The organism is Janthinobacterium sp. C22, from assembly GCF_057919405.1.
On sequence record NZ_CP193659.1, the window covers coordinates 574,412 to 805,097 of the forward strand.

Genomic DNA, 230,686 nt, shown 5'->3' on the forward strand with positions numbered 1-230,686 from the left:
CGCGCGCTCCTTGGCCGTCTTCTTGCGCCAGGCAGGCCAGGCGGCATTGGCCGCCTCGATGGCGCGGCGCGTCTCGGCCGCGCCCATCAGGGGCACCGTGCCGATATGCTCGCCCGTGGCGGGATTGCTCACATTAATCGTCTGGCCACCATCGGCGTCCATCCAGGCGCCATTCACGTAAGCCTGGTGACGCAACAAGGTAGGATCTTTCAACTGCAGCATATGGATCTCCGGTCTGGTTTGAATTATCGACGAGGGATACTATGCCACAGCGCGGCCGATTCCGCAGGCGGACAGCCGAATCGCCCGCGTATTTACTCGACCTTGAACGACGACAGTTTCGGGTCCGGCGCCGGATATTCGAGCTTCATGCCCTGCAGCGTTTCCAGCAGCAGCGAGGCCACCACCAGGTTGCGCTGCGTCTTGGAATTCGATGGCACCACGTACCACGGCGCGTGATCGGCATCGGTCTCGCGGATCGCCGTTTCATAGGCGCGCTGGTAGCCATCCCACTTCTTGCGCTGGGCGATATCGTTGGGATCGAACTTCCACTGGCGGTCGGGATCGTCGAGCCGCTCCTGCAGCCGTCCCCGTTGCTCGTCCTTCGAGATATGCAGGAAGACTTTCAGGATGATGGTGCCCGTTTCGCTCAGCATGCGCTCGAAATCGCGGATCTGCGCATAGCGGCGCCGGCATTCCGCCTTGTCGATCATGTCCTGCACGCGCGTGATCAGCACATCCTCGTAATGGCTGCGGTTGAAGATGGCGATCTCGCCCTTCACGGGCACGTGCTGGTGCACGCGCCACAGGTAGTCGTGCGCCAGTTCGATATCGGTGGGGCCCTTGAACGCCACGGCGCGGATGCCCATCGGGTTGATATTGCTGAAGATGGCCTTCACCGTGCCGTCCTTGCCCGAGGTATCCATGCCCTGCAGGACCAGCAGCACCTTCTTCTTGCGCTGCGCATACAGCATGCTCTGGCACTCGGCGATCTGCGCCGTCAGCGCCACGGTTTCTTCGATGTCCAGGGCCTTGCACTGGGCTGGCGTCAGCTTCTTGTTCGCCGCCTTGGTGGCCGCGCCCAGCAGGCGCTTGCCGGCGAACTCCTCGTTCAGGTCGAAGCCCTTACCGGCGCGAAATTGCGTGCGCGCCTTCATGCCGCCACCGCCAGCTTGCGGTGCTCGATTTTTGTGCAATGGTCCATCACCACGTCCAGGCCCGCCGCCCGCGCCAGCTGCGCCGCCTGCTCGTTGACGATGTCGAGCTGCAGCCACAGGCAGCCCGCCTTGACGGCGATGGCTTCCTCGGCGATGGGCAGGATATCTTCCGGCTTGCGGAAGCAGTCGACGATGTCGATGCGCGCCGGCGCGACAGCCGCCGCGGCCTGCGCCAGGGTGGCATAGGCGCGCTGGCCCAGCACGTCGCGCCCGGCCAGGGCCGGATTGACGGGCAGCACGCGGTAGCCATGCCGCAGCAGGTAGTCGGCCACCTCGTGGCTGGCGCGTTCGGGCTTGTCGGACATGCCGACGATGGCGATGATGCGGCTGTCTTGCAGGATGCGGGCGATGTTGGGCATATTCGGGGCGTGGTTAGGCGTGCGACATTGCCCGCCTAGCGTAGCAGAATTATCCAGCGCAGGGAGCTATCCAGAAGACCTGGAACTCCGCACGGCCGCCATCTGCGCGACAAAAGCCTGCGCGCGCGCCGTCACGGCCGCGAAATCTCCCGTGGCGCCCGGGCCACTCAGGCTGCTGCCGATGCCCACGGCCACGGCGCCGCTGGCAAACCACGCATGCAGGTTCTCCACCGTCACGCCGCCCGTCGGCATCAGCGGCGCTTGCGGCAGCGGGGCGCGCAAGGCCTTGATGTAGGCGGGGCCGAACATCTCGGCGGGGAAGACCTTGACGATGTCCGCGCCCGCCTGCAGGGCCGTGACGATCTCCGTCGGCGTCATCGCCCCCGGCATGGCCAGCACCTGATAACGCTGACACAGCGCGATGGTCTCCACGTTCACGCCAGGCGAGATGATGAACTGGGCGCCGGCCAGGATGGCGGCGCGGGCCGTTTCCGTATCGAGCACCGTGCCCGCGCCCAGCAGCACGTCAGGACCATGGCGTTCGCGCAGGGTGCGCAGCACACCCAGGGTGTCGGGCGTGGTGAACGCCACTTCCAGCGCCGTGATGCCGCCGGCGATGCACGCCTCGGCGATCTGCAGCGCCGCATCGGGCGAGTCGGCGCGCACGATACCGACCATGCCCCGCTCGAGGATGCCATTGAAAACCATGTGCTTTTGCATCTGCTCTCTCCTGTCAGGCCGGCAGGGCGCCAAAGCGCACTTCCGGCAAACCGCGCACGCCCACCTGACGTGCATGAAACAATCCGCCGGCCAGCGGTTCGCCCGCCAGCTGCGCCGGGGTCAAGCTTTCCTGCGCCGTGGTGACGAACAATTCGTCGTAATGCGGACCGCCCAGGCTCACGCAGCTGGGCTGCGAGACGGGCAAGGCTATCGCCCGCTCGACGCTGCCGTCCGGCGCGAAGCGCAAGACCCGTCCCGCGCCCCACTGCGCGCTCCACAAGTGGTCATCCGCATCGATGGTGGCGCCGTCGGCGGCGCCCGGCCCCGGATCGAGCACGGCAAACACGCGCACCCGGCTGGCGTCACCCCCAGGTAATCATCCCAGCGGTAGATCGCCTTCTTCATCGAATCGCAGAAATACATGGCCGTGCCATCGGTGCTGAAGCAGATGCTGTTCGAGATGGCGATCTGCGGCAGCGGCAGCCGTTCCAGGCTCAAGTCCAGGTTGAGGCGATAGAAGCTGGCGATGGCATCGCGGCACGGCCGCTCATCGAGCGTGCCGAAGACAAAGCGTCCCTGGCGGTCGCAGCGGCCGTCGTTCAGGCGCGTCATGGGCAGGTCGCCCTCCACCGTGTGCAAGGGCGTGACGGCCCCGCTGCGCGCGTCAAACCACGCCAGGCGCGAGGCCAGTCCCAGCAGCAGCACGTCGTCGCGGTCCGTCAGCGCGAAACACGCCAGGCGCTCGGGCATGTCCCAGCGCTGGCGCTCCCCCGTGCTCAATACCAGCGCATGCAGCTGGCAGCCTTCGATATTCGTCCAGAAAACGCGGCCGCTGCGCTCGCACCAGCGCACGCCTTCGCCCAGGAAGTTCTGTGCATCGACCAGTAATTGGGCCTGTGTCCCCATTATTTTTTCCTTTAACTCTGTATAACGCATGATAAAACCGTCGCGAGCGGAAGTCAGTTGTGGCCGAGACGCGCAACTGTGCTTGAGCACAGTGAGCATCGAGGCCGCAAATGACGGCGCGCAGCAGGTTTGATCGTGCGTTATCAATGTGACTCGCGCGGCACGGCCGAACCACGGCAGCCGACGAGGAAATCGAGGTCCGCGCCTTCGTCGGCCTGCGTCACGTGCTTGATGTACATGGACTGGTAGCCGCCCTTCATGGCCGGCTCGGGGGCGCGCCATTCTGCGCGCCGGCGCGCCAGCTCGGTCTCGTCGACGTCCAGGTGCAAGCGCCGTCCCGCCACGTCCAGCTCGATCATGTCGCCGTCGCGCACCAGCGCCAGCGGCCCGCCCACGGCCGCTTCCGGCGCCACGTGCAGCACCACCGTGCCGTAGGCCGTGCCGCTCATGCGCGCGTCCGAGATGCGCACCATGTCGCGCACGCCCTGCTCCAGCAGTTTTTTCGGTAATCCCATATTGCCCACTTCAGCCATGCCAGGGTAGCCCTGCGGGCCGCAATTTTGCAGCACCATCACGCAGCTGGCATCGATATCGAGCGCGGGATCGTCGACGCGCTTTTTATAGTGCTCGATGCTGTTGAAGACGACGGCGCGGCCACGGTGCTGCATCAGTTCCGGCGAGGCGGCGGAAGGCTTGATGACGGCGCCGCGCGGGGCCAGGTTGCCCTGCAGGATGGCGATGCCGCCCTCGTCCTTGAATGGCTGCGCCAGCGGGGTGATCACCTCGGGATTGAAATTTTCCGCCTCGGCCACGTTGACGGCCATGCTGGCGCCCGTGACGGTGAGCGCCCCGCCATGCAGTTTGCCCAGCAGGTCGCGGATGATCACGGGCAAGCCGCCCGCATAGTAAAAGTCTTCCATCAGGTACTGGCCCGACGGCATCAGGTTGAGCAGGCAGGGAATCTCACGGCCCAGGCGGTCCCAGTCGCCCAGGCGCATGTCCACGCCGATGCGCCCGGCAATGGCCAGCAGGTGGATCACGGCATTGGTCGAGCCGCCGATGGCGCCGTTGACCATGATGGCGTTTTCAAACGCTTCACGCGTGAGGATTTGCGACAGCTTCAGGTCTTCATGCACCATGTCGACGATGCGCCGGCCCGTCAGCTGCGCCTGCAGCTTGCGGCGCGCATCGACGGCGGGAATGGCCGCGTTGCCGGGCAGGGTCACGCCCAGCGCCTCGACCATGCTGGCCATGGTGGAGGCCGTGCCCATGGTCATGCAGTGGCCGGCGGAACGCGACATGCACGATTCAGCCTGCTTGAATTCGTTTGAGGTCATGCGCCCGGCGCGCACGTCTTCGGAAAACTTCCACACGTCCGTGCCCGAGCCGATCGGCTTGCCCCGGTAATTCCCATTCAACATGGGGCCGCCCGACAGCACGATGGTGGGCAAGTCCACGCTGGCCGCGCCCATCAGCAGGGCCGGGGTGGTCTTGTCGCAGCCCGTCAGCAGCACCACGCCGTCGATGGGGTTGGCGCGGATCGATTCTTCCACATCCATGCTGGCCAAGTTACGGAACAGCATGGCCGTCGGGCGCAGATTCGTCTCGCCCAGCGACATGACGGGAAATTCGACGGGAAAGCCGCCCGCTTCGAGCACGCCGCGCTTGACCATCTCGGCCAGGTCGCGGAAATGGCCATTGCAGGGCGTCAGTTCGGACCAGGTATTGCAGATGCCGATGACGGGACGGCCATCGAAAGCGTCGCTGGGATAGCCCTGATTCTTCATCCAGCTGCGGTGAATGAAACTGTCCTTGTCGTCGCCGCCAAACCACGCTTGCGAACGCAAGGGACGCTTGTTCTTGTTGCTGCTCATACTGTCTCCTGCGGGGAAATCAAGCCGCGCGCGGCGGCGATCAGCAGCGCACCGTGACCGGCCAGATTGGCCTGCTGCTGGTCGTCGACGATGATGCGCTTGCCATAAAAAAATCCATGTTCTTCGATCAGCAGCCCGAGCGCCTGGCGCAGCATGGGCTTGCCGGTAATGACGAGCGGCGTATCGGGCCGCATCTGGATGGCAGTGCTGTTGCGCAGCGCCAGCAGGTCGCCGCTGAGGACGGCGCCCATCAGGAAATTGGCCCGTTCATTGCATTCGATGGCGCTGAACTGGCCCAGGGTGCGCACGCTGAAGCAGGCGCGCGCCAGCCCGTTTTTGCGCCGCAGCCGCGCCGGCCAGCAGCATTTTCGGCACCAGGGTCTGCGCAAAACCGCCATCGACCGATTGCTTGATCAGGGTGTGCTGCGTGATCGCCTGCAGCAATTCCCCAGCGATGGTGGTGCTGCAGCCGAGGATGCGGCGCTGCTCGTCGACGCTGATCAGTTTGGTATGCGAGCCGGGCATGATCAGGGTCGCCGCGCCCCGCAACTGCAGGCGCTCGAGCAGCGCGACGACTTCCGTCTCTTCGCCGCGCATCATGTCCATCGCTTCGACGTTATGCAGGCCGACGGCGCCATGCTGGTTGCGCACGCCGGGAATCAGCCACAGGGGCTGCGCCAGCACGTCGGGCAAGTCCACCGCCTGCATGCCTTGCGCCAGCTGCGCCAGGCCGGCCGGCGCCGGCAGATGCGGCACTTCCTGCAAGCCCATGGGCGAAGTGATCATGCCAGACGCCAGCGCCAGGTCCACGGCCGACGGCGCGATGCCCGCGCTGGCCAGCACGCTGGCGATGGTGTCGCGCAGCGCCTGTTTCAGCGCACCGTTATGGCCATCGATGGCGGTATTGCGCACGCCCGTTTCCAGCTGCGCCTGGGCGACGACGGCGCCGGCGCGCCACAGCAAGGTACGCGTATTGGTGGTGCCGGCATCGATGGTGAGTATGTTCATGGCAGGTTGGCAGCGTCGGTAAGGGCAAAAATAAATGAGGGAAAAACTACCCCATGGTAGAACTGCCCCGCATATCTGACCAATCACTTATTTGACATCATTGATACCGGTTCGGATATGTCAAACGCATCGATATCCTGCACGCCCAAACGGTAGGCGAGCTGGAACCGCCTCACCTGTCCCGGCTGCAATTGCACGCCCTGCGCCAGCAGGGAAAAACAGCGCGCATCGGAATACAGATGACAGCTGTCCTGGGTGCTGGAAAAACGCAGGACCCGGCCGGAAGCGGGGTCGGCAACCTGCGCCGCCTCGCGCAGCTGGCCGCTGCCCGTCCAGTAAAAGTCATGCCGGAATCCCGCCGATTGCGCCAGCGCGGGCCAGGCCAGGCGCGACGTGAGCGGCGCCGGCTGGCGGAAGTCAAACGCGCTGCCCGCCACGTCGAGCGCAGCGTCGCCCGCGCAGCCGCCGGGCCAAGGCCGGTAACGGTCCGCGGCCAGGCGCAGCACATGGTCGCCCACGGCGGCGCGGCCGCCCTGCAGGTTGAAGCGGGGCGCGGCAAGCGCAAAACGGGAAACCGTATCGGCCGTGGCGGCGCAGTCGAGGTGCAGGCTGCCATCGTCGTCAAGCCGGTAGGCCAGGTGCACCGACAGGCCGTCGTGCGCCAGGTGCAGCAGCAAGCGGCCGTCGTCCGGCGGCGCGCACTGCCAGCCCGCAGGCGCACGCGCCGCAGGGGGCGCCGCGCCCAGCACATCGGCCAGGCGGCCATAACGGTCGGGCGCCCACCAGGCCCGCACGCTGGCATCGTGCACGTCGATGGCCACGCGCATGCCGCGCGCATTGCGCAGCAGATGCATCATGGCGCCTGCCCGGGGGCTGGCGGCGGCCGGCTGCGCTGCTGGAATTCGCGCGGCGTGCAGCCGAGTTCGCGCTTGAAGACGGCGTGCATGTACTGCACCGTGGTAAAGCCGCAACGCACGGCCACCTCGGCCACCTGCCCCGGCCCGCGCGCCAGCAGGGTCTTGGCCGCATCGAGCTTGAAATGCAGGATCTCGTCGTGCACGCTGCGCCCCAGTTCATGGCGGAAGTGCGCTTCGAGCGAGGAACGCGACACGCCCACGTAATCGGCCACCTGCTCCGTCTTGATGCCCTGGCAGGCGTACTGGCGGATGAAATGGCGCGCCTGCATCACCTGCGGATGCTGGAAGGGCTGGTGGCGCGTGGAGGCGAGCACGTTCAGGCCCGCCGGCGGCACCAGGATGCGCGTGCCGGACAGGCGCGCGCCGTTCAACATCTGGTGCAGCAGATGCGCGGCCGTGCGGCCCATTTCCTCGGTGCCCTGGATCACGGAGCTCAAGGGAATGCGCGTGAGCATGCGCGCCAGCGGGTCGTTGTCGATGCCGATCAGGGCAACTTGCTCCGGCACGGCGATACCCGCGTGCATGCACGCCTGCAGCAGCTGGCGCGCGCGCGCATCGCTGACGGCGATGATGCCGACGGGTTTTTCCAGGCTGTTGAGCCAGGCTATCTGCTGCTCCACCGCCTCGTCCCAAGACGGCGCGCTGGTGGCCACGCCCCGGTACACGTCGGCGCGCATGTGGTCGCGCTCCATCAGGGCGCAAAACGCCGTTTCGCGCTCCTGGGCCCAGCGGTTGACATCCGCCTCGGGCAGGCTGAAACAGGCAAAGCGGCTCAGGCCCGCTTCCACCAGGTGTTCATAGGCCAGCTTGACGATCTTGAAATTATCGGTCGCCACGTACGGGATGCCGGCAGGGTAATCCTCGGCGTGCGCATACGAGCCGCCCACGGCCACCACGGGCAGGCGGCTGTGCGCCAGCGCCGCGCAGACGGCGGGATCGTCGAAATCGGCGATGATGCCGTCGCCCTGCCAGCGTTCGATACCGGGCAGGCGACAGCGGAAATCCTCTTCCAGGAACAGGTCCCACGACACGCGCGTGGTGTTCAGGTAGGCGGCGATGCCCGCGATGATGTCACGGTCGTAGATTTTGTTCCCGTTAAACAGCAGCGCGATCCGGTGCGCGGTCGGTAACTTCATGCTGGCGTCTCCTCCATGTGGCGGCCGGGACGTATTTTCGCCCCTGGCTGCCGGTCACGCATCGGTCTTACCGGCGTCCCGCCCTTGTACTGACATCGACCCAGACGGCGAGGGTGAGGATACTGCCTTTCACGATCATCTGCCAGTAGGTGTCCACGTCCAGCATGGACATGCCGTTATCGAGGCTGGCCATCACCAGCGCGCCGATCAGGGCGCCGTACACGGTGCCCGAGCCGCCGCGCATCGAGGTGCCGCCGATGAAGCAGGCGGCGATGGCGTCGAGTTCGCTGAAGGTGCCGGCGGACGGCGAACCGGCCGCCAGGCGGCCCGTGTTGATCAGGCCAGCCAATGCGCACATCAGGCCCATGATGCCGAAGATCCACAGCTTGACGGCTTTCACGTTGATGCCGGACAGGCGCGTCGCTTCCATATTGCTGCCGACAGCGTAGATGCGGCGGCCGAACACGGTCTGGCTGGTGATGTAGCTGAACAGCCCCAGCAAGGCCAGCAGCAGCAGAACGGGCAGCGGAATGCCTTCATAGCCGTTCAGGGTCTGCACGAAGGCATACAGCACGGCGCCGATGACGGCCAGGCGCAAGCCGTCGGCCCAGGGCGCCGTCTGCGGCAAGCCGTGCTGGGCGCGGCTGGCGCGCGCGCGCCACGTCAGAAAGGCGGCCAGCAGGAACAGGCCGATGCCCAGCACGACGCCGGGCACCGCGGGCAGGTAACCCTGTCCCAGATAGACCATCGGCTCGGAGACGGGGGCGATCGTGATGCCGCCCGTGATGCCCAGCAGGATGCCGCGGTACGCCAGCATGCCGCCCAGTCCCACGATGAAGGACGGGATGCCGCGGTACGCCGTCAGGTAGCCATTCAAGAGGCCGATCACCAGGCCGCAGCCCAGCACCGCCATCAGGTTCAGCGCCAGCGGCCAGTGCTGCGTGACGTCCAGCACGGCGGCGATGCCGCCGAGTAGCCCCAGCAGGGAGCCGATCGACAGGTCGATCTCGCCGGCGATAATCACCAGCACCATGCCGCAGGCGAGGATGCCGGTGACGGACATCTGGCGCAGCAGATTCGACAGGTTGCGCGGCGTGAGGAAGCTGCCCTGCGTTTTCCATGAAAAGAAGGCCCAGATCAGCGCCACGGCGATCAGCAGGGCCAGCATCTTGTATTGGGTGAACAGCTGTTTGATACTGTGCGGTTTCATGCTGCGGCTTCCTTGTTTGCGGTGTTGGCGGCGGGCGCCGGGCGCTGGTCCAGCGCCGCCGCCAGCACGGTTTCCTGGCTCAGGCCATCGTTGATAAAGTCGCCGCGCAGGCGGCCTTCGCCCATCACCAGCACGCGGTCGGACACGCCCAGCACTTCGGCCAGCTCCGACGAGACCATGATGATGGCCACGCCCCGGTCGGCCAGCGCCAGCATCAGTTTGTAGATTTCATATTTGGCGCCCACGTCCACGCCGCGCGTGGGTTCGTCGAGGATCAGCACGCGCGGGCGCGTCAGCAGCATCTTGGCCAGCACGGCCTTTTGCTGGTTGCCGCCCGACAGGCTCGTAATGGGCAGCGACGGGCTGGCCGCCTTCAGTTCCAGCTGGGCGATCTCGCCGCGCACGGCCGTCAATTCCGCCTCGCCATCGATGCGCGTGGCACGCGCGAATTGCTCCAGCACAGCCAGGGTGATGTTCTGCCCCACGTCCAGATCCGGCACGATGCCGTGATGCTTGCGGTCTTCCGGCACCATGGCCAGGCCCATGGCGATGGCCTTTTGCGGCGACGAAGTGTCGATGCGGCGGCCATCGAGCCACACTTCGGCCTGGCACGGCCCCTGGTAGGCGCCGAACAGGGCCGAGACGAGTTCCGTGCGCCCCGCCCCCACCAGGCCGGCGATGCCGAGTATCTCGCCACGGCGCAGGGTGAACGACACATCGTCGACCCGCTTGCGCTGCGGGTTGTCGGCATCGATGCAGCTCACGTGGCGTGCCTCGAACAGCACTTCGCCGATGGCCGCAGGCGCATTGTTCCCCACTGCGCGCTGCGGATACAGCTGGCACATTTCGCGGCCCACCATCTGCGCAATGATGCGTTCCACGTTCATCTGCGCCATCGGCGTGGTGGCGATATGCTTGCCGTCGCGGATGACGACGATGGTGTCGCAGATGGCCGCCACCTCATCGAGCTTGTGCGAAATGTAGATGCAGGTGACGCCCTTGGCTTTCAGCGCGCGCAGGATATCGAGCAGCACGGCGATTTCCGACGCCGTCAGCGACGACGACGGCTCGTCGAGGATCAGCAGGCGCGCATTCTTGTTGAGCGCCTTGGCGATTTCCACCAGCTGCTGGTGGCCGCCGCCATAGTTCATGACCGGCATCGCCACGTTCAGCTCAGGTATCTTCAGTTCGCGCAGCAGCTCGTCGGCGCGCTTGTACATGGCCGCGTAATGCATGCGCCCGCCGGGCAGGGTGAGCTCGCGGCCCATGAAGATATTCTCGGCCACGGACAGCTGCGGCACCAGCATCAGTTCCTGGTGGATGATGATGATGCCCGCGTCTTCCGTGTCGCGGATCGATTGCGCGCGCAGGGGCTGGCCATCCCACAGGATCTCGCCGTCCCAGGTGCCGTGCGGGTACACGCCGGACAGCACCTTCATCAGGGTCGACTTGCCGGCACCATTCTCGCCGCACAAGCCGATGCACTCGCCGGCCCGCACCTGCAGGTCGATGCCGTCGAGCGCGCGGACACCGCCAAATTGTTTGACGATGCCTTTCATTTCAAGCAGATATTCAGACATCTGAGCTCACATTTATTGACCAGGAAGGAGGCGTAGGTCGGGTTAGCGCGCAGCGCGTAACCCGACACCAGCACTTAATTACCCAGCTGCGCCTTGGTATAGAAACCGTCGTCGACGAGAATATTCACATTCGCCTTGGTCAAGGGCGTGGGTTTGAGCAGCACCGTGCTGACTTTTTTCAGGCCGTTGTCATAGCTGGAGTTGTAGGCGGGCTTTTCATTGCGCGCCAGTTGCACGGCCAGCTTGGCCGCTTCGGCGGCGATGGTTTTCAGGGGTTTGTAGACGGTCATCGATTGCGTGCCGGCGATGACGCGCTTGACCGCCGCCAGGTCGGCGTCCTGGCCCGAGACCGGCACCTTGCCGGCCAGTTTTTGCGCGGCCAGGGCCTGGATGGCGCCGCCGGCCGTGCCGTCGTTCGAGGCGACGATGGCGTCGATCTTGTTGCCGTTGGCCGTCAGCGCGTTTTCCACGATGGACAGCGCTTCGGTGGCGCTCCAGTCCTTCACCCACTGCTGGCCGACGATCTTGATATCGCCCTTGTCGATGAACGGTTTGAGCACCTTCATCTGGCCTTCGCGCAGCATCTTGGCGTTGTTGTCGGTCGGCGAACCGCCCAGCAAATAGTAATTGCCCTTCGGCTGCAGCTTGGTCACGCCTTCGGCCTGCATCTCGCCCACTTTCTCGTTGTCGAACGAGATATACGCATCGATATCGGCGTTCAGGATCAGGCGGTCATACGACAACACCTTGATGCCGGCCTTTTTCGCTTCCTTGACGGTGTTGTTGAGCACCGTGGCGTTGAACGGCACGATCACCAGCACGTCCACGCCGCGCGAGATCAGGTTTTCGATCTGCGAAATCTGGCGCTGTTCGCTGGCGTCGGCCGACTGTACGAAGACCTTGGCGCCCTGCTTTTCGGCGGCGGCGATGAAGAAGTCGCGGTCGCGCGTCCAGCGCTCGACGCGCAAGTCATCGATGGAAAAGCCGATCTTCGGGTTTTTCGCATCGGCCAGGGCGGCGCTGCTGCTCAATGCCAGCATGGCGGTCATGATGGCTGCACTGATGATCTTGTTCATTACGTGTCTCCTTGTTGGATTTTTTAACTACATTTTTTAACTGCGGGGTACTTCTACAATCACGTCGGGTTACGCGCGGAGCGCTAACCCGACCTACATCAATGGTTGTGGCGCGGCAGGGTCTGGCCCACGGCGCGGTATTTCAGCGCCAGCTCCATGCAGGCACCCGTTTCCAGCTGGCCCACGCTGGCGCGGTAGATTTCCTGCCACGGCGTGGCGCTGTCGTTGACGGGTGGCGGCAGTTCCATGGCGCGGCGCGCCAGTTCCTGTGCCTCGACCAGCATGTCGCACTGCCCCCGTTCAGGTCCACGCGGATGATGTCGCCCGTGCGCAGCAGCGCCAGGCCGCCGCCGACGGCGCTTTCCGGCGACGCGTTCAGGATCGAGGGGCTGTCCGAGGTGCCCGACTGGCGCCCGTCGCCCAGGGTCGGCAGGTTCAGAATGCCGGCCTTGAGCAGCGCGTCGGGCGGCTGCATGTTGACCACTTCGGCCGAACCGGGCCAGCCCACGGGACCCGCGCCGCGCATGACCAGCATGCAGCTGTCGTCGATATTGAGCGCCGGGTCGTTGATGCGCGCGTGATAGTCGCTTGAACCGTCGAAAACGATGGCGCGCGCCTCGAACACGCCCTCGCTGCCGGGACGCGACAGGTAGCGCTCGCGGAAAGCGGGCGAGATCACGCTGGTCTTCATGATGGCGAAGTCGAACAGGTTGCCCCGCAAGGCCATGAAACCGGCCTTTTCCTTCAGCGGCGCGGCAAACGGGCGGATCATCTCGCGGTCCGCGCTCTCCCGGCCTTGCAAGTTGGCCGCCATGCTCTGGCCCGTGACCGTCAAGCGGTCCGCGTGCAGCAGGCCCGCCTGCTGCAGCTCCCACATCACGGCAGGCACGCCGCCGGCGCGGTGGAAGCGCTCGCCCAGATACTTCCCGGCCGGCTGCATGTTCAACAGCAGCGGCACGTCGTAGCCGTGCGCCATCCAGTCGCTCGAGTGCAATGCCACGCCCGCATGGCGCGCCATGGCCATCAGGTGCGGCTGGGCGTTGGTGGAGCCGCCGATGGCCGCGTTGACGATGATGGCGTCCAAAAATGCCTCGCGCGTGAGGATGCGCGACGGGCGCACGTCGTCATGCGCCATGCCGACGATGCGGCGCCCCGTTGCATAGGCGATCTGGCCCCGTTCGCGGTACGGCGCGGGAATGGCCGAGCAGCCCGTCAGGGACATGCCCAGCGCCTCGGCCAGCGCATTCATGGTCGATGCCGTGCCCATGGTGTTGCAGTGGCCGGCCGACGGCGCCGAGGCGGCGGCGATCTGCAGGAATTTGTCGTTGTCGATCACGCCGGCGGACAGCTGGCGGCGGCCCTTCCAGATGGCCGCGCCGGAACCGACCAGTTCACCGTCCATCCAGCCGTCGAGCATGGGCCCGCCCGACAGCACGATGGCAGGAATGTCCACCGTGGCCGCCGCCATCAATTGCGCCGGCGTGGTCTTGTCGCAGCCCGTCGTCAGCACCACGGCGTCGATCGGGTAGCCATGCAGGATCTCCACCAGGCCCAGATACGCGAGGTTGCGGTCCAGCGCGGCCGTGGGACGGCGGCAGTTCTCGAAGATCGGGTGCAGCGGGAATTCCATCGGGATGCCGCCCGCGTCGCGGATGCCGTCGCGCACGCGCTGGGCCAGTTCCAGGTGGATGCGGTTGCAGGGACTGATGTCGCTGCCGCTTTGCGCGATGCCGATGATGGGCCGGCCCGAACGCAGCTCCTCGGCCGTGATGCCGTAGTTCATGAAGCGCTCGAGGTACAGCGCCGTCATGTCGATGTGGTCGGGATTGTCGAACCAGTCCTGCGAGCGGAAGCGCCGCGCCTGGCGGTTGCCTGGGGTACTCATGCGCCGTACCAGCCTGCGTCGACATAGTATTCGCGTCCCGCGCACTTGGCCGCATTGTCCGACGCGAGGAACAGCGCCAGCGCCGCCACGTCTTCCGGCTCCACGCGCAGCTGCAGGCATTGTCCCTGCAGGATCACGGCTTCCGCTTCCGGCGTATGCCACAGCCGCTCCTGGCGCGGCGTGCGCACGGCGCCGGGAATGATGCAGTTGACGCGGATGCCGTCGCCCCCAGGTCGCGCGCCAGGCCGCGCGTCAGGCCCTCGATGCCGGCCTTGGCCGTCATGTAGATCGACAGGTTCGCCTGCGCCAGGTGCCAGGAAATCGAGCCCAGGTTGAGGATCACGCCGCTGCCCTTGGCGCGCATGGCGGGCGCCACTGCCTGGGCGCAGAAATACTGGTGGCGCAGGTTGACGGCCATGCGCTCGTCCCAGTAGGCGGGCGTGACGTCCTGCAACTGGTGGCGGTCGTCATTGGCCGCGTTGTTGACGAGGATATCCGTGGCGCCCGCGCTGTGTTCGATCTCGGCGAAGGTGGCGGCCAGGGCCGCCAGGTCCGTCAGGTCGCAATAGCGGAAAACGGGCGGCTGCGGCAGGTGGGCCAGCCTTTCCTGCAGCGCCAGCGACGCCTCGCGGGCGATGTCGAGAAAGGTGACGCGGGCGCCCTGGCGGGCGAACGCCTCGACGATGGCCACGCCGATGCCGGTGCCGCCGCCCGTGATGACGACGCGTTTATCAGTCAGGCTGGGATAGGTTGCATGCTGCATGGTGTCTCTCTTTTCAAAAATCGGATCAAAGCAAACCGCGGCGGGCCAGGTTCTGGTACAGCGCGCGCACGCCGAACGTCCAGGGGGCAATCGCATCGCAGCGCTGCACTTCGTTGACCAGCGCGCCCAGCGCGGCGCTGGCAATCGTCACGCGGTCGCCCAGGTGGTGCGTGAAGCCGCCGCCCTGCGCGCCGCGGTCCTTCACGGGCGAGAACATGGTCCCCAGGAACAGCATGAAGCCGTCCGGATACTGGTGATACTGGCCTGCCGTCTGGCGCACCAGGTCGAGCGGGTCGCGGCTGATCTCGCGCATGAAGCTGGCGCCTTCGAGCACAAAGCCGTCGACCGCGCCCTCGATCAGCAGCGACACTTCCGCCTGGCGCACGGTGTCGAGCGTGAAGTGTTCGTCGAATAGGCGGATGAAGGGGCCGATGGCGCAGGAGCCGTTGTTATCCTTGGCCTTGCCCAGCAAGAGGGCGCTGCGCCCTTCGATGTCGCGCAGGTTGACGTCGTTGCCCAGGGTCGCCCCCAGCACCTCGCCACGGCTGTTGACGGCCAGGACGATCTCCGGCTCCGGGTTGTTCCAGGCCGACGATGGCAGCAAGCCCACCTGCGCGCCGCAACCCACCGACGACATCGGCTGCGCCTTGGTAAACACTTCCGCATCGGGGCCGATGCCCACTTCCATGTATTGCGACCAGGCGCCGCGCTGCTGCAGCTGCTGTTTCAGGCGCTGCGCCGCGTCCGAGCCCGGTTTCAATGCGGACAGGTCGCCGCCCAGCGTCGTTTGCAGGGCAGTGCGCAGGCTCGCCGCGCGTGCCGCGTCGCCGCCCGCCTGTTCCTCGATCACCCGTTCCAGCAGGCTGACGGCGAAGGTCACGCCGCAGGCCTTCACGGCCTGCAGGTCGCACGGCGCCAGCAGCAAAGGCTCGCCGGCAGGCGCGGCCAGCGCCTGCGCCAGCAGCGCCTGCACGGAGCCGAGCGCGATGCCGGGCGCATGGCGGGCGATATCGAGCGCATCGCTGCGTTCGAACAGCTCGGCCACCGTCGCCACCGTCTGCGTGATGTCGACCACCTCGCCGCCGCGCACGGCGACGACGCAGGGGCCGTCACGCCAGATACGGCCGATGAGGAGAGCCTGCGCCAGGTCGGCGGGCAACAGGGAGGCGGGGGAAATCGGCTGCATGGCAAGCTTTCAAAAGGTCGTGACGGGATGGCTGGTCTTCAAGTCCGGACCGATTCTGCGCGCCGCCCTGTGTCGCCGCAATTACGAAAATCACCAAATTGAATGATGATTATTGGTATTGCAGTGCACCAAAAAAGCCGCCGCCCGTCCTCCGCTCCCGCCCTGTCCGCAGGCGGGAAGGGGCGCTATGGCGCATCGCATCAATTGGCCTATCGATATCGTTTTGGATATCGGCTATGCGAAAAAAGTGATTGGTGAGGGATGGATGGACAAACTAGTATCAGCCGTGGCCCGCAATCGGCCATCCGCACGGAGCCCGCCCGCTGGACGACGGCCCTGGCACATTCAACTATCGAAGACGGTGGAGACCTGAAATGAAAACAACAATGAAAATGCTGACCGCGAGCCTGGCGCTGGCCATCTCCGGCATGGCGGTAATGCCCATGGCAAGCGCCGCCGACAAGGGCGCGATCGGCATCTCGATGCCGACCAAGTCGTCCATGCGCTGGATCGCCGACGGCGACAACATGGTCAAGGTATTCAAGGAGCGCGGCTACAAGACGGACCTGCAGTTTGCCGACGACGATATCCCGAACCAGCTGGCGCAGGTGGAAAACATGATCACCAAGGGCGCCAAGGTGCTGGTGATCGCCGCCATCGACGGCACCACCTTGTCGAACGTGCTGCAAAAGGCGGCCGACAAGGGCATCAAGGTCATTTCGTATGACCGTCTGATCCGTGGCACGAAAAACATCGATTACTACGCCACCTTCGACAACTTCCAGGTCGGCGTGCTGCAAGCGGGCTATATCGAATCGGCGCTGAAACTCAAGGAAGGCAAGGGTCCGTTCAATATCGAACTGTTCGGCGGCTCGGCCGACGACAACAATGCGCACTTCTTCTACAACGGCGCGCTGTCGGTCCTGAAACCGTACATCGACAGCGGCAAGCTGGTGGTGCGCTCGAAGCAGATGGGCATGGAAAAGGTCGCCACCCTGCGCTGGGACGGCGCCGTGGCGCAGGCCCGCATGGACAACCTGCTCAGCGCCTACTACGGCAATGCGCGCGTCGACGCGGTGCTGTCGCCGTATGACGGCTTGAGCATCGGCATCCTGTCCTCGCTCAAGGGCGTCGGCTACGGCACGCCGAAACAGCCGTTCCCCGTCGTCACGGGCCAGGATGCGGAGATTCCGTCGGTGAAATCGATCATCCGCGGCGAACAGGCATCGACCGTGTTCAAGGACACGCGCGAACTGGCCAAGGTGACGGCCAACATGGTCGACGCGATGATGAGCGGCAAGACGCCGACCGTCAACGATACCAAGACCTATAACAACGGCGTGAAGGTCGTGCCGTCCTACCTGCTCAAACCCGTCACCGTCGACAAGGCGAACTGGAAGCAGGTGCTCGTCACCGGCAGCGGCTACTACACGGAAGCGCAAGTGAAATAAGCGTCCAAGGTACTGAAGGCCCGGCACTGCCGGGCCTTTCGCTTCACGCACGATCAAGAACAAGACTGCCGCACGACCGCTGCCCACCAGCGCGGCCGTGCCAGAGAGGTTATATGACGAACACTATCCTGGAAATGCGCGGGATACGCAAAACATTCCCGGGCGTCGTTGCGCTCGACAATGTCAACCTGCGGGTACGCAGCGGCGAGATCCACGCCATCGTCGGCGAAAACGGCGCCGGCAAATCGACCCTGATGAAAGTGCTGAGCGGCGTCTACGGCCATGGCAGCTATACGGGCGACATCGATTACCTGGGCCAGACGCGGCACTTCCGCGGCATCAAGGACAGCGAGGAAATCGGCATCATCATCATCCACCAGGAACTGGCGCTGGTGCCCCAGTTGTCGATCGCCGAGAATATCTTCCTCGGCAACGAACCGTCCCGCATGGGCGTCATCGACTGGGAATACGCGCAAGCGAAGACGCGCGAACTGCTGCAGAAAGTCGGGCTGAAGGAGTCCCCAGACACCCTGATCACCAACCTGGGCGTGGGCAAGCAGCAGCTGATCGAGATCGCCAAGGCGCTGTGCAAGGACGTCAAGCTCTTGATCCTCGACGAGCCGACGGCCAGCCTGAATGAAAGCGACAGCGCGGCCCTGCTCGACCTGCTGCTGGGCCTGAAAGCCCAGGGCATCGCCTCGATCCTGATTTCGCACAAGCTCAATGAAATTTCACGGGTCGCCGATGCCATCACGGTGCTGCGCGACGGGAACACGGTCGACAGTTTCGACTGCCGCACGGAGCCCGTCAGCGAAGACCGCATCATCGAAAAAATGGTCGGGCGCGAGATGGCGGACCGCTATCCGCCGCGCACGCCCACCATCGGCGAGACCATTTTCGAAGTACGCGACTGGCGCGTCTTCCATCCCGAGCATGCCGACCGCCCCGTCATCAAGGGCATCAATCTGCACGCGAAAAAGGGCGAGATCATCGGCATCGCGGGCTTGATGGGCTCCGGGCGCACGGAACTGGCGATGAGCCTGTTCGGCCGCGCCTACGGCCAGCGCATCAGCGGCACGGTGCTCAAGCATGGCCAGGAGATCGACGTCAGCACCATCGGCAAGGCGATCGCCCACGGCCTCGCGTATGTCACGGAAGACCGCAAGGGCCTGGGCCTGATCCTCGAGGAAGACATCCAGAAGAACACCAGCCTGGCCAACCTGGACGCGATTTCGCGGCACATGGTGATCGACGAGCAGCGTGAGTTCAGCGTGGCCGAGGAGTTCCGCCGCAAGCTCAAGACCCGTTGCTCGAGCGTGGCGCAGAAGGTGGTCAACCTGTCCGGCGGCAACCAGCAGAAGGTGGTGCTGGCGAAGTGGCTGTTTTCGCGCCCCGACGTGCTGATCCTCGATGAACCGAGCCGCGGCATCGACGTGGGCGCCAAGTACGAGATCTACAGCATCATCAGCGAGCTGGCCGCCGAAGGCAAATGCATCATCATGATTTCCTCGGAAATGCCGGAACTGCTGGGCATGTGCGACCGGATCTATGTCATGAACGAAGGCCGCTTCGCGGCAGAACTGAGCGCGGCAGAAGCATCGCAGGAGCGCATCATGCGCGCGATCGTTACACACGGAGAAAACAATGGACAATAAACTGACAGCGGGAGCGGCGGCAGGCACCACCCCCGGCACCGCGCCGCAAGCGAAAAGCTATGCCGGCTTTTTGAAGAACAATATGCGCGACTACGGCATGCTGCTCTCCCTGATCGTCATCATGGGCTTTTTCCAGTACATGACAGACGGCACCCTGATGCAGCCGCTGAACCTGACGAACCTGGTGCTGCAAAACAGCTACATCGTCATCATGGCGCTGGGCATGCTGATGGTCATCGTGGCCGGCCATATCGATTTGTCCGTCGGCTCGGTGGTGGGCTTCGTCGGCGCGCTGGCGGCGGTATTGATCGTCAACTACGAGATGAACTTTGTCGCCGCCAGCATCCTCTGCCTGCTGGCCGGCGCCGTCATCGGCGGCGCGCAAGGCTATTTCGTCGCCTTCTTTAAAATCCCGTCCTTCATCGTCACCCTGGCCGGCATGCTGGTCTTCAAGGGCCTGACCCTGGCGCTGCTGGCAGGCCAGTCGGTCGGCCCCTTCCCGGAAGGCTTCCAGATGCTCAGCTCGGGCTTCCTGCCCGACCCGTTCGGCGGCGACAACCTGCGCGGCTTCTCGCTGCTGCTGGGCGTGATCGCCGCCGTGGCACTGATCGTCACCTCGCTGCGCAGCCGCGCCAAGCAACTGAAACACGGCATGGAAAACGAGCCGCGCGCCTTCTTCCTGTTGAAAAACGGCGTGTTCGCTGCCGTGATGGTGTATTTCAGCTACCTGCTGGCGTCGTACCGCGGTTTCCCCAACGTGCTGGCCGTGATGTCGCTGCTCATCGTCGCCTACACCTTCATCACCAACCGCACCGTGCTGGGCCGCCGCGTGTACGCCGTGGGCGGCAATGAAAAGGCGGCGCGCCTGTCCGGCATCAAGACGGAACGGGTCAGCTTCTACACCTTCGTCAACATGGGCATGCTGGCCGCGCTGGCCGGCCTGATCTTCGCGGCGCGCCTGAACACGGCCACGCCGAAGGCGGGCACGGGTTTCGAGCTGGACGTGATCGCCGCCTGCTTCATCGGCGGCGCCTCGGCCTCGGGCGGCGTGGGCAAGGTGATGGGGGCCGTCATCGGCGCCTTCATCATGGGCGTGATGAACAACGGCATGTCCATCATGGGCATCGGCATCGATTACCAGCAGGTGATCAAGGGCCTGGTGCTGCTGGCGGCCGTGTTCATCGACGTGATTAATAAAAATAAATGAGAAGAACAAGGAAGCACAGGTTCGAGCCTTAGGGGGCTCTGGCCGGCGCTCGCGCCGGCCTTTTTATTTTGCCGCAAGGCGCGCCGCCCGATCCCCCCACCAGGCCGCCTCCTCGAACACGGAAAAGCCCGACAAATCCGCATGCGCGAACAGGATAGCGCCGTCGTGTTCGCGCAAGGCCTTCAAGCCCGCGTTGCTGCGAAATCCCGGCAAGGGCGCCGCCATGGCGTGGCCGCGCACGGTGATGTCGACGCGCTCGACGCAGCTGGCAAAATCGCGCCCATACGCCGTCTTTAAATCGACGCTGGCCAGCGCCAGCAGTTCTTCGGGGCTGGCCGTGTCGAGCCACTTGCGCGCTTGCTGCGGCGTGCGGTCGGACAGGGCCACGTAGGCGCTGAAGACGGTTTTCTCGGGCGGGCGCACGCGGATGTCCTGGTGCGTCGAGACGACATAGCCGAGGCCCGGTTCCTGGTACACCACGTTGTCCCAGCACAGGGGCGCATGCGGCAGTTCCTCGGGAAAGCGTTTCAGTAAAAAATTCGCCACCAGCCACGGCGCATACGCGGGCGTATCGCGCTGCGCGTCAAAGCCATAGTCGGCGATATTCTTCACCACGCGCGCCGCCACATACAGTGGCATGGCGCAAATGGCCTTGCGTGCCTTGACCAGGTAGGTGCGCGGCTGGCCGTCGACCAGTTCCAGGCACAGCGCTTCCACGCCGTTGGCCGTCGTCGTGAGGGAAACCACCGTGCCCGCATGGCGCCGGACCTTGGACGCCTGTTCCATGGCCTTGGCCACGGGCTGCATGCCGCCCGGCCAGGTCAGCCAGGCGCCGTTGCCCGCGTTGGCCGCCTGGCCCCAGCGGCTGCAGTAGTAATGCAGGCCGGCCCAGGCCGAGACCTGGTCGTAGCGCGTGCCGTAATCGTCGCGGCAGCAGTAGTTCAGGTACCAGTGCAGGGTGGGCGAGGTATAGCCTTCGCGCTCCATCCACTGCTTCAAGGTGATGGTGTCGAGCGCCTGCCAGGCCGGGTCTTGCGACGACGCCACGGTAGGAAAGACGAAGACGCGCTTGCCATCGTTGCCATGCGCCTGGCGCAGGCGCCGCACCTCGGCAAAGAAGCGTTCATGCTGCGCCAGTTCCGCAGGCGGCACGCCTTCGGTGGGAATGAAGCCGTCCTGCCAGTGGCCGTTGAACAGCAATCGCTCTTCCGGCGCATGCAGGATGTAGCGCTCGTCATAGTACGGCTTTTCCGCCATCGGATCGCGCTGGATAATGCCCAGGTCGAACAGGATCTCGCGCACATGGGTCGATTCGGGCGAAGGCAGCGGCAGGTAATGGCCGCCGGTCGGATAGGCCAGGTCGCCGAAGCGGCCGCCGGCCGCGTTGCCATACGGCTGCGGGCCGTCGATCATGAGAAAGTCCCTGTGCCCCAGCTTGTTCAGGCGCCAGGCGGCCGTCAGGCCCGCGATGCCGGAGCCGAGGATGGCCACGTCGGTCGTCAAGGTGCGTGCAGGCGGCGGCAGCGCCGTGCCCTCGCGCAGCAGCTTGCGCAAATAATGCCCCTCGCTGCGGCCCGGATACAGCACCCTGGGCGTGATTTCCTGCCAGCGCAGATACGCGGCGATGCTGCCGATGCCGGCGGCTGCCGCCGCGGTGCCGCCGGCGGCCCACAGCATGAAGGAGCGGCGCTGCATCAGCGGATCACCCGGTTCCAGTCCTGCTCGAATTCATGCACGAGCGACTGGGTATTCAAGCGGTTCGGCGCCATGGGCAGCGGCTGCATGTCGGGCGGGAAGATGAACATCTCGCGCGTGGTGTCCGCATTCAGGTAGCGCATCGGCAGGCGGTATTTCGTCGGCGGTGTGTAGTCGAGCTGGGGCGAGGCGAGGATAAAACCCCATTCGCCGAACGAGGGCACGTAGGCGTGGTAGGGCCAGGTGCGCATGCCCACTTCGCGCAGGGTCGAATTGATGGTCCAGTAGGCGTGCGGGGCAAAGAACGGCGACGTCGATTGCACCACCATCAAGCCCTTGGCCGCCAGGTGCTTTTTCACCAGGTCGTAGAACGGCACCGAGTACAGCTTGCCGAGCGCGAAGCTGGATGGATCGGGGAAATCGACGATGGCCGCGTCGAACATGTCGCCGTTGTTGCGCAGCCAGACGGCGGCATCGGCATTGACGACGGTGACGCGCTTGTCCGAGAACGCGTTGTTATTTAACTTTGCCAGTTCCGGGCGCGTGGTAAACGCGGCCGTCATGGCGGGATCGAGGTCGACCACGGTGACGTGTTCGACCTGTGGATAACGCAGGATTTCGCGCAGCGCCAGGCCATCGCCGCCGCCCAGCACCAGCACGCGGCGCGCCCACGGCAGCGCTTCGAGCACGGGGTGCACCAGCGCCTCGTGGTAGCGGTACTCGTCGCGCGAGGAAAACTGCAGGTTGCCGTTGATATACAGCCGCGTATCGTCCTTCCAGCGCGTGATCACCAGGCGCTGGTAGGGCGTGGTGGTGGAATACACGATCTGGTCGCCGAACAGGCCGTGCTCGCCCCAGGCCACCATACGGTCGGACATGGCAAAGCCGGCGACCAGCACCAGCATCACGGCGCAGGCGCGCAGGAAGCGCCCCGTCAAATTCTTCAGCTCCGCGCGGAACACCCAGATCGTCCACAGGCCCACGCCCACGTTGAGCATGCCGAACAAAAAGCCCGTGCGCACCAGCCCCAGGTAGGGCGACAGCACCAGCGGGAACAGCAGGGAGACGGCCAGCGCGCCCAGGTAATCGAAGGTAAGCACGCGGCTGACCAGTTCGGAAAACTCCGTCTGGCGCGAATTCAGGGCACGCATCACCAGCGGCACTTCCATGCCGACCAGTGCGCCGATCAGGAACACCATCACATACAATAAGGTCCGAAAGGGCGCGGCCATCCACGAAAACGTCATGAACAGGATGGCGGCCGACAGGCCGCCGATCAGGCCCACGGCCAGCTCGATGTCGACGAAGCGCGACAGCACGTCGTCGTCCCGCACATACTTGGAAAAGTGAGCGCCCACCCCCATGGCAAACAGGTAGCAGCCGATGATGGTGGAAAACTGCAGGATGGAGTCGCCGAGCAGGTAGCTGGACATGGCGCCGGCGATCAGTTCATACGCGAGGCCGCAGGAGGCGACCACGAAGACGGACAAAATCAGAATCTTTTTGTTCATTGGACTTTTTTGTTCTAATATGCGTTGACGTTATCAAATACTCATTGCGAGGAAAGCCGTGCCCGCCATCCTAAACTATCTGATCCATCTTATACTGGCCGCCGCGCTGCTGATTGCCTTTTTTATCATCTACACGCGCGTCACGCCGTATAACGAAGTGCTGTTGATCCGCCAGGGCAACCAGGCGGCGGCCCTGTCGCTGGGCGGCGCGCTGCTGGGCTTTTCCGCCACCATCGCCTCGTCCCTGATGCACACGGCCGACTACCAGCAATTCTTCGCCTGGGCCTTCGGCGCCATGGTGGTGCAATTGCTCGCCTATGTGGTCACCACGCGCCTGCTGCGCATGTCGAAGGACCAGATCGAATCGAACAACAGCGCCTTCGGCGGCCTGCTGGGCGCCATTTCGCTGTCGATCGGCGCCATCAACGCCGCCTGCATTTCCTGACACCGCTTTATCTTATTCAAGGATATCCATCATGAGCCTCGGCAGCTTTATCAAGAAGCAGTTTATCGACGTACTGCAGTGGAACGAAGAGACGGAAGGCGTGCTGGCCTGGCGCTTCCCCATGCAGGATTTCGAGATCCAGAACGGCGCCATCCTGAATGTGCGCGAATCGCAGGTCGCCGTCTTCGTCAATGAAGGCAAGATCGCCGACGTCTTCGGTCCCGGCACGCACAAGCTGACGACGCAAACGTTACCGTTGCTGACCAACCTGAAAAACTGGGACAAGCTGTTCGATTCGCCGTTCAAGTCGGACGTGTATTACTTCAGCACGCGCGTGCAGACTGGCCGCAAGTGGGGCACGCCGCAGCCGATCACCATCCGCGACAAGGATTTCGACATGATCCGCGTGCGCGCCTTCGGCATGTATTCATACCGCATCGCCGACGCCCGCACCTTCTTCACGGAGATCAGCGGCACGCGCGAAGTCTATACGCGCGACGAGGTGGAAGATCAGTTGCGCGGCATTCTGATGTCGAGCATGGCCAGCTCGCTGGGCGGCGCGAATGTACCCTTCCTCGACATGGCGGCCAACCAGGCGCTGATGGCACAGGAAGTCAAGGATGGCCTGACGCAGGCGTTTGCCCGCTACGGCGTGGGCCTTGATGAATTCAACGTGGCCAGCATCAGCCTGCCCGAAGAATTGCAGGCGGCGCTCGACGAGCGTATTTCCGCCGGCATGAAGGGCGGCCTGGGCGCCGACAAGATGAGCGGCTACACCAAATTCCAGGTGGCCAATGCCATCCCGCTGGCGGCGCAGAACGAAGGCGGCATGGCCGGCATCGGCGCCGGCCTGGGCGCCGGGCTGTCGATCGGCCAGGTGATGGCGCAAAGCATGGGCGGTGCGCTGCAGCAGCCCGCCCCGGCCCCCGCTCCGGCGGCGCCACCGGCACCCGCGGAAGAACCGATCGAGGCGCGCCTGGAAAAACTCAAGGGTTTATTGGACAAGGGACTCATTTCGCCGGCCGACTACGACGGCGCCAAGGCTGAACTGCTGAAAAAACTGATCGGCTGATTAGAGCGAAATACGACTGCATGCAAACTGTTTCCTGTCCCAGCTGCGGCGCGGAAGTCCGTTTCCGCTCGCACGCTTCCGTGCTCGCCGTGTGCGAGTACTGCCACAGCACCATCCTCAAGGACGCCGATGCCGTCAGGGACGTGGGCAAGATGTCGGCCGTCCTGGAAGACTATACACCGATCCAGATCGGCACGGCCGGCGTGCACGACGGCGTGCACTTCACCGTCGTCGGCCGCATCCAGCAGCGCTACAGCGCCGGCACGTGGAACGAGTGGTATCTGCTGTTCGACGACGCCAGCACGGCGTGGCTGGGCGACTCGTCCGGCCTGTACACGCTGACGCGCGAGCGCGGCACGCAGGACGCACTGCCCGCCTTTGGCGAGCTGGCGCCGGGCAGGCGCTACACGATCTGCGGCGAGCCCTATACGGCGGCCGAGATCCGCAACGCCGAGTGCATCGCCGGCCAGGGCGAACTGCCCTTCAAGGTGGGCGCGGGCTGGCGCATCCAGGTGGCGGATTTCCGCAACTACGCCAGCTTCGTCACGCTCGACTACACGGATGGCCCGCAACCGGTCGTCTACCAGGGCGTGGCCGTCACCCTGGACAGTTTGCAGTGCCAGCTGCTGCGCGACGACGATGCCATCGCCAAAAGCGCCGGCAAGTACCGCGGCAAGCTCGATGCGCTCGACTGCCCCTCCTGCGGCAGCGGCATCCAGTATGTACCCGGCGCGGCGGCGCAGCTGGTGTGCCCCGCCTGCCACGCGCAGCTCGACGCCAGCGGCCCGGAAGCGCAGGTGCTGGCCATCGGCAAGCAGGTGCACGACAACGCCGACATCACGCTGGAGCTGGGCGCCAGCGCGAAGATCAGCAATGTGGATTTCACGGTGATCGGCATGATGCGCCGCGCCGACGACGAGGGCAGCGAGTGGAACGAATACCTGCTGTACAACGCGCGCGCCGGCTTCTTCTGGCTGGTGGAGACGGACGAGGGCTGGTCGCGCTCGAACGTGCTGCCGAACTGGCCCAACTGGGCCTCGCTGGACGCCGCCAGCTGCACGCTCGATGGCGCCACCTACCGCAAACTGTATGACTACGGCTCGCAGGTCGTGTATGCGGCCGGCGCCTTCAACTGGAAGGTGGCCGTCGGCGACAGCACGCGCGTGTTTGAATTCGAACAGGGACAGACCAAGCTGGCGGCGGAGCTCACGGGCGAGGAGATGACCTGGTCGCGCTCCGTGCCCGTCGCCTATGACCAGATGGCCGCCTGGTTCGGCGCCGCCTTCCATGGCGGCGCCAAGGCGCAGAATATCCAGCTAAGCCACCGCGGCATCGCCAAGGTCTTCATGGTCATCGTGCTGGTCTTGAACGCGATCCCCATGTTCGTCTCGTTCTCCAGCACCTTGATGTGGAGTTTGCTGGGCTGCCTGGCGCTGTTCCTGCCCGCCGTTTTCCTCGACAAGAATGCAAAGAATCCCCCATGAGTAAATACGTGATCTATGCCCTGATGGTGACGTTTTCCGTCACGGCCGCCAACTGGGTGCGCATGTTCAAGGTGGCCGGCAGCGGCAGTGGCAGCAGCTGGAGTTCGCGCACGGGCGGCGGCGGCGGCAGCTATGGCGGCGGCTCCAGCGGCGGCAGCCACAAATAAGCATGGCGTCCGCACCGCATCTGCCCCTGGGCACCCATCTGCTGGCCGACCTGCCGGGCATCGCGCCGGAGCGCCTGCGCGATTGCGCCGCGCTCGAAGGCCTGCTGCGCGCGGCGGCGCTGGCCGCCGGGGCGCAGGTACTGCACGGCCATTTCCACAGCTTTGGCCCCGGCCAGGGCGTCACGGGCGTGCTGCTGCTGGCCGAGTCGCACATCTCCATCCACACCTGGCCGGAATGCGGCTTTGCCGCCGTCGACATCTTCATGTGCGGCGCGGCCCGGCCGCAGTTGGCGCTGGACATCATCCAGGCGGCGCTGCAACCGGCGCATTGCCAGCTGCAGTCCGTGCGCCGTGCCCCGCCCGGGTAGACCTGGCGTCGCTGGTGGATCGCGCGGGGATCGCTTACACTGTCGGCTGATCCCCCAACCGTGACTCCCATGCGCCGTTCCGCCCTCCTTGCCCTGCCCCTGCTGCTGCTGGTTTCCGCCTGCGATGACTACACGGCACCCAGCCTGTACCAGGCCACCACGCCCGAGTGCAAGACGTGGACGGATGGCTCGCGTTTCGAACTGCCGCGCGGTATCAGCATCTACGCCACGCCGCCTGTCACCTTGAAGGAAGGCGGCACGGAGCTGGCGCTGATCTTTACCTTGCCCGTCGGCACGCAAGCCAGTTTTACGCGCCTGTCCTTCCTGCTGGAAGAACCGAAAAAGCCGCCTTTCGCGGAAGCCAAGATACTCACCATTTACCAGCGCGGCATGAACCAGAAGGCGGAGATCGTCGACGTCATCGAGCAGCTGCCCATCATGTTTGCCGCCGTCGGCAACAGCAAGGAAACCCAGTGGCGCTTGCGCCTGCAACTGCCGCGCCAGCTGCCGCAGCGCTTTGATCTGTCCATGCCCGACATGCTCGTCGGCGGCAAGCGCTATCCGGTGCGCACGTTTACGTACCGTTATTTCCCCGAACGCCAGGCATACGGCATGTGCAGCTGAGCCACACCGTCCATTGACGGCGGCGCGTGCCGCTGGCACACTGGCGTTTTCCATCACACAACAGGAGTAGACAACATGCGCCATTCGGATACTGCCGTGCTGTCGGCTGCCTGATCACTGTTTCCCCAGCTAAGCCTTTTTAGCCCGCCATTCCCCATACGCGTGATCGCGTAGCCGACTTCCCTTCTTTCGTGCCAGTCATTGCGACTGGCGGTGCCTGCACGCGCAGGCTACACGTCCGCACGCGGACGACAGAATCTGGAATCACGCTACCATGATCACATTCGATTTTGCGCAACTACGCCTTATCGGGCTGCAGCAGGCCATCGCCGGCGCAGCCACCCAACTCGACTTATCTTCCCCCGCCACGCAGCTGATGCGCGTTTGCGCCGTCCACCGGGACAGCCTGCTCGTGCACGACGGCAGCCTGGAACAGCCGGCGCAGATCCTGCCGCGCCTGCTGCACGCGCTGCTGGAACACGACACCATCCTCGCGGTCGGCGACTGGGTCGCCGCCGAACCCGATGGTCACGGCACGCTGTGGATAACGGCGCACTTATCCCCGGTCACGCAGATCGCGCGGCGCGGCAATGACGGCCGGCGCCAGGTGCTGGCCAGCAATGTCGACACGGCCCTGCTGGTGATGGGACTCGATGGGGATTTCAATCCGCGCCGCCTGGAGCGTTATCTGGCCATCGTGCTGGCGGCCCAGGTCAGCCCCGTGGTGGTGCTGAGCAAGGCCGACGTGGCCGACGATGTGGCGGGCAAGCTGGCGCTGCTGAAACAGCGCCTGCCGCCCCACGTGCCGCTGTTCGCCATCGATACGCGCCATGCGTATGACGTGGCCATCCTGGAGCCCTGGCTGGGCGCCGGCCAGACCCTGGTGCTGCTCGGCTCATCGGGCGCGGGCAAGTCCAGCCTGACCAATACCTTGTGCGCGGCGGATCAAGCGACCAATGGCGTGCGCCATGGCGACGGCCGCGGCCGGCATACGACGACGGCCCGCTCGCTGCACCTGTGTGCGGATGGCGCCTGCATCATCGACACGCCGGGCTTGCGCAGCTGGCGCGCCGATGCCGATGCGCAGACCCTGGCCGCCACCTTTGACGACATCGCGGCGCTGGCAGCGACGTGCCAGTTCCGCGATTGCCAGCATGCCAGCGAACCCGGTTGCCAGGTCCGTGGCGCCGTCGACGGGGACCGCCTGCGCAACTATCACAAGCTGCTGCGCGACGCCCGCCGTAGCGAGGAGACGCCGCTTGAGCGCATTGCCGCGCGCGCCAAGTGGAAGACGGTCTTGAAGGCGGGGCTGGAAAGGGGGAAGGACAAGCGCCGTTAATTTTTACTGACATCCGTTTGCTGAAAAAGGCAGCCCGCAGGCTGCCTTTTTGTATTACTGCATGCGAGCAAATTAATGCTTGCGCAGCTTCTGGATCGCCGCCAGCTGCGCAATCGCGCTGGCCAGCTCGGCTTGCGCTTGCGCGTAGTCGATGCCCGAATCCTTGTTGTGGATATTTTCTTCCGCCAACTTCTTCGCTTCCAGCGCTTTCGCTTCGTCGAGGTCGTGACCGCGGATCGCGGTATCGGCCAGGACGGTCACGGTATCCGGTTGCACTTCCAGCAAGCCGCCGGCAACGAAGACGAACTCTTCTTCAGCCTGGCCGACTACCTTGATGCGGACCGCGCCCGGACGGATGCGGGTAATCAAAGGCGTGTGGCGTGGGTAGATACCCAGCTCGCCCTGTTCACCCGGCAACGCGACGAATTCTGCTTCGCCTGAAAAAATCAGTTCTTCAGCGGAAACCACGTCAACGTGAATTGTGTGTGCCATGTGTGTCCTATCGGGTTGAAGAACCCCGCCGTGTAAGGGGCGGGGTTAGGCCCAGACTTAACTTAGTTAAGTTTCTTGGCTTTTTCGATTGCTTCTTCGATCGTGCCGACCATGTAGAACGCTTGTTCCGGCAGGTGATCGAGTTCGCCCGAAGCGATCATTTTGAAGCCCTTGATCGTGTCTTTGAGCGAAACGTATTTACCAGGCGCGCCGGTAAAGACTTCAGCGACGTGGAAAGGCTGCGACAGGAAACGCTGCATCTTACGTGCACGGGCAACCAGCAGTTTGTCTTCCGGTGCCAGCTCGTCCATACCCAGAATCGCGATAATGTCGCGCAATTCCTTGTAGCGTTGCAGGGTCGTTTGCACGGCACGCGCGGTGTCATAGTGCTCTTGACCAACGATCAACGGATCGAGCTGACGCGAGGTCGAATCCAGCGGGTCCACGGCTGGGTAGATACCCAGGGAAGCGATGTCACGCGACAGCGCAACGGTCGAATCCAAGTGAGCAAACGTGGTAGCAGGCGACGGATCGGTGTAATCATCGGCTGGAACGTAGACGGCCTGGATCGAGGTGATCGAACCGGTCTTGGTCGACGTGATACGCTCTTGCAGACGGCCCATTTCTTCCGCCAGGGTCGGTTGGTAACCCACAGCCGACGGCATACGGCCCAGCAGTGCCGACACTTCGGTACCGGCCAGCGTGAAGCGGTAGATGTTGTCGACGAAGAACAACACGTCCTTGCCTTCATCACGGAACGATTCAGCGATCGTCAGGCCGGTCAGCGCGACGCGCAGACGGTTACCTGGCGGTTCATTCATCTGACCGTAGACCATCGCGACCTTGGAGTTCTCTGGATTTTCCAGATCGACCACTTTCGCGTCAGCCATCTCGTGGTAGAAGTCGTTACCTTCACGGGTACGCTCACCCACACCGGCGAACACGGACACGCCGCTGTGCGCCTTGGCGATGTTGTTAATCAGTTCCATCATGTTCACGGTCTTGCCTACGCCAGCGCCGCCGAACAGACCAACTTTACCGCCTTTTGCAAACGGGCAAACCAGATCGATCACCTTGATGCCGGTTTCCAGCAGTTCTTGCGATGGCGACAGTTCGTCGTATGCAGGAGCGGTGCGGTGGATCGACGCGATCTGCTCGTGCGACACGGGGCCGCATTCGTCGATCGGGTTGCCCAGCACGTCCATGATGCGACCCAGGGTTGCTTTACCGACTGGCACCATGATAGGTTTGCCGGTATTTTGAATCATCATGCCGCGACGCAGGCCATCGGACGAGCCGAGTGCAATGGTACGGACAATGCCGTCGCCCAACTGCTGTTGTACTTCCAGGGTCAGTTCCGAGCCTGCCATCTTCAAGGCATCAAATACCTTAGGCATCGCGTTGCGGGGAAACTCAACGTCCACCACAGCGCCGATACACTGAACGATTTTGCCATCAGCCATGTTCGTTCCTTCAATATAGTTAAATTCGTTTAAACCGCAGCCGCACCGGCGACGATTTCGGAGAGTTCTTTGGTAATCGCAGCTTGGCGGGTCTTGTTGTAGATCAGCTTCAATTCGCCGATCACACTACCCGCGTTGTCGCTTGCAGCTTTCATCGCGACCATCCGTGCCGATTGCTCGGACGCCAGATTCTCCGCGACTGCCTGGTACACCAGCGCTTCTACATAGCGCTCCAGCAATTCGTCGATCACGCTTTGCGCGTCCGGCTCGTAGATGTAATCCCACGAGTGGGCACCCTTGTCGGCGACCATCTTGTCGGCCGTCAGGGGCAGCAACTGCTCCACGACTGGTTCCTGTTTCATCGTGTTGATGAATTTGGTGTAGCACAGGTACACTGCATCGATCTTGCCTGCCTGGAACTCTTCGAGCATGACCTTGACAGGTCCGATCAATTTGTCCAGGTGGGGCGTATCACCGGTTTGAATGGCGTGCGCAATGATCTTGACGCCGATGCGATTCAAAAAACCCAAACCCTTGTTACCGATGGCAACAGCTTCAACCCGGTTGCCAGCTGCTTCCAGCTCGCGCGACTTCGACGTCACCTGGCGCAGGATGTTGGTGTTCATGCCGCCGCACAGACCCTTGTCGGTCGTGACAACGATGAAACCCACTGCCTTCGCTTGCGTACCCTGGGCAGCTGCCAGGAACGGGTGCGTGTATTCCGGATTGGCGGTCGCCAGATTGGCGGCGATATTCCGAATCTTGTCACTGTAGGGACGGGCGGCGCGCATACGGTCCTGCGCTTTGCGCATTTTCGATGCGGCAACCATTTCCATCGCCTTGGTGATCTTCTTCGTATTCTCTACGCTCTTGATCTTGCCACGTATCTCTTTGCTTGATGCCATGAGTCCTTACTCCTTCTGCGCGTAGGGCGGCGCCTCACTCGAGGCGGGCGCCGCCTGGCCGCTTAATATGCGCCGGATTTCTTGAAATCAGCAATGGCCGCCGACAGAGTTGCTTCGCTGTCTTTGTCGAGTTGCTTGGTTTCTTCGATCTTGGCCAGCAGAGCAGCTTGCTTGGTCTTCATGTAAGCGTGGACACCAGCTTCGAACGACAGCACTTGCTTGACTGGCACGTCGTCCATGAAGCCTTTGTTCACCGAGAACAGCGATACGGCCATCAGCGAGATCGACAGTGGCGAGTACTGGGCTTGCTTGAGCAATTCCGTCACGCGGGCACCACGGTCCAGCTGCTTGCGGGTCGATTCATCCAGGTCCGAAGCGAACTGCGCAAACGCGGCCAGTTCACGGTACTGCGCCAAGTCGGTACGGATACCGCCGGACAGGTTTTTGATGACCTTGGTCTGGGCGGCGCCACCGACGCGCGATACGGAAATACCGGCGTTAATCGCAGGACGGATACCGGCGTTGAACAGCGAGGTTTCCAGGAAGATCTGACCGTCGGTGATCGAAATCACGTTGGTTGGCACGAAGGCGGATACGTCGCCAGCTTGCGTTTCAATGATCGGCAGTGCCGTCAGGGAACCGGTCTTGCCTTTGACGGCGCCGTCGGTGAACTTCTCGACGTAGTCGGCGTTCACGCGTGCTGCGCGTTCCAGCAGGCGGCTGTGCAGGTAGAACACGTCGCCTGGGTACGCTTCGCGACCTGGTGGACGGCGCAGCAGCAGCGAGATTTGACGGTATGCAACAGCTTGTTTGGACAGATCATCGTAAACGATCAGTGCATCTTCACCGCGGTCACGGAAGTATTCGCCCATGGCGCAACCGGAGTACGGCGAGATGTATTGCATGGCGGCCGATTCCGAAGCGGAAGCGGCGACAACGATGGTGTATTCCATCGCGCCGTGCTGTTCCAGCGAGCGCACGATGTTCTTGATCGACGAGGCTTTTTGGCCAATCGCGACGTAGATACATTTCATGCCCTGGCCTTTTTGATTGATGATCGCATCAATCGCCACGGCCGACTTGCCGGTTTGACGGTCGCCGATGATCAGTTCGCGCTGGCCGCGGCCAACGGGAACCATCGCATCGATCGACTTCAGGCCGGTTTGCATCGGTTGCGAAACGGATTCACGGGCGATCACGCCCGGGGCGATTTTTTCAATCGCGGCCGTCAGTTTGGTTTCGATGGCGCCTTTGCCGTCGATCGGCTGGCCCAGCGCGTTGACTACGCGGCCGAGCAGCTCAGGACCGACTGGCACTTCCAGAATGCGGCCGGTGCATTTCACCGTGTCGCCTTCGGAGATGTGCTCGTAGGCACCCAGAATCACGGAACCGACGGAGTCGCGTTCCAGATTCATTGCCAGGCCAAACGTGTTGCCTGGGAATTCCAGCATCTCGCCTTGCATCACGTCCGACAAACCGTGGATGCGGCAGATACCGTCGGCGACGGAAATAACCGTGCCTTGATTACGCACTTCAGCGCCGCCGTCAAGACCTTGGATCCGGCTCTTGATCAACTCGCTGATTTCAGATGGGTTGAGTTGCATACTAACTCCTAAAAGTGTTTCTCTCAGCTTGCGCGAGGGGTAAGGGTCTGTCTAAGCTGGCCTGCCGAAGCGCGTGTCTTACGACACCAGTGCAGCGTGCAGTTGCTGCAGCTTGGCGCGCACCGAGGTATCGAGCACTTGGTCGCCAACAACCACGCGCACGCCGCCGAGCAGCGATGGATCCACTGTGACGGCAGGGTTGAGCTTACGACTGAATTTCTTTTCCAGCGTTGCGACCAGCTCGGCCGTTTGGCCTTCGCTCAGATCGAAAGCGCTCGTGATCTCGGCGTCAGCCGCACCTTCCACACTGTTTTTCAACGTATGGAATTGCGCGCCGATTTCCGGCAGCAGGCTGATGCGGCCATTTTCGATCAACATGGTGACGAAGTTTTTCACTTCCTCATTGAGCGGCGATTTCAACAACGACAGGATGGTGGCGGCGACGTCGCTTTCCGAGACTTTCGGATTGCGCGCGTACGCCTGTACCTCGGGGTGGCTACCGATCTGTGCCAGTTCGGACACCAGTTCGGACCACGCCGCGAGGTTGCTTGACTCCTTACCAGCTTGGGCTACGCGGAACAAAGCTTCCGCGTAGGGACGGGCGACGGTTGCGAGTTCTGCCATGATTACAGCTCGACAGCAAGACGCTGCAACATTTCGGCGTGAGCCGTAGCGTTGACTTCACGCTTCAAGATCTGCTCGGCACCCTTGACAGCCAGGTCAGCCACCTGAGCGCGCAATTGTTCGCGTGCTTTCGACAGTTGCTGTTCGGCGTCCGACTGGGCTTGCGCAATGATACGCGCAGCTTCAGCTTGTGCATTTTGCTTGATCTCTTCAGCAACCAGCTGCGCGCGCTTTTCAGCGTCCGCAACGCGTTGCGACGCTTCTTCACGTGCACTGTTCAATGCCTCTTGCGCACGCTTTTCAGCGACAGCCATCGAAGCCTGACCTTGATCGGCCGCAGCCAATCCATCCGCGATTCGTTTGGCACGCTCATCCAGCGCATTGTTCAGCGCTGGAAATACGAACTTCATCGAGAACCAGACCAACACCGCGAAGGTGATCATCTGGCCGATGAGCGACATATTGATGTCCATACCTTTGCTCCTAACTAAAAGTTTCTCCTAGGGTTGGAGCGAATTACTGAGCAACAGCCGTCAGAGCGGACAGGAACGGGTTAGCGAACGTGTACAGCAGAGCAACACCAACGCCGATCATCGAGATAGCATCCAGCAGACCAGCGATAACGAACAGTTTGGTTTGCAGTTGTGGCATCAGTTCTGGTTGACGTGCCGAAGCTTCCAGGAATTTGCCACCCAAGATAGCGAAGCCCAGAGCGGTGCCGATTGCGGCCAGGCCGATGATGATTGCTGCTGCCAGAACGGTCATGCTTTGTACTTGTGCGATCAGAGCTTGCATAAAATTCTCCTAAATTTAAAAACGAAAGATACTAAAAAAACAAAATATAAAGTTAATGATTAATGTTTCTCAACCGCGAGGCTCAGATACACAACCGTCAACGCCATAAACACAAAAGCTTGCAAAGTTACAATCAAGATATGGAAAATTGCCCATGGACCACCCAACGCCCACTGTGCCCACCAAGGCAACAACGCGATCAAGATGAAAATCAGTTCGCCGGCATACATATTGCCGAACAGTCGCAGCGACAGGGAGATCAGTTTTGCAACCAGCTCAACCATTTGCAGCAAGAAATTGACAGGTGCCAGGGCGATCGTGCCGATCAGGCCGCTCGCATGGAACGGTGCCGTGAACAGTTCCTTGATCCAGCCGCCCAGGCCCTTGGCCTTGATTGAGAAGGCGATCACGCACAGCACCACCGACAGCGACATGGCGAAGGTGTGGTTGACGTCGGCGGTCGGCACGGCGCGCAGTTTATGCACGCCAAACCAGCTCAGGATCTTCGGCAACAGGTCAACCGGCAGGAAGTCCATCGCGTTCAACAACCAGACCCACACAAAAATAGTGATGGCCAGCGGCGCGATGACCTTGCTTTTCGCGTGGAAGGCCCCATTAATAGTGTCATTGACGATTTCCATGACCATTTCGACGAAGTTTTGCAACTTGCCAGGGACACCAGCCGTCGCGCGGCGCGACGCCATATAGAAAACAGCCAGGAAAACAAAGCCCAGAATGGCCGAAATCCAGAACGTATCCAGATTGATCATGCCGTCGGCACTTCTCAGGTGGGCCAGATGGTGACTGATGTATTCTGTGGCGTTGGCCGGGGCAGCATGGCCCGCTTCAATAGCGTGTTCTGTGGTCATAATGAATTTAGATTTGTCGTTTCAGAGCTCAACAGGCCCCAAAACCAATGATTAAACAGCGAGCAATGAAAACCAGTATGCTAAGGTTGCCACCGCGAAACCCAAGATCAGCCATAACCAGGCGGCCGACTGAAACAACACCAGTGCCAATATAAACAGCACCGCTGTGATAAATATTTTCACCACTTCTGCGCGCAAATGCGCCCGGAATGCCTTGTTGGCGTCGCTAGAACCGCGAACCACCAACAGGGCATACACCAGGCTACCGATGACTGCGATAGCGCCGCCGTATGCGGCGGACCAGCCTCTGACACTGCCACCAAAAAACAGGGTAACCGTGGCAAAACTGATAGCGATTGCTAGCTGCAATGCAACTACTTTGTAGACTGGCTTGGCAATACTTTGTTGTGAATCACTCAATTGCCAAGTTCCCAGAAAAATCTACACACGCAAAGACACGGGATTATAGTTGGCTTTGATCTATAGAGTCAAACGTTGCTGCACCGCAGCAGGGCAATTGCTGCGTGAAACTGACGCTTTACCGACTATTCGCCGCCATTTGCACCACTATATGGCAAAGTCGCTTGTCTGGCCGCTTCCAGCCGTGTTATCAAGGAATCACGTGGTGCATCCGGAAAGCATGGCCGGATCGGCCACACCCGCATGGCCCCTGTCTTTGCAGCTTGCTATTTAACCACGCAAGCGGGTCAACAAACCATCCAGTACGTCAAGATCGGCAAAATCAATCACCAATTGGCCACGGCCCTTGTTGCCCATTTTGAACACCACGGGCGTGGCCAGCGCATCGGACAGCTCTTCTTCCAGGCGCGCGATGTCGCCGGACTTTTCCTTTTGCCGCGGCTCGACCGGGTTGGCCGCTTCCTCGACCGTACGGGTGACGAGCTTTTCCGTTTCGCGCACCGACAGGCGCTTGGCCACGACCTGGTTGGCCAGGGTGATCTGGCTGGCCGCATCGACGGCCAGCAGCGCGCGCGCATGGCCCATGTCGATATCGCCGGCCATCAGCATGGTCTGCACGGGTGCGGCCAGGTTCATCAAACGCAACAGGTTCGACACGGCGCTGCGCGAGCGTCCCAGCGCAGTGGCCGCTTGCTCATGCGTAAAATTGAAGTCGGCGATCAGGCGGTGGATGCCCTGCGCCTCTTCCAGGGGATTGAGGTCTTCGCGCTGGATGTTTTCGATCAGCGCCATGGCCGCGGCGGCCAGGTCGTCCACATCGCGCACCAGCACCGGCACTTCCGTCAGGCCGGCCAGCTGCGAGGCGCGGAAACGGCGCTCGCCCGCAATGATTTCATATTTGACAAGTCCGCTCAGGGTGTCCTGCCCGATCGGGCGCACCAGGATCGGCTGCATCAGTCCTTGCGCCTTGATCGAGGCGGCCAGTTCATTCAAGGCCCCCTCGTCCATGCGCGTGCGCGGCTGGTACTTGCCTGCTTGCATTTGCGACACTGGCAAGTTCGACGGTTGATGCGTGTCCGGACTGGCGAAGTCGCCGCCGCCGCCCAACAGGGCGTCGAGTCCGCGACCCAGTCCTTTTAATTTTTTCGTAGCCATGCTGTCCTAATCGTGTTTTCAGAGTAAGCGCTCACATCAAAATGTGCAGGCGCCCGCCCCTTGTTTACATATGTTTGATGCGTTCGACCATCTCGGCGCCGAAGGCGATATACGCCTGGGCACCTTTCGAGCTGGGGTCGAAGGTCACGCCGGGCAAGCCGTACGACGGCGCCTCGGCCAGACGCACGTTGCGCGGGATGATGGTATTGAAGACCTTGTCGCCGAAGTGCTGTTCCAGCTGCGCCGACACTTGTTGCGATAATGTCATGCGCGGATCGAACATCACGCGCAGCAAACCGATGATCTTCAAGTCCGGGTTCAGGTTCGCATGCACCTTCTTGATGGTGTTGACCAGGTCGGACAAGCCTTCCAATGCGTAGTACTCGCACTGCATCGGGATGATCACGCCATGCGCGGCGCACAGGCCGTTCAGGGTCAGCATCGACAATGCCGGTGGGCAATCGACCAGGATGAAGTCATATTCACTGTCGACTTCGGCCAGCGCATCCTTCAGGCGGCGTTCGCGGTTGTCGAGTTCGACCATCTCCACTTCGGCGCCGGCCAGCTCGCGGTTCGACGGCAGCACATCGAAGCGCCCCGCTTCCGAACGCTGGCGTGCCGTCTTGACATCGGACTCGCCCAGCATGACCTCATAGGTCGACGCCTTCAGGCCGGCCTTGTTGATGCCGGCGCCCATGGTCGCATTGCCCTGCGGGTCGAGGTCGACCAGCAGCACGCGCTGGTTCAACTTGGCCAGACCGGCGGAGAGGTTGACGCTTGTTGTGGTTTTACCAACACCACCCTTTTGATTTGCTACACAAAAAATTTTGGCCATGTATCTTCTAGTTGTAAAGAGATGCAAACTTCATCGTGCGCCCCGGCATCCGGCCGAAACGATTTATACTGTTTATTTCATTTATACGATATAAATCATTTATACGGTTTATATTATTTATACCGTATAAACTGTTTATATGATTTATACCGTTAATTCAGCGGCCTTTAAATTCTTGCTATAAAGATCAGATGACGCTCTGCATTTAGCCCTGGCACCTGGATCGCCCGTAATTCCGTCACTTTCCAGTCTGCCGGCAGTCGCTCTCTCTCGTCTGGCGGTGCCACCCTTTCAAGGCGATGAATTGCCCGCCCTCGGCCAGCACGTGGTGCGACCAGTTGACGAAATCGGACAGGTCGGCAAAGGCGCGCGAGGTGATCACGTCGAATTTCTGCGCCACTTCCAGCTGTTCCACCCGCTTCGTGTACACGGTGACGTTGGCCAGCCCCAGTTCCGCCTTCACTTGCGTCAGAAAAGCCGTCTTTTTATGCACGGTGTCGATCATCGACACCTTCACGTCGGGCCGCGCGATGGCCAGGACCATGCCCGGCAAACCGCCGCCGGCGCCCACGTCAAGCACATTCTTTGCATCCGCGAACGCCGGCACGGCGGCCAGCGAATCGAGCACGTGCAGGGTCAGCATCTGCATCGGATCGCGCACCGACGTCAGGTTGTACACGCTGTTCCATTTGGCCAGCAAGGCCAGGTAATCGAGCAGTTTTTCCGTCTGATCCGCGCTCAGGTCCAGCCCCAGCGCGGCGACGCCTTCATCCAAAATCTGGGCCAATGCGGCCCGGTCAAACTGCTTCATTCAACAACCTCGTCCTTTAAAGTGGTGGTCTGCGCGGCGCCGAAGCCGCGCTTTTTCAGGTGTACCAGCAGCAGCGAAATCGCCGCCGGCGTCACGCCGGAAATGCGCGAGGCCTGGCCCAGGGTTTCAGGGCGCTGCTTGTCGAGTTTTTGCCGCACTTCGACCGACAACGCGCCAATATCCAGGTAATTGAAACCTTCCGGCAAGGCCAGGTTTTCATAGTGTTCATGGCGCTCGATTTCCTTGCTCTGGCGCTCGATGTAGCCCGCATATTTGAGCTGGATTTCCACCTGCTCGCGCACGGCGGGGTCTTCCACGCCGGGGCCGGCCAGGGCCTGGCCTTCGATGCCCGTCATGCTCATCAGGGTGTCGTAGGCGACGTTCGGGCGGCGCAGCAGGTCCGCCAGCGAGTATTCGCGCTCGAGGGCCTGGCCGACGATGCGTTCCGATTCGGCGGCCGCCAGGATGCGCGGATTGACCCACGTGGAACGCAGGCGCTCGAGCTCGCGCGCCACCGCTTCGCGCTTGGTCTCGAACGCTTGCCACTGGGCGTCGCCCACGCAGCCCAAGGCGCGGCCGATTTCCGTCAGGCGCATGTCGGCATTATCTTCGCGCAGGCTCAAACGGTACTCGGCGCGGCTGGTGAACATGCGGTACGGCTCCTGCACGCCCTGGGTGATCAGATCGTCGACCAGCACGCCCAGATAGGCCTCGGAGCGGCCCGGTACCCAGGCTTCCTTGTCCTGCGTCAGCAAGGCCGCATTCAGGCCCGCCAGCATGCCTTGCGCGGCCGCTTCCTCGTAGCCCGTGGTGCCGTTGATCTGGCCGGCGAAGAACAGGCCCGCGACGGCCTTCGTTTCCAGCGACGCCTTCAAGCCGCGCGGGTCGAAATAATCGTATTCGATGGCGTAGCCGGGACGCAGGATATGGGCGTTTTCCATGCCCTTCATCGATTGCACCAGGGCGATCTGCACGTCGAACGGCAAGCTCGTGGAGATGCCGTTCGGATAGAACTCATGCGTCGTCAAGCCTTCCGGCTCGAGGAAGATCTGGTGCGATTCCTTGCCCGAGAAACGGTGGATCTTGTCTTCGATCGACGGGCAATAACGCGGGCCGACACCCTCGATCACGCCCGTGTACATGGGGCTGCGATCCAGGCCGGCGCGGATGATGTCGTGCGTCTGGCTATTCGTGTGCGTGACCCAGCACGGCACCTGGCGCGGGTGCATGGCCGTGTTGCCCATCACCGAAAACACGGGCACGGGATCGAGGTCGCCCGGCTGTTCCTGCATCACGGAAAAGTCGATCGTGCGGCCATCGATGCGTGGCGGCGTGCCCGTTTTCAGGCGGCCTTGCGGCAGTTTCAACTCTTTCAGGCGGGCGGACAAGGAGATGGCGGGCGGGTCGCCGGCGCGGCCGGCCGAGTAGTTATTCAGGCCCACGTGGATCTTGCCGTCGAGGAAAGTACCGGCCGTCAGCACAACGGCGCGCGCGAGAAACTTCAGGCCGATCTGCGTCACGGCGCCGACGACCCGGTCGCCTTCGACGATCAGGTCGTCGACCGCTTGCTGGAACAGCCACAGGTTGGTTTGGTTTTCCAGACGCGTACGGATGGCGGCCTTGTACAAAATACGGTCGGCCTGGGCGCGCGTGGCGCGGACTGCCGGGCCTTTCGAGGAATTCAGGATGCGGAACTGGATGCCGGACTCGTCGGTGGCAATCGCCATCGCGCCGCCCATGGCATCGACCTCCTTGACCAGGTGGCCCTTGCCGATGCCGCCGATGGAGGGATTGCACGACATCTGGCCCAGTGTCTCAATATTATGCGTGAGCAATAGCGTCTTCTGCCCCATGCGGGCGGAAGCGAGGGCCGCCTCGGTACCGGCGTGACCACCACCGACAACGATGACGTCGAATTCTGTAGGAAATAACATGATAAATAGGTAACAGTGCAAGTAAAAATGCGGGAAGAGAGCTCCGATTATAGAGTCTTTTTGCGAGCGCAACCTTCCACGGGCCAATTTTTGCTTAATTTTTACTCAGCAAGGGCAAGTCAACGGCGATTTTTGTTTCACGTGGAACACGCAGCAGTGCCAGGACAGGGGCCTGCATGGGGCTGCGGCAGGGTGAAATGTTTGCTACAATTGCCCATCGTCCACTACCGTGGTCACGCCAGTGACCATCGCGACGATCATCCAGGAGGACGGCCTCCCCCATCATGGGAACACACCGGGACGGCCCGCTCTGTATAAGGAGCCGCCATGGCCTGGATACTTTTAATGATTGCCGGCATGCTTGAAGTCGTGTGGGCATACTCGATGAAACTCTCCGCGGGTTTCACCAGACTCACTCCCTCCGTTGTCACCGTCGTCATGATGATCGCCAGCTTCGGCTTGCTGTCGCTGGCCATGCGCACCCTGCCCCTGGGCACGGCCTACACCATCTGGACGGGCATCGGCGCCGTCGGCGCCTTTGTCGTCGGCATCGTCTTTCTGGGCGAACAAGTCAATGCCATGCGCGTGTGCGCCGCCGTGCTCATCGTGTGCGGCATCGTGCTAATGAAACTGTCATCGAGCCACTGAGAGGAACCCCCATGCTCCTCGAAAACTATTTTCCCGTCCTGCTGTTCATTCTGATCGGCATCCTGGTCGGCATCGTGCCCATGCTGCTGGGACGCGTACTGGGGCCGCACAAGCCCGATCCGCAAAAACTGTCCCAGTACGAATGCGGCTTCGAAGCGTTCGGCGACGCGCGCATGAAGTTCGACATCCGCTTCTACCTGGTCGCCATCCTCTTCATCCTGTTCGATATCGAAGTAATCTTCCTGATGCCGTGGGCAGCCAACGTCAACGCGCTGGGACTTGCCGGCTTCTGGGCCGTCATGGGGTTTCTGGCCGTGCTGGCCATCGGCCTGGCCTATGAATGGAAACGCGGCGCGCTGGAGTGGGAGTAAGCCCGGCTTCTGGTTCCACGTGAAACATGCGCGGGGTGGGAAAGCGGAGTAAGCTGGGCTTCTGTCCTTTTGTCGGGAGTTTGCATGTCCGCCTTCCAATTCCGCACCGTGCCGCATCTGATCGTGGAACCGGGCGCCGCCACCCAGCTGGGTGCGCACATCGCCCACCACTTCCCTGCCGTGCGCCGCGCCCTGCTCGTCACCGACGCGGGCTTTTTGCGCACCGGCCTGGCCAATGCCTCTCTGCACAGCTTGCAAGCGGCGGGCATCGAGGTCCATGTCTTTTCCGATGTGCAAGCCGATCCGCCCGAAGCCGTCGTGCTGGCCGGCGTGGCCCAGGCCCAGATGTTTCACGTGGAACTGATAATCGGCCTTGGAGGCGGCAGCTCGCTGGACGTGGCCAAGCTGATCGCCGTGCTGGCACCGGGCCGCCAGGAACTGGCCCAGCTGTATGGCATCGGCAATGTGCACGGCCAGCGCCTGCCCTGGTGCAATTGCCGACGACGGCCGGCACGGGTTCGGAGGTGACGCATATCGCCATCGTCACCACGGGTGCCACCAGCAAGATGGGCGTGGTCGCGCCGCAGCTGTATGCGGACCTGGCCATCCTCGACGCCAGCCTGACCCTGGGCTTGCCGCCCGCCGTGACGGCCGCCACCGGCATCGACGCCATGGTGCATGCGATCGAAGCCTACACCAGCCGCCTGCAGAAAAATCCCTTGTCCGACATGCTGGCCACCCAGGCGCTGTCGCTGCTGTACGCCAATCTCGTCACCGCCTGCCGCGATGGCAGCAACTTGCCGGCGCGGCAAGCCATGCTGCTGGGCGCCATGCTGGCCGGCCAGGCGTTTGCCAATGCGCCCGTGGCCGCCGTACATGCGCTCGCCTATCCCATCGGCGGCCTGTTCCACGTGCCACACGGCCTGTCGAATGCGCTGGTGCTGCCCCACGTGCTGCGTTTTAATTTGTCCCATGCAGCACCGCTGTATGCGCAACTGGCCACCATCCTGCAGCCCGGCATTGTCGGCAGCGACGAAGCGCGGGCCGTGGCCCTGATCGACGCCATGCAGGCCATTGCCCAGGCCACGGGCATCGCGCGCACCCTGCGCGAAGTGGGCATCGCATTCAGCGACCTGGACCGTCTGGCCGATGAAGCCATGCTGCAGACGCGCCTGCTGGGCAACAATCCGCGGCCCCTCACGCGCGGCGATGCACGCGCCATCTATGCGGCCGCACTGTGAACCAGCAGACGGAGTCTGCCAACCCGCCCTGCTACACTGCCGCCATGACGCCTCCCGATATCCCCATTCATCCCGACAGCACCAGTTTTCCCTACGGCGCCTGTGCCGGCTGCCATGACAGCGCGCCGCTGCCGTTTGCCTTCGAGTATGCCTATCAGCCCATCGTCGACCTGGCCACGCGCAGCATCTATGCGCACGAGGCGCTGGTGCGCGGCCCCAACGGCGAAAGCGCGGCCAGCGTGCTGGCGCAAGTCAACGACGCCAACCGCTACCGCTTCGACCAGGCGTGCCGCGTCAAGGCCGTGGCCGGCGCCGCCCGGCTGGGCATGCAGGGCTTCCTGTCGATCAACTTCCTGCCCAATGCCGTCTACCGCCCGGAAGTGTGCATCCGCAGCACCCTGGAAGCGGCCAGGCTGCACCGCTTCCCTACTGACAAGATCATCTTTGAAGTGACGGAAGGCGAACGGGTGCAAGACCGTCCCCACCTGGTCGATATCTTCCGCGCCTACCGGCGCTTCGGTTTCCAGACGGCCATCGATGATTTCGGCGCCGGCCATGCGGGCTTGAACCTGCTGGCCGAATACCAGCCCGACATCATCAAGATCGACATGGACCTGGTGCGCGGCATCGATACGCTGGCGCCGCGCCAGGCGATCGTGCGGGCCATCGCCAGCCTGTGCAGTGAACTCGGTATCCGCGTGCTGGCCGAAGGCATCGAGACCCGCGCCGAACGCGACTTCCTGGCCAGCTGCGGCATTTCCCTGATGCAGGGCTACTGGTTTTCCAAGCCAGTCTTCCAGGGACTGGGCCGGATCGCCGATACGGCCTGGGAGTAATAAAAAAGGCCACGTGAAACGTGGCCTTAGGTTCCACAGGCATTACCGCCTAGTTGGGAATATCGACCTGCGTCCCCGTCACGCTGATGGCATTAGCGGGCGCCGGCGTTGCCGCAATCGCCGGCACGTTGACGTTCGTGATCAAGGTCGACGCATCGGCACGCGTCACCGTGCGCACCACCTGCGATGGCGGCAAGGCTTGCTTGGCGTTCAAGTGCGCATACATGGCGTCGAGCGCCCGGTTCAGGTACACGTGCAGCGGCACGATCAGGGTCGGCAAGGCGCTGCTGAAGGAATCGAAGTGGTTGGCATTGGTCACCTCGATATAGCGCAGCCGGCTATTTGCCCCTTCCAAGGCGGCGTTCAGGCCCAGGTAGGCGCGCGCAGCGTGGTTGACGGGAATCAAGGTATCGCTGCGCCCGTGCACGATGAGGGCCGGCTTGCCCTGCAATTTGCCGCTGGCCGCTACCTCGGCCATGCCCGCCCGCACGCGCACGCTCTGCCCGGCCAGGGTGCCCTGCAAGTTGGCGCCGCTGACGGCGTCGCGCCCCGTCGCCAGGCTGCGCAGGCACAGGAAGCCATCGAGCGACTGGTCCGCCAGGCTGGTCGATGGCGACACGCCGGCCGTGTAGACCTTGGCGCCGCCCACGCTGTTCTCATACACGACATTACCAGGGATGCCGTTTTGCGCGGCAAAGCTGACCGCCTTTTGCGCCGATGTGAACGCGATCGGATTGCCGCTGCCATCCGTCTGCGCAAACGTGAAACCGCACACTTTATCGGTCACGGAGAATTTTCCGTAGGCATACGCATACGTGACGGCCACGAGGATGTTCGTGCCCGCGTGCGAAGCCTGCAGCGGATCGGAATCGACCAGCCAGCCATACGCGCGCAAGCGCTGCTTCGCGTCCGCCTGCTGCGCCGCCAGGTCGGCGCCGTTTAGTAAGCCCTTCGCCACGAGCGCCGTGCAGCGTCCCGCATTGCCGGCCACGGAAGCGATGCACGGCTGATACAGGGCCGCATAGGTGGCGTAGTCGAACAGCGCGCGGCCCGGATTGGCGACCACCACCCCGCCCTGGCGCACGCTGTAGGCGCTCGACGCCGCCGGCTGGATTTGCGGCTCGCTGGCCGCCACGCCGCTGATCAAGCCTTTCGTATCCTGTTCCGCCGCCAGCAGGGCCGAGCCGGCGCCGTTGGAAATGCTCGAAGCGATCGTGATCGTGTTCTTCGGCGTCAGCCGCACGATGCGCGAACTGCCGTCGCGGGCCAGCACGCCGTAGCGCTCGTTCAACACGTAATACGCCATCTCGACCGCCTGCAAGGTGACCTTGCCCCAGTCCTTCTCGGGATTCTGCTGCGAGTGCGCATGCTTGAAGGCGACGCGGTTCGGGTAGGCACCAGCCCAGGCCAGCCGGTCGGCATCGCCCAGGTCCGGCGCGAAGAGCGCGTTCTTGCCGGCGGCGACTCTTCCCGCGCGCAAGCCGTTCTGCAGATTGACGCTGTCGTCCTCGAACACATACAAGCCCGTGCCGGAACCCTTGTCGGCATACGCCACAGCACAGCCCTTCTTCAAACCCCATTCGCCCGAGCTGCCGATGGCGCCGTAGATGCCGCGCGAACCGCTGGACGTGCCCGTGACGATGCAGGCATGGTCCGGGTCGAAGCTGGCCGGCACCTGCACCATCAGGGTGACATTCTTCTTGCCCGTGCCATCGTCGGCATAGGCGAGGTATTCGCTGCCCGCCACCAGGCCCTCGCCGCTGCCCACGTTGCCGGCCGCATCCACGTTCGGTCCGTACAGGGTGCCGTAGCCGCTGTTGGCGGCGATGTCGAGCACGGCGCGGTAATTGGCGTAGATCGCATTGCGGCGCAGCTCGAGCGGCGTCGGCTGTTCAGCATTCGCATACGCGGGCGTGGCGCCCGCCAGCCCCGTCTTGCCCAGCCCTGCCGTCAGCAGATCGTTCGTCTTGCCGTCGTAGTCGGCGCGCGTGATGGTGCCCAGGTAGCTGGGCATCTGGTTCAGTTCTTCCGGCGCATGGTTGCTGCCGCAGGCTGCCAACGCCAGCAGGGTGCACAGGCTTGTGCCAACAGTGCCCGCGCGCGTGATCGTCATTTGCATGGTGGTTCTCTCCGTTGAAGTAACAGTGGACGCACAATGAAAAACGCCGGACGATCCGTCCGGCGTTGCTTGAAAATCAGACAGCGGCTTTTGCCGCCCTGCCGCCGAAACGCGCGATGGCTTCGCCGACGATGCCGCGCCGGAACAGCAGCACGCAGATGACGAAGATCACGCCCGTGACCATGCCCACCGATTCGCCCAGGGTGCCGAACCACTCGATGCCCGTGTGCGTGGCCAGGTAGGTGCCAACATCGCCCAGCTTGTTTTCCAGCGCGATGATCAGCACGGCGCCGAGGATGGGGCCGGACAAGGTACCCATGCCGCCCACCAGGGTCATCAGCACGACCAGGCCCGACATGCCCCAGTACACGTCGGTCAACGTCTCAAAGCCCAGCACCAGGGTCTTGGTGGCGCCGGCCAGGGCGGCCAGCGAAGCGGACAGGACGATGGCCATCAGCTTGTACTTGTTGACGTCGTAACCGAGCGAGATGGCGCGCGGCTCGTTTTCCTTGATCGCCTTGAGGACCTGACCGAAAGGCGAGTGGATGGTGCGCACGATCAGGGCGAAGCCGGCGACAAAAATGGCCAGCACGACGTAGTACAACACCGTGTCATTGCCCAGGTCTATCGTGCCCAGCAAGGTTCCACGTGGAACACCCTGCAAGCCATCCTCGCCGCCCGTGAACGGCAGGCGCAAGGCCAGGAAGTACACCATCTGCGCCAGCGCCAGGGTGATCATCGTAAAGTAGATGCCCTGGCGGCGGATCGCCAGGCCGCCGATCACCAGGCCCAGCAAGGCACCCGTGGCGACACCGGCCAACAAGCCCAGTTCCGTCGGCCAGCCCCAGGTGCGCAGCGCGTAGCCGGTGACATAGCCTGCGCCGCCGAAGAAGGCCGCGTGGCCGAACGACAGCAAACCCGTGTAGCCGATCAGCAAATTGAAGGCGCAGGCAAACAGGGCAAAGCACAGCAACTTCATCAGGAAGACGGGATAGCCGTAAAACGGGGCCGCCAACGCCAGCAGCAGGGCAATGGCGTAGCCTACATTCTTATTCATCGTGGTAGCTCCAATACATGACTGATGAGGATTACTTTTCTTTGCCGAACAGGCCGGCGGGACGCAGCAGCAGCACGATGACCATCACCACGAACACCACGGTGGCCGAGCCTTCCGGGTAGAACACGCGGGTCAGGCCCTCGATCACGCCCAGGCCCAGGCCCGTCAGGATGGAACCCATGATGGACCCCATGCCGCCGATTACCACCACGGCAAACACGACGATGATCAGGTTCGAGCCCATCAGCGGCGAGACCTGGATGATCGGCGCCGCCAGCACGCCGGCGAACCCGGCCAGCGCCACGCCGAAGCCGAACGTCAGCGTCACCATCAGCGGCACGTTGATGCCGAACGCTTCCACCAGTTTCGGGTTTTCCGTGCCGGCCCGCAGGTAGGCCCCTAATTTGGTTTTCTCGATGACGAACCAGGTGGCCAGGCACACGGAGAGCGAGGCGATCACCACCCAGGCGCGGTAGTTCGGCAAGATCATGAAACCGAGGTCCGTCGCGCCGGCCAGCGCTTCGGGCACGGCATACGGCTGGCCCGAGACGCCATAGAAGGAGCGGAACACGCCTTCCATGATCAGGGTGATGCCGAACGTCAGCAGCAAGCCATACAAGTGGTCGAGTTTGTACAGCCAGCGCAGCATGGTTTTCTCGATCAGGATGCCGACCAGGCCGACGAGAATCGGGGCGACGACCAGCATGACCCAGTAACTGATGTCGAAATAGCTGAGGCCCATCCAGGCCAGGAAGGCGCCCATCATGTACATGGCGCCATGCGAGAAGTTAATAACGTTAAGCAAGCCGAAGATGACGGCCAGACCGAGGGACAACATGGCATAGAACGAGCCGTTGACGAGACCCAGCAGCAGCTGGCTCATCATCGCTTGTAATGGAACGCCGAAAATTTCCATGGCATCACAGTATAAAAAGCACCGCCGCAAGACGGTGTGGTATCAAGGAAACGCGCCACCGCAAACGGGTACGGCGGCGCAAGGCGAACCCTGCGAGCGAAGCGCATGCAGGACGGAGCGCCCGCGCGGCGGCGGGCGCTCCGCGGATGTGGCTACAGCGTTACTTCCACAGCGAACACTTCGATTCAGCCTTGGTCACATACGCTTGCGCACCGGGTACGGTGGCCACCACCTTGTAGTAATCCCATGGGTATTTCGACTCGGACGGTTTCTTGACTTCCATCAGGTACATATCGTGCACCATGCGGCCATCGGGACGCACTTCGCCATTCTGGGTGAACATGTCGTTGATCTTGGTCTTTTTCAGATACGCCATGACTTTCTCGGTATCATCCGTGCCGATCGCCTTGACGGCTTTCAGGTAGTTCGCCGCGGCCGAATAATCGGCCGCCTGCAGCATCGACGGTTCCTTCTTCATCTTGGCGAAATAGCGTTTCGACCAGGCGCGCGTTTCCGCATTCAAGTCCCAGTACCAGCCATCGGTCAGGTACATGCCTTGCGTCAGGTTCAAGCCCAGCGAGTGGATGTCATTGATGAAGATCAGCAAGCCGGCCAGTTTCATCGATTTGGTCAGGCCGAACTCATTGGCCGCCTTGATGCTGTTGATGGCGTCGCCGCCCGCATTGGCCAGGCCGAGGATTTGCGGTTTGGCCGCTTGCGCCTGCAGCAGGAAGGACGAGAAATCGGACGCGCCCAGCGGATGCTTGACGCTGCCCAGCACCTTGCCGCCGGCCGCCTTGACGACCTCGGCCGTGTCTTTTTCCAGCGAATGGCCAAACGCATAGTCGGCCGTCATGAAATACCAGTTCTTGCCGCCCTGTTTGACGATGGTGCCGCCCGTGCCACGCGCCAGCGCCACCGTGTCATAGGCGTAATGCACGGTGTACGGCGTGCACTCTTCATTCGTCAGACGCGAGGAGCCGGCGCCGATGGCAATAAAAATTTTCTTCTTTTCCGCCGCGACCTTGGCCATGGCCAGGCTGGCGCCGGAATTGGTGCCGCCGATCAGCATGTCGACGCCTTGCTGGTCGAACCATTCGCGCGCCTTCGAGGCGGCGATGTCGGCCTTGTTTTGATGGTCGGCGGAAATAAACTCCACCTTCTTGCCGGCCAGTACCACGCCGGCATCGGCGATCGCCATCTTGATGGCTTCCGCGCCGCCGAGGCCGTCGACGTCGGAATACACGCCCGACATGTCGGAAATAAAACCGATCTTGATGGTGTCGCCCGATACCTGGGCGCGCGCGGCAGCGGAAAAGCCCAGGGCGCAAATAGTGGCGGTGGCAATGGCGATAGCGTTACGTTTCATAGTGTCTCCGTTGGGATTATTGTTTGCTATTTAAACGATTGCTCGACGACGATACGGAACTACATGGGCATTACACGCCAAGCAGCTCGGTCAATACCGGCATCTTGGCTTCCAGTTCGGATGCAGCAAAAGTCTCGACGATCTGACCGTGCTCCATCACATAAAACCGGTCCGCCAGCGGCGCGGCAAACCGGAAATTCTGTTCCACCATGACGATGGTGTACCCCTTCGCCTTCAGGGTGGTGATCATGCGCGCCAGCCCCTGCACGATGACGGGCGCCAGGCCTTCGGAAATTTCATCGAGCAGCAGCAATCGCGCGCCCGTGCGCAGGATGCGCGCCACGGCCAGCATCTGCTGTTCCCCGCCCGACAGGCGCGTGCCCTGGCTGTGACGGCGTTCCTGCAAATTCGGGAACATGGCGTAGATTTCCTCCACCGACATGCCCTTCTCTCCGCTGGCCAGGGTCGGCGGCAGCAACAGGTTTTCCTCGGTCGACAGCGACGAGAAAATACCGCGCTCTTCAGGACAGTAACCGATACCCAGGTGGGCGATTTTGTGCGTGGCCAAACCTATCGCTTCGCTGCCATTGACTTTGATGGAGCCCGTGCGCGCGCCCGTCAGCCCCATGATGGCGCGCAAGGTGGTCGTGCGGCCGGCGCCGTTGCGGCCCAGCAAAGTCACCACTTCGCCCTGCTCCACTTTCAGATTGACGTCGTGCAGGATGTGCGATTCGCCATACCAGGTGTGCAGTTGCGTAATTTCCAGCGCAGGTGCGCCGCCATTCACTTGTGTCGCCATCAATGCGCCCCTTCCAGTTCGGCGTGGGTGGTGCCCATGTACGCTTCCATCACCTGCGGATTGCGCGACACTTCCGCGTAACTGCCCTCGGCCAGCATGGCACCGCGCTGCAGGACGGAAATCTTGTCGCAGATGCCAGACACCACGCTCATATTGTGTTCCACCATCAAAATCGTGCGGCCGGCCGACACTTTCTTGATCAGCTCGGTGACGCGGTGCACGTCTTCGTGGCCCATGCCTTGCGTCGGTTCATCGAGCAGCATCATTTCCGGCTCCATCGCCAGGGTCGTGGCGATCTCCAGCGCCCGCTTGCGCCCGTAGGGCATATCGACCGTGATGGTGTCGGCAAACTCCGTCAGGTCGACTTCGGCCAGCAAGGCCATGGCTCGGTCGTTGAGCTGGTTCAAGGCACGTTCGCTTTGCCAGAAGTGGAACGAGGTACCGAGCTGGCGCTGCAAGCCGATGCGTACATTCTGCAGCACGGACAAATGCGGGAAGACGGCGGAAATCTGGAAGGAACGGATCACGCCCATGCGCGCGATCTGGGCCGGTTTGGCGGCCGTGATATCTTTCCCATTGAACAGGATCTGTCCGGATGTGGGGACCAGGAATTTGGTGAGCAAGTTGAAACACGTGGTCTTGCCGGCGCCGTTAGGACCGATCAAGGCGTGGATATGGCCCCGCTCTACCTTCAGGTTCACCTCGCTCACAGCGGTGAACCCCTTGAATTCCTTGGTCAAATTTCTTGTTTCCAAGATTACGTTTGACATCGTGTCTCCTAGTTGTACTTTTTGTACTACTTAGTCATTTTTATAATACACAACTTAAATTTAACGCACAATACAGTATAACTACGGGGATTTTTCGCCATCCCGAATGGCGCAAACCCGCGCTTTTACGCGGTCATTTCCAGGCTGCATGTATCATTTGCGCCGCTTTTTCCGCGATCATCACGGTGGGCGAGTTCGTGTTACCAGAAGTAATGTACGGCATGATCGAGGCATCGACGACGCGTAAACCAGCCACGCCGATCACGCGCAAGGAACTGTCGACCACGCTCGCGGCATCGCCTGTCACGCCCATGCGGCAGGTGCCTACGGGATGAAAGATGGTGGTGCCGATCTGGCTGGCCGCCTGCGCCAGCTCTTCCTGGCTCTGGAATTGCACGCCAGGCTTGTATTCCTGCGGCGCAAATTTTTCAGGGCCGGCGCGGCGGCGATGGCCCGCGTCAGGCGCAAGGCGTCGGCCGCCACGGCGCGGTCCTGCTCGGTACTCAGGTAATTGGGCACGATCTTCGGCGCCGCATAGCTGTCGGCCGACGCGATGTGCACATGCCCGCGCGAGGTGGGGCGCAGATTGCAGACGCTGGCCGTAAACGCGGGAAAGGCGTGCAAGGGTTCGCCGAATTTGTCGAGCGACAGCGGCTGCACGTGGTATTGCAGGTTCGGCGTGGCTTGCTGCGGATCGGACTTGGCGAACGCCCCCAACTGCGACGGCGCCATCGACATGGGCCCGCTCTGGAACAGCGCATATTGCAAGCCGATCTGCATTTTTCCAACGATATTGCTGGCCATCACATTCAAGGTCTTGACGCCCTGCACCTTGAAAACCATGCGCAGCTGCAAATGGTCTTGCAAATTGCCGCCCACGCCAGGCGAGTCCAGCACGGGCGTGATGCCGTGTTCGCGCAGCAAGGCGGCCGGGCCGATGCCGGACAGTTGCAGCAATTGGGGCGAACCGATGGCACCCGCCGTCAGCAAGGTTTCCCGTTTCGCCGTCGCCTGCCACTGCGTGCCGCCGCCCGTAAACACGATGCCCGTGCAACGGGGTCCCGTTTCCGTGGCCTCGAGCAAAAGACGTTCCACGTGACAACCCGTCATGATGGTCAGGTTCGGGCGGCGCGCAGCCGGTTTCAAGAACGCTTTCGAGGTATTCCAGCGGATGCCGCGGCGCTGATTGACGTCGAAATACGCGCTGCCGCTGTTGTCGCCGCCATTGAAATCGCTGGTTTTCGGGATGCCCACCTGCTGCGCCGCGTCGCGGAACGCGTTCAGGATATCCCACGACAGGCGCTGTTTTTCCACGCGCCATTCGCCGCCCACGCCATGGTTTTCCGAGGCGCCGCCGTAATAATCCTCGCTTTGCTTAAACAGCGGCAAGACCTTGTCCCAGCGCCAGGAAGCGTCGTCCGTCAGGTCGGCCCAGTGATCGTAATCGCCGGCCTGGCCCCGCATGTAGATCATGCCGTTGATGGACGAGCTGCCGCCCAGGACTTTGCCGCGTGGATAGATCAGGCTGCGCCCGCCCAGGCCCGCATCCGCCTGCGTGGTATACAACCAGTCCGTGCGGGGATTGCCGATGCAATGCAGATAGCCGACGGGGATGTGGATCCACACGTAATCATCCTTGCCGCCCGCTTCCACGAGCAAAACGTTGGCATCCTTGTCGCGCGTGAGCCGGTTGGCCAGCACGCAACCTGCCGTGCCGCCGCCCACGATGATGTAGTCGTATTCGCCTGCCGATTCCAATGAAGCTCCTTTCGGTATGCCATCAAGCTGTCGCGCGGCGTGTCTCCCCACCGCGTCCCGTTACCAGAGTCTGTCTTTCTTCATGCATGCATGCATGGCTGCTGAGCCACATTGAGATTACCACCAGTGCCGGGCCAGGGCGACATTAATCGTGACAAGGAAGAGGGACAAGCGTCAAGGCAAGCCGCCAAAACACGGCAAAACAGGGGCTGCGAGCTGTGGATAACCGTATGGATATCCACAGGTACGATATGTGCGTAAACGAAATTTTTTTGGATGACTTTTTTATCCCAAAACCATCCCGGGCAGATACACCGCTTACTCAGCGCTTATCCGCACGCCAAGCGATTGTTTACAAGGATAAATCAGGACTTATCCACAGAAGTTGTCGCCGTTAACTACTATTATTATTCTTGTATACGATCTTATTAAGGTAAACCCGACAACGCGCGCTTTGCCTGCCCTTCGCCTTCGGGAAGGTTCGCAAGCCTGTCTTCAAAAAACCGCCGAACTGCTTTGGCTGACAAAAAAATCCAGCCAACAACTGAGCAACGAAAACCGGCACGGCCGGCATCACGCGCACAGCACTACCAAACCGTTTTGCAAAATGGAAACGTCAACCGGCTTGAGCAGGCACAGTGCCAGCAAGCCATTCAGTGTCGAAAAGAGGGGTATTTGAAACGATTGTGGATAAGTCACTTGATATCCACAGGATGACTTGTGAGTAAACACGAAGTTATGCGCAGGCCCGCATTTTATACAATTTTGCTCCTCGCGTGATACAGCGATTATGCACGCTTTATTTTGCGCGTAAACGCTTGATCCTGTTGAAAAAAGCGACTTATCCACAGAAAAAAACGCGTTTACTATTACTACTATTTTTATATATAGATCTATTGTAAACCGACAAAAAAAGCGGAAGTGCGGGGATATTTCCAAAAAACATGCAAAAAACGCCCAAAAAAGACAACGGCGACAGCACGACCCACTGCCAAACCGTCTTCAGGAATCACCTGGATGCCGATGTTCGTGAAAGAAGCGCGTTCCTGATCACTCAGCTTGGATTGCCAGACAGGGATCCGTGCACGCAAATCCCGTCAAACATGTCACTGCAGCAAGAAAAACGGCGATTTTTGCTTGCTGGTGTGGATAAGTGCCTGCATATCCACAGGATGAGATGTGGGAAAAGTCGATCTTTGTCCACAAGCCAATTTTTATCCCAAACAAGTCCTCCGTAGATACAATGCTTGTGCGCCTACTTTTTTGTGTGCTAAGTCGATGATTTTTCGATGGTATTCCGACTTATCCACAAAAAAATGGCCGTTTACTATCACTACTATTTTTATGTATACATCTTTATTTAAAACACAGAGACAAACGCGCACGGTGGAAAAGTCGCCGAAACGGCTGTTTTCACCCTATAAACCGTTTTGCAATGCAAAAAACCTGTAAAAACAGCATGAATTCACACAAAAAAATGCGATTAGGCATCATCAGTGCCTTGCACGAAGAACAGCAGGGGCTGGTAGAAGCCATGCAAGGCCCCCAGAGGCGTTCGCACGGCATGCGCGACTACACCCTGGGAACCCTGTGGAATATCGACGCTGTGTGCGTTCTGTCGCGTCTGGGCAAGGTTGCCGCTGCCATGACAGCTTCTATCCTTGTGGAAAAGTACGGAGTTACCCACATCGTCTTCACCGGCGTGGCCGGCAGTGGGGATAAACACGTCAAAGTGGGCGATATCGTGGTGGCGGAAGCGCTGCTGCAGCACGATATGGATGCCCGTCCTTTGTTTCCCCGCTTCGAAGTGCCGCTGACGGGCTTGCAGCGCTTCGCCACGGATCTGGAACTGAGCACGCAACTGGCTGGCGCCGCGGAAGATTTCCTGCGCGACGATGTTTCCAGCGTGCTCAAGGCGGCCGATATCGTGCAATTCGGCTTGCAGCACGCGCAAGTGCATCGGGGCCTGATCGCCAGCGGCGACCAATTCATCGGCAGCGCCGCGCATATCAACCAGCTGAAAGCGGATATCCCGGATCTGCTGGCCGTCGAAATGGAAGGCGCCGCCGTGGCACAAGTGTGTTTTGAACTCGGTGTGCCGTTTACGGTCATGCGCACCATTTCCGACAACGCCAACGAAGAGGCGGCCGTCGACTTCATGCGTTTCGTGCAGAGCGTCGCCTCGCCGTATGCGTTTGCGGTGATTCAGCAGCTATGCCAGCGCCTGGCTGGCTGATTTTTCAGCTAGCGTGCATAAAAAAGGGCAGAACCACTGGTTCTGCCCTTTTTGCGTTGATGACCTGCCTAAATATTAGACGCTGAGCATCATTAAACTCGCGTTACCACCCGCTGCCGTCGTATTCACGCACAGCGCCCGCTCAGCGACCAGGCGCCACAGGGGATGGCACCGTCCTGCGTGGTGGCGATGGTGCCCACCAGGGCCCCTTCCCGTGCCGCCAGCAGCGGTTTGAGCTGGCCATCGAGGCTAGGCTCGATCATGGCGATCTGGAAATCCTGCTTGACCGACTCCAGGCTGCTGACGATCTGGATGCGGTCCTTCAGCGCCGCCGGCAAGTCGCCCGGGATCAGATCCGGCGCTTGCGCCAGCACCAGGGCCTGGTTGCCTGTGGCCAGGACGGCCGCCAGCTGGTTCATCAAGGTGCCGGAGGTGGCTGCCGCGCACAGGATCGTGCCCCGTGCGGCAAAGCTCAGGGTATTGCGCTCGCCCGTCGGGCCAGGCAAGACGGTGGTGCTGCCCAGCAAGGTGGTGCGTGCGTATTCCTGCGCCAGTTGCTGCACCTTGTCGTGGCCGTGCATCTTCGCCCACACGGTCAGCGCATCGAGCGCCGGCGGCGCCTGGCGCTGGTGCTGCACGCCGGCCGGCGCATTGCGCTGCAGGCGTTTCAGGTACAGGGGGCCGCCCGCCTTCGGACCGGTGCCCGATTTGCCTTCGCCGCCGAACGGCTGCACGCCGACGACGGCGCCGACGATGTTGCGGTTGACATAAATATTGCCCACGTGCGCGCGCTGGGTGATGAACGCGATGGTTTCATCGATGCGCGTATGAATGCCCAGGGTCAAGCCGTAACCGCTGTCATTGATCGATTGCACCAGTTGCGGCAGTTCGGCCCGCTTGTAGCGGATCACGTGCAGCACGGGGCCGAAGACTTCGTGCGTCAATTGCGCCAGCGACTTGATTTCCAGTACGGTCGGGGCGACGAACGTGCCTTTGACGGTCGGCAAATCGAGCGAATAGTGGTCGATGGCCATGGTTTTCATCTTGTTGATGTGCGCCAGCAAGTTACCTTGCGCTTCCGCATCGATGACGGGACCGATATCGGTGGCCAGGCGGTCTGGATTGCCAACGCGCAATTCCTGCATGGCGCCTTTCAGCATATGGATGGTCTTGTCGGCGATTTCCGTTTGCAGGAACAGCACGCGCAAGGCCGAGCAGCGCTGGCCGGCACTGTCGAAAGCGGACGACATCACGTCCTGCACCACCTGTTCCGGCAGGGCCGACGAATCGACGATCAGGGCGTTCTGGCCGCCCGTTTCGGCGATCAGGGGAATGTCGATGCCTTCGGCCACGGCGCGCGCGGCCAGGTTGCGGTTGATCAACTGCGCCACTTCCGTCGAGCCCGTGAAAATCACGCCTTTGACGCGCGCGTCATTGCACAGGCCGGCGCCAACGACCTCGCCGCTGCCGGGAAGGAATTGCAGTGCGCCGCGCGGCACGCCGGCCGCATGCAGCAATTGCACGGCGCGGTGGGCGATCAGCGGCGTTTGCTCGGCCGGCTTGGCCAGCACCACGTTGCCGGCGGCCAGGGCGGCGGCCAGTTGGCCCGTAAAGATAGCCAGCGGGAAATTCCACGGGCTGATGCAGGTGACGGGCCCCAGCGCCAGGGTGTTTGGCGCGTGTTCCACCTGCGCCGCGTAGTAGCGCAGGAAGTCGACGGCTTCGCGGATTTCCGCGATCGCGTTCGGCAGCGACTTGCCCGCTTCGCGCACGGCCAGGGCCATCAGCTCGATGTGGTGTTCCTCGAACAGGTCGGCCGCGCGCAGCAACGCTTGCGCGCGGACCGACGGTTCCGTCGTTTGCCAATCCATCGCATACGCGCTGGCGCTGGCCAGCGCCGTTTCCACATCGGCCGGGCCGGCTTCCATGACCTTGCCCACGACATCGTCGTGCTGGGCCGGATTGTGGATGACTTGCATCGGCGTATTCAGGCTGACGGCGCCATCGATCAGCGGCGCCGCCTGCCATGTCTGCTGCTGCGCCAGGCCGGTGGCCAGGGTGCGCAAGGTGTCTTCATTTGACAGGTCCAGGCCGGCCGAGTTCCTGCGCTCGCTGCCGAACATGTCCAGCGGCAGCGGAATCGACGGGTGCGGCAAGCCACCCTGCAGGCGTGCCTGTTCCAGCGGATCGCGGATCAGGCTATCGATGGCCACGCTTTCGTCGACGATCTGGTTGACGAAGGACGAATTGGCGCCGTTTTCCAGCAGGCGGCGCACCAGGTAGGCCAGCAAGGTTTCATGCGAGCCGACGGGCGCGTAGATGCGGCACGGTTTGTCGAGGTTGTCTGGGCCGACGACCTGGTCGTACAGGGTTTCGCCCATGCCGTGCAGGCACTGGAATTCATAATCGGTAATGCCGTCGCGCTTCGCCCAGGTATAGATGGTCGACAGGGTTTGCGCGTTGTGCGTGGCAAACTGCGGGTAGATCAGGCTGCTGGCAGCCAGCAGTTTTTGCGCGCACACGAGGTAAGAGACGTCCGTGTAGACCTTGCGCGTGTAGACGGGATAGCCTTCCTGGCCGTCGACTTGCGCGCGCTTGACTTCCGCATCCCAGTACGCGCCCTTGACCAGGCGCACCATGAACTTGCGGCCGCTGCGGCGCGCCAGGTCGATCAGGAAATCGATGGCGAAGGGGCAGCGCTTCTGATACGCCTGCACCACGTAGCCGATGCCGTCGAAGCCGGCCAGGTCCGCATCGAACGCCAGTGCTTCCATCAGGTCCAGCGACAATTCCAGGCGGTCCGTTTCTTCCGCATCGATGTTGAAGCCGATGTTGTACTGTTTTGCCAGCAACAGCAGCGCTTTGACCTTCGGCAGTAATTCTTCCATGACGCGGGCGCGCTGGGCGCGGCTGTAGCGCGCGTGCAGGGCCGACAGTTTCACGGAAATGCCGGGGCCGTTGCGGATGCCGCGCCCGTTCGATGCCTTGCCGATCGCATGGATCGCCGTTTCGTACGAGGCGTAATAGTTGGCCGCGTCGGCTTGCGTCAGGGCCGCCTCGCCCAGCATGTCGTACGAGTAACGGTAGCCGCGCGTCTCATTCTCGCGGCTGTTCTTCAGCGCTTCCTCGATGGTCTGGCCCGTCACGAACTGGTTGCCCAGCATGCGCATGGCCAGGTCGACGCCCTTGCGGATCAGCGGTTCGCCGCCTTTGGCGATGAGCTTGGTCATGGCCGAACCGAGGCCCGATTCGCTGCTGGTACTGACCAGTTTGCCCGTAATCAGCAAACCCCAGGTGGCCGCGTTGACGAACAGCGACGGCGATTCGCCCAGATGCTTGCGCCAGTCGCCCTTGCTGATTTTGTCGGCGATCAAACGGTCGGCCGTTTGACTGTCGGGTATACGCAACAGCGCTTCCGCCAGACACATCAATGCAACACCCTCTTCCGACGATAGCGAGAACTCGTGCATCAGTGCATCGACGCCGGAGGCGCGTGTGCGTTTTTGGCGCACGTTCGAGACCAGGCGGTGCGCCAGCGCTTGTCCTTCGGCCGTCGTTTCGGTGCTGCTGGGGCGCACTTGTTGCAACAGCCACTGCACGGCGGAAACCTCATCGCGCCTATAGGCGGCAGTGATGGCGGCGCGTTGGGGTGTCGCTTCGGGCAGGATTTCTGCCTGGAACGCAGCAAAAGGAATCGGGGTAAAAGCCGAGGGGCCTGCAGGGTGCATAAGTGCTCTTTACAAGGAAAAAGGGGACGAAAACTGACGTAATTCTTGCTCTTTTTTGGTGCAAAAAAATACAGAAAGTCGGACGTTAAGATGATTCGATTGTAAAGGGGATTCTTATGGATTAATTCTGGTAATACAGGGGGCTAGCAATAGATAGTTTTTGATGCGACAATTTAACCAAATAATATTAATTTGGGGGTGATAGGAATGCTGGACAAGATCAGTAAGAAAATCTTGATGGAATTGCAGAGCGATGGACGCATCAGCAATGTGGAGCTGGCCGCGCGCGTGAACCTGTCGCCTGCCGCCTGCCTGGAGCGCGTGCGCAAGCTGCACGAATCCGGTTACATCATGGGCTATACGGCCCAGTTGAACCCGCAGCTGCTCGACGTCTCGCTGCTGGTGTTCATCGAAGTCGTGCTCGATCGCACGACACCGGAAGTGTTCGACGCCTTCAAGCATAGCGTACAAATCATTCCAGAGGTACTGGAATGTCATATGGTGGCCGGCGGTTTCGATTACCTGGTCAAGGCGCGCGTCAAGGACATGGCGGCCTACCGCGAATTCCTGGGCAAGACCTTGTTGCAAAAAGGTGTGCGGGAAACCCACACTTATGCCGTCATGGAAGAGGTCAAAAACACCACCAAATTGCCAATTAAGTGACCCTGGTGTAGCGGCCCCACTTTTCTGATTGAGCTATCGGAACAAATGTTGTAGGGTAGAACTACAATTCTGCTATCCGGTAGCCGCCTGAAACGCCGCGCAGACGGTAACTTCAGGGTGCAAGGTTGGGCAATCGTGCCCACCCGCATACGGTTACAGCACGTCCCCTCAACGGGGCGTGACGGGTTCGCGCAGCGGGGGACAAATGAAGCAGTTGCAGCATCAGCTGGTGCGTTTCTTTGTATTCACGATCCTGGCCATGGCCATGGCCTGTTGCCTGGCCTACCTGCTGCTGCTCTCGGGCGGCGACCATCCGTATCTGATCGCCTGCGTGGCCGCCGCCATCGGCGCCGCGCTGCTGGCATTTGCCGGCCGTCCGCGCGGCGAGCCGGGCTTGCACGAGTTCGCCGACACGGTGGGCAACGCCATCGATGCCATCATGATCGGCGCGGCGGAAACCTCGTATTTTGTCGATTCCGTCAAACAGAAGGTGGAACTCGACGTGCGCACGGCCAGCGAGATCGCCGACAGCTCCGTGCAAAATGCCGCGATGACGGAAAAGATCGCCGCCAATGCGGAACGGGCCGCCAAGGTGGCCGCCGGCGTGCGCGTGGAAAGCGTGGCGGCGCGCGCCGAAGTGGATCAGGGCTTGCGCCGCATCAATCATGCGCGCGAAGAAGCGCAAGGCGCTTCCAGCTCCATGCTGAGCTTGCAGGAAAAATCCAGACGCATCACGGGCTTTACGGAAGCTATTTCCGATATTTCCGCGCGCACCAACTTGCTGGCGCTGAACGCCGCCATCGAAGCGGCGCGCGCCGGCGAACACGGGCGCGGTTTTGCTGTGGTGGCCGGCGAAGTACGGCAATTGGCGCAGCGCACCAAGGAAGCTTCCGATGAAATCAGCGTGATGGTGCGCGAAATCAATGAACAGTCGGAAAAAGCGGCGCGCGGCATGAGTTCGCTCGCTACCGGTGTCACGGAAGCGGCGCGCAATGTGGAAAGCGTGCATGCCTCATTGAGCCATATCGAGGAATCGTCGGGCGAGTCCGAGGACGAGATCGGGCAAATCGCCCGCGCCTCGCGCGAACACGTCGACACGACGCAGCTGATCGCCGACGCCATCCTGCAAATCCGCGACAGCATGCTGTCGACGAATGCGGAATTGCCGCGCGCCACGCAGTCGGCCATGGCCCTGGCAGAGCGGGCCGAAGTGATCGCCGGCGCCCTGGGCGAATCGAGCGTGGCCACGCCGCACGACGAGATCCGCGAGGCGGCCCAGCGCGCCGCGCGCGAGGTGGGCAAACTGTTCGAGCAGGCGATCGCCTCGGGGCGCATCACGCGCGAAGCCCTGTTCGACCGCCACTACCGCCCCATCCCGAACACGAATCCACCCAAGCACAACACGAAGTTCGACGCGTTTACAGACAAGGTGCTGCCCGAGCTGCAGGAAGGCGTGCTGGCGGCATTGCCCCATCTGGCGTATGCGGGCGCCGTCGACAACAATGGCTATTTTCCAACGCACAACAAGAAGTTTTCCCAGCCGTTGACGGGCGACTACGCCACCGATATGGTCAACAACCGCACCAAGCGCATCTTCAGCGACCGCACGGGCAAGCGCTGCGGCAGCAATACCAAGCCCTTCCTGTTGCAGACCTATAAACGCGACACGGGCGAGGTCATGCACGATTTATCCGTGCCCATCCACGTCGAGGGCAAGCACTGGGGCGGTTTCAGGATCGGTTATCGCTCCAGCAGTCACGCATAAAAAAACGCCTGATGAGAGATCATCAGGCGTTTTTTCTTGGGCCGGCTACGGTTACTCAATATGCGGCTTCGGTGCCACGCCGCCGCCGGCCGCCGTCGCCGTGCGTAACGTGGGCGTGTTCATGCTTTCCAGGTGATTGCGCAGCCATTTATGGGCGGGGCTGCGGGCGTCGCGCTCGTGCCACAGCATGTCCAGGTGGACGGCCGGCAAGGTCAACGGCAAATCCTTGTACAGCAGGGACTCCGTCATGCCCGTCGAGGCGATCAGATGGCGCGGCAAGACCGTGATCAGGTCGGAATTGGCGACCACGCGTCCCGCCGTGAAGAACTGGTTGACCGTCAACAAGATGCGCCGTTCGCGGTGGATCTGCGACAGCGCTTCGTCGATCAAGCCATGCGCGCGGCCGGAAAAGCTCACCAGTAAATGGTTTGCCGCGCAATAGTTATCCAGAGTCAGTTCCTTGTCGGCCAGCGGATGGCCGCGCCGCATCACGCATACATATTTACCGGAATACAGGCGCTCGTGGCGGATGGGCGAACCCGTCTCGCTCGACAGTTGCGCCGCCACGCCGGGAAAGAAGCCCACGGCCAGGTCGATATCGCCGCGCAGCAGCATGGGCCGCGGTTCGCGCGTCGTCAGCGGCATCATGCGCACGTTGACGCCCGGCGCTTCCCGTTCGATCGAGCGCATCAGCGAAGGCAGCCAGAACGCGGCCGTCGCATCGGCCATGGCCATGCGGAAGGTGGCGTGGGTTTTCGACACGTCGAAGGTTTCCGGCGTGACGGCCGCTTCCAGGCTGGCCAGGGCCGAGCGCACGGACGGCCACAGCGCTTCGGCGCGGGGCGTGGGTTTCACGCCATATGCCGTGCGGATCAGCAATTCGTCACCGAGGCTCTCGCGCAGGCGTTTGATGGCGTTCGATACCGCCGGCTGCGTCATCGCCAGGTGGCCCGCTGCGCGCGTCAGGTTTTGTTCCGTCATGACGGCGTCGAAAACACGCAGCAAGTTCAGATCCAGCGTCAGAAAACTCATGGAAAGCCCAAGATAAAAGTTGAATTGATTACTTAAGAGTGTAAACCGCGCCGGGCACGAATATTTTCACTCGTAAAAAAATATTACAGTTTTCCATTCACGATTCATATAATTGGTATCAAGAAATGGAATTAGATTTATATGCTGCACTGCACTATAGTACTGGCAAATTCTATAATGCACTGGAACAGTATGTCTACCTTCGCCTCCGCCCTGTACGCAGTATCCGCACCCGTGCTGGAGATTTCCCTGCTGAACGCCCTGCAACTCGTGCTGGTGATCGTTGCCGTGGGCGCCTTCGCCCTGCTGTTCAAGCCTTTGCTGGTGGGCATCGCCCGCGCCATGGTGCTGGTGGTGCGTCCCAAGCTGAGCCGCGAAGAGCGTTTGGCGCGCCAGCAGCTGCGCGAAGCGCAAGCCTTGCAGCGTACCTTGGGCAAGATGGATGGCGTGTCGCCAAGCAATGCCGCCGAATTGCGCGCCCTGTCGACGCGCGCCTGAGCGGTCAACTGTTGCAAATGACAAGCCGGCGTGAGCCGGCTTTTTTACGCCCGCGTTTTCGTTCAGGCCGCTTTAGGCCATATCGCCCAGCAAATGCGCGCGCAACAAGGTGTCGGCCGGATGGGCGCCGATCCAGATTTTCAGCAGCGCATTGTAAAAGGCCAGGTCCGGCACCGTGTCGCCCACCTGTTTGCCGTTCAGCTTGCACAACGTCCCCTCTTCCGGCAGCCAGTCCACGGTGAGGATATCGCCCTTTTTCAGGCCGGGCACCATTTCGAACATGGCGCCGAACTGCATCGTCTGGCTCAGCAAGCGCGTGCGGTCGGCCTGGTCGGAACTGCGCTTCAAGCCCTGCATGAAGGCCAGACCCAGCTCGTCGGACGTGATGTCGCGCAGCATGACGATTTCCAGGCGGCGCGGCCCGGGCAGCGCCAGGATCTCGGCCAGCTGGGTTTTCTTTTCCGGCAGGTACAGCGCAATCGTGTAGACCTTGAAGATGACCTTGTAGCGCACGCCGGCGCCGTTGAGTTTCAACTCGCGGCTGGCCAGCTGCACCGTGTCGTCCAGCTTGACGCCGCCCACCTCGACGGCCAGCGCAGGTGGCGCCAAGGCGGCGCACAGGCCCGCGCACAGGCAGGCGGCGGCCAGGGAGCGGCCCAGACGGGATGTGCGTATTTGCATCTTCTGCCTCCGTGGAGAAACATGTGCTGTGGATAAGTCCGCACAAGCACACAGTGTAGAACAGTTGGCAGAAGCTGGCGCCACGCAGAAGTGGCGAGGAAGAAATGCTTAGGGTTTGGCGGCAGGCAGTTCCGCCTGCAGGCGTTCGTATTTGGCCATCAATTGCTCCGGGCTTTCGCGCCAGGCGGGATTGAAGGGGATGCAACTGACGGGGCACACTTGCTGGCATTGCGGCTCGTCAAAGTGGCCCACGCATTCGGTGCACTTGTTGGGATCGATTTCGTAGATTTCCGCGCCCATGTAGATCGCGTCATTCGGGCACTCGGGCTCGCAAATGTCGCAATTGATGCATTCGTCGGTGATCAGTAATGCCATGATTTCACTCTTACTTATTGCGATGATGCAGCGTTGGCGGCAATCTTGTTTTGCAGCCAGCGGTTCACCGAGGGGAAGACAAACTTGGAGACGTCGCCGCCCAGCGCCGCGATTTCGCGCACGATGGTGCCCGAAATGAACTGGTACTGGTCGGATGGCGTCAGGAACATGGTTTCGACATCGGGCAGCAGGTAGCGGTTCATGCCCGCCATCTGGAATTCGTATTCGAAGTCGGAGACGGCACGCAAGCCGCGCACGATGACCCGCGCTTCATGCTTGCGCACGAAATCCTTGAGCAGGCCGGAAAAGCTTTCCACTTGCACATTCGGGTAGTGACCGAGCACTTCGTTGGCGATTTCCAGGCGTTCGTCGAGCGAGAAAAACGGTTGCTTGTTCTTGCTGTCGGCCACACCGACGATCAGCTTGTCAAACAGACCCGATGCGCGGCGCACCAAATCTTCATGACCGCGCGTGAGCGGATCGAATGTTCCTGGATAAACGGCTACAACCATTGCGGCTCCCTGATGATGCACCAATATAGACGCGCATTATGCCTGAAATTGGTGACTACCTTGGTGCTGCGCCTCGGGCCAGGGAGCTTTTTTGCCTCATTTATAGGCAGATTCAGGCAGTTGCCGGCACTTTGTTGTAAGTTAGCAAATGATAATAAACGGTGCCCGCCTTGTCGGCGCGGATGACTTCCCATGGCGTCATCCACTCGGGCTTTTCCAGTGCGCTGGCTTCATCGAAGACCAGCGGCAAGCCCGATTCCGCGTACACGATGCCGCCTTCCTTGAGCAGGTTGGCGCACAGCGGCAACACTTTCGCCAGGAAATCCTGCTGGTAAGGCGGGTCGAGGAAGATCAGGTCGTAACGCTGGCCGCGCGCTGCCAGGCCTTGCGCTGTCAGCAGGGCGTCGCCGCGCAGCAGCTGGACATTGTCGGCGCGCAATTTCACCTTGTTTTCTTCCAGCTGGCGGATCACGGGCGTATGCGTGTCGACCATGGTCACGGAGGCGGCGCCGCGGCTGGCCGCTTCGAAGCCCAGCGCGCCGCTGCCGGCGAACAGGTCCAGCACCTGGGCGTTGGCCCAGTCGCCGTCGCGCAGGTGGTTGATCCAGTTGAACACGGTTTCGCGCACGCGGTCCGGTGTCGGGCGCAAGCCCAGTGCCTGCAAAACAGGCAGCACGGAGCGCTTCCACTGGCCGCCGATGATGCGTACCTGGTTCGGTGGCGGCGCGTGGTGGACGGGGACTTTGGCGGGTTTCTTGATCTTTTTTGCATGGGGATTTCTTCAATTCGATGGCGGCCACTATAGCATATGGCCCCCTCTCCCAGCGCCAGGACCACCGGCTGGCGCTGCTGTTCACGTTCGCCTATTTGGGCGTGCTGGCCAGGGAATTGAAATCGTCGATCCAGCCCTGCATGCGCTTGACGGCATGGGCTTTTTGCGCCGGCGTGGCGATCTTGATGACCGTCATGACCATCTGCGCCGTGCTGCTTTCGTAGGCGTCAAAAAAGGCTTTGCGTTCCGAATGTTCCAGGCGCTCGAAACTGTCCTTGATCAGGGTCGTGATCAAGGTCGCGGTGGCTTCCTTGCCGAGTTTTTCTTGGTGGACTTTCTTGACCAGGGTCAACACATTCTGCTGGCGCCGCATGCGTTCGTCGAGCCATATCTCATTGTTCAGCGGACGCGCGTCGGACGCCTTGCGGATGATGGCTTCCTGCTCGCTGCTGAAGCCGCCGAACCACAGTTCGAATTGCTCCATGGCTTTCTTGTAGCGCAATTTCTGACGCTTCTCCTGGTCGCCGCTCAGGTATTTCTTGCGGTAATCGTCATTGTTCGACTTGAACTTCTTTTCCATCTGCGCGATCTGCTCGGGCTTGAGCGAGCGGGCCAGGTCGGCCAAGTCGGGCGCCGCCTTCAGCAGCAGTGCCTGGGTGCGCTGCTTGATCTCGCCGTAGTCGGCCATCAGGTCCGCCTGCGTGATATTGCCTTGCAGCTGTTTCTGGCCCGTGCGCAGGATTTCCACGTAATCCTTCAATTGCGTCTTGCGGTGCCAGTCGAACAGCTTGTCGATGTCTTCGCGCACCCAGCCCTTCTGGTCGCGGTCCAGGTCGACATACGCGTTCAGCCACCAGTACAGCACGGTATCGCCGTTGTTGTAGGCCAGACGCAAGCCGCTGCAGCCGGCCATGACGACGAGCATGATGGCCAGCACGGCATAAGTAAACCGCTGGAAGGGCGTGGAAGACGGGGCCTGCGTGTTAAACTTTTTCATATTCTTAACTTATAAAATTACGGTCTATGAACGTTGTCATTCTCGCTGCCGGTATGGGCAAACGCATGCAGTCGGCACTGCCCAAGGTATTGCACCCGTTGGCGGGCAAGCCGCTGTTGTCGCACGTCATCGACACGGCGCGCGTCCTGGCGCCGTCCCGATTATGCGTGATTTACGGGCATGGGGGCGCAGCGGTGCTGAAGTTGCTGGACGGCTACAAGTCCAAGCAAGACCTGGCGATCGACGCGGCGGAACAAACGCAGCAGCTGGGCACCGGTCATGCCGTGCAGCAAGCCGTGGCTTTGCTGGACGACAGCGTGCCCACCCTGATCCTGTACGGCGACGTGCCGCTGACCAGCGCCGCTTCCCTGCAGCAACTGGTGCAGGCGGCCGGGAAGGACAAGCTGGCCATCCTGACCGTGGAACAGGACGATCCCTTCGGCCTGGGCCGCATCGTGCGCGAACACGGCGCCATCGTGCGCATCGTCGAGGAAAAGGATGCCACGCCAGAAGAGCGCGCCATCCGCGAGATCAACAGCGGCATCATGGTCGCGCCCACCGTGCAGCTGAAGCAGTGGCTGTCGGCCTTGTCGAATGACAATGCCCAAGGGGAATACTATCTGACCGATATCGTTGCCCAGGCCGTCGCCGACGGCGTGGCCGTCACCTCGGCCCACCCGGCTGCCGTGTGGGAAGTGGCGGGCGTCAACAGCAAGGTGCAGCTGGCCCAGCTGGAACGCATCCACCAGAACAATATCGCGCAAGCCCTGCTCGAGCGCGGCGTGACCCTGCTGGACCCGGCCCGCATCGACGTGCGCGGCGAACTCATTTGCGGCCGCGACGTCACCATCGACGTCGGCTGCGTATTTGAAGGCCGCGTGGAACTGGGTGACGGCGTGCGCGTGGGCGCCAACAACGTCATCATCAATGCCACTGTGGCCGCTGGCGCGCACATCAAGCCCTTCTGCCATCTCGAGGACGCCGTCGTCGGCGCCGCTTCCATCATCGGCCCCTACGCGCGCCTGCGTCCGGGCACGGTCCTGGCGGAAGATGTGCACATCGGTAACTTCGTCGAAGTGAAAAACAGCCAGGTCGCCGCGCACAGCAAGGCCAACCACCTGGCCTACATCGGCGACGCCACCATCGGCTCGAAGGTCAACATCGGCGCCGGCACGATCACCTGCAACTACGACGGCGTGAACAAGTTCCGCACGGTGATTGAAGACGACGCCTTCATCGGCAGCGACAGCCAGCTGATCGCCCCCGTCACCGTCGGCAAGGGCGCCACCCTGGGCGCCGGCACGACCTTGTCGAAGGATGCGCCGGCCGGCAAGCTGACGGTGTCGCGCGCGCGGCAAGTGACCATCGACGGCTGGACGCGTCCCGTGAAAATCCCCAAGTAAGCGAGTCCGCCCTCACCCGGCATGACGCCGCCAGCCTGTCCGGGCTGGCGGCGTTTTTTTACGCCTGTGGATAATCCTGTGGAAAGTTGGCTGGCAACCCGGGATAAGTCGGGGCCTTATTTCCATCAAACATTTCCGCTGTATTTTGGTATGTGGATAAACATGTGAACAAACAGGCGGACAAGCGATGGATAAGCCCGGTATAAGCTGCGTATAAATGGTGAAAAACCTGTGGGAAAGATGGGATAAGTTATCTGGCCAAGTTTGGTGCTCGAGCAGGCAAGCTAGTCTCGCAGGCTATGAAAGTAGCCTCAGTTTTTTGCCTGCCTGGATTGTGGATAAGCTTGTGCGTAATTGGCGAATAAGTTATGAATAACTTATAAGTCATTGTATTTCAAGGATATTTAAGACAAATTTGTAAAGCCTGGCTGTGGGTAAAGCTGTGCAAAAGCCTGTGATTAATAGGTGGGCAAGCGCTGGATAAGCCGGGATAAGTTTTATCCGGGAGCTGATGTCTATTTATTGACAGGTCTCATGCGAGGCTGGATGGCGGCGGTCGTGTAAATCCGTGATGTTCATACTGTGGATAAACTTGTGCATAAGTGGGCGAAAAGGCTGGGATAAGCGGGGATAACTTCTCTGCCAGCCGGGTTTACACAGCGATGCGAGTCTCGAACTTGCTGCGAAACGTGGAAAAGTAGCTTTTCACGTTGCGCACATTCGCGTGCGCGGCAAACAGGCGGTGCGCCAGCGCGTGGTAGGCGGGCATGTCGGCCACCTGCACCATCAGCACGAAGTCGGGCCCGGGCGAGACGCGGTAGCATTGCAGCACGGCGGGCTCGTCCGCCACGAGCTGCTCGAATTCCGCCATGCGTTCCGCCGCCTGCACGTCGAGCGTGATTTCCACGATGGCCGTCAGGCGCGCCCCCACCAGCTGCGGCGCGACGATGGCCACTTGCCGTTCGATGACGCCGCTTTCCCGTAAATGCTTGACCCGCCGCAAACACGTGGGCGCCGAGACGTGCACGGCTTGCGCCAGCTCGCTGTTGGTTTGCGACGCGTCAATTTGCAAGGCGTTCAGGATGCGACGATCGATCTCGTCGAGGGTAATATTGTTATCGTTCATGATTTTGATGAATTGGAAAATATATTGAGTATAAGTGAAATAATATTTCACCGTAAAATAGTCATGAAATATTTGGTCAAAAATATACGGATTTAGAAAGCATATTTCACGCACTCTGCATTAGCATGCGTGCATTGATTAAATTTTAGACAGAGGTTTCCATGTGCGGCATCGTCGGCGCAGTAGCGCAACGTAATATCACTCCCATCCTGGTCGAAGGCTTGAAGCGCCTGGAATACCGCGGCTACGATTCCTGCGGCATCGCCCTGCATGCGGATGGCCGGTTGCAGCGTTCGCGTTCCACCTCGCGCGTGGCCGAACTGGAAAAGCAGATCGCCGAAGAAGGCTTGAGCGGTTTTACGGGCATCGCCCACACGCGCTGGGCCACGCATGGCGCCCCTGTCTCCTTCAATGCCCACCCGCACTTTTCCCCGACGGAAGAGAACGCCCGCGTGGCGCTGGTGCACAACGGCATCATCGAAAACCATGACGAACTGCGCGCCGAACTGACGGCCTTGGGTTACGTCTTCCAGAGCCAGACGGACACGGAAGTGATCGCCCACCTGGTCGAGCACATGTACAACGGCGACCTGTTCGAGACCGTGCAGCAGGCCGTGAAACGCCTCGACGGCGCGTACGCGATCGCCGTCTTCTGCCGCGACGAGCCGCACCGCGTGGTCGCCGCGCGCCAGGGCTCGCCCCTGATCGTCGGCCTGGGCAATGGTGAAAACTTTGTCGCGTCCGACGCCATGGCGCTGGCCGGCACGACGGACCAGATCATCTACCTGGAAGAAGGCGATGTGGTCGACCTGCAACTGTCGCGCTGCTGGATCGTCGATGTCGATGGCAAGCCCGTCGAGCGCGAAGTGAAAACCGTGCACGCCCACACGGGCGCGGCCGAGCTGGGCCCGTATCGCCACTACATGCAGAAGGAAATCTTCGAGCAGCCGCGCGCCATCGGCGACACGCTGGAAGGCGTGACGGGCATCATGCCGGAACTGTTCGGCGACGACGCGTATAAAATCTTCAAGCAGATCGATCGCGTGCTGATCCTCGCCTGCGGCACCAGCTCGTATGCGGGCATGACGGCCAAGTACTGGATCGAGTCGATCGCCAAGGTGCCCGTCAGCGTGGAAGTGGCCAGCGAATACCGCTACCGCGACAGCGTGCCGCACCCGAACACCCTGGTCGTCACCATTTCGCAAAGCGGCGAAACGGCCGACACCCTGGCCGCCCTGAAACATGCGCGCAGCCTGGGCATGCAGCACACCTTGACCATCTGCAACGTGGCCACCAGCGCCATGGTGCGCGAATGCGCCCTGGCCTACATCACGCGCGCCGGCGTGGAAGTGGGCGTGGCGTCCACCAAGGCGTTTACCACGCAGCTGGCGGGCCTGTTCCTGCTGACCCTGTGCCTGGCGCAAGTCAACGGCCACCTCTCCGAAGAGCAGGAAGCGGCGCACCTGAAAGCCATGCGCCACCTGCCCGTCGCCATCGCGTCCGTGCTGGCGCTGGAGCCGCAGATCATCGCCTGGTCCGAAGAATTCGCGCGCAAGGAAAACGCCCTCTTCCTGGGCCGCGGCATGCACTATCCGATCGCCCTCGAAGGCGCGTTAAAGCTGAAGGAAATCTCGTACATCCACGCCGAAGCGTATCCGGCCGGCGAGCTGAAACACGGCCCGCTGGCCCTGGTGACGAATGAAATGCCCGTCGTCACCATCGCGCCGAACGACGCCCTGATCGAAAAGCTCAAATCGAACATGCAGGAAGTACGCGCCCGCGGCGGCCAGCTGTACGTCTTCGCCGACGTCGACTCGCGCATCAGCTCCGGCGAAGGCTTGCACGTCATCCGCCTGCCCGAGCACTACGGCGATTTGTCGCCTATCCTGCACGTGGTCGCGCTGCAATTGCTCGCGTATCACACGGCGCTGGCGCGCGGCACGGATGTCGACAAGCCGCGCAATCTGGCCAAGTCGGTGACGGTGGAGTAAGCCGGCCGGGGGCCGTCCCGGGCCACCAGGAATAGAAAGAAAACGCCACCGCCAGGTGGCGTTTTCTTTCTACCTGGAAAATTCATACGCATGACTTTTTCTGCCGCCGCTGAATCCATTGTGCGAGAATGCCCATCCCCCTTCGATGGTGCGCATGATGACCAAACTCGCCGCAATCATGACTGGAATGACACTCGTGCTGGCAGCTTGCAAACCCGCAGCCACGGCACCTGCGCACGACATTCCTGCGGCCATGCGCCAGACCGCGACCACCCTGTTGCAGTCGCCATTGCTGCACGCGACCTCGATTGCCGTCGTGTATCGCGGCAAGCAATTCATGCTGCATCAAGGCGAGCTGGAGACCGGCAAAGCCAATCCGCCGGACGATACGACGCTGTATGAAATCGGCTCGGTCAGCAAGACTTTTGCCGGCCTGCTGCTGGCGAACGCCGTGCTGGATGGGAAGGCGGCGCTCGACGATCCCATACAAACGTACCTGCCAGCCGCCTACCCGAACCTGCAGTCGCAGGGGCAGGGGCAGCCCATTCGCCTGCGCCACTTGATCACGCACACGAGCAATATGCCGGGCATGCTGCCCTTGCAGGTGAACGCTGTCTTGAAGGATTTCACGGCACATACCACGCCAGCAAAGCTCAATGCCGCCTATGCCGGCTACGGACAACGGCAATTCTGGCAGGACTTGCACACGGTTAGCATCAAGGGGCCGCTCGGCAAGGACTACGCGTATTCCAGCGCCGGTACCGAACTCGTTGCGCACACGCTCGAAAAAATCTATGGCATGCCCTATGAAGTCTTGCTCACGCAATGGCTCGCGCGCGAAGCGGGCATGCAGGATACCAGGCTGAGCATCACCGCCAAGGATGCCGGCCGGCTGGCGCCCGGCTACCACAGCGACAATCCCGCCGTCACCACGCCGATGCCGCAACTGCCCTGGGGGCGGCGGGCAACCTGAAGTCGACGATGCCGGACATGGCGAAATACCTGCGCCTGCAATTGGGCGCCCATCCCGCCGTCGTCGAATCGCACCAGCCGCTGGTCCGCTTTCAGGACGACTTCAGCATCGGCTATTTCTGGAACATCGGCAGCAATCGCCAGCTGGGCACGCATTATGTCCACCATGGCGGCGTGCCGCGTGCGCAAAGCTACGCCTACATCGTTCCCAAATATCAGCTTGGCGTCTTTATCATCACCAACCAGAGCGGCGACGCTACGGCCGGCGCCATGGAAAGCGCGCTGGCGCGTCTTTTCGACACCGTGGAAGCCATGGAAGGCGCGCGGTAGCCGGCCCCGGCGAACCGGCGTGCGTGCTTAGCTTCCCTGCGCAACGACAGGCTGGCGCGCCAGTGCGATGAAGGCGCGCACATAGTCGATGGCGGTGTCCGTCTCGCGTGCGCCCAGGAAGATCTGCTTGGCGATGCCGCGCGCGCCCAGCCGCACCGGCACCACGTCCATCTTGGCCGCATATTCCTCGACCAGCCAGCGCGGCAGGGCGGCCACGCCGCGGCCGCTGGCCACCATCTGCAGCATGATATCGGTCGTTTCGATGGCTTTGTGGCGCTTGGGCGTGACACCGGCCGGCAAGAGGAATTGATTGTAAATATCCAGGCGCTCGATGTCGACGGGGTAGCTGATGAGCACTTCCCGGGTCAGCTGCTGCGGCTGCACATACGCCGCTGTAGCGAGTGCATGGCCCTTGGCCACGACGAGTACCTGCTCGTAGTCGAACACGGGTTCGAAGGTCAGCCCCGGCTTGTATAGCGGGTCGGGCGTGACCAGCAGGTCGATCTCGTAGCCGAACAGCGCGCCGATGCCGCCGAACTGGAACTTTTGCTTGACGTCCACATCCACGTCGGGCCATGCGGTCAGATACGGCGACACCACTTTGAGCAGCCACTGGTAGCAAGGGTGGCATTCCATGCCGATGCGCAGCGCGCCGCGCTCGCCCTGCGCGAACTGGCCCAGGCGCTCTTCGGCCAAGTCCAGTTGCGGCAGTACCCGGTTCGCCACCGCCAGCAGATACTGGCCGGCCTGCGTCAGGCGCAAATTTCTCCCTTCGCGCAGCCAGACGTCGGTGCCCAGTTGCTGCTCCAGCTTCTTCATGCTGTGGCTCAGGGCCGACTGGGTCAGGTGCAGCACGCCTGCGGCGGCCGTCAACGACCCTTGTTTTTCGACCTGCTGGACGATGCTGAGGTGGATGCGTTCAAGCATTGGAATGAGCCATATTCATGGATGTATGAAATATGACCATTATACTTCATCGATTCCTCCCGCTATCATCCACTTCCCTGCTGCCGGTATTTACCGGCCTTCGCGCATCACTCCCTATGAAAGCAAACATGACACGTCCCCTGCGTATAGTCGCGGTTTCCGGCGGGCTACAACGCCCTTCCAAGGCGGCAGCCCTGGCCGAGCACCTGATGGACCTGATCGCCGACGAAGTGCTGTGCGAACAACGCCTGGTCGAACTGGGTCAGCTGGCGCCGCAGCTGGCCGGCGCCGTCTGGCGCTCGCAGCTGCCCGAGACGGTGGAGCGGGAACTTGCGGCGGTCGAGCAAGCTGACATCGTGGTAGTGGCAACCCCGGTCTATCGCGGCTCCTACACGGGACTGTTCAAGCACTTCTTCGACTTCATTCATCAGGACGCCTTGATCGACAAGCCCGTCCTGCTGGCGGCTACCGGCGGCAGCGAGCGCCATGCCCTGATGATCGATCACCAGTTGCGGCCCCTGTTCAGCTTTTTCCAGGCACGCACCTTGCCGCTGGGCGTCTACGCGACCGACAAGGATTTCCTCGACTACCGTCTGCAGGACGAGGCGCTGATCCAGCGGGCCGCACTGGCGGTGCAACGGGCCTTGCCCTTGATCGGATTGACGCGCCATGCGAGACCGGCCACGACGCAAGAGCTGGCCGCCGCCTGATATGCATCGCCACAGTCGCCAGGCAAGCAACCCATTCACCTTTTCGCAGAAATCAGGACAGCAGATCACCATGAGCAACGACTTTGTATTCAGCATCAAGAGCATTGTTTTCGATGAAAACTATCATCCATCGGACACTACGCGCCTGACGACCAACTTTGCCAATCTGGCCAGGGGAAAGAGCCGCCAGGAGAACTTGCGCAACACCCTGAAAATGATCGACAGCCGCTTCAACAGCCTGGCGCACTGGGACAACCCGAAGGCAGACCGTTATTCTGTCGAGCTCGAAATCATTTCCGTCGAGTTGAATATCGATGTCAAAGGCGGCAATATCCCGCTGATCGAGATATTGAAGCCGAATATCCTGGATAAAAAAACCGGACAACGCATCGATGGCATTGCGGGGAATAACTTCTCCTCTTACGTGCGCGATTACGATTTCAGCGTGCTGCTGCCAGAACACAACAATAATCAAGCCACATTCAGCGCACCAGAGGATTTCGGCGATTTTCATGGCAAGCTGTTCAAGCACTTTGTCAGATCCGATGCTTATCAAGAGCGCTTCAGCAAGCCGCCGGTCATCTGCCTCAGCGCTTCGAGCAGCAAGACCTATCAGCGGACGGAAAATCAGCACCCCATCCTGGGCGTCGAGTATCGGCAAAACGAGTTCTCCTCGACGGATGCCTATTTCGAGAAAATGGGCATGCAGGTGCGCTATTTCATGCCGCCAAACAGTGCCGCGCCGCTGGCGTTTTATTTTATCGGCGACCTGCTGGGCGACTACAGCAATCTGGAGCTGATCGCCACCATCAGCACGATGGAAACCTTTCAAAAGATTTATCGGCCCGAAATCTACAATGCCAATGCCGCGGCGGGGAAATGCTATCAGCCCAGCCTGAAGAATCAGGATTATTCACTGACGCAAATTGTCTATGACCGGGAAGAGCGCAGCCAGCTGGCTGTCAAGCAGGGCAAATATACGGAAGAGCATTTCATCAAGCCCTACAAGCATGTTCTCGAACAATGGGCTGCCGCCACGCTCGCTGATTAATCCAACTACACGAAATCGCCATCATGAAAAAATTATTGCCTACATCAACCGCCGGCAGCCTGCCCAAACCTTCCTGGCTGGCGCAGCCTGAAAAACTCTGGTCGCCCTGGAAATTACAGGACGAGGAATTAATCGAGGGCAAACAGGATGCCTTGCGTTTGTCGCTGCAGGAACAGCAGCAGGCAGGCATCGATATCGTCAGTGACGGCGAGCAGACCCGCCAGCATTTTGTCACCACGTTTATCGAGCATCTGAGCGGCGTCGATTTCGACAAACGCGAGACCGTCCGAATCCGTGACCGCTACGATGCGAGCGTGCCGACCGTCGTGGGCGCCGTGAGCCGCACCAAGCCGGTGTTTGTCGACGACGCCAAATTTTTACGTCAGCAAACCACGCAACCGATCAAATGGGCGCTGCCAGGTCCGATGACGATGATCGATACGCTGTATGACAGCCACTATAAAAGCCGCGAAAAACTGGCCTGGGAATTTGCCAAGATCCTCAATCAGGAAGCGCGGGAACTGGAGGCGGCCGGCGTCGACATCATCCAGTTCGACGAACCCGCTTTCAATGTCTTCTTCGATGAAGTGAACGATTGGGGCATCGCCACCCTGGAGCGGGCGATCGAAGGGCTCAAATGCGAAACGGCCGTGCATATTTGCTATGGTTACGGCATCAAGGCCAATACGGACTGGAAAAATACGCTGGGGTCCGAATGGCGCCAATATGAGGAATCGTTCCCCAAGCTGCAGCAATCGAATATCGACATCATCTCGCTGGAATGCCACAACTCGCGCGTGCCCATCGACCTGATTGAACTCATACGCGGCAAAAAAGTGATGGTCGGCGCCATCGACGTGGCCAGCAATACCATTGAAACGCCGGAGGAAGTGGCCAACACCCTGCGCAAGGCGCTGCGCTTTGTCGATGCCGACAAGCTTTATCCGAGCACCAACTGCGGCATGGCGCCCCTGGCGCGTCGCGTGGCAAGAGGCAAACTCAATGCGCTTAGCGCGGGCGCGGAAATCATCCGAAGGGAAATCTCCTAGCAGACTGGGAAAATACCGCAAACCCGATTTCGCCTAAGCCAGCCGTACCAGCATCACCCGCAAGCGCTCCGCCATCCGTGCCCGCAAGGCCCCGTTCAGCAGCGGCGCCACCTGCACAAAAGCTTCGGCGATGCGCACCAGCAAGGCATCGACATGCTCCTCCGCCTGCAGGCGCGTGGCGAAGCCGAAACGGGTGTGATCGCGCAGCATGGCGTCGCGCGTGATGTCGCGGCGGCCGGCGCTCACTTGCATGACCAGCGTTTGCGGGTCGTCTTCCGTATCCGGCACGACATCGAACGCGGGCGAGAGGCGCCAGCGCTGTTCATCCAGGTCGAACAGCACGGCGTGGTTGCGCGGATGATCGTCGTTGTTGCCGACGACACCGTTGAAGACCATGCGGCCGAACAGCTCGATGCCGTCTTCCGGCGGCGCGCCGATGCGCCGGAGTTCTTCGGCCAGGCGGGGATAGCTGGCGCCATCGCTGTCGGCCGCTTCCACCGGCGGATATTGCACTTGCAGCAGCGAAGCGGCGCTGGCCGTCATGACGCGTTGCGCGCCGCGCCGGTCGTAGCGCAGGATGCGCACGACGCTGCGTTCGGCCGTCAATGCATGGTGGCGCGTGTCGGCGAAACGCAGGCCGGACGCCTTGCCCCATTGCATGGTCGCGTATTCCAGCAGCGCCAGGTCGACCGTATCGGTCATCAGGCCCGGTTTCACCAGCCAGTAATCTGCACCGTCCCGTACCGTGGCCTTCGGGCGTGCGCCGCCCATGCTCGGGGTGGCGAACAGGCGCTTGCGCAAGGGCGCATTGAGTGGCGGCCGGCTTTCCGCGATGGCCAGCAGTTCCTGCACCAGCGCGTCCAGGCGATGCAGCGTGGGGCTGGCCAGCTGCGCTATGTTCGGTTTGGGCGTGTCGCCCACAGCCAACGCACCCCAGCGGTCGCCATTGCCCGACAGGCGCAGGAACTGGATGGCCGTGGCTTTTTCGCCCAGCTGGTGTGCGCGGCGTATCAGCATCTGCCCCCAGGAATCCGGACTCGCGTCGCGCAGCACGTCATGCAGGCCGCCATAGCGTCGCGCCAGGTGTTCCACGCCGGGAATAAACGGCAGATTGACGGGATCGATGCTCCAGGACAAGCCTGCATCGGCATAGCTGGGCGCGTACAGAAAGCTGCCGATGCCGGTATGCGCATCGAGCACATAGCGGCCCACCACTACCCACGCGCCGTTGTCGGGCCGCTGCAGATAGACAAACAAGGGACGGCTAGAAGTAGCCATCGTCGCCCTCGTTCAAGGCGGGGCGGCTGCGGATGTTGACGCTGTCCATCTGCCACAGCACCGCGTCGGGTTCCGGCGCCGTGATGGCGAGGATGCCGAGCACGTGGAAGGCGGCCAGGAACAGGCCCACGTTGACGGACGCTTCCCCCTTTCCATGCGTTGCAGGGTGGGGTGTGAAATGTCGAGGCGGGCGCACAGGTCGCGTGCCGTGATGTTTTGCTGCACGCGCTGCTTGCGCACGCACTGGCCCCATATCCTGAGCCGCTCGTTGACGAGCGTCGGCATGGCGTCTTTCGGGCGGGCACGTTTTGTCATGATAAGGAAGTGAACATATTTTTTATATTGTAGTCCTTAATTGAAAGAATATGTCCACAGTCCTTCATCTTGAAGGTAAACATAGAATTGAATTTAATGATGTTAAATTCAATCTTATGTTCATGATGCGCGCCGTTGCCCTATTTTAAAATTCCTCCCACTGCGCCGGTGCGCAGGCGCGTTGCGGCGCGGCAGGGGCTGGCAAGGTCGCCGCTGGCACGCCGCCGAGCTTGAAGGCGCTCACCACCTGCGCCAGGGTGGCCGCCTGCTCCTGCATGGCGGCGGCGGCCGCCGCCGATTCTTCCACCAGGGCCGCGTTTTGCTGGGTGACGTTGTCCATCTCGCTGATGGCCTGGTTGATTTGCTCGATGCCGGCAGTCTGTTCCGCGCTGGCGGACGTGATCTCTTCCATGATGTCGGTGACGCGGCGCACGCTGTCGACCAGGTCGCTCATGGTGTTGCCGGCCTGGTGCACGAGCTCGCTGCCGGCCGCCACGGTCTGGGTCGAGTCGTCGATCAGGGTCTTGATTTCCTTGGCGGCCGCCGCCGAGCGGTGCGCCAGGCTGCGCACTTCCGTGGCCACCACGGCAAAGCCGCGGCCCTGCTCTCCCGCGCGCGCCGCTTCCACGGCCGCGTTCAAGGCCAGAATGTTGGTCTGGAAGGCGATGCCGTCAATGACGCCGATGATGTCGGCAATCTTGTTTGACGAGGCGTCGATTTGCCGCATCGTCGCCACCACTTGCGCGATGACGGCGCCGCCGCGCTGCGCCACGCCGGAGGCCGTGTCAGCCAGCACGTGCGCCTGGCGCGCATTGTCGGCATTCTGCTTGACGGTCGAGGTCAGCTCTTCCATGGATGAGGCTGTCTCTTCCAGCGAACTGGCTTGCTGCTCCGTGCGCGCAGACAGGTCCAGGCTGCCCGTCGCCACTTCGGACGAGGCCGACGCGATCGTTTCCGTGCCGGCGCGCACCGTGCCCACCGTGTGCGCCAGGTTGTCGTTCATGCGCTTGAGCGCTTGCAACAGTTGCCCCATTTCATCGCTCGACTGCACGGTGATACGGCTGCGTAAATCGCCCGCGGCAACCGTGTTTGCCACCTGCAGCGCCGTGGCGACGGGACCGGTGATCGAGCGCGTGATGCCATACGCCAACGCCGCCGCGATGGCCAGCGCCGCCAGCGACATGCCGATCAGCAAGGTGCGCGTATTGGCATAGGTGGTGTTGGCGTTGTCGCCCGCCGTGGTGGCCAGGGTGTTTTGCAAGCTGATTTGTTCGGCAATCAACTGCTTGTAGACAAGTAAGACGGGGCGCAGCTGGCCGTACAGGTAGGCGCTGCTGTCGTCCGGCGTGCCGCCCTTGATCAGCGCCAGCAGTACCTCCTGCCCCTGCGCGTAGCGCGTGTTGGCGTCGTTCATCTTCGCCAGCAAGGCGCGTTCGCGCTCGGAATCGAGCATGCTGGCGAGCTTGCCGAGATTGCCGGCCGCCGCCTGGCGCGCGGCCAGGATGGCGTCGGTCTGCTTGCGCTGGTCGGCCGGATCGGCGCTGAGCATCATGTTGCGCAGGGCAATGGCGATGTCGTTGATGTTGGCCGACACGCTGTTGGCGAGCGCAATCTTGGGCATGCTGTCATGCACGATGTGGCCGGTGCCCTGGTTGATCTTGCCCAGCATGGCAATGCCCAGGCAAGAGATGATGATCAGCATGGTGCCGATGGCGGCAAAGCCCACGGCAAGGCGTGTGCCGATGGTCAGGTGGGATAAAAACTTCATGGCGGTCTCGATACGGAGGGAATGGTGAAAAGGTCGGCGGCGTGCAGATGGCTGCCGCGCCGCCAAGCGGACGACGATCCTAGACCTTTTTGAATGATATTTCCATAGGGCAATATGCCTAGTCGCGCCTGGGGGCACACGCCAGTTCCGCTTATCCTGTGGCTTGCCGGTGTTTTCAGCTATATTGGCAGGCACCCGCCGGGCGGCGCGCCATGAGCGGCGCCGCTGCCAATCCGGCCGTTTTTCTCATTTTCAGCCATAGGTCCGCATGACTTCTTTCCGTCTCCGTTTTTTCCCCTTCCTGCTGCCGCTGCTATTGACCCTGCTGCTGGCGTGCTCGCTGGCCGCGCCACCGGCCTGGTCGCAACCCGTCGACGATGCCGCCACGGCCGACCAGCGCCTCGACGGCTTGCGCAAGCAGATCACGGCCATCCAGAAGGCGCTCGATGGCGAGGCGGAACTCGATGACGCGACCCTGTCGCAGATGCGCGCCGATGCGCTGGCGGCCAGCGCCGAGGCGGACAAGGTGGCCGAGGCGCTCACGCCCACGCTGTCGAGCGTGCAGGCGCGGCTGGCCGAGCTGGGCAAGCCGGCGGCGGGCACGAAAGATGCCCCCGACGTGGCGGCGCAGCGCAGCCAGCTGGACCGCACCAGCAGCGCCCTCGACGCGCAAGTCAAACTGGCGCGCCTGCTGGCCGTGGAAGCGACGCAGGCGTCGGAACAGGTGTCGACGGCGCGCCGCGCGCAGTTGCAGGCGCGCCTGGGCGAGCGCACGGCCTCGATTCTGGCCGGCTCGTTCTGGAACCAGCTGCACGCCGAATTGCCGCAGAATCTGCAGCGTCTGCGGGCACTGGAGCAGGAATTGGGCAACGCGGCGCGCGCCACGCCGTGGTCGGCCTGGGGCGGCTTGCTGGCCGGTATCGTGGCCGTGATCGGCGCCAGCATCTGGGCTTCGCGCTATCTGCTGGTGGTCACGGCCACGCGCGTGCCGCATGGCCGTTTGCGCCGCTCGCTGCATGCGCTGGCCGTGCTGGTGCTGGCGCTGGCCACGCCGGGGCTGGTGGCGGAATTGCTGGCCATGGGCTTGCGCTGGGAGGGCGGCCTGTCCGAAAAAACCTCGACTTTCCTCAGCAGTTTGATCGGCATCATCTGTTTTGCCGGTTTTACGGCGGGACTCGGCCATGCGCTGCTGTCGCCGTGGCGCGTGTCGTGGCGCCTGCTGCCTCTGCCCGATGCGCTGGCGCACCGCCTGCGCCATTTTCCCGCGATGTTTTCCTTCATCGTGGTGCTCGTGTGGGCCACGGAACGGGTCACCATCGTCATCAATGCGGGCCTGTCGACGGCCGTGGCCGTCAATTGCATCGTCGCCCTGGTGATGAGCACGACCATCGCCTATGGCTTGATGCGCGCCGAGCGCTGCTGGCGCCTGTTGCGCGAGGCCGATCCCGCCACCCTGGTCACGCCGCTGTGGCTGCGCTGCGTCACGGTGCTGCTGTGGCTGGCGCTGGCGTCGAGCGTCATCAGCTTGCTGGTCGGCTATGTGGCCTTCGGCAGCTTTGTCGCCAAGCAAATCGCCTGGGTCATCGTGGTGGTGGGCAGCACCTATCTGCTGACGGTGCTGGTCGATGATATCTGCATGCTGCTGGCCTCGACGCCGCCGCCGCCGGACGCCGTCAACCCCGTGCTGGCCACGCCCAAGGCGCGCGACCAGGCGGCCGTGCTGCTGTCGGGCATCGGCCGCGCCATCGTCGTGCTGCTGGCGCTGATGCTGCTGCTGGCGCCGTTCGGCGAAGGTCCGGGCGAGCTGTTCCAGCGCGTCGGCAAGCTGCAGGATGGCCTGGCCATCGGCGAGGTGGCGATCCGCCCTGGCGCGCTGATCCAGGCCCTGCTGGTGCTGGTCGTCGGCTTCGTAGCGCTGGGCCTGTTCAAGCGCTGGCTGCAAAACAGCTATTTGCCGACCACCAATCTCGATTCCGGCATGCAAGTGTCGTTCATCACCCTGTTCGGCTATATCGGCGGCGTGCTGGCCGTGGCGCTGGCCCTGTCGGCGGCCGGCATCGGTCTGGAACGCATCGCGTGGGTGGCGTCGGCCTTGTCGGTGGGTATCGGCTTCGGCTTGCAGGCCGTAGTGCAGAACTTCGTTTCCGGCCTGATTCTATTGGCCGAGCGCCCCGTGAAAGTGGGCGACTGGGTCTCGCTGGGCGGCGTGGAAGGCGATATCCGCCGCATCAATGTGCGCGCCACGGAAATCCAATTGGGCGACCGCTCGACGGTGATCGTGCCGAACTCGGAATTCATCACCAAGACGGTGCGCAACGTCACCCTGGCCAATCCCCTGGGCCTGGTGCAGGTCAAGCTGCCGCTGCCGCTGGGCACGGATGCGCAAGCGGCGCGCGCGCTGATCCTGTCCGCGTTTGTCGATAATCCCGACGTGCTCGACACGCCGGCGCCCAATGTGCAGCTCGACGGCATCGACAATGGCTTGTTGCTGTTCAACGCCACCGGCTATGCCTCGTCGCCGCGCTTGACGTCGGGCATCCGCAGCGCCCTGCTGTTCGAGCTGCTCAAGCGCCTGGACGAGGCGCATATCGCGATCGCCAAGCCCAGCACCATGGTGCTGAGCAGCGTGCCGGTGCAGTCCGAGGCGCCGCTGATCCCGGCGGTGGCCGCCGCGCCGGCCCCGGCGCCCGCACCCGTGCCGCCGCTGACGAGCTAGTCGGCACGAGTCAGCGCACGGTCGACCACAGCAGCGCCGCCAGGTACAGGCCGATGCCGAACGCCGTGTGGGCCATCAGGCTGCGCAGGCGGGCGGCCACCGGATGCGGTGTCTTGCTGGCGGCCAGGCCGGCGCCCATGCACGGCTGCAAGATGCAAAACGGCGCGGCCACGCTCACGAGGCCCGCCAGCAGGGCCGGCGCGAACGTCGGCCCTTGCACCCACTCCTGTCCCACCAGCGCCAGCAGCACGGCCGCAAACAGCACGCCGATCACGTAATGGGCGGTCCAGCCCAGGATGGCTTCATCGCGCACGGGCGCCGCCTGGGCGATGTTGACGTGGCTCAAGGTGCCGCGCGGCAAATGGCCGAGCCAGCGTCCCACCATCGCAAAGTTCAGCGAGGGTATGCACCAGAAGCGCTTTAACGCCACCGCCCACACATCCATCACTGCCGTCGCGCCCACGCCGATCGCCAGGGCATCGAGCCAGAGTATTTGCATCGTGTCTCCCTTATAACATTCAATTGATTGCTTGAATGTTATAAGGGTGCTAGCATCGTGTCAATGAAAAATGCTGATATTGAATTGCTTACCGGTTCCGCCGGGTTTGCCCATATTTTAGGCAGCGCGCCGCGCTTGCGCCTGCTCGAGCAGATCGCGCACGGCGAGTATGCAGTGGAGCAACTGGTGGAGTTGACGGGCTTGTCCGTGGCGAATACCTCGCAGCATTTGCAGCAGCTGCGGCGCGCCGGTTTCGTGCAGGCGCGGCGCGACGGCAAGCGCGTGCTGTACCGGCTCGGCAACGGCCCTGTCATGCAATTGCTCGATGCGCTGGACGTGTATGCGCAGCACCAGCGCAGCGAATTGCAGGCGCTGGGCCGGGGCGACCATGTGGAAGCGATCACGGGCGACGAGCTGCTGGAACGCATGCAGGAAGCCAGCATCACCGTGCTCGACGTGCGGCCCGCGCAGGAATTTGCCGCCGGCCACTTGCCCGGCGCGATCAATATTCCTTTTGACGACTTGCAGCGCCGCCTGGACGAATTGCCCGCGAACGCAGAGATTGCCGCCTACTGCCGCGGCCCGTACTGCGTGCTGTCCGTGCAGGCCGTGGCGGCCCTGCGCCAGCACGGCTTGCCTGCGCGCCGCCTCGGCAGCGGCTACGACGACTGGCAGGCGGCCGGCTTGCCGGTGATCCGGGCGGCGTGATGGCGATCCCCAACAGCAAGCAGGAACTGGTCGAGGCGATTACCACCACGTACGCGAAACTGGTGCAGGAGCTGGCGCGCGTGCCGCCGGCCTTGGCGCGCGATCCCGTGCTGGAGGGGCAAGTGAAAGGCACGCGCATGAGCGTGTGCGATCTGCTCGCCTACCTGGTGGGGTGGAACGAGCTGGTCTTGCACTGGCACGCGCAGCTGCGCGACGGCAAACGCATCGAGGACATCGCCTTTCCCGCCGAAGGTTTCACGTGGAACGCTCTCGGCGCTCTGGCGCAGCGCTTCTATGCCGACTATGCTGACCTCAGCATGGACGACTTGCTGCAGCGCCTGGAGCAGGCGAAAGACCAGCTGCTGGCGCTGATCGACGCGCACGACGACGTGCAATTGTATGGCCAGCCCTGGTACACGCATTACACGATGGGGCGCATGATCCAGTTCAATACGGCGTCGCCGTATGCGAACGCGCGCACGCGCTTGCGGTCCTGGCGCAAGACCATGTAGGCAGCGACCGGCAGGCTTGCACGATTGCATCAGTACGCTCATAAAACTTTTCAGGCAGGATAGTGGTTTCAAGCGGAACCAATTGAAGGATCACCATGCTGACCATCGCCCTCGCCCAGATGAATCCCACCGTGGGCGACTTCGACGCCAATGTCGCCGCCATCACTGCGCGCATGGCCCGCGCCAGCAGCGATGGCGCCGACCTGCTGGTGTGCCCCGAACTGTCGTTGTGCGCATATTACCCGGGCGACCTGTTCGAAGATGCCGCCTTCCTGCGCGGCCTGCAGCAGGCGCTCGAGACCCTGCTGCAAGCGTCCACGCGCTGGCCCGCGCTGGTCACCGTCATCGGCACGGCGCGCCCCAATCCCGGCGTCGGCAAGCCCCTGTACAACGCCTTGCTGGCCATCCGCGACGGGCATATCGTCGCCGAATACTACAAGCAGCTGCTGCCGACCTACGGCATCTTCGACGAGGGCCGCCATTTCGAGCCGGGCCCGCCCGGCGCCTGCACCCTCGATATCGCCGGCTGCAAGGTCGGTTTCATGATTTGTGAGGATGGCTGGAACGACGACGGCCGCGCCTATGCCGTCAACCCGTTTGAGGCCCTGCACGCGGCGCGGCCCGACCTGGTCGTCAGCATCAATGCCAGCCCGTCCGATATCGGCAAGCGCGCGCAGCGCCACGCTGTGTTTGGCGCCGCCTGCCAGCGCGTGAATCTGCCTCTGCTCTTCGTCAACCAGGTGGGCGGCCAGGACCAGCTGGTGTTCGACGGCGCCTCGTTCGCCATCGCGCCGGGCGATGGCGTGCAATTCGAGGCGGCCCGCTTCGTCGAGGATTTCCAGCTGCTGCGTTTTGCCGATGGGCGTTTCGCGCAGAAGGACGGCGCGGCGTTTCCCGTGCCGGACCCGGACGGCATCCCCGCCGTGGAGTTTGCGCGCCGCCAGATCGTGCTCGGTTTGCGCGACTACGCGCGCCGCTGCCGCTTTACGCAAGTCGTCGTCGGCTGCTCGGGCGGCATCGATTCGGCGCTGACCCTGGCCCTGGCCGTCGAGGCGCTCGGCGCGGATAACGTGGCGGCCATCACCATGCCGTCCGTGTTTTCCAGCGCCGGCTCCGTCACCGATTCCGTCGCCCTGTGCGCCAACCTGGGCATCGCCCTGACCACGCACCCGATCCGCGACATCGTGGCGAAGTACGAAGCCGGCTACGCGGCGGCCTTCGACGGCAAGCTGCAGGGACTGCCGCTGGAAAACCTGCAGGCCAGGGTGCGCGGCACGATATTGATGGAATACTCGAACGCCTTCGGCGCCCTGCTGCTCACCACCGGCAACAAGAGCGAAATCTCGGTCGGCTACTGCACCTTGTACGGCGACACGAACGGGGGCCTGGGCTTGATTGGCGACCTGTATAAAACGGAGGTCTTCGCCCTGTCGCGCCACATCAATGCCAGCGCCGGACGCGAACTGATCCCCGCCGCCGTGCTCGATAAACCCCCGTCGGCGGAGCTGGCGCCGGGCCAGCGCGACACCGACAGCCTGCCGCCGTACCCGGTGCTCGATGAAATCTTAAAGTGGCACATCGAGGGACGGCGTTTGCCGGCGGCCGAAAGCGCGCAGGCGCTGACCCTGGTCGACCAGTTGCGCGAGACGGACGAGGGGCGGGTTCTCGTGACGCGCATCCTCGGCATGGTCGCCCGCAACGAATATAAGCGGCGCCAGGCGGCGCCCATCATCCGCGTGCGTTCGCGCGCCTTTGGCAGCGGCCGTCAATTGCCGATCGCCGCCCACTACCCCACCGGAGACGACGCATGACCCTCGCCTATTCCGCCGACGCGGCCATCCTGATCGGCCGTTTCCAGCCTTTTCATAACGGCCATGCCGGCTTGCTGCAGAAGGCGCTGACGACGGCCGCGCAAGTGGTGGTGGTGCTCGGTTCCGCCTTCCATGCGCGCAGCCCTAAGAATCCGTTTACGTGGCAGGAGCGGGCCGCCATGATCGCCGCCACCCTGCCCGAGGATCAGCGCGCGCGCGTGCATTACGTGGCCGTGCGCGATTACTACGACGATGGCCTGTGGGCAGACGCCGTGCGGCGCGCCGTGGCGGGCGCCGTCGCCACGGCGCAGCGCGTCACCCTGGTGGCTTGCTTCAAGGACGCCACCAGCTATTATCTGCACCACTTCCCGCACTGGCAGCTGCTCAATCTGGAGATCGACCCTGGCGCGCCGATCGGCGCGACGGCCATCCGCAGCGTGCTGTTCGAGGCGGAAGACGTCGACGTGTCGCTGAGCGCCGTGGCGCAGCTGCTGCCGGCGGCCATCGGCCAGTATGTAAAAGCGTGGACCTTGCTGCCGTGGTACGCGCCGCTGGTGCAGGAATACCGCGCCATCGAGGCCTACAAGGCGCGCTGGCGCACGGCGCCGTATGCGCCCATCTTTTGCACCGTGGACGCGCTGGTGCAGACGGGCGGCCACGTGCTGCTGGTGCGCCGTGGCGGTTATCCGGGCAAGGGCCTGTGGGCCTTGCCGGGCGGCTTCCTGGAGCCGCGCGAACGCCTGCTGCAGGGCGCGCTGCGCGAGCTGGCGGAAGAAACCCAGCTGGGCGTGCTGGCGCCCACCCTCGTCGAGGCGCTGGTGGGCGTGGCCGTGTTCGACCACCCGGACCGCAGCCAGCGCGGGCGCACCATCACGCATGCGCATTATTTTGACCTGAAGACGCGCCAGCTGCCGGCCGTGACGGCGGCCGACGATGCGGCGCTGGCGCAGTGGGTGCCGGTGAGCGCCCTGCCGGCCATGGAAGAGCAATTCTTCGAAGACCACTTCCACATCCTGAACCACTTCCTCAAGCTCACGCACGAGGGGCGCTGAGGGCAGCAACGCCCTCGGCGCGCGTCAGGACGTGATGCGTTCCCAGCCATGCTTGATGGCCGCCTTGAAGTTGTCCCACGCCGACTGGGGATACGTGTGCTCCCACGTGGAACGCAGGTCCGCTTCCACCTCGTCCCATGGGCGGCCCCGGTAGCTGTCGCTGTTGGCCATGGAATGGCCATAGCGGTAGGCGGGATCGTAGTCCTCGAAGCGCGCGCCGGTGGCGACATAGGTGGCGCTCCAGTGGCTGCGGTAGTACTGCTCGTCGTCGTAGCTGGTGCCGGGCAGGTTGTCGGCGCCCGGATAGCGGCGCACGTTGGCGCCCGCGCCGGACGGCGGCGATGCCATGCCGCCCGCAAACTGCTGCGACCCTGGCGCCTCGTTGATATTGCCGGCGGACGTGCCCTGCTGCGATGGCGCGCCGGACTGCATGCTGGCGCCCTGGCGCGTCGCGCTGTCGTTGTACGGCGCGCCTTGCCAGCCGCCGGCGCGCCAGTGCTCGGCGTGCGCATCGATGTCGAGCGGCGCGTAGCGCTCGACGAGGTCGGTGGCGCGCTGGAGATCGGCGTCGCTCGCTCCCTCCAGCGTCAGCACGACGTGTCCGCGCCGCACGGCTTCCGCATAGATGTGGCGGTCGGCATGGCTGCCGAACAGGTCCGTAAAGAAATGCTTGATGCTATCGAGCAGGCTGTCGCTGTCGTCGCGGCGGATATTTTCCGTGGCGGAAAAGTCGTCGCTGCCCGCGTCGTGCAGGCGGATGCTGGCGCTGGGGAAGCCCGCCGTGATCAGGTCGTGCCGGGCGCGCTCGGCCATGTCGCGCACGGCGAAAACTGCTGCCAATGTATGTGCCATGATGGTCTCCATTCGATGAACAACGTCCTTTCAGTGTAGGCCGTGCACACCGAAAAGGGCGCCCGTTTGCCCCTTGGAAATCGTTGTGTTTATCAAGTATTGACGAAGTGAAACCTCAGTCCGGCGTACCCACGAACGCGCGCAAGAAGTCGATAAAGGCGCGCACCTTTTCCGCAATATGCTGGGTGTTCGGATACACGGCATACACGCCCTGCTCCGGGAAGGCGGCGCCGGGCAGCAGGCGGCGCAGGCGTCCCGCGCGCACCTCCCCTTCCACCAGCCACTGCGGCAGCAGGGCCACGCCGCAGCCGCCCAGCGCAAAGCCCAGCAGGGCCGAGGCGGAGTCGGAATGGATGGCGGCGTCGTCCTGCGCGGCAAAGGCGGCCGGGCCGTCGGGCGTGTGCACGTCCCAGCGCAGCGGCGAGGCCAGGCGGCTGTGCGCCAGCCAGCGCGCGCTGCAAGTCGTCCAAGGTGGCGATGTCCCTGCCGGGCAGGCTGGCCAGGTAGGCGGGCGAGGCGACGGGCCAGATCGCGTACGGCTCGATCAGCGCGGCGCGGTAGCTCGAATCGTTGAGTGAACCCATGCGGATGGCCAGGTCGTAGCGGCCCGAGATCAGGTCTTCATGTGACGACGACGACGAGTGCTGGATCTGCAGCTGCGGGTGGGCGGCGGCGAAGGCGATCAGCGCGGGGATCACCGTGCGGCTGCCGTATTCGACGGTGGTGGTCAGGCGCAGGGTGCCGCGCAAGCCTTGCTGGCCCTGGCGCGCCGTCTCGATGGCGCCATGCGCTTCGCTCAGCACGCGCTGGCAATCCTCGTAAAAGCGCCGCCCCACGTCCGTCAGCGCCAGGCTGCGCGTGCTGCGCGTGAGCAGCGACACGCCCAGCTCCGCCTCCAGCTGTTTCAAATTAAAACTGACGACGGCCTTGCTCTGGCCCAGCACGGCGGCGGCAGCCGTCAGGGAGCCGGCGTCGACGATGGCGATGAAAATACCCAGGCGGTCAAGACTGATCATAGATAAGAGAGATGCGGTTCTCAGGGGTTTGTCAAAATTTGTTTGACAGTGTAATCGGGGCTGGCCCGTTACGCAAATGGCCTGTGGCGCTTAAGCTGGCCGTTTGCCATTCGGAGCACCATGGACTATCGCAAAAAAGTGGCGGCCATCTATTTGCTGGGGTTTTTCGTCGACCTGATCAACATGTTCATCACCAGCGTCGCCTATCCCGACATCGGCCATGCCCTGCACGCCTCGGTGGCGCAGCTGGCCTGGATCAGCACCGCCTACATCCTCGGCCTGACCATCGTCATTCCCGCCAGCGCCTGGCTGGCTGCCTATTATGGCAGCAAAACCGTGTTCATGGCATCGTTGCTAACTTTTTTATGCGCCAGTATCGGCGCCGGCCTGGCGCCCTCGATCGAGGCGCTGATCGCCTGGCGCTGCGTGCAGGGCCTGGGCGGCGGCTTGCTGATCCCGCTGGGGCAAAGCATGACCTACCAGCTATACCAGCCTGTCGAACGACCCGGCCTGTCCTCCGTCATCATGCTGGTGGGCTTGCTGGCGCCCGCGCTGTCGCCTGCCCTGGGTGGCGTGATCGTCGATAGTCTTTCCTGGCGCTGGATTTTTTATTTGAACGTGCCGTTCGCGGCGCTGGCGCTGCTGCTGGCCGCCTGCTGGCTGCGTCCCGATCCGCCCCGCGCGGCCGTGCCCCGTCTCGACGTGGCCGGCCTGCTGGCGGGCAGCACGGCGATTTTGCTGCTGTTGCTGGGCTTGACCATGCTCGGTACGCCGGGCGAGCTGCTGGCCGGCGCCGGCGTGCTGGCGCTGGGCGCCGCCTGCGCGTGGGGCTATGTGCGCGGCGCATTGCGCAAGTCGACGCCGCTGCTCAACCTGCGCCTGGCCGCCGAACCGCTGCTGCGCATTGCCATGCTCATGTATCTGCTGGTGCCCGGTGTCTTCATGGGGGTGAGCCTGCTGGCCATGCTGTACCTGCAGGGCGTGCTGGGCATGCCGGCATCGACGGCGGGCGCCTTGATGCTGCCGTGGGCCTTGGCCTCGTTTGCGGCCATTTCGCTGACGGGCAAAAGCTACCGCCGCGTGGGGCCGCAGCCCCTGTTCATCGCTGGTGCCCTGCTGCAGGCGGCGGGCATGCTGATGCTGCTGCGGGTGGATGCGGCCGATCAGTTGTTCTGGCTGGCCGGCGCCTATGCCGTCATGGGTTTTGGCGGCGGCTTGTGCAGCAGCACGGCGCAAAGCACGGCCTTCTTGCGCACGCCGGACGCGCAACTGAGCCAGGCGAGCGCCGTGTGGAATATCAACCGCCAGCTGGGCTTTTGCCTGGGCGTGGCGCTGCTCAGCGTACTGCTGAACGGCTTGCTGGCGGCGCAGGGCATCGGCAGCCTGGACGCCCCCGCCCTGCATGCGCGCGCGGCGCAGGTGTTTCACTGGTGCTTTGCGCTGGCCGCCAGCGCGTGCGTGCTGCCTTTGGCACTGTGCCTGCGCATCGATAACCGCGCCGTTCTCGACCTTTTACATCACCATGGAGCAAGCAAAAAATGAATGCTACAAATCTTTATTTTGACGACGTTTTATCCACGCATGTGCTGATCCGCGAGTGGCTTTCCGGCGCAGCCACGGCGCCCGAACATTGCGCTGATTTGCTCGCGCGTTTCTCGCCCGGTTTCACGATGGTGGCGCCCGCTGGCAAGCAGCTCGATGGCGCCGGTTTGGCGGCGTTTTTCCGCGCCGCCGGCGGCAGCCGTCCGGGCTTGCAGATGCGCATTTCGGATATCGTTCTGATACAGGAAAGCGCGGCCGGCGCCACCGTCTCCTACCGTGAGTTTCAGTCCACGCCCGGCGCAGAAAACACGGAGCGCCTGTCGACCGTCGTGTATGAAAAAACGCCTGCCGGCGAGCTGCTGTGGCGCCATTTGCACGAGACGTGGGCGGTTTAACTTAACTCAAATCATGCAAGCCTTTTTGCAGCGCGGGACCGGTGGCAAACTGCGAAAACACCACCTCCAGGCCACCGCGTTCCGGCGTGCAGCACATGGGCCCGACGCGGTAGCGGGATGCCGCAGGAAACGGCGCCAGGCGCAGCAGCGGCCAGCGCAATCCATCGGTCGAATACTGCACCCGGATCACGCCCTTTTCCACCGTCACGCGCAGCCAGAAACCGTCCGGCATGGCGGGCGCGATGCTGACGGCCCAGTCGGATTTGTCCAAGGTCAATACGCTGCTCAACAGCAGCTGGCCGTCGGAAAATTCGACGCCGCATTTGAGCCAGTGTTGCTCGTCGATGCGCACCATCATGCCGGCCTGGTCGTACAGCGCCGCGTACTGCGCGGCCACGTGCAGCTGCGCCGTGAAATCGCCATGGATTTCAGTGCCAAAAGTGGCCGCTGTCGCGGATAAAACCATACGAGGTCTTGCGCCAGAAATCCGTGTTTGCATCCGTCGTCACGCGTAATTGCGCGCCGTCGGCGGACCAGTTTTCCGGTGGATTGAGCCAGCTGCCTTGCGTGAACATCGCATTTCCTCCTGATCGAAAAATGCTACATAGTTTGCCCCCATCCCAGCGCCTTGTACAGGGCGATCGCATCGATGTAGGAGGCCGTTTCCGCCAGCAGCGCTTCGCGCCGGATATCGTACAAGGCGCGCTGGTTTTCCAGCACCGCCTGGTAGCTGCCGGCACCGCCCTGATAGCGCGTGCTGGCGATGCCCAGGGCCGCGTTGCCATGGCGCGCCGATTCCAGCAGGGAGGCCAAGCGCGTCTGGTTTTCCGCCAGCTGCGTGACGGCGTTTTCCACGTCTTCCTGCGCCAACAACATCGTTTGCTCATAGCGCGCCAGCGCGCCCTGCGCCTCGGCCCGCGTGCCGCGCAAGCGTGCCCTGACGCTGCCCAGGCGGAAGGCCGGATAGCTGACGGAGGGCGCCACCTCGACCGCGCGCGCGCCGCCGTCGAACACGCCGCTGCCGCGCAGGGCGAAGAAGCCTAAAAAGCCGCCCAGGCTGAGGCGCGGATACAGGTCGGCCGTGGCGGCCCCCACGTCTTCGCTGGACGCGGCCAGCAGGCGTTCGGCGCGCACCACGTCGGGCCGCTGCTTGATCAGGCGGTTCACGTCGCCGAGCGGCAGCTGGCCCGCCAGCGGCGCCTGCTGGCGCGGCGTGGTGGCCAGCGCGATGGCACCCGGCGCTTGGCCGCTCAAGACATCGAGCCGGTACTGCGCCTGCCGTAACCCCGCCTGCAGGGGCGGCAAGGCCGCCTCGCTGCGCGCCAGGTTGGCCAGCGCGTTGTGGCGTTCTTCCGGCAAGCCGCTGCCGGCGCGGATGCGCGCGTCGGTCAATGCCACCGTGTCGCGCCAGCTTTGTATCTGCGCCTGCGTCAGCGCCAGGTTTTGCTGGTAGCCCAGGGCCTCGTAGTAATTGCGCGCCACCTCGGCGGCGATCGTCAGCCGCACCTGCCGCAAATCGGCCTGCGCCGCGTCGGCGCGCGCCTGCGCCGAGCGGGAAATATGCGCGAGGCGGCCGAACAGGTCGATCTCCCATTGCGCGTCGAATCCCACGCGCGTATTCGTGCTGGCGGCGCGGCTGCCGGGCGTGTTTTGCTGCACCGTGCGTTGCCATCCGGCCTGGCCCGTGACGGTGGGCAGTTCGTCGAGCCGGCGCTCGTCGAAGACGGCGCGCGCGGCCAGCAGATTCGCCTGTGCCTGGGCGATATCGAGGTTGTGTTCGAGCGCGCTGGCGATCAGCTGCGACAGCCGTGCATCGTCGAAAAACGTCCACCACGCGGCGCTGCTGGCAGCTGTTGGACCTGGCGCAAACTGCGCCTGCTGGGGGCTGGCCAGGGTGATGGCGGGCGTGCCCGGCGTGACGTAGGCGGGGCTGACGGCGCAGCCGGCCAGCACGGGGAAAAGGCAGACAAGATAGCGGTAATTTTTCATGGGGATTCCTTCAGCGCCTGCGACAAATCGCGGGCGCGCGGCGTGGCATGGTCGGCCGTGTGGCGGCGGGCCAGAAAGGTGTACACGGTGGGCAGCACGAACAGGGTAAAGAAGGTGCCGATCAACATGCCCGAGACGATCACCACGCCCAGGCCGAAGCGGCTGTTGGCGCCCGCGCCCGAGGCGAACAGCAGCGGCACCAGGCCCACCACCATGGCGGCCGTCGTCATCAAGATCGGGCGCAAGCGGATCTGCGCCGCCTTGCGGATGGCCGTGATGCGGTCGAGCCCTTCATGTACCTGCAATTCGTTGGCAAATTCCACCATCAGGATGCCGTGCTTGCTGATCAAGCCGATCAGGGTCACGAGGCCGATCTGCGTGTAGATGTTGACGGTGGCGTAGCCCAGTGCCAGCGGAATCAGGGCGCCGCAGATCGACAGCGGTACCGTGATCAGGATGATCAGCGGGTCCGTCAGGCTTTCGTACTGGGCCGCCAGCACCAGGTAAATCACGACGACGGCCGCCAGGAAGGCCAGCAGCAGGGCATTGCCTTCCGTGGCGAACTGGCGCGCATCGGACTGCCAGTCGTAGCTGAAGCCGGGTGGCAGGGTTTTTGCCACGCCGTCGAGGAAGGCGACGGCGTCGCCCAGGGTCACGCCGGGCGCCGGCACGCCCTGGAAGGTGGCCGCGTTTTGCTGGTTGAACTGGGTCAGCATGTTCGGCTCGATCTGTTCGCTCACCGAGACGACGGCGGACAGGGGCAGCAGGCTGCCATCGTCGGCGCGCACGTACTGCTGCGTCAGGGCTTGCGCCGTGAGTCGCTGTTCGCGCGGGCTTTGCGCGATGACGTCGTAGGCGCGGCCATCCATGCCGAAGCGGTTCAGATAATTCTCGCCCACCAGCACGGCCAGCGATTCGCCGATGTCCTGCATGCGGATGCCCAGGCTGTTGGCTTTCGAGCGGTCCACGCGCACCTTGACCACGGGGTTGTTGTAATCGAGGTCGCTGTCGACGACGGCAAACAGGCCGCTGTCGCGCGCGCGCTGCTTGACGTCTTCCATGGTGCGGAACAGCGTGGTGTAATCCTGCGCGCTGCGCAGCACCATTTGCACGGGCAAGCCGCCGCTCGACCCGGGCAGGGGCGCCAGCTGGAAGGCGAAGATGCTGGTGCCTTCCACGTCGCCCACGGCGTGCTGGAGTTCGGCCTGGATGACGGCCGCATTGCGCGCGCGTTCGGCCCATGGCGTCAGGTTGATGCCGCCGATGCTCGATGCGGGGCCTTCGCCGCCGTTGATGATCCAGCGCGAGTGCGTTTCGGGGATGTTCTTGTAGATGGCATCGAGCTTGTAGGAAAAGCGTTCGACGTAATCGAGGTTGGCATGCTGCGGCGCCTTGATGGCCGTCAAGACGCTGGCCTGGTCTTCCGCCGGCGCCAGTTCGCGCTGCGGCAGCAGGTACAAAAAGGGCAAACTCACCATCACCAGCGCGGCGAAACCGGCACTCCACCAGCGGTGGTGCAATGAGCGGTCCAGCAGGCGCGCATAGCGGCTGGTCAACCCTTCGAAGAAATGCTCGGCGGCGCGCGCCATGCGCCCTTCCGATTGTTTCGGCTGCAGCAGCAATGAGCTCATCACGGGCGACAAGGTCAATGCCACCACGCCCGACACCACCACGGCGCCGGCCAAAGTGAGCGCGAATTCCTTGAACAGCGCGCCCGTGAGACCCCCATCATGCCGATCGGCGCATACACGGCCGCCAGCGTGATCGTCATGGCGATCACGGGGCCGGCCACTTCGCGCGCACCGACCAGCGCGGCGGCCACGGGCGTCTTGCCTTCCTCGATATGCCGGTGCACGTTTTCCACCACGACGATGGCGTCGTCGACCACCAGGCCCACGGCCAGCACCATCGCCAGCAGGGTGAGCAGATTGATGCTGAAGCCGAAGGCCAGCATCAGCGCCGCCGCACCCAGCATCGACAGCGGTATCGTCACGACGGGAATCAGCACCGAGCGCAAGGAACCCATGCACAGATAGATGACGATGACGACGATCAGCAGCGCTTCGAGCAGGGTGTGCGCCACCTCCTCGATGGACGACTGGATGAAGCGCGCCGTTTCGAACGCCAGCTCCACTTTTACGCCGGGCGGCAGGGTTTTCTGGATCTCCGGCAGCAGTTTTTTGATGCCGTCGACGATCACCAGCGGGTTGCCGCCGGGCGTGGGCGACAGGCCCAGGTACACGGCAGGCACGCCATCCATGATGCCGCTCGTTTCCGTGGCGGCGGCGCCCAGTTCCACCGTGCCCACGTCTTTCAGGCGCACGAGCGATGCGCTGTCCTTTTCATCGCCGCCCTTGCGGATGACCATGTCGCGGAATTGTTCCACGCTGGTCAGATCCGTGTTGACGCTGATGTTGGAGACGACGAATTGTCCCTTCACCTTGCCGGGCGCCGCCTGGTAGTTATTGCGCCGCACGGCGTCGGCCACGTCGGCCGCCGTCAAGCCGCGCGCCGCCAGTTTGGCCGGGTCGATCCACAGGCGCATGGCCAGCTGCTGGCCGCCATACACGTCGACCTTCGCCACGCCGTCGATGGTGGCGAACATCGGCTGCACCACGCGCGCCAGATAATCGGTCAGCGCGGGCGCCGAGACGCTGTCGCTGGCAAAGCCCACGTAGGCGACGGCCGAGGAATCGCCGGCCGAGCGCTCGATCACGGGGTCGAAGGCGCCTTCGGGCAGCTTGTAGCGCACCTGGTTGACCTTGGCCATCACTTCCGTCAGCGCCTGCGTGGAATCGCGGTTCAATTCCATGCGCACGGTGACCGTGCTGCTGCCCTGCACCGACGACGAGGTCAGGTAATCGATGCCTTCCACCGACGATACGGCTTGCGCAATCGGCTGCGTCACAAAACCCTGCATCAGTTCCGCCGAGGCGCCCGGATACGTGGTTTTCACGGTGATGGTCGATGATTCGAGCATCGGATATTGGCGGATCGGCAGCTGCAGGATGGCGATCACGCCCAGCATCAGGATCAAGGTGCTGATCACCAGCGCCAGCACGGGGCGGCGCACGAATAAATCGGTAAATTTCATCGTGTGCGCTCCTTAGGAACCGGCCTTGGGCGCGGCGCGCTTGGCCTCGTCCAGGGTATTGGCCACGGCTTGCACGGCCATGCCGTCGGCCAGTTTCAGCTGGCCCGAAGCGACCACGCGCTGCCCCTCGCGCAAGCCGTCCAGGATGGCGACACGGCCTCCTGCCCGCTCGCCCAGTTTGACGCCCACGCGCTTGACGGTGAGCGGCTGCTTGCCTTCCTGCTGCGCGACAAACACGGTGTCGCCGTAGGCGCTGTAGGTCACGGCCGTTTCCGGCACCGTCAGCTGCTGGCCCGCTTCGCGCGCCACGTGCACATTCGCGTACATGCCGGCTTTTAAGGCGCCGCGCGGATTGCTGAGCGCCGCCTGCACCTGCACCATGCGCGAGCGGTCGATCAGCGGGTCGATGGCGTTGATCTTCGCCGTGAAGATGTCATCGGGATAGGCGTCCACCAGCACCTGCACGGCCTGGCCCGGCGCCAGCTTGGCGCTGCTCTGTTCATCGAGGGCGAAGTTCACCAGCAAGGATTTCGTGTCGATCAGGCTGGCCACCGTGTCGGCCGCGTTCAGGTACTGTCCCGCGTGCACCTTGCGGATGCCCAGCTGTCCCGCGAACGGGGCGCGGATGGTCTTTTGCGCGATCAGCGCCTCCGTCTGACGCACGTCGCCCAGCGCCGCGTCGCGCGCGGCCAGGGCGCTATCCAATTGCTCCTGCGTGGCCGCCTTGTCCTTGACCATCTGCGCCGTGCGCGCATGGCTGCTTTCCGCGTTTTTCAGCTGCGCGCGCTGGCGCAGCAGCATTGCCTGTTCCGGCGCGTCATTCAGTTGTACCAGCACGGCGCCGGCCGCCACGCTCTGGCCCGATGCGAAGCGGATCTGCGTGATCCGGCCGCCCGTTTCGGCGGCCACCTGCACCTGCCGCGCCGCTTCCAGTTCGCCCACGCCCGCAAAAAGCGTTCCTGCGTGCCCAGCACGACGGGCACCAGCGCCACCTTGGTGGCGGGGTAGGCGGCGGCATCGGCCGCATGCGAGTCGGCGCGGGGATACAGCGCGGCGCCCGCGACGGCCAGGGCGATGGCCAGCGCGGAGGCGCCGACGATTTTCGTATTCATGATGAAGTCCTTTACAGCAGTACAAAGGGAAAAGTACAAAGGGAAGAAGAGGCGCAGCGGAGGCTGATCAGGTCCGCTGCGCGTTGAAGGTGAAAAACAGCGCCATGGTCCACAGCAGCAGCACCAGGTGCGTCGTCTGCAAGCCTTCCTGCGCGATCCAGTAGCCGAACCACAGGCCGCCCAGGTGCATCAGCAGCAAAAAGGCGGCCATGGCGCACAAGGCCAGGTTCAGCCAGGGCAAGCCAGCGGCCAGGCCGCCGCCGAACAACAGCGCCACGCCCGTCCAGGCGGCGATGGCGGCCAGCAGTTGCAAGGCCAGCACCACGCCCAGCGCCAGCCGGTGCAAGGTCAATGAGGTGAGGGCGCGGCGCAGCAGCGGCGTCTGGATGGTCGGGTCCTGGCGCAGCGGGTCCATGCGCATGGTGTTGCCGATGGCCCAGACGGAGCCGTGGAAGGCGTGCAGGTTGTTGACGGCGGCCAGGGTCAGCCAGGTGGCCAGGCCGGTAGCGAGGATGGCGTGAAACAGCCAGATCGAGTGTTGCAGCTGCATGGGATTCCAGTCCAAAGAGTGTCTTGCCGGCATGCGGACGTGGAAACTCCTCGACAGCGGGGAGCTACCGGCCTATTATGCAAGCAATTAGTTGGTTAACTGGCCCCATGATAGTTGAGCGAAATGAATTACACAAGTAAACGTTTGGATAATGGCGAAGCACCGCAAACGACGGAGCGCATCCTGTATTTCATCAAGACCAAGGGACCCGTCTCCACGGCGACCCTGGCCAAGACCCTGGACATGACGGGCGAGGCGGCGCGCCAGCAAGTGCAAAAGCTGGTGGCGGCGGGCCTGATCGAGGGGCGCCAGGAGGCGCAGGCGGGCGCGGGACGGCCGCGGCAGAACTGGGTCTTGACGGAGGCGGGCAATGCGCGCTTTCCCGACACGCATGCGCAGCTGACGATCAAGCTGATCGGCTCCGTGCGCCAGCTGTTCGGCGAGGCGGGGCTGGATAAACTGATCACGCAGCGCGAAGAGGAAAGCCGCAGCGCGTATGCCCTGGCGTGCTCGGCGCCGGACTTGCCCACGCGCTTGCGGCAGCTGGCCGCCGTGCGCGATGAAGAGGGGTATATGGCGCGCGTGGAAGCGGAGGGCGACGACTGGCTGCTGATCGAAGACCACTGCCCCATCTGCGCGGCCGCGCGCACCTGTCAGGGCTTTTGCCGCTCCGAGCTGCAGCTGTTCCAGGAAGTGGTGGGGCCAAGCGCCAGCATCGTGCGCGAGCAGCACGTGCTGGCGAACGCGATGCGCTGCGTTTATCGCATTTCTCTGTTGCCCTAAGCGTCAGGAAACAGCGGCCAGGTCAGCAGCGCCACCAGCCCCGCCAGCCACCACACGACGGGCCAGCTGCTGGCCGCCAGCAGGTGCGGGATGGCGAGGGGTGTGAGGAACAGCCCCACGTAGACGGCCGTGTTCGCCATGCCCAGGGCCGTGCCCGCATTGGCGGCGCCGGCGCGGGTCGCCAGCTCCGTGTAGGCCACGCCATGCCAGGCGGACACGGCGATGCCGGCGAGCACCACGGCGGCCATCAGCAGCCAGCCCGGCGCCTCCAGCCAGGCGATGCATCCGAGCAAAATGAACGCGGCCAGTGCCACCAGGGCCGAGCCGCGCAGGTAGGCCGGCCGGTTCGCGTGGCGGTCCGTGTGGCGTCCGCTCCAGATGCGCATCACCATGGCGCCCGCCTGCAGGGCCACCATCACGGCCGTGATTTCCGCCAGGCCCAGGCGGCCATGGTCGTGCAGGAAGACGGTGGCATAGCTGAGCACGGCAAACTGCGGCACGCACAGCAAGCCGATGGCTGCCACCATGCGCCAGACTTTACGATTACGTAAAGGTTGCGGTGGCATCACCTCAGACATGCCCGTGGACGCGTTTTGCGGCCCCTTGGCGGCCTCGGCAGAGAAATCGGGCTCATGCATCCAGCGCCACGTAAAAAATGCCGACAGGCCGCATACGAGGGCCAGGGCGCCAAACACGGGCATGAAGCCGTAGGACGATGCCAGACTGGGCAGGACGAGGGCGCCGAGGCCGCCGCCCAGCGGCACGGCCGTCTGGCGGATGCTCATGGCGAAACCCCGTTCGCCCGGGCCGAACCAGCGCATCACGGCGCGGCCGCTGGCGCCATTCACGCTGCCGCCCAGCACGCCGACCAGGGCCAGCCCGGCCGCCAGCGCCCATAAGGGCGGCACGGACCCGTCAGCGGGCGTGATCCACAGCAGCAAGGTCAACAGCGCCAGCATGGTGCCCAGCAAGCCGGTCAGCAGCACGGGGCGGTCGCCCCAGCGGTCGGTGGCCATGCCCCATGGTAATTCGGTCAGGGCCACGCCCAGGCCCATGGCGCCCAGCGCCACCCCCAGTTCTGTATTGCTCAGGTGATAGCCGCTGCGCAGCCAGATGGCCGTGGTAGGCATGCCATTGGCGGCAGCGGAAAAGCTGGCATTGGCCGCCACGCCGACGGCCAGTACTTTCCAGCGATGGGCGTCGCCCAGCACGGGCGCGGTGACGGGGACAGGAACGGAAATGGCTTGGCAACGGGGGCTCATGGCAGGGAGATAAAAGTGGTTGACCCTGACAGTGTCGCGCGCTACGATCATTCTGAATATCAGATAATTTACGCTGCACCATCCCAAAAAACCGGACGATTTCTTCCACGCCATGAGCCTGCTTAATTTCGACATCGCCTTTCTGCGCAGCTATGTGGCTGGCATCGAGCTGGGCAGCTTTGCCCGCGCGGCCGACAAGGTGGGCCGCTCCACCTCGGCCGTCAGCGCGCAGCTGAAAAAACTCGAGGAGCAGGCGGGCATGCCCCTGTTCCGCAAGGATGGCCGGGGCCTGGCGCTGACGCCGGCCGGCGACGTGCTGCTCGGCTATGCGCGCCGCCTGCTGGAACTCAACGACGAGGCGGCCGTCGCCTTGCGCGGGGCGGAACTGGAGGGGTGGATCAGGCTGGGTTTGCAGGAGGATTTTGGCGAAGCCTTGCTGCCCGACGTGCTGGGGCGTTTTGCGCGCGCCCATCCGAAAGTGCGCATCGAGGCGCATGTGGCGCGCAACACGGCCCTGATGGAAGGGCTGGCCATGGGCCAGCTGGACCTGGCCCTGCTGTGGGGCGGCGCCTGCATCGCCGACGTGGCCGAATATCCGCAGCAGCAGCGCCAGCATATTGCCGAACCGTCCATGCGCTGGATCGCCTCGTCCAGCCTGGCCTGGCGGCCCGAGTCGGGCGAGCCGCTGCCGTTGATTGCGTTCGACCGCGAATGCCTGTTCCAGCGCTGCGCCACGCAGGCGCTCGATGGGGCCGGTATCGCCTGGCGCACGGCGTTTACCAGTCCCAGCCTGGCGGGACTGTGGGCGGCGGCCGCCGCCGGGCTGGGCGTGACGGTGCGCACCAGCCTGGGCTTGCCCGCATCCGTGCGCGCGCTCGATCACGTGGAAGCGGGCTTGCCCGCCCTGCCCCCGCTGTCGCTGGAATTGCTGCGCGCCTCAAGCGTGTCCAGGCCGCCCGTCGAGCGCCTGGCCGGCCTGATCATCGAGTCGCTGCAAGAAGATGCCGCTTAAAACGCCTGCGCCGTCGGGCGCAGCACGATTTCATTGATATCCACGTCGGCCGGCTGCTCGATCGCATACGCGATGGCGCGCGCCACGGCATCGGCGGGAATGGCGATCTGGTAGAACTCCTTGACGGCCTTGGCGCTCTCGGCGTGGCTGCTGCCCTGGCTTAATTCCGTGTCGACGGCGCCCGGGGCAATGACGGTGGTGCGGATGGTGCCGCCGCTGGCCGCCAGCTCGTGGCGCAAGCCTTCCGAAATGGCACTGACGGCAAACTTGGTGCCGCTGTAGACGGTGCCGCCCGGGCTGAAGACTTTTAGCCCCGCCACCGACGAAATATTGATGAAGTGGCCGCTGTTTTGCGCCTGGAAATGCGGCAGGACGGCGGCGATGCCGTTGAGCACGCCTTTGATGTTGATATCGATCATGTTGTTCCACTCGTCGACCTTCAAGGCGCTCATCGGCGCGATGGCCATCAGTCCCGCATTGTTGATCAGCACGTCGACCTTGCCGAACACGGCCAGGGCCGTGTCGATCAGATTCTTGACGTCGGCAGGCACCGTGACGTCGGTCTGGGCAATGGCGGCCTGGCCGCCGGCGGCCGTGATTTCCTCGGCGAGGATGGTGAGCAAATCCATGCGGCGCGCGCCGAGCACGACGCAGGCGCCCAATGCGGCCAGGTGGCGCGCGGTGGCTTCGCCCAGGCCGCTGCTGGCACCGGTGATGACGACGACTTTCCCTGCAATAGCTTGACTCATGATGGGTTCCTTGTGAAGGCAGCACAGTGCTGCGGATGACATCGATCAATGCCGGCACAGCTTAGCGCATTTGCGTCCTTTCTTGCTATAAAAAAGATAATTATTAAATGATAATTGTTAGGCGCGAGCAATCAGCACTTGTACGGGCGCCATGGGAAAATCGCTGGCGCCGTATTGCTCCACTTGCCGCCAGCCCGTGTCGTGCAGCAGCTGGGCCAATTCACCGTGCCGTGTCACCGCGCGGCCCAGCATGCGCATCGGCAAGTAATACGGCAGCACGCGCGCTGCGTCGCCCGGTGCCGCCGCGATTTCCGCCTGCACGCAGACGAGCACGCCACCGGGTTTCAACGCCGCTTGCATCTTGCGCAAGGCGCCCGTCATGTCGGGCACGAAATGCAGCACGGACGAGCACCAGATGAGGTCATAGCCGCCGCCGATATCGTCGCTGTCCAGGTCGCCGCCCAGGGTCTCCAGGCGGCCGGATAGTTGCGCATGGGCGATGTTCGCGGCGGCCACGGCCACCGTTTCCGGCCAGTCGAAAACGCAGCCGTGCAAGCCCGCATGGGCTTGCGCCAGCGCAATGGCCACCCAGCCGGGGCCGCCCCCACATCGAGCAGGCGCAGCGGCGTGTTGCCGTCCGCAAACGGCGCGACGCGCTGCATCACGCACAGGGCCGCGCGCATGGTGACGGCGCGCTGCTCCTGGCCGATCTGCTGCTGGGCGGCGGCGGCCCAGTTGACGCCATTGGCCGTGCTGTACGGCGCCGCCTTGCCGCCCTCGCGCACCAGCGTGTGCAGCTGCGTGGCGAAATGGCGCAGCGCGTGCAGCCGGTACAGCCAGGCGTCGCCGCAAAAGGCAACGGAGTCGCGGCAGAAATACTGCAAGGTGGTGGCCGTGCAACGGTAGCGTTGTGCGCTTGCATCCGTATCCGCATCGGCCCCATCGCGTTCCAATATTTGCATGCTCCAGAGTAATTCCAGCAGCAGGGCCGTGTGCGGCGCATGCAGCGACAGGGTTGCGGCCAGCTGCGCCGGCGTGTGCGGCGTGGCCAGCACCTCGAAAATGCCCAGTTCCAGGGCGGCGGCCAGGCCGTCCGCCTGAACGGGCGCGACGGCCAGGTCCCAGTACGGCTGCAAAGCGTGTTGCGTATCGAATGACATGATCTTCCTTTCGGCGTGGTGGGCATCAGGGTCATTTTATGCAACAATGAGAATAGTTATCATTTGCATTTGTATGCGGCAAGGCGCATTTCATATGCGCGACGGCGCGCGGAAAACGGGAGGAGCGATGAGGGAACAGGACAGGGAAGCGGCAGGCTGGACGCGGCGCCAGCTGGACCCGGGGTTGAAAGAGTGCCGCGCCGACCAGCGGCAAGTCGACCAGGGCTTGCTGCTCGTGCATTCCGATTACCGCCCGCACCTGGCGCTCGTCGAGCCATCGCAGCATGACGATGCAGGCGGTATGGTGATCACCATCGGCCTGGAAGGCGCGTCCGGCTACGTCACGCGCGATGGCGAACAATTGCGTTTCCAGGGCGGCCATACGACCATGACGGTGTTTCGCCACGTCAGTGGCGAGCGCCGTTTCGAGGCGCAGCAACGGGCGGCGCAATTGCGCGTGCTGGTCGATGAAGAGGCGCTGGCGCGCTACTGGCCCGAGGGCCTGGCGTCCCTGCTGCCCCACAGCGGCGCGCGCCAGCTGGCGCATGCGGCCACCACGGCTGCTGCTGCCCTGCACGCCCGCTCGCTGCTGCGCGCGACGGACCCGCTGGCCGTGCATATCGGCGTGCTGAGTATCCTGGCGGAACAGCTGCGGGGACTGCGGCCCGCGCCCGTGCCCGTGCCGCGCTGGTCCGAGGCCGACATCGTCAAATTGGAACGTGTCCACGCGCTGATGCAGGAGCAGATGGCGCAGGCACTCACGCTCGATTACCTGTGCGCGCAAGCGGGCCTGAGTTTGTTCAAGCTCAAGCAGGGGTGGCGCTACCGCTACAACGACAGTCCCCAGCGCACCCTGCTGGCGCTGCGCATGCAGCGGGCAAAGTTACTGCTGGAAAATGGTTGCCAGGTGGCGCAGGCGGGCTGGCAAACCGGTTATCGCCACCCGGCCAATTTCAGCGCCGCCTTCAGCCGCTATTTCGGCTACGCACCGAAGACCGTGGGCCGCGCGGGCGCGTAAAAAGGCGGTGTAGAATCGGCGGTCAGCATCCATAACTACGACCCATAAGGAGACATGATGGCCCGCAAAATCTTTGTCAATCTGCCCGTCCAGTCGCTCGAGCGTTCCGTGGCGTTTTTCACGGCGCTGGGCTTCAGTTTCAATGCCCATTTCACGGATGAAACGGCGACGTGCATGATCGTCACCGACGATATTTTCGTGATGCTGTTGACGCACGACAAATTCAAGCAATTCACGCCCAAGCAGCTGTGCGACACCAAGGTGGCGACGGAAGTGCTCGTGTGTCTGTCGGCCGAGAGCCGGGGCGAAGTCGATGCGCTGGTGGCGAAAGCCGTCCAGGCGGGCGGCAGCATCTACAAGGAGCCGATCGATTTCGGCTTCATGTATGGCCACAGTTTCCAGGACCCCGATGGCCATCAATGGGAATTGATGTACATGGAAGCAGGCGCCGTACCTGGCTGATCGGTGGTGGTGTCGGATTACGCGGCGTGCCGCCGCTAATCCGACCTACGCTACGGCTCAGGCAGATCGGGTAGGTCGGATTAGCGCGGCAAATCCGCGCGTAATCCGACGTCTCCGGCCAGCTTAGGAAGCCAGCGCCAGCAGATCGACCACGTCCAGGCCGGCCAGGTCTTGCGTCGTGTTGCCCGCAAACGCGGCGCGGCTTTGCTGGCCGTTTTTCAGCCAGGTGCGCGTGACTTCCTTGATCTGGCTCAAGGTGCAATTGAGCACGCCGGTGCGGAACTGCTGGCGCACGGCTTCCGTCGTGCCCCGCTGCTGCATGTTCCACGCCGTCAGCGCTTCCGCGTACGGCGAGTGCGGCTTGTCGAGGCCCTTGATGACGCAGATGATGGCTTCTTCCACCTGCTCTTGCGAGAAATCGCCGTCGAGGATCTGGTCGAGCGTCGTGCCGAAGTCGGCGAACGTGCCGGCCAGGCGCGGATCGCGGTAGGAGCTCAGCGTGAACGTGCCGGCGCCGGCCGCGTAGCTGGCGCTGCCGCCATACGCGCCGCCTTTTTCGCGCAGGGCCGTATGCAGCACCTGGTTGGTCATCAGTTCGGCGGCCACGGCCAGGGCCGACGCGTCCGGATTGTGCACGCCCGGCACGGCCCAGGAAACGAAGCAATGGTTGATCTGGCTCGTCGCATGCAGGGCCGTGTTGGCCAGTGGCAAGGCGACCGGTGCGGCGGCAACGGCAGGTGCGGCCGCATCCGTGCTGGCGGCTGGCAACTCGAGCAGACGTGCCAGGGTGATGCCATCCTGCTCCAGGCCCGCGCACAGCACGGTCGGTTGCTGGGCGATGATGTGTGCGTGCAGGGTGTCGAGTTCGCGCGCGATTTCCTGCAAGCCTGCCGACGTCTTGCTCAGCTGCTGCAAACGGCGGTAGAACGGCAGCGCTGCCGGGCCGCCGACGATGTCGTCGAAGCGGCGCGTCGGCGACAGGGGCGCTGCCGAGGCCAGCATGGCGTAGCGGTTGCCCGATTCGGCCAGGCTGGAGAGTTTGTCTTGCACCAGGCTTTCGATCAAGAAAGCCAAGCGCTCTTCTTCATCGAAGCGGGGCTTGGCGATCCAGGCCGACAGCACGGCGGCGATGGCCGCGTGTTCTTCGCGCAAGCCGCTGGCCGAGAACGAGAGTTCCACGCGCATCGCTTGTTGCGGGCGGGGAATGGCTTCCAGGCCGATGTGGAACGAAGGCACCATGCTCTGGCGCCAGGCGCTGGCGTCGTCGAACGACATGTCGCCCACGCCCAGTTCCGGCGCCAGGTCCGTGTACAGGCGCAGCCAGGGCCACGACGCTTCCGGCAAGCCCGACACGTCGTACAGCACGTTGGCATAGCTGATGCCGTTCGAGGCAATGCTGAACGCCACGGCGCCGTCGACGGCGGCTGGAATCGGCAGGGCCGGGCGCGGCGCGGCGCTGACGTCGCCGGGGCGGATGCGCGGCAGCACTTCCGAATTCGACGGCAGTTGCTGGTGCGCTTCCAGCGCGGCGGACTCGGCCACGATGTGCTCGCGCTCGGCATCCGTCAGCTTCGCCTGCAGGGCGGCCAGTTTGGCGTCTTCCTGCGCGGCGCGGTCCGTGAAATAGGCGGCATCGGGCACCACGTGCGTCGTCAAGCGGGTCGGATTGGCGATCAGCTCGCGCACCAGCTGCTTGAAGAAGGCCGGATCTTCGATCTGCTGCTCCAGCGTTTCCAGGATGGCCGCATTGTCGAACGCATCCATCACGTTGCCGTCGTACATGGCCAGCGGCAAGGCGTGCAGCAAACGGCCCAGGCCGTAAGGCATGCGGCCGCTGCTGATTTCGCGCTGGCTGTATTTGATGTCGCGCAAGGCCGCGTGCAGCACGGCGGCGGGAATACCCTCTTCCGCCGTTTCTTCCAGCGCCGTCCAGATGCGTTGGTGCGCATCGGCGATCTGTTCCTGGGTCAAGCCTTCCATGCCGATGTGGAACACCATCTGGCGGATGCCCGCGTCGCGGCCATTCATGTCCGATGGGCGGCCATAGCCGGCCGATTCCATGGCGCGCATGACGGGCGCCGACGATTCGCCCAGCAAGCCGTGCGACAGCAAATGCGCGTGGTAGTAGGCGATGGGGTCGCTCGATTCGCCCATCAGCCAGGCGAATTGCAGGCCGAATTCATCGTCGCGCGCTTCCTGCGATGGAATTTTGACGATGTTTTCCTGCGGCGCCGTCCACGCGGGCGCCAGCTGCGGCAGGCGGCGCGGGCTAAAGCCGCTGAGCTTGGACAGCACGCGCTCGGCGACCTGCTCCTGCACGGCCGACGCTTCGATATTGCCGGAGGTCATGATCACGGCTTGCGAAGGGTGATAGTGGCTGGCGTGGAATTCTTTCAGCATGGCGTGCGTCAGCTCGGGAATGTTCAGCGGATCGCCGCCCGATTCCACTTCATACGTCGTGCCCTTGAGCAAGGCGCTGGCGATGCCGCTGTCGAGCGCGCGCATGGGGCTGTTGAAAGCGCCCTTCATTTCATTGAAGACGATGCCCTGGTACACCAGCTTGTCGCCTTCGAACGCATGGCGCCAGCCTTCCTGGCGGAAATTCAGGTAATCGAGATTCGGGAAGAAGGCCGCGTCCAGGTACACGTCGAGCAGATTGAAGAAATCCTTGCGGTCGGTGCTGGCGAACGGGTACACGGTGCGGTCCGGATAGGTCATCGCATTCATGAAGGTGGCCGTCGAGCGGCGCAGCATCGAGAAGAAGGGGTCGCGCACCGGGTAGCGCGACGAACCGCACAGGGCCAGGTGTTCGAGGATGTGGGCGCGTCCGTCGCTCACTTCCGGCACAGTGGGAAAGGCCACCAGGAACACCATCTCAGCCTGCTCGGTATGCATGTGGATATGGCGCATGCCCGTTGCTGGCTCGACATATTGCTCGATGGTTGCCTGCAAGACTGGAATGAAGTTGCTGCTGACTTTTTCAAATGTGCTCATGCGGTATGGGATCTCTGCGGTAGGTGATTCGGAGTGTCGGTGGGGCTGCATCACATGTGGGGGCAAAGCGGCGCAATGCCAGGGGCGGGGCCACTTTGATGCCTGCGTGAAGTTTTTCCCTATTGTACTAGGAGTATCCGCGCGCCGCCGCCGGGCCTTGCTTGTCGGCCGTAAAAGCAACAATGTTGCAAAATAAACCAATCTGGACAGGTGGCGCCCCGGGATGGGGGCTTAGCGTACCATGCGCCTTTTGCACTCCAGACTGAACCGAAGGCGCCTACCTTGTCCCGACTTTCCTTTCGCCAACTGTTATTTGCCGCCTTCATTTTGACGACGGGTATCTTGACGGCCACTTCCGTGCAAGCCCTGCTGACCCTGGAGCACCTGGCGCGCCTGGGGCGCGAGACGGCGGCGCAGGCGATCGCCCTGACGGAACAGTCGCAGCGCCTGTCCGAGCGCACCCTGGCCATGGAACGCAGCGCGCGCCAGTTCCTCGTGCTGGACGATCCCGTCTTCCGCGAGCGCTACGCGGCGGCGCGCGACGAAGCGGCGGCGGCGCTGCAAGTGCTGAACCGTGCCACGCCCGAATTCGCTCCACAGCTGGCCGACGAATGGACGGCGCAGGCGCAATCGGCCTGGGAAGTCTTGCAAGCCGGAAAACGCCGCAAGCGCGATGGCCACGCCGTCGTGTACCGCGCGTTTGCCCGCATGACGCAGATCAATGACAGCCTGGCGCGCGAAAGCAAGACGGAAATCGGCAGCCGCAACGACGCACTGCTGGCCGAGCTGGAACGCCAGCGCCGCCTGCTGGGCGTGCTGGTGGGCGGCGCCGTGCTGCTGGCGGCCGTGCTGGCCACCTGCTTCGGTTTTTTACTCTCGCGCCCGCTGCGCCGCATCGAGACGGCCATCGAGCGCCTGGGCGAGAAGCGCTACGACCAGCCCATCGTCGTCGGCGGCCCGGCCGACACGCGCCGCCTGGGCCAGCAGCTGGACTGGCTGCGCCAGCGCCTGGCTGACCTCGATGCCGACAAGGAACGTTTTCTGCGCCACATTTCGCATGAGCTGAAAACGCCGCTGGCGGCCCTGCGCGAAGGCGTGGCCTTGCTGGAAGACGAGGTGGCAGGCAAGCTCAGCGACAGCCAGCGCGAAATCGCCGGCATCCTGCAGCAAAACACGGCGTCCCTGCAAACCCAGATCGAAGACTTGCTGCGCTACAATACCGCCGCTTTTGACGCTCAGCACCTGGCGCACAGCAAGGTCGATTTGCTTGTCTTGCTGCAAGATGTGGTTGCCGGGCAGCGCCTGCAATGGCTGGCGCGCCGTTTGACGGTCGAGGTGCAGGGCGAGTCCCTGATCGTGCAGGCCGACCGCGACAAGCTGGCGACGGCCCTGGCGAACCTGCTGTCGAATGCCGTGCGCTTCAGCCCGGAAGGCGGCACCGTGCGTTTCAGCCTGGCTTGCGAAGGCGGCCGTGTGCGCATCGATTGCATCGACGAGGGGGCCGGCGTGGCGCCCGAGGATGCCGCGCGCATTTTTGAACCGTTTTACCAGGGAGTGCGCCAGGCGGCCGGCGCGCGCAACGGCAATGGCATCGGCCTGTCCATCGTGCGCGAATATATCGCCGCCCACGACGGCAGCGTCACTCTTTTACCGCGCCAGGCTGGCGCGCATTTTCGGATAGAACTGCCCTTATGATGACGAGAACTTCCCTGGCCGGCATGGCCGCCTGCGCGCTGCTGCTGGGCGCCTGCGCCGCCAAGCCCCCACCCAGACGCCCGTGCTGGTGCAGACGCCGCCGCGCGTGGTGGTGGTGATGGACCCCCAGCTGGCCGAACTGCTGGCGTATCAAAGCGCCTTGCGCCTGATGACGCCGTCGGAACTGGCGAAAGCGCAGCTGGACCTGGCCAAGGCCGACCACGCGCCGCACAACACGATCCGCCGCGCCATGCTGCAGGCGACCGTGCGCGGCCCCGGCGACCTGGCCCGCGCGCAAGCCTTGCTGGAACCGCTGGCCACGGCCACGGGCAAGGACGCGCAACTGCTGGCGCCGCTGGCGCAATTGCTCGGCAGCCAGTACGCGGAACTGCGCCGCCAGGAAGACAGCATCGACAAGCTCAACACGCAGTTGCGCGACGCCCAGCGCCGCAACGACTTGCTCAATGAAAAGCTGGAAGCACTGAAAAACATCGAGCGCAGCCTGTCCGTGCGCCCTGCCGCGGGAGCGGCGAAATGAGCGAGCACGCCCACATTCTATTGGTCGACGACGACCCCGACCTGCTGCGCCTGCTGACCATCCGCTTGAAGGCGGGCAACTATCGCGTGACGGCCGTGGGCAGCGCGGAAGCGGCGCTGGCGCGCCTGGCCGTGGAATTGCCGGCCCTGGTTATTACCGACGTGCAATTGCCCGGCCGCGACGGCCTGGCCCTGTTCGATGAAATCCGCCGCCAGCACGCGGCCCTGCCCGTCATTTTGCTGACGGCGCACGGCACCATTCCCGACGCCGTCGACGCCACGGCGCGCGGCGCGTTTGCGTACCTGACGAAGCCGTTCGACGGCAAGCTCTTGATGGAAAAAGTGGCGTACGCCATCAACTTGTCCACCGTCATGCCGGCGCCCGCGTCCGGCGACGAAAGCTGGCGTGCAGAACTGATCAGCCGCAGTGCGCAGATGGCCGAGCTGCTGGCCGAAGCCAAGCTGGTGGCCGGCTCCGACGCCAGCATCCTGATCCGCGGCCCCAGCGGCACAGGCAAGGAATTGCTGGCGCGCGCGCTGCACAACGCCAGCCGCCGCGCCAAGGCGCCGTTCATCGCCGTCAATTGCGGCGCCATCCCCGAGCAGCTGCTGGAATCGGAACTGTTCGGTCACGTGAAAGGCTCGTTTACGGGCGCCGTCGGCAACCGCGAAGGTTTATTTCAGGCGGCCGATGGCGGCACCCTGTTCCTGGACGAGATCGGCGACATGCCGCTGCCGCTGCAAGTCAAATTGCTGCGCGTGCTGCAGGAGCGGGCCGTGCGGCCCGTGGGCGCCGACCAGACGCGGCCCGTCGACGTGCGCTTATTGTCCGCCACGCACCGCGACCTCGACGTGGCCATGGCGGAAGGGCAATTCCGCGAAGACCTGTATTACCGGCTCAACGTGGTCACCTTGACCTTGCCGCCGCTAGCCGAGCGCCGCGAAGACATCGCCCTGCTGGCGAACCATTTCCTGCAGAAACTGGCGGCCAAGTACCAGAAACCGCTGAACGGCTTTGCGCCCGACGCGCTCACGGCCCTGGTGGCGGCGCCATGGCCCGGCAACGTGCGCCAGCTGGTCAATGTGGTCGAGCAAGTGTGCGCGCTGGCCACGGCGCCGCTGGTGCCCTTGAGCCTGGTGCAGCGGGCCCTGCGCGTGCCGTCGCTGGAAGCGCTCAGCTATAACGAAGCCAAGCAGCGCTTCGAGCGCGACTACCTGATCCAATTGCTGCGCCTGACGGACGGCAACGTGGCCGACGCGGCCCGCCTGGCCGACCGCAACCGCACGGAGTTCTACCGTTTATTGCAGAAATACGAACTGACGCCAGCCCTGTTCCGGGCCGACGGCGACCCTGTCGCTGATTAGCGACAAAAATAAAGCGTGGATAATCAAAGGCTTACTGAAAAATATTGATGATATTGCCACAAGCTGTCGTCGTCAGGCGACAAAAAGCCCGGTTTTTCGGGCCGGATTCGCCTGAAACGCGCTGGAAAAATTGGCTTTGAATATAAGTGGTTGATTTTGAAGGGAAATTAAAAGCTGGCACGGTGCTTGCTGTATGGGTAGATGTGACGCTTCAAAGTGTTGCTGTTTATTGCTATAGCCAAGTAAGAAGCTTTTAACTTCATTGAGAGGAACTACCATGCAAACATCGAAACTGTTCAATACCCTGGTCGCCGCTATCGTACTGTCGGGCGCCTCGATCACCGCTTCGCATGCAGCTGACTCCGCACCAAAAGCACAAGCTCCTGCTGACACCGTCGTGGCCGCCAACGCCGCCGCTGCCGTCCCTGATGAAACCATCACTTCCTCGGCCAAGGCCGCCCTGAGCGCCGATGCGCAAGCCGCTGCCCTGCCAGTCAAGGTAGCAACCCAGCAAGGTGTGGTCGTCCTGTCGGGCGATGTACCGAGCGCCGAAGCGGGTGACCGCGTCGTGCAGATCGTCGCTTCCGTGAGCGGCGTGAAAGAAATCAAGAACGAGCTGAAAGTCAAAGCCGCCGGTTAATCCCTCGCGCTGTACTTTACTCCGGGTTGCCCTGTCTGCGGACAGGGCATTTTTTTGTGCCATTGTGTCCACAAGCCACGCCTGCTTCCAGGCGGGTAGCTCGGCAATGGGGTTAGAATAGCCAGCACTGGCGCCGATTCCGGCGCTTTTTGTCATCCATGGCGCAGTGTTGCAAGGCTGGGCCGCTACCAGGCTACCGCATGTCTTCATTCTTTCCCGCCGCCCTGTTGCGCAATCTGAAACCCGACAACTTCACCATCGCCCTGCTCGTCACCGTGGCGCTGGCCAGCTTCCTGCCCTGCACGGGCCAGACGGCCGTGGTCTTCGGCAATATCACCACGGTGGCCATCGGCGCCCTGTTCTTCCTGCATGGCGCCAAGCTGTCGCGCGAAGCCGTGGTGGCCGGCGTCATGCACTGGCGCCTGCATTTGCTGGTGCTGGCCAGCACGTTCATCTTGTTCCCCCTGCTGGGCCTGGCCCTGCGGCCGCTGGCGCTGACCTTCCTCACGCCTGAGCTGTACGTGGGCATCCTGTTCCTGTGCGCCTTGCCATCGACCGTGCAATCGTCGATCGCCTTGACGGCCATGGCGCGCGGCAATGTGCCAGCCGCCATCTGCAGCGCCTCGGCCTCGAATTTCATCGGCATCTTCCTTGCGCCCATCCTGGTGGGCTTGCTGGTGGCCAAGGGCGCGGAAAGCAAGTCGTCGGTCGACGCCGTGCTGTCCATCGTCATGCAGCTGCTGCTGCCCTTCCTGGCCGGCCAGTTCCTGCGCCGCTGGATCGGCCGCTGGGTCGACCGCCACAAGGCCATGCTGAAATTCGTCGACCAGGGTTCCATTTTGCTGGTGGTCTACACGGCCTTCAGCGAAGCCGTCAGCGAAGGCCTGTGGCACACGATCTCGGTGGAAACCCTGGTGGCCCTGAGCGTGTTCAGCATCGTGCTGCTGGCCCTGGTCCTGGGCCTGATGACCTTCATCAGCCGCCGCCTGGGCTTTAACAAGGAAGATGAAATCGCCATCGTCTTTTGCGGTTCGAAGAAAAGCCTGGCCAGCGGCGTGCCGATGGCCAAGGTACTGTTTGCCACGCACTCGCTGGGCATGGTGATTTTGCCGCTGATGCTGTTCCACCAGATTCAATTGATGATTTGCGCCGTGATTGCGCAGCGCTATGCGCGGCGCGACGAGGGGCAGGAAGATATGGTAAAGACGTCTTGAGTGACGTCTGAGCATTGCATGGAAACCGCGCCGAGGCGCGGTTTTTTTATTGGCGCTACCTGTCGTCTATGGAGTGTAGAGTAAGAGGCAATACTGCGGTATTTAGCGTGATCGGCATGACTCGTCCTGAATCCTTTTAGCCATTGTGTTGGCGGTGGAACGCTGGAAGGTTGCGAACGCAAGATTCATTTACCCGAATTAGTATGATATTTTTATTGCCTTTCAATTTATATTGAATATAAAGCTATTAATAGGCAGTAGGTCGTATCACAATGCGAGCGCGTCGATGGAAAAGGCATCTGTCGATGCCATAGATTTTTTTAAAGGACTTCTGATCGCATGTATCCATTGGCTTTATTGAACGCACTTGTCTTTGATCTGGAAGTGGTTCCCCCGCAAGATAATCAGCCTGCGCGCATTATCAAGCTTGGTGCTTTGCGTCCTGACACTTCACAACGGCTGGAATTGAATACCTCCCGCAGGAATCTGCCCCATGCCTTGATCCAGATGGATCAGCTATCTGATGGCGCAGCCTGGGTGCTCGGGCATAACATCATCGATCACGATCTGCCCCTGCTGAGGTTGAATGCGCCCACGCTGGCAATGCATCACTTGAAGGTCATCGACACCCTGCGGCTATCGCCCCTGGCCTTTCCACGCAATCCTTATCACCGCTTGATCAAGGATTACAAACTCATCAAAGATAGCTTGAATTCCCCGTTGGCAGACTGCGATGCCACGCTGACGTTATTCCAGGATCAACGGGCAGCGTTTGCTCAGCTGGGTGTGTCGGATGCTAGGGAATTGAGCTGTTATCAAAGCTTGATTGCGCCCCACGGAAGCGACCTGGACGCATTCTTTCGCGAGGTCACCCAACTGCCACCCTTGGCCCTGCATCAATTGAAAACCCTGATCCGGGATTTGTTACGTGAAACCGATAACCTGTATAAGCGAGACCTGAAGGTCTGCCGCACTCGGCTCGACAAGTTGCTCGAGCATGATTTACTGAATGAAAACATGCGCTGGCCATTGGCCTACACTCTGGCCTGGCTGCGTGTATCTGGAAGTAATTCTGTACTTGCGCCATGGGTGCGTTACCAATTTCCGGCAGTAAGTCAATTGATTGCCGAGTTGCGCGATATACCGTGTGGCGATGTGCATTGCCAATACTGCAGCACGACCCATGATCCGCTCAGTGAGTTGAAACGCTATTTCAATTACCCGGATTTCCGCTATGAAAAGACGGGCGAGAGTTTGCAGCACGATGTGGTGCTGGCCGGCATGCGTGGCGAAAACGTACTCGCCATTCTGGCGACCGGGGGTGGGAAATCACTGTGCTATCAACTGCCGGCACTGAATCGCTACCATCGTAATGGCAGTCTCACCGTGATTATCTCACCGCTGCAGTCGCTGATGAAAGATCAGGTCGATGGCCTGCTGGATCGCAATGTGCAGTGTGCGGCCAGTTTGAATGGCTTGCTGACCATGCCCGAGCGTGCCGATGTGCTGGAAAAAATTCAGCTCGGAGATGTGGGTATTTTGCTGGTCTCGCCCGAGCAGTTCCGTAACAAGGCGTTACGGCGTGCGATCTCACAGCGGCAAATCGGTGCCTGGATTTTCGACGAGGCGCATTGCCTGTCGAAATGGGGCAATGACTTCCGTCCTGACTACCTGTATGCCTCGCGTTTCATCAAGCAATTTCACGCTGACCAGCCCTGCGCGCCCGTCGGCTGTTTTACCGCCACGGCCAAGCCCGATGTATTGGACGATATCCGCGCCCATTTCAAGGAAGGCTTGAACATTGCATTTCACGAGTTCCTGGGTTCCCATGAACGCACCAACCTGAATTTCTCGGTGTTGCCGTGCAGCCGCCCCGAAAAGCCGGCCAGGGTGCATGAACTGCTGGCGCATGAACTGGAAGACCTGTATGGTGGCGGCGCGGTTGTCTTCGTGTCCAGCCGCAAAGGGGCCGAAGAGCTCTCGGATTTTCTGGTCAAGCAAAAATGGTCCTGCAAGCACTTCCATGCAGGGCTACCACCTGGTGAAAAAACCGATATACAGGACGATTTCAAGAACGGCAGGCTCCAGATCATCGTTGCTACCAATGCTTTTGGCATGGGAGTGGACAAGAAAGATATCCGGCTGGTCGTCCATGCCGATATTCCGGGATCGCTGGAAAACTATTTACAAGAGGCCGGCAGGGCAGGTCGGGACGAGGACGAGGCAAGGTGCGTGCTGTTGTATGATCCGCAGGATATTGAGACGCAATTCGGCCTGAGCGAGCGCTCCAAGCTGAGCCTGCGTGATATTCAACAAATCCTGCGCAAGCTGCGTTTCGAAAGCGGCAAGCGCAAGGGCGGAGAGCTGGTCATCACGGCTGGCGAAATCCTCATGGATGCAGCCGTGGAGACCAGCTTTGCGGCGGACGACCGTGATGCCGAAACCAAGGTCAGTACCGCTGTCGCATGGCTTGAACGCAGCCAATTCGTCAAGCGCGAGGAAAACCTGACGCGCATTTTCCCAGCACGGCTCGCCAAAAGTGCTCAGGAGGCAGAGCAGTGTTTGCTGCGGGCGCAGTTACCGCAGCGCCGGCTGGCCGAATTCCGCGCCATCCTCGGCTTTCTGTATGAGGCCGGCACTGATGAACGCATCAATACCGATCAGTTGATGGCTCTGACTGCACAGTCGCACGAAGAGGTGGCGGAAATATTGCAGCAAATGGAAGCGATGAAGCTGCTGATCAACGACACCCAGCTGACGCTTTACGTTCGGCATGGTATCGCCGGTTCTTCCATGCAGCGTCTGGAGCAAACGCTGCGTCTTGAAAAAGCCCTGCTGGACCTGCTGCCCGAACTGGCCCCGGATGCCGGCCAGAACGACTGGCAAGACCTGAATCTCGTTCCACTCACGGCCGCGCTGCGCACTGCGACCGGGCAGCAGGAATTATTACCTCTGCATTTACTGAAGTTGTTACGCAGCCTGTCGAAAGATCATGATGGGGAAAACCAGAAACGCAGCAGTTTTGAACTTCGGCAAATCAGCCGTGATCATCTCAAGCTGCGTTTCTGCGGCGAATATACCTGGTCGCAGATCGTCAAACTGGGTGACAAGCGCCGGGGCATTGCCAGCCAGCTCATGGCTTTCTTGATCGGCAAACTACCTGCCGGGGTACGCAGCAAAGATCTGTTGATCGATACAACTTTTGGTCAACTGGCGGCTGTCATCGAAGGAGATATTGAACTGAGCCATCGGATTCCTTCGGATCAGCGCCGCAAGGCGGTCGAACATGCTTTGCTCTATCTGCACCAGCAGGACGTGATCATTCTGAACCATGGTATGACGGTGATGCGGCGGGCAATGACGATAGAGGTCAATGTTGAGAAAAAGGGCAGCTACCTCAAGGAGGATTACCTGCGGCTCGACGAGCATTACCGCGAAAAGTGCATTCAAGTTCATGTCATGCGCGAGTATGCTGAAGTTGGCCTGCAGAAAATGGAACGGGCCTTGCGGCTGGTGTTCGATTACTTCAGCCAGTCAAAGCGGGATTTCATTCAATCCTATTTCCAGGGCCGCGAAGAGATCTTGAAACTAGCCACGAGTGAAGATTCCTGGAAATCGATTGTGCATTCATTGAGCACCAGCCAGAAGCTGGTGGTAGCGGACAACGACGATCAGAATCGCTTGGTGCTGGCCGGGCCGGGTTCCGGCAAGACGCGGGTGATCGTGCACCGGATTGCTTACCTGTTGCGTGTCCGGCGCGTACCTGCCAGCAGCATTATTGCGCTGACGTTCAATCGTCATGCCGCCAACGAGATTCGCAAGCGCTTGCTCAAGCTGGTGGGCGCCGATGCCTATGGCGTCAGCGTGATGACCTATCACGGCATGGCGATGCGGTTGACCGGGACGCGGTTTGAACGCGGTGAAGTCCCTGACGGAATCGAGCTCAAAAAGGTGATCGATCGTGCGGTAAAACTGCTGGAAAGCGGCGGCCAGGTTGACGGTGAAGACGATCTGTGTGAACAATTGCTGCGCGGCTATCGCTACATCATGGTCGATGAATATCAGGACATCGACGAGATGCAGTACCGCCTGGTCAGCGCGCTGTCCGGTCGCAATGCGGACGAAGACGGAAGGCTATGCATCCTGGCGGTGGGCGATGACGATCAGAATATCTATGATTTCCGCGATACCAATAATCGCTATATAGAAAGGTTCTGCGAGGAATACGGCGCCGGTATCAGCTATCTGGTTGAGAATTATCGCTCCAGTTCTCATATCATCGCGGCCGCCAACCGGGTGATCGGCTTCAATCCCGGACGGCTCAAGCTAGACCATCCGATCCGGATCGACAGGGCCCGCAACGAACTGCCCGCCGGTGGCGGCTGGCAGGCACGCGATGCCGTGCGTCAAGGCCAGGTCGTGCGTATCCAATTGCCCCAAAGCGACTGCAAGGTCGGTAATCTCCAGGCCCAGGCCGTGGCGCAGGAGCTGCAGCGTCTGATTGAACTGGAAGATGCGCCAAGCTGGGATGGCTGCGCAGTGCTCGTCCGGAATCATCTCTACCTTAAACCGCTTCAGGCCTGGTGCGAACTCAATGGTATTCCTTATTTCTTAGCAGCTGAAAAGGAAACTACCCAGCAATTTGTGCGCGAACGTGGATACTTGAAGGTGATGGACGTCTTACGGAGAACCCGGCAATCGCTGCGCGCTGGCAATGTGCTGCAGTTGCTTACACCACATTTCACTGATAAGAGCTGGCTGGCATTTTTCGAAACAGCATTCCTGCATCTCGCAGTGGAGCTGGGGGACTGCGAACTATCCGGGCAGGCCATGATCGACTGGCTGTACGACTATGCCAGGGAGCTGCACCATCAACCGCGCAAGGGTCTTTACCTCGGTACCGTACATTCAGCCAAAGGCCTGGAGTTTCGCCATGTCGGTTTGCTCGACAGTGGCTGGAGCGATAATGTGCAACAAATCAACGATGAGCGCCGCCTCTACTATGTCGGCATGACGCGGGCAGAGGAAACGTTGACTTTGTGTGAATTTGTGTCAGGCAACCGATTCAGCCGTCAACTCGGTCAGTTTGCGATGCAACATATTTTCCAGGGCACGCACGATGTTCGCCTTGAAAAAAACTATGGGCAACTGCCGATGGGCGACATCGATGTGGGCTACCCCGGCCGCAAACCCCACGACGCCACAATTCATGCTGCGATCGCTGATTTGAAGCAGAATGATCCATTGCTGCTGAAGCGTGAGGGCGAGCGATTTTTATTCATCGACAAACAAGGCCGGGAAGTGGGACGTACCGCGATCGCCTTTAAGCCTGGCTTCAATATCGAGCATTGTGAGGTCGCGGGCATCTATGTTCGGTATAGACAGGATAGTGAGGAGAAATTCCACCCTTCCATCAAGGTTGATACATGGGAGGTGGTGGTACCAAAAATCACTGGCTCGTCTATTCCGAGTGGTTGAGGCGCAAGCCAGAACTAGCGTTCAAGCAGCTGCAACGCCTGCCGTAAGCCATCGACGATCACCGCGTAGGCCTGGCGCCGGCTTTCTTCGTCCCGTGCGCGCAGCACATATGACGGGTGATACACGGTCACCACCCAGCGCCCTTCATGTTCGATGGGCGTGCCGATCAGCGGCGTCATGCTGGCCGCGCCATCCTGCAGCACGGCTTTCAATGCCGTGCTGCCCAGCGCCACGATCACCTGCGGTTGCACGCTTCGTAGTTCTTCCTCCAGCCAGCCGCGGCAGGCGAGGATCTCGCCTTGGGCCGGGGTTTTGTGCAGGCGGCGCTTGCCGCGTGGTTCCCATTTGAAATGCTTGACGGCATTGGTCAGATAGATGCTGTCGCGCGCCATGCCCGCTTCCTGCATGGCCTGATCCAGCAGCGCACCGGCCGGGCCGACGAACGGCAGTCCGGCCAGGTCTTCCTGGTCGCCCGGTTGTTCCCCGACGAGCATGATGCGGGCGGTGTGCGGGCCTGTGCCGGGCACGGCTTGCGTGGCGTGCTGCCACAATGGGCAGCGGCGGCACTGCTCCAGCGTCGTGGCGATCTCGCGCACCGGCTGGGCCCGTTCTGCGCTGATCGGGATCATGGCGGCACCCTGGCGCTGTCCCACGCTGGCGGTCTGGCCCGTGCGGCGCTCGCCGTTGGCGGCGCCGCTCAGCATGGCGGGCACGATGGCGCCTTCGGGCAGGTTTTTCCAGAAGCGCGAGGGGATATGGCTGTGCAGCAAGTCAGCATTCACGCGGGCCGGATTGAAGATGCTGCGGTAATACGTCAGCCACAGGGCTTCGCCCGCGTCGTCGATGTCGGCCGCGCCGCGCAGCAGGGCCGGTCCCGCGTGTAAGGTGGCGCCATCCCACAGCATGCTGGCGCCGGGCGTGGCGATCATCCAGCTGATGGAGCCCATGCGGCGCGCGAAGTGGCGCGCCACTTGCGGCAGCACCGCGTGCGTGGGTTCGAACCAGGCCACGAAGCGGGGGCGCCGTCACTTTCCGGCCGCTCGCGGAAGCGCACGTAGGCATGCATGTCGTGCTCCTCGCGGTGCACGGCCTTGACCATGGCGTGCAGGCGCGCGCCGTCCGCGTCGGCCGGGGACACCACGTCGTGCTGGCCCTGCTGCCAGCGCCACAGCACCTGATACAGGAAGGCCCAGCGGTCATGCACGTTGAAACAGGCGGCGCTCTCCAGCAGTTCCACCAGCTGGCGGGGCAGGCGCAGCGGTGGCGCGCCGGTATCCGTGGCCTCTGGCGTGGAAGAAAACAGGTCGCCCTCGCCGGGCTGCGATTGCCAGGCCACGTCGGCAGGCGGCACGCCGCGCGCGATCAGTTCGCGTGCCGCTGCGCGCCACGCGTCGAACGATTGCGCCAGCCGCACGAACGTACTCATGCGGCCTGCAGCTCCGGCCATAAGTTCAATTGCTGCGGCGCATCGGCCATGGCGCGGCGCAAGTGTTCCGAGGCGGTCGTGTCGCGCGCGGGAAAGTAGTCGGCCGTGATGATGAAGGGGGCACTCTTTTTCATGCTGCAGCGCAGGCGCGACAGGTCGGCATAGCGCACCTGGCGCAAACGGCGCAGGTCGACGATGCGCTGCGCGTTGCGCAGGCCGATGCCGGGCACGCGCGCGATCATGTGCTGCGCCGCGCGGTTCAAGTCCAGCGGAAAATGTTCGCGGTGCGCCAGCGCCCACGCCAGTTTCGGATCGATGTCGAGCGCCAGGTTGCCGCCGCTGGCGGGCAGCAGTTCGTTGGCCTGGAAACCATAGCTGCGCAGCAAGAAATCGGCCTGGTACAGCCGGTGTTCGCGCAGCATGGGCGGCGGCGCCAGCGGCACGCTTTTCGGACTGTCGGGGATCGGGCTGAAGGCCGAGTAGTACACGCGCTTGAGTTTATAGCTGCCGTACAGGGTTTCGGCCGTGGCGAGGATCTGCTGGTCGTCGCTGGCGTCGGCGCCGACGATCATCTGTGTGCTTTGCCCGGCCGGCGCGAAGCGGGGCGAGCGCGGTTCTTCCGCCTTTTCATCGAGCTTGCGGCGGATGGCGCCCATGGCCAGCTTGATCGTGTGCACGCTCTTTTCCGGTGCCAGCTTTTGCACGCTGTCCTGCGTCGGCAGTTCGATATTGACGCTGAGCCGGTCGGCATAGCGGCCCGCCTGCGCGACCAGGGCCGGGTCGGCGTCGGGGATGGTTTTCAGGTGGATGTAGCCGCGGAACTGGTGTACCTCGCGCAACTCGCGCGCTACCTGCACCAGTTGCTCCATCGTGTAGTCGGCCGAGCGGATGATGCCGGAACTGAGGAACAGGCCGTCGATGTAGTTGCGCAGGTAAAAGTCGCTGGTCAGTTTCACCACTTCGGCCACCGTAAAGCGCGCGCGCGGCACGTTCGAGGTACGGCGGTTGACGCAGTACTGGCAATCGTACAGGCAGTAATTCGTCAACAGTATCTTCAGCAGCGAGACGCAGCGCCCGTCCGGCGTGTAGCTGTGGCAAATGCCCATGCCCGAGGTGGCGCCAAAGCCGTCTTTTCCGATGGAATCGCGCTTCGGCGCGCCGCTGCTGGCGCAGGACGCATCGTACTTGGCCGCATCGGCCAGGATTTCCAGCTTGTCCGTCAATTCCATGGCTCACCTCGATATACTGTGTTTATATACAGTATATCAGGGAATGCCGTGTGCTATCACTTGCATGAAGCTGGGTTGTTGATCCAGGGAGGAATGGCCTTCACACCGTAAGGACATTGCATATAAGTAATGAAATATAGTGCTAGGATGTAAATGTTAGCTGGAGTTTCATTCTTGGAGACTCTTAGCCAAAAAATACCTCCGATCCACTCTCATGTTCAGCCTATTCCAGAAAAAACTCGTTTTAGTATTCCTCGTCCTCTTCTTCCAGAGCCCGTTTGTGCAAAGCTACACCATGCCGACGATCACCGTCACCGCCGAGCGCGAGCGGCAGGCGTATGAAGACTGCGTTGCCATGAGCGGTGTATTTTGCCGCTGGCCCGGCGACATGTTCGACGTCTACAACCGTCCCTCGCGCGGTGCCGGCACGCCAGGCCCCGCCAATACCGATGCCGCGCCATCGAATGCCAATACGAATATCAATCGCTGCGGCGCCATGACGGCGCACCCGGTGGTCATTGCCACCGGCGAGAAGATCAAACCCGAGGTGGATTTCCAGTCATTGGGTCTGTACGGCCTGGGGTTGAAGAGAACTTATCGCAGCAAGCATGCGGTCGGTACTTTATTTGGACCACAGTGGCTCTCCAACGTGGATGTGCCCAGGTTGAATGAACCGAATTGCGGCAATACGGGAACGGGGCGATGCATACCCCGTTCTGTGACGGTGACCGATCCCACCGGCAGCACGACCAATTATCAATTTGTCGGAGAAAACGAGTTTCCCTCCACCTTGGACCCGAAAGCCGGTTCTTACTTATACCTGTCAGGAAAATCGGCACGCAGGGGAGAAATGGTCTACACGCCAGGAATGGGATGGGTCCTGTGGGCCAACGGCAATACCTACACCTACAACAAGGTGGGGGCCATCGTCTCCATCGTGGAAGGTGCCGGCGCGCAACTCAATTTCCAGTACGGCGCCAATCCGAATCAGCTTGCCAGCGTCAGCAACAGCAGCGGCCAGCTGATCCAGTTCACCTGGGGCGGCAATGGCAAGGTGAGCCGAGTGCGTGATCCTGCAGGCAACGACTGGAACTATGAATACCATGCCAGCGGCATGCTTGCCAAAGTCACTGCGCCCGCCAGCCAGGAGGTGCGCGAGTATCACTACGAGACGGCACATCCCGCTTTATTGACCGGTATCAGCATCAATGGGCAGCGCCATAGCCGCTATGCGTATTTTGCCGATGGCCGGGTCAGCGAGAGCGGCCTCGAGGGTGGAGAGGAGCGCGAGACGTTCGTCTATGGCGCCAATCAAACGACGGTGACCGATGTGCGTCAACAAGCGACCACCCACAAGTTTGCCCTGATCGGTGGCGAGCTGAAGCCGACATCGGTTTCCCGCGCCGGCACGGCGACGTGCGCCGCGGCGGCCGCCAGCACCGCGTATGACGCCAACGGCTACGTCGACTATACGCTGGACTGGAATGGCAACAAGACGGACTACAGCTATGACAAGGATGGCCATCTGTTGAGCAGGACTACGGCGGCAGGCACGGGCGCGGCGCAAACGGTCGTGCATAGCTGGAATGGGAATGAGATTGAGAAGACCGAATACCGCAATGCGGGCAACGTAGCCTATTTGCGCGTCAGCTACACGTATTACCATGCATGGGCCCCATCGGGAAAGCTCGAGAGCGAAACCTGGGATGACCTGAAGACCGGCAAGCAAAAGAAATTCGTGCACACGTACACGTTTTATCCGAACAGCACCATGTCAAGCTGGACAGTATCGCGCAGCCTGCCTGGTGGCGCGGCAGTCACGCGCTATGACTACGACACGCGCGGCAACTTGACCAGCATGACGAATCCGCTGGGCCACCAGCAAGCATGGGCAGGCCATGACGGCATGGGGCGTCCATCGGGCTATACCGACAGCAATGGCGTCGCCAGTACCTATGCTTACGATGGCATGGGCCGCCTGCTGGCAACGACGCTCAATGGCAGCCAGACGACGCATCTTGCCTATCATGCGGGCGACCTGGTGCGTTCCATCAGTTATCCGGACGGCAGCATGACGCAGTATCAATACACTGCGGGCGGCCGGGTCGAATATGTCGGCAATGCGCTGGGGGAATTTACGCATATTGCCGTGAATGTTCCTGACAACAGCGTGCGTGTGAGTTCCGCCCTGCATCACGCGGAGGTGAGTGCTGGCCTGCCAGTTCCAGTTGCTGCGGGAGAGTTGAGCACCACGACGGAAATGGATACGCTGGGCCGTCCGTTTGGCGAGCTTGGCAATCATGGCCAGCGCCTCGACAAACGATACGATCACAATGGCAATCTCGTGAGCGTCACCGATGCGGCTGGGCGCTCAACCTTATATGCGTATGACGCGGCGAATCGTCTCGTCAAGAGTACCGCGCCCGATGGCGGGGTGACTGTACTGGCCTACGATGCCGAGGGTATGTTGGCATCGGTAACCGATCCGCGTCCATTGCAAACGCGCTATACCTATAATGGTTTTGGCCAAGTCATTAGCGTGGTCAGTCCGGATACGGGTACCACCACATATGGCTATGACACTGCGGGCCGGTTGGAAAGTGAAACACGTTCCGATGGCAGAGTTACCCGCTACACCCTGGATAGTCTGGATCGTCAAATTTCACGCAGCAATAGCGGTGAAACCGAGAAATTTACCTATGACGAGGGACGGTTTGGCAAGGGGCGTCTGACTGGTTTCACGGATCTTACGGGGTACACCGGCTACGCCTACAACGCATATGGGCAGCTCACTGTACAAGCCAATAATATATACGGCAGCAACTATACGACTGTCTGGGACTATGATGCTGCGGGCCGCCTGGAGGGTATCCATTACCCATCGGGCACACGTACTTTTTATTCGTACGATGCATACGGCCGCGTGAGTGAGCTCTTGACGAATGTGACTGGCGTATGGACAAAACTGGCTGACTCAGTGCTGTATCAGCCAGTCAGCGGTAAGCCCCATGCTTGGCGTTACGGGAATAATTTGCCGCGCAGGGTGACGCTGGATGTGGATGGCCGAATTACGCGCATTTCCGGCAATGTGGAAAACGTGGAATATCGCCATAACAATACGAATCAGATCATTGCCATGATCGATGCGGGCAATGAACATATGACCCAGGGAATTGACTATGATGCGGCTGACCGCGTAGGACTGGTGACGCGCCGGATCGATTATCAGAGTTTCTCCTGGGACCAGGCTGGCAACCGGACAGGCCAGTCCCGGAAGGGCAGCAATTATGGTTTTGCGCTCGACAGCGGCAGCAACCGGCTTGCATCCTGGAGCGGCAACGGTGAATTCCGTAACTTCAGCTACAACCCCGTGGGCACGCTGGCCAGCGAAATGCGCCATGATGGCAGCCGTTCCTATACCTACGATGGATTCAACCGCATGCGCGGCATTCTGGTGAATGGCCGTTATGTCGGAGACTATCGCACCAATGCGCTGAACCAGCGTGTGCAAAAAGATGGGGCTGGTGGCATCACGCAAGCCATTTATGGTCCAGGCGGTGAACTGCTGGCTGAAATTGGAGCGCAAACCAGTCATTATTTCTGGTTCAATGGCGAGATGATCGGCATGGCGCGTGCCAACCAGGTTTATTTTAGCCATAACGACCACCTGGGCCGTCCCGAAGTCATGAGCAATGCCAGCGGTGCTGTCGTATGGCGCGCCGCCAATGCCGCATTTGACCGCACCGTCATCGTCGACACAATTGGCGGCTTGAATATCGGATTCCCGGGCCAGTACTACGATGCCGAATCGGGCCTGTGGTACAACTGGCACCGCTACTACGATGCATCGCTGGGACGGTATTTGCAGAGTGATCCGATCGGGTTGGCGGGAGGGATGAATACCTATGCCTACGTCGGGGGCAATCCACTTAGCAATATTGACCCATCGGGGCTGGCAGATCTGAATCTGTTTAATCCGAACGGTCTATATCATGACACGGTTACTTATCCTGGTGGAAATGCGTGGTCTGTGCCTTGGGCATATACCGTGGCCGGTCACGGAAATCCGGGCAATATGGAGGATCGCCGCGATGGTATCAAGCCGATTTTTGCCAACGATCTCGCAAACATGATTCGCAATGATCCCAATTGGAAAGGTCAGCCTGTCATCCTGGGGGCGTGTAATACTGGCGTCAGCCGTAATGGCAAGCCATCATTTGCGCAGCAGGTGGCCAACAAACTTGGCGTCGATGTGACAGCACCGATGGATTTTAGCTGGTACGCTCGGTCAGGCATGCTGGGCGCTGGCCCTTATCCAAGCGGACCACCGATTGGCCAGCCAGGACCCTGGAAATCATTTTCACCCATACGCCAATGAAAATACTTACCTTGTTAATCTGTCTGCTGATTGGCCTGTGTAGTGGATACTGGTTCTTAAAAAAAGAGCGGGATGCAATGGCCGTCAGTCCAACTGTGGAATTCAATTTGACGCCGCGAGATATCGCGAGCCTGGAAGCGCGCTCGCTTGGTGGAGATTGCGGGGCGGCTTATCAGCTTGCCAGATACCATAGCAATTTCACGCTGAAATCTGAAGAAGCCATTCGCTGGTTTCGTTTGGCGGTCAGATGTCCCGATATCAATCCCAAGGTGGAATTGATTGCTTTACTAATCGGTGACAAGAATCCGGCACATAGGGAGGAAATCAGGCAGCTGATTCAAGAGATAGGCAAGACTGATCTTCCCGCTGCCAAGCGAGCCGAAGAAGCTGTGCAAGCTGCGGACGGCGGCAAGTAAATCTGTGGTTGGACAATAGCTTACTGACTTATTCAGTGAGCTTGATCAACTCGTGTCCGCGTGCTACCACCGCACGCGGACCGGTAACATGCAGAGTATGAGTGCCGAAGGAGAATGGTCACGAGAATTGCCGTGCTCTAGGAAACAAGCAGATGGATCTTGGCAAGCCCGGCACGTCGTGATGTTTTGGTCCTTGCAATGCAGGAGGCTGAGGCCATGAAGCTGGCAATAAAACTAGGCACAGGCGCCGTTCTGCTGGTTCTTTTTGCGTATTGGGTCATGCAGGAGCGGCGTACGAGCGGTGAGGAACCTGTCGTTACGCCACTGGCACAGCGGGCGATCGATGGCGATGGGCAGGTCATTGCCGAACTGCGCCAGGAATATCTGGAGAAAGGCGAAGTCTCCACAGCGAATTACTGGCTGTATGCGGGAGCGCTGCGCGGAAATGCCGAATTGGTGGAGGAATATGCGCAACGGTTTGCGGCGATGCCGGAAGACAGGCAGGCGGCGCAAGTACAAAGTATCAGGACAAGTTCCGCATCGCCTGCGCAAAAACAGGCATTGCTGGAGAGACTGGGGAAGAATTGATCGCCTAATTCGAGCGACGAAATTGACCGGCTATGTGTTGTCACACTTCATCGGCGTACCGCAGCCGGCCTGTCCTCTCCCGGCGCTGGCTGCATTTTTCCTCATTTGCTCTTTGCCATTGCTTGATCCATGCGATGGCAGAACGCTATATATAAGTGTATATTACGCTCCTTGTTCACCGTTCACTTTACAAGGATACGATCATGCGCCTCACCTCCCTCGCCCGCCTGCTTGGCGCCGCCCTGTTCGCCACCGCCGCTACCTCCGCCCTTGCCGGCGAAGTGGTGGTGTCGGCCGCGGCCAGCCTGACGAATGCGTTCAAGGATGCGGCGCAAAGCTACGAGGCGCAGTATCCGGGCAGCAAGGTGTCCTTGAACTTCGCCGCCTCGGGCGTGCTGCTGCAGCAGATCGTCAAGGGCGCGCCCGTGGACGTGTTTGCCTCGGCCGACCAGGAAACCATGGATGCGGCGCAAAAGCAGGGCCTGGTATTGCCGGCCGACCGCATGGACTTCGTCGGCAACAGCCTGGTGCTGATCGTGCCGCACGATAGCAAGCTGGGCATCAAGGCTTTGGCCGACCTGGCGCACAAGGGCGTGACCCGCGTGGCCATCGCCAACCCGGCCAGCGTGCCCGTCGGCCGTTACTCCGAAGGCGCGCTGAAGAAGGCGAAGCTGTGGGACGCCGTGCAAGCGAAGGCCATCGGCACGCAGAACGTGCGCCAGTCGCTCGATTACGTGGCGCGCGGCGAAGTCGATGCGGGCTTTGTCTACGCCACCGATGCGGCCATCATGAAGGATAAAGTGAACGTGGTGCTGGAGGTGCCGCTCGACGCACCCGTGCTGTACCCGATCGCCACCATCAAGGGCAGCGGCAATGCGGCCGAAGCGAAGCGCTTCGTCAGCTATCTGCAGACGGCGCCGGCACAAGCCATCCTGGCCAAATACGGGTTTAAAAAGCCATAAAGTAGAACGACTGCACATGGATATCGCCTGGACCGCGCTGGCCCTGTCGCTGAAAGTTGCGGCCTGGGCCACGGCGCTCAATTTGTTGCTCGGCATCGGTACGGGCTATCTGCTGGCGCGCACGCGTTTTCCCGGGCGCGAGCTGCTCGACGCCCTGTTGACCCTGCCGATGGTGATGCCGCCCACCGTGCTTGGCTATTACCTGCTGGTGCTGCTGGGGCGGCGCGGCACCCTGGGCGTCTGGCTGCAGGACAACTTCGGCATCAATCTGATCTTTACGTGGCAGGGCGCCGTGATCGCCTCCACCGTCGTCGCCTTTCCCCTCGTCTTCAAGCCCGCGCGCGCCGCCTTCGAAGCCGTCGACGGCCAGCTCGAGCAGGCGGCTCGCGTGCTGGGCATCTCCGAAATGGCGATTTTCTTCCGCGTCACCTTGCCGCTGGCCTGGCGCGGCATCCTCGCCGGCGTGCTGCTGGGATTCGTGCGCGCGCTGGGCGAATTCGGCGCGACCCTGATGGTGGCTGGCAGCATTCCCGGCAAGACGCAGACTTTATCCGTCGCCGTGTATGAAGCCGTGCAGGCGGGCCAGGACGACGTGGCCAACACCCTGGTGCTGATCACCTCGGCCGTGTGCATCGTGGTGCTGCTGTCGGCTGGCCGCCTGGCGCCCGGGCGCATCGCTCATAAATGACCGCTATGCAACTCGACCTCGACATTCGCGCCACCTTGCGCTCCGGCAAACGCCGCTTCGACCTGCAGGTGCAATGCACCTCAGGCAGCCAGCGCATCGCCATGTATGGCCCGTCCGGCGCCGGCAAGAGCATGACCCTGAAAGCCATTGCCGGACTGTTTACACCGGACGCGGGCCATATCCGCCTGAACGGGCGCACCCTGTTCGATTCGGCCGCCGGCATCAACTTGCCGCCGCAGCAGCGCAATATCGCCTACCTGTTCCAGGATTACGCGCTGTTTCCGCACCTGACGGTGCGCCAGAACGTGGGCTTCGGCCTGGCGCGCGGCTGGTTCAATCCCCGCGCGCGCGAAAAATTGCAGAAGGTCGAGCATTGGCTCGACGCGTTTCACTTGCAGGAACTGGCGCACCAGTTCCCCGACGAGTTGTCCGGAGGCCAGCGCCAACGGGTGGCGCTGGCGAGGGCGCTCGTGGCCGAGCCAGACGCGTTGCTGCTCGACGAGCCGTTCGCCGCCCTCGATCCGGCCCTGCGTGTCAAAATGCGCCTGGAACTGAGCCAGTGGCAGCAGCGCCTGGACGTGCCCATGATCCTGATCACCCATGATCCGGAAGATGCGCGCATCCTGGGCGAGCATGTGCTGTACTTGCGCGACGGACAGATCGATAACAGGGAAGAACACATGGCATTGGGTGAACGCATTGGATAAATCAGCGGCAGCGGAAATCGGCCTGCAAGGCTCGGTATGGATGACGGTGGGCGGCGAGCACCTGGGCGGCGCCGGCCGGGTGGAATTGCTGGGCGCGATCGCCGAATGCGGCTCCATCACGCAGGCGGCCAAGCTTGTGAAGATGAGCTACAAGGCGGCCTGGGACGCCATCGACGCGATGAACAACCTGGCGGGTGAGCCGCTGGTTGAGCGCTTGACGGGCGGCAAGGGCGGCGGCGGCACGCGCCTGACGCAGCGTGGGCGCCAGCTGGTCGACAATTTCCGCATCATCGAGCGCGAGCATGCCCGCTACCTGCGCCAGCTGGGCAGCCAGGCGGAAGGCATCGCAGACGATCTTTTACTCATACGGAGAATGGCCATGAAAACCACGGCACGCAATCAATTCCTGGGCAAGGTGGCCGAACTGAAACAGGGTGCCGTCAACGACGAAGTCACCCTGGAATTACCGGGTGGACAGCACATCGTGGCCATTGTCACGCAAGGCAGCAGCGCCAGCCTGGGCCTGGTGCCGGGCGCGGAAGCGTTTGCGCTGATCAAGGCGTCGTCGATCATCCTCGTGGCCGACAGCGCAGGGGCGCGCTTCTCCGCGCGCAACCAGCTGGCCGGGCTGGTGACGCGCGTGCAGACGGGCGCCGTGAACACGGAAGTGGTGCTGGACTTGCCGCGCGGCGGCACCATCGCCGCCATCATCACCAATCAGAGCAGCACCGAGCTGGGTATTGAGATCGGCAGCAAGGTGACGGCGATTTTCAAGGCCTCCAGCGTGATCCTGGGCGTGCCGGCGTAAATGGGGTAGGTCGGATTAGCGCGCAAGCGCGTAATCCGACAAGGTTCCGGGGTCTGACCCCGGTTTTACGTTGCAGGCTTAATCTTTCAGCCTGGACAACCAATCCGCTGCCGCCGCCAGCGCCTGTTCCAGCTCCTGCGCCGTCTGCGCCAGCAGCGCCGGCACCTCGTCGAGCCGGCCCGCATCGATGGCTTCCTCGGTGGCGAAGGCGGCGCGGATCAGGCGTTTCGTGCCCAGGGTGCCGACGGAGCCGCGCACGCTGTGCAGGATGCGCGCCACGTCGCTGTGGCGGCCGGTCTGCAACGCCGTTTCGGCGTCGCGCACGGGCGTCATGCCCTTGTTCAGCGCGTCTTCCACCATGCGCCGCAGCACGCCGCGCCCTTTCGCGTCGCGCCCCATCACGCGCATCAGCGGCGCCATGGAAAACACTTCCTCATCGGCGACGGGCGCCGGCCCGGCCGTCTGCACTGGCGGGCGCTTGGGCAGGTGGCGCAGGATGACTTCCATCATCTCTTCCACCACCACGGGCTTGGCGATGAAATCGCTGATGCCGGCCGTCATGCAGCGTTCGCGCTCGGACGCCAGCACGCCGGCCGTCATGGCGATCACGGGCAGGCTCAAGCGCAGTTCCGTGCGGATGATGTGGGTGGCGCTGAAACCATCCATGACGGGCATCTGCATGTCCATCAGCACGATGTCGTAGCGCAGCGCTTCCGTGCGCAGCCGTTCCACGGCTTGCAAGCCGTCGCCCACCACGTCCAGGGTGGCGCCCATGTGTTCGAGGATGCCGCGCGCCACGGCCTGGTTCAGGTGGTTGTCCTCCACCAGCAGGAAATGCACGCCGGCCAGTTCCGTGCCCAGCGGCTGGTGCAGGATGCGCTGCTCGCCGCCGTCGTGCTTGGCAATCAGCGCCTGGTGCAGGGCATCGAACAGGCTCGAGCCCGTGATCGGTTTCATCAGCACGACGTCGGCCTCGGCCGCGCTGGAGATTTCCTCCAGGTGGTTGCGGGCGAAGGCGTTGACCATCACCACGATGGGCTGGCGCTGGCCGGCGGCCGCCTGGCGGATGGCCTTGGCCGTGGCCAGGCCGTCCATCACGGGCATGTGCCAGTCGGCCAGCACCACGTCGTACGGTTGCTGCTGCGCCAGGCGTTCGCGGTACAGTTCGATGGCGGCAAAGCCGGAGTCCACTTCGTCGGCCAGCCAGCCCCATGCCTCGATCAGCTTGACGATCAGTTCGCGCGTGGTGCGGTTGTCGTCGGCCACCAGCAGGCGCAGCTGGCCCAGGGTGGGCGTGCGCCGCGTTTCGGCCGGCTGCGCCAGCATGTCGAACGGCACGCTGAACCAGAAGCGGCTGCCCTTGCCTTCGCTGCTGGCGACGGCGATGTCGCCGCCCATCATGTGGATCAGCTGTTTGCTGATGGCCAGGCCCAGGCCCGTGCCGCCGAAGCGCCGCGTGATGCTCTGGTCGCCCTGCGAAAACGCGGCAAACAGCTGCTGTTGCTGCAGTTCCGTCATGCCGATGCCCGTGTCGCGCACTTCGAAGCGTAGCCAGGCGCGCCCGTTCTCTTTCTCGGCCAGGCTGACGGCCACCACCACTTCGCCGCTCTCGGTAAACTTGATGGCGTTGCCGGCCAGGTTGACGAGGATTTGCTGCAGCCGCTGGGCGTCGCCCACGAGGCGGCGCGGCACATCGGGCTCGACGGCAATCGCCAGTTCCAGCTCCTTTTCGCCCGCATTCATGGTCATCGTCGTGGCCAGCGTGTTCATGACCTCGTCGAGGTCGAATTCGACGGGCGACAATTCCATGCGGCGCGCCTCGATCTTCGAATAATCGAGCACGTCGTTGAGGATGCCCAGCAGCGACTGGCCCGCCACGCGCACCATGGTCAGATACTTGCGCTGTTCCGTATCGAGCTTGGTATTGCCCAGCAAATACACCATGCCCAGCACGGCATTGAGGGGCGTGCGGATTTCATGGCTCATGTTGGCCACGAAATCGCTCTTCGCGCGGTTGGCCGCCTCGGCCCGGTCGCGCTCCTGTTCCAGCTCCGCCGCGCGCGATTCGAGTTCCTGCTGCAGCCGGTCGCGTTCGCTCATCAGGCCGTTGAAGGCTTCCGTCAGCTCGCCGATCTCGTCGCGCTGCTGCACGGGAACGGGGTGAAACGGCTGCCGCTGGTGCGCAGCGCCTGCAGGGTGTCGCGCAGGCGCACCAGGGGCGACAGCAGGCGTACGGTGACCCAGCCCAGCACGGCTGCGGCCAGCAGCGAGGCGAGGATGCTCCACAGCACCAGCCGGTACAGCACGCCGTCGAACGGTTCGAAGGCGTCGTCGAGGGGCAGCGAGGCGGCCAGCAGCCAGTTCACCGATTTCAGGCGCTTGAAGCTGTTGACGGCCGTGATGCCGCGGCTGTTGGTGCTGACCATGCTGCCTTCGCCATCGTCCTTCAGCAGCTGAGTGGTCGTCAGGTTGGCGTTCGGCAGGCGCGGCTGCAGCAAACGGCTGGTATCGGGGTGCAGCACGTAGCGCGGCACGGCGCCGCGCGTGAGGATGAAGTAATAGCCGCTCTTGCCGATCTTTTCCGAGCGCAAACGCCCCAGCAGGTTGTCCTTGTACAGGCGCAGCACGCCGATCACCACGCCGGCCACCTGGCCGTCGGCGGCCAGCACGGGCGCCACCATCTGCACGATGGGCATGCCGCTCGATTTGCCCAGCATCGGCTCGGTGATCATGGGCTGGCGCGTGCGCAGCACGGTCTGGAAATACTCGCGCTCGGCGACGTTGATGCCGGCGCGCCCCGCCACTTCCGGCATGTCGGCCACGACGGCGCCGTGCGCGTCGAGCACCAGCACGTCGTCGAACAGCACCAGCATCGAGCGGCGCGAATAGTATTCGCGCAACTGGGCGGGCTGGGCGATCAGTTCCGGCGGCTGCTGCCGGGCCGTCAGGGTGACGATCTGCAGCAGCATCCCCAGCTTGTCGTCGAGCTCGGCGGCGGTGCGGCTGATCAGGGACGACTGCTGGCTCAGCAGTACCCGGGTGAAATCGTCGCGCATGTGCTGCACCTGGATCATGGTGACCAGCGCGATCATGGCGATCGAGGTCAGGCTGGTGGCCAGCGCGACTTTTGCTTTGATGCCGAGAGGCTTCATGATTTCCTTTTCAGTACCGGGCGGCACAGGCGGCAAATAATGCTGTCAGGAATTTTCCTATCAATACCCCAGCTTGGCAAGCGCCGCCACGCAAATTGCCCTCTCCGCATGGGCTTTTGACGATGTTGCCATATAATTAAAGGCGGGACGTCGTTTATTCGGTGAAATTGCGGTGAAATTGGCACACGGCAACCCTGTATGCAGTAAACTTGTTGTTGCATTTTCTAAAAGGTACCGACATGACTGAAGCGCTACTCACTCCAACCTTGCCCACAGTGACCGTGGAAGCGTTGCGTGCGCGATGCTCGACCTGCAGCATGCATCAATTGTGCCTGCCGATGGGCCTCGATGTGGGCGACATGGACAGGCTGGACCAGATCATCGGCCGCCGCCGCAAGATCGTGCGCGGCGCCTCGCTGTTCCGCATCGGCGACTCGTTCCAGAACCTGTACGCGATCCGCCTGGGCCACTTCAAGACCTACCAGATCAATCCGGGCGGCGAAGAGCAGGTGACGGGTTTCCAGATGGCTGGCGAACTGCTGGGCATGGACGCCATCAGCGCCGACCGCCACCACTGTAATGCGGTGGCCCTGGAAGACAGCGAAGTGTGTGAAATCCCGTTTTCCAGCCTGGAACAATTGCTGGGCAACATGCCGACCCTGCTGCGCCATTTCCACCGCATGATGAGCCAGGAAATCACGCGCGAGCAAAGCGTGATGCTGTTGCTGGGCAATATGCAGGCGACGCAGCGCTTTGCCGCCTTCATCGTCAACCTGGCGTCGCGCTATGAAGCGCGCGGCTATTCGAGCAGTAAATTCCAGTTGCGCATGTCGCGCGAGGAAATCGGCAACTACCTGGGCCTGACCATCGAAAGCGTCAGCCGTTTATTGTCGAAATTCAAGAAGGAAGGCTGGCTGCGCGTCTCCAACCGAGAGATCGAGATCCTGCAGCCGGCGAAATTGAAGGCCATTACGGCCGGCACGGACGTCTGCAAATAACAGCACCGTCAAAACCTACTGCGCGTCGCGCTTTGCGGCCTGCGATGCTCGCTGTGCTCTAGCACAGCTGCGCTTCTCAGCCACAAATCACTGCCGCTCGCTACGGTTTTTTCCCGGCGCTGTACGTTATAGCTCTTCATCCGCGTGCAGCGCGATGCTGCGTTGCAGCGGCCAGGTCCAGATACCGGACAGGCGCCACTCGCGCTTGTCATTTTCCACCAGCACCTGCCAGCGGCTGCGTTCGAGCATCGGCAGCGCCACGGAAAAATTGCCGGCCGCATCGGGCTGCACCAGCAGCTTGATATCCTTTTCCGGCAGGGTCGCATGCGCCAGGTGCAGCAGCAAAGGCCTCTGGTACGCCTTGCCGAAGCTGTGCACGGAACCGCTCAGGCGCGCTGCGGCGACGTCATACGCCAGGGTCGTATCCATGGCCAGGTCGCTGGCGATCGTGTCGCGCTTCAAATCCTGGTTGATGGCCTTGCCCTGCTTGTAATAGTCGCCCACCACCAGCGCATCGGGTTGTGTAAACGCGATATAACCCATGAAGCTGCCGACGACCACGGACAGGCCGGGACCGATCATCAGCAGCCATGGCCAGCGGTGCTTGTACCACGGGGCAACGGGGGCTTGCAGTTTCAGACTGTCGGACATGCTATTTCTCCTGTGTAAATGGCCGGCCCCCATGCGGGGACCGGCCTTCCTGCATTAGCGCGGCACGATGAAGACCGCGCTTTCGCGCACGTGCAGCGACGGGTCGTCCAGCGAGTGCAATTCGATTGCAATCTTGTTCGAACCCTTCTCGCCGACGCCGTGCGGCACGCGCAGGCGGATCGGCCAGCCCAGCGTTTCCGTCGGCTGCAACGTCACTTCCTCGCGTGTCAGCAAGGTCAGGCCCGGCAAGCCGGATGCGCTGATTTTGAAATGCTGGCTTTGCTCGGAGGTGTTCATGATCTGCAGGCGGTAGACGTTTTCGATCATGCCGTCTTCCACTTCGCGTCCCATCGAACCGCGGTCGCGGATCACGTCCATTTTCAGCGGCGTGCGCAGGGCCAGCGAAGTACACACGGCGATGATGATCAGGGCCAGGATGGAAGTGTAGATCAGCACGCGCGGGCGCATGGCGCGCTGGCGGATCTGCTTCGAATTGAAGTTGTTTTCCATCGCATGGTCGGTGCTGTAGCGTATCAGGCCACGCGGCCGTTCGACCTTGTCCATCACGGTATTGCAGGCATCGACGCAGGCGGCGCAGCCGATGCATTCATACTGCAGGCCGTTGCGGATATCGATGCCGGTCGGACACACCTGCACGCACAGGGTGCAGTCGATGCAGTCGCCCAGCTTGTCGTTGTTGCCAGCCTTCTTGCTCATGGCGCCGCGTGGTTCGCCGCGCTTGGCATCGTAGGTGATGATCAGCGTGTCCTGGTCGAACATGGCGCTCTGGAAGCGCGCGTAGGGGCACATGTATTTGCACACCTGCTCGCGCAGCCAGCCTGCGTTGCCGTAGGTTGCCAGGCTGTAGAACAAGACCCAGAACCATTCCCAGGGACCGAAATTGAGGGTGGTCACCTCGCGCGCCAGTTCCTTGATCGGCGTGAAGTAGCCGACAAAGGTAAAGCCCGTCCACAGGGCGATGGCGCCCCAGACCAGGTGCTTGGCCGTCTTCTTGAATGCCTTGCGCACGGAGGGACCCTGCCTGTCGAGGGCCATGCGCGCGCTGCGCGTGCCCTCGATGCGGCGTTCGACCCACAGGAAGATTTCCGTGTATACCGTTTGCGGGCAAGAAAAGCCGCACCATACCCGCCCGGCAATGGCCGTGACGAGGAACAACAAATACGCACAGATGATCAGCAGGGCCGCCAGATAGATGAAATCCTGGGGCCACAGCACGACGCCGAAAATGTAGAACTTGCGCGTGGTCAAATCGAACAGCAGGGCTTGCCTGCCATTCCAGGTCAACCACGGCAAGCCGTAGAACGCGAGCTGGGTAAGCCATACGCATACCCATCGCCAGGTAGCGTAGCGTCCTTTGGCCTCGCGAGGGTAGATTTGCTCGCGGGCCGCATACATCTTGATGACTTGAGGTTCCATTACATCATTTCACGGGCGTCTGGGGATTCGACAGGCTCCAGACATACGCCGACAGCACGTGTACCTTGGATTCGCCGAGGAAATCGCTGAAGGCCGGCATGGTGTTGCTGCGTCCCTTGCGCACGGTTTCCATGATGGTATCGGCGCTGCCGCCGTACAGCCACACCTTGTCCGTCAGGTTAGGCGCACCGAGCATCTGGTTGCCCTTCGCATCGGCGCCGTGACAGGCCATGCAGGCGCCAAACTTGGCCTTGCCCAACACGGACTTGACGGGGTCCGAGGTGGAACCGGACAGGCTCAGCACGTAATGGGCCACGTTCTCGACATCCTTTTCGGAGCCCAGCGCGGCGCCCATCGGCGGCATCTGCCCATTGCGGCCGTGCATGATGGTGGTCTTGATGATGTCGGGTTCGCCGCCATACAGCCAGTCCTTGTCCGTCAGGTTGGGGAAGCCCTTGTTGCCGCGCGCATCCGAACCGTGGCATTGCGCGCAGTAGGTCAGGAACAAACGCTGGCCGATGGCTTGCGCCTGCGGATCGGCCGCCACCGTCTTCAAGTCCTGGCTCAGGTACTTGTTGAACAGGGGACCGTAGTCGGCTTCCGCCTTCTTCAGCTCTTCCTCGTACTGGCCCGTCGATTTCCAGCCCAGGCTGCCGGCGTAGTTGCCCAGGCCCGGATACAGGAACAGGTAGGCCAGCGCGAAGACGATGGTGATGTAGAACAGCCACATCCACCAGCGCGGCATCGGCGTATTGAGTTCCTTCAAGTCCTCGTCCCACACGTGGCCCGTGGTGCCGTCGGCGGGGGCGCCGGCGGCCACTTTCACTTTCGACTGGGAGTACAGCAGCACGCCGCAGCCGATGATGCCCAGCAGGGACAGCACGATGACATAGATATTCCAGAAGCCATTGGTAAAGTCAGCCATGGTTGCGCTCCTTCGCCAGGTTCATTTCGGCCTCGGCCGGATAGTCGAGCGCGTCGTCGGCGAACGGCAGGCGCGCCGCCGCGTCGAAGTCGCTGTTGCTGCGGCTGAACGTCCACCACAGGATGCCCACGAACGTCGTAAAGGAAACCACCGTCATGACGCTGCTGGCGCTGTCAAACAGGTTTTCGATTGCCATGCTAATTCCTTGTTTTGATTAATGTACCGAGGCCTTGCAGATAGGCGACCAGGGCGTCTTCTTCCGTCTTGTCCTGCAGCTGCGCGGGGCCGGCGGCGATTTCCGCATCGCTGTACGGCTGGCCCAGGCGTTGCAGGGCGCGCATCTTCGGCATGATGTCGTCAGGCACCAGCTTAGTCTTCGCCAGCCAGGGGTAGGCCGGCATGTTCGACTCGGGCACCACGTCGCGCGGGTTGTTCAAGTGCGTGCGGTGCCATTCGTCGCTGTAGCGGGCGCCCACGCGGGCCAGGTCGGGACCCGTGCGCTTGGAACCCCACTGGAACGGACGGTCGTAGACGAACTCGCCGGCGACCGAATAGTGGCCATAGCGTTCCGTTTCCGCGCGCAGCGGACGCACCATCTGCGAATGGCAGTTGTAGCAGCCTTCGCGCACGTAGATGTCGCGGCCCGCCAGGCGCAGCGGCGAATACGGCTTCAGGCCGGCGACGGGCTCCGTCGTGCTCTTCTGGAAGAACAGGGGAACGATCTCGACGGCGCCGCCGATGCTGATCACCACCGTGACCAGGGCGATCAGCAGCCAGGGGTTTCTCTCAATCCATGCATGTGAAAATTTCATTTGCTTTTGCTCCTATCAGGCGTGCGCCGCGTTCAGTTCCGGAATGCGGGCGACGGGGAGTTTGCTGCCGCGCAAGGTCATCCAGGTGTTGTAGCCCATGATGCACATACCCGACAGGTACAGCAGGCCACCGGCCACGCGCACCACGTAGTACGGATACGTCGCTTTCACGCTCTCGACAAAGGTGTAGGTCAGGGTGCCGTCCGGATTGACCGCGCGCCACATCAGGCCTTGCATCACGCCGGCGATCCACATTGCCGCGATGTACAGCACGATGCCGATGGTGGCTACCCAGAAGTGCACGTCGACCAGGCGCGTGCTGTGCATCTGCGTGCGGCCCGCCAGGCGCGGCAGCAGGTAGTAGATCGAACCCATGGTGATGAAGCCCACCCAGCCCAGGGCGCCCGCATGCACGTGGGCAACGGTCCAGTCGGTGTAGTGCGACAGCGAGTTGATGGTCTTGATCGACATCATCGGACCTTCGAAGGTGGCGATGCCGTAGAACGACAGCGAGACGATCATGAATTTCAGGATCGGGTCGGTGCGCAGCTTGTGCCAGGCGCCCGACAGGGTCATGATGCCGTTGATCATGCCGCCCCAGCTTGGTGCCAGCAGGACCAGCGAGAAGACCATGCCGATCGATTGCGTCCAGTCAGGCAAGGCCGTGTAGTGCAGGTGATGCGGGCCCGCCCACATGTAGGTGAAGATCAGCGCCCAGAAGTGGACGATCGACAAACGGTACGAGTACACGGGGCGCTCGGCCTGTTTCGGGATGAAGTAGTAGACCATGCCCAGGTAGCCGGCGGTCAGGATGAAGCCCACCGCGTTATGGCCGTACCACCACTGGATCATGGCGTCCTGCACGCCCGCGTAGGCGGAATACGATTTGGTGAACGAGGCAGGCATGACGGCGCCATTGACCACGTGCAAGATCGTCACGGCCAGGATGTAGGCGCCGAAGAACCAGTTGGCCACGTAGATGTGCTTGACCTTGCGCTTGATCAGGGTGCCGAAGAAGACGATGGCGTAGGCGATCCAGACGACGGCGATGAGGATGGCGATAGGCCATTCCAGCTCGGCGTATTCCTTGCCGCGGGTCAGGCCCATGGGCAGGCTGACGACCGCGCACAGGATCACGGCTTGCCAGCCCCAGAAGGTGAAGGCGGCCAGCTTGTCGGAAAACAGGCGCACCTGGCAGGTGCGTTGCACGACGTAGTACGAGGTGGCGAACAGGCCGCAGATGCCGAAGGCGAAAATCACCGCATTCGTGTGCAGCGGACGCAGACGCCCGTATGTCAGCCATGGTATGTCGAGGTTCAGGGCAGGCCAGGCCAGCTGAGCGGCGATGATAACGCCAACCAGCATGCCGATGATGCCCCATACCACAGTAGCGACCGCGAATTGCTTCACGATCTTGTAGTTATAGTTCAGCGATTGATCCACAAAGACTCTCCCTGGAATTACTATTTATGATGGTGGCCAGAGAGTAAGTGTTTGACCGCGAAAAAACTTTGATGTGGATCAAAATTCCCCGGATGAAATAAGCGTAGCGAACTGGCATCGAAATAAAGTGATATTCCGGTCAAAAAAGCCATGCAAGATCCCTGCAACAGCTGGCTTGACATGGCGTAAAACGTGCATGGAAGCAATGACTTACAGTGGCTTGTCCAGACACGCCCAAGGCCCGCCATGGAAGACCCCGAACGCCGCGACCCGTTTGATGCCCAGGTGGACCTGGTCGTCGGCAAGGCCGAGGGCACGACCCTGTTCAGTCACTGCCTGCTCGATTGCCTGCAGCAGATGCCTTCGCCGGGCATCGTCATCTTCGTGCATGGCGTCAATTCCGACGGCGAGTGGTACGGCGCGGCCGAAGCCGGCTTGTGCCAAGGCCTGAACACGCGCATGAAGCGCTGCGACGAGCACATGGCGCATGCCACGGCGCAGGCGGGGCAGCTGACGCCGGTGGGCTATCGGAGCGAACTGAGCGATGACGGCTATGTCGATCCCGACTACACGGCTGCCACCTTCATCGGGCCGCCAGCGCATTTCTCGCCCGTGATCCAGTTCCGCTGGGGCTACAAGGCCAGCGACAGGGAATTGCAGCAATATGGCGATTCGGTCTACCTGAACGAACACGCTTACTGGGGCGGCGGCCCGTTCGCCAATGGCTGCTCCTCCCTGCCTGACCTGTGGGGCGAGGGTCTGTCGGACGCCCTCTTCCTGTTCATCCACATCGAGCATCTGAATCCCGTCAACGACCGCATCGTGTATGCCTGCCCGCCGCGCCCCTATTTCGTGCTGGCCGCGCTGCGCCTGGCGCACCTGGTGGCGGCCATCCGCCGGCAGCAGGCCGACGTGCCGATTACCCTTGTCTGCCACAGCCAGGGCAATATGGTGGGCATGGCGGCCGCATTTCTGGGCAATAAGATGGCCAAGGTGCAGGATGCGGCAGGCAAAAGCGGGCGCTGCGTGGCCGATACCTATGTCTTGTGCAACCCGCCCTACAGCCTGTTGCGCAGAAACGATACGGAAGGCTGGCTGCAGGGGCAGGTCAGGGATGTCGATGGCAATGTGGGCCGGCAGAGCGGCGAGGCGCGCCGCAAGACCCTGGCGGCGTTTTTCGACATCGTGCGCGGCCAGGCCACGGAGCCGCCCATGTCTGCCGCGCTGGCGGACATGGCCGCCAACGTGCGCCATGATTTCACCCTGGACAAGGACAGGGCCGCCTATGCCTGCGGCCCGCAGCCCACGACGCGCGGTCGCGTCACCCTGTATTGCAATCCGCACGACCAGGTGATTTCCGCCACGCCCATCCAGGGCATGGGCTGGTTGGGTCTGAGCGCCGAAGAGATCAAGGCCACGCGCGGCGCCGGCGTGTTTACTCAGCGCGTGTTTGCGCAAGGCTTTCCCGTTGGCCAGCACGGCGATTATGACTATTGGAGCAATCACTATCGCCAGCCCGCGCGGGGCAGCGCCGATTTCTGGCATCCCCGTTCGCCGATTTCCAGATACGACCCGGACAAGGGCATGCGCGCCAGTACCAGCGCGGCCGGAAAGGCGGGGACCGTGCGCACGGCCTCCGCCATGTCGGCCCTCATGAAGATGCTGAAGACGCCCATCAATGCCGTGCCGCCGGACGACTGGCGCATCCCCGTGACGGCGCCCGCCTTGCCGGAAGTGTTTACACCGCAGGCCGTGCGCTTTGGCGTACCTAGTCCGCAGTTCGACCAGAATCTCGATCCGCCCGGCACGCATCGCCATGCGGGCAAGGCACGTCAGAAAGGCGAGCCGTATGCCGATACAAGCGTGGGCGGCACGCCGCAGGGCGACCGCAATACCGAGGCGGCACTGCGCTACGAAGACCATGCCCGCCTGCGCATGAAGGCCCGCCGCGGGAAGCTCGACGGCCTTGACGGCAAGGCGATGATGGAAGACGACCTGTCCACGGCCACGCCGGAATATTTGCAATGGCGCAAGCAGGAAATCCAGGGGCAACTGGCGGCCACCTGCGACACGCATGCGACCGACCACTCCACCATCCTGAGCAATCCCCGGCATGCGGAAATGGCGCTGGCGTATGACGTGGCGATTGGGGGGCTCATATCGGTGAGGAGGCGATGCGGGAATTGAGAGTGATTGCGGATTGGCGATTGTTGAAGGAGCTGGAAAAAGGGGTAATCCAAACAGAATTTTTCTTGAATATTTCAAGCTTGGTTTGTTTAAGAAAAAGCCGTTATTGGAGTGGGTTCAAAGTGATGGCAGCACAGGGCGCATGCCTTCTGAAATTGTGGATGAGCGTATGTACAAGCGCCCGGAGACATCCTGATGCGTAACTTGATTGCTACCTTTCCGCGCAGGCTGGGTTGGAGCATGTGCGTATTCAGTCTTGCGTCTGGTATTGCACTCTGGTCTGTATTGCAGACCGGGCCAACCGATGTTCCTCTTGAAGGAGGATTGCTGATGAAACGACTATTGTTGATGCCTGCATTACTGGCGCTTGCCGTACTTTTTAACGTCGGCCAGCGCCAGCAAGGCGCCGGTAGCCATACCGATTGCCGCCGTCGCGCCCATTGCGCCAGAGCAACCGTACATGGCGCAGGTGGTGGGTGTGCAGTGGCTCAATCCCCTGCAGCGGCGCGATTATCCGACCGAATGGCAATTGCTGTGGACGCTGGGCCTGGCCAAGCCGAACAAGGACGATAGCAAAGTGAAAGAGAATCCTGTGCGTTTTGGCAAGGTGCAATCGATCGGCATGATTGCTTCTGGCAACAAGGGGCGGGAAACATTCAATGGATATCATGAAAAGTATGTGGAGGAATTGATCACGCTGTTTCATGATATTTATTTCTCGAGCGAAGAATATTTTTATAACGCCCATTCGTTGACTGATAAATCCACGCGCCGTGAATTGGCCGGCATCCATGTTGAATATGCCCTACCGGCCGGGCGGCTTGATCCCGTGGAAGCGGCGGAATATTTGCGCGAGGAGATTGTCGATACCTTCAGCATCGGCAACCCCCATTTCCCCGATTCCTGGACCACGGCCACGCCGCCCGACGTGCGCGTCACCCTGGGCGGCGCCAACGCGGGTTTTACGTCCCTGGCAGCGGGGTTGTCTTACCTGCAGGCCAATCCCGACAAGACGGTGTGGGTGATGAACTGGGATGCGCCCAGTTATCCGCCCAGGGATGAGCAGATCAATGAAAACATGGTCCTGCTGGTGCTGGCCGGTCCCGGCTACAAGACGGAGCGCGCGCCGCTGGCGTGGCTGGGCTTTCCCGCCACGTGCAAGGTCGCCGATTTCACTGCCGGCAAGGGCGCTTCCCCGCGCACCGTGCAGGCGTGGAGCGCTGCCATCGACGCTGCCGCCCGGAACGCGCAACTGGCCGACAGTGCCATCGGCTACGTCATCCACGATGCGGGCAGCAGCTATCCTGTTTCGTCGGAGCGCATTGGCCCGCTGGCTCAAAGCCTGACGCAGCAATTGCCCGACTTCGATTTCAACAAGCAGACCTTCAACATGCCGGCGCTGCTGGGTGAAACGGGCGCCGGCACGGCGCTGACCAACGTGGCGCTGGCCATCGGTTATGCCAACCACGTGGGCCGGCCCGTGCTGGTGGCGGGCAGCAGCGACAGCGAGAGCGCGACTGCCGTGGTGGTGGCGCCGCCGGCCGTCTTGCGGCCCATCGACCACGAGCAGCCGTGGTTCCGCGCGCGCGGCGGCAATACCGTGTTCTTGCCGTGGTGGGGCCGGCGCTTCGATGCGCGGCCGGGGTCGCAAGGCTATTCGCGCTGAGGCGCGGGCGGGGCGGCCGCTTCCGGCGGCGTGTCGTCGTCCTGCAGCACGCGCAGGCCCGGTCCGACGAGGTCGTCGAACTGGCCGCTGTCCGAAGCCGTGAAATACACCCACAGGGCGATAAAGACGACCACGACGCTCAAGGGGATGAGGAGATACAGTGCTTCCATGTTCAGGCTTTCCGCAGGCGCAGGGCGTTGGCGATGACGACCGCCGAGCTGGCAGCCATGCCGACGCCGGACAGCCAGGGGTTCAAAAAGCCCAGCGCGGCGGCCGGGATGGCCGTCAGATTGTACAGCGTGGCCCAGCCCAGGTTTTCGCGGATGATGCGCATGCTGCGCGCCGCCGTCCTGGCCGTGTCGAGCACGGAAAGCAATTGGCTCGACAGCAGCACCGTGTCCGCATGCGCCTGCGCCAGCGCGGCGCCGGAACCCATGGCGAAGGACACGTCGGCGCCGCTCAGCACGGCGGCGTCGTTGATGCCGTCGCCCACCATCGCCACGACGGCGCCCGTCGCCTGCAATTGCTGCACGAAATCGAGCTTTTCATCGGGCAGGCATTCGCCGCAGGCCGTGGCGATGCCCAGTTCCGTCGCCACGCTTTGCGTCAGCGCTTCCTGGTCGCCGCTGAGCAGCACGACCTGCTTGCCGCGCCGCTGGAAATACGCGACCACGTCGCGCGCCTCGGAGCGCAGCGCATCGCTGAGCAGGAAACGCGTCAGCCACCGGCCCTGCGTGCCCAGGTACAGCGGCGTCATGCCCTGCATGCCGACGGCCGTGTCGCCCAGCGGCGGCCCCGCGATGGCGGCGACAAAGGCCGCATTGCCCAAGCGGTAGCGCACGCCGTCGACGACGCCCTCCAGGCCCTGGCCCTGCACTTCCTGTAATTGTTCCGCATGCATGCGCGGCGTTTCTCCCGCTGCTGCCAGGATCGCCTGCGCCAGCGGATGGGCGCTGCCCGCTTCCAGCACGGCGGCCACCTGCAGGCAGTCGTCTTCCGCCATGCCGCCCAGGCCCTCGATTTGCCGCAGCACGGGCCGGCCCAGGGTCAAGGTCCCCGTCTTGTCGAAGACGATGTGGGTGGCGCGGTGCAGGGTTTCCAGCACGTGCGGCTGGACGATCAGCACGCCGCGCCGCAGCAGGCTGTCGGTGGCGGCCGCCAGCGCCGTCGGCGTGGCGAGAGACAGCGCGCAGGGGCAGGAGACGACCAGCACGGCGATGGCCACGGGCCACGCCTGCGCTGGATCATGCCAGCTCCAGAAGGCGAACACGGCGACGGCAAACAGCAGCAGGCCCAGCACGAACCAGGCGGCCACCTTGTCGGCCCACTGCGCGATCTGCGGCTTGCCGCTGCCGGCCCGTTCGATCAGTTTCAACAGGTCCGACAGGGTGCTGTCGCGCGCCGGCTTCAGCACGCGCAAGATCAATGCCGCGCTGGCGTTGATGGCCCCGCCCGGCACCCGCTCGCCCGTTTTTCTGCGCTGCGCCGCGCTCTCGCCCGTCAGCAGCGATAAATCGAGCGCGCTCGTGCCTTCGATGATGACGCTGTCGGCGGCGATCGCCTCGCCCGGTTTCACCAGGATGATGTCGCCGACGGCCAGGCTGCCGGCCGGCACCAGGGTGGTGGCGCGGTTGTCGGGGAAGTCCGCCATCAGCGAGGCGGACGCGGGCAAGGCATGCTGCAGCCGTTCCAGTGCGGAAGCCGCCTTGCGGCGCGCCTGCAGCTCGAAATAGCGGCTGCACAGCAGCAGGAAGATGAACATCGTGGCGGAGTCGTAATACACCTCGCCGCGGCCCGTGAAGGTCGCCACCACGCTGCCGAAGAAGGCCGCCAGGATGCCCAGCGCCACGGGCACGTCCATGCCCAGGGTGCGCGCGCGCAGGCTGGCCCAGGCGCCCTGGAAGAACGGCATGGCCGAATAGCAGATGGCCGGCAAGGTCAGGAGCAGGCTGGCCCAGCGCATCAGGCTGGCCATATTCTCGTCCAGCGTGCCGTCCTCGGCGGCCAGGTAGGACGGCGCCACGTACATCATCACCTGCATCATCGACAGGCCGGCCACGAACAGCTGGCGGCCCAGGGTCTTGCTGGCCTTTTGCAGGCGCTCGCCATGGCGCACGGCGTCATACGGATAGGCCGTGTAGCCGACTTGCCGCACGGCCTGCAGGATGTCGCCCGGCTCGCACTGCGCGCGGCTCCAGCGCACGTACAGGCGCTCGGTGGCGACGTTCAGGCTGGCCGCCTGCACGCCGGGCAAACGCGTCAGCTGGCGTTCGATCAGCCAGACGCAGGCGGCGCAGCGGATGCCTTCGACAGAGAGCGTTGCTTCGCAGCTGCTGGCGTCGCGCGCGAATTGCGCGTCGTCATTGCTGTACAAACGCAGTTCGGGCGGCACCATGGTGGCGTCAGCCGCGTTGACGGCGTATTCGTCGCGGTCGCGGTAGTAGGCGCTCTGGCCGATGTCGACGATGGTTTGCGCCACCGCTTCGCAGCCGGGGCAGCACATGGCGCGCGGCACGTTGTCGATGGTGACGAGCCAGCTGGAGCCGGCCGGGACGGGCAAGCCGCAATGGAAGCAGGCGGAGGGTTGTAAAACTGCATTCATAGGTTTGTTTTCATGCGTCTTTTCATGGATGGCCCGTGACGCACAGGGCGTCGAGCCAGCCCAGCGACACGCCATTCGCGGCGCGCAGCAGGCCCAGCAGACCAAAGCCCAGCACCAGCACGCCGCTGGCGATGCGCACGGGACGGCGCTGCATCTGTGCGCGCAGGCGCGTGCCCAGCAAGCCCATGCCCAGCAGGGTGGGCAGGGTACCCAGGCCGAAGGCGGCCATGGCGGCCGCGCCGCTCAGGGCCGAGCCTTGCATCATGGCCGTCAGCAGGGCGCTGTAGACCATGCCGCACGGCACCCAGCCCCACAGGCCGCCCACGGCCAGCGCCTTTAGAGGGGTATCCATCGGCATCAGCGGTTTCAGCAGGGGGCGCACGCGGTGCCAGACGACATTTCCCGCCGCTTCCAGGCGGGCCAGGCCGCGCCAGGCATCCATCAGGTACAGGCCCAAAGCCACCAGCATCAGGTTGGCCAGCCAGTAGCCGGCCACTTGCAGGGACGCCATGTGCAGCATGCCCGCGCCCGCCAGGCTGCCGGCCAGGGCGCCGGCCAGCATGTAGCTGCCTATGCGCCCGCCGTTGTAGGCCAGCACGCGCAGCACATTGGCTTGCACGGTTGTCGGCAATGCCGGGCGCGCCACGGCGATGGCGATCACCGGGCGGGCCGGCGCCGCCGCTGCGCCGCCGCCGCTGATCGACAGGGCGCCCACGATGCCGCCGCACATGCCGATGCAGTGCACGCTGCCGGCCAGGCCGACCAGGAACATGGGCACGAGGCTGAGGACGTTCATCGGGCGGTGTTACACCGTTTTCGAGTAGCGCAGCGGCTGCGGCGCGTCCGGCGCCGCGTTGGCGCGCGCCAGGGTCAGGTAGCGGTCGAAGACCATGCAGATATTGCGGATCAGCAAGCGCCCTTTCGGCGTCACCGTCAGCCAGTCTTCCTCGATGACGAGCAAGCCGTCGCGCGCCAGTTCGCGCAGCTTTTCCAGCTCGGCGGCGAAGTAGCTGCGGAATTTCACGGGATGCGCCTGCTCGATGGTGGCGATCGACAATTCGAAATTGCACATCAGCATCTGGATGATGATGCGGCGCAATAAATCGTCCGTATCGAGCTTGATGCCGCGCGCGATCGGCAGCACGCCTTCGTCGAGCTTTTCGTAGTAGGCGTCCAGCGTCTTTTCATTCTGGCTGTAGACGGCGCCGACGGAACTGATGGCCGACACGCCGCAGGCGATCAGGTCCGCTTCCGCGCGCGTCGAGTATCCTTGGAAATTGCGGTGCAAGCGGCCCTGGCGCTGTGCCACGGCCAGGTCGTCCGTCGGCTTGGCGAAATGGTCCATGCCGATGTAGACGTAGCCGGCGGCCGTCAGGCGCGCGATGCACAGGCCCAGCATGGCCAGCTTGGTGGCGCTGTCGGGCATGTCGGCATCGAGGATGCGGCGCTGCGGCTTGAACAGGTGCGGCATGTGCGCGTAGTGGTACAGGGCGATGCGGTCGGGGCTGGCGTTGATCACCTTGCGCAGGGTTTCCGTCATCGTCTCCAGGCTTTGCTTGGGCAGGCCGTAGATCAGGTCGATGCTGATCGAGCGGAAACCGGCGTCGCGCGCCGCCTGCATGATGGCCACCGTCTCCGCTTCCGGCTGGATGCGGTTGACGGCCTTTTGCACGTCGGCGTCGAAATCCTGCACGCCCAGGCTGATGCGGTTGAAACCTTGCGCGCGCAGTGAAAATACGCGTTCGCGCGACACGGTGCGCGGGTCGATCTCGATCGAATATTCGCCGTCTTCATCGGAGGCGAACTCGAAATGCTGGCGCAGGTGCGCCATCAGTTCGTCCATCTGCTTTTCGCTCAGGTAGGTGGGCGTGCCGCCGCCGAAGTGCAATTGCTCGATCTGGTTCATGCCGGCAAACAGCTTGCCCTGCATGGCGATTTCCTGCTTCAGGTAGCTGAGGTAGGTGGCGGCCTTGCTGCGGTCTTTCGTGATGATCTTGTTGCAGGCGCAGTAGTAGCACAGGGTGTCGCAGAACGGCACGTGCACATACAGCGACAGCGGACGGCGGCCGCCGCGCATGCGCAGCGCGGCCAGCGCTTCGAGGAAATTGCCGTAGCCGAAGTCGGCATTGAAACGGTCGGCCGTCGGATACGACGTGTAGCGGGGGCCGGACTGGCTCATCTTGCCGATGATGACCGGGTCGAATTCGACGACGGCGTCCAGGTCGGCGGAAGCACTGCTGAGGAGTGTAGGCATGATGTGTTTGTATGTCTTGAAAGGTTTAGGCGGCCAGGCGTTTCATGGCGGGTTTGCCGGCGTTCGCGGCACCCGATTTGCCGCCGGGCATGGCGACGCGGCGCGGGGGCGGCATCTTGCCGAAATTGAACAGGCTCACGGCTTGCGACAGGCTGGCTGCTTCTTCCGCCAGGCGCGTGGCGGCCGCGGCGGCTTCTTCCACCAGGGCCGCGTTCTGCTGCGTCACCTGGTCCATGTGGGCGATGGCCTGGTTGACCTGGTCGACGCCGATGCTCTGTTCGCGCGAGGCGATGGAAATTTCCTGCATGATGGCCGTCACCTGCTTGACGGAGCTGACCACCTGCTCCATGGTGGCGCCCGCGCGGTTCACCTGCAGCATGCCGGCGCCCACCTTGCCGACGGAAATTTCGATCAGCTGCTTGATGTCCTTGGCCGCCACGGACGAGCGCTGCGCCAGGTTGCGCACTTCGCCCGCCACCACGGCAAAGCCCCTGCCCTGCTCGCCGGCGCGCGCCGCTTCCACGGCCGCGTTCAGGGCCAGGATGTTGGTCTGGAAGGCGATGCCTTCGATCAGGCCGATGATGTCGACGATCTTCTTCGACGAGGTATTGATGTCGTCCATGGTGGTGATGACTTCGGAAACGATCTCGCCGCCCTGCACGGCCACTTTCGAGGCGGCCACGGCCAGTTCATTCGCCTGCACCGAGTTGTCCGCGTTCTGTTTCACGGTCGACGAGAATTCCTCGATGCTCGAGGCCGTCTCTTCCAGGCTGGCCGCCTGCGATTCCGTGCGGCCCGACAGGTCCATATTGCCGACGGCAATCTGCTTGGTGGCCACGGCCATGGTTTCCACGTTGATGCGCACGTCGCGGATGGTGGCGATCAGGTTGCTGTTCATCTGTTGCAGCGCGCGCAGCAGCTGGCCCATTTCATCCGTGCTGTCCGTTTCAAAACTGCCCGACAGGTCGCCGGCGGCAATCGCCCGCGCGCCGTTCAGGGCCTTGCCCAGCGGCTTGAGCACGGACATGCGCAAGGTGTACCAGAGGAAGACGTTGATCAGGAAGCCGAACAGGGTGGCGCCGAAGATGGCGTAATTGGTGATCTTGCCGCCGCTGGCGAACAGGCTGATGACGCACACCAGCAGTTGCAGGCAGTTGACGATGGAGGTGGCGGCCCAGATGCGCAGGTTGAGCGACATGTGCGTCAGGTTGTGCAGCAGGTGCGCCAGACCCGGGCGCACGATCTGCCCGTGCTTGATGACGATGTTGCCGCCTTCCTTGTTGCGGATGGCCGCGTAGGCTTCCTCGGCCGCCTTGACCTGGTCCTTGTCGGCCTTCACGCGCACCGACATGTAGCCGATGGTCTTGCCCGCTTCGCGGATGGGCGTGACGTTGGCGCGCACCCAGTAGAAATCGCCGTTCTTGCAGCGGTTCTTGACCAGGCCCGTCCACGGCGTGCCGGCCTGGATCGAGGCCCACAGGTCGGCAAACGCTTCGGCCGGCATGTCCGGGTGGCGCACGATGTTTTGCGGTGAACCGAGCAGCTCTGCCTCGCTGAAGCCGCTGACCTGGCTGAAGTACGGATTCACGTACACGATATTGCCGTTCATATCCGTTTTCGACACGATGGCCTGGTCGTCCTGGACGAGGACTTCACGGTTAGTCACTGGCAAATTTTGTCGCATGGTCGCGGCTTCCTGATCGGTTAAATGAGCAATTGGTGAGTAAGACTTGCACGATTGCAAGAATGGAGATCAGTGTAAGGAGTCGCCTGCGCAAATTTATTGATGTAGATCAAAATCCTCCAGATTGGTCGTGCTTGTACGCATTTAGCGATAGCAATGCGGCATTGTTTTAAAGGTACTGGTTGCCGGCGGCGGCTAATCCACGCCCGCCGTCAGGGGCCGCAGGCTGCCCACGGCGTAGCCTTGCGCATAGTCGATGCCCAGTTCGCGGATGATGGCCAGGGTGGCGTCGTCTTCCACGTATTCGGCCACCGTTTGCAGGCCCATCACGTGGCCCACTTCATTGATGGCCTTGACCATGGCGCGGTTGATGGCATTGGTGGCGATGTCGCGCACGAAGACGCCGTCGATCTTCAGATAGTCGACGGGCAGGGCCTTCAGGTAGCCGAACGAGGAAAAGCCGCTGCCGAAGTCGTCGAGCGAGAAGCGGCAGCCCATGGCCTTGAGCTGGCGCATGAATACTTGCGCCTTGGGCAGGTTGGCGATGACGGCCGTTTCCGTGATTTCAAAGCAGATTTGCTCGGGCGCAATCGCGAATTGCACGAACTGTTCGGTGATGTAGTCGTGCAAGCCGGCATCGGCCAGCGACATGCCCGACAGGTTGACGGAATACAGGGCCGGTGCGCGGCGCCGGCTTTCGGCCAGCGCCTCGAGCGGCGGCAGGCTGTCGCGCACGCTCTCGATATGCGCGCAGACGGCGCGGATGACCCAGCGGTCGATGGGCAGCATCATGTCGTAGCGTTCGGCGGCGGGGATGAAGGCGCCGGGCAAGATCAGGTCGCCCTTGCTGTTGCGGATGCGGATCAGCACTTCGTCGTGGTGTTCCGGGCAATCGTGCAGGTGCACGATGGGCATGGCGTACAGGCGGAAATAATCGTGCGTGAACGCTTCGTTCAGGCGTGAAATCCACAGCATTTCGCCATGCCGCTGCGCCAGCATGACGTCGGACTCCTGATACACGTGCAGGCGGTTGCGGCCCTGCTCCTTGGCCAGGTAGCAGGCCTGGTCGGCGGCGCTCAGCAGCTCGCTCATGGACTTGCTGTCCTGGTTGATTTCCACGATGCCGATGCTCACGCCCAGCTCGAAGCTGCGTTCATCCCAGGCGAAGCGGAATTCGCGGATGGATTGGCGCAGCTGTTCGCCGATCTGGCGCGCGTGCTCGAGCGGACAGTGGGGCAGCAGCACGCCCAGTTCGTCGCCGCCCAGGCGCGCCAGGATGTCGCTGTCGCGCATGCGGCCCTGCAGCATCTTCGCCAGCAGCTGCAGCAGCACGTCGCCGGCGCCGTGGCCGCAGGTGTCGTTGATGACCTTGAACTGATCCAGGTCCAGGTACAGCAGCGCATGCGTGTGGCCGTCCTGCTTGGCCGTGTGCAGGGCGCCGGCCACCAGGTGTTCGAATTCGCGCCGGTTGATCAGGCCCGTCAGGGCGTCGTGCGTGGCTTGCCACGACAGCTGCTGGCTCAGCTTGCGTTCGTGGCTGACGTCGCGAAACACGACGACGGCGCCGAGAATCTCGCCGTCGCGCGACCAGATCGGCGCGGCCGACTCCTCGATGGCGATGCGCCGGCCTTCGCGCGTGACCAGTTGCGAGCGGGGGAAATGCCGATGGCCTGGCGCTGTTGCAGGCAGCGCATGGCCACGTGCTCGAGCGCTTCGCCCGTGCGTTCGTCGGCCAGCGGCATGGTCTGGCCGATGTCCATGCCCCGCGCCATGTCGTTGCTCCAGCCCGTCAACTGTTCGGCCACCCGGTTCAGGTAGCGCGTCTTGCCCTGCGGATCGGTAGTGATGACGCCGTCGCCGATGGAGCTGAGCGTCACTTCGGCCAGTTCCTTGCGCTCGGCGATCATCAGCTCGCGCGCCATGTGCTCGGTGATATCCCAGATGATGCCCAGGGTGCGTTCGGGATGCCCGGCGTCATCCATGAACACTTGCGCCTTGGCCGCCAGCCAGTGTTCGCTGCCGTCGGGCCAGACGACGCGGTATTGCAGGGCGTAGCCTTCGCGCCGGCGCACGCCGTCCTGCAGCACTTTGATCACCTTGTCGCGGTCGCCGGCGTGCACGCAGTCGAGAAAGGCGCGGAACGGCTGCGTCAGCGGGCGCTCCTCCAGGCCCAGCAAGGCAGCGCCCTTGGCCGACCAGCTGACCGTGCCGTCGATGACCTGGCCATCGACGATGCGCGAATCCCAGATGGCCATGTGCGCCGCCTCCAGTGCCATCTGCAAACGTTTCTGCTGGTCGCCCATCATCCCCTCCCGACATGGATACGGAGATAGACGGGGCGGTGGCGTTTAAGTTCCCGGCACATCCACCGGCGCGAGCGGCGTGGCGCGCGCCACGTCGCGCACGTTCTTTTGCACGGCCACGGCGGCGAACAGGCTGAGTAAAAACGCCATGGCATAGAAACCTTTTTCGCTGTTTTGCAGGGTGGCATTCCACAGGCCGACCGTCAGCAGCAGCAAGGCCAGCAGGACGGAAATCCAGCACAGGCCGAAATACATGCCCGTCACGGCGATGCCTTCCGCGCGGTCGCGCACGGACTTTTGCAGCGAGATGGCGGCGAACAGGCCGTACATGAGGATCGTAAAATAATAGCCCTTCTCGTTGAGGGCCATGCTGGCGTTCCACAGGCCGGACAGGTAAGTGACGATGCCGATCAGCAATGCCGCCCAGGACGCGCCGATGAAGGCGCTGCTGGGGCGTGGGGCGGGGAAGCATGCATAGGGTCTCCATGGGCAGCGGGCGCCGCCGGCATGGCCGGGGCGGCAGGCACGGATGCGCCTGCCGCCCCATCAGACCAGAAAGTTTATTTGCTGGGCTTGATCATGCGCAACAAAGCCGACACGGCGGTGACGCCGGCCAGCACCAGGCCGCCGGCGATCAGGCCGGCCACCGCGTTGATCAGGCTGGGCGTGACGGCCGCCAGCACGGGGCCGATGCCGGCCACGCCGCCGACGGCCTCTTCCGCATGGTGCAGCATGGCGCTGGCCCACGGCCAGCCGTGCGTCAGGATGCCGCCGCCGACCATGAACATGGCCAGGGTGCCCACGACGGACAGGAATTTCATCAGTTTCGGCGCCGCCGACACGAGCATGCGGCCAAAGCCGCGCACGCCGTCCATCAGCGCGCCCGCGCCCTTGCGCGCGGACAAATAAAAGCCCGCGTCATCGAGCTTGACGATGCCGGCCACCAGGCCATACACGCCCACCGTCATGAGGAGGGCGATGCCGACGACGACGGCCACCTGCTCGGCGAAGGTGGCCGCGGCCACCGTGCCCAGCGCGATGACGATGATCTCCGCCGACAAAATGAAATCGGTGCGGATGGCGCCCTTGATCTTGTCCTTTTCCAGCGCCACGAGGTCGACCTGCGGGTCGCGCAGGGCCTGCGCCAGCTCGGCCTTGTGGCTGTCGTCCGGGTGCAGGTATTTGTGCGCGATCTTTTCGAAACCCTCGAAGCACAGGTAGGCGCCGCCCACCATCAAGAGGGGCGTGATGGCCCACGGCGCAAACGCGCTGATGGCCAGCGCGGCGGGCACGAGGATGGCCTTGTTCTTCAGCGAGCCGACGGCGACGGCCCAGACGACGGGTAGTTCGCGCTCGGCGCGCACGCCGGCCACTTGCTGCGCGTTCAGGGCCAGGTCGTCGCCGAGCACGCCGGCCGTCTTCTTGGCGGCCACTTTGGTCATCAGGGAAACGTCATCGAGGATGCTGGCGATGTCGTCGAGCAGGGCCAACAGGCTGGAGCCGGCCATCTCAGCGCGCTCCCACGGTGGCGACAGGAAATTGTGGAGCGAGGAAAGTGTTGTTTTTCATGGTGTTGTTCTTGGTTGTACGGCAAGGGATGGCGTCGGTAAGGCGTGACTGCGATCTTACCCCAGGGCGGGCCGGCAAGGCCGCACTGACCGGGTTAAAATTGCCTCTTGCCACCATTTTTTGGGAAACCGCATGCACTTCGCCACCTGGATCGCCTTTGTCTTCGCCGCCACCATCATTGCCGTCTCGCCGGGGTCGGGCGCCGTGCTGTCGATGTCGCACGGCCTGTCGTACGGGGTCAGAAAGGCCAGCGCGACGATTCTGGGCCTGCAGCTGGGGCTGCTGGTGGTGCTGGGCATCGCCGGCGCCGGCGTGGGTTCGCTGCTGCTGGCCTCCGAAGTGGCGTTCAATATCGTCAAGACGGTGGGCGCCTTGTACCTGATCTACCTGGGCCTGTCGCAATGGCGCGCCAAGGTGGCCGTCACGGGCGACCTGCATGCGGACGCCGTGGTGCCTTCCATGGGGCGGCGCGTGCTGACGGGCTTTCTGACCAATGTGACGAATCCGAAAGGCATCATTTTCATGGTGGCGGTATTGCCGCAATTTATCAGCCCGGCAGCGCCGCTGCTGCCGCAGCTGCTGATCCTGGCCGTCACCATGTGCACGATCGATCAGATCGTCATGCACAGCTACGCCTTTTTAGCCTCGTCGATGCAGCGCTTTTTCCGCGACGCGCGCGCCGTGAAAAAGCAGAACCGCTTCTTTGGCGGCTTGCTGATGGCCGTCGGCGCGGCCCTGTTCTTCGTCAAGCGCGGCAGCCAGGCGGCATCCTGAGCCAAGGCAATATGCAAACCAAGATGCAAACATTTGTAAGCCCGCTTGCGATGCCGGCACGATGCGGATGTAATCGGTAATATGTCTTCCTTGTAAGTCCTGCCTGGAGCGCTGCCATGCGTCCTACCCTGTCTTTCCCCCTCCTGAACGCCGTGTGCGCCGTGCTGCTGTCGTCGGCGTGCGCCTTCGCCCTGGCGCAGGACCCGCCCGCCCGCGTGGGCCGCATTTCCACCGTCGAAGGGCAGGTGCTGGTGCGCGCCGGCGATGGCGACGCGCAAAACGCCCTCTTGAACTGGCCCGTCACGACGGATAACCGCTTGACTACCCTGCGCGGCGCGCTGGCGGAATTTCGCGTGGGCGCCGCCGCCGTGCGCCTCGATGGCGATTCCGAGCTGGAAGTGAGCGAACTCGATGACGACAGTTTCAAGCTGCACCTCGGCCATGGCACGGTCAGCGTGCGCGTGCGCAATCCCGATGCGCTGCGCGGCTTCGAGCTGACCACGGCCCAGGCCCGCGTGAGCCTGACCCAGCCGGGCTGGGTGCGCATCGAGGCGGGACGCCAGCCCGGCACCAGCGTCGTCAGCGTGCTCGACGGCGCGGCCGACGTGGATGGCGCGACGGGCAGCGTCACCTTGCGTGCCGGCAAGCGCGCCGAGCTGACGGATGAGGAATTGCGCACGGGCGCCGTGCAGCGCGTGGCGTTTGACAACTGGCCCGAAGCCTTGCCCGCCGCCGCGCCGGCCTTGCGCTATGTCACGGACGATACCACCGGCTACGAAGAGCTGGACCGCTACGGCGCCTGGCAGGACGATGCGGAGTACGGCCCCCTGTGGCTGCCCAGCGCGGTGCCGGCCGGCTGGGCACCGTACAGCGACGGGCGCTGGACGTGGATCGCGCCGTGGGGCTGGACCTGGGTCGACAATGCGCCGTGGGGCTACGCGCCCTCGCACTACGGCCGCTGGGTGCTGCTGGGCCACCGCTGGGGCTGGGCGCCGGGCCGCGAGCGCGTGCGCGCGCCTTGGGCGCCGGCCGTGGTGGGCTGGGTCGGCGGCAACCACTGGCAGCAGCACGGCCAGCGGCCGGGGCCCGGTGTCGGCTGGTTCCCCCTGTCGCCGCACGACCGCTATGTGCCCGGCTACCGCGCCAGCGCGGACTATGAGCGCCGCATCAACCGCGTCGCCGAGGGCCGCCGCCCGATCATGGGTGAGCGCGAACGCCGCGCCGGCATGAGCATGCTGCCGGGCGAGCGTTTTGGCGGCGCGCGCACGGTCGACGTGCCGCGCCGCAACCGCACCACCATGCCGCCGCCCGTCATGCAAAGCTTGCCGCTGAGCACGGCGCCTGCGCCGGCCGGGAACTGGCAGCGCCCCGTTGAGGCGCCGCGCGGCGACCGGGAGTCCCGGCGCGATTGGGTCAACCGCCCTGGCCGCCTGCAGACGGACGATGGCCAGACGCACCTGGCGCCGCATCCCATGCCGCCGAACCGGCCGCCCGTGCCGGCGCAGCCGCAACAGCCGCCCGTGCCGCAACAGCCCGTGATGCCGGCAGTGCCGGCCTTGCCCCCGGTGCAAGACCATGTGGCCCGTCCCGGCTGGCGTGGCGAGGAGCGGCCCCGCGCCGAACGTGGCCCCCGCCGCGAAGTGCTGCAGACGGCGCCGCCGCCATCCTTGCCCGCCCCGCCACCCGTGGCCGCCCCGCGCCCTGCGCCGCCGATGCCGGCCCCTGCCGCGCGTCCGCCCCAGGAGGCGCGCAGCGCCGAGCGCGCCAATCCGCCCCGTGAACGCAACAATGAGCGCAACAACGAGCGCGGCGGTCCCGGCCGCAATGGCCGGATGCAGGAAGTGGAGCGCTGAGAGCGGCGGCGCGCCCGTCTGTCGCGCCGTATCGACGTTCAAGCCGCAAAATGCGCAGTTCGTCACATGCCGGAGGCAAAGCCGCCGTATTTTGCTTACAGTACGACCACTGCTTATCCTCCAAGTGACAGCACGACTTTTCCGGCTATTTTGTCTAAACGAAATAGTTTTCCGCCAGCTTACCCAGCTGGCTTTTTTGCGCCAGGCCGGCGTCATGGCGGCGGGCGCATCCGCCCCCAAAGTTGGCTACAATACGTCTTTATGCAGCCGCCGCGCGATAAGCGCTGCCTGTTCTGACCGGCACTGATTGGATTTCCCATGCAAACGACCCCACCGACCGAAGTGACGATTCCTCCCAGCGAATCGCTGATCGAATATCCGAGCGACTTTCCCATCAAGATCATGGGCCCGACGCATGTCGATTTCGCGCCGACCATGCTCGAGCTGGTCATCAGCCACGATCCCACCTTCCACGCGGGCCGCATGGAAGAGCGTCCATCGGGCAAGGGCAATTACACGGGCCTGACCGTCACCGTGCGCGCCATCAGCCGCGAACAGCTCGACGCCCTGTACATGGCGCTGTCGGGCCACCCGATGGTGAAGATCGTCATGTAAGGCTGGCTGCCGCCACGCTGGCCCGGCTCTTCGTGAGCAGCCAGACGGCGGCAAAGGCGCCACTGGCCGCCGCCGTCACCCACAGCAGCGGTTTTTCGCTGCCGTCCGTGATGGCGGCGATGACGGCGCCGCAGGCGGCCGTGATCGCCATCTGCACGAAGAAGAACAGGCCCGAGGTGCTGCCCGCCTGGGCGCCATACGGCTGCAGCACGGCCAGCTGGCAGGCGGGAATCGCCATGCCCACCGACACCATCACCAGCAGCATGGGCGCCACCAGCGACGCCACGTGCTGCGGCGCCAACGTACCCGCCAGCAACAGGCTGGCCGCCCCCGCCACATTCAGCAGCACCGCCACGCCCAGCATGTGATCGGCGCCCAGGCGCGGTCCCAGGGCGCGGAACAGGCTCGACCCCGCGATATAGCCGCTTACCGTCAGCCCGAACACCAGCGCATACGCGCCAGGCGACAGGTGCATGCCCCTTTGCAGCAGCACGGACGATTCCGCGATGAAGGGGAAATACGTGCAATACACACAACCGATGGCCAGCGCATAGCGCAGGAAATATCTGTCGCCCAGCAGGCGGCGGTACAGGGCCAGGGTATTGCCTTGCAGCACGACGTCGGCCGGTTTGGTTTCCGGCACGTATGCGGCGATCAGCCACAGCGACAGCGCACCCAGCAGGCACAGCACGCCAAACACGGCGCGCCAGCCGAACGCCGCGTCGAGCACGCTGCCGGCCAGCGGCGCCAGGATCGGCGACAGGCCCATCACCATCGAGATTTGCCCCAGCATGCGCGCCTGCGTGGCGGGATCGAAGCGGTCGCGCACCATGACCCGGCCGATGATGGTGCCGCTGCAGCCGCCGAACGCCTGCAGCACGCGCGCGGCGATCAGCACGTGCACGTCGGAAGTCACGGTGCAGACGATGCTGGCGAGCACAAAAATGCCCGTGCCGGCCAGCAGCACGGGCCGGCGTCCGTAGCGGTCGGCCAGCGGCCCGCAAGCGAGCATCGAGGCGGCCGAGCCGGCTATGAACAGGCTCAGGGTCAGTTGCAACTGGGCATCGCTGGCATGCAGGGCATCGGCCATGGCCGGCAGCGAAGGGAGATAGATGTCGATGCTGATGCGCGACAGGCAGACCAGCAGCAGCACGATGCCGCCCCAGGCCCACAGCGGCAAAGATGTTTTTTTAATCATTTTTCCAAACGTAAGATTGCACGATGCGCCCCGCTGGCGCACCGGAACGGTGAGAATAGGATGGTTGTGGTGTAATGCGAAGTGCCACTCATCAGAAAACGCATTGGACCACTTGGACGATTATCATGCCGCGAGGAAAATCACCACACGCCCTGGACTTGCCTCGCCCCACCAGCTGGCTCGACAAGGCAGGCGTCAACAAGCAGGATGGCGCGTATGAAGCGCTGCGCTCGGCCATCCTGACGAAGATGCTGCCGGCGGGCAGCCGGCTGCCATCGAGCCGCACCCTGGCGGAACGGTGGGAGTTGTCGCGCGGCACCATCGAAACCGTGTTCGACCGCCTGCACGCGGAAGCGTACGTGACGCGCGTGCCCGGTTCCGGCACGCGCGTGTGCGCCGTGGTGCCGGAGCGCTTCCTGATGGCGGGTTTCGGCGATGCCGCTCCGGCCGCGCCGGCCAGCGTGCCCGCGCCCGCCCCGGACACGGGCGTGCGCGACGGCTTGCCCTTCGTGGCGCGGCGCGCCGACGCCAGCCTGTTTCCCATGGCCGCCTGGTCCAAATGCGCCACGCGGGCGCTGGCCGCCGCCACGCCGGAGCAGCTGTGCAGCGCCGAGCCGGCCGGCCTGCCCCAGCTGCGCCAGCAGATTGCCGATTTCCTCGCCAAGTACCGCGGCATCCGCTGCGATCCGCACGACATTGTCGTCACCACCGGCATCCGCCACGCGATCGACTTGCTGGCGCGCGGCATCGTGCGCGCTGGAGACAAGGTGTGCCTGGAAGAACCGGGCTACCCGGCCGCGCGCGCCCTGTTTGCCCTGGCCGGCGCCGTGCCGGTGGATATTGCCGTCGATGCCGAGGGCATCGATTGCGCCGCGCTGGCCGCGCAGACGGACGCCTGCCTCGCCTACGTGACGCCGGCGCACCAGTCGCCGCTGGGCGTGACCATGTCCGTCACGCGCCGCCTGGCCTTGCTGGAATGGGCGAACGACAGCGGGGCCTGGGTGGTGGAAGACGATTACGACAGCGAATTCAATTACCACAGCGCGCCGCTGGCGGCCCTCAAGGCGCTGGACCAGTACCAGCGCGTGATTTATTGCGGCAGTTTCAACAAGACCCTGTTTGCCGGCCTGCGCGTGGGCTTCATGGTGCTGCCGCCCGCCTTGCGCCCGCAGCTGCTGCGCATCGTGCAGTTGACGGGCCGGTCCGTGGGCGTGACGGAACAGCTGGCGCTGGCCGCCTGGATGGAGGAAGGCGCCTTCGTGCGCCATCTGCGGCAGGCGCGGCTGGCCTACAAGGAGCGGCGCGACCTGCTGCTGGCTTGCCTCGAGCAGCTTGCCCCCGGGCGCTACACGATTTCCGGCCAGCAGGCGGGTTTTCATTGCGTGCTGTGGCTGCCGCCCGATGGCGACGAACGGGCGTTTTGCGCGCGCGCGGCGCAGGAGGGCCTGGCGTTGCAGCCGCTCGGCGATTTTTGCCACAGCGCCAGACTGGCGCCTGCCGTGCTGCTCGGTTACACGGCGCTGAGCCTGGCCCAGGTGCGCCACGCTGCACAAAAAATGGGCAGATTGTTGCTGTTGCCGGCGCCCTTGGCTGAATGAAACGGCGGCCTGGCTTATAATCACGGCTTCGCCGCAGCGTCCGCAGGGCGCCGGCAGCTGATTACAGAATCTGTCATGACCACCACCCGCACCGAAACGGCGCTGATCCGCGAGCTGGGCCGCGTCGATTACGAGCCGACCTTTGCCGCCATGCGCGCCTTTACCGACGCGCGCACGACGGACACGCGCGACGAACTGTGGATCGTCGAGCATCCGCCCGTATTTACTTTGGGCCTGGCGGCCGACCGCGGCCATCTGCTGGCCGGCGCCGAGCATGTGCCCGTGGTGCAGACGGACCGGGGCGGCGAAGTGACGTTCCATGGCCCCGGCCAGGTGGTGATTTACCTGCTGATGGACTTGCGCCGCAACAAGCCGGGCGGCAAGCTGTATGCGCGCCAGTTCGTGCATAAAATCGAGCAAGCCATCATCAACGTGCTGGCGGCGTATAATCTCGCTGGCGAGCGCATCGATGGCGCGCCCGGCATCTATATCGCCGGCGGGCCAGACAAGGGTGCGAAGATCGCCGCGCTGGGATTGAAAGTGCGCGGCAACGGCTGCACCTACCATGGCGTATCGCTCAACGTGGCGATGGACCTGGCGCCGTTTTCCTGGATTAACCCTTGCGGCTATTCCGGCCTGAAGACGGTGGACATGCGCAGCATGGGCGTCGTGGCGCCGCTGGCCGAGGTGCAGCGGGCCCTGGCCCAGGAATTGACCGTATTACTCGATGTAAGCGAAGTAAACAGCGCCGCAGGCGCGCCTCAGGCAGCGGATGCCTGAGCAAACAAACCAACATGCCCGTCAAGGGCTTGCAGCCATGACTTCTGAGACCATTTCCAGCACCGCCCCCGCCGCTACTGCCGCTCCTGCGTACAACCCGAGCGAAAAGCAAAAAGGCGCCAGCAAGACTTCGCGCATCCCGATCAAGATCGTTCCGATCGAGCAGATCGAGCGCCTGAAAAAGCCGGACTGGATCCGCGTCAAGGCCGCTTCGGCTTCGACCCGTTTCTATGAAATCAAGGACATCCTGCGCGAAAACAAGCTCGTGACCGTGTGCGAGGAAGCCAGCTGCCCGAACATCGGCGAGTGCTTCGGCAAGGGCACGGCCACCTTCATGATCATGGGCGACAAGTGCACGCGCCGCTGCCCGTTCTGCGACGTGGGCCACGGCCGCCCGGACCCGCTGGACAAGGAAGAGCCGGCCAACCTGTCGAAAACCATCGCCAAGCTGCGCCTGAACTACGTCGTCATCACCTCCGTCGACCGCGATGACTTGCGCGACGGCGGCGCCGGCCATTTCGTCGAGTGCATCCAGCAAACGCGCGCCCTGTCGCCGAACACCCGCATCGAAGTGCTGGTACCCGACTTCCGTGGCCGCCTGGAAAAAGCGTTGAATCTGTTCAAGGATGGCTTGCCTGACGTCATGAACCACAACCTGGAAACGGCACCGCGCCTGTACAAGGAAGCCCGTCCCGGTTCCGACTACATGCACTCGCTGAAGCTGCTGAAGGACTTCAAGGCCATGTACCCGGACGTGAAGACCAAGTCCGGCATCATGGTGGGCCTGGGCGAGACGGACGAGGAAATCCTGCAAGTCATGCGCGACATGCGCGAGCACGACATCGACATGCTGACCATCGGCCAATACCTGGCGCCATCGAACAGCCACCTGCCCGTGCGCCGCTACGTGCACCCGGACGTGTTTAAAATGTTCGAGGAAGAAGCCTATAAAATGGGCTTCACCCACGCCGCCGTGGGCGCCATGGTGCGCAGCTCGTACCACGCGGATGAACAGGCGCACAGCGCCGGCGTGGAATCGGCGCTGAATTTCTAAGCACCTTGCGCCAGATCAAAGCCGCCCGCGATAGCGTTGGCGGCTTTTTTTGCCTGATTGAAGTGATGTACAACATCCTGTACAATTATTGGCATGTACTTTCCATGGAGCGGTGGCACGGCATGAATATCCTGACTTTCAGCGAGGCGCGCGCAGGCCTGAAAAGCGTGATGGACGACGTCTGCAACGACCATACGCCTACGGTGATCACGCGCGTGAATGGCGAGCATGTGGTGATGCTGTCCTTGTCGGACTACAACAGCATCGAGGAAACCCTGTATTTGCTGGGCACGGCAAAGAATGCCAGCCGCCTGATGGCGTCCGTGGCGCAGATCAAGGCGGGCAAGGCGCAGCCACGAGCATTGGCGCGGCATGAAAAACCGGAAGACTGAAAACAAGCAGCAGGCGCGCGCCGCCGTGCTGGCCTGGACCGATCATGCCTGGGAAGATTATCTGTTCTGGCAAGAGCGCGACCTAAAAATCCTGCAAAAAATCAATGACTTGCTCGATGAATGCCTGGCCGATCCGTTCAAGGGCACGGGCAAGCCGGAACCGCTGAAAGGCGACCTGACGGGCTTTTGGTCGCGCCGCATCGACCGCCAGCACCGGCTTGTGTATCTGCCCGACGCGGGCTGCATCTACGTGGCGGCCTGCCGTTATCACTATGATGACAAATAGGCATTGCCCAGCCGTACCGTAACGCGGGAACGAACGTGACGCGGCTATACTGATCAATGATGTTTTAAAAACATGATTGACGGGGGAGCCATGGACGTACGCATCGACGCATCGTGGAAGGCGCGGCTGGAGGGGAGTTTGCCCAGCCCTACTGGGAGCGCCTGGCCGCCTTCGTGAAGGAAGAGTACGCGGCGGGGCCGTGTTTTCCGCCGGGTAAAACCATTTTTCGCGCCTTCGACCTGACGCCGTTCGAGCAAGTCAAAGTCGTGATCTTGGGGCAAGACCCGTATCACACGCCGGGCGCCGCCATGGGACTGTGCTTTTCGATTCCCGAAGGCACGCCGCCGCAGCCGAGCCTGCAGAATATCTTCAAGGAATTACAGAGCGACGTGGGCGTGATGCGCACGCGCACGGATTTGTCCGATTGGGCCGAGCAAGGCGTGTTCTTGCTCAACAGCGTGCTGACGGTGCGCGCCGGGGCGGCCGGCTCGCACGCGGCCAAGGGGTGGGAAAAGCTGACGGACAGCGCCATCGGCCACCTGTCCGCCGAGCGCGAACACCTCGTGTTCATCCTGTGGGGCGGCTATGCGCAAGCCAAGCGCAGCCTGATCGATCCCGGTAAGCACCTGGTGCTGACGGCGCCCCACCCTTCTCCCTTGTCGGCCAGCAAAGGTTTCTTTGGCAGCAAGCCGTTCAGCCTGGCAAATGCGTATCTGCAGGCGCATGGCCAGGCACCCATCACCTGGGGATAAGTCAAGATACAGTACGGCAACCGACAGCGGCAGGCGTTGCTCCCTGCCGCTGTCTTCGCGCGACTTACAACACCTGGACAGAACCGTAGCGAGCGGATGTGCGGCGTGGCCGAGAAGCGCAGCTGTGCTTTAGCACAGTGAGCATCGGAGGCCGCGCCCCACGCCGCGCAGTAGGTACTGTCAGGTGTTAAAAACTGGTGGACAGGCCGGCGTAGATGCTGCGGCGCGCGCCATACTGCGGCGCTCCCACGCCCACGCCGGAACCGTCGCGCAGCAGGTACGACTTGTCGAACAGGTTGATCAGGGCCAGCCGTCCTTCCACCTTGCCCACGGGCGTGTTCTTCCACGTGTGCGTGAGCGCCGTGTTGACGGTGAAGTAACTCGGCAAATGGCCGGAATTCGGCGCGCCGCCGTCCGGCGTCATGCGCAGGCCGCTGCCGTAGAGGAAGTCAGCGCTCACTTGCGAATCGCCGAAGTGATAATGGCCACCTCCCGACAGCGTGTATTTCTGGTCATGATCGAGGTAGACATAGTGTGTGCTGATGTAGTTCAACTCATCGGCGCCAAACAGGGCTTGCCCCGAATTGATGTTGCGGCCCTGTGCCTTTTGCGTGCTGGCGTTGAGAAACAGGCCCCAGTTTTTCTCGCTGTAGATGGCGGACAATTCCAGGCCCTTTGCGTAGCCGTCCGCATAGTTGAACGGCGTCAGGATTAGCGCTTGGCCGAACTGGCCTTCGTCGAGCAGGTTGTTGATCTTTTTATAGTACACATCGGCCGTCACGGTCAGTTTTGAATTGACCTGGTGGCTGATGCCCACGTCATAGTAGTGCGTGCGCTCGGACTTGACGTTGTCCGACTGGCCGATTTCCGGCGCATTCGTCGTGTTCGCGTACAGGTCGATGCTGGCTTGCGCCGCCAGCTCCTGCGGCGGTGGCGTGAAGTAGCGCGAGTAGCCCGCGTGCAGGGCCGTGCCCGGCGCGATCTGGTAGGCCAGGTTGACGCGCGGACTCCATTGCTGTTCGCTCGTGTAGGCCGAGACCTTGTCGAAGCGGGCGCCGTAGTTCAGGGTCAATGGCTTGCTGATATGCCATTCATCCTGCAGGTAGACACTGGCCAGGGTGCCCGTCTTGCCGCTGTTGTCCAGAATGCTGATCGGCGTGGTGGCGGTTTGCGCCCCGTCAATGGCGGGGAACACGGCCACCGCATTGTCGCTGGTCGTCTTCTGGCGCGTGTAGGCCAGGCCCGCGCGCACGGTGTGGTCCTGGTGCAGCTTGTAGCTGATGTCGAACTGGGCACCGGAAGCGCTGTTCGCGCGGCGCGAATCGGAGGCCACGCCGTTGTAGATCAGGTCGCCGATGGCGTCGGGCGTGAAGTGCAGTTCCGAATACTGGTGGAAGGCCGACACCTGGTAATTCACGTCGCCCAGGCTTTTTTGCAGCGACAGCACGAGAAAACGGTTCACTTCGCGCTGGTTTTCATTCAGCTGCGATGAAGGAATGCTGGCCGTGCCCGCCTGCGCGTCGCTATGGCCGGCCAAGCTGAATGCCGGTGCCTGGTCCGGGTTGTTCGGGATCTGGAAGCGGCCGTTGTACGTGCCGAACATGGCGCCCAGACGCGTGTTGTCATCGAGGAAATACGACAGGCTGCCGAACGATTTGTTCTGGCGCGTCTTGTCGTGCAGGGCGCTGCGCGTGGCTTGCGGGTTTTCCACGCCCAGTGCATTGCCGAGATAGCTGCCGGACAGGTAGTAATTGAACTTGCCCATGCTGCCGAAAAATTCGGCACTCGGCTCCACATGGTCGTGGCTGCCGACCATGATACCGATGCGCCCGCCCGGCGTCAGTCCGCCCTCCTTCGTTTCAATATCGACGATGCCGGCCGTGCGCAGGCCGAACTGGGCCGGCAAGGCGCCCGTCATGAAATCCGTCTTGTCGATCAATCGCGTGTCGATCGACTGGCCGAAGCCGCTGATGCTTTCGGGCAGTTGCACGCCGTTGATGCGGTATTGCACGTTGGCATGGTCGTCGCGCACGTGCAGGGCGCCGGAACCCTTCGAATCCTGCGACACACCCGGCAGGCGCAGCAGCACTTCATTGAACGGCGTGTTGTCGCCCTGGCCCAGCATGTCGACCATATGGCTGTCGATGCTGTAGATGGTGGTGCCGATTTTCGGCGACAGCGCGATGCGCGCGCTTTTCAAGTGGGCAGAGGTGACTTCGACCTTTTGCATTTCTGGCGGAGCGGCATCGGTACTGGCTTCGGCAGGCTCGGCGGCATGGGCGGAAACGGTAAACAGGCTGGCAAGGGCGAGCGACAGCGCGCTCAGGCGTGGTGTGTGTTGCATGGTAAACCTCAAAGATAGTCAACGCCAGGCGGCCCGGCGCGCAGCAAAGTGCGGCAAGGGGCAGCCTGAAAAGGATAAAAACAGCGTGGGAACTACAGTGAGGAGGCAGGCGGGCCGCGCACGGGCGGCAGGACGAGGGGGACGACGGGCGCCAGGGTAGCGGGCGCGAGGGCCAGCAGGCGGTACGGCAGTAACTGGGCGGGCGGCTCGGCGATGGCCGGCGGCACGGCGATGTCGGCCACCTTGTCGATGGCGGTGGCGCACAGCGCGCACTCTTCCGCGTCGAGCGTCGTCTTGTGCAGGTGCGAGGCGGCCGTCGACAGCAGGAACACGAGGGCCAGCGCACTGAACAGCGCCACGCACAGCTGCCACGGCGTGCGCGCGAGGGCGGACGCCGGGTAAGGCTTGCGGGATGGCTGGCGGGAAGACATGGGCGCATAGTAGCAAGAAAATCGCCCCGCTGTCAGCGCTTGTTGCGTCATTTGCGCTGGAGCGGGCTTACAGCGTGGCGCGCAGGTCGCGCGGCGACAGGCCGTAATGCTGGCGGAAACGGGCCGCGAAGCGCGAGGGCGAGGCATAGCCGCAGGCGGCGGCGATGTCGCCGATGGGTAAGATGCCAGATTGCAATTCCTGCAAGGCCAGTCCCAGCCGCACGTCTTCCAGGATGGCGCGGAAATGGCGCTGTTCCAGGGCCAGCTGGCGGCGCAGGGTGGAGGTACCCAGGTGCAGGTGGCGGGCAACCTTGGCCACGCTCCAGTCGGCGCCCGGATCCAGCAGCAGCACTTGCTGTACGCGCGCGGCCAGCGGATCGCGGCGGTCCAGCAGCAGCGGGCCGCAATGGCCGCCCAAGGCCAGGGCCAGCAGCAAGCCTTCCGCCTGGTGCGCCAGCAGCGCGGGCGGTGTGCTGCTCGCCAGGCTGGCCGTCAGCTGGTCCCAGGCCAGTGCCGCGTGGGAATCGAGCGGCACGCACAGGCTGGCCGTGGCCGCCTGGCGCAGCTGGGTATCGACGAGGCCGCCATGGCGCGCGCGGAAACGGGCGATCAGGGCCGGCGAAAAACTCAGCACTTCCGCCCGGTAGCCTTGCGCGTCAGGCAGGTTGGCCACGCCCAGTTCCTGTCCCGCCGGCATCAGCACCACGTCGTGCGTGCCGGCGCGCGCCTGGCGCGCCCCCATTCCAGCAGTTTCGTTCCCTGCCGCACGCGGCACAGCGCGCTCTGGAAGACGGGCACGCGGCGCAGGGTTTGCGCGCGGCGCGCCTCGATGGTGCCGTGGGCGATGCGCAGCTCGCTCAGGGCCACCGCTTCCATGTCATCTGCCATACAGTCCCGTCAGCTGTGCCTTGCCCAGCGCGTTGGCGTTGAGCATGTAGCCCAGCATGGCGCCGCTGGCGTGCCGGTCCAGCGGCAGTTTGTCCGTTTTCAGGGCCCAGACCGTGAGCTGGTAGCGGTGGGCCTGGTCGCCCGGTGGCGGGCAGGCGCCGCCGTAGGCGCTGTCGCCGTAATCGTTGCGCCCTTGTACGGCGCCGGCCGGCAGGGCGGCGGTTGTCGTTCCCGCAGGCAAGGACGTGGTGCTGGTCGGCAGATTGAACACGCTCCAGTGCCACCAGCCGCTGCCCGTGGGCGCGTCCGGGTCGTACACGGTGATGGCGTAGCTTTTGGTCCCGGCCGGGGCATTGCTCCACGACAATTGCGGCGACAGGTTGCCGCCCGTGCAGCCGAAGCCCTGGAACACTTGCGCGTTCGCCAGGCGCTGGCCGGGGGCGATGTCGGTGCTGGTCACCGTGAAATCGGCGGCGTGGGCGCCCAGGTGAAGAGCGAGGCCCAAGGTGGCGGCGAGGAGGCGGGAGGCGGTCATAATTTTCCTTTCGATAAGTATAGGGGAAAGTGTATGCCGCGCAAGATAACCGCGCGATGCCGATGCGCTCGCTGATGGTGCCGAAACGCTCGTTTTCGCGGACTTCCAACGTTGCCATGAGCGTGTTGTGCGGTCTGCCGCTTTCTGACCGCGCATGATTTTCACAGTGGGGCTTTCATGCTATCGTTCCGCAGCCCAAAATTTCCCAAAGTTTCCATGTCCCGACGCCCGATCAAGTGGTTGCTCAGCAAACTGCACCTGTATGCGGGGCTGTGGTTCGGCGCCCTGTTCGTCCTGCTGGGCTTGACGGGCTCCGCCATCGCCTGGATGCCGGAGCTCGATGCGTATCTGAATCCGAATTTGTTGCAGGCGAGCACGCCCGCGCCGGGCCAGGTGTTTCAGGTGACGCCGCGCACGGTGCAAGCGGTGGTGGACCAGCTTACGGCCGACCCCGCCTACGGCAAGCCGAGCCAGCTCAATCCGCCCGCCGACGCACGCGACGTGTACGTGGCCTCGTACCGCCAGGCCGGCAAGCCTTCCCCTTCAGCCAGGCCATCGTGCGCCAGGTGATGGTCGACCCCTACACCCTGCAGGTCAAAGGCGAACGCGACTGGGGGCGTTTCGGCCTCACGCGCCCATTGCTGATGTCGGGCATGTTTCATTTGCACCGCTATGTCTTGTCCGGCGACGCGGGCAAGACGGTCACGGGGATTTCCGGCGTGGCCCTGCTGCTGATGGCCCTGAGCGGCATCTACCTGTGGTGGCCGCGCCTGCAGTGGGCGGCGATCCGGCGCGCCCTGACCGTGTCGCATGGCGGCTCCTGGCCCCGTTTCAATTACACCTTGCACAAGGCGGCGGGCTTCTTTGCCGCGCCCGTGCTGGCCGTGCTCGCCTTTTCCGGCATCTATTTCAATTTGCCGCAATTGATCGTGCCCTGGTGGAGCTCGTGTCGACGGTGCCGGATACGGCAAAGTTGAAGAATGTGGCCCAGGATGGCGCCCTGCTCGATGCGGGCCAGGCCATGGCCGCCGCGCAGCTGCTGTATCCGCAGGCGCGCGTGTCGCGCATCGTGCTGCCGGCGAAAAAGGACCAGCCGTACGACGTGCGCGTGCGCCAGCCCGGTGAAATCGCCCACGGCGACGGCGCCACGCGCATCACCCTGGACGCGCGCAGCGGCTTGCCCCTGCGCATACGCGATCCCTTGCGGGCGCCGGCCGGCGATGTCTTCCTGGGCTGGCAATTCCCCCTGCATTCGGGCCAGGCCTTCGGCGTGGCCGGGCGCGCCTTCATTACCGTCTTCGGCCTGATGCCCTTGCTGTTCCTGCTGACGGGGACGCTGGTGTGGTGGAAGCGGCGGCGCGGCAAAAAATAGCTGTGCTCAAACCATTGCCGGGAAAGTTGCTATCATCATAGTATTTTCCGGCAGATCCGCTGTCCGGACCCACCCGCACAAGGACCAGCATGAGCAATCCCGAGATCACCGTAGCAATGTTGAATGAACGCGGCACGGGCCGCCTGCCTGGCCACCTGGGCATCGTCATCACGGCCGTGGGCGACGGCCAGCTGACGGCGGAATTGCCCGTCTTACCGCACCTGCTGGCGCCGAACGGCTACCTGCACGCGGGCAGCGTGGTGACGCTGGCCGACACGGCGTCCGGCTATGGCTGCATCGTCAACCTGCCCGAGGGCGCGACGAACTTCACCACCATCGAATTGAAATCGAACCACCTGGGCACGGCCCGCGAAGGCACGCTCACCTGCACGGCCAAGGTCGAGCACAAGGGCCGCAACACGCAAGTGTGGGATGCCGTGGTGAAAAGCAAGGAAACGGGCAAGACGATTGCCCTGTTCCGCTGCACGCAGATGATTCTGTACCCGAAATAAGCCGGTAGGTCGGGTTAGCAGCGGCGCTGCGTAACCCGACATTTCCTTATAGCCTGACCCAGTTACCTTTATACAAAACGGGTCCCGTCGGTCCGTCCGGATTCGGCGAACCGCCCTTCGGCTCCAGGGTAACGGCCAGCAAGGCCACGTCGTTGCCGAGGGCGCGCTGGGACAGGGCCAGTTTCACGTTGCCCTTGTCGGCGAGTAAACCCAGCGAGCGCGGGTTGCCGCTCTTCGGCACGGCCCACAGTTCCAGGTCGCGGTCGGCAGGCACGGGCGCATTGCCCACCATGCGCACCTCGAGCGCGCCGTGGCGGCTGTCGGCCGTCAGCAGCAATGCCGTTTGCGCCTTCTCGTCCGTCAGGCTGGCGACATAGCTGATCTGCGGCGCGTCCATCACGCGCGTGGCCACGACGATCACCAGCAGCGCGGCGATGGCGCTCGACGCCATGCCCAGGCCACGCCAGAACGACAGCGAATCGCGGAACCAGGACCAGCCGCCCTGCGGCTTCAGGTCCAGGCGTTGCTCGATCTGCTGCCACACGCGTTTGGGCGGCGCCACGGGCGTGGCGAATTCCGCCATCGGTTCCAGGCGCTGGCGCCATTCGGCCGTGATATTGCGCAAGTCGGCGTCGTTGTGCAGCCAGCCTTCGAAACGCCGCCGCGCGCCCCTTTCAGGGTGCCCAGCACGTATTCGGACGCCAGTTTCTGGCGCAGCGCGTCATTGCCGCGGATATTCATGATGCCTCCCGTTTCGCCAGGCACGTGCGCAGCCGTTCCAGGCTGCGGCGTATCCACGTCTTCACGGTGCCGATCGGCAGCGACATCTGCTGCGCCACTTCGCTGTGCGACAGGTCGTGATAGAAGGCCAGGGCGACCACCTGCCGGTGCAGCCCTTCCAGGGCCGACATGCAAAACGCCAGCGCCTTGGCGTCACCGCTCAGCTGCAGTGATTCGATCGGCGTGGCCTGGGGGTCCCGGAGTGCATTCATGACTTCGCTATCAAACTGTTCGGCATCGATTTCCACGGTATCGTCGCTGCGCCGCAACACATCGAACGCCTTGTTGCGCACGATGGTGGCCATCCAGGTCATCGGCGCGGCCAGATGGCTCTGGTAAGCGGCGGCGTTGTTCCAGATGGCGACGAACCCCTCTTGCAAGGCTTCTTCAGCGAGCTCTTGCTTATGCAATATACGCAGCGCGAAGCCAAACAGTTTCGATGAGGTGGAAGTATATAGCTGGCGGAACGCCGCGGCGTCCTTGTTCCCGGTGGCAAGCAGCCAGGCTTTGAGTTGCTGCGGGTCAAGCGATTGAGCGGCTGGGGACACGGCTGGCCTTCACAAGGTGAATGGGATCACGCCTGGGAAGGTTATAACAGATTGACAACGCTTGGCAACAAGGTTTTGTGCGGTGTTCTCCCGCCTTTAACGTCTCACAGAAGCGTAGCGAGCGGAAGCGAGTTGCGGCAGAGAAGCGGAACTGTGCTTGAGCACAGTGAGCATCGCAGGCTGCAAATCGCGACGCGCAGCAGCTTATGTGAGACGTTTAACCGGCGATGGCCGTTTCGAGCAGTTTATGCAGTTCGGCAAATTCCGGCTTGCCCACATAGCGCTTGAGGATCTTGCCCTGCTTGTCGAGCACGAAGGTGGTGGGCGTGAGGGCCACGTCGCCGTAGGCCTTGGCCGCCTCGCCCGTCACGTCGAGCGCCACCTTGAACGGCAGCTGGCGCGTTTCGGCGAAGTTCAGTACGTAGTTGGCCGGATCGTATTTCATGGCCACGGCCACGAATTCCAGCCCCTGCCCCTTGTACTTGTTGTAGGTGTCGACCATGTCCGGCATTTCCGCCACGCAAGTAGTGCACGAGGTGGCCCAGAAATTGACCATCACCACCTTGCCGCGCAGGCTGGCCGAGGTGATCTTCTCGCCATGGATGCCGTGGAAGGTCACGTCCGGCGCGCTTTGCTTGTCGTTCAGCGACAGATAGCCGGCCGCCGCCACGCCCGCCACGAAGACGGCGATCAGGGCGGGCTTGATCCAGGACTTGCTGGCGGAGGGCGAAGTTGACATGGCAAAGTTTCACTAATGTAGAGCAACGATGCGGCCATTATAGACGCATCGTCAGTCTGGCGCCGTAGGTCAAACGGCGGAGGCGCTTACTGCTGGACCGTGTCGCTGACGGTGCTCGTCGTGCGTTGCTGCGGCGGGTCGGGCTGCAATTGCTTCAGTTCCGCTTCCGAAATGTAGTCGAACAGCTTGACCACTTTCTGCACGCCGCCCACGCCGCGCGCCACGTCGGCCGCGACCGTGCCTTCGCGCTGGGTCACGCGTCCCATCAGAAAGACGGTGGCGTTTTCCGTGACGACCTTGAACGAGGCGGCCGAGATGGTTTTCATGTCGACCAGGCTGGCCTTGACCTTGGTGGTGATCAGCGCGTCGTTCGAGCGCGAGGTATAGCTGGCCGGGCCGGCGATGATCAATTCATTGGCCACCGATTCCACGCCCTCGATATTGCGCACTTCGCGCTCGACGGCATTTTTCATCGCCTCGTCGCGCACCTCGCCCGTCAGCAGGACGCGGCGGTTGAAGCTGGTGACGTTCACGTGGCCCACGTCGCCGACGATGGAGGGGATGCGCGACTCGCCTTTCAGGGCGATCGACTTGTCTTCGGTCTGGGCGCCCAGGGTGCGGCGGTCCGCCGCGGCAACGCCGCCCATCACCGCGCCGCCGACCATCAGTTCGATGCAGCCGGTGAGCGAAGTGAGCATGGCACCGCACAGCAGTGCGGTGGCCAGCGGGCGTTGTACGCGTTTCCAGCCTGGGCCAGTACCGAATTTAGTCATTCACGTCTCCTCCGAATAGCGCGACGTCGATGCCGTCGCAGATGCAATGTATGGTGGTCAGATGGACTTCCTGGATGCGCGCCGTGCGCTCGGCCGGCACGCAGATATGCACGTCGGCGTCCGTCAGCATCTTGCCGATGGCGCCGCCGTCCTTGCCCGTCAGCGCCACGACGCGCATTTCGCGCTCGAGCGCCGCTTCCACGGCCGCCATCACGTTGGCCGAATTGCCCGACGTGGAGATGGCCAGCAGGATGTCGCCGGCCTGGCCGAAGGCCTGCACCTGCTTCGAGAAGATCTCGCGGTAGCTGTAGTCGTTCGCCACGGCCGTCAGGATCGACGTATCCGTCGTCAGCGCCAGGGCCGGCAGCGGAAAGCGCTCGCGTTCGAAGCGCCCGACCAGCTCGGCCGCGAAATGCTGGCAGTCGGCGGCGGAACCGCCGTTGCCGCAGGCGAGGATCTTGTTGCCGTTGGACAATGCATAAAACATCAGGTCGATCGCCTGCGCAATGGGTTGCGCCAGCACGGTAGCGGCCTGGATCTTGAGTTCGGCACTTTCGTGGAAGTGCGAGAGGATGCGTTGATTATTCATAGTCTGCCGATTATAGTGCAGGCGCGCGGCATGGCGGACAAGCACTGTTAAAAATGCTTACATATCGAGGATGTTCTTCAGCCAGCTGATGCGCCCGCCGTCGATGGCCAGCGCGTCGAAGCGGCATGGCGGCACGGTTTTTTGTCCCAGCAGCCAGGTTTGCGCGGCCACCGCCATGCGCCGCTGCTTGGCCGGCGTGATGCTGGCCAGGGCGCCGCCGAAGGCCGCGCTGCTGCGCAGCCGCACTTCGACGAAGACGATGGCGGCGCCATCGCGCATGATCAGGTCCAGCTCGCCGCCCTTGCACAGATAATTGCGTTGCAGCAGCACCAAGCCTTGCAGCAACAGATACGCGAGCGCATCGTCTTCCCCCTGCCGTCCCCGTTCCCGTTTGTTCCAGAAGGGCGGCATGGCGGTGTCCTTATTGTACCGGCGGCATGGTGACAGGTGCCGGCGGGGCCGGTGGCCAGGTGCCCAGCACGCCCTGCTGGTAGGTGGCGGCCTGTTCCGTGCGTTCGAACACGCTTTGATCATTCTCAAAGCGCACGGCCAGGCGGCCCGTCACGCCGTCGAGCGTGAATGGCGCGTTCGGCCGCAGCGCCACTTCGCGCGCCACGCGGAAGGCATCGATGCCCAGCGCGTACAGGCGTTCCATGTCGGCCGTCAAACGGGCGTCGGCCGGTTGCGGCGGCTGCGGATACACCATCACTTGCGGATGGTCGCGCCGCACTTGCCATGGCAAGTCCAGCAGGCGCGCGCCGTCGAGTTCGGGGCCGCTGGCGCCGCGCCCGGCGCCGGGGTTCAGTGACGAGGTGCCATACAGGGGCAGGTCGCTGCCGATGGCCACGCGCAGCTGGCGCGCCTGGTCGGCGTCCAGCGCGGCAAACAGCAGGCCAGGCGGCGTCGCGGCCAGGCGCGCGCGCAGTTGCACCAGTTCCGCATCGCTCAGGTAGCCATTCGTGGCCGTCAAGTCCATCACATCGACCTTGCCGCCCTGGCGCAGCCATTCCTGCTTGAAGGCGGCGCTGATGCGGCGCTGCGAGGGCGAACCGGCCGACAGGATCAGGGCGCTGGCGCCCGGCTGTTCGCTGGCGGCCCAGGCGGCGACCTGGCGCGCTTCCGCCTCGATCGACAGGCCCATCACCAGCAGCTTGGCCGGCAGGCGCGCCTCGCCGCGGTTGTCCGGGTGGTTCAGGGCGATCGTTGGTTTACGCACCAGGTCGCTGTTCGCCACGGCCGTCACCGCCGAGCGCGACAACGGCCCCACGACGATGTCCTGTTCCTCTTGCGCCTGCGCAAACTTGTTCAGGACGTCGGTGCTGCCGTCGCCCGTGTCGATCACCGTCACTTCGAAGCCGCTGCGATCGCGCTCGTACGCGGCCATGAAGCCGGCGCGCAGCAGTTCGGCGGCCGGACCCAGGGAAGCGGAGCGTAGCGGCAGCAGCAGGCCGATGTGGTGCAGATTGCCGTCGGATGGCGCCGGTGCCGTGGCGGCCGGCATGTCTTGCGGCGTGCCCGTGGCCGGCTTGGTGGTGATGGGCGCCAGCGGCGCGCCGCTGCCGTCGTAGGCGGTAATATCGGGCACGGCCACGGCAAACGTCACCGGTTCGGGCGCGGGCGGCTTGGGCGGCACGGGAGGCGGCAGCGGCTTCGGTGGCGGCAGCGCCCTTGTGTTAGATTCAATAGGCGCGCACAATTGCCCGGGCGCGTCGCAAGGCGTGCTGCAAGCGCTCAGCATGCCGGTCGCGGCACAAACAAGCAGTAACTTCACACTATTAGCAAGCATTTAACCTCCAAAATGACCGTACAAGAAATCAGTTCCATCGCCAGCCTGCCCATCATGACAGAGGCGGCGCACCAGGTCTATCCTATCGCAACATTGTATATAGTGGCCACGCCCATCGGTAATGTGACCGATATCAGCCTGCGCGCGCTGCACTTGCTGAGCCTTGCCGACGCCGTCGCCTGTGAAGATACGCGCAACACGGCGCACCTGCTGACGCGCTTCGGCTTGAACAAGCCATTGATTGCGGCGCATCAACATAACGAACGCGAAGTGGCGCAGACTTTGATCGCGCGCCTGCAGGCGGGCGAGCGCATCGCCCTCGTTTCCGACGCCGGCACGCCTGCCGTGTCCGACCCCGGCGCGCGCATCGTCGACGCGGTGCGCGCGGCGGGACTGCGCGTGCTGCCCCTGCCCGGCCCGTCGGCGGCGATCACCGCCATTTCCGCCAGCGGACTATTGAATGACCAGTTCTATTTTGTCGGCTTCCTGCCGGCGAAAGCCAAGCAGCGCGAAAACATCTTGCACAGCCTGCGCGGCGTGACGGCGACCATGGTGTTCTATGAAGCGCCGCACCGCATCCTCGATTGCGCCACGGCCCTGGCCGAAGCGTTCGAGCCGACGCGCCAGGTGGTGTTCGCGCGCGAACTGACGAAACTGTTCGAGGAAATCCACCGCTGCCCCCTGTCGGAAGCGGAAAGCTGGATACGTGCCGACGCGCACCGCGAAAAGGGCGAGTTCGTCGTCCTGCTGGAAGGTGCCACCGAGGCGCAGGACGCGGAAGACGTGGAAGCGGAACGCATCCTCAATATCCTGCTGGCCGAATGCAGCGTCAAGCAGGCGGCGAATTTGACGGCGCAAATCACGGGCCGCAAGAAAAACGCCCTGTATGAGCGGGCGTTGCAGTTGAAGGGACAGGAATAATTTTTCCTACATACCCATTTTGGGTGGGATCATGCCCAAGTGGAGATGTTGTTAAATTTTCACCACTTGCAACCGCTATCCTTCTTGTCGAGCAACATCAGCACGGGCGCCAGCAAGCCCGCCCCTGCATAGGCGGTGCGGCAATCGCCGCGCTTGCCTTGCGCGATGTCGCGCGCCAGCTGGGTTTCCGTTTGCAGGGGCTTGTCGGGGATTTGTCCCACGGCCGTGCCCACCTTGGACGGGTCGCGCTCGCCCGCCATCTTGCGCGCCGTCTTCCTGGCCGCTTCCATGTCGAATTTCGGTGCCTCTTGCGTCAATGCATCTGGACTGGCCGTCGGCGTGACTGGTGAGGCTGGTACGACCGTGATGGCTTGCGGGCTGGATTCTTGCGCCGTGGCCGCCGCCGGCGTTTCGCGGGCAGCGGCGCGTTGCGGCTTGCTGATGGGCTTGGGTTCGCGCTGCGGCTTGACGACTTCGACAGGCGGCGGCGGGGGCTTGGCGGCCAGCGGGCGTATCCACACGGCGATCGACTCCACGCGCGGCGCTGCATCCGGCAGCGCAACTGGCTGCACGTGGCGCCACAGATAGATCAAGGCGCCATGCAGCAGCAGGGACACGCCGATGCCCAGGACGATGCCGCGGCCCTTCGGCATGAGCTGGCCGCCGCCGCTTCTTTCTATACTGAAATCCATTGCCGTCGTCGCCTTCATGTGTGTCGGGAAAACTTGCCAAGCCAGTGTCGCATATTTCTTGCGTGTTGAAAAATACATGAGTCACTATGCCGTGCGTAAATAATTTACACAGAGTTTCACCTGACCCTTGACCGAAGCCGATACGGCCTGTATTATCTTGGTCTTCGGAGTGTGGCGCAGCCCGGTAGCGCACCTGGTTTGGGACCAGGGGGTCCAAGGTTCGAATCCTTGTACTCCGACCAAATTTGTAGAAAAAACCCAAGAGTTTCGGCTCTTGGGTTTTTTTCGTCTGTATGGTTCAGGCAGGTCGACGTAGGTCGGATTAGCGCGCAAGCGCGTAATCCGACAACACCAGGATCATGGCCAACATTGTTGTCGGGTTACGCGCTACGCGCTAACCCGACCTACGCCGCGAGGCGTTTCGCCGCGATGGCATTGCCCGCGCGGCTGGACCCCTTGCGCCCCAGCTGCTGCGCAATGAACTGCCCCGCGTCCACCACCAGGTCCAGGTCGATGCCGGTGGCGATACCCAGTCCCTGCATCATGTACAGCACGTCCTCGGTGGCCACGTTGCCGGTGGCGCCCTTGGCGTACGGGCAGCCGCCCAGGCCGGAGACGGACGAGTGATAGATCGCGATGCCCGTTTCCAGGCTGGCGTAGATGTTCGCCAGCGCCTGGCCATAGGTGTCGTGGAAGTGGCCGGACAGGCCACCCACGTGGAACGCCGCGATGGCGCGCTGCATCACCGCCTGCGTCTTTCTTGGCGTGGCCACGCCGATGGTGTCGGCGATGTCGATCTCGTCGCAACCGAGGTCGCGCATGCGGCCCACCACGTCGGCCACGGCGTCGAGCGGCACTTCCCCTGGTAGGGGCAGCCGAAGGCGCAGCTGATGCTGCCGCGCAGGCGCAGGCCGTGTTCCTTGGCGGCCTTCGCCACGCCTTCGAAGCGGGCGATCGATTCGGCGATCGAGCAGTTGATGTTCTTTTGCGAGAACGCCTCCGACGCGGAACCGAAGATCACCACTTCATCGGCCCTCGCCGCCAAGGCGGCATCGAAACCCTGCATGTTCGGCGTCAGCGCCGAATAAATGGTGCCGGGGCGGCGCGCGATTTTTTCCATCACTTCCGCGCTGGTGGCCATCTGCGGCACCCATTTCGGCGAGACGAAGGACGCCGCCTCGATATTGGCGAAGCCGGCCAGGGTCAGGCGGTCGACCAGCTCAATCTTGACGGCGGCGCTGATGGTGTCCTTCTCGTTTTGTAAGCCGTCGCGCGGGCCCACTTCGACGATCTTGACCTGCTTGGGCAGACTGGTAGTAGGAGTCATTTCAATATCCTTGCGAACGGTTGACGATGCCGGCGACGGAGTCTCCGGCGTGCAGGCGGCGCATCTTGGCGGCGATCTGCGCCACGCTTTCGCGGCGCAGGGTGGCGGCCGAAATATGCGGCGTGATGGTGATGCGCGGTTCTTGCCAGAACGGGTGCTGCTGCGGCAGCGGCTCGTTGCGGAACACGTCGAGCGTGGCCCCGGCGATATGCCCGGAGCGGATCAGGGTCAGCAGATCCGGTTCGGCCAGATGCGCGCCGCGCGCCACGTTGATGACATACGCGCCGGGCAGCAGCATCGACAGGCGCGCGCGGTCGAGCAGGTTGTGCGTGTCCGGCGTGAGCGGCAGCATGCACACCAGCACGCGCGTGCCGCGCAAAAAGGCTTCCAGCCCCTCCTCGCCCGCGAAGCATGCGACGCCATCGATGTGCTTCCGGCTGCGGCTCCATCCGCGCAGGGGAATTCGAACTGCGCCAGCGCTTGCAGTACGCGCGTGCCCAGCACGCCCATGCCCAGCACGCCGACGGGGAAATCCATCTTGTCGTACGCGGGCAGCGGCTGCCAGATGCCGGCGCGGCCCTGCGCCTCGTAATCGTCGAAACGGCGGAAGTGGCGCAGCACGGCATGGCTCACATACTCGGCCATCTGCACGCCCATGCCCGCGTCGTCCAGGCGCACCAGCGGCACGTGGGCGGGCAGCGCCTCGCCGAATTTCAACAGCGCGTCGACGCCGGCGCCCGTGTTGAAGATGGCTTTGACGTTGGCCAGCTCGGGCAGCATGGCGGCGGGAGGCTGCCACACGACGGCATAGTCGCATGGCGGAGCCGCCTCGCCTTCGCGCCAGAAGTGGATGTCAGCTCCGGGCAGCAAGTCCTTGAAATCGGCGATCCACGCCGCTTCCTTGCCGTCCGAACGTTGTAAAAGGATGCGCATCGTCGCAGCCTCTATGCGGCGGCCTTGAAGGCCAGCAGCGGCGCGCCATCGGCCACCTGGTCGCCGACCGCATACAGCACGTCTTCCACCAGGCCGTCATGCGGCGCGGCGATCGTGTGCTCCATCTTCATCGCTTCCATGATGACCAGCGGCTCGCCCTTCTTGACGTCCTGGCCTTTATTTACGAGTACGGCGACGACCTTGCCCGGCATCGGCGCCGTCAGGCGGCCGCCCTCCGCTTCCGTTTCGCCCGCATGGGCCATCGGGTCGCTGTAGTGCAGCGTGTAGTGCAAGCCGCCGGTGAATACGTGGAACTGCTCGCCGTCGCGCAGCACCGTGCCGTGCACGGCACGTTCACCGAGCTTGATGTGCAGCTCGTTGCCTGTGCGCGCCGTCAAGATCAGGGGCTGGCCGTTGAACAGCCAGCCATCGGTCTTGTAGGCGATGCGCGCGGCATAGGCCTTGCTGTCGCCGGCCAGCGCGAATTCGTCGGCAAACGCCAGGCTGCGGCCCAGGGTGCTGTTCAAGCGCCAGCCCAGGGCATTGCCCCACGGGTCGGCGGGGTTGCCCGATTGCGCTTCGGACGCCGCTTTTTCCTCCGTCAGCAGGGCGACGGACGCCAGCGCCAGGGCCGTGTCGGGCGCTGCCTGCAGGGCGGGGAACAGCGATGCTTGATTGCGCTCGATCAGACCCGTGTCGAGGTCGGCGCTGGCAAACGCCTGGCCTTCCACCAGGCGTTTTAAAAAGGCGATATTGCTGGCCAGGCCCACGATCTGGTAGTCGGCCAGCGCCTGCGCCATGCGCGCCAGCGCTTCGCGGCGGTCCGCACCCCAGACGATCAGCTTGGCGATCATCGGGTCGTAGAACGGAGAGATCGCGTCGCCCTCGCGCACGCCCGAATCGATGCGCACGGCGGCGGGAACCAGCGTGCCGCCCAGTTCGAACGTCACGGCCGATGGCGACTGCATGTGGCGCAGGGTGCCGATCGACGGCAAAAAGCCCTTTTCCGGATTTTCCGCGTAGATGCGCGCCTCGATGGCGTGGCCGTGGATCGTCAATTCATTCTGCTTTTTCGGCAGCGGCTCGCCAAAGGCGACGCGCAACTGCCATTCCACCAGGTCGGTGCCGGTGATCATTTCCGTCACCGGATGTTCCACCTGCAGGCGCGTGTTCATCTCCATGAAGTAGAACGAGCCATCCTGGTTGGCGATGAATTCCACCGTGCCCGCGCCCACGTAGCCGACGGCCTTGGCGGCGGCGACGGCCGCTTCGCCCATGGCCGCGCGGCGCTCGGCCGGCATGCCCGGCGCCGGCGCTTCTTCCAGCACTTTCTGGTGACGGCGCTGCACCGAGCAATCGCGCTCGAACAGGTAGATGCAGTTGCCCAAGGTATCGGCAAACACCTGGATTTCGATATGCCGCGGACGCGACAGGTATTTTTCGGCCAGCACCTTGTCGTCGCCGAAAGAGCTGATCGCTTCGCGCTTGCACGAAGCCAGCGCGGCCTTGAAGTCGGCGCTGTTCTCGATGACGCGCATGCCCTTGCCGCCGCCGCCGGCGGACGCCTTCAGCAGCACGGGGTAGCCGATCTTGTCGGCCTGGCCGTGCAGGAAGTCCGCATCCTGATTTTCGCCGTGGTAGCCGGGCACCAGCGGCACGTTCGCTTTTTCCATCAGCGACTTGGCCGCCGATTTCGAGCCCATGGCGCGCATGGCGGATGCCGGCGGGCCGATGAAGACCAGGCCTGCAGCCTGGCAGGCGTCGGCGAAGTCGGCGTTCTCGGACAAAAATCCGTAGCCGGGGTGGATCGCCTGCGCACCTGTCGCCAGCGCTACGGCGATGATCTTGTCGCCGCACAGATAGCTTTCCTTGGCCGGCGCGGGGCCGATCAGGACGGCTTCGTCGCAGACGGCGACGTGCTTGGCGTTGGCGTCCGCTTCCGAATACACGGCGACGGTCTGGATGCCCATGCGGCGCGCGGTAGCGGCGACACGGCAAGCGATTTCGCCGCGGTTGGCGATCAGGATTTTAGTGAACATGGTCTCTCTCTATTCTCTCAAAAAGGGGCAGCTGTCTCTTGTCATGGACGTTGTGTGCTGGCGTGTCGGCTTACGCGCTTTGCGCTAAGCCGACCTACGCATTGGTGAGGCGGTATTCGTAGGTCGGGTTAGCCGGCACGGCGTAACCCGACAAGGCTGTCATCAGCAGCCGCACTTCTCTTTCTGCACCGAGTCCAGCATGGCGCCGCGCGTCTGCAGGCCCAGTTTGTTCAACAAGACGCGGTCGTCTTCCGCTTCCGGGTTGTCGGTGGTGAGCAGCTTGTCGCCGTAGAAGATGGAATTGGCGCCCGCCAGGAAGCACATGGCTTGCACGGCTTCGCCCATCTGGCGCCGGCCGGCCGACAGACGCACGCGCGCTTTCGGCATGGTGATGCGGGCCACGGCGATCGTGCGCACGAATTCGAACGGGTCCAGCGCTTCCAGGCCGAACAAAGGCGTGCCCTCTACCTGCACCAGGTGGTTGACGGGCACCGATTCCGGGTACGGATTCAGATTGGCCAGCTGGGCGATCAGGCCCGCGCGCTGCAGACGCGTCTCGCCCATGCCGACGATGCCGCCGCAGCACACTTTCAAGCCCGCTTCGCGCACGCGGCCCAACGTGTCCAGACGGTCCTGGTATTCGCGCGTCGAGATGACGTTGTCGTAGAACTCGGGCGCCGTATCCAGGTTATGGTTGTAGAAGTCCAGGCCCGCATTTTTCAGGCGGTCCGCTTGTCCCTCTTCCAGCATGCCCAAAGTAGCGCATGTTTCCAGGCCCAGCGCCTTGACCTTGGTCACCATCTCTTCGACTTTTTCCATGTCGCGCTCTTTCGGGCTGCGCCAGGCGGCACCCATGCAGAAGCGCGTGGCGCCGTTGGCTTTCGCCTGGCGGGCCGCGTCGAGCACCGTGTCGATGTCGAGGATTTTTTCGCTTCCACGCCCGTGTCGTAGCGGGCCGCCTGCGGGCAGTAGCCGCAGTCTTCCTCGCAGCCGCCCGTCTTGATCGACAACAGGGTCGCCAGTTCCACGTCGCCGTCGGGGAAATTGACGCGGTGGGTTTGCTGGGCCTTGAACATCAGCTCATTGAACGGCAGGTCGAACAGGGCCAGCACATCGGCGACGGGCCAGGTGGCCGCTTCCGGCACGGTGATGCGCGCCGCTGGGCGGTGCAGTTCGACGGTTTTTGCTGCTTCTTGGACGTGAGACATGTGATTCCTTCGCTTCTATTTTTGGATACGTTAGGTGTTTGGATGCTGCGCCGGCCAGTTGGGCAAGCCGGTGAAATCGAGATACGCCGCCGCCGCTTCCGCGCTGGGCTGCGCCAGGCGCGGCACCCTGCCCAGCAGCGGCGCCGGGATGCGCTCGATCAGCGCATCGATATTTTCGTCGAGGAAGCGCATTTCCACTTCCAGCGTGTTGGCGACCCAGCCGATCACCGTCAGGCCGCGCGCCTCGATGGCTTCCACCGTCAGCAAGGCCTGGCTGATACAGCCCAGACGCATGCCGACCACGAGGATCACGGGTAAATCGAGCTGCTGCGCCAGGTCGGCCGAATCGAAACCGGGCGACAGCGGCACGCGGAAGCCGCCCACGCCTTCGACCACGACGGCGTCCGAGGCGGCGGCGATTTCCAGGTAGGCGGCCAGGATCGGCACCGATTCGATGCTCACGCCTTCGAGCGCGGCGGCGATGTGCGGCGCGGCCGGTTCCTTCAGCATATACGGCGTGGTGATATTGCGCAGCATGGTGACGTTGCCGGCGGCGATCAGACTGTCGGCGTCTTCATTATGCAGTTCGCCGTCGCGCATCTCGGCGCCGGCGGCCACGGGCTTCATGCCGCAGGCGCGCACGCCGCGCGCCACCAGCGCGTGCAGCAGGGCCGACGAGGTCAGGGTCTTGCCGATTTCCGTGTCGGTGCCGGTGACGAAACAGGCAAAGCGCGAGGGCAGGCCGGCAATGGCCGGCGCCGGCTGCACGGCCGGCGCCAGGTCCGCCAGCACTTCCGCCACGATAGGGTCATCAAGGCTCATGGCGAGTCCTTTCCAGGGTGTTGACTGCGTTGATCAATTGCGCCACTTCCTGCGCCGTGTGGCCGGCCGACAGCGTCACGCGCAGGCGCGCCGTGCCGGCAGGGACGGTGGGCGGGCGGATGGCGCCGACCCACAGGCCTTGCTGGTACAGGGTGGCGGCGATGTCGAGCATGTCCGCATTCTCGCCGATGATGACGGGCTGGATGGCGGAGAGCGAAGGCAAGGCTTGCCAGCGCTGCAGCCGCAAGCCCTCGTTCCATTGCGCCACCAGCGCGGCCAGGTGGGCGCGGCGCTGCCGGCCTTCCTCGCCGGCGATGATGTCCAGGCTGGCCAGCAGCGCATGCGCGAGCGCGGGCGCTGCCGCCGTCGTGAAGATGTAGGGGCGCGCCTTCTGGATCAGCGTTTCGATCACGGCTTCATGCGCGCAAACGAAGGCGCCGCCCACGCCGGCCGATTTGCCCAGGGTGCCCACGTAGACCAGGTACGGCGAATGCAGGCCGAAGTGTTCCAGCGCGCCGCGGCCGTTCTCGCCCAGCGCGCCGAAGCCGTGCGCGTCGTCGACCACCAGCCAGGCGCCGTATTGTTCGCACAGGGCCAGCAGCGCGGGCAGCGGCGCCAGGTCGCCATCCATGCTGAAGACGCTGTCCGTGACGACGATTTTCGTTTTGGCTTTGCTTTCCGCCAGCAGGGCCGCCAGCGCATCGAGATCCGCATGCGGGTACACGCGCGTCTTGACGCGGGACAAACGCGTGCCGTCGATCAGCGAAGCGTGGTTCAGCGCTTCCGAGAAGATCTCGGTTTCCGCGTCGCCCGCCGACAGGGCGGTGAGCACAGCCAGATTCGCCATGTAGCCGGTGCAGAAATACAGCGCGCGCGCCTGTTCCAGGTTGGCGCCCACAAACGCGGCCAGGCGTTCTTCCAGCAGCGCGTGGGCGCGGCTGTGGCCACTGATCAGGTGCGAAGCGCCGCTGCCGGCGCCATACAGGTCGGCGCCCTCTTTCAGCGCGTCCACGATGCGCGGATGCGCGGCCAGGCCCAGATAGTCATTGCTGCAAAAGGCCAGCATGTCGCGCCCATCGACCGTCAGGCGCGGCGCGCACGGCGTGTCGACGGTGCGGCGGCGGCGGATCAGGCTGCGCTCTTCCAGCCCCTGCAACTGCTGCTTCAAGCGTGTGAGCAGTTCCATTTCAGGCGCCGATCACTTTGTTGAAGACGGCCAGCGTCTGTTGGCCCAGGCCCGCGATTTCGGCGTCGTCGAGAATGTAGGGCGGCATCAGGTAGACGGTGGAACCGATGGGGCGCATCAGCAGTTCGTGTTCCAGCGCCGTGCTGAAGAAGCGGCGCGAAAAGTCGGGCGCAGAGTTCACCGCATCGAAGGCCCAGATCATGCCCTGCTGGCGGAAGTGTCTGACTTTGTCATGCCGCGCCAGCGGCGCCAGGGCGTGTGTGATTTTTTCGGCGCGTGCGCGGTTGGCCGCCAGCACGTCGTCTTCCTCGAAAATCGACAGGGTCGCCAGCGCCGCGCGGCAGGCCAGCGGGTTTCCCGTGTACGAGTGCGAATGCAGGAAGCCGCGGCGCACGTCGGTGCTGTAGAACGCTTGATAGATGTCTTCGCGCGTCATCACGAGGGACAGGGGCAAATAGCCGCCGCTGATGCCCTTCGACAGGCAGACGAAATCGGGCCAGATGCCGGCCTGCTCGCACGCAAAGAAGGTGCCCGTACGCCCGCAGCCGACGGCGATCTCGTCGAGGATCAAATGGACCTGATAGCGGTCGCACAGGGCGCGCACCAGCGACAGGTACAGCGGGTCGTGCATGGCCATGCCGGTAGCGCATTGCACCAGCGGCTCGATGATGATGGCGGCGATTTTTTCGGACTTTTCCTGGAACAGCCGTTCCACGTCGGCGGCCGCGCGGCGCGCCACGTCTTGCGCCGATTCGTTTTCGGCTGCCTGGCGGAAGTCGGGCGACATCACCGTCTGCGAGGCACGCAGCAGGGGGCCGTAGGCATCCTTGAACAGGGCCACGTCCGTGACGGCCAGCGCGCCGATGGTTTCGCCGTGGTAGCTGCCTTTCAGGCACACGAATTCCTGTTTTTCGCTCTTGCCGCTGTTGCGCCAGGCGTGAAAACTCATTTTCAGGGCGATTTCCACGGCCGAGGCGCCATCGGACGCGTAAAAGCTGTGACCAAGCACGCCGCCCGTCAAGGCGGAGAGCTTTTCCGACAGTTCGATCACCGGTTCATGCGTAAAACCGGCCAGCATCGCGTGTTCCAGCCGGTCCAATTGATCCTTCAGTTCCGCATTGATGCGCGGATTGGCGTGGCCGAACAGGTTCACCCACCAGGAGCTGATGGCGTCCAGGTAGCGTCGTCCTTCGTGGTCATACAGCCAGGCGCCGCGGCCGTGGCTGACGGGGATGAGCGGTACAGTCTCGTGGTGCTGCATTTGCGTGCACGGATGCCACACGCTGCGCAGACTGCGTTCGACCCAGCCCGATTGTTTTTCTGCTTTCAAAACTGCTCCAATGATTTTCTTAATCCATGCACTAGCCCATGAGCCAACCCGGCTTGCGCTTGTCGAGGAAGGATTGCACGCCTTCGCGCCCCTGCTCCGAGGCGCGGATCTGCGCGATGCGCTCGGCGGTGTCCGCCAGCAGCGCGTCGTCGACCGGCTGGCCGGCGATCTCGCGCACCAGCGTTTTCGCTTGCGCCACGGCGTGCGGGCTGTTGCCCGTCAGCGCTTTCAGCACCTCGGCCGTTTTCGCGTCCAGCGCGCTTGCCTCGACTACCTCGTGGGCAAAGCCGATGCGCAGCGCTTCCTGGGCGGAGAATCGCTCCGCCGTCAGGAAATAGCGGCGTGCCGCGTTTTCGCCCATGGCCTTGATGACATACGGTGAAATAGTGGCCGGGATCAGTCCCAGCCGCACTTCGCTCAGGCAGAAATGCACGTCTTCCGCAACCAGAATGATATCGCATGCGGCGACGAGGCCCATGCCGCCCGCATAGCAGTCGCCCTGGATCTTCGCCACCACGGGTTTCGGACACAGGTAAATCGTGCGCAGCATCTGCGCCAGCTGCAGCGCGTCGGCCTGGTTTTCGGCATGCGTATAGCCTGCCATTTTCTTCATCCAGTTCAAGTCCGCGCCGGCGCAAAAGGCGGCGCCATTCGCGGCCAGCACGATGGCGCGCACCATGTCGCTGCGTCCCAGCCCCTCGAAGGCGCGCGCCAGTTCGGCAATCGTCGTCTCGTTGAAGGCATTGCGCACATCGGGGCGGTTCAGGGTCACGGTGGCGACGTTGCCTTCGATGACCAGCTTTAAGGTTTCAAATTCCATTCTCTTCTCCCTGAATGCCGCTTACATGCGGAATACGCCGAACTTCGTGTCCGGGATTTCCGCGTTCAAGGCGGCCGACAGGCCCAGGCCCAGCACCATGCGGGTGTCGGCCGGGTCGATCACGCCATCGTCCCACAGGCGTGCGGTGGCGTAATACGGGTGGCCCTGGTGTTCGTATTGATCCTTGATCGGCTGCTTGAAGGCCGCTTCCTCTTCCGCGCTCCATGCGCCGCCCTTGCCCTCGATGCCGTCGCGCTTGACGGTCGCCAGCACGGAAGCGGCCTGGTCGCCGCCCATGACGGAAATGCGCGCATTGGGCCACATCCACATGAAACGGGGCGAAAACGCGCGGCCGCACATGCCGTAATTGCCGGCGCCGAAGCTGCCGCCGATGATCACCGTGAATTTCGGCACGGCCGCCGTCGCCACGGCCGTCACCATCTTGGCGCCATTGCGGGCGATGCCCTCGTTTTCGTATTTGCGGCCCACCATGAAGCCCGTGATGTTTTGCAGGAAGACCAGCGGGATCTTGCGCTGGCAGCACAATTCGATGAAATGCGTGCCTTTCAAGGCCGATTCGGAAAACAGGATGCCGTTATTGGCGATGATGCCGACCTTGACGCCATAGATGTGCGCGAAGCCGCAGATCAGGGTGGTGCCGTAGCGGGCCTTGAATTCGTCGAAATCGCTGCCGTCGACGATGCGCGCGATCACCTCGCGCACGTCGAAGGGCTTGCGCGTATCGACGGGGATTACGCCATACAGTTCCTGTGTCGGGTATTTCGGCTCGACCGACTCGCGCAGCGCCATCTGCTGCGGTTTTGTACGATTCAGGTTCGAGACGATGGTGCGCGCCAGCGACAGCGCGTGCAAATCGTTCTGCGCCAGGTGGTCGACCACGCCGGACAGGCGCGTGTGCACGTCGCCGCCGCCCAGGTCTTCGGCCGTCACCACTTCGCCCGTGGCAGCCTTCACCAGCGGCGGGCCGCCGAGGAAAATCGTGCCCTGCTCCTTGACGATGATCGACTCGTCGCTCATGGCCGGCACGTAGGCGCCGCCCGCCGTGCAAGAGCCCATCACGACGGCGATTTGCGGAATGCCCTTGGCCGATAAATTCGCCTGGTTATAGAAGATGCGGCCGAAATGGTCGCGGTCGGGGAAGACGTCGTCCTGGTTCGGCAGGTTGGCGCCGCCCGAGTCGACCAGGTAGATGCAGGGCAGGTTGTTCTGGTCGGCGATTTCCTGGGCGCGCAAATGCTTTTTCACCGTCATCGGGTAATAGGTGCCGCCCTTGACGGTGGCGTCGTTGCAGACGATGACGCATTCCTGGCCGGAGACCCTGCCGATACCGGTGATGATGCCGGCGGCGGGCGCCGCGTCGACGCCCTTGGCGTCCTGGTACATGGCGTAGGCCGCCATCTGGGAAAACTCGAGGAAGGGCGTGCCGGGATCGAGCAGCATCTGCACGCGGTCGCGCGGCAGCAGTTTGCCGCGCGCCAGGTGCTTGGCGGCGGCCGCCTCGCCGCCGCCGGCCGCGATCTTTTCCACCTTGTCGCGCAAATCGTCGACGATGGCTTGCATGGCCGCGGCATTGGCCTTGAAATCTTCACTGCGCGGATTGAGTTTGCTTTCGATATGCGGCATTGCGGTTCCTTTTTATGATCGCCCGGTCTCTCGGGTCGCGCTATTCGGGAAAACTGCCGTCGAGATAAAACCAGCGCAGGGCGCCACCGCCCTCGCCCGCCTCGCGCACGAAGCGGCTCACCTCATGCAGGCGGTGCGCGCGGCCGTTGACCTTGTAGCGGGCCACGAATTCGACGGTGTCGCGCTGTATCTCTTCGGCTTGATCTGCTGATTCTGCTTTACGTTGACGTAAACGTAAAGCAGATTTTACCTCAAGTCCCAGCCAGTGGACTTTTTCTTCTTCGGCAAACAAGGCGTCGGCGGGACGGGTGCTGGCATGCCAGGTGGCGCGCAGGTAGGGCTCGTCGCGCAAGGTGAACGCCGTGTAGCGCGAACGCATCAGGGCTTCGGCCGTGGACGGCAAGGCGTCGCCCGCGATATACGGGCCGCAGCAGCTGGCGTAGGAGGCGCCGCCACAGGGGCAGGCAGACAATTTCGAAGGTGTGGGCATGCGCTGACGATATGCAACAGAAAAGAGGGAACAGGAAAGTTCCGCAATTATCCGCCATATCGGCAGCAGCGCGTGCGCGCCGCCTTGGCCAGCTATTTTTTCGGACTGAGGAAGTCCAGCGCGAACGGCGGCGCCTTGCCGGCCATGAGATCGGCCAGGATGCGCGCCGTGCCGGCGGCAAAGGTAAAGCCCAGCGGGCCATGGCCCACGTTGAGCCACAAGTTCGCAACTTTGCTGGCGCCCACCAGCGGCGCGCTGTTCGGCGTGGCGGGGCGCAGGCCGGCCCAGGCCGTGGCCTGGTCGTAATCGGCGCCGTGCGGCATGGCTTCGCGCGCCAGCCGCGTCAGGCCGGCGATGCGGTTCCAATCGATGCTGTTGTCGGCGCCCACCATGTCGACCATGGCGGCCACGCGCAGGTCGCCGCCTATGCGCGCATACAGCACCTTGCGCTCGAAATCCGTGATGCTGATCTCGGGCGCCCGGTGCTGTGCGCGGATGGGCGCCGTCAGGCTGTAGCCTTTCAGCGGATAAAGGGGCAGGTAGACGCCCGCCGTGGCGGCCAGGTCGCGGCTCTGGATGCCGGCCGCCAGCACATAGTGATCTGCCTGCAACAGGCCCAGGCTGGTGTCGACGCCCGTGATCCGGCCCTTGTGCGCGACGAGGCGGCGCGCCTCGCCTTTCAAGATGAGCGAGCAGTTCGGGTGCTGCAGCAATCGCGCTTCCAGCGCCAGGCAAAAGGCGTGGCAATCGGCCACCGCTTCTCCTTCCGTAAAGATGCCGCCCGCCAGCACGCCCTGCAAGGCGGCCAGCGCCGGTTCGCGCTGCACGGCTTCCTGCGGCGACAGCACGATGCGCGCCTCTTCCGATTCCGGCCGCGCCACGGCCCGCTGGAAGATGGCGGGCGAGCGGTAGACGATGAGTTTGCCCGCATCGCGCCAGGCATACGCCTCGGGCGGCACCGCCAACTCCAGCTGCGCCATGCCGGCGCGGCTCCATTCGCCCAGTTGCAGCAGCTTGGCCGTCGTGCGGGCATTGCTGGCAGCATTGCAATTGCGCAAAAAACTGGCCAGCCAGCGCCATTGGCGCCAGTCGGCCTCGGGACGGAAGCGCAGCGGACCATCTTTCTGCAGCAGCCATTGCAGGGCTTTGAAGGGTACGCCCGCGTCCGCCAGGGGCGCCACATAGCGATAGCTGAGCTGGCCGCCATTGCGGTAGCTGGCGGCGATTGCCACCTGTTCATTGCGTTCGAGTAAGGTGACCTTGTAGCCGGCCTCGGCCAGCCACCAGGCCGATGTCAGACCGACGACGCCGCCGCCGATGATGATGACTTGTTGCTGCATGTTGCCTCGCTGCGTTGCGCTCCCATGGTGCGGGAGCATTCGATGAGAGCTTAGAGGCTGGCCATCACGTGAGCCAATGAAACATCATGGTGCAGCCATAACTTTCAGGAATGCACTGTTTTTGTGCAAGTTATTCATTATTGCCAATCGCACCACGGTACAAGGTGGTGAGGATCAATTCCTCGCTGCGCCCCATGGCGGAATAGGCGCCCGGATACTGTGCGGGATCGCTGCCCGTGCCGCCCACCAGCATCACCATGCCATTCTTGTGCTTGAAATCGAGCACGAAGGCAGAGACGAGGCCATACGCGTCGCCTAAATGGCCGATCGCATGAAAACTGGCGCCCTCGACCAGGCCGTTGCCCTGCCCCGCCACGGCATCGAACTGCTGATTTCCCAGGCCCCAGGCGCGGTACAGGCCCCGTTCGCTGTTGCCATTGCCGCCATCGGGTGCCAGCTGCCATTGCCGGCCAAACATCAAGGCGATGCTGGCCGGCTGCAATAGCTGCGTATTCTGGTAGCGGCCGCCATCGAGCAGCATCCGCATGACGGTGCCCAGTCCGGCGGCGGAAATGCGCAAGCCGCCCGTGGGGCTGAAGACGGTGGCGTTGCTGCCGATTACATAACGCGCGATGCCGGCCGGCGGGCGCTGATCAAAATCGTCGGCCTGGGCGATCCATGGCCCGTGCGGCTGCCACACCTCCGTCTCCAGCGTGCGCTTGCGGTACAGGGTGGCCGTATTGGCGACCTCTTCCGGGGAGAAGGTGGCCGGGTTGTAGCCGCCGCGCACGTCGAGGGGATCGAGCAGCAGGCGCCGCATCAGCAAGTCGAAGCGCTCGCCCGTGACTTGTTCCATCACGGTGCCGATCACACCCCAGTTCAGGTTGGAATACGTAAAGTAGCGGCCGGGCGCCGCGCTGGAATCCCACATCGCGTCGCCGCCGGCCGTAAACACGTCGCGCAGGCTGCGTTCGGGGCCCCAGGCATAGCCGCCTGCGTCGCGCAGCGAGGACGTGTGGCTGAGCAAGCTGCGCAAGGTCACGGGCCGCTGGGGGAAATGCGGGTTGCGCAGGGAAAAACCCAGGTAGATGCCCACGTCCTGGTCCAGGCTCAGCTTGCCCTGTTCGACCAGCCGCATCAAGCCCAGGGTCGTCATCATCTTCGAGACGGAAGCGATGCGGAACAGGGTGGCCGGCGTCACGGGCAAGCTGTCCGCCGGCGTGGCGACTATGTGCCGGTAGCCAAATTGTTGCTGATACGACACCTTACCATTGCGAATGGCCAGCACGGACAGGCTGGCCAGCGGGTGGGCCGCATCGTCGACGATGGCGGCCAGGGCCGCATCGAGCGCGCGCTGTTGCGGGCCGGCGACGGGTGCGCTGGCGCTGCCGGGTGGTGCGGCCATTGCCGGCCAGATACCGCCCAGCAGCAGCAAGCCGAGCAAACCCGTGATTCGCTTTTTCATATTCTCATACCATGTGTGGATGCGCCGCCAGCATAGGGCGGGATCGTTTCCAAGGCTAATGAAAATTGCTTATTTGTCTATAATGCAAAGCTATACGTACGGTAAAACATTGTTTTTTTAAGTGTATAACCGTTATTTATGCCCATTTTCCATTTATTCATGGGTGGACGGGCTACGCGCAAGCGCCATCGCTATTACACTAGGAGGACAAGGAGAACTGTATGAGCCAGACCAGCGTAGAACTCAAGGTCGATTTAAATGACAATTCGCCTTTATATATGCAGATCGCCCGCAAGCTGAGCGATGACGTACGCAACGGCCGCTACCAGGTAGACCAGGCCCTGCCATCTGAACGTACCCTGTCCGAACTGCTCGACGTATCGCGCGTGACTGCCCGCAAGGCCATCGACCAGCTCGTCGAGCAAGGTCTCGTCGTGCGCCGCCGCGGTTCGGGCAACTATATTGCCCCGCGCATCGAGCAGCCGCTGTCGAACCTGTCGAGCTTTTCCGAGCAGCTGCAGCAGCGCGGCTACCGCCCCGGCTCGCGCTGGCTCAAGCGTGAAGTCGTCATCGCCAGCAGCGACGAGCAGCTGAGCCTGGGCCTGGCGCAGAACACGAAAGTGGCGCGCCTGGAGCGCCTGCGCTTGGCCGACGACGTGGTGATGGCGTATGAAGTGAGCGTGCTGCCCTTCAGCGTGGTGCCGGACCCGGATGCCATGGGCGATTCGCTGTATGAATACTTGAGCAGCATCAAGAAGGCGCCCGTGCGCGCCTTGCAGCACATCCGCGCCATGAATGCGACGGACGTGCTGGCCAAGCAGCTGGGCATCCCCGATGGCCAGGCCGTGCTGTTCATCACGCGCATCGCCTACCTGGAAACGGGCGAGGCGGTGGAACTGACGCATTCGTATTGCCGCAGCGACCACTACGACTTCGTGGCGGAAATGCGCCGTTCTCCTTAATTCAGCCGCCTGAATTACTGCTGGATCAGGCGGATCATGGATTCGGCCACGCCCACGGACGACTCCCAGCTCATGCCGGTCACCAGCCGGCCATCGACCTCGACGTGACTCTTGCCGTTGGCGCCGTGCCTGAAGATGCCGCCATGGCGCTTGATGCTCGCTTCCGCCGAAAACGGATAGGCCTTGTATATCGGCGATTCCTTGTTGAGATACGCATCGGGGAAGGACGTGAGCACCTTGTCCTGGATCAGGAAAGTACCGTCACTGAGCTTCACATTCTTGATGCCTTCGGTGCCATGGCAGATGGCCGCAATCACCCCGCCTTGTTGTTCGTAGATCCGCACAGCGATGTCCTGCAGCGGCTTGTTGTCCGGGATGCCGACGATGGCCGCGCCGCCGCCGACGAAAGCCATGCCCGCATACTCGTCGGCCCTGACCTCGGAGACGGGCTTGGTATGGGCCAGTGCCCACATGAAATCACTGTCGTACAGATGTTTTTTGAGCAATTCGTCCGACGTGACGATCATTTCCAGGGGAATGGCGCCCCCCTCGGGACTGACGAAGTCGACCGCGTACCCTGTTTTGCGAAAGGCATCGTAGGTATAGGCCAGTTCGGGAAAATTATTGCCTGCGTTAATTTTTGTGCCGGGATATTGATGCACATTCGACACGACCAGCAACACCTTGCGTGCATGGCGCGGGGCTGCTGGCTCGCGATCGGCCGACTTGCTGATGATCTTCCAGTTGCCGGCGATCTTTTTCAGAAGAAATACATCCATATAACGCACCCCTTGCTGGGGAATGTGGATCTCGGCCTTGGCGGTGGCCACCTTGCCGCTCACCTCCACCTTGATCAGCCGCCCGTGACGCCCATTGAATTGGCCTATTTTCTCTTGGGAAAAGAGTTTGGCGTATTCCGGACCGCTGAGCTCCCATTCCGTATCGTTTTTGCCGTCCAGATAAAGACGGGCGGTAGCATGGAAGGCCTGGTTGATATCGTCCTGTACGTTGAAGCTGGTGCCATGCAGATACAAGCGCACGGTTTCCCGGATCGCATTTTCGTCCTGGTCGGCGGTTGCGGCGGTGCCGGCGGCGGCGCTGCCGAGCAAGCAACAGGCGAGTACCGTTCGCAATAAAAACTGAATCATGACTTTACCCTGAGTGAATAACTGCGTTTATCGGAGCAACGACTATTTCAGGTCGTTGCTGGTCGATAAGTTATCGAAATGCAGGGAAGTTGATGTCGCCAAACAGGATTTCAGACTCCGGAATGGCGATTCCGGAGCGGTTTTACGCGGAAACGGCCGTGGCCGCCTGGCTGGGTTGGGCGCGGAAGCTGGCGGGAGTCTGCCCAGCAACTTTCTTGAAGGTCGAGTAGAAGGTGGAACTGGAATTGAACCCGCAGCGCTCGGCAACGGTATCCATGTTCAGTTGCGGCTCGTCGGCCAAGACCTGTTTCGCTTCGGCGATACGGTATTCGTTGACGTAGGTGGTGAAGCTCTTGCTCAGCTTGTCATTCAGCACCTGCGACACCTGCGCCTGCGTACATCCCGCCCGTTTGGCCAGTTGGGCCAGGGTCAGGTTCGGATTCAGATAGGATTTCTGCCCACTCATCTGTTGTTCCAGCGCAGCGAGTACGGCAAGCGCATCGTCGTGCGTCAGGCGGCTGTTCTGGTACTTCTGCTTCGGGTCGGCAGGCGTCGAGGTTTCCTTTCTCAGCAGAAAGACCATGACCGCGACATGCAGCGAGAAGGTAAATGACAAGGCGCCGACAATATACGACGTGAACGGCGTGCTCGCGTACGCGGCCAACATGACACAGCTGCCCGCAAAGACGCTCAGCATCAGCATGCTGCTGGTCGCCATCCGCTGTCCGTCATTCAGCCATGCATGGCGGGTTTGCCAGAGCAAGCTGGCGGTCGCCAGCAGGTAGCATAGCCAGAACAGATGAATCGCATGACTTGAACGGTCCCACACAGGACGATACGCGGAATACGGAAAGGCAACGCCTATGCCTATCAGCAGGAAGGACAGGCCGAGATGCCAGCGCCATTGTTGGCCGGCAGGCTGTTGCGCGAGTCCGGCCAGGAAAGAGCGCACGTACAGATAGGTCAAGGGACCGATCAGCAGGCAAGCCGACAGGCCCAGCTGTCGGAATTCGATGGCGATCGCAGGGTTGAAGTAGAGGAAGGCGGATTTGGCGATGCGCACCCCCACGGCAAGCAGCAATGCACCCAGCATGCAGTCGGCCAGGCAGCGAGGCCGACGGCTGAAAAAATAGACGGCCAGGAAAATGCCGTTGATGGCGCCAAGGGCGCTAAACAGGAACAGCAATTGGCGAGCGATCATGGGGCGTGTCGTGAATTTGGGCGTCGAACCCAAGTATAGACATAAACGGGAGCGTATCGAAGTACAAGTAGGACACCAGGTTCCTGCGCCAGCCATAAACTCCCGTTATGCCCGCCCGCCAACCTTTCATGGTTGATCTTGCTCGTTGGTATTAAACTGGTTTCACCTTCAACCATGTTCTGAAATCATGTTGAAAACTGAAACCCCGAGCCGGCGGCATCCGGATCTGGACCTGTATCCGGTGGAGCAACTGGTGGCGGCGCTGGTCGATGACCAGTTCTGGGCCGTCGAAGCTGTGCGGCTGGCGTCGCCGCAAATCGGGGCCGCCATCACGGCCGCCCTGCCCCGCATCGCCGCCGGCGGACGCTTGCTGTACGTGGGCGCGGGCACGTCGGGCCGTCTGGGCGTGCTCGACAGCGTTGAATTGACGCCCACGTTTTCCTGGCCGCCCGAGCGGGCCGTCGCCATCCTGGCCGGCGGCCCGGGCGCCATGTTCACGGCCGTCGAAGGGGCGGAAGATGATGTACAGCAAGGCGAGCGGGATGTGCTGGCCTTGTTGCCGCAAGAAAATGACGTCGTGATCCTGCTGGCCGCCTCCGGCGCCACGCCGTATGTGCTGGGCGCGCTGCTGGCCGCGCGCAAGGCCGGTGCCTTGACGATAGGCATCGCCAACAATGTGGACGCCCCCGTGGCGCACGAGGCGCAATATGGCATCGTGCTCGACACGGGCACGGAAGTCATTTCGGGCAGCACACGGCTGAAAGCGGGCACGGCGCAAAAAATCACCCTGAACACGATTTCCAGCGCCCTGATGGTGGGTTTGCACAAAACTTACGGAAACTTGATGGTAGACTTGAAGCCGACCAACGCCAAGCTGATCTGGCGGGCGGTGCGTCTGACCATGCATGCCACGGGCGCCAGCGAGGTGCAGGCCAGGACCGTGCTGGAGCAATGCCACTATCACGTCAAGGTGGCGATTGTTGCCTTGATCAAAAAAATCAACACAAACCAGGCACAGGCATTGTTGGCCGGCGCGGGCGGCAGTGTGCGGGCGGCACTGGCGGCGTGATCCGATGGCGCGGCATTCTTCTGTCTGGGAGACAAAGAAGGATGTATGGAGCTAGTGAAACAACCCGTCCCGGCGCGCGCGAAAAATCCGTGGCTGTGGATCCCTTCCCTGTATTTCGGCCAGGGCATCCCCTATGTAGTGGTCATGACCTTGTCCGTGATCATGTACAAGAATTACGGCTTTTCCAATACGGATATCGCGCTGTACACGAGCTGGCTGTACTTGCCGTGGGTTATCAAACCCCTGTGGTCGCCCTTCATCGATATGTACCGCACCAAGCGCTTCTGGATCGTCGGCTTGCAACTGGTGATCGGCGCCGCGCTGGCGCTGGTGGCCCTGACGACGTCGCTGCCCCATTTCTTCCAGATCAGCCTGGCCATCTTCTGGCTGATGGCCTTTAGTTCCGCCACGCATGATATCGCCGCCGACGGCTTTTATATGCTGGGCCTGGAAGAGCATCAGCAGGCGGCCTTCGTCGGCGTGCGCAGCACGTTTTACCGTCTGGCGATGATCGCCGGCCAGGGCGGCCTGGTGTATCTGGCCGGCTATCTGACGCATGCGACGGGCAATGTGCAGCTGGCATGGTCCGTCGTGTTCGCGATCCTGGCGGGCCTGTTCATCGCCCTCTTCCTCTATCACTATTTTGTCTTGCCGAAACCGAAGGACGACCGTCCCAGCATCCAGGGCGCCGGCATTTCTCCGCTGCAAGAGTTCATCGCCACCTTTGCGGCCTTCTTCAAGAAGAAGGATATTCTCGTCATCCTTGGCTTCTTGCTGCTGTTCCGCCTCGGCGAAGCGCAATTGCTCAAATTGGCCGCGCCCTTCCTGCTCGACCCTATCGTCAAGGGTGGCCTGGGCCTGAGCACGGAACAGGTGGGTCTCGTCTACGGCACCATCGGCGTAATCGCCCTGACCCTGGGCGGCTTGCTGGGCGGATTCATCATTTCCCGCTTCGGCTTGAAGCGTTGCCTGTGGATCATGGTGCTGTCCGTCCACTTGCCCGACCTGGTCTTCGTCTACCTGGCCAGCGCCTTGCCCAGCAACATCTATGTGATCGCCAGTGGTATTGCGTTGGAGCAATTTGGCTATGGCTTCGGTTTCGCCTCGTACATGTTGTACATGATCATGGTCTCCGATGGCGCGCATAAAACGGCCCATTACGCCATTTGCACGGGTTTCATGGCCCTGGGCATGATGTTGCCGGGCATGGCCAGCGGCTGGATACAGCAAATGCTTGGTTACCAGCACTTCTTCATCTGGGTGTGCATCGCCACCATTCCCGCTTTCATCATGGCCGCGCTGGTCAAGATCGACCCGGAATTCGGCAAGAAGGCCGAGGCCTGATTCTTTTGAACCGTGCGCCCGCAAGGATGGCGGGCGCACAGTAAAATGCCCGCACCGATAGACCTGCGCTTTACCACTGCAAGGAATTGTTTTGTTGTCTACTTTCAAAAAACGCCTGGGCGCCACGGCCGGCGTGCTGGCCGCGCTGGCCACCGCCACATTGCTCAGCAGCTGTACCAGCACCAAACTGCCTTCTGCAGTGACGCCAGGCGAAGCGGGCTTGCCGGCCGTGCCGCCCGTGCAGCACATCACGGGCGAAGTGCCGCCGCCGGCGCCGCGCGAATTCCGCGCCGCCTGGGTCTCGACGGTGGCCAATATCGACTGGCCTAGCCGCAACAATTTGCCTGTCGCCAAGCAGCAAGCCGAAGCCATCGCCATCCTCGACCGCGCCAAGTCCTTGAATCTGAACGCGATTGTGCTGCAGGTGCGCCCCAGTGCCGACACGATTTACCCGTCGCAGCTGGAACCGTGGTCGGAATACCTGACGGGCAAGCAAGGCCAGCCGCCATTGCCCATGTATGACCCGCTGGCCTTCTGGGTGGCGCAGGCGCATGCGCGCGGCCTGGAATTGCACGCCTGGTTCAACCCCTACCGGGCCCGCCACGCGACGGCCAAGTCGCCGCTGGCGCGCGACAGTTTTGCGTCCACCAACCCGGCGTCCGTCAAGCAATACGGCCGCTACCTGTGGATGGACCCGGGCGATGCGGCCGCCTCGAAGCATACGACGGACGTGGTGCTGGACGTGGTGCGCCGCTACGATATCGATGGCGTGCACATCGACGACTACTTTTATCCGTATCCGATCGACGCGCCTGGCGCCGGTGCGGGAGCCGAAACGGCCGCGCTGGACGCGGGCAATGGCGGCGCCAAGCGCGAACTGCCATTTCCCGATGAGCCTTCCTGGCAGCAATATCTGCTGGCCGGCGGCCAGCTGGACCGCGCTTCCTGGCGCCGCCAGAACGTCAACCAGCTGATCGAAGCCTTGTATACCGGCATCCACCGTGAAAAGAGCTGGGTGCGTTTCGGCATCAGCCCGTTCGGCATCGGCCGCCCGGACCGCCGCCCTGCCGGCATCGTCGGCTTCAGCCAGTACGATAAATTGTATGCGGATGCGGAACTGTGGCTGGCCAAGGGCTGGCTCGATTACCTGTCGCCGCAGCTGTACTGGCCCGTGGCGCAGGCGCCGCAGGCGTTTGGCGTGCTGCTCGACTACTGGCTGGCGCAGAATCCGTACGGCCGCCACGTGTGGCCAGGCCTGTACACGAGCCGCATCGACAATTCCGCCAAATCCTTCACGCCGCAAGAGATCATCAAGCAGATCGAAGTGACGCGCACGCGCCCCGGCGCGAATGGGCAAGTGCATTTCAGCATGGTGCCCCTGATGCAGAACCGCAAAGGTGTCAGCGAGCAACTCAAGGCGAGCGTGTATCAAAGCCCGGCCCTGATTCCCGCCACGCCATGGCTGGGCAAGGAAGCACCGGGCACGCCCGTGCTGGCTTTGCGCCGCGATTCCACCAGCCTGAACGTCAAGTTGACGTCGGGCGGCGGCAAACCCGTGGCGCAATACGCCATCTGGGCCCGCTACGGCGAAGACTGGCGTTTCACCGTGGTCACGGGCGTGCAGGGCGAGCTGACCCTGGTCGACGACGCCGTTGGTAAAGTCAATGCGGTGGTGGTCAGCGCCGTGGACCGCCTCGGCAATGAAAGCCCCCGCGTCACCGTGCGCGCACCGTTTACGGCCCCCGCCAAGTAATTGCTGACCGTTCACCGGCAGTCCATAACCTGCAGGCATGAAACATGCGCAAGCTTTCATGCCTGCAAGACCCGCTTGGCTTTACACTCATGCCATGATTTCCTTCCCTACAGCCAATAATGCGGTGCCCGTGCTGGGCCTGGGCATCGACGCGGGCGGCACGCAGACGCGCTGGGCCCTGGCTAGCGGGGACGGCGCCATCGTGGCCGACGGCGCCGTGGAAGGCTTGTCTGCCTTGCTAATGAGCAGCGATGCGGGCCGCGCTACTGTGCATGCCACGTTTGCAACATTGTGCAAGCAAGTGCTGGCCCTCGGCCAGCCGCGCGCCGTGGTGGCCGGTTTGACGGGCTTTGGCGGCGACGATGTTGTGCTGGCACAAATGTTGTCCGCCTTGCTGGCGCTGGATGCCGGCGACGTCCGCATCGGCAACGATATCGACATCGCCTACCGCGACAGTTTTGAACCAGGCGAGGGTTATCTGGTCTACGCTGGCACGGGTTCGATCGCCGCCTGGATCGATGCGGACGGCGTGTTTCACCGCGCCGGCGGGCGCGGCGTGCTGCTCGACGATGGCGGCGGCGGCTACTGGATCGCCCGCGAAGCCTTGCGCCACATCTGGCGCCGCGAAGACGAGGCGCCCGGCAGCTGGCAAGCCTCGCCCATGGCCGGGGCCGTGTTTGCGCAACTGGGCGGCAGCGACTGGTCGCTGTCGCGCGCCTTCATGTATGGCCAGGATCGGGGCGCCATCGGGCGGCTGGCGCTGGCCGTGGCCGCCAGTGCGGATGCCGACCCGCTGGCGCTGGACATCTTGCGGCGCGCGGGACAGGAACTGGCGCGGTTGGCGCTGGCCCTGGCGGCGCGCTATGGCCCCCGTCCTGTGGTGCTGGCCGGGCGCGCGGCGCAATTGCACCCGGCCATCGCGGCTGCCATGCGCGCCGCTTTGCCTGTATCGTTGATGATGGAGCAAAAAGTTGCCCGTTCGCATGAGGCCGCGGCCAAGCTGGCGGCCAGGACGGCGAGCCAGCGCATTGGCAAGAACTGAACATTTTATTAACCCGAACACGGATCTTTCATGAAAAAAATCGCCCTCGCCCTGCTGGTGGCCCTGCTTTCCGCCTGCACCACGCCCGCGCCGCACCTCGACCATAGCTTGAATGCGCGCAGCCAGAGCCCGCGCGTCAAATTCATCGTCATCCATTACACGGTCAGCGACCTGCCCCGCTCGATCAAGATCCTGACGGAACAAGTGGTCAGCAGCCATTATTTGCTGACGGACACGGACAAGCCGAAGTTTTACGTGCTGGTCGACGAATCGCGCCAGGCCAATCACGCGGGTGTGAGTAACTGGAAGACTTATACACAGTTGAATGTCAGCTCGATCGGCATCGAAATCGTCAACCCTGGCTACAAGGACACGCCGGAAGGCCGCCTTTGGTATCCGTTTCCCCAGGCACAGATCGATGAGCTGATTCCGCTGTTGAAAGATATCCAGGCCCGCTACAACATCGCGCCAGAAAATATCCTGGGTCATAATGAGATCGCCCCGCAGCGCAAGCAGGACCCGGGTCCGTTGTTCCCATGGCGCCAGCTGGCCGATGCGGGCCTGATCGTCTGGCCCGATGCCAACCGCGTGGCCGCGCAACGCCTCATTTTTGAGCAGCAAGTGCCGGACGCCGTCTGGTTCCAGAAAAAGCTGGCCCAGCATGGCTATGCGACGCCGCAGACGGGTGTGTTCGACGAAGCGACGCGCAATGTGCTGATCGCCTTCCAGATGAAGTACCGCAATACGCGCTTTGACGGCATGCCCGACGGCGAGACGGCAGCCCTGCTGGAAGTGCTGACGACGCCGGCCGCAGCTGTTGTAGCAAAGTAGCATGGCCATTTCAGCCCATGACTTTTTCTTATATGCTGAACGTTACGGCCCAGACGGCCAAAGCAAGGTAAAGGAATAGCTCATGCGGCTGCGTCATATCGAAGTGTTTCACGCCATCATGCAAGTTGGCACCATCAGCGGCGCCGCCCAGGTGCTGCATATCTCGCAGCCGGCCGTGACCAAGGTCTTGCAGCATTGCGAGTTGCAACTGGGCATGCCGCTGTTCGAGCGCGTGCGGGGCAAGCTGTACCCGAAGCCCGAGGCGCACCGTTTGTTTGTCGAAACGGAAAAGCTCAACCGCGATTTATTGGGCATCCGCCGCCTGGCGGCCAGCCTGAAGGGCCACGCGGTGGAAACCATCCGCCTGGTGTCCACGCCGACGATCGCCATCAGCGTCTTGCCATTTGCCATGACGCAGTGGCGGCGCGACTTTCCTCACACGCGTTGCCAGCTGGCTACTCACCACACGGGCGAGATCGTCAATACCTTGCGCCTCGGTGAAGCGGACTTGGCCGTATCGCTGCAAGACCCGCGTCATCCGGGCATCGTGGCCGAACCGATCGCGCAGGGTGTCATGACGGTGATCGCGCCAGCCGGCACCTGGCATGCGGCCGATTGCGGCACACCGTTGACGGCGCATGGCCTGAATGGCGAACTGATCGGCCATGCGGACAACGATCCGCTGGGCGAACTGGTGGTCGCCGCCTGCGAGGCGCAGGACATCCACCCCGTGTTTTCCACCGTGGTGCAGACCTATCAAATCGCCCGTTCCCTGGTGGAAGCGGGCGCCGGTATGGCCGTGGTCGACCCGTTTACGGCCGCGTCCGGCTCGCCCGAGCGGCTGCAGCGCCGCCCTTGGGCGCCCACCATCCCCATCCAACTGTATTTATTGACGGCGAGCCACTCGCCGCTGTCGCATGGCGCGCGGCGCCTGGCCGACAGCATCGGCGTGGCGGCGCGCAACTGCCTGGAAAGAGGAGTCTGATGTCTGTTGCAAGTTTGCAATTGGAAGCGGTCGGCAGCGATCCGCAATTTCGCCACCTGAGCAGCATCGCCGGCATCGCCGTCGACTTGCGCTATGCCACGCCCGACAATTTCGTTGGCCGCGACTTATACAGCCCCATCGATTGCTCCTGGCTGCACCGCGACGCGGCCGCCGCGCTGGAGCAGGCCGTGGCCTGGCTGGCCGCGCAGCGCCCGATCATCATCTGTTGGTGCTCGACGCCCTGCGCCCGCAGCGGGTGCAGCAGCAATTGTGGGATGCGCTGCAGGGAACGGAGTTGCTCGGCTATATCGCCGAGCCGTCGCGCGGCTCGATCCACTCGTTCGGCATGGCGCTCGACATCACCATCGTGGGGCCCGACGGGCAGGAACTGGATATGGGGACAGGCTTTGACGACCTGAGTGAGCGCTCGCATCCGGCGCTGGAGCTGGTCTTGCTGGAGAAGGGGAAATCACGGAGGAGCAAGTGGCACACCGCCGTTTGTTGCGCGACGCCATGTTCCAGGCGGGCTTCTTCGGCATCAACAGCGAGTGGTGGCATTTCGATTGCGGCGACCGGGTGCTGGTGCGCCAGACCTACACCCGGGTACTCTGATTAGAAGACCTTTAAACCCTTCAGCATCACGATCAGGATCAGCACGGGCGAGACAAAACGCAGCAGGAACAGCAGCACGTGCGCCAGAGTTCTATTCTGCAACTGGCCATGGTTGCTGATCGCCTCGATGAAATGCTGCTTGCCCCAGGCCCAGCCTGTAAACAAGGCAATGGCGATGCCGCCCACGGGCAGGAAGATATTCGACGAGACGAAGTCGAACAGATCAAACATATTCAAATTGAATAGCTTGAAGTCCGCCAGGGTGCTGTTACTCAGCGCGCACACGGAACCGAGCACGGCCAGCAGCAGCATGGTCACCATGGTGGCTCTGGTGCGCGTCCAGCCGAAACGTTCATGGAAAATCACCACGGGCACTTCCATCAGCGACAGCATCGCCCCCGTGGCGGCGACGGCGGCCAGGATGAAGAACACCACCATCAGCACTTGTCCCATGGGAATTTGCGAAAACACGGCGGGAATCGTGATGAACACGAGCGACGGTCCCGCACTGGGAGCGAAGCCAAACGTAAACACGGCGGGGAAGATGGCGATACCGGCCAGCATCGATACACCGAGGTCGGCCGCCATCACGCGCAAGGTGGTCACGGGGATATTCTGGTCATCGCGGAAATAGCTGCCGTAGGTCATCATCGTGCCCATGCCGACGGACAATTTAAAGAAGGCCAGGCCCATGGCCGTCAGCACGACGGAAGCCGTCAGCTTGGAAAAATCAGGACGGAACAGGAACGCCAGTCCCTCGCCCGCCTTATCGAGCGACAGGCTCACCGCGCACAGCAACAGCAACAGCAGGAACAGCAGTGGCATCAGCTTCTTGGCGATCGCCTCGATGCCCTTGGTCACGCCCAGCATCAATATGCCGCCGATAAACAGCAGCACGCCCCATTGCCACAACAGCGATTGCAGGGGATTGCTGATCAGCGAGGCGAAGGCCGCTTCCGTCACAAGTTTGTCGCTGCTGAGGATGGAGCCGTCGATGGCCTTGGCGATATAGGCAAACACCCAGCCCACCACTTCCGAGTAGAACGCGACGATCAGGAAGGCGGCGACCATGCCGATGAGGCCGACCAGCCACCAGGGCTTGCCCTTCGGTGCCAGCTGTTCCATGGTGGAGATGGGATTGACCTTGGCGCGGCGTCCGAGGGTGATTTCCGCGATCATCACGGGCAGTCCTACTAATAAGGTAGCGAGCAGATAGATGAGCAGGAAGCCGGCGCCGCCATTGGCGCCTGTCAGATAGGGAACTTCCAGATATTGCCGAGACCGACTGCGGAACCGAGGGTGGCGGCGAGCACGCCGAAGCCAGTGGTAAAGCCAGCTCGTTTCAGGGTCAGGCCTGATCCTTGAGCTTGTTGTTTCATGGTGAATCTTCTATGGTGGGACGCGAATTTGCGCTGAGGGGGCGAAATTGTAGCAGTTCGATGCAATTCGTCCGGAAAAGCCTTGCTACTCCGGGGGCGCTTTGCTATAGTTCGCCTCCCCAATGAGACGCAGTCAAATGCGGCAGTTGAGGATCCCCGGAAACGGCGATGCAGTAAAAAGAAGGGGTTGACGATTGTGCTGAAATGCTTCATACTCTTCCTTCTTCGCAGCTGACAAACACAACGCTTTGTCGATAGCGCGAAAGTAGTGCCGAATACAGTTCTTTAACAATTAACAGTCGATAAGTGTGGGCATTTGATGCAAGTGCAGCGCCGATCTTCGGATTGGCGTCTAACTTAAAATATCAAATGTTCACAAGAAATAATGAAATAGGCGCTACGCAAGTAGTGGCCTGTCAGTTTTTTGAGTGAGCGACCCGTCAGCAATGACGGTGCCAATAAAATGGCAAAGTAACAGAGATTAAACTGAAGAGTTTGATCCTGGCTCAGATTGAACGCTGGCGGCATGCCTTACACATGCAAGTCGAACGGCAGCACGGAGCTTGCTCTGGTGGCGAGTGGCGAACGGGTGAGTAATATATCGGAACGTACCCTGGAGTGGGGGATAACGTAGCGAAAGTTACGCTAATACCGCATACGATCTACGGATGAAAGTGGGGGATCGCAAGACCTCATGCTCGTGGAGCGGCCGATATCTGATTAGCTAGTTGGTAGGGTAAAAGCCTACCAAGGCATCGATCAGTAGCTGGTCTGAGAGGACGACCAGCCACACTGGAACTGAGACACGGTCCAGACTCCTACGGGAGGCAGCAGTGGGGAATTTTGGACAATGGGCGAAAGCCTGATCCAGCAATGCCGCGTGAGTGAAGAAGGCCTTCGGGTTGTAAAGCTCTTTTGTCAGGGAAGAAACGGTGAGGGCTAATATCTCTTGCTAATGACGGTACCTGAAGAATAAGCACCGGCTAACTACGTGCCAGCAGCCGCGGTAATACGTAGGGTGCAAGCGTTAATCGGAATTACTGGGCGTAAAGCGTGCGCAGGCGGTTTTGTAAGTCTGATGTGAAATCCCCGGGCTCAACCTGGGAATTGCATTGGAGACTGCAAGGCTAGAATCTGGCAGAGGGGGTAGAATTCCACGTGTAGCAGTGAAATGCGTAGATATGTGGAGGAACACCGATGGCGAAGGCAGCCCCTGGGTCAAGATTGACGCTCATGCACGAAAGCGTGGGGAGCAAACAGGATTAGATACCCTGGTAGTCCACGCCCTAAACGATGTCTACTAGTTGTCGGGTCTTAATTGACTTGGTAACGCAGCTAACGCGTGAAGTAGACCGCCTGGGGAGTACGGTCGCAAGATTAAAACTCAAAGGAATTGACGGGGACCCGCACAAGCGGTGGATGATGTGGATTAATTCGATGCAACGCGAAAAACCTTACCTACCCTTGACATGGCTGGAATCCTTGAGAGATCAGGGAGTGCTCGAAAGAGAACCAGTACACAGGTGCTGCATGGCTGTCGTCAGCTCGTGTCGTGAGATGTTGGGTTAAGTCCCGCAACGAGCGCAACCCTTGTCATTAGTTGCTACGAAAGGGCACTCTAATGAGACTGCCGGTGACAAACCGGAGGAAGGTGGGGATGACGTCAAGTCCTCATGGCCCTTATGGGTAGGGCTTCACACGTCATACAATGGTACATACAGAGCGCCGCCAACCCGCGAGGGGGAGCTAATCGCAGAAAGTGTATCGTAGTCCGGATTGTAGTCTGCAACTCGACTGCATGAAGTTGGAATCGCTAGTAATCGCGGATCAGCATGTCGCGGTGAATACGTTCCCGGGTCTTGTACACACCGCCCGTCACACCATGGGAGCGGGTTTTACCAGAAGTAGGTAGCTTAACCGTAAGGAGGGCGCTTACCACGGTAGGATTCGTGACTGGGGTGAAGTCGTAACAAGGTAGCCGTATCGGAAGGTGCGGCTGGATCACCTCCTTTCTAGAGTTTGCACGAATCAGTAATGATTCACGCATCAAATGTTCACACTTATCGGCTGTTTAATTAAGAAGAAACAGTAGTCGTAGTAGCACCGCGTTGGGGCTGTAGCTCAGCTGGTTAGAGCACCGTGTTGATAACGCGGGGGTCGTTGGTTCGAGTCCAACCAGCCCTACCAGTAAAAACAAACCCGGGGGTAAGGTGGACACTAGTCCAGCCAGACCTACCAGTATGTAATACCCACAGGGGGATTAGCTCAGCTGGGAGAGCACCTGCTTTGCAAGCAGGGGGTCGTCGGTTCGATCCCGTCATCCTCCACCACGTTTTACCGAAAGTGCAAACGTAAGCCAGTCAGGTTTAGGTTTGATCTTTTAGCGATCAAAGCTGTTTCGTTCTTTAACAATCTGGAAGAAGTAAAGATTATTTATTGATCGGTTTGCCGTAACAAGCGAATCGATGGGTAATGATTGTATGTATCAACAAACAAGCAACAACGTTGTACTTTCTTATCCCTGTAGCGCTCTTTGATTACCTAGTGATCAGAGGCTAACGTTATAGGGACAAGCGAATAAGTGCACATGGTGGATGCCTTGGCGATTACAGGCGATGAAGGACGTAGTAGCTTGCGATAAGCTGCGGGGAGTGAGCAAACACACTTTGATCCGCAGATTTCCGAATGGGGCAACCCACCCTTTTAGGGTATTGCATACTGAATACATAGGTATGCAAGGCGAACGCGGCGAACTGAAACATCTAAGTAGCTGCAGGAAAAGAAATCAACCGAGATTCCCAAAGTAGCGGCGAGCGAAATGGGAAGAGCCTGTACGTGATAGTCGGACCGATAACAGAATCCCCTGGAAATGGGAGCCATAGTGGGTGATAGCCCCGTATGTGAAATCGGACCGGTGGTACTAAGCGTACGACAAGTAGGGCGGGACACGTGACATCCTGTCTGAATATGGGGGGACCATCCTCCAAGGCTAAATACTCGTAATCGACCGATAGTGAACCAGTACCGTGAGGGAAAGGCGAAAAGAACCCCGGAAGGGGAGTGAAATAGATCCTGAAACCGTGTGCATACAAACAGTAGGAGCGGACTTGTTCCGTGACTGCGTACCTTTTGTATAATGGGTCAGCGACTTACATTCAGTGGCAAGGTTAACCAGATAGGGAAGCCGTAGAGAAATCGAGTCCGAATAGGGCGATCAGTCGCTGGGTGTAGACCCGAAACCAAGTGATCTACTCATGGCCAGGATGAAGGTGCGGTAACACGCCCTGGAGGTCCGAACCCACTAATGTTGAAAAATTAGGGGATGAGCTGTGGGTAGGGGTGAAAGGCTAAACAAACTTGGAAATAGCTGGTTCTCTCCGAAAACTATTTAGGTAGTGCCTCAAGTATCACCATCGGGGGTAGAGCACTGTTATGGCTAGGGGGTCATTGCGACTTACCAAACCATTGCAAACTCCGAATACCGATGAGTGCGAGCTTGGGAGACAGACGTCGGGTGCTAACGTCCGGCGTCAAGAGGGAAACAACCCAGACCGCCAGCTAAGGTCCCAAAGATTGGCTAAGTGGAAAACGAAGTGGGAAGGCTAAAACAGTCAGGATGTTGGCTTAGAAGCAGCCATCATTTAAAGAAAGCGTAATAGCTCACTGATCGAGTCGTCCTGCGCGGAAGATGTAACGGGGCTAAGCCAGTCACCGAAGCTGCGGATATCCTTTATTGGATATGGTAGGAGAGCGTTCTGTAAGCCTGCGAAGGTGTCTTGTAAAGGATGCTGGAGGTATCAGAAGTGCGAATGCTGACATGAGTAGCGATAATGGGGGTGAAAAGCCTCCACGCCGTAAGCCCAAGGTTTCCTGTTCAACGTTCATCGGAGCAGGGTGAGTCGGCCCCTAAGGCGAGGCAGAGATGCGTAGCTGATGGGAAGCAGGTTAATATTCCTGCACCGTCGTATGATGCGATGGGGGGACGGATCGCGGAAGGTTGTCTGACTGTTGGAATAGTCAGTTTCTGTCTCATAGAAGGCGCTTAGGCAAATCCGGGCGCGGAATTCAAGGGGATGGGACGAGTGAACTTGTTCACGAAGCAATCGGAAGTGGTTCCAAGAAAAGCCTCTAAGCTTCAGTCATACGAGACCGTACCGCAAACCGACACAGGTGGGCGAGATGAGTATTCTAAGGCGCTTGAGAGAACTCGGGAGAAGGAACTCGGCAAATTGGTACCGTAACTTCGGGAAAAGGTACGCCCCGGTAGCTTGATTGGTTTACTCCATGAGGGTGAAAGGGTTGCAATAAACTGGTGGCTGCGACTGTTTAATAAAAACACAGCACTCTGCAAACACGAAAGTGGACGTATAGGGTGTGACGCCTGCCCGGTGCTGGAAGATTAAATGATGGGGTGCAAGCTCTTGATTGAAGTCCCAGTAAACGGCGGCCGTAACTATAACGGTCCTAAGGTAGCGAAATTCCTTGTCGGGTAAGTTCCGACCTGCACGAATGGCGTAACGATGGCCACACTGTCTCCTCCCGAGACTCAGCGAAGTTGAAATGTTTGTGATGATGCAATCTACCCGCGGCTAGACGGAAAGACCCCATGAACCTTTACTGTAGCTTTGCATTGGACTTTGAACCAATCTGTGTAGGATAGGTGGGAGGCTTTGAAGCGGGGACGCTAGTTCTCGTGGAGCCAACCTTGAAATACCACCCTGGTTTGTTTGAGGTTCTAACCTTGGTCCGTTATCCGGATCGGGGACAGTGCATGGTAGGCAGTTTGACTGGGGCGGTCTCCTCCTAAAGTGTAACGGAGGAGTTCGAAGGTACGCTAGATACGGTCGGACATCGTGTTGATAGTGCAATGGCATAAGCGTGCTTAACTGCGAGACTGACAAGTCGAGCAGGTACGAAAGTAGGACATAGTGATCCGGTGGTTCTGTATGGAAGGGCCATCGCTCAACGGATAAAAGGTACTCTGGGGATAACAGGCTGATTCCTCCCAAGAGTTCATATCGACGGGGAGTTTGGCACCTCGATGTCGGCTCATCACATCCTGGGGCTGTAGCCGGTCCCAAGGGTATGGCTGTTCGCCATTTAAAGTGGTACGTGAGCTGGGTTTAAAACGTCGTGAGACAGTTTGGTCCCTATCTGCCGTGGGCGTTGGAAATTTGAAGGGGGCTGCTCCTAGTACGAGAGGACCGGAGTGGACGAACCTCTGGTGTACCGGTTGTCACGCCAGTGGCATTGCCGGGTAGCTAAGTTCGGAAGAGATAACCGCTGAAAGCATCTAAGCGGGAAACTTGCCTTGAGATGAGATTTCCCAGAGCCTTGAGCTCTTTGAAGGGTCGTTCGAGACCAGGACGTTGATAGGCTGGGTGTGGAAGTGCAGTAATGCATTAAGCTAACCAGTACTAATTGCCCGTACGGCTTGTCCCTATAACCTTAGCAGGTACAGAGGATAAGAAAGTACATGTTGCGAAGTTGTTGATCGCAATCATTACCCAAAATTCTAAATAATCCGCTTCTTCCAGATTCATGGCTTTGTCGCTCCACTGAGGACAAATGCCGGTACAAGTTATGCCTGATGACCATAGCAAGTTGGTCCCACCCCTTCCCATCCCGAACAGGACCGTGAAACAACTTTGCGCCGATGATAGTGCTGCAACCAGTGTGAAAGTAGGTTATCGTCAGGCTTGTTATTCGCAGTAGAGAAAAACCCCGCCGGACTCCGGTGGGGTTTTTTTCGTCTGGCGGTTGGATGCGCCGCTGGTGCTGTCGGCTTACGCTGCGCTAAGCCGACCTACGCCGACCTACGCCGATCCGCCGACCGACGCTCAGTGTGAGGGGGCTGACCCTGGCCGTTCAGCAGGCGAAAAAAGGCAGCGCTGCGCGCTGCCTTTGTGCGTTCTGCCATCAGCAGCTATTCGCTGCCGCCGATAACGTTAATGCCTGCCTGGGCAGCCCATTGCGTCATATCGTTACGCTTGATGGCCGAGGCCATGAGATCTGGAAACAGATCGGGAGTGCAGGCGAAGCAGGGCGCGCCCATGGCTGCGAGCCGGGCCGCGTTGTGATGGTCATACGAAGGTGCGCCATTGTCATCCAGGGCCAGCAAGACGATGACTTGTACGCCGCTGGCCAGCAAACTGGCTGCCCGCGCCAGCATTTCCTTGTTATTGCCTCCTTCATACAGATCGCTGATCAGCACAAAAATCGTCTCTTGCGGACGCGTCACCACACCCTGGCAATACGCGAGCGCACGATTGATATCCGTGCCGCCGCCCAACTGCGTGCCGAACAGCACGTCAACGGGATCGGCCAGCAATGGCGTCAGGTCGACCACTGCCGTATCAAACACCACCACTGATGTGGAGACAGCTTTGATGCTGGCCAATACTGCGGCAAATACGCTGGCATATACTACGGATGGCGCCATCGAGCCGCTCTGATCGATACACAGCACGATGTCGCGCAGCGACTGTCCTTTGCGCCCGAAGCCGATGCGGGTAGCCGGTACGATCGTCCGATAGTCCGGCTGGTAATGTTTAAGATTGGCACGTATCGTGCGCAGCCAGTCGATTTCATTGTGGCGCGGCCGCATATTGCGTACGGCACGGCTCAGGCTACCTGCCACGGCCTGGCGCAGCGGCGCAGCCAGCTTGCGTTCCAGTTCTTGCACGACCCGGCTGACCACTTGGCGCGCCGTAGCCTTGGTCTTGTTTGGCATGATGCGGTTCAGGCTGAGCAGGGTGGCGACCAGATGCACGTCCGCTTCCACCGCTTGCAGCAGTTCCGGCTCCAGCAACATTTGCTGCAAGCCCAGGCGTTCGAGTGCATCTTTCTGCATGACTTGCACGACGGAGGCGGGAAAATACTGACGGATGTCGCCGAGCCAGCGCGCCACATTCGGCGCCGACGCCGACAAGTTTCCGCCGCGTCCACCCGCCGCTCCCTGGCCGTAGACGGATTCCAGCGTGCGGTCCATGGCCAGGTCGGCCTGGCTCAAGGCGATCTCGTCCTGTTGATCGGTTTTGCCCAATACCATGCGCCAGCGGCGCGCGGCTTCACCGGTCTTGATTGCATCGTTCATGCATGCTCCTGCGCCGGCGTGGAATCCAGCAATAATCGTAAGGTGGGCAAGATGCGCCGCGCCCGTGTTTCGTCCAGTGGCATGCTTGCCGATAGCGGAACCTGCGTGCCGCCGCCCTGGCGGGCGCGTTCCGATAACTGGCGCTTCTCGGGTGCGGCAAAGCTGCCGAAAGTGCGGCGTAGCAAGGGCAGCAGTTCGATGAAGGTATCGGCCGCCAGGCCGGCCAGCCAGGCATCGATCAGGCGCCACAATTCGTCATTGTGTATCAATAAAGTGCCGCTGCCATGCAAAAAGCCTTCCAGCCAATGGGCGCTGCTCAAGGGCGGCAGCGCATGGGAGCAGCGCAAGGCCAGCGCGCTTGCCGTCCTCTCCATGCTCCAGTGGCCCTGCTCGTTGAGGGCGCGCGTGCAGCGCCCGGCCAGCAGTGCGTGCGTGGCGTCGTACAAGGCCGCCTGTTCCAGCGCCGCAAACCAGCTTGCCTGGTAATCGGCCCGTTGCGCCAGGCGGATGGCCTGGTCGGCGCCGACCAGCGTCTGCATGAGCGCCGCCGCCGCCTCGTCTGCCAGGGCGCGCACGCCGGCAGGCAGGGCAATGCAGGCGCGCATGACCAGGCCGTCGAGTATGCTGGACAGGGCGCTGGTATCTGTGCCGCGCACGCTGCCGTAACGCATGACGTTGACCAGTGGCGGCAGGGCCGCCAGCATATAGCCGAGGTCCGGCGTCGTCGCGCTCACTTCCTGCATGCGCCGCATGACGCCATCGATGGCGCCTTGCAAATCGGCCAGCAGGATCTCTTCCACCAGCGCCGTCAGTTGCGGCAAGGTCTCGGCGCTGGCCGCGCGGCTGAGTGCGCATGCGGTGGCGGCATCGGCCACCGTACTGCCCCACAGGCTTGCTTCGATCAGCTTGACGGCAAATTCCGGTTCCCACGCCAGTTGCCACTGTTCGTGGAAGGTGCCGCTTTTCCCATGTACGCGCAGGCGGCTTCCCCAGCTGATGTCCAGCAGGGCCAGGCGGTGCAGCAAGACGCTCTTTTCCAGGTGCGCCGTTTCACGCAGATCCAGGGCGAGTTCGCTCGCATCGGCACGCACCGGCAGGCGCAAGCGTTTCTGCAGCGCTTGCACATCCTGCACCAGGGCAAGGTTGGCACGCTGGCCGGCACCTGGCCCAGGCGTTCGTTGATCAGCAGCGCCGAGGCGATCAGGCGCAGCGGCAGTTCGCTGTCGTAGCAATAGACGGAGCGCACGGCGTCCTGCAATTCGCTCAGGCCCGCACGCGAACGCTCGCGCATGGCGGCCAGCGTATCGGCGAGGCGCAAGGCTTCGATGGTGTGGGCCGGCGACGCATCGAGATCATGCTTGCGCAACAGCGTGGCGACATCGGTCAACCAGTACAGTCCCGCCTGCTCAGGCCGTTGCCACAGATGGTGATACCAGCCTGGCGCTTCGACCCCGGCGCCATAGCCGCTGCGAAACGTCAGCCGGCCATAGCTCCACGGCGTCCAGGTGGCTGCCAGTTTGATTTTTGGCAAACCCTTGAGCAGTTCCGCATCACTCTTGGCGCTGGGCATCTGCTTGAGCGCGGGAACGTGATAAGCGCCGCAAACGACGGCAATGCGCTGGTGTCCCTGCTTTTCCGCCTGGCGTATCATGCTGCGCATATAGGCTTCGCGACGGCTTTCCAGCGCATTTGGCGGCAGTGCGATTTCGCTGCGCACCACGTTCATCATTTCGGCAATGGCCGCAAACAAGTCCAGGCTGTCGCCGCGCTGCTCGACCAGGTGGTCCCACCAGGTTTCGGTGTCGCCAAAGCCGGCGGCACTGGCCAGCCAGCTCAGCGGGTCCGCATGCATGTCCTCGTCGCTTGCGGGCGTGTCGGCTTCGGCGTCTTTCCCGCCCGCAATCTCGGCCAGGCGATGCGCTTGCGGCAGGTCGCAAAAGCGCACGGGGGTGCCATGCGCCTGGGCAAAGCGCATGGCTTGCCATTCCGGCGAGAATTCCGCAAACGGATACATGACGGCGCGCCGCGGCTCGGCCGGTGCATACACGAGCAGCGCCACGGGCGGGCACAGGTCCGCGTCGCCTGCGTAGCGTATCAGCTCGTCCGCTTCGGGCGGTCCCTCGATCAGGATGCAGTCCGGCTGCAAGGCTTCCAACGCCCGGACCAGGCTGCGCGCGCAGCCGGGACCATGGTGGCGGATGCCGAAAAGGTGAATGCTCATCGTTGCCTGTCGGGATTCAATTCATGACGTCGCGGCAAGCGCGATACAGGTCTTTCCAGCCATCGCGCTCCTTGACCACTGTTTCCAGGTATTCCAGCATGACGATGCGGTCTTGCACCGGGTCCTTGACGATGGCGCCCACCATGCCGGCCGCCAGGTCGGCGCCGCGCAGCACGCCATCGCCAAAGTGGGCCGCCAGCGACATACCGTGCGTGATCACGGAAATGGCTTCCGCCGTGCTCATGCTGGCACTGGAACCTTTCAGCTTGGTCTTGCCATCGGCCGTCACGCCTTCGCGCAATTCGCGGAAGACGGTCACGATGCGGCGTATTTCTTCCAGTGCCGGCGCTTCGCCGGGCAATTCCAGGGCGCGCCCCAGGCTGGCAACGCGGGTTTCCACGATACGCACTTCTTCATCGGCCGTGCGGGGTGACGGCAGCACGACGGTGTTGAAGCGCCGTTTCAGTGCGCTCGACAATTCATTCACGCCGCGGTCGCGGTCATTCGCGGTGGCGATCACATTGAAGCCTTTTTGCGCCAGCACTTCTTCATCGAGCTCGGCGATCGGCAGCATTTTCTCCGACAGGATGGTAATCAGGCTGTCTTGCACTTCGCCGGGGATGCGCGTGAGTTCTTCGATACGGGCAATTTTTCCTTCGCGCATGGCGCGCATGAGCGGGCTGGGCACGACTGCATCGAGCGATGGCCCCTTCGCCAGCAGGTGCGCGTAATTCCAGCCATAACGCAGTGCCTCTTCGCTGGTGCCGGCCGTACCCTGCACGATCATGGTCGAGTCGCCGCTGATGGCGGCGGCCAGGTGTTCCGAGACCCAGGACTTGGCCGTGCCCGGCACGCCCAGCAGCAGCAGGGCGCGATCCGTGGCCAGGGTGGCGACGGCGATTTCGATCACGCGCGCATTGCCGATGTACTTGGGCGTGATCTCGACGCCGTTGTCGAGCTTGCCGCCCAGCAAATACTTGGAGACTGCCCATGGCGACATCTTCCAGCGTGGCGGGCGCTGCCGGGTGTCGGCAGCGATCAAGGCTTCCAGTTCCGTGGCGAACTGGTTTTCAGCATGCTGGCGAAGAATGTTGGTAATGCTGGACATCAAATTTGCTCCTGAAAAGAGAGGGATAAGGCATGCCTGAAACGGATCACGCTGAACATGTCGTCGACGGGTGCCTGCCAGCTGGCCCATGCCGGCGATCCGGTCGGCCAGCCTGCTTCGCAGGCAGCCATGGCGGCCGGATCGAGTACTTGCGCAAATGCTTCGAGCGTCGGCTTGAAGTGCCAGGCAGGTACCGAAAATGTGGACAGGCCGGCGCGCAGGCGCTGCATCACGGCCAGCGACAGGGTGGCCGGCCAGGGCGCAGGCGAAGCGCGCGCGGCGTCGGCCAGCACGCCCAGCAGTGGCAATTGCTGGTCGCCCCACGTGGGGCCGCAGGCGTCGACCAGCTGAGCAAGCCGGGAATGCACGTCGGCGGCGGGCAATGCGCCATAGGCGGAGAAAAATCGCGCGCATAGTGTACGCGCACGCCATCCGTCGCCAGCCAGAGCAAGGTCAGCGCCTGCAGCCAGTCGCCCAGTGCCGCGGCTGCGGCCGGCGTGGTCGTTCCGGCGTGCATGTGTCGCAGCAGGGCGTTGCTCCATCCCAGCACCAGGGCGCCGTGGAACTCATTGCTGAGCGCCAACTTCAGGCACTGCGCGGGAGACTTGTCAAACAGTTCACTCCAGTGCAGCGGCGACAGCGATGCCAGCATGTCGGCCAGCCAGCCTGCTTTCTCGCCCAGTTGCGGCCAGCCTTGCGCGCCGATGCCATCGCGCAGCATGGATTTGTCGCTGGCGGCGGGCAGCGCGACGTCTAGGCTGTCAGGAAATAGTTTGCGCCGTTGCAGATGGAGCAATGGCGCCAGCCGTTCCAGCATGCGCTGTTGCAGCGCGCAGCCGGGCAAGGTGCGCAACAGCTGCTGCGCCTGCAGCCTGACTTCCTTGCGGCGGTCGTCCAGCGCCGCCTCCAGGAAAGCTTCATCGGCCAGGCTCAGCGATACGCTCAAACAGGGCAGGAGCATCGCGCGGTCTTCGGGCGATTCCTGGCTCCAGCTTGCCTGCAGGCACTGTAAGGCTGCGGCGGGATCGCGTGCCCGCAACTGGCGCAAGGCCAGCATGCGTTGTGCGAGCGTGCCCGCTTCCCACTGCACCGCGATGTCGTCATCATCATTGCCAGGCGTGCCGCTCGCCCACGTCCATTGCGCATGTTGCCGGGCCAGCCAGTGGCCGCGCGCACCCAGCACGGTCACGATGGCAGGCCGCAGCGCTTGCTGGCTGCTGCCCGCTTCCAGCATCCTGGGCAGCAGGCGGGCCGGAATGCGGCAGTGGTGCAAAGCGGCAAGGCGCAGCCATTCGCCACGCAATGGCGGATGGCTGTCCCGCAGCAGATGCGCCAACATGGCTTCCGCACGGGGCGGGCAAGCCTGCAACGCATCTTCTTGCGTATCGGTGCTGGAGATCGCTGTGGCTGGCACGGCAGCGGGCGGGAGGTAGCCGGCGCGCGTCCACAGTTCGAGTGCGCCGATGGCACGCCAGAGCCTGCCTTCGCCGGCATCGTCGGCAAGCAGGGGGCGCAAGTCTTCCGGCAATTCTGCTTCGAAGGCAATCTTGGCCCGGGAACTGCCCATCTGCAGGGCGGCGTCGAGTTTGCTCATGCGCAAAAATCGCTTTCAAAGTTATACAGGCGGCCGTCGGCCCATACGCTCCAGGGCGCGAAGGCGCGGCCATCCCATTCGCCCGCCAAGGTGACGGGGTGGCCGCCGCTGACTGCCAGCAAGTGCCAGGCATGGCGGAACGATGCGTTCACGGGCAGGGGCCGTCCATCGGGACAGCGCAGCAGCAAGCCGGCGTCTTCCATGCTTGCCGTCATGCCGGACAAGGCCAGCGGATAGCGCTCGAGGAATGGCTGCGCCGCCAGCGCGTCGGCATAGGACTCCATTGCGGCCAGGAAGGACGGCTGCTCGGTCGGGAACGTCGATAGCGGCAGCGTCGTACCTGGCTCGCGGATCAGCGCGCGCAGCGGACAGGCGCCGGTGTAAAAGCAGAGTTCGCCTTCAAATTGCGTGCCGACGCTGATCGCCTGTTCGAAGCCTTGTGGACCGGCAGCAAAATGCAGCAGCAGTGCCCAGCGGCCACTGCGCGCGCCGCGCAGCCATGTGGCGCGCGTGCGTATGCGGTCTTCCTCGCTGTGCTGTTGTGAAAGTACTTGCCAGCAATCGGTGACGCCGGCCAGGGCCAGCACATCGTCGCTGCTGGTGGTCCAGCCGATGTGGGTCCGCACATCGTGTTGCAGGTCGGGCGAGAGCGTTTCCAGCCTGGCGTAGGCATCGCCAAGCATATATATAGCGGCCAGTTCCCGCCCCAGTTGCTGGCTCCAGTCTTGCACGCCGCTTTGAAAGCACAGTTTGCCGGCGCGCCGGATGCGGCCGGCCAGACCGGCGGCCTGGGCGTCGACCAGACGGGCGGCCATGGCTTCCCAGTATGCGGGGCCGCGGTCGCGCACGGTGGCCAGGCCCTCGCGTTCCAGGTCATGCAACCAGGTGTGCAGTGCGGCCAGGCCGCTGGCCACCTTGTTTTCGCGTTTTTCCGCGCGCTTCAGGTTGGTGGCGGCGCTTGCGGCGGATTGCTCTTCCGTTTGCGCGGCCGGCTGCTCCGATGCGCCAGAGCGTTTTTCTCGGCACGCTGCTGGCGGTCGCGCAGCCAATCGCTGACCCATGGGGGCGCTTCCGCTGCTGCGAACAAGGCCTGGTCTTGCGCCAGGAGCAGATACAAGGCAAGTCCATGCTTGCATGGAAACTTACGGCTGGGGCAGGAGCATTTGAAGGCAGGTTCGCCCAGGTCGATCTGGGTGCGGTAGGGATCCTTGCCGCTACCCTTGCATTCGCCCCAGGTGGCCGTCTCCGAGCGGCCCAGCTTATCCCATTTGGCGGGAGAGGCCAGTTGGCTACCTGCCTTGGCGGAACTGGCATCGGGTGCCAGGGAGAGAATTTGATCGGTATTCAGGAGCACAAAGCGAACCTACAGGTAAATTGTCAAATGGTCAGGGTGATGTATTTAACCATGAATGAGACGTCGTACGTTTGAAAGCTGACTTTTATATTAATATTATTGCCGGGGAATTGAAAAATGATTGCATGTATTGCGGAGAAAGCCTTGCTTCCACCGGAGCGCTTTGCTATAGTTCGCCTCCCCAATGAGACGCAGCAGTTTGCGAAACAACGGGATCACTGGAAACGGTGAAGGTAGTAAAAAAGAAGGTTGACGAATTAGCCGAAACGCTTCATACTCTTCCTTCTTCGCAGCTGACAAACACAACGCTTTGTCGATGGCGCGAAAGTGGCACCGAATACAGTTCTTTAACAATTAACAGTCGATAAGTGTGGGCATTTGATGTAGTGCAGCAGTGATCTTCGGATTACTGTAATACTTAAAATATCAAATGTTCACAAGAAATAATGAAATAGGCGCTACGCAAGTAGTGGCCTGTCAGTTTTTTGAGTGAGCGACCCGTCAGCAATGACGGTGCCAATAAAATGGCAAAGTAACAGAGATTAAACTGAAGAGTTTGATCCTGGCTCAGATTGAACGCTGGCGGCATGCCTTACACATGCAAGTCGAACGGCAGCACGGAGCTTGCTCTGGTGGCGAGTGGCGAACGGGTGAGTAATATATCGGAACGTACCCTGGAGTGGGGGATAACGTAGCGAAAGTTACGCTAATACCGCATACGATCTACGGATGAAAGTGGGGGATCGCAAGACCTCATGCTCGTGGAGCGGCCGATATCTGATTAGCTAGTTGGTAGGGTAAAAGCCTACCAAGGCATCGATCAGTAGCTGGTCTGAGAGGACGACCAGCCACACTGGAACTGAGACACGGTCCAGACTCCTACGGGAGGCAGCAGTGGGGAATTTTGGACAATGGGCGAAAGCCTGATCCAGCAATGCCGCGTGAGTGAAGAAGGCCTTCGGGTTGTAAAGCTCTTTTGTCAGGGAAGAAACGGTGAGAGCTAATATCTCTTGCTAATGACGGTACCTGAAGAATAAGCACCGGCTAACTACGTGCCAGCAGCCGCGGTAATACGTAGGGTGCAAGCGTTAATCGGAATTACTGGGCGTAAAGCGTGCGCAGGCGGTTTTGTAAGTCTGATGTGAAATCCCCGGGCTCAACCTGGGAATTGCATTGGAGACTGCAAGGCTAGAATCTGGCAGAGGGGGTAGAATTCCACGTGTAGCAGTGAAATGCGTAGATATGTGGAGGAACACCGATGGCGAAGGCAGCCCCTGGGTCAAGATTGACGCTCATGCACGAAAGCGTGGGGAGCAAACAGGATTAGATACCCTGGTAGTCCACGCCCTAAACGATGTCTACTAGTTGTCGGGTCTTAATTGACTTGGTAACGCAGCTAACGCGTGAAGTAGACCGCCTGGGGAGTACGGTCGCAAGATTAAAACTCAAAGGAATTGACGGGGACCCGCACAAGCGGTGGATGATGTGGATTAATTCGATGCAACGCGAAAAACCTTACCTACCCTTGACATGGCTGGAATCCTTGAGAGATCAGGGAGTGCTCGAAAGAGAACCAGTACACAGGTGCTGCATGGCTGTCGTCAGCTCGTGTCGTGAGATGTTGGGTTAAGTCCCGCAACGAGCGCAACCCTTGTCATTAGTTGCTACGAAAGGGCACTCTAATGAGACTGCCGGTGACAAACCGGAGGAAGGTGGGGATGACGTCAAGTCCTCATGGCCCTTATGGGTAGGGCTTCACACGTCATACAATGGTACATACAGAGCGCCGCCAACCCGCGAGGGGGAGCTAATCGCAGAAAGTGTATCGTAGTCCGGATTGTAGTCTGCAACTCGACTGCATGAAGTTGGAATCGCTAGTAATCGCGGATCAGCATGTCGCGGTGAATACGTTCCCGGGTCTTGTACACACCGCCCGTCACACCATGGGAGCGGGTTTTACCAGAAGTAGGTAGCTTAACCGCAAGGAGGGCGCTTACCACGGTAGGATTCGTGACTGGGGTGAAGTCGTAACAAGGTAGCCGTATCGGAAGGTGCGGCTGGATCACCTCCTTTCTAGAGTTTGCACGAATCAGGTAACTGATTCACGCATCAAATGTTCACACTTATCGGCTGTTTAATTAAGAAGAAACAGTAGTCGTAGTAGTTCTGCGTTGGGGCTGTAGCTCAGCTGGTTAGAGCACCGTGTTGATAACGCGGGGGTCGTTGGTTCGAGTCCAACCAGCCCTACCAGTAAGACCCGAGTCGTAGAAATATCCTGGGGGATTAGCTCAGCTGGGAGAGCACCTGCTTTGCAAGCAGGGGGTCGTCGGTTCGATCCCGTCATCCTCCACCAAAGTTTTACCCGAAAGTGCAAACGTAAGCCAGTCAGGTTTAGGTTTGATCTTTTAGCGATCAAAGCTGTTTCGTTCTTTAACAATCTGGAAGAAGTAAAGATTATTTATTGATCGGTTTGCCGTAAAACGCAAATCGATGGGTAATGATTGTATGTATCAACAAACAAGCAACAACGTTGTACTTTCTTATCCCTGTAGCGCTCTTTGATTACCTAGTGATCAGAGGCTAACGTTATAGGGACAAGCGAATAAGTGCACATGGTGGATGCCTTGGCGATTACAGGCGATGAAGGACGTAGTAGCTTGCGATAAGCTGCGGGGAGTGAGCAAACACACTTTGATCCGCAGATTTCCGAATGGGGCAACCCACCCTTTTAGGGTATTGCATACTGAATACATAGGTATGCAAGGCGAACGCGGCGAACTGAAACATCTAAGTAGCTGCAGGAAAAGAAATCAACCGAGATTCCCAAAGTAGCGGCGAGCGAAATGGGAAGAGCCTGTACGTGATAGTCGGACCGATAACAGAATCCCCTGGAAATGGGAGCCATAGCGGGTGATAGCCCCGTATGTGAAATCGGACCGGTGGTACTAAGCGTACGACAAGTAGGGCGGGACACGTGACATCCTGTCTGAATATGGGGGGACCATCCTCCAAGGCTAAATACTCGTAATCGACCGATAGTGAACCAGTACCGTGAGGGAAAGGCGAAAAGAACCCCGGAAGGGGAGTGAAATAGATCCTGAAACCGTGTGCATACAAACAGTAGGAGCGGACTTGTTCCGTGACTGCGTACCTTTTGTATAATGGGTCAGCGACTTACATTCAGTGGCAAGGTTAACCGCATAGGGAAGCCGTAGAGAAATCGAGTCCGAATAGGGCGATCAGTCGCTGGGTGTAGACCCGAAACCAAGTGATCTACTCATGGCCAGGATGAAGGTGCGGTAACACGCCCTGGAGGTCCGAACCCACTAATGTTGAAAAATTAGGGGATGAGCTGTGGGTAGGGGTGAAAGGCTAAACAAACTTGGAAATAGCTGGTTCTCTCCGAAAACTATTTAGGTAGTGCCTCAAGTATCACCATCGGGGGTAGAGCACTGTTATGGCTAGGGGGTCATTGCGACTTACCAAACCATTGCAAACTCCGAATACCGATGAGTGCGAGCTTGGGAGACAGACGTCGGGTGCTAACGTCCGGCGTCAAGAGGGAAACAACCCAGACCGCCAGCTAAGGTCCCAAAGATTGGCTAAGTGGAAAACGAAGTGGGAAGGCTAAAACAGTCAGGATGTTGGCTTAGAAGCAGCCATCATTTAAAGAAAGCGTAATAGCTCACTGATCGAGTCGTCCTGCGCGGAAGATGTAACGGGGCTAAGCCAGTCACCGAAGCTGCGGATATGCGTAAGCATATGGTAGGAGAGCGTTCTGTAAGCCTGCGAAGGTGTCTTGTAAAGGATGCTGGAGGTATCAGAAGTGCGAATGCTGACATGAGTAGCGATAATGGGGGTGAAAAGCCTCCACGCCGTAAGCCCAAGGTTTCCTGTTCAACGTTCATCGGAGCAGGGTGAGTCGGCCCCTAAGGCGAGGCAGAGATGCGTAGCTGATGGGAAGCAGGTTAATATTCCTGCACCGTCGTATGATGCGATGGGGGGACGGATCGCGGAAGGTTGTCTGACTGTTGGAATAGTCAGTTTCTGTCTCATAGAAGGTACTTAGGCAAATCCGGGTACGGAATTCAAGGGGATGGGACGAGTGAATTTATTCATGAAGCAATCGGAAGTGGTTCCAAGAAAAGCCTCTAAGCTTCAGTCATACGAGACCGTACCGCAAACCGACACAGGTGGGCGAGATGAGTATTCTAAGGCGCTTGAGAGAACTCGGGAGAAGGAACTCGGCAAATTGGTACCGTAACTTCGGGAAAAGGTACGCCCCGGTAGCTTGATTGGTTTACTCCATGAGGGTGAAAGGGTTGCAATAAACTGGTGGCTGCGACTGTTTAATAAAAACACAGCACTCTGCAAACACGAAAGTGGACGTATAGGGTGTGACGCCTGCCCGGTGCTGGAAGATTAAATGATGGGGTGCAAGCTCTTGATTGAAGTCCCAGTAAACGGCGGCCGTAACTATAACGGTCCTAAGGTAGCGAAATTCCTTGTCGGGTAAGTTCCGACCTGCACGAATGGCGTAACGATGGCCACACTGTCTCCTCCCGAGACTCAGCGAAGTTGAAATGTTTGTGATGATGCAATCTACCCGCGGCTAGACGGAAAGACCCCATGAACCTTTACTGTAGCTTTGCATTGGACTTTGAACCAATCTGTGTAGGATAGGTGGGAGGCTTTGAAGCGGGGACGCTAGTTCTCGTGGAGCCAACCTTGAAATACCACCCTGGTTTGTTTGAGGTTCTAACCTTGGTCCGTTATCCGGATCGGGGACAGTGCATGGTAGGCAGTTTGACTGGGGCGGTCTCCTCCTAAAGTGTAACGGAGGAGTTCGAAGGTACGCTAGATACGGTCGGACATCGTGTTGATAGTGCAATGGCATAAGCGTGCTTAACTGCGAGACTGACAAGTCGAGCAGGTACGAAAGTAGGACATAGTGATCCGGTGGTTCTGTATGGAAGGGCCATCGCTCAACGGATAAAAGGTACTCTGGGGATAACAGGCTGATTCCTCCCAAGAGTTCATATCGACGGGGAGTTTGGCACCTCGATGTCGGCTCATCACATCCTGGGGCTGTAGCCGGTCCCAAGGGTATGGCTGTTCGCCATTTAAAGTGGTACGTGAGCTGGGTTTAAAACGTCGTGAGACAGTTTGGTCCCTATCTGCCGTGGGCGTTGGAAATTTGAAGGGGGCTGCTCCTAGTACGAGAGGACCGGAGTGGACGAACCTCTGGTGTACCGGTTGTCACGCCAGTGGCATTGCCGGGTAGCTAAGTTCGGAAGAGATAACCGCTGAAAGCATCTAAGCGGGAAACTTGCCTTGAGATGAGATTTCCCAGAGCCTTGAGCTCTTTGAAGGGTCGTTCGAGACCAGGACGTTGATAGGCTGGGTGTGGAAGTGCAGTAATGCATTAAGCTAACCAGTACTAATTGCCCGTACGGCTTGTCCCTATAACCTTAGCAGGTACAGAGGATGAGAAAGTACATGTTGCGAAGTTGTTGATCGCAATCATTACCCAAAATTCTAAATAATCCGCTTCTTCCAGATTCATGGCTTTGTCGCTCCACTGAGGACAAATGCCGGTACAAGTTATGCCTGATGACCATAGCAAGTTGGTCCCACCCCTTCCCATCCCGAACAGGACCGTGAAACAACTTTGCGCCGATGATAGTGCTGCAACCAGTGTGAAAGTAGGTTATCGTCAGGCTTGTTATTCGCAGTAAGAGAAAAACCCGTCAAGCAATTGGCGGGTTTTTTTCGTCTGGCGGTTGGGTGCGCCGCTGGTGCTGTCGGCTTACGCTGCGCTAAGCCGACCTACGCCGACCTACGCCGATCCGCCGACCGACGCTCAGTGTGTGGGGGACTGCCCCCGGCTGTTCAGCAGGCGAAAAAAGGCAGCGCTGCGCGCTGCCTATCTGTCTTTGCTTCCCTTTTATTGACCAGCCACCACCGGCGCGACGCCGCTCCTGGCCACCCACTCGATCAGCGCATCGACGGCGGCGCGGCCGTTGCCATTGCCCACCAGGTCGCTATTGATCATGGCGACCACCACGCACTGTTGATTATTCGCATCGGGCACATAGCCGGCGATGGCGACCACATTCTTTAATGTCCCTGTCTTGATGCGGGCCCGCGCTGCGGCCGGGCTGTTCAGCAGGCGCTTGCGCATGGTGCCGTCCAGCGCGACGATGGGCAGGCTGGACTGGAACTCGGGCGCCCATGGGCTTTGCTGCATCGCCTGCAAGACACCGGCCATTTGCGCTGGCGCAATGCGTCCCGTGCGCGACAAACCGGAACCGTTGTCGATCAGCATGCCCTGGGTGTCGATATGGTGCCGCTGGAACCACTCCTGGATCACTTGTCGCGCCCGGTTGGCCGTGTCTTCCGGCGCCGCCATGGCGACGGGACGGCTGCCTAGCCAGCCATCGCTTTGCAAACTGCCCAGGCTGAGGAACAGGGTGCGGGCCAGGGTGTTGTCGGAGGTCTTGTTGATATCGCGTAATACTTCCGGCAAGGCGCGCGCCACGTGGTCGGCCAGCATGCGCGTGCCGACGGGTTCGGCCGTCGGCGGCAAGCCCGTCAACGGCGCTTCGCGCACCGTGCCCGTAATCGTGCCGCCCAGGCGTTTCCACGTGGCGCGGAACAAGCGGTCTGCATAATCGTTGCGGTCAAGCACATTGATGCTGGTCGCCTTGCTGCAGTTTTGCGGGAAAGTGCCGTGCAGAATCACTTGCAGCTTGCCGCTCGCATCGCGCCGGTATTCTGGCGGACGCCAGCCATCTTCCCACCTGGCGCAACTGCCCTTGACCAGTTTCATGTCGCTGCTGATGCTGACATTCTCGAGCGGCGGCTGCATGAGGATGCTCAATTGCCGGTCCGTCGAGTTCATATTGATATCGAGCAAATTGGTGTTCAGCAATAACGCATCGGGGATGACGTTGTAGCGGAACTCGGCCGATTCGTCGAACGGTGGTGCGCCGATATCGGGCCGTGCCGGCTGGAACAACTGGCGGTCGAGGATCAGATCGCCCTTGATTTTCACGATGCCCTGGTTGCGCAGGGTTTGCAGCATGTGTTCCAGCACGTCCGCGTTGAAATCCGTGTCGGCGCCGCCGCGCAGGATCAGGTCGCCCTTCAGCACGCCATTGATGACGTCGGCGCTGGTGCGCAGTTCCGTGCGGCCGCGGAAGATGGGGCCCAGCTGCTCCAGGCCCACGGCCGTCGTCACCAGCTTCATGGTGGATGCGGGTTGCATGCTGCGCTCGGCCCCATGCGACAGCACGGTGGTGTTGCCGCGCAAGACGATGGCGCCCATGGCGTCTTCGGGAATATTCGCGCCGCGCAGCAGCAGGCTGACGGATTCGGGCAATTGCGCCTGTGCATTCGACAAGCCGATGCCAGCCAGCAAGGCGGCGATGAGGACGGGACGGAACATGGCTCTCCTTAGTGGAAAAAGACGTAGGCAACGAAGACGGCCGTGATCACGCCGGCCAGATCGGCGATCAGGCCGGCCGTGATGGCATAGCGCGTCTTGCGGATGCCCACCGAGCCGAAGTACAGGGCCACGATATAGAAGGTGGTGTCGGCCGACCCCTGGAAGACGCAGGCCAGGCGGCCGACGAAGGAGTCGACGCCGTAGGTGTTCATGGCGTCGATCATCATGGCTTTCGAGCCGGAGCCGCTGAGCGGCTTCATCATGGCCGTCGGCAGGGCGGGCACGAAGTCCGTATTGATGCCCAGGTTGGCGAAGAACCAGTTCATGCCGCTCATCAGGAAATTGAACACGCCCGCGTTGCGGATCACGCTGATGGCCACCAGCATGCCGACCAGGTAGGGAATCACGGTGATCGAGGTCTGGATGCCGCCCTTCGCCCCTTCGATGAAGGCGTCATACACGTTCACCTTCTTGCGCAGGGCGCCGATGATGAAGATGGCGATGACGCTGATCAACACCAGGTTGCTGACCACCTTGGACACCAGCTCGATTTCCTGCTTCGTCAGGTATTGCGTGAAGTACCAGATCATGGCGACGATGGCGCTCGTCATGCCGCCCATCCAGCCCAGCACGACGCGGTTGAGCAAGTTGATGCGTTGTTTGATGGACACCGTGATGATGCCGACCATGGTGGCGACATAGGTGGCGATCATGCACGGGATAAAGATGTCGGACGGGTCGGCCGCGCCGAGGATCGAGCGCTGCGCCATGATGGCCAGCGGAATCAGGGTCAGGCCCGAGGTGTGCAGCACCAAAAACATGATTTGCGCATTCGTCGCCTCTTCCTTGTTCGGATTCAAGGTTTGCAGGCTTTCCATGGCTTTCAGGCCGAAGGGCGTGGCCGCATTGTCCAGGCCCAGCAGATTGGCCGAGAAATTCATCACCATGTGGCCCGTGGCCGGATGGTCTTTCGGAATTTCCGGGAAGATGCGCGAAAAGAACGGTGCGATGACTTTCGCCAGCCAGCCGACGATGCCCGCCTTTTCACCGATGTTCATGATGCCGAGCCACAAGGTCATCACGCCCGCCAGCGGCAGGGCGATATCCATCACGCCCATGCGCGCCGTTTCGAACGTGCCGTCGATGATGCGCTTGAAGATATCGGTATCGCCGAGAAACAGCCACTGCAGCACTGCGGCCAGGAAGCCAACGAGGAAAAAGCCGGACCAGATGTAATTAAGTGCCATATGCGATCAGTTCTGTATTTCGGGGAGGTGAAAAGGTGCTGCAAGCAAAGTATAGAGGCAGCCCGATACGAGTTGATGAAAGAATGCAGCAATCGCATGCCAAAAAGTTATAAGCTGGCAGCCTGTTTTCATTGGCGCCCCATAGCTTGCCCGCGTAGTGTGGGGGATGCCCGTCGCTTATCGCTGTTCGTTACCCTTGTCTGCACTGGATCACTGATGATGTTTTTACGCAAAACCGCCTGCGCCGCCGGCCTGGCCCTGTTGACGCTATTTACCGCGCCCGCCGATGCCGCCACCGATGCCCGCGCAAACAAGACCCTGCACCTGTTCCTCAGTACCAGCGAGACGGGCCTGGATCCGGCCGTGGCCTCGGACCTGGCCAGCCTGAATTTGATGGAAAACATCTTCGATCCCTTGCTGCGCTACGACTACCTGGCGCGCCCGGTGCAGCTGCAGGGCAATACGGCGCGCGGCTTGCCGAGTGTGGAAGACGGCGGCCGCACGTATATCTTTCATTTGCAGCCCGGCATTTTCTTCACCCCCGATCCTGCCTTCAAGGGCCAGCCGCGCGAAGTGACGGCGCAGGATTATGTGTACAGCCTGACGCGGCTGTATGACCCCAGCCTGAAGTCGCCGTGGCTGTTCTTGCTGGAAGACAAGCTGGTGGGCGACGCGGCCCTGAAAGCCAAATTCAGCTACGACACGCCGATCGCCGGCTTGCAGGCGCTGGACAAATACACCCTGCGCATCCGCCTCAACGCCATCGACCCGAACTTCCTGTTTTACCTGGCCATGCCGGCGACCGCCGTGGTGGCGCGCGAAGTGGCCGAAGCGTACCCGGCGGCCGGGCAGATCGGTAATCACCCCGTGGGCACGGGGCCCTTCCTGGTGAAGGAGTGGAAACGCAGCGACAAGATCGTGCTGCAAGCCAACCCGACTTTCCGTCCTACCGTGTTTCATACGGAAACCAAGGCGCTGGCCGCCTTGCCGGCCGACGCGCGCGCCATCGCCGCCGCGCTGGAAGGCAGGCAATTACCGCTGGTCGAGCGCATCGAGGTGCGCATCGTCGAGGAATATCAATCGCGCATGCTGGGTTTCCTGAAAGGCGAATTCGATTACCTGGAACAAGTGCCGGAATCGATGACGGACATGGTGCTGGAAAACGGCGCCTTGAAACCGGCGCTGGCCGCCAAGGGCTTGCAGCTGACGCGCTTTCCCGTGCTGCAGACGTATTACATGTGGATGAATATGGACGATCCCGTGTTGGGCGGCATGAGCAAGGACAAGCTGGCCCTGCGGCGCGCCATTGCCCTCAGCTACAACAGCCGCGAAGACATCGCGTTATTAAAGAAAGGCCTGGCCTTGCCGGCGCAGTCGCCGCTGCCGCCGAATGTGCTCGGCTACGACAAGCATTACCGCAGCCCCGTCGGCTACGATCCGGCGCTGGCGCGCGCCCTGCTGGACCGCTTCGGCTACAAGGCGGGGCCCGACGGCTTTCGCACGCAGCCGGACGGCACGCCCTTGATGTTGACCATGCATACGGAGCCGAGCACGGTGGGGCGGCTGCGCGATGAATTGTGGCGGCGCAACCTGAACGCCATCGGCCTGCGCGTGGAATTTAAAAGCGACAAGAAGACGGAAATCATCAAGGCCTCGCGCCTGGGCAAGGTGCAGATGTTCGAGACCAACTGGATCGCGGACTTCCCCGATGGCGATAACTTTATGCAATTGTTGTATGGCGGCAACGTCGGCCGCGCCAACTATGCCCGCTTCAACTTGCCCGATTACAATAAACGCTATGAGGAGGCGCGCCTGCTATCCGATACGCCGCGCCGACGCAGTCTGTACTTCGACCTGTTTCAGCTGATCCACGCCTACACGCCGTGGGTGTTGCTGACGCATCCCATCTCTGCCGACCTGCAGCAACCGTGGCTAAAAAACTACAGGCGTCACCCCGTGGAATTCACGTCCTGGCGCTACCTGGACGTGGATAAAAGCAGGGCTAGCCCCGCAGGCAAGTGACCATGTCACTGAAAAGGGCATTCATTCCAAAAAGTTATGGTTAGGAAAGCATTTTTCATTGGCTGGGCCCGGATGCATCGCGCTACTCTGAAAATGAAAACAAATAAAGTAAAGCGCTGGCGTCATAAAAAAATGTACCGCGAGACAGACGCCGCGACCTTACAAAACAGCCTGACTTGAGAACTCAAGTTTCGATTGCCCAACAAGGAGAGACCAGTGAAATTGAAGAAACTAGCGCAGTTGGTGGCATTGATGGGGGTGGTGGGGCCGGTGATGGCACAGGAAGCGGCGGCGCCAGCGATGCAACGGGTCGAAGTGACGGGCAGCAGCATCAAGCGGGTGGCCAAGGAAGGCGCGCTGCCGGTGCAAGTCATCTCCTTTGATCAGATCGAAAAGCAGGGCATCACGACGACCGAGCAACTGGTGCGCACCCTGTCGGCCAACGGCACGGGCGCCGATAACATGACTTCGGGCAATAACGTGTTTGGCGCCGATGCCGACAGGGTCAGCGGCGGCGCCTCGTTCGCCTCGCTGCGCGGCCTGGGACCGTCGAGCACTCTGGTGCTGTTGAACGGCCGCCGCATCGCCACGCACGGCGCCAGCGGCAAGTCGGTCGACCTGAACTCGATCCCGCTGGGCGCGATTTCTCGCGTGGAAATCCTCAAGGATGGCGCTTCGGCCATCTACGGCACGGACGCCATCGGCGGCGTGATCAATTTCATTCTGAAGACCAATTACAGCGGCGTGGAAGCCTCCGTTTCCACGAATGACACGCAGGCCGGCGGCGGCGCCACGCGCCGCGCTTCCCTGCTGGCAGGCACGGGTTCGCTGGAGTCGGACCGTTACAACATCATGGCCAGCTTGACCATTGATAAAGCGCAACAGCTCAATGGCCGTGACCGCTCCTTCGTCAACGGCTTCCAGCCGGAACGCGGCCTGTCGCCCGATACCACGGGCACGCCGTTCGCCAACCAGATGGCGGGGACCGGCACGGCACTGGGCACGTCGTTCCAGCTGCCGGGCGATGCGAATAAATACCTGCAAGCCAATCCGCTGAGTTTCCAGGGCAAGTGCGACACCATCGCCGGCATGTCGCAATACCAGACGGAACTGTGGAAAGACGTGACCTCGCCGCTGCGCACCAGGTATTCGTGCGCCTACGACTATGGCGCCGACTATGTGCTGCAATTCCCTGTCGAACGGGCCAATCTGCTGTCGCGCGGCACCTTCCAGCTGGCGCCCGACCACCGCATGTTTGTCGAAGTGCTCGGTTCGCGCACCAAGGCCACGGCCATCCTGACGCCGATGCAGGTGCAGGCGACTGTCGCCAACAAGAATCTGTATCCGGTCGGTGGCGCGTATTACCAGGATCTGTCGGCCTACATCCCCACGTTCGACAAGAGCAAGCCGATTTCCTACAAATGGCGCGCCAATGACGTGGGCAACCGCACGCAGGAAAACACCACCGACAACGCGCGCGTGCTGGTGGGTTTTGAAGGCAACTTCGGCAAGTGGGATTACAAGGCCGGCATTTCGCGCGCCGAAAGCAGCACCAAGACCAAGCTGACGGATGGCTATTCCTATACGGACAAGCTGTACGCAGCCTTGGCGACGGGCATCATCAATCCCTGGGTAGGCGCCGGTCAGAGCCAGACGGAAGCGGCCAAGCAATTGATCGAATCGACCAAGTTCCGTGGCGACTTCCAGCACGGCAAGACGACCCTGACGCAGATCGACGGTTCCGTTTCGGGCGAACTGTTCCAGCTGCCGGCCGGTGCGCTGGCCATGGCGGCCGGCTTTGACTTGCGCCGCGAAGGTTACAGTTTCGCGCAAGACGTCGACGCCACGCAGATTTTGCTGTCGCCAGGCAATGCCGCATTGAAAGATGCCAGCCGTACCGTCAAGGCCGTGTATGCCGAGCTGCTGGTGCCGGTCACGAAAGACCTGGAAATGCAGCTGGCCATCCGCCGCGACGATTACAGCCTGGTGGGCGCGACGACGAATCCGAAAGTGGCCTTCCGCTATCAGCCGGCCGACTTCCTGCTGTTCCGTGGTTCGGCCAGCAAGGGTTTCCTCGCGCCAAGCTTCCAGCAGCTGTATTCTGGTTCGCTGAGCCAGGAATTGCCGAACGGCGTGGTCGACCAGGAAGGTTGCGCCAAGCATCCGGGCGTGCCCGAATATTGCGCCATCGACCGCCTCGACTACAAGACGGGCGGCAACACGAATTTGAAGCCGGAAACGTCGAAGCAGGGCAGCGTCGGTTTTGTCATCGAACCGTTCAAGGGCTATTCGGCCTCGTTCGACTACTGGGCCATCAACACCAAGGACCGCATCCTGAACCGCACGCCGCAAATCGTGCTGGCCAATTACCAGGCGCTGAACCAGTACATCCACCGCAATCCGGACGGCACCATCGAGTACGTGCAGGCGGGCTGGATCAATGCGGCAGGCAGCCGCGTGCGCGGCCTCGACGTGGGCTTGCGCGGCGAAGGCAAGATCCGGGACGCGAAATGGACGGCGACCCTGGACGGCACGTATATGGACAGCTTCAAGTTTGCGGAATATCAAGGCCAGGAATACCAGGAACTGGTCGGCAAGTTCTATACGCGCGACCTGTACTTGCGCTGGAAACATAACGCCAGTTTCGGCGTATCGCGCGGCGACTGGAGCGGCTTGCTGATCCAGAGTTTCTCGTCGGGCTACAAGGACCAGTTGCCGAATGGCGGCAAGGGGTCGCCGCCGCCGGGCTTCAAGCCGGACGTGTCCAGCTACACCACGTATAACCTGTCGGGCACGTACACGGGCTTCAAAAATACCACCATCACCGTGGGCATCCAGAACCTGTTCGACCGTGATCCCCCATTCACCGCGCACAACGTGGATGAAGTGGTGGGCGCCGGCTGGGACCCGCGCGTGGCCGACCCGCGCGGCCGCTCGCTGTCGTTCCAGCTGAAGTACAAGTTCATGTAAGGCGGTCATGCCGGCGGCGATCCCGTCGGCATGCTAACCTCGTGCGGCGGCGCCTGGCGTCGCCGTTTTTATTCCAGGAAAGGGCCGCATGTCCAGTCAGACCAATCTCAGCCGGCGCCGCTTCGGCGGCTTGCTGGCCGCCACCGTGGGGGCGGCAGGCACACCGGCGTGGGCGGCGGCCGCGCAAGGGAAGGACAAACGCATGCAACAGCACCACGCATTGATCAAACCGGCGCGCCTGCGCGACGGCGACCTGGTGGCCATCATCGCGCCGGGCGGTTTTACGGATGAAGAGGCCATCGCCAAGGCCCAGCGCAACATCGAATCGCTGGGCTTGCGCGCCAGCCTGGGCGCTAACATCCGCGCCGTGCACGGCAACTATGCGGGCACGGTGCGGCAACGCCTCGACGATCTGCACGCGGCGTTCGCCGATCCCGAGGTCAAGGCGATCTGGGCCATCCGTGGCGGTTCCGGCTGCATTTCGCTGCTGGCGCTGCTCGACTACGCCTTGATCCAGCGCAATCCGAAAGTGCTGATCGGCTATTCCGACATCACGGCCCTGCACCTGGCCATCGCCAGCCAGACGGGCCTGGTGACCTTCCACGGTCCCGTGGCGTCATCGACGTTTTCCGACTACACGGTGACGCAGCTGCGCAATGTGTTGATGACGCCGCAAGACAGCTACACGATACCGATGGCGCTGGACAACCACCGCCGCGCGCAGACGCAACCGAACTTCGCCATCCGCGCCGTGCATGGCGGCCAGGCGACGGGACGCTTGACGGGCGGCAACCTGTGCATGGTCAGCGCGCTGGCCGGCACGCCGTATGCGGCCGATTTCCGCGAGCATATCCTTTTCCTCGAAGAAATCAATGAAGTGCCGTACCGCATCGACCGCATGCTATGCCAGCTGGACTTGTCCATCGGTTTCAAGCACGCGGCGGCCTTGATGCTGGGCATCTTCGAGCATTGCGAGGCGGCCGAGGGCGACACGGCGCTGACCCTCGATGCCACGCTGGACCAGCATTTGCTGCCCTTGAGCATGCCGGCCGTCAGCGGCTACTCGTTTGGCCACATCCGCCACCAGTTCACGCTACCGATGGGCATATTGGCGACCCTGGATGCGGACCGGCAAACCTTGACCTTGCTGGAGCCGGCCGTCTGCTAGCGTACGGTGCAGCGGGGCGATTGTCAGTATGCTAGTGTGATAAGGCGTGGCACGAGGCCGCGTCGCCTTCCTCACCGCACCCGACATGATCAACCGCCACGCCAGTACCTATATCCTCAGCCACCCGCTGGCCTTCGCGCTGCAGGTGCTGAAGGGTTTCCGCGCCAACCAGGGCTTGCTGCTGGCGGGCGCCGTCGCGTATTACTCGCTGCTGTCCATCGTGCCCCTGCTGATGCTGGTGGTGGTGGCCCTGTCGCACGTGATCGCGCAGGATGAATTGCTGCAAACAATCGGCCATTACCTGGAATGGCTGGTGCCGGGACAATCGAAGGCCATCGTGGGCGAGATCGCGCATTTTCTCGACAACCGGGGCGTGATCGGCTGGCTGCTGCTGCTGACCATGCTGTTTTTCAGCTCCCTGGCGTTTACCGTGCTGGAAAACGCCATGAGCGTGATCTTTGTCCACCGCGTCGCCATCCGCCGCCGCCATTTCCTCATTTCCGCCGTGCTGCCGTATTGCTACATCCTGTGCCTGGGCGTGGGTATCTTGCTCATCACGCTGGTGGCGGGCAGCCTGCAGGTGATGGGCGAGGAAAGCGTGCGCTTTTTGCGCCACGACTGGGGCCTGGAAGGCGTGTCCGGCGTGCTGCTGTATCTGCTGGGGCTGGGCGGCGAAATCCTCGTGCTCAGCTCGATTTACCTGGTCATGCCGGTGGGACGATTGTCGATCACGCATGCGCTGATCGGCGGCGTGACGGCGGCCCTGCTGTGGGAAATCGCCCGCCACGTGCTGGTCTGGTATTTTTCCACCTTGTCGCAGGTCAATGTCGTGTATGGCTCGATGACGACGGCCATCGTCGTCATGTTCAGCCTGGAAATCGGCGCCACTCTGCTGCTGCTGGGCGCGCAAGTGATTTCCGAATACGAAAGAGTGGCCCGCGGCGGCGAAGAAGACAAGCCGCTGGCGCTAAGGACTTGATTTAAGGTATGGCTTCAATTCGTTGTTGCACCGCACAAAAAGCTGTGCTATACTCCGTTCAGTGATTGAGATTTGGCAGCAAATTATCTCACCATCCAGTTTCAGCGCGGCGACCGACAGGTGTAATGTCGATGGCGTGACAGTGCGAAGAAATGGATTTTGTAATTCCGGATACGATGGTCGATTTTACACTTGGAGTCACCATGCAGATAGCATGGGAGTCCGAAAATCAGGAGGCACTTTGCAGATAGCACTGGCGTCCATGACACGATTAAAGCATTGGTAATACATTGGAACGAAGCCCGCGCTAGCGGGCTTTTTTCGTCTGGTGGGCGCGTTTATAAACCTACTGCGCAGCCCGCTCTCGAATCGGCGTTACTCGCCGTACCGAAGTACGGCTGCGTTACT

Annotated in this window: 181 protein-coding genes, 5 tRNA genes, 6 rRNA genes and 20 pseudogenes (1 of these 212 only partly in view); 90 read left to right on the forward strand and 122 right to left on the reverse strand. The window is 62.3% G+C overall.

Annotation, left to right across the window (positions count from 1 at the left end):
* The 17 genes and pseudogenes from gabD to ACRHIG_RS02675 form a co-directional block, all read right to left on the reverse strand.
* On the reverse strand, positions 1–222 hold the start of the coding sequence (gabD, locus tag ACRHIG_RS02595) for an NADP-dependent succinate-semialdehyde dehydrogenase (RefSeq protein ID WP_475415757.1). 1,233 nt of this gene lie to the left of the window's left edge; only the first 222 of its 1,455 coding nucleotides appear in the window; the start codon lies at positions 220–222; its stop codon lies beyond the left edge, outside the window.
* A gap of 92 nt (positions 223–314) precedes the next feature.
* On the reverse strand, positions 315–1,157 hold the full coding sequence (locus tag ACRHIG_RS02600; protein ID WP_475415758.1) for a PPK2 family polyphosphate kinase: 843 nt from the start codon (positions 1,155–1,157) through the stop codon (positions 315–317).
* Positions 1,154–1,576, reverse strand: coding sequence for a CoA-binding protein (locus tag ACRHIG_RS02605; RefSeq protein ID WP_475415759.1), 423 nt, complete (start codon positions 1,574–1,576; stop codon positions 1,154–1,156). Before ACRHIG_RS02605 ends, ACRHIG_RS02600 begins: the two co-directional genes overlap by 4 nt.
* A gap of 66 nt (positions 1,577–1,642) precedes the next feature.
* A complete protein-coding gene (locus ACRHIG_RS02610) occupies positions 1,643–2,296 on the reverse strand; it encodes a bifunctional 2-keto-4-hydroxyglutarate aldolase/2-keto-3-deoxy-6-phosphogluconate aldolase (RefSeq protein WP_475415760.1) in 654 nt (217 codons plus the stop codon).
* Between the two features lie 13 nt (positions 2,297–2,309).
* Positions 2,310–2,648: an SMP-30/gluconolactonase/LRE family protein gene (locus tag ACRHIG_RS02615; protein WP_489629285.1), complete on the reverse strand. Its 339-nt coding sequence runs from the start codon at positions 2,646–2,648 to the stop codon at positions 2,310–2,312.
* Between the two features lie 86 nt (positions 2,649–2,734).
* A pseudogene (locus tag ACRHIG_RS02620) lies at positions 2,735–3,301 on the reverse strand (SMP-30/gluconolactonase/LRE family protein); the annotation flags it as partial.
* Between the two features lie 44 nt (positions 3,302–3,345).
* On the reverse strand, positions 3,346–5,076 hold the full coding sequence (gene araD / locus ACRHIG_RS02625; protein ID WP_489629286.1) for an L-arabinonate dehydratase: 1,731 nt from the start codon (positions 5,074–5,076) through the stop codon (positions 3,346–3,348).
* Positions 5,073–5,384, reverse strand: a complete 312-nt coding sequence (locus ACRHIG_RS02630) for a hypothetical protein (protein ID WP_489629287.1) — start codon at positions 5,382–5,384, stop codon at positions 5,073–5,075. The genes araD and ACRHIG_RS02630 overlap by 4 nt, the downstream gene beginning before the upstream one ends.
* The gene (locus ACRHIG_RS02635; RefSeq protein WP_489629288.1) at positions 5,344–6,084 is read right to left on the reverse strand and encodes a 2-dehydro-3-deoxygalactonokinase; all 741 of its coding nucleotides are present in this window, start codon (positions 6,082–6,084) and stop codon (positions 5,344–5,346) included. The genes ACRHIG_RS02630 and ACRHIG_RS02635 overlap by 41 nt, the downstream gene beginning before the upstream one ends.
* Before the next feature lie 83 nt (positions 6,085–6,167).
* Positions 6,168–6,941, reverse strand: a complete 774-nt coding sequence (locus tag ACRHIG_RS02640; protein WP_489629289.1) for an aldose epimerase family protein — start codon at positions 6,939–6,941, stop codon at positions 6,168–6,170.
* Positions 6,938–8,137, reverse strand: a complete 1,200-nt coding sequence (locus tag ACRHIG_RS02645; protein WP_489629290.1) for a XylR family transcriptional regulator — start codon at positions 8,135–8,137, stop codon at positions 6,938–6,940. Before ACRHIG_RS02645 ends, ACRHIG_RS02640 begins: the two co-directional genes overlap by 4 nt.
* Before the next feature lie 67 nt (positions 8,138–8,204).
* Positions 8,205–9,347 carry a sugar ABC transporter permease gene (locus ACRHIG_RS02650; protein WP_077398401.1) on the reverse strand — a complete coding sequence of 381 codons (1,143 nt, stop codon included), beginning with the start codon at positions 9,345–9,347 and terminating at the stop codon, positions 8,205–8,207.
* Positions 9,344–10,927: a D-xylose ABC transporter ATP-binding protein gene (gene xylG / locus ACRHIG_RS02655; RefSeq protein ID WP_489629291.1), complete on the reverse strand. Its 1,584-nt coding sequence runs from the start codon at positions 10,925–10,927 to the stop codon at positions 9,344–9,346. Before xylG ends, ACRHIG_RS02650 begins: the two co-directional genes overlap by 4 nt.
* 74 nt (positions 10,928–11,001) lie before the next feature.
* A complete protein-coding gene (gene xylF, locus ACRHIG_RS02660; protein ID WP_099377905.1) occupies positions 11,002–11,976 on the reverse strand; it encodes a D-xylose ABC transporter substrate-binding protein in 975 nt (324 codons plus the stop codon).
* Positions 11,977–12,101: 125 nt separating this feature from the next.
* Positions 12,102–13,888 (reverse strand): annotated as a pseudogene (locus tag ACRHIG_RS02665) (IlvD/Edd family dehydratase).
* Positions 13,885–14,651, reverse strand: a pseudogene (gene xylB / locus ACRHIG_RS02670) (D-xylose 1-dehydrogenase). The pseudogenes ACRHIG_RS02665 and xylB overlap by 4 nt, the downstream one beginning before the upstream one ends.
* A gap of 25 nt (positions 14,652–14,676) precedes the next feature.
* Positions 14,677–15,837 carry a fumarylacetoacetate hydrolase family protein gene (locus ACRHIG_RS02675; RefSeq protein WP_489629292.1) on the reverse strand — a complete coding sequence of 387 codons (1,161 nt, stop codon included), beginning with the start codon at positions 15,835–15,837 and terminating at the stop codon, positions 14,677–14,679.
* 428 nt (positions 15,838–16,265) lie between these two features.
* Between ACRHIG_RS02675 and chvE the strand changes: the two genes are divergently transcribed.
* The 3 genes from chvE to mmsB all read left to right on the forward strand — a co-directional run bounded on the left by chvE (position 16,266) and on the right by mmsB (position 20,150).
* Positions 16,266–17,288 (forward strand): multiple monosaccharide ABC transporter substrate-binding protein, encoded by a 1,023-nt coding sequence (gene chvE / locus ACRHIG_RS02680; protein WP_489630729.1) that lies wholly within the window; start codon positions 16,266–16,268, stop codon positions 17,286–17,288.
* Positions 17,289–17,401: 113 nt separating this feature from the next.
* Positions 17,402–18,943 carry a multiple monosaccharide ABC transporter ATP-binding protein gene (gene mmsA / locus ACRHIG_RS02685; RefSeq protein ID WP_489629293.1) on the forward strand — a complete coding sequence of 514 codons (1,542 nt, stop codon included), beginning with the start codon at positions 17,402–17,404 and terminating at the stop codon, positions 18,941–18,943.
* On the forward strand, positions 18,933–20,150 hold the full coding sequence (mmsB, locus tag ACRHIG_RS02690) for a multiple monosaccharide ABC transporter permease (protein ID WP_489629294.1): 1,218 nt from the start codon (positions 18,933–18,935) through the stop codon (positions 20,148–20,150). The genes mmsA and mmsB overlap by 11 nt, the downstream gene beginning before the upstream one ends.
* A 63-nt stretch (positions 20,151–20,213) precedes the next feature.
* Here the strand turns inward: mmsB and ACRHIG_RS02695 are convergent, their stop codons facing one another.
* Positions 20,214–21,845, reverse strand: a complete 1,632-nt coding sequence (locus ACRHIG_RS02695; protein ID WP_489629295.1) for an NAD(P)-binding protein — start codon at positions 21,843–21,845, stop codon at positions 20,214–20,216.
* Complete coding sequence (locus tag ACRHIG_RS02700; protein ID WP_489629296.1) at positions 21,845–23,356, reverse strand: polyamine aminopropyltransferase; 1,512 nt, start codon at positions 23,354–23,356, stop codon at positions 21,845–21,847. The genes ACRHIG_RS02695 and ACRHIG_RS02700 overlap by 1 nt, the downstream gene beginning before the upstream one ends.
* A 58-nt stretch (positions 23,357–23,414) precedes the next feature.
* Here ACRHIG_RS02700 and ACRHIG_RS02705 point away from each other — a divergent pair, with 58 nt between their 5' ends.
* The 7 genes from ACRHIG_RS02705 to rsgA all read left to right on the forward strand — a co-directional run bounded on the left by ACRHIG_RS02705 (position 23,415) and on the right by rsgA (position 28,855).
* A complete protein-coding gene (locus ACRHIG_RS02705) occupies positions 23,415–23,801 on the forward strand; it encodes a DUF350 domain-containing protein (protein WP_070288892.1) in 387 nt (128 codons plus the stop codon).
* A 31-nt stretch (positions 23,802–23,832) separates the two neighbouring features.
* Positions 23,833–24,873, forward strand: a complete 1,041-nt coding sequence (locus tag ACRHIG_RS02710; protein ID WP_489629297.1) for an SPFH domain-containing protein — start codon at positions 23,833–23,835, stop codon at positions 24,871–24,873.
* Positions 24,874–24,893: 20 nt separating this feature from the next.
* A complete protein-coding gene (locus ACRHIG_RS02715; RefSeq protein ID WP_489629298.1) occupies positions 24,894–26,357 on the forward strand; it encodes a DUF4178 domain-containing protein in 1,464 nt (487 codons plus the stop codon).
* Complete coding sequence (locus tag ACRHIG_RS02720; RefSeq protein ID WP_475415776.1) at positions 26,354–26,524, forward strand: hypothetical protein; 171 nt, start codon at positions 26,354–26,356, stop codon at positions 26,522–26,524. Before ACRHIG_RS02715 ends, ACRHIG_RS02720 begins: the two co-directional genes overlap by 4 nt.
* A gap of 2 nt (positions 26,525–26,526) precedes the next feature.
* Positions 26,527–26,892 carry an adenosylmethionine decarboxylase gene (gene speD, locus ACRHIG_RS02725; RefSeq protein WP_489629299.1) on the forward strand — a complete coding sequence of 122 codons (366 nt, stop codon included), beginning with the start codon at positions 26,527–26,529 and terminating at the stop codon, positions 26,890–26,892.
* Between the two features lie 69 nt (positions 26,893–26,961).
* The gene (locus ACRHIG_RS02730) at positions 26,962–27,516 is read left to right on the forward strand and encodes a hypothetical protein (protein WP_070218932.1); all 555 of its coding nucleotides are present in this window, start codon (positions 26,962–26,964) and stop codon (positions 27,514–27,516) included.
* A gap of 274 nt (positions 27,517–27,790) precedes the next feature.
* Positions 27,791–28,855, forward strand: coding sequence for a ribosome small subunit-dependent GTPase A (rsgA, locus tag ACRHIG_RS02735; RefSeq protein ID WP_489629300.1), 1,065 nt, complete (start codon positions 27,791–27,793; stop codon positions 28,853–28,855).
* 72 nt (positions 28,856–28,927) lie between these two features.
* On the opposite strand, the gene ACRHIG_RS02740 is transcribed toward rsgA, so the two are convergent.
* The 13 genes and pseudogenes from ACRHIG_RS02740 to mnmG all read right to left on the reverse strand — a co-directional run bounded on the left by ACRHIG_RS02740 (position 28,928) and on the right by mnmG (position 40,762).
* Positions 28,928–29,347, reverse strand: coding sequence for a F0F1 ATP synthase subunit epsilon (locus tag ACRHIG_RS02740; protein WP_065307860.1), 420 nt, complete (start codon positions 29,345–29,347; stop codon positions 28,928–28,930).
* A 62-nt stretch (positions 29,348–29,409) separates the two neighbouring features.
* Positions 29,410–30,810, reverse strand: coding sequence for a F0F1 ATP synthase subunit beta (gene atpD / locus ACRHIG_RS02745; protein ID WP_034752705.1), 1,401 nt, complete (start codon positions 30,808–30,810; stop codon positions 29,410–29,412).
* Positions 30,811–30,839: 29 nt separating this feature from the next.
* On the reverse strand, positions 30,840–31,715 hold the full coding sequence (atpG, locus tag ACRHIG_RS02750) for a F0F1 ATP synthase subunit gamma (RefSeq protein WP_034783836.1): 876 nt from the start codon (positions 31,713–31,715) through the stop codon (positions 30,840–30,842).
* A gap of 62 nt (positions 31,716–31,777) precedes the next feature.
* Entirely contained in the window at positions 31,778–33,319 is a 1,542-nt protein-coding gene (atpA, locus tag ACRHIG_RS02755; RefSeq protein WP_034752701.1) for a F0F1 ATP synthase subunit alpha, read from the reverse strand.
* 78 nt (positions 33,320–33,397) lie between these two features.
* Positions 33,398–33,943, reverse strand: coding sequence for a F0F1 ATP synthase subunit delta (locus ACRHIG_RS02760; RefSeq protein ID WP_076564768.1), 546 nt, complete (start codon positions 33,941–33,943; stop codon positions 33,398–33,400).
* Positions 33,944–33,945: 2 nt separating this feature from the next.
* Positions 33,946–34,416, reverse strand: a complete 471-nt coding sequence (locus ACRHIG_RS02765; RefSeq protein WP_034752697.1) for a F0F1 ATP synthase subunit B — start codon at positions 34,414–34,416, stop codon at positions 33,946–33,948.
* A gap of 43 nt (positions 34,417–34,459) precedes the next feature.
* Positions 34,460–34,738 carry a F0F1 ATP synthase subunit C gene (gene atpE, locus ACRHIG_RS02770; protein ID WP_034752695.1) on the reverse strand — a complete coding sequence of 93 codons (279 nt, stop codon included), beginning with the start codon at positions 34,736–34,738 and terminating at the stop codon, positions 34,460–34,462.
* Positions 34,739–34,797: 59 nt separating this feature from the next.
* Positions 34,798–35,607 (reverse strand): F0F1 ATP synthase subunit A, encoded by an 810-nt coding sequence (gene atpB, locus ACRHIG_RS02775; RefSeq protein WP_046681851.1) that lies wholly within the window; start codon positions 35,605–35,607, stop codon positions 34,798–34,800.
* 51 nt (positions 35,608–35,658) lie between these two features.
* Positions 35,659–36,027, reverse strand: coding sequence for an ATP synthase subunit I (locus ACRHIG_RS02780; RefSeq protein WP_034752692.1), 369 nt, complete (start codon positions 36,025–36,027; stop codon positions 35,659–35,661).
* Between the two features lie 270 nt (positions 36,028–36,297).
* The gene (locus ACRHIG_RS02785; protein WP_489629301.1) at positions 36,298–37,182 is read right to left on the reverse strand and encodes a ParB/RepB/Spo0J family partition protein; all 885 of its coding nucleotides are present in this window, start codon (positions 37,180–37,182) and stop codon (positions 36,298–36,300) included.
* Positions 37,183–37,246: 64 nt separating this feature from the next.
* Complete coding sequence (locus ACRHIG_RS02790; RefSeq protein WP_046681849.1) at positions 37,247–38,017, reverse strand: ParA family protein; 771 nt, start codon at positions 38,015–38,017, stop codon at positions 37,247–37,249.
* 167 nt (positions 38,018–38,184) lie between these two features.
* A pseudogene (gene rsmG / locus ACRHIG_RS02795) lies at positions 38,185–38,828 on the reverse strand (16S rRNA (guanine(527)-N(7))-methyltransferase RsmG).
* Positions 38,825–40,762, reverse strand: a complete 1,938-nt coding sequence (gene mnmG, locus ACRHIG_RS02800) for a tRNA uridine-5-carboxymethylaminomethyl(34) synthesis enzyme MnmG (protein WP_475415781.1) — start codon at positions 40,760–40,762, stop codon at positions 38,825–38,827. The pseudogene rsmG and the gene mnmG overlap by 4 nt, the downstream one beginning before the upstream one ends.
* Before the next feature lie 327 nt (positions 40,763–41,089).
* Between mnmG and sugE the strand changes: the two genes are divergently transcribed.
* From sugE to ACRHIG_RS02820, 4 genes and pseudogenes are all read left to right on the forward strand, one after another.
* Complete coding sequence (gene sugE / locus ACRHIG_RS02805) at positions 41,090–41,410, forward strand: quaternary ammonium compound efflux SMR transporter SugE (RefSeq protein ID WP_489629302.1); 321 nt, start codon at positions 41,090–41,092, stop codon at positions 41,408–41,410.
* A gap of 11 nt (positions 41,411–41,421) precedes the next feature.
* Complete coding sequence (locus ACRHIG_RS02810) at positions 41,422–41,781, forward strand: NADH-quinone oxidoreductase subunit A (protein ID WP_475415783.1); 360 nt, start codon at positions 41,422–41,424, stop codon at positions 41,779–41,781.
* An 84-nt stretch (positions 41,782–41,865) separates the two neighbouring features.
* Positions 41,866–43,022 (forward strand): annotated as a pseudogene (locus ACRHIG_RS02815) (iron-containing alcohol dehydrogenase).
* Positions 43,023–43,066: 44 nt separating this feature from the next.
* Positions 43,067–43,858 carry an EAL domain-containing protein gene (locus ACRHIG_RS02820; RefSeq protein ID WP_489629303.1) on the forward strand — a complete coding sequence of 264 codons (792 nt, stop codon included), beginning with the start codon at positions 43,067–43,069 and terminating at the stop codon, positions 43,856–43,858.
* Between the two features lie 49 nt (positions 43,859–43,907).
* Here the strand turns inward: ACRHIG_RS02820 and ACRHIG_RS02825 are convergent, their stop codons facing one another.
* The 7 genes and pseudogenes from ACRHIG_RS02825 to ACRHIG_RS02855 all read right to left on the reverse strand — a co-directional run bounded on the left by ACRHIG_RS02825 (position 43,908) and on the right by ACRHIG_RS02855 (position 52,646).
* On the reverse strand, positions 43,908–45,971 hold the full coding sequence (locus ACRHIG_RS02825; protein ID WP_489630730.1) for a 3-hydroxybutyrate oligomer hydrolase family protein: 2,064 nt from the start codon (positions 45,969–45,971) through the stop codon (positions 43,908–43,910).
* A gap of 82 nt (positions 45,972–46,053) precedes the next feature.
* A complete protein-coding gene (locus ACRHIG_RS02830; RefSeq protein WP_230540106.1) occupies positions 46,054–47,034 on the reverse strand; it encodes a branched-chain amino acid ABC transporter permease in 981 nt (326 codons plus the stop codon).
* Between the two features lie 31 nt (positions 47,035–47,065).
* Entirely contained in the window at positions 47,066–47,950 is an 885-nt protein-coding gene (locus ACRHIG_RS02835; protein WP_475415787.1) for a branched-chain amino acid ABC transporter permease, read from the reverse strand.
* A 160-nt stretch (positions 47,951–48,110) separates the two neighbouring features.
* Positions 48,111–49,319, reverse strand: a complete 1,209-nt coding sequence (locus tag ACRHIG_RS02840) for an ABC transporter substrate-binding protein (protein WP_489629304.1) — start codon at positions 49,317–49,319, stop codon at positions 48,111–48,113.
* Positions 49,320–49,389: 70 nt separating this feature from the next.
* A complete protein-coding gene (locus ACRHIG_RS02845; protein WP_070218917.1) occupies positions 49,390–50,118 on the reverse strand; it encodes an ABC transporter ATP-binding protein in 729 nt (242 codons plus the stop codon).
* Positions 50,118–50,888, reverse strand: a complete 771-nt coding sequence (locus ACRHIG_RS02850; RefSeq protein WP_035823437.1) for an ABC transporter ATP-binding protein — start codon at positions 50,886–50,888, stop codon at positions 50,118–50,120. The genes ACRHIG_RS02845 and ACRHIG_RS02850 overlap by 1 nt, the downstream gene beginning before the upstream one ends.
* Before the next feature lie 133 nt (positions 50,889–51,021).
* Positions 51,022–52,646 (reverse strand): annotated as a pseudogene (locus ACRHIG_RS02855) (GMC family oxidoreductase).
* Between the two features lie 1,477 nt (positions 52,647–54,123).
* Here ACRHIG_RS02855 and ACRHIG_RS02860 point away from each other — a divergent pair.
* Positions 54,124–54,882, forward strand: a complete 759-nt coding sequence (locus tag ACRHIG_RS02860) for a 5'-methylthioadenosine/adenosylhomocysteine nucleosidase (RefSeq protein ID WP_489629305.1) — start codon at positions 54,124–54,126, stop codon at positions 54,880–54,882.
* Positions 54,883–54,957: 75 nt separating this feature from the next.
* Here ACRHIG_RS02860 and putA read toward each other — a convergent pair.
* Positions 54,958–58,610: pseudogene (putA, locus tag ACRHIG_RS02865) on the reverse strand (trifunctional transcriptional regulator/proline dehydrogenase/L-glutamate gamma-semialdehyde dehydrogenase).
* Positions 58,611–58,817: 207 nt separating this feature from the next.
* Between putA and ACRHIG_RS02870 the strand changes: the two are divergent.
* Together ACRHIG_RS02870 and ACRHIG_RS02875 are read left to right on the forward strand one after the other, a co-directional pair.
* Entirely contained in the window at positions 58,818–59,273 is a 456-nt protein-coding gene (locus ACRHIG_RS02870; protein ID WP_010393827.1) for an Lrp/AsnC ligand binding domain-containing protein, read from the forward strand.
* Between the two features lie 205 nt (positions 59,274–59,478).
* Positions 59,479–61,038 carry a methyl-accepting chemotaxis protein gene (locus ACRHIG_RS02875; protein WP_489629306.1) on the forward strand — a complete coding sequence of 520 codons (1,560 nt, stop codon included), beginning with the start codon at positions 59,479–59,481 and terminating at the stop codon, positions 61,036–61,038.
* Between the two features lie 51 nt (positions 61,039–61,089).
* Here ACRHIG_RS02875 and ACRHIG_RS02880 read toward each other — a convergent pair whose 3' ends face one another.
* A complete protein-coding gene (locus ACRHIG_RS02880; RefSeq protein WP_034752642.1) occupies positions 61,090–62,070 on the reverse strand; it encodes a LysR family transcriptional regulator in 981 nt (326 codons plus the stop codon).
* 192 nt (positions 62,071–62,262) lie between these two features.
* Between ACRHIG_RS02880 and ACRHIG_RS02885 the strand changes: the two genes are divergently transcribed.
* A complete protein-coding gene (locus ACRHIG_RS02885; protein ID WP_489629307.1) occupies positions 62,263–62,568 on the forward strand; it encodes a hypothetical protein in 306 nt (101 codons plus the stop codon).
* Positions 62,569–62,640: 72 nt separating this feature from the next.
* Here the strand turns inward: ACRHIG_RS02885 and ACRHIG_RS02890 are convergent, their stop codons facing one another.
* The 5 genes from ACRHIG_RS02890 to ACRHIG_RS02910 form a co-directional block, all read right to left on the reverse strand.
* Positions 62,641–63,249 (reverse strand): chalcone isomerase family protein, encoded by a 609-nt coding sequence (locus ACRHIG_RS02890; protein ID WP_489629308.1) that lies wholly within the window; start codon positions 63,247–63,249, stop codon positions 62,641–62,643.
* Positions 63,250–63,357: 108 nt separating this feature from the next.
* A complete protein-coding gene (locus ACRHIG_RS02895) occupies positions 63,358–63,624 on the reverse strand; it encodes a YfhL family 4Fe-4S dicluster ferredoxin (RefSeq protein WP_070218911.1) in 267 nt (88 codons plus the stop codon).
* Between the two features lie 14 nt (positions 63,625–63,638).
* Positions 63,639–64,136 (reverse strand): pantetheine-phosphate adenylyltransferase, encoded by a 498-nt coding sequence (gene coaD / locus ACRHIG_RS02900; RefSeq protein ID WP_034752633.1) that lies wholly within the window; start codon positions 64,134–64,136, stop codon positions 63,639–63,641.
* A 112-nt stretch (positions 64,137–64,248) separates the two neighbouring features.
* On the reverse strand, positions 64,249–64,896 hold the full coding sequence (rsmD, locus tag ACRHIG_RS02905; protein ID WP_489630731.1) for a 16S rRNA (guanine(966)-N(2))-methyltransferase RsmD: 648 nt from the start codon (positions 64,894–64,896) through the stop codon (positions 64,249–64,251).
* A 103-nt stretch (positions 64,897–64,999) separates the two neighbouring features.
* A complete protein-coding gene (locus ACRHIG_RS02910; protein ID WP_489629309.1) occupies positions 65,000–65,905 on the reverse strand; it encodes a DUF6279 family lipoprotein in 906 nt (301 codons plus the stop codon).
* Between the two features lie 26 nt (positions 65,906–65,931).
* On the opposite strand from ACRHIG_RS02910, the gene glmU reads away from it, so the two are divergent.
* Positions 65,932–67,308: a bifunctional UDP-N-acetylglucosamine diphosphorylase/glucosamine-1-phosphate N-acetyltransferase GlmU gene (gene glmU / locus ACRHIG_RS02915; RefSeq protein WP_489629310.1), complete on the forward strand. Its 1,377-nt coding sequence runs from the start codon at positions 65,932–65,934 to the stop codon at positions 67,306–67,308.
* A gap of 652 nt (positions 67,309–67,960) precedes the next feature.
* On the opposite strand, the gene ACRHIG_RS02920 is transcribed toward glmU, so the two are convergent.
* Positions 67,961–68,434, reverse strand: coding sequence for an Lrp/AsnC family transcriptional regulator (locus tag ACRHIG_RS02920; protein WP_475416973.1), 474 nt, complete (start codon positions 68,432–68,434; stop codon positions 67,961–67,963).
* Between the two features lie 161 nt (positions 68,435–68,595).
* Between ACRHIG_RS02920 and glmS the strand changes: the two genes are divergently transcribed.
* Both glmS and ACRHIG_RS02930 read left to right on the forward strand, forming a co-directional pair.
* Complete coding sequence (glmS, locus tag ACRHIG_RS02925; RefSeq protein ID WP_034782627.1) at positions 68,596–70,425, forward strand: glutamine--fructose-6-phosphate transaminase (isomerizing); 1,830 nt, start codon at positions 68,596–68,598, stop codon at positions 70,423–70,425.
* 337 nt (positions 70,426–70,762) lie between these two features.
* A pseudogene (locus tag ACRHIG_RS02930) lies at positions 70,763–71,727 on the forward strand (serine hydrolase domain-containing protein).
* A gap of 27 nt (positions 71,728–71,754) precedes the next feature.
* On the opposite strand, the gene ACRHIG_RS02935 reads toward ACRHIG_RS02930, so the two are convergent.
* Positions 71,755–72,654, reverse strand: coding sequence for a LysR family transcriptional regulator (locus tag ACRHIG_RS02935; RefSeq protein ID WP_489629311.1), 900 nt, complete (start codon positions 72,652–72,654; stop codon positions 71,755–71,757).
* A 128-nt stretch (positions 72,655–72,782) separates the two neighbouring features.
* Between ACRHIG_RS02935 and msuE the strand changes: the two genes are divergently transcribed.
* The 3 genes from msuE to ACRHIG_RS02950 all read left to right on the forward strand — a co-directional run bounded on the left by msuE (position 72,783) and on the right by ACRHIG_RS02950 (position 75,464).
* Complete coding sequence (gene msuE / locus ACRHIG_RS02940; protein ID WP_489629312.1) at positions 72,783–73,364, forward strand: FMN reductase; 582 nt, start codon at positions 72,783–72,785, stop codon at positions 73,362–73,364.
* A 70-nt stretch (positions 73,365–73,434) separates the two neighbouring features.
* Positions 73,435–74,415 carry a DUF1852 domain-containing protein gene (locus tag ACRHIG_RS02945; RefSeq protein WP_489629313.1) on the forward strand — a complete coding sequence of 327 codons (981 nt, stop codon included), beginning with the start codon at positions 73,435–73,437 and terminating at the stop codon, positions 74,413–74,415.
* 23 nt (positions 74,416–74,438) lie between these two features.
* Positions 74,439–75,464: a methionine synthase gene (locus tag ACRHIG_RS02950; RefSeq protein WP_489629314.1), complete on the forward strand. Its 1,026-nt coding sequence runs from the start codon at positions 74,439–74,441 to the stop codon at positions 75,462–75,464.
* Between the two features lie 33 nt (positions 75,465–75,497).
* Here the strand turns inward: ACRHIG_RS02950 and ACRHIG_RS02955 are convergent, their stop codons facing one another.
* From ACRHIG_RS02955 to ACRHIG_RS02965, 3 genes are all read right to left on the reverse strand, one after another.
* Positions 75,498–76,742, reverse strand: coding sequence for a type II toxin-antitoxin system HipA family toxin (locus ACRHIG_RS02955; protein ID WP_475416979.1), 1,245 nt, complete (start codon positions 76,740–76,742; stop codon positions 75,498–75,500).
* A 12-nt stretch (positions 76,743–76,754) separates the two neighbouring features.
* On the reverse strand, positions 76,755–77,057 hold the full coding sequence (locus ACRHIG_RS02960) for a helix-turn-helix domain-containing protein (RefSeq protein ID WP_489629315.1): 303 nt from the start codon (positions 77,055–77,057) through the stop codon (positions 76,755–76,757).
* A 145-nt stretch (positions 77,058–77,202) separates the two neighbouring features.
* The gene (locus ACRHIG_RS02965; RefSeq protein ID WP_475416981.1) at positions 77,203–78,825 is read right to left on the reverse strand and encodes a methyl-accepting chemotaxis protein; all 1,623 of its coding nucleotides are present in this window, start codon (positions 78,823–78,825) and stop codon (positions 77,203–77,205) included.
* Positions 78,826–79,093: 268 nt separating this feature from the next.
* Here ACRHIG_RS02965 and ACRHIG_RS02970 point away from each other — a divergent pair, with 268 nt between their 5' ends.
* On the forward strand, positions 79,094–81,541 hold the full coding sequence (locus ACRHIG_RS02970; RefSeq protein WP_489629316.1) for a DUF3772 domain-containing protein: 2,448 nt from the start codon (positions 79,094–79,096) through the stop codon (positions 81,539–81,541).
* Positions 81,542–81,551: 10 nt separating this feature from the next.
* On the opposite strand, the gene ACRHIG_RS02975 is transcribed toward ACRHIG_RS02970, so the two are convergent.
* Positions 81,552–82,040 carry a DUF2938 domain-containing protein gene (locus ACRHIG_RS02975; protein ID WP_489629317.1) on the reverse strand — a complete coding sequence of 163 codons (489 nt, stop codon included), beginning with the start codon at positions 82,038–82,040 and terminating at the stop codon, positions 81,552–81,554.
* Between the two features lie 63 nt (positions 82,041–82,103).
* On the opposite strand from ACRHIG_RS02975, the gene ACRHIG_RS02980 reads away from it, so the two are divergent.
* From ACRHIG_RS02980 to ACRHIG_RS02995, 4 genes are all read left to right on the forward strand, one after another.
* Complete coding sequence (locus ACRHIG_RS02980) at positions 82,104–82,748, forward strand: ArsR/SmtB family transcription factor (protein ID WP_489629318.1); 645 nt, start codon at positions 82,104–82,106, stop codon at positions 82,746–82,748.
* Positions 82,748–83,260, forward strand: a complete 513-nt coding sequence (locus ACRHIG_RS02985) for a ClbS/DfsB family four-helix bundle protein (RefSeq protein ID WP_489629319.1) — start codon at positions 82,748–82,750, stop codon at positions 83,258–83,260. The genes ACRHIG_RS02980 and ACRHIG_RS02985 overlap by 1 nt, the downstream gene beginning before the upstream one ends.
* Before the next feature lie 95 nt (positions 83,261–83,355).
* Entirely contained in the window at positions 83,356–85,071 is a 1,716-nt protein-coding gene (locus tag ACRHIG_RS02990) for an NAD+ synthase (protein WP_489629320.1), read from the forward strand.
* Entirely contained in the window at positions 85,068–86,123 is a 1,056-nt protein-coding gene (locus tag ACRHIG_RS02995; RefSeq protein ID WP_489629321.1) for a bifunctional nicotinamide-nucleotide adenylyltransferase/Nudix hydroxylase, read from the forward strand. Before ACRHIG_RS02990 ends, ACRHIG_RS02995 begins: the two co-directional genes overlap by 4 nt.
* A 24-nt stretch (positions 86,124–86,147) precedes the next feature.
* Here the strand turns inward: ACRHIG_RS02995 and ACRHIG_RS03000 are convergent, their stop codons facing one another.
* Both ACRHIG_RS03000 and ACRHIG_RS03005 read right to left on the reverse strand, forming a co-directional pair.
* The gene (locus ACRHIG_RS03000; RefSeq protein WP_489629322.1) at positions 86,148–86,975 is read right to left on the reverse strand and encodes a hypothetical protein; all 828 of its coding nucleotides are present in this window, start codon (positions 86,973–86,975) and stop codon (positions 86,148–86,150) included.
* A gap of 92 nt (positions 86,976–87,067) precedes the next feature.
* Positions 87,068–87,991, reverse strand: coding sequence for a LysR family transcriptional regulator (locus ACRHIG_RS03005; RefSeq protein WP_489629323.1), 924 nt, complete (start codon positions 87,989–87,991; stop codon positions 87,068–87,070).
* Positions 87,992–88,111: 120 nt separating this feature from the next.
* Here ACRHIG_RS03005 and ACRHIG_RS03010 point away from each other — a divergent pair, with 120 nt between their 5' ends.
* The gene (locus ACRHIG_RS03010; protein ID WP_489629324.1) at positions 88,112–89,533 is read left to right on the forward strand and encodes an MFS transporter; all 1,422 of its coding nucleotides are present in this window, start codon (positions 88,112–88,114) and stop codon (positions 89,531–89,533) included.
* A complete protein-coding gene (locus tag ACRHIG_RS03015) occupies positions 89,530–89,928 on the forward strand; it encodes a DUF4440 domain-containing protein (RefSeq protein WP_489629325.1) in 399 nt (132 codons plus the stop codon). The genes ACRHIG_RS03010 and ACRHIG_RS03015 overlap by 4 nt, the downstream gene beginning before the upstream one ends.
* 1 nt (position 89,929) lies before the next feature.
* Here the strand turns inward: ACRHIG_RS03015 and ACRHIG_RS03020 are convergent.
* From ACRHIG_RS03020 to ACRHIG_RS03045, 6 genes and pseudogenes are all read right to left on the reverse strand, one after another.
* Positions 89,930–90,575 (reverse strand): annotated as a pseudogene (locus ACRHIG_RS03020) (DUF1349 domain-containing protein).
* Complete coding sequence (locus ACRHIG_RS03025) at positions 90,529–91,917, reverse strand: efflux transporter outer membrane subunit (protein WP_489629326.1); 1,389 nt, start codon at positions 91,915–91,917, stop codon at positions 90,529–90,531. The pseudogene ACRHIG_RS03020 and the gene ACRHIG_RS03025 overlap by 47 nt, the downstream one beginning before the upstream one ends.
* A pseudogene (locus ACRHIG_RS03030) lies at positions 91,914–95,011 on the reverse strand (MexW/MexI family multidrug efflux RND transporter permease subunit). The gene ACRHIG_RS03025 and the pseudogene ACRHIG_RS03030 overlap by 4 nt, the downstream one beginning before the upstream one ends.
* A 12-nt stretch (positions 95,012–95,023) precedes the next feature.
* Entirely contained in the window at positions 95,024–95,944 is a 921-nt protein-coding gene (locus ACRHIG_RS03035) for an efflux RND transporter periplasmic adaptor subunit (protein ID WP_489630732.1), read from the reverse strand.
* Positions 95,833–96,123, reverse strand: coding sequence for a hypothetical protein (locus tag ACRHIG_RS03040; RefSeq protein ID WP_489629327.1), 291 nt, complete (start codon positions 96,121–96,123; stop codon positions 95,833–95,835). The genes ACRHIG_RS03035 and ACRHIG_RS03040 overlap by 112 nt, the downstream gene beginning before the upstream one ends.
* Before the next feature lie 67 nt (positions 96,124–96,190).
* Positions 96,191–96,673 carry a DUF2165 family protein gene (locus ACRHIG_RS03045; RefSeq protein WP_489629328.1) on the reverse strand — a complete coding sequence of 161 codons (483 nt, stop codon included), beginning with the start codon at positions 96,671–96,673 and terminating at the stop codon, positions 96,191–96,193.
* Between the two features lie 123 nt (positions 96,674–96,796).
* On the opposite strand from ACRHIG_RS03045, the gene ACRHIG_RS03050 reads away from it, so the two are divergent.
* On the forward strand, positions 96,797–97,456 hold the full coding sequence (locus ACRHIG_RS03050) for a helix-turn-helix transcriptional regulator (RefSeq protein WP_489629329.1): 660 nt from the start codon (positions 96,797–96,799) through the stop codon (positions 97,454–97,456).
* On the opposite strand, the gene ACRHIG_RS03055 is transcribed toward ACRHIG_RS03050, so the two are convergent.
* A complete protein-coding gene (locus ACRHIG_RS03055) occupies positions 97,453–98,718 on the reverse strand; it encodes an MFS transporter (RefSeq protein ID WP_489629330.1) in 1,266 nt (421 codons plus the stop codon). The two genes, ACRHIG_RS03050 and ACRHIG_RS03055, sit on opposite strands and share 4 nt — an antisense overlap.
* Positions 98,719–98,830: 112 nt before the next feature.
* On the opposite strand from ACRHIG_RS03055, the gene ACRHIG_RS03060 reads away from it, so the two are divergent.
* Positions 98,831–99,730: a LysR substrate-binding domain-containing protein gene (locus tag ACRHIG_RS03060; protein WP_489629331.1), complete on the forward strand. Its 900-nt coding sequence runs from the start codon at positions 98,831–98,833 to the stop codon at positions 99,728–99,730.
* Here ACRHIG_RS03060 and ACRHIG_RS03065 read toward each other — a convergent pair.
* The 3 genes and pseudogenes from ACRHIG_RS03065 to ACRHIG_RS03075 form a co-directional block, all read right to left on the reverse strand.
* Complete coding sequence (locus ACRHIG_RS03065; RefSeq protein ID WP_489629332.1) at positions 99,727–100,479, reverse strand: SDR family oxidoreductase; 753 nt, start codon at positions 100,477–100,479, stop codon at positions 99,727–99,729. The two genes, ACRHIG_RS03060 and ACRHIG_RS03065, sit on opposite strands and share 4 nt — an antisense overlap.
* A 117-nt stretch (positions 100,480–100,596) precedes the next feature.
* Positions 100,597–101,148: a methyltransferase gene (locus ACRHIG_RS03070; RefSeq protein WP_489629333.1), complete on the reverse strand. Its 552-nt coding sequence runs from the start codon at positions 101,146–101,148 to the stop codon at positions 100,597–100,599.
* 281 nt (positions 101,149–101,429) lie between these two features.
* Positions 101,430–101,639: pseudogene (locus ACRHIG_RS03075) on the reverse strand (methyltransferase family protein); the annotation flags it as partial.
* 127 nt (positions 101,640–101,766) lie between these two features.
* On the opposite strand from ACRHIG_RS03075, the gene ACRHIG_RS03080 reads away from it, so the two are divergent.
* Positions 101,767–102,657: a helix-turn-helix transcriptional regulator gene (locus tag ACRHIG_RS03080; protein WP_489629334.1), complete on the forward strand. Its 891-nt coding sequence runs from the start codon at positions 101,767–101,769 to the stop codon at positions 102,655–102,657.
* Between the two features lie 57 nt (positions 102,658–102,714).
* Positions 102,715–103,119, forward strand: a complete 405-nt coding sequence (locus tag ACRHIG_RS03085; RefSeq protein WP_489629335.1) for a VOC family protein — start codon at positions 102,715–102,717, stop codon at positions 103,117–103,119.
* A gap of 123 nt (positions 103,120–103,242) precedes the next feature.
* On the opposite strand, the gene ACRHIG_RS03090 is transcribed toward ACRHIG_RS03085, so the two are convergent.
* Entirely contained in the window at positions 103,243–106,113 is a 2,871-nt protein-coding gene (locus tag ACRHIG_RS03090) for an insulinase family protein (protein ID WP_489629336.1), read from the reverse strand.
* A 282-nt stretch (positions 106,114–106,395) separates the two neighbouring features.
* On the opposite strand from ACRHIG_RS03090, the gene ACRHIG_RS03095 reads away from it, so the two are divergent.
* From ACRHIG_RS03095 to ACRHIG_RS03120, 6 genes are all read left to right on the forward strand, one after another.
* Positions 106,396–107,808, forward strand: coding sequence for a HAMP domain-containing sensor histidine kinase (locus ACRHIG_RS03095; RefSeq protein ID WP_475417003.1), 1,413 nt, complete (start codon positions 106,396–106,398; stop codon positions 107,806–107,808).
* 82 nt (positions 107,809–107,890) lie between these two features.
* Entirely contained in the window at positions 107,891–108,346 is a 456-nt protein-coding gene (locus ACRHIG_RS03100) for a hypothetical protein (protein ID WP_489629337.1), read from the forward strand.
* On the forward strand, positions 108,343–109,710 hold the full coding sequence (locus ACRHIG_RS03105; RefSeq protein WP_070312683.1) for a sigma 54-interacting transcriptional regulator: 1,368 nt from the start codon (positions 108,343–108,345) through the stop codon (positions 109,708–109,710). Before ACRHIG_RS03100 ends, ACRHIG_RS03105 begins: the two co-directional genes overlap by 4 nt.
* A 277-nt stretch (positions 109,711–109,987) precedes the next feature.
* Positions 109,988–110,350 carry a BON domain-containing protein gene (locus ACRHIG_RS03110; RefSeq protein ID WP_034752546.1) on the forward strand — a complete coding sequence of 121 codons (363 nt, stop codon included), beginning with the start codon at positions 109,988–109,990 and terminating at the stop codon, positions 110,348–110,350.
* Between the two features lie 200 nt (positions 110,351–110,550).
* Complete coding sequence (locus tag ACRHIG_RS03115; RefSeq protein WP_489629338.1) at positions 110,551–111,564, forward strand: bile acid:sodium symporter family protein; 1,014 nt, start codon at positions 110,551–110,553, stop codon at positions 111,562–111,564.
* A 339-nt stretch (positions 111,565–111,903) separates the two neighbouring features.
* Positions 111,904–117,042: a RecQ family ATP-dependent DNA helicase gene (locus ACRHIG_RS03120; RefSeq protein WP_489629339.1), complete on the forward strand. Its 5,139-nt coding sequence runs from the start codon at positions 111,904–111,906 to the stop codon at positions 117,040–117,042.
* Between the two features lie 14 nt (positions 117,043–117,056).
* On the opposite strand, the pseudogene ACRHIG_RS03125 reads toward ACRHIG_RS03120, so the two are convergent.
* Both ACRHIG_RS03125 and ACRHIG_RS03130 read right to left on the reverse strand, forming a co-directional pair.
* Positions 117,057–118,468, reverse strand: a pseudogene (locus tag ACRHIG_RS03125) (UdgX family uracil-DNA binding protein).
* Positions 118,465–119,697, reverse strand: coding sequence for a putative DNA modification/repair radical SAM protein (locus ACRHIG_RS03130; RefSeq protein ID WP_489629340.1), 1,233 nt, complete (start codon positions 119,695–119,697; stop codon positions 118,465–118,467). The pseudogene ACRHIG_RS03125 and the gene ACRHIG_RS03130 overlap by 4 nt, the downstream one beginning before the upstream one ends.
* A gap of 214 nt (positions 119,698–119,911) precedes the next feature.
* Here ACRHIG_RS03130 and ACRHIG_RS03135 point away from each other — a divergent pair, with 214 nt between their 5' ends.
* From ACRHIG_RS03135 to ACRHIG_RS03165, 7 genes are all read left to right on the forward strand, one after another.
* Positions 119,912–124,075, forward strand: a complete 4,164-nt coding sequence (locus ACRHIG_RS03135) for a DUF8616 domain-containing protein (protein ID WP_489629341.1) — start codon at positions 119,912–119,914, stop codon at positions 124,073–124,075.
* Positions 124,072–124,491 (forward strand): hypothetical protein, encoded by a 420-nt coding sequence (locus tag ACRHIG_RS03140; RefSeq protein WP_489629342.1) that lies wholly within the window; start codon positions 124,072–124,074, stop codon positions 124,489–124,491. Before ACRHIG_RS03135 ends, ACRHIG_RS03140 begins: the two co-directional genes overlap by 4 nt.
* A gap of 216 nt (positions 124,492–124,707) precedes the next feature.
* Positions 124,708–125,079 (forward strand): hypothetical protein, encoded by a 372-nt coding sequence (locus tag ACRHIG_RS03145; protein ID WP_489629343.1) that lies wholly within the window; start codon positions 124,708–124,710, stop codon positions 125,077–125,079.
* A gap of 203 nt (positions 125,080–125,282) precedes the next feature.
* Positions 125,283–126,041 carry a molybdate ABC transporter substrate-binding protein gene (modA, locus tag ACRHIG_RS03150; RefSeq protein ID WP_489629344.1) on the forward strand — a complete coding sequence of 253 codons (759 nt, stop codon included), beginning with the start codon at positions 125,283–125,285 and terminating at the stop codon, positions 126,039–126,041.
* A gap of 16 nt (positions 126,042–126,057) precedes the next feature.
* A complete protein-coding gene (gene modB, locus ACRHIG_RS03155; protein WP_219117804.1) occupies positions 126,058–126,729 on the forward strand; it encodes a molybdate ABC transporter permease subunit in 672 nt (223 codons plus the stop codon).
* Positions 126,726–127,436 (forward strand): sulfate/molybdate ABC transporter ATP-binding protein, encoded by a 711-nt coding sequence (locus tag ACRHIG_RS03160; protein WP_489629345.1) that lies wholly within the window; start codon positions 126,726–126,728, stop codon positions 127,434–127,436. The genes modB and ACRHIG_RS03160 overlap by 4 nt, the downstream gene beginning before the upstream one ends.
* A gap of 40 nt (positions 127,437–127,476) precedes the next feature.
* A complete protein-coding gene (locus ACRHIG_RS03165) occupies positions 127,477–128,244 on the forward strand; it encodes a TOBE domain-containing protein (protein ID WP_046682043.1) in 768 nt (255 codons plus the stop codon).
* Between the two features lie 78 nt (positions 128,245–128,322).
* On the opposite strand, the gene ACRHIG_RS03170 is transcribed toward ACRHIG_RS03165, so the two are convergent.
* Positions 128,323–130,395: a hybrid sensor histidine kinase/response regulator gene (locus tag ACRHIG_RS03170; RefSeq protein WP_489629346.1), complete on the reverse strand. Its 2,073-nt coding sequence runs from the start codon at positions 130,393–130,395 to the stop codon at positions 128,323–128,325.
* Positions 130,365–131,396 carry a cache domain-containing protein gene (locus ACRHIG_RS03175; RefSeq protein WP_489629347.1) on the reverse strand — a complete coding sequence of 344 codons (1,032 nt, stop codon included), beginning with the start codon at positions 131,394–131,396 and terminating at the stop codon, positions 130,365–130,367. Before ACRHIG_RS03175 ends, ACRHIG_RS03170 begins: the two co-directional genes overlap by 31 nt.
* Positions 131,397–131,635: 239 nt before the next feature.
* Here ACRHIG_RS03175 and fnr point away from each other — a divergent pair, with 239 nt between their 5' ends.
* Positions 131,636–132,394 carry a fumarate/nitrate reduction transcriptional regulator Fnr gene (fnr, locus tag ACRHIG_RS03180; protein WP_475417246.1) on the forward strand — a complete coding sequence of 253 codons (759 nt, stop codon included), beginning with the start codon at positions 131,636–131,638 and terminating at the stop codon, positions 132,392–132,394.
* Between the two features lie 126 nt (positions 132,395–132,520).
* Here fnr and ACRHIG_RS03185 read toward each other — a convergent pair whose 3' ends face one another.
* The 6 genes from ACRHIG_RS03185 to ccoN are packed head-to-tail and all read right to left on the reverse strand — an operon-like array spanning position 132,521 to position 137,662.
* A complete protein-coding gene (locus ACRHIG_RS03185) occupies positions 132,521–133,045 on the reverse strand; it encodes a FixH family protein (RefSeq protein ID WP_475417245.1) in 525 nt (174 codons plus the stop codon).
* Between the two features lie 54 nt (positions 133,046–133,099).
* Complete coding sequence (gene ccoG / locus ACRHIG_RS03190) at positions 133,100–134,482, reverse strand: cytochrome c oxidase accessory protein CcoG (RefSeq protein ID WP_475417244.1); 1,383 nt, start codon at positions 134,480–134,482, stop codon at positions 133,100–133,102.
* Between the two features lie 4 nt (positions 134,483–134,486).
* Complete coding sequence (ccoP, locus tag ACRHIG_RS03195) at positions 134,487–135,407, reverse strand: cytochrome-c oxidase, cbb3-type subunit III (RefSeq protein ID WP_489629348.1); 921 nt, start codon at positions 135,405–135,407, stop codon at positions 134,487–134,489.
* A complete protein-coding gene (locus ACRHIG_RS03200) occupies positions 135,400–135,603 on the reverse strand; it encodes a cbb3-type cytochrome oxidase subunit 3 (protein ID WP_314624960.1) in 204 nt (67 codons plus the stop codon). The genes ccoP and ACRHIG_RS03200 overlap by 8 nt, the downstream gene beginning before the upstream one ends.
* 1 nt (position 135,604) lies before the next feature.
* A complete protein-coding gene (ccoO, locus tag ACRHIG_RS03205) occupies positions 135,605–136,219 on the reverse strand; it encodes a cytochrome-c oxidase, cbb3-type subunit II (protein WP_215410209.1) in 615 nt (204 codons plus the stop codon).
* Between the two features lie 15 nt (positions 136,220–136,234).
* Positions 136,235–137,662 carry a cytochrome-c oxidase, cbb3-type subunit I gene (gene ccoN / locus ACRHIG_RS03210; protein WP_046681775.1) on the reverse strand — a complete coding sequence of 476 codons (1,428 nt, stop codon included), beginning with the start codon at positions 137,660–137,662 and terminating at the stop codon, positions 136,235–136,237.
* A gap of 246 nt (positions 137,663–137,908) precedes the next feature.
* Between ccoN and ACRHIG_RS03215 the strand changes: the two genes are divergently transcribed.
* From ACRHIG_RS03215 to ACRHIG_RS03225, 3 genes are all read left to right on the forward strand, one after another.
* Complete coding sequence (locus tag ACRHIG_RS03215; RefSeq protein ID WP_489629349.1) at positions 137,909–139,849, forward strand: T6SS effector phospholipase Tle3 domain-containing protein; 1,941 nt, start codon at positions 137,909–137,911, stop codon at positions 139,847–139,849.
* Positions 139,850–139,862: 13 nt separating this feature from the next.
* Complete coding sequence (locus ACRHIG_RS03220) at positions 139,863–140,045, forward strand: hypothetical protein (protein WP_489629350.1); 183 nt, start codon at positions 139,863–139,865, stop codon at positions 140,043–140,045.
* Between the two features lie 171 nt (positions 140,046–140,216).
* Positions 140,217–141,515 carry a hypothetical protein gene (locus ACRHIG_RS03225; RefSeq protein WP_489629351.1) on the forward strand — a complete coding sequence of 433 codons (1,299 nt, stop codon included), beginning with the start codon at positions 140,217–140,219 and terminating at the stop codon, positions 141,513–141,515.
* Here ACRHIG_RS03225 and ccoS read toward each other — a convergent pair.
* The 9 genes and pseudogenes from ccoS to ACRHIG_RS03270 form a co-directional block, all read right to left on the reverse strand.
* Complete coding sequence (gene ccoS, locus ACRHIG_RS03230; protein ID WP_100875003.1) at positions 141,503–141,685, reverse strand: cbb3-type cytochrome oxidase assembly protein CcoS; 183 nt, start codon at positions 141,683–141,685, stop codon at positions 141,503–141,505. The two genes, ACRHIG_RS03225 and ccoS, sit on opposite strands and share 13 nt — an antisense overlap.
* Before the next feature lie 2 nt (positions 141,686–141,687).
* The gene (locus ACRHIG_RS03235; RefSeq protein ID WP_489629352.1) at positions 141,688–144,117 is read right to left on the reverse strand and encodes a heavy metal translocating P-type ATPase; all 2,430 of its coding nucleotides are present in this window, start codon (positions 144,115–144,117) and stop codon (positions 141,688–141,690) included.
* A gap of 22 nt (positions 144,118–144,139) precedes the next feature.
* Positions 144,140–144,913 (reverse strand): sulfite exporter TauE/SafE family protein, encoded by a 774-nt coding sequence (locus ACRHIG_RS03240; protein WP_489629353.1) that lies wholly within the window; start codon positions 144,911–144,913, stop codon positions 144,140–144,142.
* A 9-nt stretch (positions 144,914–144,922) separates the two neighbouring features.
* Complete coding sequence (gene hemN, locus ACRHIG_RS03245; protein WP_489629354.1) at positions 144,923–146,371, reverse strand: oxygen-independent coproporphyrinogen III oxidase; 1,449 nt, start codon at positions 146,369–146,371, stop codon at positions 144,923–144,925.
* Between the two features lie 25 nt (positions 146,372–146,396).
* Positions 146,397–148,055 carry a methyl-accepting chemotaxis protein gene (locus ACRHIG_RS03250; RefSeq protein WP_475417239.1) on the reverse strand — a complete coding sequence of 553 codons (1,659 nt, stop codon included), beginning with the start codon at positions 148,053–148,055 and terminating at the stop codon, positions 146,397–146,399.
* 195 nt (positions 148,056–148,250) lie between these two features.
* Positions 148,251–149,609: a putative bifunctional diguanylate cyclase/phosphodiesterase gene (locus tag ACRHIG_RS03255; RefSeq protein WP_489629355.1), complete on the reverse strand. Its 1,359-nt coding sequence runs from the start codon at positions 149,607–149,609 to the stop codon at positions 148,251–148,253.
* Positions 149,576–150,358, reverse strand: coding sequence for a PAS domain-containing protein (locus tag ACRHIG_RS03260; protein WP_489629356.1), 783 nt, complete (start codon positions 150,356–150,358; stop codon positions 149,576–149,578). Before ACRHIG_RS03260 ends, ACRHIG_RS03255 begins: the two co-directional genes overlap by 34 nt.
* Positions 150,359–150,403: 45 nt before the next feature.
* Positions 150,404–150,814 (reverse strand): annotated as a pseudogene (gene yiaA, locus ACRHIG_RS03265) (inner membrane protein YiaA); the annotation flags it as partial.
* A 104-nt stretch (positions 150,815–150,918) separates the two neighbouring features.
* Entirely contained in the window at positions 150,919–151,866 is a 948-nt protein-coding gene (locus ACRHIG_RS03270; protein WP_475417236.1) for a DUF808 domain-containing protein, read from the reverse strand.
* 193 nt (positions 151,867–152,059) lie between these two features.
* Here ACRHIG_RS03270 and ACRHIG_RS03275 point away from each other — a divergent pair, with 193 nt between their 5' ends.
* From ACRHIG_RS03275 to ACRHIG_RS03285, 3 genes are all read left to right on the forward strand, one after another.
* On the forward strand, positions 152,060–152,701 hold the full coding sequence (locus tag ACRHIG_RS03275) for a LysE family transporter (protein WP_489629357.1): 642 nt from the start codon (positions 152,060–152,062) through the stop codon (positions 152,699–152,701).
* A 116-nt stretch (positions 152,702–152,817) separates the two neighbouring features.
* Positions 152,818–154,554 (forward strand): DUF6600 domain-containing protein, encoded by a 1,737-nt coding sequence (locus ACRHIG_RS03280; RefSeq protein WP_489629358.1) that lies wholly within the window; start codon positions 152,818–152,820, stop codon positions 154,552–154,554.
* 318 nt (positions 154,555–154,872) lie between these two features.
* Positions 154,873–155,169, forward strand: a complete 297-nt coding sequence (locus tag ACRHIG_RS03285; protein ID WP_070257888.1) for a DUF493 family protein — start codon at positions 154,873–154,875, stop codon at positions 155,167–155,169.
* Here the strand turns inward: ACRHIG_RS03285 and ACRHIG_RS03290 are convergent.
* Positions 155,162–156,367 carry a multidrug effflux MFS transporter gene (locus tag ACRHIG_RS03290; protein ID WP_489629359.1) on the reverse strand — a complete coding sequence of 402 codons (1,206 nt, stop codon included), beginning with the start codon at positions 156,365–156,367 and terminating at the stop codon, positions 155,162–155,164. The two genes, ACRHIG_RS03285 and ACRHIG_RS03290, sit on opposite strands and share 8 nt — an antisense overlap.
* 125 nt (positions 156,368–156,492) lie before the next feature.
* On the opposite strand from ACRHIG_RS03290, the gene pdxR reads away from it, so the two are divergent.
* The 6 genes from pdxR (at position 156,493) to ung (ending at position 161,229) form a co-directional block, all read left to right on the forward strand.
* On the forward strand, positions 156,493–157,965 hold the full coding sequence (pdxR, locus tag ACRHIG_RS03295; protein ID WP_489629360.1) for a MocR-like pyridoxine biosynthesis transcription factor PdxR: 1,473 nt from the start codon (positions 156,493–156,495) through the stop codon (positions 157,963–157,965).
* A gap of 75 nt (positions 157,966–158,040) precedes the next feature.
* Positions 158,041–158,745 carry a lipoyl(octanoyl) transferase LipB gene (gene lipB / locus ACRHIG_RS03300; RefSeq protein WP_489629361.1) on the forward strand — a complete coding sequence of 235 codons (705 nt, stop codon included), beginning with the start codon at positions 158,041–158,043 and terminating at the stop codon, positions 158,743–158,745.
* A gap of 37 nt (positions 158,746–158,782) precedes the next feature.
* Entirely contained in the window at positions 158,783–159,799 is a 1,017-nt protein-coding gene (gene lipA, locus ACRHIG_RS03305) for a lipoyl synthase (protein WP_489629362.1), read from the forward strand.
* 122 nt (positions 159,800–159,921) lie between these two features.
* On the forward strand, positions 159,922–160,191 hold the full coding sequence (locus ACRHIG_RS03310; RefSeq protein ID WP_070223351.1) for a type II toxin-antitoxin system Phd/YefM family antitoxin: 270 nt from the start codon (positions 159,922–159,924) through the stop codon (positions 160,189–160,191).
* Positions 160,172–160,477 (forward strand): Txe/YoeB family addiction module toxin, encoded by a 306-nt coding sequence (locus ACRHIG_RS03315; protein ID WP_070288956.1) that lies wholly within the window; start codon positions 160,172–160,174, stop codon positions 160,475–160,477. Before ACRHIG_RS03310 ends, ACRHIG_RS03315 begins: the two co-directional genes overlap by 20 nt.
* Before the next feature lie 113 nt (positions 160,478–160,590).
* Positions 160,591–161,229, forward strand: coding sequence for a uracil-DNA glycosylase (gene ung / locus ACRHIG_RS03320; RefSeq protein WP_489629363.1), 639 nt, complete (start codon positions 160,591–160,593; stop codon positions 161,227–161,229).
* A 187-nt stretch (positions 161,230–161,416) separates the two neighbouring features.
* Here the strand turns inward: ung and ACRHIG_RS03325 are convergent, their stop codons facing one another.
* The 5 genes from ACRHIG_RS03325 to ACRHIG_RS03345 all read right to left on the reverse strand — a co-directional run bounded on the left by ACRHIG_RS03325 (position 161,417) and on the right by ACRHIG_RS03345 (position 165,427).
* Complete coding sequence (locus ACRHIG_RS03325) at positions 161,417–163,573, reverse strand: TonB-dependent receptor (protein WP_489629364.1); 2,157 nt, start codon at positions 163,571–163,573, stop codon at positions 161,417–161,419.
* 92 nt (positions 163,574–163,665) lie between these two features.
* A complete protein-coding gene (locus tag ACRHIG_RS03330) occupies positions 163,666–164,004 on the reverse strand; it encodes a hypothetical protein (RefSeq protein ID WP_489629365.1) in 339 nt (112 codons plus the stop codon).
* Between the two features lie 67 nt (positions 164,005–164,071).
* Positions 164,072–164,746, reverse strand: coding sequence for a helix-turn-helix transcriptional regulator (locus ACRHIG_RS03335; protein ID WP_489629366.1), 675 nt, complete (start codon positions 164,744–164,746; stop codon positions 164,072–164,074).
* A complete protein-coding gene (locus ACRHIG_RS03340) occupies positions 164,701–164,892 on the reverse strand; it encodes a hypothetical protein (RefSeq protein WP_489629367.1) in 192 nt (63 codons plus the stop codon). Before ACRHIG_RS03340 ends, ACRHIG_RS03335 begins: the two co-directional genes overlap by 46 nt.
* Positions 164,882–165,427, reverse strand: coding sequence for a YbhB/YbcL family Raf kinase inhibitor-like protein (locus tag ACRHIG_RS03345; RefSeq protein ID WP_489629368.1), 546 nt, complete (start codon positions 165,425–165,427; stop codon positions 164,882–164,884). Before ACRHIG_RS03345 ends, ACRHIG_RS03340 begins: the two co-directional genes overlap by 11 nt.
* Before the next feature lie 177 nt (positions 165,428–165,604).
* Between ACRHIG_RS03345 and ACRHIG_RS03350 the strand changes: the two are divergent.
* The 4 genes and pseudogenes from ACRHIG_RS03350 to ACRHIG_RS03365 form a co-directional block, all read left to right on the forward strand.
* Positions 165,605–165,757 (forward strand): annotated as a pseudogene (locus ACRHIG_RS03350) (hypothetical protein); the annotation flags it as partial.
* The gene (locus tag ACRHIG_RS03355) at positions 165,700–166,404 is read left to right on the forward strand and encodes a PepSY domain-containing protein (RefSeq protein WP_489629369.1); all 705 of its coding nucleotides are present in this window, start codon (positions 165,700–165,702) and stop codon (positions 166,402–166,404) included. The pseudogene ACRHIG_RS03350 and the gene ACRHIG_RS03355, both read left to right, overlap by 58 nt.
* The gene (locus tag ACRHIG_RS03360; RefSeq protein WP_489629370.1) at positions 166,374–166,799 is read left to right on the forward strand and encodes a PepSY-associated TM helix domain-containing protein; all 426 of its coding nucleotides are present in this window, start codon (positions 166,374–166,376) and stop codon (positions 166,797–166,799) included. The genes ACRHIG_RS03355 and ACRHIG_RS03360 overlap by 31 nt, the downstream gene beginning before the upstream one ends.
* A gap of 89 nt (positions 166,800–166,888) precedes the next feature.
* Positions 166,889–167,311, forward strand: a complete 423-nt coding sequence (locus ACRHIG_RS03365) for a PaaI family thioesterase (protein ID WP_436498281.1) — start codon at positions 166,889–166,891, stop codon at positions 167,309–167,311.
* A 46-nt stretch (positions 167,312–167,357) separates the two neighbouring features.
* Here the strand turns inward: ACRHIG_RS03365 and ACRHIG_RS03370 are convergent, their stop codons facing one another.
* The 7 genes from ACRHIG_RS03370 to ACRHIG_RS03400 all read right to left on the reverse strand — a co-directional run bounded on the left by ACRHIG_RS03370 (position 167,358) and on the right by ACRHIG_RS03400 (position 172,373).
* Positions 167,358–167,936, reverse strand: coding sequence for an anti-sigma factor (locus ACRHIG_RS03370; RefSeq protein ID WP_489629371.1), 579 nt, complete (start codon positions 167,934–167,936; stop codon positions 167,358–167,360).
* A 112-nt stretch (positions 167,937–168,048) separates the two neighbouring features.
* A complete protein-coding gene (locus tag ACRHIG_RS03375) occupies positions 168,049–168,639 on the reverse strand; it encodes a sigma-70 family RNA polymerase sigma factor (protein ID WP_475417221.1) in 591 nt (196 codons plus the stop codon).
* A 217-nt stretch (positions 168,640–168,856) separates the two neighbouring features.
* Positions 168,857–169,378: a peroxiredoxin family protein gene (locus ACRHIG_RS03380; protein ID WP_152258939.1), complete on the reverse strand. Its 522-nt coding sequence runs from the start codon at positions 169,376–169,378 to the stop codon at positions 168,857–168,859.
* 86 nt (positions 169,379–169,464) lie between these two features.
* Positions 169,465–170,151 (reverse strand): BON domain-containing protein, encoded by a 687-nt coding sequence (locus ACRHIG_RS03385; RefSeq protein WP_077398288.1) that lies wholly within the window; start codon positions 170,149–170,151, stop codon positions 169,465–169,467.
* On the reverse strand, positions 170,144–170,740 hold the full coding sequence (locus tag ACRHIG_RS03390; protein ID WP_034752465.1) for a phosphoheptose isomerase: 597 nt from the start codon (positions 170,738–170,740) through the stop codon (positions 170,144–170,146). Before ACRHIG_RS03390 ends, ACRHIG_RS03385 begins: the two co-directional genes overlap by 8 nt.
* Before the next feature lie 57 nt (positions 170,741–170,797).
* Positions 170,798–171,151 (reverse strand): YraN family protein, encoded by a 354-nt coding sequence (locus ACRHIG_RS03395; RefSeq protein WP_475417219.1) that lies wholly within the window; start codon positions 171,149–171,151, stop codon positions 170,798–170,800.
* Between the two features lie 10 nt (positions 171,152–171,161).
* The gene (locus tag ACRHIG_RS03400) at positions 171,162–172,373 is read right to left on the reverse strand and encodes a penicillin-binding protein activator (RefSeq protein WP_489629372.1); all 1,212 of its coding nucleotides are present in this window, start codon (positions 172,371–172,373) and stop codon (positions 171,162–171,164) included.
* A 165-nt stretch (positions 172,374–172,538) separates the two neighbouring features.
* Here ACRHIG_RS03400 and rsmI point away from each other — a divergent pair, with 165 nt between their 5' ends.
* The gene (gene rsmI / locus ACRHIG_RS03405; protein WP_475417217.1) at positions 172,539–173,447 is read left to right on the forward strand and encodes a 16S rRNA (cytidine(1402)-2'-O)-methyltransferase; all 909 of its coding nucleotides are present in this window, start codon (positions 172,539–172,541) and stop codon (positions 173,445–173,447) included.
* A gap of 59 nt (positions 173,448–173,506) precedes the next feature.
* Here rsmI and ACRHIG_RS03410 read toward each other — a convergent pair whose 3' ends face one another.
* Positions 173,507–174,139: a hypothetical protein gene (locus tag ACRHIG_RS03410; protein WP_489629373.1), complete on the reverse strand. Its 633-nt coding sequence runs from the start codon at positions 174,137–174,139 to the stop codon at positions 173,507–173,509.
* A 165-nt stretch (positions 174,140–174,304) separates the two neighbouring features.
* Between ACRHIG_RS03410 and ACRHIG_RS03415 the strand changes: the two genes are divergently transcribed.
* Positions 174,305–174,381: transfer RNA gene (locus ACRHIG_RS03415), tRNA-Pro, on the forward strand.
* A 162-nt stretch (positions 174,382–174,543) separates the two neighbouring features.
* On the opposite strand, the pseudogene ACRHIG_RS03420 reads toward ACRHIG_RS03415, so the two are convergent.
* The 12 genes and pseudogenes from ACRHIG_RS03420 to ACRHIG_RS03475 all read right to left on the reverse strand — a co-directional run bounded on the left by ACRHIG_RS03420 (position 174,544) and on the right by ACRHIG_RS03475 (position 188,743).
* Positions 174,544–175,466 (reverse strand): annotated as a pseudogene (locus ACRHIG_RS03420) (hydroxymethylglutaryl-CoA lyase).
* Position 175,467: 1 nt separating this feature from the next.
* A pseudogene (locus tag ACRHIG_RS03425) lies at positions 175,468–176,399 on the reverse strand (2-hydroxyacid dehydrogenase).
* Positions 176,400–176,410: 11 nt separating this feature from the next.
* Positions 176,411–178,438, reverse strand: coding sequence for an acetyl/propionyl/methylcrotonyl-CoA carboxylase subunit alpha (locus ACRHIG_RS03430; protein WP_489629374.1), 2,028 nt, complete (start codon positions 178,436–178,438; stop codon positions 176,411–176,413).
* Between the two features lie 162 nt (positions 178,439–178,600).
* Positions 178,601–179,646 (reverse strand): annotated as a pseudogene (gene bioB / locus ACRHIG_RS03435) (biotin synthase BioB).
* A 30-nt stretch (positions 179,647–179,676) separates the two neighbouring features.
* Complete coding sequence (gene bioD, locus ACRHIG_RS03440; protein WP_489629375.1) at positions 179,677–180,468, reverse strand: dethiobiotin synthase; 792 nt, start codon at positions 180,466–180,468, stop codon at positions 179,677–179,679.
* The gene (gene bioF, locus ACRHIG_RS03445) at positions 180,458–181,654 is read right to left on the reverse strand and encodes an 8-amino-7-oxononanoate synthase (RefSeq protein ID WP_489629376.1); all 1,197 of its coding nucleotides are present in this window, start codon (positions 181,652–181,654) and stop codon (positions 180,458–180,460) included. The genes bioD and bioF overlap by 11 nt, the downstream gene beginning before the upstream one ends.
* 1 nt (position 181,655) lies before the next feature.
* Positions 181,656–182,984 (reverse strand): adenosylmethionine--8-amino-7-oxononanoate transaminase, encoded by a 1,329-nt coding sequence (bioA, locus tag ACRHIG_RS03450; protein ID WP_489629377.1) that lies wholly within the window; start codon positions 182,982–182,984, stop codon positions 181,656–181,658.
* 31 nt (positions 182,985–183,015) lie between these two features.
* Positions 183,016–183,804 carry an enoyl-CoA hydratase/isomerase family protein gene (locus ACRHIG_RS03455; RefSeq protein ID WP_076564571.1) on the reverse strand — a complete coding sequence of 263 codons (789 nt, stop codon included), beginning with the start codon at positions 183,802–183,804 and terminating at the stop codon, positions 183,016–183,018.
* A gap of 21 nt (positions 183,805–183,825) precedes the next feature.
* Entirely contained in the window at positions 183,826–185,448 is a 1,623-nt protein-coding gene (locus ACRHIG_RS03460; protein ID WP_489629378.1) for a carboxyl transferase domain-containing protein, read from the reverse strand.
* A 40-nt stretch (positions 185,449–185,488) separates the two neighbouring features.
* Positions 185,489–185,938 (reverse strand): YchJ family protein, encoded by a 450-nt coding sequence (locus ACRHIG_RS03465; protein ID WP_489629379.1) that lies wholly within the window; start codon positions 185,936–185,938, stop codon positions 185,489–185,491.
* A gap of 92 nt (positions 185,939–186,030) precedes the next feature.
* A complete protein-coding gene (locus ACRHIG_RS03470) occupies positions 186,031–187,317 on the reverse strand; it encodes a D-amino acid dehydrogenase (RefSeq protein ID WP_489629380.1) in 1,287 nt (428 codons plus the stop codon).
* Positions 187,318–187,408: 91 nt separating this feature from the next.
* The gene (locus tag ACRHIG_RS03475; protein WP_489629381.1) at positions 187,409–188,743 is read right to left on the reverse strand and encodes a serine hydrolase domain-containing protein; all 1,335 of its coding nucleotides are present in this window, start codon (positions 188,741–188,743) and stop codon (positions 187,409–187,411) included.
* 221 nt (positions 188,744–188,964) lie between these two features.
* Here ACRHIG_RS03475 and ACRHIG_RS03480 point away from each other — a divergent pair, with 221 nt between their 5' ends.
* Positions 188,965–189,705 (forward strand): GntR family transcriptional regulator, encoded by a 741-nt coding sequence (locus tag ACRHIG_RS03480; protein ID WP_489629382.1) that lies wholly within the window; start codon positions 188,965–188,967, stop codon positions 189,703–189,705.
* Positions 189,706–189,719: 14 nt separating this feature from the next.
* Here ACRHIG_RS03480 and ACRHIG_RS03485 read toward each other — a convergent pair whose 3' ends face one another.
* Positions 189,720–190,853, reverse strand: a complete 1,134-nt coding sequence (locus ACRHIG_RS03485; protein WP_489629383.1) for a nuclear transport factor 2 family protein — start codon at positions 190,851–190,853, stop codon at positions 189,720–189,722.
* Positions 190,854–190,995: 142 nt separating this feature from the next.
* Positions 190,996–192,054, reverse strand: coding sequence for a helix-turn-helix transcriptional regulator (locus tag ACRHIG_RS03490; RefSeq protein WP_489629384.1), 1,059 nt, complete (start codon positions 192,052–192,054; stop codon positions 190,996–190,998).
* Positions 192,055–192,241: 187 nt separating this feature from the next.
* Between ACRHIG_RS03490 and ACRHIG_RS03495 the strand changes: the two genes are divergently transcribed.
* From ACRHIG_RS03495 to ACRHIG_RS03530, 8 genes and pseudogenes are all read left to right on the forward strand, one after another.
* A complete protein-coding gene (locus ACRHIG_RS03495; protein ID WP_489629385.1) occupies positions 192,242–193,123 on the forward strand; it encodes an N-acetylmuramic acid 6-phosphate etherase in 882 nt (293 codons plus the stop codon).
* 45 nt (positions 193,124–193,168) lie between these two features.
* Positions 193,169–194,467: an MFS transporter gene (locus tag ACRHIG_RS03500; protein WP_475417200.1), complete on the forward strand. Its 1,299-nt coding sequence runs from the start codon at positions 193,169–193,171 to the stop codon at positions 194,465–194,467.
* Positions 194,468–194,558: 91 nt separating this feature from the next.
* Entirely contained in the window at positions 194,559–196,220 is a 1,662-nt protein-coding gene (locus tag ACRHIG_RS03505) for a glycoside hydrolase family 10-like protein (RefSeq protein WP_489629386.1), read from the forward strand.
* A gap of 94 nt (positions 196,221–196,314) precedes the next feature.
* A complete protein-coding gene (locus ACRHIG_RS03510; RefSeq protein WP_489629387.1) occupies positions 196,315–197,262 on the forward strand; it encodes a BadF/BadG/BcrA/BcrD ATPase family protein in 948 nt (315 codons plus the stop codon).
* A gap of 30 nt (positions 197,263–197,292) precedes the next feature.
* On the forward strand, positions 197,293–198,093 hold the full coding sequence (locus ACRHIG_RS03515; protein ID WP_489629388.1) for an N-acetylmuramoyl-L-alanine amidase: 801 nt from the start codon (positions 197,293–197,295) through the stop codon (positions 198,091–198,093).
* An 82-nt stretch (positions 198,094–198,175) separates the two neighbouring features.
* Entirely contained in the window at positions 198,176–199,078 is a 903-nt protein-coding gene (locus ACRHIG_RS03520; protein ID WP_219309855.1) for a LysR family transcriptional regulator, read from the forward strand.
* Positions 199,011–199,466: pseudogene (locus ACRHIG_RS03525) on the forward strand (M15 family metallopeptidase domain-containing protein); the annotation flags it as partial. The gene ACRHIG_RS03520 and the pseudogene ACRHIG_RS03525, both read left to right, overlap by 68 nt.
* A gap of 95 nt (positions 199,467–199,561) precedes the next feature.
* Complete coding sequence (locus ACRHIG_RS03530; RefSeq protein ID WP_489629389.1) at positions 199,562–199,690, forward strand: M15 family metallopeptidase; 129 nt, start codon at positions 199,562–199,564, stop codon at positions 199,688–199,690.
* Here ACRHIG_RS03530 and ACRHIG_RS03535 read toward each other — a convergent pair.
* Positions 199,691–201,069: pseudogene (locus ACRHIG_RS03535) on the reverse strand (sodium-dependent transporter). It lies immediately after the preceding gene.
* A gap of 483 nt (positions 201,070–201,552) precedes the next feature.
* On the opposite strand from ACRHIG_RS03535, the gene ACRHIG_RS03540 reads away from it, so the two are divergent.
* From ACRHIG_RS03540 to rrf (ACRHIG_RS03560), 5 genes are all read left to right on the forward strand, one after another.
* A 16S ribosomal RNA gene (locus ACRHIG_RS03540) occupies positions 201,553–203,081 on the forward strand.
* A 98-nt stretch (positions 203,082–203,179) separates the two neighbouring features.
* Positions 203,180–203,256, forward strand: a tRNA-Ile gene (locus tag ACRHIG_RS03545).
* A gap of 67 nt (positions 203,257–203,323) precedes the next feature.
* Positions 203,324–203,399 (forward strand) — tRNA-Ala (locus ACRHIG_RS03550).
* Positions 203,400–203,636: 237 nt separating this feature from the next.
* Positions 203,637–206,511, forward strand: a 23S ribosomal RNA gene (locus tag ACRHIG_RS03555).
* Positions 206,512–206,655: 144 nt separating this feature from the next.
* Positions 206,656–206,768: ribosomal RNA gene (rrf, locus tag ACRHIG_RS03560) — 5S ribosomal RNA — on the forward strand.
* The 16S, 23S and 5S rRNA genes sit together here with 2 tRNA genes alongside, the layout of an rRNA operon.
* A gap of 227 nt (positions 206,769–206,995) precedes the next feature.
* On the opposite strand, the gene ACRHIG_RS03565 is transcribed toward rrf (ACRHIG_RS03560), so the two are convergent.
* The 7 genes and pseudogenes from ACRHIG_RS03565 to ACRHIG_RS03595 form a co-directional block, all read right to left on the reverse strand.
* Positions 206,996–208,165 carry a VWA domain-containing protein gene (locus ACRHIG_RS03565; RefSeq protein ID WP_489629390.1) on the reverse strand — a complete coding sequence of 390 codons (1,170 nt, stop codon included), beginning with the start codon at positions 208,163–208,165 and terminating at the stop codon, positions 206,996–206,998.
* Positions 208,162–210,386, reverse strand: a pseudogene (locus ACRHIG_RS03570) (DUF5682 family protein). Before ACRHIG_RS03570 ends, ACRHIG_RS03565 begins: the two are co-directional and overlap by 4 nt.
* A 16-nt stretch (positions 210,387–210,402) precedes the next feature.
* The gene (locus ACRHIG_RS03575) at positions 210,403–211,485 is read right to left on the reverse strand and encodes an ATP-binding protein (protein WP_218963666.1); all 1,083 of its coding nucleotides are present in this window, start codon (positions 211,483–211,485) and stop codon (positions 210,403–210,405) included.
* Between the two features lie 8 nt (positions 211,486–211,493).
* Positions 211,494–211,841, reverse strand: a complete 348-nt coding sequence (locus tag ACRHIG_RS03580) for a DUF5691 domain-containing protein (protein WP_489630733.1) — start codon at positions 211,839–211,841, stop codon at positions 211,494–211,496.
* Positions 211,724–213,088, reverse strand: a complete 1,365-nt coding sequence (locus tag ACRHIG_RS03585; RefSeq protein ID WP_489629391.1) for a DUF5691 domain-containing protein — start codon at positions 213,086–213,088, stop codon at positions 211,724–211,726. Before ACRHIG_RS03585 ends, ACRHIG_RS03580 begins: the two co-directional genes overlap by 118 nt.
* Positions 213,085–214,137 (reverse strand): SWIM zinc finger family protein, encoded by a 1,053-nt coding sequence (locus tag ACRHIG_RS03590; RefSeq protein ID WP_489630734.1) that lies wholly within the window; start codon positions 214,135–214,137, stop codon positions 213,085–213,087. Before ACRHIG_RS03590 ends, ACRHIG_RS03585 begins: the two co-directional genes overlap by 4 nt.
* Positions 214,029–214,442, reverse strand: coding sequence for an SWIM zinc finger family protein (locus ACRHIG_RS03595; RefSeq protein ID WP_489629392.1), 414 nt, complete (start codon positions 214,440–214,442; stop codon positions 214,029–214,031). The genes ACRHIG_RS03590 and ACRHIG_RS03595 overlap by 109 nt, the downstream gene beginning before the upstream one ends.
* A 544-nt stretch (positions 214,443–214,986) precedes the next feature.
* On the opposite strand from ACRHIG_RS03595, the gene ACRHIG_RS03600 reads away from it, so the two are divergent.
* From ACRHIG_RS03600 to rrf (ACRHIG_RS03620), 5 genes are all read left to right on the forward strand, one after another.
* Positions 214,987–216,515 (forward strand): 16S ribosomal RNA (locus ACRHIG_RS03600).
* A gap of 100 nt (positions 216,516–216,615) precedes the next feature.
* Positions 216,616–216,692, forward strand: a tRNA-Ile gene (locus ACRHIG_RS03605).
* A gap of 27 nt (positions 216,693–216,719) precedes the next feature.
* A tRNA-Ala gene (locus ACRHIG_RS03610) sits at positions 216,720–216,795 on the forward strand.
* A 239-nt stretch (positions 216,796–217,034) separates the two neighbouring features.
* Positions 217,035–219,907: ribosomal RNA gene (locus ACRHIG_RS03615) — 23S ribosomal RNA — on the forward strand.
* A 144-nt stretch (positions 219,908–220,051) separates the two neighbouring features.
* Positions 220,052–220,164 (forward strand): 5S ribosomal RNA (gene rrf, locus ACRHIG_RS03620).
* A 225-nt stretch (positions 220,165–220,389) separates the two neighbouring features.
* Here rrf (ACRHIG_RS03620) and dacB read toward each other — a convergent pair.
* Entirely contained in the window at positions 220,390–221,892 is a 1,503-nt protein-coding gene (dacB, locus tag ACRHIG_RS03625; protein WP_489629393.1) for a D-alanyl-D-alanine carboxypeptidase/D-alanyl-D-alanine endopeptidase, read from the reverse strand.
* An 8-nt stretch (positions 221,893–221,900) separates the two neighbouring features.
* Positions 221,901–223,139, reverse strand: coding sequence for a nucleoside recognition domain-containing protein (locus tag ACRHIG_RS03630; protein WP_034753725.1), 1,239 nt, complete (start codon positions 223,137–223,139; stop codon positions 221,901–221,903).
* A 219-nt stretch (positions 223,140–223,358) separates the two neighbouring features.
* Between ACRHIG_RS03630 and ACRHIG_RS03635 the strand changes: the two genes are divergently transcribed.
* From ACRHIG_RS03635 to ACRHIG_RS03650, 4 genes are all read left to right on the forward strand, one after another.
* Positions 223,359–225,161 carry an ABC transporter substrate-binding protein gene (locus ACRHIG_RS03635; RefSeq protein ID WP_489630735.1) on the forward strand — a complete coding sequence of 601 codons (1,803 nt, stop codon included), beginning with the start codon at positions 223,359–223,361 and terminating at the stop codon, positions 225,159–225,161.
* A gap of 216 nt (positions 225,162–225,377) precedes the next feature.
* Positions 225,378–228,131 carry a TonB-dependent receptor gene (locus ACRHIG_RS03640; protein WP_489629394.1) on the forward strand — a complete coding sequence of 918 codons (2,754 nt, stop codon included), beginning with the start codon at positions 225,378–225,380 and terminating at the stop codon, positions 228,129–228,131.
* A gap of 88 nt (positions 228,132–228,219) precedes the next feature.
* Positions 228,220–229,299: a S66 peptidase family protein gene (locus ACRHIG_RS03645; RefSeq protein WP_489629395.1), complete on the forward strand. Its 1,080-nt coding sequence runs from the start codon at positions 228,220–228,222 to the stop codon at positions 229,297–229,299.
* Positions 229,300–229,384: 85 nt separating this feature from the next.
* Positions 229,385–230,278, forward strand: coding sequence for a YihY/virulence factor BrkB family protein (locus tag ACRHIG_RS03650; RefSeq protein WP_070221731.1), 894 nt, complete (start codon positions 229,385–229,387; stop codon positions 230,276–230,278).
* Positions 230,279–230,686 lie beyond the last annotated feature (408 nt).

Excerpts from the sequence above, each read along its gene's own strand:
- ACRHIG_RS02850 (WP_035823437.1), bottom strand. The coding sequence starts at position 50,888 with ATGTCAAACGTAATCTTGGAAACAAGAAATTTGACCAAGGAATTCAAG.
- ACRHIG_RS03120 (WP_489629339.1), top strand. The coding sequence starts at position 111,904 with ATGTATCCATTGGCTTTATTGAACGCACTTGTCTTTGATCTGGAAGTG.
- ACRHIG_RS02710 (WP_489629297.1), top strand. The coding sequence starts at position 23,833 with ATGAGCCTCGGCAGCTTTATCAAGAAGCAGTTTATCGACGTACTGCAG.
- ACRHIG_RS02720 (WP_475415776.1), top strand. The coding sequence starts at position 26,354 with ATGAGTAAATACGTGATCTATGCCCTGATGGTGACGTTTTCCGTCACG.
- ACRHIG_RS02695 (WP_489629295.1), bottom strand. The coding sequence starts at position 21,845 with ATGCAGCGCCGCTCCTTCATGCTGTGGGCCGCCGGCGGCACCGCGGCG.
- ACRHIG_RS03325 (WP_489629364.1), bottom strand. The coding sequence starts at position 163,573 with ATGCAACACACACCACGCCTGAGCGCGCTGTCGCTCGCCCTTGCCAGC.
- ACRHIG_RS02985 (WP_489629319.1), top strand. The coding sequence starts at position 82,748 with ATGGCGATCCCCAACAGCAAGCAGGAACTGGTCGAGGCGATTACCACC.
- ACRHIG_RS02885 (WP_489629307.1), top strand. The coding sequence starts at position 62,263 with ATGTCTACCTTCGCCTCCGCCCTGTACGCAGTATCCGCACCCGTGCTG.
- ACRHIG_RS02875 (WP_489629306.1), top strand. The coding sequence starts at position 59,479 with ATGAAGCAGTTGCAGCATCAGCTGGTGCGTTTCTTTGTATTCACGATC.
- atpG (WP_034783836.1), bottom strand. The coding sequence starts at position 31,715 with ATGGCATCAAGCAAAGAGATACGTGGCAAGATCAAGAGCGTAGAGAAT.
- ccoG (WP_475417244.1), bottom strand. The coding sequence starts at position 134,482 with ATGGAACCTCAAGTCATCAAGATGTATGCGGCCCGCGAGCAAATCTAC.
- ACRHIG_RS03280 (WP_489629358.1), top strand. The coding sequence starts at position 152,818 with ATGCGTCCTACCCTGTCTTTCCCCCTCCTGAACGCCGTGTGCGCCGTG.
- chvE (WP_489630729.1), top strand. The coding sequence starts at position 16,266 with ATGGCGGTAATGCCCATGGCAAGCGCCGCCGACAAGGGCGCGATCGGC.
- pdxR (WP_489629360.1), top strand. The coding sequence starts at position 156,493 with ATGCCGCGAGGAAAATCACCACACGCCCTGGACTTGCCTCGCCCCACC.
- ACRHIG_RS03330 (WP_489629365.1), bottom strand. The coding sequence starts at position 164,004 with ATGTCTTCCCGCCAGCCATCCCGCAAGCCTTACCCGGCGTCCGCCCTC.
- ACRHIG_RS02600 (WP_475415758.1), bottom strand. The coding sequence starts at position 1,157 with ATGAAGGCGCGCACGCAATTTCGCGCCGGTAAGGGCTTCGACCTGAAC.
- coaD (WP_034752633.1), bottom strand. The coding sequence starts at position 64,136 with ATGGTTGTAGCCGTTTATCCAGGAACATTCGATCCGCTCACGCGCGGT.
- ACRHIG_RS03145 (WP_489629343.1), top strand. The coding sequence starts at position 124,708 with ATGAAGCTGGCAATAAAACTAGGCACAGGCGCCGTTCTGCTGGTTCTT.
- ACRHIG_RS03085 (WP_489629335.1), top strand. The coding sequence starts at position 102,715 with ATGGCCCGCAAAATCTTTGTCAATCTGCCCGTCCAGTCGCTCGAGCGT.
- ACRHIG_RS03105 (WP_070312683.1), top strand. The coding sequence starts at position 108,343 with ATGAGCGAGCACGCCCACATTCTATTGGTCGACGACGACCCCGACCTG.
- ACRHIG_RS02980 (WP_489629318.1), top strand. The coding sequence starts at position 82,104 with ATGAAAAATGCTGATATTGAATTGCTTACCGGTTCCGCCGGGTTTGCC.
- ACRHIG_RS03010 (WP_489629324.1), top strand. The coding sequence starts at position 88,112 with ATGGACTATCGCAAAAAAGTGGCGGCCATCTATTTGCTGGGGTTTTTC.
- ACRHIG_RS02880 (WP_034752642.1), bottom strand. The coding sequence starts at position 62,070 with ATGAGTTTTCTGACGCTGGATCTGAACTTGCTGCGTGTTTTCGACGCC.
- ACRHIG_RS03430 (WP_489629374.1), bottom strand. The coding sequence starts at position 178,438 with ATGTTCACTAAAATCCTGATCGCCAACCGCGGCGAAATCGCTTGCCGT.
- mmsA (WP_489629293.1), top strand. The coding sequence starts at position 17,402 with ATGACGAACACTATCCTGGAAATGCGCGGGATACGCAAAACATTCCCG.
- ACRHIG_RS03275 (WP_489629357.1), top strand. The coding sequence starts at position 152,060 with ATGCACTTCGCCACCTGGATCGCCTTTGTCTTCGCCGCCACCATCATT.
- ACRHIG_RS02810 (WP_475415783.1), top strand. The coding sequence starts at position 41,422 with ATGCTCCTCGAAAACTATTTTCCCGTCCTGCTGTTCATTCTGATCGGC.
- xylF (WP_099377905.1), bottom strand. The coding sequence starts at position 11,976 with ATGACCGCCATGCTGGCATTGAGCAGCAGCGCCGCCCTGGCCGATGCG.
- ACRHIG_RS03500 (WP_475417200.1), top strand. The coding sequence starts at position 193,169 with ATGGAGCTAGTGAAACAACCCGTCCCGGCGCGCGCGAAAAATCCGTGG.
- ACRHIG_RS02765 (WP_034752697.1), bottom strand. The coding sequence starts at position 34,416 with ATGGACATCAATATGTCGCTCATCGGCCAGATGATCACCTTCGCGGTG.
- ACRHIG_RS03380 (WP_152258939.1), bottom strand. The coding sequence starts at position 169,378 with ATGTCAACTTCGCCCTCCGCCAGCAAGTCCTGGATCAAGCCCGCCCTG.
- ACRHIG_RS03135 (WP_489629341.1), top strand. The coding sequence starts at position 119,912 with ATGTTCAGCCTATTCCAGAAAAAACTCGTTTTAGTATTCCTCGTCCTC.
- ACRHIG_RS02845 (WP_070218917.1), bottom strand. The coding sequence starts at position 50,118 with ATGGCGACACAAGTGAATGGCGGCGCACCTGCGCTGGAAATTACGCAA.
- ACRHIG_RS02785 (WP_489629301.1), bottom strand. The coding sequence starts at position 37,182 with ATGGCTACGAAAAAATTAAAAGGACTGGGTCGCGGACTCGACGCCCTG.
- ACRHIG_RS03060 (WP_489629331.1), top strand. The coding sequence starts at position 98,831 with ATGAGCCTGCTTAATTTCGACATCGCCTTTCTGCGCAGCTATGTGGCT.
- araD (WP_489629286.1), bottom strand. The coding sequence starts at position 5,076 with ATGAGCAGCAACAAGAACAAGCGTCCCTTGCGTTCGCAAGCGTGGTTT.
- ACRHIG_RS02605 (WP_475415759.1), bottom strand. The coding sequence starts at position 1,576 with ATGCCCAACATCGCCCGCATCCTGCAAGACAGCCGCATCATCGCCATC.
- ACRHIG_RS02830 (WP_230540106.1), bottom strand. The coding sequence starts at position 47,034 with ATGAATAAGAATGTAGGCTACGCCATTGCCCTGCTGCTGGCGTTGGCG.
- ACRHIG_RS03635 (WP_489630735.1), top strand. The coding sequence starts at position 223,359 with ATGTTTTTACGCAAAACCGCCTGCGCCGCCGGCCTGGCCCTGTTGACG.
- atpA (WP_034752701.1), bottom strand. The coding sequence starts at position 33,319 with ATGCAACTCAACCCATCTGAAATCAGCGAGTTGATCAAGAGCCGGATC.
- ACRHIG_RS03335 (WP_489629366.1), bottom strand. The coding sequence starts at position 164,746 with ATGGGGGCGCGCCAGGCGCGCGCCGGCACGCACGACGTGGTGCTGATG.
- ACRHIG_RS02835 (WP_475415787.1), bottom strand. The coding sequence starts at position 47,950 with ATGGAAATTTTCGGCGTTCCATTACAAGCGATGATGAGCCAGCTGCTG.
- ACRHIG_RS03050 (WP_489629329.1), top strand. The coding sequence starts at position 96,797 with ATGAATTACACAAGTAAACGTTTGGATAATGGCGAAGCACCGCAAACG.
- ACRHIG_RS02645 (WP_489629290.1), bottom strand. The coding sequence starts at position 8,137 with ATGAAGTTACCGACCGCGCACCGGATCGCGCTGCTGTTTAACGGGAAC.
- ACRHIG_RS03215 (WP_489629349.1), top strand. The coding sequence starts at position 137,909 with ATGGAAGACCCCGAACGCCGCGACCCGTTTGATGCCCAGGTGGACCTG.
- ccoP (WP_489629348.1), bottom strand. The coding sequence starts at position 135,407 with ATGGCTGACTTTACCAATGGCTTCTGGAATATCTATGTCATCGTGCTG.
- ACRHIG_RS03130 (WP_489629340.1), bottom strand. The coding sequence starts at position 119,697 with ATGGAATTGACGGACAAGCTGGAAATCCTGGCCGATGCGGCCAAGTAC.
- lipA (WP_489629362.1), top strand. The coding sequence starts at position 158,783 with ATGACTTCTGAGACCATTTCCAGCACCGCCCCCGCCGCTACTGCCGCT.
- ACRHIG_RS03515 (WP_489629388.1), top strand. The coding sequence starts at position 197,293 with ATGAAAAAAATCGCCCTCGCCCTGCTGGTGGCCCTGCTTTCCGCCTGC.
- ccoO (WP_215410209.1), bottom strand. The coding sequence starts at position 136,219 with ATGAAATTTTCACATGCATGGATTGAGAGAAACCCCTGGCTGCTGATC.
- ACRHIG_RS03235 (WP_489629352.1), bottom strand. The coding sequence starts at position 144,117 with ATGAATGCAGTTTTACAACCCTCCGCCTGCTTCCATTGCGGCTTGCCC.
- ACRHIG_RS03290 (WP_489629359.1), bottom strand. The coding sequence starts at position 156,367 with ATGATTAAAAAAACATCTTTGCCGCTGTGGGCCTGGGGCGGCATCGTG.
- ACRHIG_RS02640 (WP_489629289.1), bottom strand. The coding sequence starts at position 6,941 with ATGATGCATCTGCTGCGCAATGCGCGCGGCATGCGCGTGGCCATCGAC.
- ACRHIG_RS02965 (WP_475416981.1), bottom strand. The coding sequence starts at position 78,825 with ATGAAGTTTTTATCCCACCTGACCATCGGCACACGCCTTGCCGTGGGC.
- ACRHIG_RS03465 (WP_489629379.1), bottom strand. The coding sequence starts at position 185,938 with ATGCCCACACCTTCGAAATTGTCTGCCTGCCCCTGTGGCGGCGCCTCC.
- ACRHIG_RS02740 (WP_065307860.1), bottom strand. The coding sequence starts at position 29,347 with ATGGCACACACAATTCACGTTGACGTGGTTTCCGCTGAAGAACTGATT.
- ACRHIG_RS02635 (WP_489629288.1), bottom strand. The coding sequence starts at position 6,084 with ATGAACATACTCACCATCGATGCCGGCACCACCAATACGCGTACCTTG.
- ACRHIG_RS03065 (WP_489629332.1), bottom strand. The coding sequence starts at position 100,479 with ATGAGTCAAGCTATTGCAGGGAAAGTCGTCGTCATCACCGGTGCCAGC.
- ACRHIG_RS03650 (WP_070221731.1), top strand. The coding sequence starts at position 229,385 with ATGATCAACCGCCACGCCAGTACCTATATCCTCAGCCACCCGCTGGCC.
- ACRHIG_RS02945 (WP_489629313.1), top strand. The coding sequence starts at position 73,435 with ATGAGCAACGACTTTGTATTCAGCATCAAGAGCATTGTTTTCGATGAA.
- sugE (WP_489629302.1), top strand. The coding sequence starts at position 41,090 with ATGGCCTGGATACTTTTAATGATTGCCGGCATGCTTGAAGTCGTGTGG.
- ACRHIG_RS03315 (WP_070288956.1), top strand. The coding sequence starts at position 160,172 with ATGAAAAACCGGAAGACTGAAAACAAGCAGCAGGCGCGCGCCGCCGTG.
- ACRHIG_RS03395 (WP_475417219.1), bottom strand. The coding sequence starts at position 171,151 with ATGCCGCCCTTCTGGAACAAACGGGAACGGGGACGGCAGGGGGAAGAC.
- ACRHIG_RS03250 (WP_475417239.1), bottom strand. The coding sequence starts at position 148,055 with ATGCGACAAAATTTGCCAGTGACTAACCGTGAAGTCCTCGTCCAGGAC.
- ACRHIG_RS03005 (WP_489629323.1), bottom strand. The coding sequence starts at position 87,991 with ATGATCAGTCTTGACCGCCTGGGTATTTTCATCGCCATCGTCGACGCC.
- ACRHIG_RS03175 (WP_489629347.1), bottom strand. The coding sequence starts at position 131,396 with ATGAAGCCTCTCGGCATCAAAGCAAAAGTCGCGCTGGCCACCAGCCTG.
- ccoS (WP_100875003.1), bottom strand. The coding sequence starts at position 141,685 with ATGGAAGCACTGTATCTCCTCATCCCCTTGAGCGTCGTGGTCGTCTTT.
- ACRHIG_RS03090 (WP_489629336.1), bottom strand. The coding sequence starts at position 106,113 with ATGAGCACATTTGAAAAAGTCAGCAGCAACTTCATTCCAGTCTTGCAG.
- ACRHIG_RS03260 (WP_489629356.1), bottom strand. The coding sequence starts at position 150,358 with ATGGGCGACCAGCAGAAACGTTTGCAGATGGCACTGGAGGCGGCGCAC.
- glmU (WP_489629310.1), top strand. The coding sequence starts at position 65,932 with ATGAACGTTGTCATTCTCGCTGCCGGTATGGGCAAACGCATGCAGTCG.
- ACRHIG_RS03045 (WP_489629328.1), bottom strand. The coding sequence starts at position 96,673 with ATGCAGCTGCAACACTCGATCTGGCTGTTTCACGCCATCCTCGCTACC.
- ACRHIG_RS03390 (WP_034752465.1), bottom strand. The coding sequence starts at position 170,740 with ATGAATAATCAACGCATCCTCTCGCACTTCCACGAAAGTGCCGAACTC.
- atpB (WP_046681851.1), bottom strand. The coding sequence starts at position 35,607 with ATGACCACAGAACACGCTATTGAAGCGGGCCATGCTGCCCCGGCCAAC.
- ACRHIG_RS03410 (WP_489629373.1), bottom strand. The coding sequence starts at position 174,139 with ATGGATTTCAGTATAGAAAGAAGCGGCGGCGGCCAGCTCATGCCGAAG.
- ACRHIG_RS02990 (WP_489629320.1), top strand. The coding sequence starts at position 83,356 with ATGCTGACCATCGCCCTCGCCCAGATGAATCCCACCGTGGGCGACTTC.
- speD (WP_489629299.1), top strand. The coding sequence starts at position 26,527 with ATGGCGTCCGCACCGCATCTGCCCCTGGGCACCCATCTGCTGGCCGAC.
- ACRHIG_RS03140 (WP_489629342.1), top strand. The coding sequence starts at position 124,072 with ATGAAAATACTTACCTTGTTAATCTGTCTGCTGATTGGCCTGTGTAGT.
- ACRHIG_RS03475 (WP_489629381.1), bottom strand. The coding sequence starts at position 188,743 with ATGAAAAAGCGAATCACGGGTTTGCTCGGCTTGCTGCTGCTGGGCGGT.
- ACRHIG_RS03055 (WP_489629330.1), bottom strand. The coding sequence starts at position 98,718 with ATGAGCCCCCGTTGCCAAGCCATTTCCGTTCCTGTCCCCGTCACCGCG.
- ACRHIG_RS02895 (WP_070218911.1), bottom strand. The coding sequence starts at position 63,624 with ATGGCATTACTGATCACCGACGAATGCATCAATTGCGACATTTGCGAG.
- ACRHIG_RS02760 (WP_076564768.1), bottom strand. The coding sequence starts at position 33,943 with ATGGCAGAACTCGCAACCGTCGCCCGTCCCTACGCGGAAGCTTTGTTC.
- modA (WP_489629344.1), top strand. The coding sequence starts at position 125,283 with ATGCGCCTCACCTCCCTCGCCCGCCTGCTTGGCGCCGCCCTGTTCGCC.
- glmS (WP_034782627.1), top strand. The coding sequence starts at position 68,596 with ATGTGCGGCATCGTCGGCGCAGTAGCGCAACGTAATATCACTCCCATC.
- ACRHIG_RS03455 (WP_076564571.1), bottom strand. The coding sequence starts at position 183,804 with ATGGAATTTGAAACCTTAAAGCTGGTCATCGAAGGCAACGTCGCCACC.
- ACRHIG_RS02950 (WP_489629314.1), top strand. The coding sequence starts at position 74,439 with ATGAAAAAATTATTGCCTACATCAACCGCCGGCAGCCTGCCCAAACCT.
- ACRHIG_RS03520 (WP_219309855.1), top strand. The coding sequence starts at position 198,176 with ATGCGGCTGCGTCATATCGAAGTGTTTCACGCCATCATGCAAGTTGGC.
- atpE (WP_034752695.1), bottom strand. The coding sequence starts at position 34,738 with ATGCAAGCTCTGATCGCACAAGTACAAAGCATGACCGTTCTGGCAGCA.
- ACRHIG_RS02730 (WP_070218932.1), top strand. The coding sequence starts at position 26,962 with ATGCGCCGTTCCGCCCTCCTTGCCCTGCCCCTGCTGCTGCTGGTTTCC.
- ACRHIG_RS02995 (WP_489629321.1), top strand. The coding sequence starts at position 85,068 with ATGACCCTCGCCTATTCCGCCGACGCGGCCATCCTGATCGGCCGTTTC.
- ACRHIG_RS03025 (WP_489629326.1), bottom strand. The coding sequence starts at position 91,917 with ATGAAAAATTACCGCTATCTTGTCTGCCTTTTCCCCGTGCTGGCCGGC.
- ACRHIG_RS03200 (WP_314624960.1), bottom strand. The coding sequence starts at position 135,603 with ATGGCAATCGAAAACCTGTTTGACAGCGCCAGCAGCGTCATGACGGTG.
- modB (WP_219117804.1), top strand. The coding sequence starts at position 126,058 with ATGGATATCGCCTGGACCGCGCTGGCCCTGTCGCTGAAAGTTGCGGCC.
- ACRHIG_RS03645 (WP_489629395.1), top strand. The coding sequence starts at position 228,220 with ATGTCCAGTCAGACCAATCTCAGCCGGCGCCGCTTCGGCGGCTTGCTG.
- ACRHIG_RS03460 (WP_489629378.1), bottom strand. The coding sequence starts at position 185,448 with ATGCCGCATATCGAAAGCAAACTCAATCCGCGCAGTGAAGATTTCAAG.
- ACRHIG_RS03565 (WP_489629390.1), bottom strand. The coding sequence starts at position 208,165 with ATGAACGATGCAATCAAGACCGGTGAAGCCGCGCGCCGCTGGCGCATG.
- ACRHIG_RS02960 (WP_489629315.1), bottom strand. The coding sequence starts at position 77,057 with ATGACAAAACGTGCCCGCCCGAAAGACGCCATGCCGACGCTCGTCAAC.
- ACRHIG_RS02975 (WP_489629317.1), bottom strand. The coding sequence starts at position 82,040 with ATGCAAATACTCTGGCTCGATGCCCTGGCGATCGGCGTGGGCGCGACG.
- ACRHIG_RS02840 (WP_489629304.1), bottom strand. The coding sequence starts at position 49,319 with ATGAAACGTAACGCTATCGCCATTGCCACCGCCACTATTTGCGCCCTG.
- ACRHIG_RS03470 (WP_489629380.1), bottom strand. The coding sequence starts at position 187,317 with ATGCTCCCGCACCATGGGAGCGCAACGCAGCGAGGCAACATGCAGCAA.
- ACRHIG_RS02825 (WP_489630730.1), bottom strand. The coding sequence starts at position 45,971 with ATGACGATCACGCGCGCGGGCACTGTTGGCACAAGCCTGTGCACCCTG.
- ACRHIG_RS02675 (WP_489629292.1), bottom strand. The coding sequence starts at position 15,837 with ATGCAGCCGATTTCCCCCGCCTCCCTGTTGCCCGCCGACCTGGCGCAG.
- ACRHIG_RS02700 (WP_489629296.1), bottom strand. The coding sequence starts at position 23,356 with ATGAACAAAAAGATTCTGATTTTGTCCGTCTTCGTGGTCGCCTCCTGC.
- ACRHIG_RS03480 (WP_489629382.1), top strand. The coding sequence starts at position 188,965 with ATGAGCCAGACCAGCGTAGAACTCAAGGTCGATTTAAATGACAATTCG.
- lipB (WP_489629361.1), top strand. The coding sequence starts at position 158,041 with ATGACCACCACCCGCACCGAAACGGCGCTGATCCGCGAGCTGGGCCGC.
- ACRHIG_RS02935 (WP_489629311.1), bottom strand. The coding sequence starts at position 72,654 with ATGCTTGAACGCATCCACCTCAGCATCGTCCAGCAGGTCGAAAAACAA.
- ACRHIG_RS02910 (WP_489629309.1), bottom strand. The coding sequence starts at position 65,905 with ATGAAAAAGTTTAACACGCAGGCCCCGTCTTCCACGCCCTTCCAGCGG.
- ACRHIG_RS03270 (WP_475417236.1), bottom strand. The coding sequence starts at position 151,866 with ATGGCCGGCTCCAGCCTGTTGGCCCTGCTCGACGACATCGCCAGCATC.
- ACRHIG_RS02860 (WP_489629305.1), top strand. The coding sequence starts at position 54,124 with ATGCGATTAGGCATCATCAGTGCCTTGCACGAAGAACAGCAGGGGCTG.
- ACRHIG_RS03345 (WP_489629368.1), bottom strand. The coding sequence starts at position 165,427 with ATGACCGCCTCCCGCCTCCTCGCCGCCACCTTGGGCCTCGCTCTTCAC.
- mnmG (WP_475415781.1), bottom strand. The coding sequence starts at position 40,762 with ATGTTATTTCCTACAGAATTCGACGTCATCGTTGTCGGTGGTGGTCAC.
- ACRHIG_RS03485 (WP_489629383.1), bottom strand. The coding sequence starts at position 190,853 with ATGATTCAGTTTTTATTGCGAACGGTACTCGCCTGTTGCTTGCTCGGC.
- ACRHIG_RS03285 (WP_070257888.1), top strand. The coding sequence starts at position 154,873 with ATGCAAACGACCCCACCGACCGAAGTGACGATTCCTCCCAGCGAATCG.
- bioF (WP_489629376.1), bottom strand. The coding sequence starts at position 181,654 with ATGGAACTGCTCACACGCTTGAAGCAGCAGTTGCAGGGGCTGGAAGAG.
- ACRHIG_RS03165 (WP_046682043.1), top strand. The coding sequence starts at position 127,477 with ATGACGGTGGGCGGCGAGCACCTGGGCGGCGCCGGCCGGGTGGAATTG.
- ACRHIG_RS03015 (WP_489629325.1), top strand. The coding sequence starts at position 89,530 with ATGAATGCTACAAATCTTTATTTTGACGACGTTTTATCCACGCATGTG.
- ACRHIG_RS02920 (WP_475416973.1), bottom strand. The coding sequence starts at position 68,434 with ATGAACGATAACAATATTACCCTCGACGAGATCGATCGTCGCATCCTG.
- ACRHIG_RS02870 (WP_010393827.1), top strand. The coding sequence starts at position 58,818 with ATGCTGGACAAGATCAGTAAGAAAATCTTGATGGAATTGCAGAGCGAT.
- ACRHIG_RS02610 (WP_475415760.1), bottom strand. The coding sequence starts at position 2,296 with ATGCAAAAGCACATGGTTTTCAATGGCATCCTCGAGCGGGGCATGGTC.
- ACRHIG_RS03040 (WP_489629327.1), bottom strand. The coding sequence starts at position 96,123 with ATGAATACGAAAATCGTCGGCGCCTCCGCGCTGGCCATCGCCCTGGCC.
- ACRHIG_RS02890 (WP_489629308.1), bottom strand. The coding sequence starts at position 63,249 with ATGCAAATACGCACATCCCGTCTGGGCCGCTCCCTGGCCGCCGCCTGC.
- ACRHIG_RS03000 (WP_489629322.1), bottom strand. The coding sequence starts at position 86,975 with ATGGCACATACATTGGCAGCAGTTTTCGCCGTGCGCGACATGGCCGAG.
- ACRHIG_RS03630 (WP_034753725.1), bottom strand. The coding sequence starts at position 223,139 with ATGGCACTTAATTACATCTGGTCCGGCTTTTTCCTCGTTGGCTTCCTG.
- ACRHIG_RS02790 (WP_046681849.1), bottom strand. The coding sequence starts at position 38,017 with ATGGCCAAAATTTTTTGTGTAGCAAATCAAAAGGGTGGTGTTGGTAAA.
- ACRHIG_RS02955 (WP_475416979.1), bottom strand. The coding sequence starts at position 76,742 with ATGGCTACTTCTAGCCGTCCCTTGTTTGTCTATCTGCAGCGGCCCGAC.
- ACRHIG_RS03385 (WP_077398288.1), bottom strand. The coding sequence starts at position 170,151 with ATGACTAAATTCGGTACTGGCCCAGGCTGGAAACGCGTACAACGCCCG.
- rsmI (WP_475417217.1), top strand. The coding sequence starts at position 172,539 with ATGACCGTACAAGAAATCAGTTCCATCGCCAGCCTGCCCATCATGACA.
- ACRHIG_RS03495 (WP_489629385.1), top strand. The coding sequence starts at position 192,242 with ATGTTGAAAACTGAAACCCCGAGCCGGCGGCATCCGGATCTGGACCTG.
- mmsB (WP_489629294.1), top strand. The coding sequence starts at position 18,933 with ATGGACAATAAACTGACAGCGGGAGCGGCGGCAGGCACCACCCCCGGC.
- ACRHIG_RS03110 (WP_034752546.1), top strand. The coding sequence starts at position 109,988 with ATGCAAACATCGAAACTGTTCAATACCCTGGTCGCCGCTATCGTACTG.
- ACRHIG_RS03080 (WP_489629334.1), top strand. The coding sequence starts at position 101,767 with ATGAGGGAACAGGACAGGGAAGCGGCAGGCTGGACGCGGCGCCAGCTG.
- dacB (WP_489629393.1), bottom strand. The coding sequence starts at position 221,892 with ATGTTCCGTCCCGTCCTCATCGCCGCCTTGCTGGCTGGCATCGGCTTG.
- ACRHIG_RS02970 (WP_489629316.1), top strand. The coding sequence starts at position 79,094 with ATGACTTCTTTCCGTCTCCGTTTTTTCCCCTTCCTGCTGCCGCTGCTA.
- ACRHIG_RS02820 (WP_489629303.1), top strand. The coding sequence starts at position 43,067 with ATGACGCCTCCCGATATCCCCATTCATCCCGACAGCACCAGTTTTCCC.
- hemN (WP_489629354.1), bottom strand. The coding sequence starts at position 146,371 with ATGCCTACACTCCTCAGCAGTGCTTCCGCCGACCTGGACGCCGTCGTC.
- ACRHIG_RS02715 (WP_489629298.1), top strand. The coding sequence starts at position 24,894 with ATGCAAACTGTTTCCTGTCCCAGCTGCGGCGCGGAAGTCCGTTTCCGC.
- rsgA (WP_489629300.1), top strand. The coding sequence starts at position 27,791 with ATGATCACATTCGATTTTGCGCAACTACGCCTTATCGGGCTGCAGCAG.
- ACRHIG_RS03490 (WP_489629384.1), bottom strand. The coding sequence starts at position 192,054 with ATGATCGCTCGCCAATTGCTGTTCCTGTTTAGCGCCCTTGGCGCCATC.
- ACRHIG_RS03310 (WP_070223351.1), top strand. The coding sequence starts at position 159,922 with ATGAATATCCTGACTTTCAGCGAGGCGCGCGCAGGCCTGAAAAGCGTG.
- ACRHIG_RS03585 (WP_489629391.1), bottom strand. The coding sequence starts at position 213,088 with ATGAGCAAACTCGACGCCGCCCTGCAGATGGGCAGTTCCCGGGCCAAG.
- ACRHIG_RS03240 (WP_489629353.1), bottom strand. The coding sequence starts at position 144,913 with ATGAACGTCCTCAGCCTCGTGCCCATGTTCCTGGTCGGCCTGGCCGGC.
- ACRHIG_RS03185 (WP_475417245.1), bottom strand. The coding sequence starts at position 133,045 with ATGTCCGACAGTCTGAAACTGCAAGCCCCCGTTGCCCCGTGGTACAAG.
- bioD (WP_489629375.1), bottom strand. The coding sequence starts at position 180,468 with ATGAGCCTTGATGACCCTATCGTGGCGGAAGTGCTGGCGGACCTGGCG.
- ACRHIG_RS03365 (WP_436498281.1), top strand. The coding sequence starts at position 166,889 with ATGAGCAATCCCGAGATCACCGTAGCAATGTTGAATGAACGCGGCACG.
- xylG (WP_489629291.1), bottom strand. The coding sequence starts at position 10,927 with ATGTCTGAATATCTGCTTGAAATGAAAGGCATCGTCAAACAATTTGGC.
- atpD (WP_034752705.1), bottom strand. The coding sequence starts at position 30,810 with ATGGCTGATGGCAAAATCGTTCAGTGTATCGGCGCTGTGGTGGACGTT.
- ACRHIG_RS03160 (WP_489629345.1), top strand. The coding sequence starts at position 126,726 with ATGACCGCTATGCAACTCGACCTCGACATTCGCGCCACCTTGCGCTCC.
- ACRHIG_RS03115 (WP_489629338.1), top strand. The coding sequence starts at position 110,551 with ATGTCTTCATTCTTTCCCGCCGCCCTGTTGCGCAATCTGAAACCCGAC.
- ACRHIG_RS02650 (WP_077398401.1), bottom strand. The coding sequence starts at position 9,347 with ATGAAACCGCACAGTATCAAACAGCTGTTCACCCAATACAAGATGCTG.
- msuE (WP_489629312.1), top strand. The coding sequence starts at position 72,783 with ATGACACGTCCCCTGCGTATAGTCGCGGTTTCCGGCGGGCTACAACGC.
- ACRHIG_RS03510 (WP_489629387.1), top strand. The coding sequence starts at position 196,315 with ATGATTTCCTTCCCTACAGCCAATAATGCGGTGCCCGTGCTGGGCCTG.
- ACRHIG_RS03340 (WP_489629367.1), bottom strand. The coding sequence starts at position 164,892 with ATGGCAGATGACATGGAAGCGGTGGCCCTGAGCGAGCTGCGCATCGCC.
- fnr (WP_475417246.1), top strand. The coding sequence starts at position 131,636 with ATGACTGAAGCGCTACTCACTCCAACCTTGCCCACAGTGACCGTGGAA.